The sequence below is a fragment of the Aeoliella sp. genome (assembly GCF_965227375.1).
Lineage (GTDB): Bacteria > Planctomycetota > Planctomycetia > Pirellulales > Lacipirellulaceae > Aeoliella.
This window is the reverse complement of sequence record NZ_CBDDFX010000001.1, coordinates 1,607,725-1,838,410: the sequence shown is the minus strand read 5'-3', so window position 1 is coordinate 1,838,410 and position 230,686 is coordinate 1,607,725. Positions and strand designations below refer to the sequence as shown.

Genomic DNA, 230,686 nt, shown 5'->3' with positions numbered 1-230,686 from the left:
CGATCTGTACTACGACGCTCAGTTTCCGGATGTCATTTCTCCTCTCGGCGGCGCCACGCAGGTCATGTCGTACAGCGGCGGCTCCGGCGGCGGGGCGGCCATCCAATACGATGGCGGACCCGACGGGGCCAAACTCGTGATGTTCGGATTCCCCTTCGAAACCATCACCAACGCTGCGTTGCGAGCGGAGATCATGGATCGGGCGTTGTCGTTCCTGGTCGACGAACCCACCGCGGCCGGCGACTTCAATAGCGACGGTGTCGTGAATCTCGCCGACTACGTCGTGTGGCGCAACCACCGCGGCGCTGCGGACGAGTCGGCCATCGGCAACAACGGCGACGGACAGAACGGCGTCGACCAGGCCGACTATCAACTGTGGAAGGACAACTTCGGCAACACCTACGCCGCGGCCGCCGCAACCGCCCCGCCACAAGTGGCCGCGCTGCAATCGACAAGTGGCGAGCCCGCCGCGTCCACTCCAACTGCCTACAGCGCAGCCATCCCGCTGCCATCGGCCTTCGAGTCCAGTAGCGACGACGAGCGCAGCACCAAGTCGACCGTAGGCAGCACCTCTGCCGAGGGCGATCCGGACGGCCTACTGCTCCTGCGCCGGCACGCCCGCCAAGAACAAGCACTGGCCACCAGCGAACTCCCCTCGCGCGACGACGCCTTTGCCGCGATGAGTGAAGAAGCGGATTCGGAAGCTGGCCTGCTTGGGCTTCCCAAGTTGGACTAGTTGTTACGCAGATTCTCGCTATCTCTCTAGCCGGACCGCCACGCTGCGCGGGGAGAAAGTTGGCATTAGAGTGTCGGCTGCTCATAGTACCTCCACACTCCGTGTGGAGAGTATGCGTGAAAACGCAATCCGCCTGGGGGCACTCTTCTGAAATCGCAACGCGTCGACTCGCTTCGCACCATACGGAGTATGGTGGTACTTTGGACCTGCATGTCTGCTATAATTCCCGTTCACGCGGCAGGAGGCACGTCGCGCGGGTTTTCCGGTCCTTAGAGAAGAAGGGTTGTTATGCAGTACTCCAAGTTCGCCGTTATCGTCGCGTTCGTCGTTTGCATGAGTGCGAGTCTCACCATCGCACAGCAGCCGGTTACGAAGGATAAGAACAAAGCGAAGAAGCTCACTCCGGTGCCGGTCGAGGCGGACACCGCGAAGCTGAGCGCGAAGAACACCGCGATCGAGTTCGTTGGCATTCACACCGGCGACGATCCCAAGCCGCGGCTCGGTGGGTTCAAGAAGTTCGACGGGGTGCTGCTGGTGGAGGAAGGCGAGCTGAAGAAGGTTAGCGTGAAGATCGAGATCGGTTCGATCTGGACCGAGTTCGACAAGCTGACCTCGCACCTGCAGGCGGCCGACTTCTTTAACGTGAAGGAGTACCCCACCGCCACGTTCAAAAGCACCAAGATCACGCCGGGCGACGAGACGGGCGAAGTGAAAGTGACTGGCATGCTGAACATGATGGGTACCGACGGCGAAGTGACCTTCCCCGCCAAGATCAAGGTCACCGACAAAGGCATCACGCTCACCAGCGAGTTCAAGCTCGACCGCACCGCGTTCGGCATGACCGAGCACACCGACGGAGTCGACGCCATGGTGAACGTGACGGTCGCCGTGGGCCAGGCCACCAAAGGGGCCGACGACGACAAGGATAGCGACGACAAAGACAACGACAAGCCGGCCGAAAAGAAGGAGAAGGCCGCAACGGCCGACGCCCCGCGCTCGGGCCTGGCCGTGGGCGAGTCGATCGAACCGTGGACCCCGGTGCACGTCGCCGGCCCCGACAAAGGGACGCGTACCTGCCCGCTGTGTACCTACCTGACGCAGCCGGCCATCGTGGTGTTCGCCAAGGATGGCCCCAACACCGAGCGACTGCTGGCGGAAGTCGAACAACTGTTGGCCGAGCACAACGCTCAAGGCCTGAAGGGCTTCGTCGCCGTGCTGGACGCCTCGCCCAACGACTTGCAGCAGTTGGCCACCGAGCGCGGCATCGTGCTCACTTCGCTCTGCTACCCCGACGACAGGACCGGAAAGAAAGACCTGGCCGCGTACAATGTGAACCCTCAGGTCGATAATACGGTGATGATTTACAGGGACTATAAGGTCGTGGCCAATTGGGTGGAACTCGACGCGGCCGACGCCAGCGAGCTGCGTTCGGCAGTGGAGAAGATGGTGGAGTAGCTGGAACACGACAGGTGCTTTCCCAGGAGCTTCTTGGAATCTGGCGGTTTCGCCGCGAAATCGTACACCGCGGCTGTTACAATCGACCTGCAGTCATTCAGGGGCACTGGATGATGCAGTCCAGCTCGGAGAGTTTCGATGCGCCGCTCCTCGTCTTGCTTTCTATACCGACGCCTCGTGGTCGCCGCGGCGGTGCTTTCCGCGTTGGTTGTCGAGTCCGCATTCGGAGCCAACCTGCCGCCGCTGGGCCGCAACGTGCCCAAGTTGGCGAGTGAGACAGAATCGAAAATCGCGTACTCGTGGAAAAGCGGCACGAGGCTCGTCTACAAGTTCGAAGTGGAAGTCGACATCGCCCGCGAGACGTACGAGTTCAGCGGGCGAAACTCGCTGACCCCAACCAATCGCAAACCCAGCATCGCCGCACCAGGCTTGGCCGAGCAGCGTGGATCGGGCAGCGGGTTTGTGGTTCATCCCGAAGGAATCATCGTCACGTGTGCGCATGTGGTTCGCGGCGCTACCAAGCTGAGCGCAAAAATCGGCGATCGCGACTACGATGCCACCCTGATCGGCGCCGACTACGATCAAGACATCGCGGTGCTCCGCGTGCGAGGGAAAGACCTGCCGCACGTGACGTTTGCCGATTCGGACAACGTGCGACTGGCCGACGAAGTGCGCGCTTTGGGCTTTCCCCTGACCGAGGTGCTGGGCAAGTCGATCAAAGTGATTCGCGGCGAAGTATCGGGAATCGGTGGCGCCAACAACTCCACGGCACTGCAAATCGACGCCTCGCTGAACCCGGGCAACAGTGGCGGGCCCATCATCGATTCTTCGGGGCGCGTGGTGGGCGTCGCTAGTTCGCTGCTCTCGGGTGCGCGACTCTCCGAGGTGGGCTTTGCGATTCCGGCCAATGTTGCCGTCTCGTTCGTCAAGTCGCTTCATGTGCCAGTGGCCTTGTCGGACGAAACCAACCCCCAGTCGCCCGCCGATATCGTCGCTCAGGTCAGTCCTGCGTGCGTGCTGATTGAGGCCACCTACGGCGCGAATGGGATCGGTACGGAACACCTTAGCGAACTGGAGTACTCGGCATATTGGTACAACTCCACCATTCCAAAGCCGGGCGCACGAAGCTACGGCTACGCGTTACCCAACGATGGTCGAGGCGCCATCGTGCTGAATCGATCGGGCGACATCCTCGATGGCGGCGACAAACCGATGCTGCCCTGCCTGCTGGAAGGAAGTGGTTCGATTGGCATCGAGAAACTTCCAACCAGCGCGCCCGGGAACACCAGGACAACCTCTCCGCTGGTGCTGCAACGCCTCGACAAAGCCCGCCAGCAGGATCGTTTCTCGCCATACAGTTGGCGTCCCAGCTATCGGTCTCGGCTGGGACGACCTTGGCTCGAAGATCCAAAGCCGCGAACCAACACTCAACTTCTTAGCGGCCTGGAATCCGTGGAATACTCGTTCGGTGTTCCAGAGGGTGACCTGATCGAACTCACGAAAGTGTACGAGCTGCACATCGACGGCGCGTCGAAGGGCGATGAGCCTTACCTCAAGATGACCGGCAAAGGCACCGGTAAGTTCGACCAGGCAATCGGCTTGATGCAATCGATGGACTATCAGGCGGAGCTGGTGCTGACGGAGGACAACGTTAGCGTGCGGATCCCGGTGCGGCTGAAGTACGAGCGGATGACCGAGGAGCAATTGGCAGAGGAGCGGGAGCGGGCGGAACAGCGCAAGAAGGAACGAGAGAAGCTCGCCGCCGAGCAGAAGCAAGCCGAGCAAGACGGCTCCTCGTTCTCCTCGCCGACACCAATGCAAGACTCGGACAACCAGCCGCACACGAGTGTCAAATCGATACCCGCCTCGCGCAAGCTCAACAAGTTCAACTTCGACAAGTAGCCGGAACTGGTCATGTCCAAGACAACTCTCTTGCTCACTACCCTGGTGCTCCTCGCGTGGGGCTGCACGGCTCTTACGTCGAGCGTGCTGGGAAGGACCTGGACGGATCGCAGTGGCAAGCACAAGGTCGAAGCCGAGCTGGTGACCGTGAGAAAAGGAAATGCGTATTTGGAGATCCCGTCGGGTGACGTCAAGAAGATCTCCCTCGAGAAACTGAGCGTGGCCGACTTGCGCCACATCGCTTCGTTGCCACAGTACAGCGACCAAGTAACGCCACTTCTGCCGGCCGATGTCACAGCGCCCGAGCCCAGCCCCACGAAGAAGATGGCGGAGATTCGAACGCACCTCGAATCGGGGTCGGTGCGCCAGCTTCGCTCGGGGAGTTGGGGATACAAGGGGTTGGTGTTCTCCGACGACGGCGCGCACCTGCTGTTGCTCGGCAGCGACAACATCACCGTGTACGATATCGATGCGTCCAAGGCCGAAGTCCATAAGATTGATCACGACGTCGCCACGCGCGAGTCTCTGGCCCTCTCGCCGGACGGCAAGCAGTTGTTCGCTGGCAACCGGGACGGCGAAGTGCTCATCTGGCGGTTCGAGTACGCAAAGCTGTCGCCGCAAAGCCGCTTGGCCATCTACGAGGATCCCGTCGTGGCGATTTCGGTTTCGCCCGACGGCAAACGGGCCATCACCGGCCACAGCCGAGAGGTGGCCTGTCTGTGGGACGTCGAAACAGGCAAAGTCCTGGGCAGCTATAACGATTTCCGCCTCCGCGACAGCGCTACTGCGTTGTTCAGTCGGCAGGGTGGGCAAGCGCTGATCACCGATGGCGGGGTATTGGCCCTGGTGGATGTCGAATCGGCCAAGTTGCTGCAAGTGATGCACCTGTGCGACTACCCCGCGAGTGTGCACAGCGCCGCCTTGACCAGCGATGGCTCGCGCATCGCCATCTGCGAAGGAGGAGCGATCACCGTCTGGGAAACGCGCTCGGGCAAGCGACTGCCGGAGATTCCAGTCGACGAGATCCAGTGGTCCGCACAGTTCTCTACCAACGGCAAACTGCTCATCACAGGTGGATCGGAGCTCGTGTCGATTTGGGACTTGGAGAACGGCCGTCTGGCTCACGAGTTCAAGATGCAAGAATCTGGCTACGTGCAACACGTGGCGGTCTCGCCAGATGGACTCCACATCGCGGCCATTGGGGCCCCCATTGGCTCGTTGGTCGAGGTATTCCGGTTGCCACCTGCACTGACCAAGTGATCCCCGGCGGCCATCCATGGGCTCGCGACCTCCCGCCGACCGGCAATTCGCCCAAACTTTCGTCTCGCACCACCGCCCCCGGTTCGGGTACAATCGAGATACGCCGCTCGCGGTGCATCCTCTTCTACAATTGCTCCTCGCACGGAAAACGCCATGGCTAGCCAATGGTATTGTCGGTTGATGGGTACCGAGATGGGGCCGTATTCCTCCAGGCAACTGCTGGAGATGGCTCGAAGTCACCAGATCACGCCGGACGACGCAGTCCGCAAAGGTCCCACCGGCCGCTGGGTTGAGGCCAGTCGCGTGAAGGGGCTGTTCGAAGACCCCGGCGCGTCGACCATCATCATGGCCAGCCTGCCGCCCGAAGTGAAGCAAGCGCTCGAGAGCGAAGCCAGCAGCGCCACCCACAAGGCCATGCCGAGCGAACCGCCCGAGATCACCTGGCACTATATCTCGGACGAAGGCAAAGTCGGCCCGCTCGGGTTCGACCAACTGGTAGCCCACAGCCGCGAGGGGCTGTTGAAGCCGAAGACCCGCGTTTGGTCGTCGGCGTCGCCCAAGTGGTGCCAGGCGCAGGAGATCGAAGGCCTGGCGTTCGGCGAGAGGTGAATCGCCCATGCCAAGAATCGCCGCCGGTCTGCTGATGTACCGCCTTCGCGAAGGAACGCTCGAGGTGCTGCTCGCCCATCCCGGCGGACCGTACTTCGCCAACAAAGACGCCGGTGCCTGGACCTTACCCAAAGGCGAGCCCGACCCTGGCGAGCAGCACGATAGCGACGACCACTTGCTCGCAGTCGCCGAGCGCGAGTTCCACGAAGAAACCGGCCTCACCCCCACCGGCGAGTACCTGCCGCTCGGCTCCATCAAGCAAAAAGGCGGCAAGGTGGTCCACGCCTGGGCCTTCGCCGGCGATTGCGACCCGAGCGATTGCCACAGCAACCTGTTCACCATGGAGTGGCCGCCCAAGTCGGGCCGGGTCGCAGAATTCCCTGAGATGGATCGCGCCGAGTGGTTCGACCTGGCGACGGCGCGGGTGAAGCTCAAGGACGCGCAAGTACCTTTCTTGGAACGACTCGCCGAACAAATCAACCCACAGTGTTAGCTGCGGGCTCGCGCCCGGCGACCGACCCACACCACCGCCACCAACCCGGCTGCCGCCAGCACCACCGACGTCGGCTCTGGCACACTGCTCGGCACGTAGGTGAGCGACGCCACCGAGATCATGCCTAGCGAGCCGACGAGCGTCTCGCTGCCGGTCATGGGGTCTAAGCGGTACAGGTCGTCGGGACCGACTTCGAGGTGCACGCCAAACAGCGAATCGAGTTCGGGTACGAACGCCACGCCCACCTGAAAGTCGGCCACGCCCGTCGAGCCGATCAATACCCCAGCGCCGGTTGCCGGATCAAGTTCGATCAAATCGTCGCTGCCGATCGACACGCCGTAAATCGTGCCAGTCAGCGGATCGGCCGACAGTCCGCCCACCTGGTTGAACCCCGTCGGCCCAATGGCCACGGCCGCACCGGTGTTGGTGTCGATCCGCAGCAGTTCGTCGGTCCCCTCATCGACGCCCAGCAAGCTGCCGCTCACCGGGTCGAACGTCAAACCCAGCACAAAGTCGTAACCCAACGGGCCGACCACTCCAGCCGCGCCGGTCATCGGGTCGATCTTCAGCAGGTTGTTTGCGTTGTTATCCACGGCAAACAGCGCACCGCCGGTGGGGTCGTAAGCCAACGCTTCAATCGCCAACCCACCAATGCCCAACGGCCCAACCGGCGCCACCGCGGCCGTGGTCGGATCGATGGTCACCAACTGCTGCCCAAAGTTGTCGACCGCATACAACTGCCCCGCCCGCGTGCTGCTCGCCGCGGCCAGCGTAACAAACAGAGCGACGCCCGTAGTAGTAAGAGTGAAGTAGCTCTTGCGAGAAGTCATTCGAGTGCCCCTATCCGAAGAAGTGTGGTTGTCCCCTAACCCGACAGCGCTTCCGCCGAGCTATAAGACCAAGCGACAAACCAAACGACCACGGGCAGCCATCCCACCGATTGCGGAACATCGATCACCCCATGCGCACTTAAGTTCCCTCTCCCCCTTAAGTTCCCTCTCCCCGACGCGGGTGAGGGTCGCACAAGAGGGAACCTCGACCCCCCAGATCTTTCACGATCTCACGGAGGGAAGTGTCCCTCCGGCTAGTAGGAATCCTGTAGCCACGATCGCCCCACTTCTCCATCGCGCGTAACTCGTTGTTCCACAAGCACTTGGAGTTTTGGTCCACCCCTGTCCCAAAACTGTCTCAGGTCGTTCCGCGCAACTCGTTACACCGCTTACAGTTAGAGTTTTGCCCCAACTGGCCCAAAACGGGTTATCGATCCACTGGCCCAAAACTACGCCGACAAGGCGCGAGGCACAACTTCGTAAGACTAAGTTGTCAAAGAACTTACAGCACACCGGCAAGACCGTCCCACAGGGAGTTTTGCCCCAGGGTTAACCGCAGGTGGACCAAAACCCATAGTCGCCGTTCGCTCCGCCGAACGAGCGCCGTCTAGGTTCCCTCCCCCGGACGATTTGGCGCGGGAACTCCCAACAACCAGCCACCGCTCTCGCCAAATCGTTTGGGGGAGGGCTAGGGTGGGGGCTTTTGCCGTACCAACACGTGCAGCGCAAACCCCACCACGCTCCATTGTCCCAGACCGTTGTAAGAAAAGTAGGCCGGCCGTCTCTAAAACCGCAAAACGACCAAGCCGCTTCGGTCGCTGGCTAGCAGACGCTGCCAGCGGTGGAGAACGAAATGCCGACTACGCCGCCAACTCTGTGCGGCTTCGCCAGCCGTCGGGCTCGGGGCCTTCGAGGTATCGGCAATACGGCTCGTAGCAGTTGCTAAGCCGAATGATCAGAAACAGCCCGACAGGAAAGCACACGAGCAGGATCATCCCGGCCACGACCGTCGCCAGCGAACCGGCCGTCGGATCTCCCTGCTTTACGCGGTTCGCCGGATGCCCGGGGAGCCAATAAACAACTACGCATTGTCGGAACTAGCCGCCATCGCCCGGCTCCCAAACGCGGCAAAAACCAAGAAGCAAATTAGCCCAAGCGCCTGCGTAGATGGCTCTGGAATCGTTGTGATCTCGAGTGTTGGGTAAGTAAAAATATTCCACGGGACATCAGTACTCCAATCTGCCACGATCGCAAAACTCAGGTAGTCTGCTTCCTGCTGGACAAAGCGGTTGTAAACTGCTGTCACATCCAAATCCAATCGGGTTGTCGGCTCACTATCACTATCAGTATAGGTACCCACTAGTTCATCTGTGCGGTAGTAGTCCGAAGAATCGACTTTCCCATTCCCGGAAAAAGCGAACAATTGAAATGTAAACACATCGGAAGGATCACGATTGCTAAACAGAAGCGACAAACATACATCCGATTCCAGCTTCGCATTAGATAGATCAAATTCCAGGGTTGGTTGAGTAAACCAATAGGAAGCTGGATGATCAAACCCAAAGGAAAAGTCAAGCGATTCCTCCCCTTCCTCGCGTCCATATGCGATCCGCAGCCCCGAGGGAGGATTTTGAATCGAGAACGCAGACGTTGGATAGACCGTATGGACTTCTGGAAATTTGGGAACTGATATGGGCAACGTAGGATTTTCCACGCTGGCGAGTCTAAACCCCTCATTGTCATGTGGGCGGCCCTTGGCGGCGCCGGAATGAGGACCGTCTGAGGCCAGAAGAGCATCGTAATAATTCCACGATCCGCCGCGAAGAACTCGCGCGCGATAGTCGTATTCGTCTAGCCACGTGTCCGTCAATTCAGATACGTTTCCATTTTGGTCAAAAGTGCCGTAAGGACCAACGGATTCGCGGTAGGCTCCGACGTTTGTAAAGGGGGACGGCGCCGATTGAGGATAGCCTTCCAGCGGCAATCCAACTACGGCGGTCCCACCATTGTAGCCATTGTCAATATGATCATCATGGTAGTAGTTGGCCACGTTGCCATTATCGGGTGTGTTGAGACTGTCTGGATTATCGGAGTAAGGCCGCTCGTCGCTACGAGTCGCATAGCGGAAGTACTTGCCGGCGGTGCCGGCACCTGCATCATGGTACGCCGCTTTGTACCACTCGTCTTCGGACGGAATCCAGTACTTGGCCCCCAGCTCTCTGTGCAGAGGAAGTTCGCCGGGCGGAGCTTTGGTGAAATCGTATGCACCTGTTTCGGTATCGCCGTTTCCCTGTCCATTGTGCAACCAGTTGGCAAATCGCATCGCATCTTCTATCGCGACGGTGTCCGCAGGTTGGTCCTCACGACCTAGTTTGGGCCGATAACGCCCGTAATTGTCGCGGTATATCCCGCCTGTATTGCGACGGTTATATACACTCGGCTGCCTACGTTTCGTTCTCAAGAACTCTGCGAATTGGCTGGTCGTAGTCTCAAACTTGCTGATTCGAAATGTGTAGTCTACTGAGCCCAACCCAGTTACTGGATCGGCTAGGTTCCCAGGATTTCCCACAGTGACCCACTCGATCTCGACGGCGCTTGCACGTGCAAACAGACATACAACGAACACATAGCACGCTAGAACTCGCACGATCAGTGGCCCTCCCTGGAACTTGTAAGACGCAGACTCCTTGATAGGTGCAATCGTACAGTCCGCAGCAATTGAGCTACAACACCACAGTCTCAACTCGATTGCCCCCCTGCCAAAATGACACCCCCAAGCCCCAACTCCCCAGCCCCCGGCGACTGCCAAGCGTCACTCTGACAGGCCCGGCAATTCGCTCCGACGCGGTAAGTCCCCTCTAGTCCATCACTTACGCCAATTGGACAGTTTGGCGCGCGGGTTGCATTCTCCGACCGCGACCCCTCCCTGCGCGCAGGCGGCTGGATGGCGGACACTAGGGGGTTCCCGCTCACGCTGGGAGCATGGCCGGGGGCTCGCGGAGCTCGACCCCGGGCACCCAAAGGGCCCCTCATTTAACCTCTCCCCAGAGGGGAGAGGGATAAGAAGATACACAGACCGAATTCTTGCGAATCCGGCTACGACTTCACTAACGAAACTTACAGGAGCAAACTCACATGGCTGCAACCGCAACCAAGAAGAAGGGCAAGTGCAAGCTGCAACCGCTGGGCGACAAAGTGGTCGTGTCGCGTGACGAGTCGGAAGACGTCACCGCCGGCGGCATCGTCCTGCCCGACAGTGCCAAGGACAAGCCGAGCCGTGGCACCATCGTGGCCGTGGGCACTGGCAAGACGCTCGACGATGGCTCGCATGGCGAGATGCAAGTGAAAGTCGGCGACCGCGTGCTGTTCACTAGCTACGCTCCCGAGACGATCGAGATCGACGACGAAGAACTGCTGCTGATGAGCGAAGGCGACATTCTCGCAGTGATCGAATAAGCTCTCCACGTGTGAGAGCCAACAGCCCATCGCGGAAGCGGTGGGTTTGCTTGAAGCACAGAAATCCTCGACTTCCGTCGAGGGCTATCCGAACAACCAATAGAACAATTCCAATCACACAGGAGTCAACCCAATGGCCAAAATGATCGCTTTCGATCAAGAAGCCCGTGAGGCGATGCGGCGGGGCGTGCAGAAGCTCGCTCGTGCTGTGAAAGTGACGCTCGGCCCCAAAGGCCGCAACGTAATCCTGCAAAAGAGCTTTGGCAGCCCGACCGTCACCAAGGACGGCGTGAGCGTCGCCAAGGAGATCGAGCTCGAGGACACCTATGAGAACATGGGCGCCCAGATGGTGAAGGAAGTCGCCAGCAAGACTTCCGACGTGGCCGGCGACGGCACCACCACTGCGACCGTGTTGGCCGAAGCGATCTTCAACGAAGGTCTCAAGGCCGTAGTGGCCGGCGTGAACCCGATTCAAATGAAGCAGGGTATCGAGAAGGCCGTGGCCGACGTGACCGAGCAGCTCAAGAAGATGAGCATCAAGGTCAAGAGCACCGAAGAGATGGCGCAGGTCGGCACCGTGGCCTCGAACGGCGACGGCGAGATCGGCGACATGCTGGCCAAGGCCATGGAAAAAGTCGGCAAGGACGGCGTGATCACCGTCGACGAAGGCAAGTCGCTCGCCACCGAAGTGGAGTGGGTCGAGGGCATGCAGTTCGACCGCGGCTACCTGTCGCCTTACTTCGTGACCGATCCGCAAGGCATGGAAGCAGTGCTCGAAGACTGCTACGTGCTGATCCACGAGAAGAAGATCTCGACGGTCAAGGACCTGGTGCCCGTGCTGGAAGCCGTGGTGAACAGTGGCAAGCCGCTGTTGATCATTGCCGAGGACATCGATGGCGAAGCACTCGCCACCCTGGTGATCAACAAGCTCCGCGGCACGTTCAACGTCGTGGCGGTCAAGGCGCCTGGCTTTGGCGATCGTCGGAAGGCCATGCTCGAGGACATCGCGGTACTGACCGGCGGTCAGGCGATCTTCGAGGACCTGGGCATCAAGCTCGACTCGATCGGCCTGGCGGAACTAGGCCGCGCGAAGAAGGTGATTGTCGACAAGGACAACACCACCATCATCGAAGGCGCTGGCAAGAGCGGTCAGATCAAGGGCCGCATCGACCAGATTCGCGCCGAGATCGACAACACTTCGAGCGATTACGATCGCGAGAAGCTCGAAGAGCGGCTGGCGAAGCTGTCCGGTGGCGTGGCCAAGGTGAACGTTGGCGCCGCGACCGAGAGCGAGATGAAAGAGAAGAAGGCCCGCGTCGAAGACGCCCTGCACGCCACCCGCGCTGCGGTGGAAGAAGGCATCCTGCCGGGCGGCGGCGTGGCTTTGGTTCGCTGTGCGGCCAAGGTGAAGCCCGAAGGCCTCTCGCACGACCAGGAAGTTGGCTACAACATCGTGCTGCGTGCGGCCCGTTCGCCGCTGACCTCGATCGCCACGAACGCCGGCAAAGACGGTGGTGTGGTGTGCGAGAAGGTGGCTGGCGAGAAGGCCAACATGGGCTACAACGCCGCGACCGACGCTTACGAGGACCTGGTGAAGAGCGGTGTGATCGACCCCGTGAAGGTCACCCGCACCGCCCTGCAGAACGCGGCAAGCGTCGCCACGCTGCTGTTGACCTCGGACGCTTTGATTGCCGAAGCCCCGAAGAAGGGCAAGGCAGGCGCCGGCGCCCCTGGTATGGACGACATGTATTGATGAAGGAGGGGTGAGGATTCAGGCGTCGGGGGTCAGGGAACTGACTCAACCGATACGAGATTTCTCACTCCTGCAGAACGAATCCACTCACTCACTTAGGTGGGTGGTTCACTATAGAAGACCCCGGCGGCGCCTTTGGCTCCGCCGGGGTTTTTTGTTTGCAGCGGGTACGCAAATGCCCTAAGTTGCGGCAAACACTCTTCTCATTTCGGCAATATCAAACTTCAATTGGCGAAGACCATTTCACGTCGACCAGCATATTGTGAAATGGTTGGAAGATTCTATTCTGCTTAAATTCTAACTTGGGGGGTTCAGCGATGAAGTGCATTGCACTCTGTATCTCTATGCCTGTAGTGGCTATTTTGCTTCTCCCGTCCCTTGGCTGCGGCAGGAAGGAAGCACGATTGAGACTCAGTCTCCGTGCAATCGGCTTGAGTAACATAGAATGCGTGGATTCGAAGCTCCAACGCCAGTTCATGGATGACAATGAAGGCAAGTGGGTTGTTGGAGCAGAATCGTGGGAGGACTTACTGGCGTTCGACCCTCTTGGGACACTGGCCGACCTGAAGCCAGAAATCGAGGAGAACGACGTGGTCGTCAATTGGGGATACCAAGTTCGATCCTACGACGAGTATAGAGCCGACGAATCGTCTAAAGCGGTGCCCCATTCGGAGTTTATCCTTGCTTACCCTAAGTCCGCGCTGTCGGATGGGGGGCCGGTATTGCTTGCGTTGGGTGATACCCAAGAAATGTCGGCGGATGAACTCAAAAAGAGACTCAAAGAGCAAAGGGCAACCGAGTGATTTCGGCGTCATGAGGAGGCAGCATTGCGCTCCAAGGATCCAAGCCGACTGGGAGGAATTAGGGGGTAGCAAGTGTTTGTATCCATCTCTCGTCGTGTGCTGGTAGCCCTGACGATCGCTGCAATTCTGCAGACCGCCGCGGTTCGTGCCGAGATGCGCACCTGGACCGACATCACCGGCAAGTTCTCGGTCGAGGCCGAGTTGGTCGAAGTCAAAGACGGCAAGGCGGTGCTCAAGAAGACCAGTGGCGAGAACGTTGCGGTGCCGATCGAGAAGCTGAGCAAGGCGGATCAGGAGTTTCTACAGCAGTCTGATCAGTCCAATGAGAGTGAACTCAACCTGACACTCCCCAATGCGATGACGGAGCCGCCGGAGTGGTTGGCCAGCGATCCAGGCGTGCCATTCGATTTGAACGAGTTTTTCAAGGTCCCGCCCCAGGAAGAGAACGCAGCGCCGCTGTACATCAAGGCGATGGCCGAGTCCAACCTGCGTCTCGCTCTGCATGTCCGTGGTCTCGAAAGGGAGTCGGAAGAAGGGCAAGCGTTCTTGGAAGAGCCACGCAGGCGTAGCAGGGCTGCAAGCAAGTTCTGGATCAAGTTCTACGATTATGAGGACGAACCCACGGAGCACCCGGAACCTCCTGCCTCAGAAGCGATGGCAGTCATGGGTCCGTTTGATCAGACAACACAGATGTTGCTGGAGGCGCAAAATAGAAATCAGTGCGTCTTCCAAGTTGATCGAACTTGGGATGGAGTTCGGACATTCGACCTGCCACTTATGATGGAGGTGCGTGCCTACTACGCGTTGAAAGCAGGGAATGTCGAGGCCGTACTGCAATACTTCCAAATCGAACTGCGGTTCAGTCGCGATTTACAGCCACGAGGGGAACTATCAAGACAACTTACAGCCTCTAGGCACGCACACTACGCCTGCGTAGATCCTGAAAGCACGGATTCGTCTGGCTACATTTCTGTGGCCAACAGGCTCCTTGCATCCGACTTCCTCACTGTCGCGCACTGCGACCGCTGGATCCAACTCTTGCAGCAGCACCTCGATGAGCAAGGGGACTATTTCGTCGACCAATGCTGCGCGGACTACATCATCCGGCGAGGCATCCTGCATGATCTGCAATCGGGTGAGTACCGTCAGATAATGAAGGAATTCGATATGCGAGTTCCACCTACCGGGCCGAATCCCTACGTTTACCTTAAGGACATTAGTCTCTCCCTGTGGAGTGACTCCCCTGAACGGCTGCATCCACTCCTGTCAAAAGCACAGGGTCCCCCCAGCCCTGCCGGGGAAGAGGCGCGCCTGAAATACTCTCAAAAACTCGCTTCGATGCGAGACAGCGACTACCAGCGGGAGATCGCCGCACTGAACAAGTGCTACAAGAATCTCCTTGCGCTGGGGGAGTTGCCCATCCGCGAGCGCATCGAACAAGTGGCCAAGGTTCGCGAACCACTGCTCGATACCGATGTCGCGATCTGGCTGGCCCCCAATACAAATCGCCACATATTGGAAAAACCACTCGTGTCCGACACGAACGTCTACGGTACTCTTTGCCTGGTCGCCATGAAACGCTTGCAACTCGAAAACGGCGCACCTCCCACCGATCTCGCCGCAGCACTGAAGGCAGCGGGAATCGACGAGATTCCGATCGACCCCTTCACCGACGAACCGCTCCGCACGGCCGACGTGGACGGAAAACTGGTGGTCTACTCGGTGGGGACGGACGTGATAGACGATGGCGGCACCGTGCTTTACGACTACCAGAAGAAACAAGGCGACTTTGTGTTCAAGCTGCCGAATTAGGCAACGAGATCTTCTTCCGACACATTCTTGCGGTCGTTACGATCCGCCAGAGATATTTGACGCGCGGCGCTGGTCGCCAGTTCCCGACATCTCTTCAGCGTTCGCAAGATTCCGCAAGTTCTTCAACTTGTGAATAAGTCGCTCGCCCTCCGCGAAGTGCGAATGGACACAGGCGGTGGTCGCCTGGTTCGTTTACACGACTCGTTGGAGAACTTGCTATGTCGCGCCAACTCTTATGTTTGATGATTTGCCTTACCGCATGCCCTTCGATCCTGGCAGCGCCCGACCAGGAACGTACACTCCAGTTGACCGTTACTGGCTATGGCAAACAGTTCGAGGAGATCGACACCGCCGACTTGGTGTTTAGCATCACCACTCGCCACGAAGAGTCGCGGGTGGCCAAGGAGCGACACGACGACGCTCGGGATCGCTGTACGAAGTACTTGACCGAGAACGGCTTCGAACAAGACAAGATACAGCTCCGCTCGACAAGACTGTGGTTCATCCCCAAGCACCCTCGCACCCCGAGCCAAGATGAGTATGCTTGCCAGACGGTCTACTCGATGCGAACCACCCGCATCGACCAGCTAAGTGACCTGCAGGCGTCGCTGGTGGAACGAGGTGTGGATGGAATTCAGGAGCTGACTCTCTTCAACTCGAATCGCCGCGACCTGGAAGACGACGCGCGACGCCGTGCCATTGACGACGCCAAGCAGAAGGCGGCGTTCACTTGCGAGCAGCTTGGCTGGAAACTTGGCAAGCCGATTACGATCCAGTACGGCAACTTGCGATGGTACGGGCACCACCACCGCAACAGCGCGGGACTCAGCCCCCACGGCGAGTTTGGCAACCGCGGCGGCGGGGGCGGCACGTCGACCACCGACAACATCGGCGCATCGACCTACGTGGACGCGAACGTGACGCTGACGTTTGAGTACACGATCGAGTAGCGCTACCGCTCACGAGCTTCTCTAAAATCGGCTCGGCGGCCCAACTCCTTACCGGGCTCCGGCCAGAGGACGTACAGGCCTTCCTCGTAGGGCTTGGGGACGAGTTTGAGGCCCTCGAGCAGGTTGGAGTAGTAGGCTTGATCGAACGTGCTCATCAGTTGGGCGACGACTTCGGGGTCACCCGTTCCGTACTCGGCGGGAATGGGTTGAAAGTCGGACCAGTGCGGCGCGTCGTTCGGGATGGGAAAGTCGTACAGAGCAATGGTCGGCACGTAGCTGCCCAGTTCGAGTTGCTGGCCCCCAGATTCAGTGAGGTGAATCTCCAAAATCTTGATGACAGGGTACTCGCCCTCGCCCATCGTCAGGTCCGTGAACACGGCGATCAACGTGGGGTCCAACGCCACGACCACTCCTGGATTCGTATCGCCGTTCTGGAAATGCGCCGTCACGCGTCGCCAATAGAGATAGTTGACGCCTAGGACCAGCAGAAACACGGTGCCAAAGATGAAACCTGGCATCACCGAAATCAGCACCAAACTGACCGCCAGCAAGCTGGTCAGCACAAGCGGCCAAGTCGGACTGGAACGGACCCACCGCAGGTAGTTGACTTGTACCTCTCCCGGATTGCTGGCCCTGGCAGATTGAGCCACTTCGAATGCCGAAGGTTCCTGGTGGGGAACCTCCGCCAGATAGCGGTTGGGAGGTTCGGATATCGCGTGGGGATCGGCGAACGGGTTGTCGGGATCCAACTCCTCTTCCATCGGCCTGCGCGGTTTCGGCCGCGGGGCCACGGCCTTCACCTTGAACTTCTCACCGCAACCGTCCGCAGGGCACTTGGCCACTTTGCCCACGTGCTGCGCGGAGACTTTAAAAGATGCTTTGCAGTGAGGACAACGCGTCTTGATCTTCTGGGTGTCGGGCATGTTGCCACTCGGTTGGTGGTCGGCGAATCCAGTCGTAGCGAAGTGGTCTCTCCGGATGTGGATCATAAACACCTGATAGGCAAACTTCCACCTTTTGCCGTATTCTCGGGGCGGTGCATCACCTGCAGCATTCCAGACCCCCGTGGAATGAATGCTCCGCGGGAAGCTTCCTGTTTTGGTATACTGAGGGTCCCGCCCCACACCCCACCTCAGGAGGTTCTCATGTCTCTTCCCTTCTATCGCTTGCATGCGCTGCTGCTCACCTTGATCCTCACCGCGCCGGCGCTGGCCGAGGAGGACTTGCTGGCGACGTTGCGGCCCGAGCATCCGCGGCTGTTGGGAACCGCCGAGGACTTCGAGCAACTGCAAATTCGGCGCGCGGATGATCCGCAGCTCGACGAAACCTTGAATCGCCTTGTGCAATCGGCGGAAGGCCAGCTCGATGCTCCGCTGTTGGAGCGAAAGTTGAAGGGCAAGCGGTTGTTGGGCGTCTCGCGCGCTGCGCTTGGTCGGATCACTCAAACGGCGATGGCGTACCGCATTACTGGCGACAAGCGTTTCGCCGAGCGCGCAGAGCGGGAGATGCTGAACGTGTGCGAGTTCGAGGACTGGAATCCGAGTCACTTTCTCGACGTGGCAGAAATGGCGGCCGCGGTGGGATTGGGCTACGACTGGCTGTACGACGCGCTCTCCGAAGACTCGCGCGTGAGAATTCGCGAGGGACTCCGCGACAAAGCGGTCGGGCTGATTGGCAACGACTACTCATGGAAGCGACGGGCCAACAACTGGAACTCTGTTTGCTACGGTGGGATGACCCTTGCGGCGCTCGCGATTGCCGAAGACGAACCTGAACTCGCCAGGCAGGTGCTGGCCGAAGCGAAGCAGAACAACCCCATCGCGTTGGCGGAGTACGAGCCCAACGGAGTGTATCCCGAGGGTCCCGGGTACTGGAGCTATGGCACTGCGTATCAAGCGCTGTTGGTCAGCGCGCTACGGACCGCGGTGGGCGACGACCTGGGGCTGAGCCCACCGGCGTTTGTCGCCAGCGGTGAGTTCATCGCCCACGCCACGGGTCCTACGGGCAAGGCGTTCAACTTCTCCGATGGCAAGGACTCGGTCGGCGCGCCGCCCGTGCTGTATTGGATCGCTCGCGAGGGCAACACGCCTGGCTGGGTCGACGCCACGGCGCGATTCACGTCGAAGCCCGGCGAAGAGCGAGCCTCGGCCGTGTTGCCGCTGTGGATGCCGGCGGCCGCGGAGTCGGCCAAGCCGCTGCCGCTTAGCTGGCACGGTCGCGGCCACCAACCGGTGGCCATGTTTCGCACTTCATGGACCGATCCCGACGCGATGTACCTGGCCGCCAAGGGAGGTCGAGCGTCGATCAATCACGGGCACATGGACGTTGGCACGTTCGTGTTCGAGGCCGACGGAGTGCGGTGGGCTATCGACATGGGCGGCGTGAACTACAACACCTACGAGCAAAAAGGCATCAGCATCTGGAATCGCAACCAGGACGGCCAGCGGTGGAAAGTGTTTCGCTACTGCAACCTTGCGCACAACACGCTCACCGTGGACGGCGAGCCACACACCGTGGACGGCGATGCCCCCATCACGCAGTTCACACCACTGGTGAAGGACCGTGGCGGAGTGGAGATCGACTTGAGCGAGGCGCTGCCTGGCGTCGATCAGGCGATACGACGATTCGTGTTCGATGCCGAAGGGCGACAAGTCATGGTGACCGACCAACTCGCCGGACTGCAACCCGGCGCGGAGATTCGCTGGACGATGATCACCGAGGCCGAGGTCACGATCGACGGCCAGCACGTCACGCTCACCCAGAACGGTAAGCAGCTCGACCTGGCAATGCACAGCACAACGCCCGGCACATGGAACGTTGCCCCGTACGCGCCGCCGGAGGGATTCTTCGGCGAGGAGATGCCCGGCGTGAGCATCTTGACCTGGAACGCCGAGGCGCCGGCCAACGGAACTTGCGAGTGGAAGGTGACCCTGAAACCGGGAGCTGCTGGGGAGTGACGCGCAATTGTTGCAGTCCCCCAAGCGCTAAACTAATCTACTATTGCTTGAACACTCATTTTTGGTTGGGGGATCGCAGCATGAGCATCGCCATTGCCATCGTACCACTTGCGGGTGGTGCACGGCTTTCTCGGTCGGGACTTGCCAAGCACTTCTCCACGTGGGACGACGTGGTTGCAGAGCCCGAGGTTGCCAAGAAGCAGAACACAATGAGCTTCGAAGTTGGCAACTACTTCGTCGCTATCGGCTTGATGCCCGCGCCGATCCCAGCGGAAGAGCTGGAAGGCCCCATCGCTACGAGCTGGTTGTGGCCTGATGCCGCCACTGAGATGGCCCAACACAAAGGGCATTTGATCGTCACCGCCAACACACCGGACGACGCAGACCCGATCGAAATCCGCAAGCTCCTCACTAAGGCGACGGCGTCGATTCTCGCGAGCACCGACGGAGCGCTGGGGGTGTACTGGGGCGACGCGGGTCAACTGATAGGTCGCGAACTGTTTGTCGAGATGGCCACCGAACTACTGCCCGACGCGCTGCCGTTCCTGCTGTGGATCGACTTTCGCGTTGGCGCCGTCGATCAAGACAGCGGACTCTCATTTGGGTTCACCGACGGCATGGAAGAGCTCGGCTTGATGGAGTTGGTGACCGAAAACGCCACGGAACCTCCTGGTGAACTCCGCGAGCGACTGATGAGCCTGGCCGACTACCTGCTGACCAACGGCCCTGTGATCCAAGACGGCCACACCGTGGGCCAGGACGCCCACGAGCAGATCACCGTGGTGTACGGGCCATCGCCCTTCGGACACGAAGGCGACGTCATGAAATTGGACTACTCGAGTCGCAAGAAAAAGAAGGGCTGGTTCCGTTGAAGTTGGGTCTGATGGTCGTCACGACGCAATCAAGTGTGCCAACCTCTAATTAACTCGCTCGAACGATTTGGCCAACTCAACCAACTGGTCCCGTGGTTCATCCGAGAATAGAACCACGGTGGCACCTTCGTGCGCGAAGAGCAGGACCTTTTGTCCCCCTTCCACTTCGGGGTCCGACAGGCGGATGGGCCCAAGCTCGCTTTCGATCGTCTCCCACTCCAGGTCCTCCTCCAATTTGGAATCGCTCTTGTCGCTCAGGAAGATGCGGTGGGTCCTCCCATTCAGGTTGCTGGGGCAGACCATCAGCGTTTCATTGTCGTCGGGCGAATTCCGGCGCTGCAGATGAAACTGATAGCGATCTGCATGCTCTCTGCCACCCGGCAACAGAATTGGATAGGGCAGCCGGGAAATCGCTTCCTCCAGGTCGACTATTCGAGTGACAGGATCGGCTGGTTCAACAGCTTGCCCCTCGGGCGGCTTGCACTCGAAGTGTTCGTCTTCCACATCGGCATCATAGTCGACACTGGTGACCTCTTGCCGTTGAAACTCTACGCCATCGGCCTTCGCGACGATTCGCAATAACGAGCCGCGTTCCAAATCCCCAGCAAACTCAAATTCGTCCGCTTCGCTAGGGAGCCAGTGTGGCCAAAGCCTATCGTTCGCCACCGGAATCGCCCTGATTACAACGCACTGCCGGCCGGCAATCTCATACTCTCCCATACCTTCCAGCGTCAAAGATGCAAAGAACCGTCTCAACAGTTGCTCGTCGAAGTGGCGGCGGAACTCGGTTGGCAGCGACTCGCGAACTGACAAGCTCGCGTGCGTGCGTACTTCGCTCGATTCCAACCGACCGTCGGCGTGCTGCTTCCAAGCGGTCTCCCCAGCGGAAACCGTGAGGGTTCGAATCTCACGGCCTCCCTTCTGCTGCAACGATTCCACTCGCACGCGATCGGGCATCGCGGCCCAGAATTCGTAACTTCCTTGCTGTTCGTCCCCACTTCTAGAGTTCACTTTTCGCCTGCCAGCGGGCGGCCGCCTTCCCGTGTTGCCTGGGGTCGCGTTCTGCTGCCAGTGAACAACTGCATTCAGTCGCTCAAACTTGTCGCCGGGACGATAGAAGTTCGTGAGATAGTCGCCTAGTACTGTCATAACGCCATTGTGGGCGAAGAGACGGATGCCAGCAACTACGGACCAAACGGGCCGTTTCCGCGATAACTGGCTTTTGTAGGGTAAAACCACGGTTTTGCTGCGAGTTTTTCCGGCAAATGTCTCTCGCGGTCCCCAGGAGCTTCTGCTAAAAGCTATCGCGCACTTTTCTATCATTCTGCTTTGTCAGGGATTTGACCCATGCGACGTACGACACTTTTCACGGCCGCCATTGCTCTCTTGCCTTGCGTGTGGTGTTCGGCTGGCGAGTCGCGGTACGCTGCGCTACCGGTCGACCCGTCCATTGAGCCAGTTGCCGAGGTGCCCGAATCGAACCAGGAAGCACCGGCTGTCGCGCCGGCGAGCTTCGCCGCTCCCCCAGCGCCGGCGACACCTCCAGTGGCCGTGGAACCCGCTTACGATCCAATGTCCGCCTACAATCCCATGGCGGCCGAGATGCCGGTTTGTCTACCGCAGGTCTCCGACTCTCTCGATGGCTGCTCCCATTGGTTCGGCGGCGTCGACGTAGGGATCACTACCGTCAGCCACACCAACAGCACCTTTGCCTTCAACAAGAATCGGACGGGGCTATCCTTGCAACCTTACGTGGGTTGGGAAAGCTACAGCGGCGCGGGCTTCCGTGTGCAGGCTTGGCTGTTTGGTGTCGAAACAGAAGCCTTCACCGCCGGCACCGGCGCGCCGTTCGACATCGAGACAGGCGCGGCCGTTATCGACTTCGACCTCTACAAACGACTGCAAATCGACGACACCCGATTGGTCGTGGGGGTAGGCGGTCGAGCGGTGGGTATCGGCATGACCTTCCCCGACGATACGGAAGACAGCATCGGCGCCGGCGGACTGTCGGCTTTCGTCGATGGCTACCATCCGTTCTACGTCGGCCCGCACAGCGAATGGGGTTTCATCGGCGGCGGACGCATCAGCGCACTCTCGGGCGAGGCCGAGCTCGACAACTTGCCGGCCTACAGCCGCACCGATGGCATGATGCCAATCACCGAAGCCAACCTGGGCATCCAGTACCTTCGCCATCGCGAGTTCTCCGCTTTCCTGATGCAACTGCAGGTCGAAAAGCAGTTGTGGCATACAAACATCTTCGGCCAGTTCACCTACACGACCACCGCTTTGCGATTTGGCTGGGAATGGTAGCCGCTGTTGTGAGCGAATAGAGGTAACCGGACGACAAATCGCCTGGCGGGCCAAACAAACGTCGCCCAATGACCTACACTCCCATCAACGACCGAACCCACCAGCGGTGATGGTTCATTTCTGCGCAAGGATCAATCGGTCAATACACACTCATTCGCTGCGAACCTTCGTACTTCGGCAAGTGTCGAGGCAAGTACTCGATGCAGCAACTCGTGAGACCCTACCATGTTCTTGTCGCAAGTCAGTTTCGGCAACGCCCCAGCGAACCTAGACCTTGAACAGCTGGAAGATAATCTGACCAGCTACTTTGAGAGTCTCCGCAGGAATGGCCAAGTCTGCGGTGATGAAGTCTTTGGAGTTTCCGGAGGTAAAGTGGTGGCATACGCCTATCTGGCGCGGCCCGATTCTCATTTGCTCAAGTACTTCTCGCCTTACACACTAGAGTATCAAGAAAACCTACACAGCCTCTTGGGAGACTTTCCGCAATGGACGGTCATGGAGGACGATCAGCCAAGTACCGAATGCACACTGCCAAATGATCAGCCGCTGTGCCTGTTTACCTCGGCAACATCTCGTGAGTCACCAGTGCGCATCTTGCAGAGCGGCCAGAGCGTTCCACTCTATTGCATCTCCATTGATCCTGATGAGCGCGAACGACTTGTGTTTTGGGCTCGAGAGTACGCTCGCCTTGATGGCATCTGGTTGGCCTGTGGCGAATTGGAAATCGCTGCGTACGAACAACTGGCAACACCAACGTCACTACTGGCTCAGAATGCGCGAGATTTCTGCGCGACAATCGAAGCAGCCATGAATGTGCCGGTGTACTACTTCTTGATGCGTCACTACGGTCGCGGTGTGGACGAAGTGAACCGCTGCTGCCCCGCTTGCGGCGGCTCGTGGAACTCTCCGGACTTTGACCCCAATAGCGCTGATTTCTGGAATCTTCCGTTCCGTTGCGACAAGTGTCGTTTAGTGTCGCCCTACGCTTGCAGCGACGAAGACACGCACGCACATATCGGAGAATACACCAACTAGAGATCCTACCAATCTAACAGTTGAAATCCACGTCCCACTCCTCTTCCAGCCAATCCGGCACCACTTGAAAGCTCGCCCGACCGTCGGCCCAGCGGATGGTCGATTTGCGTTTGGCGACCGCGGTGCAGAGGTAGTCCGCGTGGGGTTCGATGCCCACGCGGCCCAGGTCCAGGCGGTCGGCATCCCAGCAGGTTTGCACGGTAACGTCCAGGTGCGTTCGCTCGTCGGTGTGGCCGGCGCAGGCTTCGTACAGCAAGTCGAAGTCGTCGTCGGAGAGGTCGAACAACTCGCCGTGCAACGTCTCGGCAAGCTCCGCCCCGCGGCGACCGTGACCCGGGTCGTGGTGCTCGTTGATGCGGCGGGCGTCGTGAAACACGGCGAACAGCCCCACCACGTCGACCCGCGCGCTGGTCTCTTTGGCCAGTCGCATTCCGTTTTCATACACCCGCGCCCAGTGCGCCACGCCGTGCGCACCATCAATGTCCAGGGCGTAGTCTTCGAGGATCGCGGCGAGGATGGCGCGGTAGTCGAATGGCATAAGGTTCAACGATCGACGCTCCCGTCTGTCGCCATTTCCCATACCAACGTTGGATGATACTTGTAGGCGCTCATCGCAAACTCATGCACGCGGCAGACAACTCGAACCGCGCGGCCACAAACTCGGCAGTAGAAATCGCTGTGTTCCGTCTCGTATGGCTTCACTTCACCGGAGACGGCATCCAGGGCCTTCCGATCCGTTTCCGAAAGACTTGCCTCGCCAATGGCGAATGGAGTTAGCGCATCGCACTCGGGGCAAACGTACTTCGGCAAATTGACGATGAGCAACTCGCCTGTGTCGCGATCATGTCCGAGATTGGCAAGTCGCAGTTCTGGCGGTGTTTTGACGATGGAGGGCATGCAATGCTCCGCCATAGATCGAGATTCAACGGAATAAATTCCGTTCTACGGGCTACTCGGCGAAGTGCGTGGCCTCGTCAACCTCGTTGTAGATCGGGAACACCAGGTGCAATCGGCAGGCGTGCATCGCTTCGGCGGGATGCGGCAATAGGCGGCACAACCGCAGTTCGCCGTTGGCCATCGATATGCGTTTGTGGAGCCGCACCAGTGCGCCCATCATGCTACTGCCCAGAAACGTGACCTGGTGCATGTCGACGATCATCTGCGGCGGTCGCCAGTCGGCAACGATGTCCCACAAGGCCGTGGCCAGCGGGTACGCGTCGACCGAACTGTCGCCTACCGGCACGAGTTCCACCACTTGCCAACCGTCTCGCTCGTAGAGATTGGCCTGCCAGGTGTCGGTCAGTTGTCGCTGTCCGTCCATGCCCCCGTCCGCCTTTCTAATCGTCGGTTTGCAGGATGCCCATCGGAAACGGAGTCCAGCACCCGGTCCGTACACCGGCCACCTCCAAGCAGTCGCCAGTCCAGGCGTTGCAGGTGTACAGCATCGAGTAGGTGCCTTGAGCTTCGTAGAACGCGTCGCACCGCCCGTCATAGTGCCACCCGACAAGCGGTCGCGGCTCGACGCCACCCGACTGCGGCGAACCATCAAGCACGAACGACGACTGGATGAACTCGACCATTCGTTGGTAGCCCGCTCGGTCGATCGTCACGTGACGGTAGTACTCGTTCTCCGGCGGCAGGTGCATCAGCTCGACGTGCATCACCGTGTCGGTGGGCAGCAGCATCGATCGCGCGGTGAGATCGGCCCGCAGGTCGTCCCAGGTGGGCGTGTGGAGGAAGAATTCGCGATCGCCCCAGCCGAGCGCCACGTGTGTCTCGAATCCGGTTTGGTCGGGAAAGTCGCTGGCCGAGAACCAAGGCCCCCAGTCGTGCACGTCGGTTACGATCGGCAGGATGATCTCCGAGTGGGCCGGGTCGATGTAGACGATGATGTCGATGCCCTCGGCGGGACTTTTGAAGCCGCGGTTCACCGGCACCAGACCAATCAGCACCGCCCCGCCGAACGCCAAGAGCGCCACGAGGGCCACATGCAGCGTACGCCGCACGGCGCGCCAGAGCAGGGAGAGTCGCGATGTGGTAGCGGTTGGCATGGCTTGCTTCGCCGAAACGAACGGGTCGGTGGCACAGGTCCCACTACACTATTGTGGCTCTCCGCAGTCGTCGGGGCAATCGCCTCACGGTAGAACTGGTCGCCAAACGCCCGGACTGGACGCGAATTGCTCGGCGGCAGCTGCCGCCGAGTCGTATTCGCTGGCGAATCCGCCCGATTGGCGCTCTTGGCATCCGTTTTGCGAAATGGCCGGATACTAGCAATTTGCCAACAATAACGGTTGTTCGGCAACGAATACTGTGGTGGGCGAAAGATGCCCCCCTTCCTCAGCAACCAATTAGAAACGATGAATACCGTGACCCACTCGACTCATTCGGACTACGCCGATACGAATCTCTACGGCGAAGAAACTCACAACCTGGTGATCGGATACTGCCTGTGGATCTTTGGATTCTCCGGCGCGCACCGCTTTTACTACGGCAAACCAATCACGGGCACCATTTGGTTCCTCACGCTGGGCCTGGTTGGAGTGGGTTGGTTGATTGACCTGTTCCTGATCCCCAGCATGGACCGCGCCGCCGGTCGTCGCTATGTTGCGGGCCCCTTCGACTACAACATCGCCTGGCTGCTGCTGACGTTCCTCGGCGCGTTTGGCGCGCATCGGTTCTACTTGGGCAAGTGGGCCGGCGGCCTGGTCTATCTGGCCTGCTGGGCACTCGCGAGCACCGTGGTGCTAGCAATCCCCGCTGCGATCGTCGTGGCGCTGTTCTATCTCTACGACTTCTGGACACTTAACGAACAAGTCGACAACCTCAACGCGCACGCGTAGGTCCACGAAGCGACGAGGCGAAACGGAATTCAGAGCTGCGGATGGTGCGGCGTCGTAAGCTCGCCCAATTGCATGACCACGGTTACCACGGCCACCGCGGCCAGGAACAGCGTGGGAAATGCTCCCAGGTGCGCCATGATGCTCGACAGGAACAGGCAGATCAGCGCCAGCATCAGCACGCTGGCGGCCACGGGCACGAACTTGTCCCAGGCGGGGAGCGAATAGATAGAGGGGTCGTCCAGGTTCGGGCGATCCGGCTTGAAGCGCATCATAGGGTACTCCTCCGGAAGTCTCGTCTCGAGTGCCAATCAGTGGGGTCTATTTCAATACTAACACGCGGCTCGGTAAAAAGGGCTCACTGGGCCGTAAGATTTTTCTGCCAGTCGTCGCGAGATTATTCTCCCCCCAGCGGGCCGTACTTTGTGAAAAAAGCGACGAAGTAGCCCCCTGCGCCCCGCAAAGCACTTGACGCTACAATATGGGTCATTATTCTACGGCCAAGAAGTGCTTGATCCCTGTTCCCCCCGCTCCCCCGCAGTCCCCCCGCTATGCTGCCAGTCTTCGGGCACCAGAACCTATCCCGGCGCAACCCGGCCTCGCTGGCTGCGGCGGTGCTGATGCTGGTTTTGCCGTTGGCCGCACCAACGGTGGCCGAATCGGTGCTGGAGGCCAACTCGGAACGCGAAGCAACCACCACCGACAGCGTGGAACTCTTGGCCTGGGCAACCGACAGCCGCCCCGCCAGCCGACGCCCCCGTACAGACTTCCAGCAAGCCATTTCGCTACCGTCCCTGGCCCATCAGAAGCCCGGACATCCGACTTGCTACCCTCTTTCAGGCCACCGGCTCTCGTGTGGAATCATGGCGCCATTGCGCTGTTAATGTGCAGCCGCTGCGCACGCTAGCGATTGGAACTCCCAAGGCCGGGAGTCCCGCGATCTCAAGGTTCCCCGATTCCGCCAAGCCGGCCCCGCTCCTGTGTGTGGCTCCCTGCCACCGCCCAATGGTCGGCGCCATTTTCTTAGCGCCCTACAGTCATGCCCAAGCAGCCGAACAACAACGACAAGTTCTCGATCTACGACCTGAAGACTCTGCCCGCCGACCTGTCGAGCGGCTTGGTCGTGTTCCTGGTGGCACTACCACTGTGCTTGGGCATCGCGCTGGCGTCGCGTCCTGCGGGCATGGAGGACCCACCACTGATCGCCGGTCTGTTGACCGGTGTGATTGCCGGTCTGGTAGTGGGTTGGCTAAGCGGTTCGCACACCAGCGTTAGCGGCCCGGCGGCGGGACTCACCGCGATTGTTGCGGCGCAGATCTCCAACTTGGAGTCCTACGAAGCGTTTCTTGTAGCCGTGGTGTTGGGTGGTGTGCTTCAGCTAGTGATGGGGATCTTGAAAGCGGGTGCGCTATCAGCCTTCTTTCCTACGAGTGTCATCAAGGGGCTGCTAGCCGCCATTGGTGTGATTCTCATCTTAAAACAAATCCCTCATGTGGTCGGGCACGACTCCGATCCGGAGGGGGAGATGTCCTACGAGCAGCCGGACGAACACAACACGTTCAGCGAAATCTGGGCGATGATCTCCGAAGGCGACATCCACCTCGGGGCGGCGGTAATCGGAGCAGTCGGGGTAGCGGTGCTCCTGGCGTGGCCTCGCCTCAAGTTTTTGAAGGCCCTCCCCATTCCAGGTGCATTGGCCGTGGTGCTCTTGGGCGTTGGAATGCACCTGTGGTTCCAACAGTTGGGCGGTCCCTGGGCGATTGGTCAAAGTCACCTGGTCGACATCCCGATCGCCAAGTCGGCCAGCGACTTTGTAGGCTTCTTCCGTTTTCCTGACTTCCGCGCGCTGCTGAACCCCACCGTTTATGTAGCGGCCGTAACTATCGCTATTGTCGCCTCGTTGGAAACGCTATTGAATCTCGAAGCGGTCGATAAGCTCGATCACGAGCGTCGCAACTCGCCTCCCAGCCGCGAACTTTGGGCACAAGGTATCGGCAACATCGCGGCCGGCATGGTGGGTGGTCTGCCGATGACGTCGGTGATCATTCGCAGCTCGGTGAACGTGAACAGCGGCTGTAAGACGAAACGATCGGCCATCTTTCACGGCTTGCTACTGGCCGTGTGCGTCGGTTTCTTTCCGCAATACCTCAACATGATCCCCCTCTCGGCGCTGGCCGCCATTCTGTTGGTCACCGGCTTTAAGCTCGCCAGCCCGAAGCTGTTTGCCGAGATGTGGAAAGAGGGACGGTATCAGTTCTTGCCGTTTATTATCACAGTGGTCGCCATCGTACGCACCGACCTGCTGATTGGCATTCTCATTGGTTTGGGCGTCGCGCTGTTATTCATCCTTAACAGCAATCTCCGCCGGCCAGTGCGGCGGATTGTCGAGACGCACCTCGGCGGCGACGTAATGCACATCGAGCTGGCGAACCAGGTGAGCTTCCTGAACAAGGCGTCGCTCGACAAGGTGTTCAACGACGCCCCAGAAGGAAGCAACGTGTTGATCGACGCCAGCGGTACCGACTACATCGATCCCGACGTGCTGAGCCTGATTCGCGACTTCAAGAACAACATTGCTCCTGCGCATGGAGTGAAAGTCAGCCTCCGCGGATTCCGCAGCAAGTACCAACTGCTCGACGATATCCACTTTGCTGATTACTCCACCCGCGAACTGCAGGACCGCATCACTCCACAGCAGGCGCTCGACATCCTGAAGGAGGGGAATCGACGCTTCCGCACCGGCGAGCAACTCACCCGCGACTTCAGTCGAGCGATCGATGGCACCGCGGGCGGACAGAATCCGATTGCCTGCATCTTGGGCTGCATCGACTCGCGCGTGCCGGCCGAGATCGTCTTCGACCTGGGCATCGGCGACATGTTCGCGGTCCGCGTGGCTGGTAACATCATCGGCACCAAGAGCCTCGGCAGCATCGAGTACGGCGTTGGCGTCGCCGGAGTGAAACTGGTCGTAGTACTGGGCCACACCCGCTGTGGTGCGGTCACCTCGTCCGTGGGACTGATGGCCGAGGGCAAGAATGCCAAGGACGCCACCGGCTGCGAACACCTAGGCGCGGTGGTCGACGAAGTGCTGGTAAGCGTCCGCGACGACGAAGCCCGCAAGTTCTTGCGGCTCAACGAAGAGGAGCGCGAGGAGCTGCTCGACGACATCGTTTGCCGCAACGTACAACGCACCGTGAACGAAATTACCGCCCGCAGCCGTGTGGTCCGCGACGCAGTGCGCGACGAGCGCGTGATGGTGGTCGGCATGGTGTACGACATCAAAACCGGCGAAGTGAGGCTCCTCTCCGAAAACGGCCAACTCGAACCAATAGAGTCTAGCGCGTCGTGAGATATAGGTCTTACTCCGCCTTGAACTCCACCCGCTCGTAGAGTTCCGCCAATGGCAGCTCGACATCGATGCCGGGCATTGGCACTACTGCATCAAGCCCATCGTAGCATTCGGCGACAAAGCCCCCATTAGTACGGCGGTGCATTACGACGCGCGGCGAATCGGTCTCGATCAGAAGATATGCGGCAAGCGTAGGGATGGTAAGATACGCTTCGCGCTTTTCGCCTTCATCGATACGGCGTGTCGCCTCCGACAGTACTTCGGCAATGATAACGGGACGATCCTGATACAAGTCATCGGGATCGTTCGCGTCGCACACCACCGTGCCATCGGGATAATAGAATCGGGTGTGGGCGGGGAGCTGAACGCGGACCTTCATGTCGGAGTTAAACGGTTCGCACGGCTGACCCCGCAGGTGATTGCCGGTAATCAACAACCAGTTGGTGGCAATCCGATTATGGACGGTTCTGGCTCCGGCCATAGCATAAACGTAGCCGCCCGCATACTCGTGTTTCACGTCAGAGAGTTGCTCGCCAGCCAAGTAGTCGGCAACGGAAACGAATTCGAGTTGTTTGGCTGCAGTCATACCAATTAAGTTAGCAGCATTTGACGCTGGAGGCAATGAAATGCAACACTGTTGCAGCACGTCACGTCGCCTTCAGAACCACCACACTCCACTGCGGCAGATTAATGGCCAGGCGGCCGTAGTCGTTCGTCGTGGGGTTGTGCCCCGCGTTGCCGGCGCCCTGCCAGCCGCCGAATCGCTCGTCCTGCGAACACAACAGTTCGGTGAAGGTTCCTGCGATTCCCCCTGTCGGAACCTCGTAGTTGTGATCGGTAAAATTGTGATCGCCCACGTTCACGACCACCAACAGCTTGTTGTCGTAGAACTCGCGGACAAAGGCCAGTACGCTGTTGTCGCGATCGACGTGGACGATGCGGAAATCGTCGGACCGTAGCGCGGGGTTCTCCCAGCGGACCGCGTTGGCGGCGCCCACCAGTTGCCGCATTTCCAGCCCCAACGCATCGCCGGCGGTCCGCCAGTCGAAGCGGTGGTCGCCCCACTGGTCGACTCCGTCGTGCCAGTAGCCCCACGCCACGTGCGGTGAGGCCAGCAGGCACTCGCTGCCCATGAAGCACATCGGCGTGCCGGGCATAGCAACGTTCAGCGCCCAGGCGAGTCGGCACTTGGCCCGCGCCCAACTGTTGTGCCGGCCGCCCAACAGGTCGACCAGGTAGCGGTGTCGGCGGTCCCAGTTGCGATGTCCGTTCTCGGCATCGCCGTTTTCCGAGTCGCCCACATCGTCGTGCGAGCCGGAGAGATAGTTCACCAGGTTCCAACTGTGGTCGAACGGGGCGTGGCCCAGGATGCCGAGCAACCGATCGATCGACGCGTCGCCCACCAGCGCGCGTTGCGCTTCGTGATGCGCCGAGGCGTGCCAGGTGGCATTGAAGTTGCCCGCAGTGATGATCCACGGGTGCGCCGGCAGGTGCTCGGCGATCAGGTACTTGTCGGGGAAGTCCTGCCGCAGTCGCCACAACACGTTGCGCAGGTAGTTGCCGTTGATCATGGTCGTGGCGTCGAACCGCAGCCCGTCGGCGTGGTACTCCTCGAAGTACATGCGGGCGTTCTGGTAGAAGAAATCTTGCACTTCCCACTTCCACCAGGCGGGTCCGCGCCCCCAGGGGGTCATGCTGCCCCCTTCGAAGTAGATGCCGCCGTCTTTTTCGTAGCCGTCGAACTGCCACAGCACGTTGTCGCCCGGCCCGGCGTGGTTGTAAACCACGTCGAAAATCACCGCCAGTCCTTTGGAATGCGCGGTGTTGACGAAGTGCTTCAGATCCGATGGTGTTCCGTAGGCGCTCTCCGGTGCAAAGAAGGCCGCGGGGTTGTAGCCCCACGAACGATCGAAGGCAAACTCGGCAATCGGCAGCGGCTCGATCGCGTTAAATCCCATGGAGCGAACATAGTCGAACTTCGACTCGACATCCGAAAATGTTGCAATCGGCTTATTGAGGTAGTCGTTCCGCCCCGCGAAACTACCAACGTGCATCTGATAGATGAGAAAGTTCTCGAACCCCGGCGTCGCCCACGGCTCCCAGGGATACGGCTTGTTCTCCACCACGATCGACGCGTTCTGGCTGTTGCTATCGGAGCGTGTGAGCGCCGAGTTCACCACATCGCGAGCCGCGGGATCGAGTCGCTGGCTAACGTGACCCGCGTTTGTGATCTCAAATCGATAAAGCGTACCCGCTCCAATACCCGGCACCGTGGCGCTCCAGTAGCCGCTAGGGGCGCGCTCGAGTTCGACCTCATCGGCCGCGTCGTTCGGCCGCCAGAGATCGCCCTGCTGCAAGAGCACCCGCACTCGCTCGGCATGGGGAGCCCACACACGAAAGAAACAACCTTGACCAGTCAGGTGAGCGCCAATTCGTTCTTCGAGCAACATGGTGGCAAACTCTAGTCTTGCAGGTGGGCGGGGCTACCGCTAAGTGTAACGCGATCAAGGGAGGGGAGCTATTGGCCACAAAAGCAATTCTGCCAAGCCATTCCACTGCCGGGGGGGCGGAGACTCCCCCATCAAAATGCAGTGGGGTCGGTCTCGTTGACCTGCTGCTGGGCGGCCTCCTCCGCTTTCTCTTCTTCCGACGGACCAGCCTCGGCTCGGAAACGATGGATCAACACGCGACTGCCATTGATTTCCTCCGCGCGCAGCTTCAGCACGTTGCCGATCAGCTCCGCCCCATGAGGGTACTGATAAATTTTCTTGTTTTCATCGGGCCCCAACATTACCACCTGGGTTCGCTTTCGCCGTCGCGGAGGTGCGTACAGCAAACACTTAAAGTCGGTGGTGCGCGGGCCCGTATTCGTCATGATCTGTTCAACCACAAGTTGCCCGCGTTCGTCCAGGAAGGTCGATACCTTAATGTCCACGTCGCCCATACCCACGCGGAGGCTCCGCCACACGCTGAACCGATACTGCTGGTCGGCTTCCACGAAAAAGTCGATGCGCACAGGCTGCAGACCGAACGTTGCATCGTCCAACTGGATGTGTATAGGCAGTTTGAATTCTTCGAGGGATCCAATGGACAAGTCGCCACGGCGTGGCAGTACTTCCCACTTCTTGTTGCGTTGCTCCACCAACGCTAGCGACTCATCTTCCTCCGACTGATCCAGCTCTTCTTCGTCGGGGCGTTCGGGCACGAAGATTGAATAGTGTCCGCTTACGCCCTGGCTAAACCCGTTCCTTCCGCGAACCAGGTTCTCATGAGGCTGACTGAACACACTCGGCACGCGCAACTGGTCGAACGTCACGCCCATCCGCCATGCGGTGATCGCCGGATGGAGTCCCAGCACGAACGATGGATTGCGGTCCACCTGCAAACTCACGCGACCTTCTTCATCCGCCTCGAGTGCTTGTCGCTTGCCCCACACGTCGAGCCGCTCGATTTGTTCGCCCAGGTACAGCTGTTCGGTAGTGGGCGTGTCGTTCCATACGATCATCAGCACCTGGCCTTGAGCGTTTTCGAACACGTGATTCGTACTGTGCCCAGGCAGCTCCAGGTGGCCGAGGTACTTGCAACCGCCTAACAAGTGAGCCGTGGTGCGCCAGGGCAACAGCAACTCGCCCGGCGTGCCGTCGGTGTTCATCACGCCTTCGGGGCCGGTGAAGGGATTGGCGACAAAGATACCATCGGCGCCGTGGATCTTGGCCGCCACCATTGTGCGGACGAACTCGCGCACGTGGTTCTCGTGCAGACGTTTCTTCTCGCTGGCAGTCAGGTCTTTCTCGGGGCGATTGAACTCCGAGTGCATCGTCGGGTCCACCAACACCCATCGCGCGGCCCCGCCGCGCCGGAAATCTCTCATCCGCTGATCCAATCCGTCGGCGTTCAAGGGTGGATCGGCCGACATTTGTTCGTATTCCCACACCGCATCGGAATAGGAAGGGAGCCAATCCAGCTCCTTGCCTTCTTGGGGCCAACGCCAACCGAGCCCCAGCTTTACGTCCTGGCCAAAACGGAACAGGTGCTTGCGAATGCTGAGGATCTTCTTTGGCAGATCGGAGTAACCGTAGAACGAGGTGTCCCAGTCGTTGCCCAATTGCCACCAACGCAACCGCAGACTCAGGCGGGTCATCACGTGCTCGAACTGTGGTTGCCAGAACGAGGGGTCGGTGAGCAGCAGGTCGGCAACGTCCGATGGACGGTTGGCATCGCGGATTTCCCAGTCCTCTGCAAGAGGATCGTCCAGAATGCCAATCACCTCGATGCCGGAGGCCGACGTGCGCTCGGCAAATCGAATAATCTCCTCACCACGCTCACGGTCGGTCGCCTCGTACCAGACCGGCATCTTCACCCAGTGCACGCCAACGCGCGGGAGCAGGTCGGCCAGCACCTCAAACGCCAGCGGCTTGTCCGCCAAGGGAAGTGTCCAGCCGAACTCGCCGTCCTGGGGGCGGGGCAATTTCGGCAACACGGCCAGCGTAATCACCCGCTCCTCGAGCTGGCGCTCGTACTCACTGACCTCTTCGCCCTCCTGCTTTTCATCGTCGCGCAACATCTCCACGCGGATCTTGTAGAACCCATAGTCGTCGATGTCGGGGGTCCAGTACTGGGTTCCTTCGTAGCCGCTCGGGCGATTGCCAATCGTGCCGACGATGTCGTTGGCTCGGAACGAGTCTTCGACAATCAGCTTTCCTTTCAGCGTCTTCGTATCTGACTTGCCTTCGATTTCACGACTGGTTTCGTCGAGCAACTGAAAGCGGATCTCCGGATTCTGTTCGCGGATACCGGACAGGGTGCACTCGACCTTGACTTCATTGAAGTCGTTGTAGACGTTGTATTGACGGCCAGTCTTCACCACCATGCTGGGCAACCGCTCCAGGATGATATAATCGATCGCAAGCTTGCCTTGCAGGTCGCCCCGCCGCCCTCGAGGGGCGTCGAGGTAGATCACCGCGCGGTCGATCTCCGCGGTGCTGGGCCGCAGCGAGTTGACCTTCACATCGTGCCACTCGCCATCCGCTTCGATCGGCTCGCTCAGCTCCACCTGCATCCGCTCCTGATTGCGGTTCTGCAGTTCGATCACGAAACGAGCCTGGGTGTAGTTCAACTTCTCCGCCTTGGCGCGGATGAAGACCTTGTAGCCGAACTTTGGCAGAATGGGGATGGCCGGCGTCGAGACGAACGCTCCGCCGCCATCGAAGAGAACCTGCAAGCTACGACCATTTTCGGCCGTCGCGTCATCGACAATCTCAACCTTCGTGTAGTGGGGATACTCGGGATTGGTCTTCCGCGTCCAGTAGTCGGGCCACAGGTCGTAGTTGGAGTCGGACTCCTGCTCGAACTTCGTGGCAAAGATGGCCGCATGGCTCACCGCCCGCCCCATCGCCGATGGCGCAAAAGCTGTGCACAAGAAGCAAATTGCCACTGGCAAACGTAGGTACATCACGATTCGCAAATAGAAGGTGTCAAACGGCAGCGGAGCGAAGGCCATTGGCTGCTAGGCGTACGCGCGGCCTTGTCTCCTAATTCCATTTGGATTTAGGCATACCCAGTTGTGTGAAGTGGTTTAGCAACTTGCATCTCAAGCGGACCTCGATCCGTTGGTTCTCGAAGGCTTTGTTTTTCAGGCGGTTGCCGAACGCCTGTTTCAAGCGAAACATGCTCGTCTCGACCAGGCTCCGCCGATGGTATCCGATCTCTCTTTTCCAACTGCTTCGTCCCGTTCGTCGAATCCTGCGAACCGCCTCGTCGCGAGCTAACGGCTTGGCTTTGCAGTTGCCATGCTGCTTGATGACCGCCCCTCGTTGAGGCGGAATGATCGGGGCAATTCCTTGTTTTTCCAACTGCTCATGAACCGCCCAACGATCGTAGGCTCCATCGCCGTAGAACTTGTCGATCGGCTGATCCACTTGCTTCAGCAACTCCGGCACCGACTCTGCATCCACCTTGCTCCGCGTGGTCAGCACCTCGGCCATGATCTCCTGCGTCTCGGGATTGATCGAAAGATGGAGCTTTCGCCAGGTCTTTCGTCTACACGTCTGGTAAGCGGCCGAACGCCATTCCCCTTCGCCTACTACTTTCAGGCCCGTGCTGTCGACCACCATATCGATCGGACCACGGGTATGCGAAACGTCCAGCGACGTCTTCAGCCTTGCCGCTCGTTTCGCTAGCAGCGTGAAACTGGGAATCGGAACATCCACGTCCATCAGTTGCACCAGCGCCCGCCCCAGACCTTCGGTCTGGCGATAGGGCAAGCGAAACAACTCACGGAGCATCAGCAAGCACTCAATCGCGGTGTCACTGTAAGTAAAAGGGCGCCCTCGCTTTACCTCCTCGTTAGCATGCTCCCAGGTCGCTAGCGCGTCCTCGTCGAACCACAAAGTGATATCACCCCGCCGCACTAACGACTCGTTGTACTCACGCCAATTCGTGACCTTGTAAGCAGTCTTCCGCTTCTTCCCCATGACAACGCTCCTTCAGATAAGAAATAGAATCCATTCCTACCCGTAAAACGCTTGGTTTGAGGGAATTGTTCGACAAGGCCCGTACGCGCTGTGAAAATGTACCGTAGCGGTAACGTGGCGCTGTCGCGAAACCCCACCAAACGAATCAAAACAAGGACCTCCAGTTGTGACAATCGTCAAAATCGGCCTGGCAACCCGCGCGCTGGGGCAACCGCTACGCAGAGCCCTGGCCACGGCCGCCGAACTGGGCGCCGATGGCGTGGAAATCGACCTGCGAACCGAACTGCCGCTGGCCGATTTGTCGCAGTCGGGCGTGCGGCAGTTTCGCAAGCTGCTGGAGGACCAGAACCTCCGCCTGGCGGCGGCCACGTACCCCACGCGGCGCGGCTACGAGGAGCCCGCGGAACTTGATCGTCGACTTCAAGGCACCCGCCAGGCGATGCGACTCGCCGCGCAGCTCGGGGCACGCGTTCTGGTCGGCCGCGCCTACGGTGAACTGCCCGAGGAAGGCTCGCCAAGGCGCGACGCGTTGATGCAGGCGCTGGAGTCGCTAGCGCACGAAGGCAACCGCGTGGGCGCGCAGTTCACCGCGCTCACCACCTCGGTTCCTGTCGAAGAACTGGCCAGCGTGCTCGGCGAACTGCCCGACGGCACCATCGGCGTGGCGCTCGACCCGGCCAGGCTGCTCGAAAGCAACCAATCGCCGCTCGACGCCCTGGAGCATTTGGGCCAATACGTTTCCTACGTGCAGGCCAACGACGCGGTCCGCGACTTCGGTGCCAGCCGTACGGTGCCAGTGCAACTGGGCCGCGGCTCCGCCGACTTGCCGGCCATCGTGGCATCGCTCGACGCGCGCGACTACGCCGGCTGGTTTACAGTCGACCGCAGCGAGACGGGCGATCCGAAGGGCGAACTGGGCGCGGCCGTCGAGTACCTGCGCAGCCTGGCGATGGGGTGAGCTACGCAGCTTCCCTCTCCCCGACGCGGGTGAGGGGCGGAGAGGGAAGTTGCGTAAGCAAGTTCTACCAACCTTCTCTTAGCTAGCGATTGTGGAGTTTCTCTGCCGAATTGCTCCAATACCCACCAGCGTCCGGCGAATAGCCCCTACTCACATTGAGCCGCCGTGGGCGATTGGCGTATGCTAAGGGCCTCGGCCGTTAGAGTGTTCCATCGCAATCGGAGATTTGTCATGCAGTGCCACGAAGTCGACTACCAGGTGTTTGGCGACGACATGCAGTACGTCGAGGTGGAACTCGATCCGGGCGAGATCGTGGTGGCCGAGGCCGGCGCGATGAACTATGTGGAAGAAGGCATCGAGTTCGAGGCCCGCATGGGCGATGGCTCGAAGGGCAACGATCAAGGCTTGTTCGGCAAGCTGCTGGATGCGGGGAAGCGGACGCTCACCGGCGAGTCGATCTTCATGACCCACTTTACCAACCACGCCGACGGCAAACGCCGCGTGGCGTTCGCCGCGCCGTTTCCGGGCAAGATCGTGCCGCTCGACATGCAGAAGATCGGCGGCGTGCTGACCTGCCAGAAAGACTCGTTTCTGTGCGCGGCGTACGGCACGCAGATCGGCATCGCGTTCCAGAAACGCTTGGGCGCTGGTTTTTTCGGCGGCGAAGGTTTCATCCTGCAGCGCCTCGAAGGCGACGGGCAGGCGTTCATTCACGCTAGCGGCGCGATCATCAAGAAAACGCTCCGCGGCGAGACGCTGCGCGTCGACACGGGCTGCCTGGTCGCGTTCACCGAAGGCATCCACTACGACATCCAGCGCGCCGGCAGCCTGAAGAGTATGTTCTTCGGCGGCGAGGGCATGTTCCTCGCCACGCTCAGCGGAACCGGCACCGTGCTGCTGCAGAGCCTGCCGTTCTCGCGCCTGGCGAACCGCGTTTTGCAGCACGCTCCCTCCGCAGGCGGATCGAGCCAGGGTGAAGGCTCGGTGCTCGGCCACCTCGGCAATCTGTTTGGCGACTGATTCGGACAGACCGAGCGACTACTCCCCTGACTCGTCGGCCCACTCGCCGTACTTGGCGCCTTTGGAGGCGAGGAACTCGTCGGCTTCGGCGCCCGACCAATCGCGGGGCGTCATCCCGTCTTCGTCGGCAGCGTTGATATCGGCCCCTTGTTCGAGCAACCATTTGGTCATCGCGATATCGTCGTTCTCGGCAGCATAGTGCAGTGGAGTCGCGCCGAGTAAGTTCTTCGCGTTCACCTCGGCGCCCTGCTCTTTCAGTAGCTTGGCCACTGCCAAGTGTCCATTGTTCGCAGCGAAATGCATCGGCGTGTTCTTCCACCCATCGTTCGCCTGGCTGGCATCGGCCCCTTCGGCCAGCAACTTGTTCACCTGCTCCATTTCGCCCAACCCACACGCTACATGCAACGGCCATTTAGTCTTCAGCCCTTTGGCGCGGAGCTTCTCGGCAATGCTGTTGGCGCCGTTGAAGGCGGCTTCTTCCAGACAGTTGCCACCGTGCTTGTCGACGTGCTGAATGTCCGCACCCCGTTCCACAAGCAAATCGAACACCGCTTCGCTTTCCTTGTCACAGGCGTTTTGCAGTACGGTTAGTCCGTAGGTCTTGTCCACTGCGTCGATGTCGGCTCCCTTGTCGAGCAGGAACTTCGCAATCCGGATGTTGCCCACCAGAGCAGCGCCCATCAGCGAGGTGAAACCATCCTCGCCGGTCGAGTTCACATCGGCGCCGCGATCCACCAGCAGCTTCACCACGTAGTAGTGGTCGCCCCAGATGGCGTACTGCACGGCAGGCTCGTCATACACCAAGATGTCGGGCGACATGCCCCCGTCGAGCAGCCTCCGCACGGCTGCCACACTGCCCGAATCGATGGCAGTAGCCATCTGAGCACCGGGATCGTCTTCAAACTCTTCGATGCTCTCCAGGGTAGTTGGGTCGTCGATCGCATCCTGAGCCGAAGCCGATCGCAAGCTGGCCAACCCCAGGCAAACGAACAAGACACCACAGAGGCGAATCCACATAGCAATAATCCCCGCGAAATACGAATGGGCTCCGAGTGTTACAAATCGGCGCGTCACTGCTTATGATACCAGACTAACGCCCCGCGAGATTCAGGAGATCTGAGAAAATGCCAACCATTGCCGACGTGGTCGCGCTGCTCGAACAATTCGCCCCTACCAACCTGGCCGAAGATTGGGACAACGTCGGCCTGGTGGTGGGCGACGGGGCTCGTGAAGTCCAGCGCGTGATAACCTGCTTGACGCTTACCGAAGACGTGGCCGACGAAGCGATTGCCGAACAAGCTCAACTGGTAGTGACGCACCACCCGCTCCCCTTCCGCCCGGTCAAGCAACTCACCACCGCCACTCCCGAAGGTCGCGTGCTCTGGAAATTGATCGGCGCAGGCATCTCAATCTACAGTCCTCACACCGCGCTTGATTCGGCGGCCGAGGGAATCAACCACCAACTGGCCGATGGGCTGCAACTGGTGGAAGTCGAACCATTGGTTCCAGCCGATCCCACTGAAGCCAGCCCGACACTTGGCTCGGGCCGCTGTGGTGCGGTGCTCGAACCTACCAACCTGGCGCGGCTGGCCGCTAACACCACCAAGCTGCTCGGCATCGATCACGTTCGCGTGGTGGGCGACGACCAGCAGCCGGTCGCCCGCGTGGCCGTGGCTTGCGGCAGTGGCGGTTCGTTCCTCGACGCGGCCATCGACGTGGGGGCCGATGCGTTAGTGACTGGCGAGGCCACCTTCCACACTTTGCTGGCCGCCCGCGCTGCCGGCGTGGCGATGGTGCTCACAGGACACTACGCCAGCGAGCGTTTCGCGCTGGAGAAGCTTGCCACCTGGTTGGCTGAGCAGCCGCTAAGTGTCACTGCGTGGGCGAGCCGCCAAGAAAGCGATCCGCTGCGGCTAATCGTGCCGTAAAACGCTCCAAACGGGTGGCTGTTTTGCTGCGGGTTTGCCCTCCGGTTGCCGGCGTCTACAATAGGGAGTCGTGCGCGTCGTGCGGCTAGCCGATGCGACCCCCTCGACCCTGGGCAGGGCTGGCCTGGGCCCCTTGGAAGGGATTTCGCGACCCACCCACCGCGTCCTTCCTTCTTGCGCGAAAGCGAAAACGATCATGTCCGAACCACTTCGCTTCTTGACCGCCTTGCCTGTGTACAACGAAGCCCAACACGTCGCCAGTGTGCTCGACGAAGTGGTGCTGTACGCCGACGACGTGCTGGTGGTCGACGACGGCTCGACCGACGGCACCCGCGATCTACTCTCCGCTCGCGGCGATGTGCGCGTAGTGCATCACGAGGAGAACCGCGGCTACGGAGCCGCCCTGAAGACCGCGTTCGATTACGCAGTGACCCACGGCTACGACGTGCTAGTCACCATCGATTGCGACGGGCAGCACGAGCCGCAGCGCATTCGCCACCTGGCCGAGGCCTGCGCTGCCGAAGTCGACATCGTCTCTGGCAGTCGCTACCTCGACGTAGAAGAGAAATCGTCCGAAGCCGCCCCAGTCGATCGCCGGCTGATCAACCAGACAATCACTCACGAATTGAACGAGTGCCTCGGCCTGTCGCTCACCGACGCCTTCTGCGGCTTCAAGGCGTACCGTGTGAATGCCCTCGAGCAACTCGATCCAACCGAGCCCGGCTACGCGATGCCGCTGGAACTTTGGGTGCAGGCGGCGTACCGCGGTCTGCGGATTGTGGAGATCGCTGTGCCGCTGATCTACCTGGATGAAAAGCGCAGCTTCGGCGGCTCGCTCGACGACGCCAAAAAGCGGCTGGCCCACTATCGCGAGGTGATCCATCGGGCGATTGTCCGCTTGCGCAACTCGGGCGAGACGCCCCACTTCGACTTCGGCCCGTGTGGCTGCTCCCAGTACGTTGCGGACTACGAGCAATGCTGAGGGAGGCGACGTCGCACTATCGGCAATATCGCGTTCCGCGCGAGGACAACACGTTGCTGGTCGAACCGGCAACCCGCGAGCTGCGCATCGCCCCGCCCTGCCCTGGCCTCGAGATCGACTTGGGCGACAAGTCGCTCAGTGAGTTACGCTCCGAGGCGCGGCACGAACTGCTCACCGCCGCGACCGACTACACTTCCAGCTACCGCAACGTCGCTCTGCCAACCAGCCCGGACGCACCGCTGCTCCTCACCGGGCATCAGGCCGAGTTGTTCCACCCTGGCGTGTGGTTCAAGAACTTCGTACTCAGCCGCCTGGCCGAACAGCATGGAGTTGGCATCCATTTGGTGATCGACAGCGACACGTTGCACTCCCCCAGCGTTCGCGTGCCGACCGGCACGGTTGGCGCGCCGCGAATCGAAGCGGTGCGTCTCGACTCGATGGCCACCAAGCTACCCATCGAAGAGCTACAGATCGCCGACCACGAACTGTTTGCCTCGTTCGGCGAGCGCGCCTCGCAGACTATCGAGCCGCTCCTACCCAATCCGCTGGTCCGCGATTGGTGGCCAACCGTCGTCGAAGCGAGCCGACGCACCGCTGGCAAGCTGGGTCTGGCCATCGCCCAGGCGCGGCATGAACTCGAAGCGGCTTGGGGTTCCGCCTCGCTCGAAGTGCCGATCAGCCATTGCTGCGAGTTGCCTTCGTTCCAACGGTTCGCGGCCGCGCTGCTGCTCGATGCCCCGCAGTTGCACCAATCGTACAACGAGTCGCTCGCCGAATACCGCCGCGCACACCGCCTGCGCAACGACGCCCAACCGATGCCCGACCTCGCGACCGACGACGGTTGGATGGAGATGCCGCTGTGGATCTGGACGGCGAAGAACCCCGAACGGCGAGCGTTGTTCGCGCAGCACTCCGGAGATCGCTTGAAACTCTCGGATCGCGATCGATGGTCGACCGAGCTGGTTGGAAGTTCACACAACAAGCTGACCGAGCAGCTGGCCGACCTCGCCACGCGCGGCGTGAAGCTCCGCACGCGAGCGCTAACCACAACGCTGTTTGCCCGTACGGTGCTTGGCGACTTGTTCCTGCACGGCATCGGCGGCGCAAAGTACGACGAGGTGACCGACGACCTCGCCCGCCGCCTGTGGGGCTGCCCTCCGCCGCCATATCTGACCCTCTCGGCCACGCTGCAACTGCCGATTGAGCATCGTCACGTCGGCCAGGAGCAGATTCACCAAGTGCAACAGCGACTTCGCGATTGTGAGTGGCATCCCGAGCGGATGTTGCCCAGCGAGGTTTCCACGGAAGTAGAAGAAGCACTCCGTTTCAAGCGGCAGTGGATTGCAACCGCAAAGACGCAAGTCAACGCCGGCGAGCGTCACCGTGCGATTGAAGCGGCTAACCAATTGTTGCGTGCAGCGATCGCGTCGCGGACCCGAGAACTGGAATCGGAACTCGCGAATCTCACCAGCGCCGCGCGTGCGACTGCGATACTCGAATCGCGCGAGTACGCGTTCTGCTTGTATCCCGAGCAGGATTTGCGTGCTCGAATGGAGCACTTGGTCCAAAAAGCTGTTTGACCGCTAGTGCACGTCGTCTCCTCCGCGTTAAAATAATCGCGGCAGGCATTTCTAATGGAATTCGACACAGCACTCCTCGGCGACAACCTGGTGCGGCTCACGATTGCCGCGCTGGCCGGAGGTGTGCTTGGTTTCGAGCGTGAGCTTTCTGGACAATGGGCCGGCTTGCGAACGCACATGGTGGTGTCGGTCGGCGCTGCGGTGTTCGCGCTCTTGGCCGATCACATTGCCGGGAGCGATCCCAACGCAGCGGCTCGAGTCGTGCAAGGCGTGGCAGCCGGCATTGGCTTCTTGGGCGCCGGGACGATCCTTAAGCTAAGCGACCGCGGCAAGATCAAAGGCCTCACCACCGCCAGCAGCATCTGGCTGGCCGCCGGGCTGGGCTGCGTGGCTGGCTTTGGACGCTACGAGTTGATGATCGCCGCGATGATCGTCGCCATCATCATTCTGGCAGTGCTCAAACCGCTCGACAAACACCTGGGAAAAACGCACGAGTGCGACGTCGAACGCGAGTATCGCGAGCACCCGCCGTAACGACTCGTTCAGGGTCACTTCACGACGAGACGTAGCTCGTCGGCTACTGTGTAACTGAGCGGTTGTTCGGCCAGCGCGCGTAGACACCGCTTTCCAACTGCCGATTCGTTTCAGTTGCGAGCTGCAACCGTCCGCTCTTGGGCGGCTGGCCACAATGCCCGAACAGCCCGTCCGACAGATAGGCGGCAAGTTCCGCGGGGCCAACGCTCGGGGTGTGGCAGGTGGCTACGACGAACTGCTGCGCGTCTTGCGTCAACTCTCGGCACATCTCTAGCAGCTTCGGCAAATCGCGGACCAGGCGCCACTCTTCGCTCTTGGGTCCGTGGCCGTAGGTCGGTGGGTCGAGCACGATGCCATGATACTGGCTGCCGCGTTTTAACTCGCGGCGGCAGTACTTCAGTACGTCTTCCACGATCCACCGAATCGGCGCGCCCACGAGGCCCGATTTCTCTGCGTTCTCTCGCGCGAGCATCACCGCGGGTTTCGAGGCGTCGACGTGCGTCACTTCGGCGCCAGCGGCTGCGGCTGCCAGCGTGCTCGCGCCAGTGTAGCCGAACAGGTTCAGCACGCGACAAGTCTCACCAGTGCGGGCAACGCGCTCGGCGATCCACTGCCAGTTATCGAGTTGCTCGGGGAAGATGCCGACCTGACCGGTGGGCAGCGTGTCGATGGTGATTTGGAAAGAGCGGTTGTTGGGGAGTGGAACCTCGATCGATCGCGGAGGGCGTGGAGCGCCGGCTGTGGATTTTCTCCAGCGGCCCTCGCCCATTTTGTCACCAAGGAACTTGGCGGTGGCTGCCCGCCAGGTGGCTGCGTCGAGCGAACGCTTGCCGCTGGCTTGGGGCGAGGGGCGATCGAACACCAACTCGCCAAACCGCTCGAGCTTCCGCCCGTCGCCGAAGTCCAGGAGTTCGTAGTCGGGCCAGGGTTGGGACATAAGATCTGACAGTGTTTGGCTGCGTTCTGGGTGGCTGTGGTCGAGTGCAACGAGCCCACAGATCCTACCACTGTGGGCGAGCTCAACTCGACCACAGCCACCCTTCACCTTCTCCACTTACTCTTCTTCCTTAGGTTTGATGATCGGCCGCACGAGCGACGACCACAGCTCGTAGCCTTCGTCGGTGAGATGCAATCCGTCGTCGCGGAGTAGCTCTTCGCGAGGCTTTCCGTCCTCGCCCAGCATGGGTTTCCAAATGTCAACAAAGGTCAATTGCTCGTCGTCCGCACATCGCTTGGCGATGCGGTGGTTGGCGTCTTTCATCGTGTCGGCCAGGTTCCACCGCTTGGTGCTCGGCTTGATGGCGATGTAGGCGATCTTTGCTTCGGGCAGCTTGCTCTGGATTTTCTCAACCAGCTTGGCGAAGTCCTTCTCCACCCGCTCGGCACTTTTGCCGCCGGCGATGTCGTTGTCGCCGGCGTAGATCACCACCACGCGGGGTTTGTGTTTGGTCACCAGATGTTCGGCATTCCGAATCGAGTCGGAGAGTTCCGAGCCGCCAAACCCGCGGTTGAGCGCGGCCGGATCGAGATCGGGGAAGTTCTTCTCGAGGTCCCACAGCCGGATACTCGAGCTGCCAACAAAAACCACTCCGCCCGGCGCGGTCGGGTGTTCGGCGTCCTGCTTGGCGAACTTCTCCATATCTTTGGCCCAGCGGCCGGTGAACTCGCGCTGGGCGATGGCCGGAGCCGCGAGTGCCAGCAAAACCAAAACCAGTGGGAAAAGCCTTGTTCTCATTGTGTTTCTCCGAAATTGCGAATCTTCCCGCCTGTGTGCAGGTTTCGTATAATGCTTGGTTCGCGCCCACTCCCGCCAAGATGCCCGCCAGCCGCAAGGACGCCGTGATGCCAGCTTCTGATATCGTCATCAAAGGAGCCCGCGAACACAACCTCCGCGATGTCGATGTACGCCTACCGCGAAACAAGCTGATCTGCTTGACCGGCGTGTCGGGCTCGGGGAAAAGTTCGCTGGCGTTCGACACGCTCTACGCCGAAGGCCAGCGGCGGTACGTCGAGAGCCTCTCGACCTTCGCCCGCCAGTTCCTGGGCCAGATGCCCAAGCCGGACGTCGACCATCTGAGCGGACTGTCGCCTTCGATTTCGATTTCGCAGAAGTCCTCGGGTAACAACCCTCGCTCCACGGTCGGCACGATCACCGAAATCTACGACTTCCTGCGGGTGCTGTACGCCCGCGTGGGTCAGGGGCACTGCCCGAAGTGCGACCAGCCGATCACCGCGCAAACCCGCGAGCAGATCATCGGCCAGATTCTGACGCTGCCGGACAAGACGAAGTTCGCGGTGCTCGCACCGGTCGTGCGACAGCAGAAAGGCGAGTTCCGCGACCTGCTCGAGGACCTGCAGAAGCAGGGCTACGTCCGTGCGCGGGTGGATGGCAACGTGGTGCAACTCTCCGAAGACCAATCGCTCGATCGCCAGATGCGGCATAACATCGAAGTGGTCGTCGACCGATTGGTGGCCGGACCAAACGTCCGCGGGCGGTTGGGCGAAGCGGTCGACGCCGCGCTGCGACTGGCCGGCGGTAACATCATTGTTTCGGTCGAACAGGATGAAGAAGCTCCCAAGGCCAAGAGCACCAAGCGACGCCGCGTGGGACTGCGCGATGGCGACATCGCCCTGTCGAGCCACTTCGCCTGCACTAAGTGCGGGTTGAGCTTCGACCAACCGACACCGCAACTGTTTAGCTTCAACAGCCCGCAAGGTATGTGCCTGGAGTGCGACGGGTTGGGCGAGTACTACAGCTTCGCGCCGGAGCTGCTGGTGCCCGACCCTTCGAAGTCGTTCGCCCAAGGCGCCATCGAACTGGTCGGCAAGTGGAAAGACCTCGGCCGGTGGAAGCGGCACATCTACAAAGGCGTGGCCGACACCATCGAGCGGAAGTGGGAACTCGAAGAAGGCACGCTGCTGGAAACCGCCTGGAGCGACCTGTCCGATGAACTGCGCGACGTGTGGCTGTGGGGCACCGGCGACGAGCACATCACCTACACTTGGCGAGCCGGCAAGAGCAGCCAGAAGTACGGCGGCGAGTTCGAAGGCATCGTGGCGGATCTGTTGGACAAGTACCGCAACAGCAAGAGCGCCACGCAGATCAAGAAACTCGAAAACTACATGCGGGTGCTCGACTGCGCCGATTGCCGCGGCGCGCGGCTCAATCCGCAAGCCCGCTCGGTCCGGCTGACCACTACCGCTCCGCGGTTCACCGATCGCCCGAGCCTATCGCTGCCCGAAGTGTGCGATCTTCCCGTTAGCGACGCAGCCGAGTTCTTCATCGATCTGGAACTCGCCGGCGCGCAGGCGATGATCGCCACCGAGGTGCTCAAAGAGGTCCGCGGTCGGCTCGGCTTCCTGACCAACGTGGGGCTCGAGTACTTGTCGCTCAACCGCACCGCACCCACGCTGTCGGGCGGCGAGTCACAGCGTATCCGGCTGGCTGGTCAGATTGGTTGTGGGTTGGTCGGCGTGCTGTACATCCTCGACGAGCCTTCGATCGGCCTCCACCCGCGCGACAACGATCGGCTGCTCGACACGATGCAGACGCTGCGCGACATGGGCAACACGGTGGTGGTCGTGGAGCACGACGAGGACACCATGCGGGCGGCCGACCATCTGGTCGACTTCGGCCCAGGCCCCGGCGTGAAAGGTGGATACGTCGTAGCGACCGGCACCGCCGACGAGATTGCGAAGAAGAAAGACAGCGTCACGGGGGCGTTTCTAGCGGGGAAACGAAGCATCGAGGTACCGGAGTCGCGGAGAACCTCGCCTCAGTCCCTCAACGGTGATGGTGAAGCGCCCCCAACGCTGCGCATCGTCAACGCGCGGCACAACAACCTCAAGGGTGTCGACTTCGAGGTGCCGCTGGGCAAGTTTGTCTGCGTCACTGGTGTGAGCGGTTCGGGCAAGAGTTCGCTGGTGTCCGACATTCTGATGGAAGCGCTCAGGCGCGACCTGATGAACGGCAAAGGCGAGCCTGGCGCGCACGACACAATCGAGGGACTCGACAATCTCGACAAGGTGATCTCGATCGACCAGTCGCCCATCGGTCGCACACCGCGCTCGAACCCGGCCACCTACATCAAGGTGTTCGACGAGATTCGCAAACTCTACGCGGGCCTACCCGAAGCAAAACGACGTGGCTTCAAGCCGGGACGATTCAGCTTCAACGTAGCCGGCGGGCGGTGCGATGCCTGCGACGGCAACGGCGCCAACAAACTCGAAATGGACTTCCTGGCCGACATCTGGGTGACTTGTCCCGTATGCGAAGGCCACCGCTTCAATCGTGAGACGCTCTCGGTGCTGTTCAAAGGCAAGAGCATCTCGGACGTGTTGGAAATGGACATCCAACAAGCGCTTGAGCACTTCGAGGCGATCCCGCCGATCGCCGACAAGCTGCAAACCTTGCATGCGGTGGGTCTCGACTACCTGAAGCTGGGGCAACCATCGCCCACGCTCTCCGGTGGGGAAGCGCAGCGGGTGAAGCTCGCCCGCGAGCTAGTGAAGAAGTCGACCGGCAAGACGCTCTACGTGCTCGACGAACCGACCACGGGACTGCACTTCGCCGATATTGAGTTGCTTCTGAAAGTGCTGCACGACTTCGTCGACGCCGGCAATACGGTGCTGGTCGTGGAGCACAACCTCGACGTGATCAAGACCGCCGACTGGCTGATCGACATCGGCCCCGAGGGGGGACGCGACGGCGGAAGGGTCGTGGTTGCGGGCACGCCCGAAGAAGTGGCCGACTACGCACGGGGGAAGAAGCAAAAGAAGGACACGCTCCGCTCGCACACCGGTGAGGCGCTCATTCCGATTCTCGATGGCACGCACGCAGCCAATGGCAGCGCGCGGAAGTCGACCAAGCGGGCGGCGAAGGAAACCAAACACATCGAAGTCCGCGGTGCTCAGCAGCACAATCTCCGCGGCGTGGACGTGAAGATCGCCCGCGAACAGTTTACCGTTTGCTGCGGGCCGAGTGGTTCGGGCAAGACTTCGCTGGCCATGGACACGATCTACGCCGAAGGACAGCGGCGGTACGTCGAGAGCCTCAGTAGCTACGCTCGGCAGTTCGTCGGCCAAATGCAGAAGCCGGCGCTCGAGCACATCGAGGGCCTTTCACCAGCGATCGCTATCGAACAACGCAGCACCGGCCACACGCCGCGCTCGACGGTCGGTACGGTGACCGAAATCTACGACTACTTCCGCGTGCTGCTCGCACGGCTGGGGCAGCCTTACTGCCCCGACTGCGAAGTGCCGGTCGGCACGCAGACGGTGGACGATATTGTCGACAAGATCATCGCCGAGCCCGAAGGCACGCGGTTGTATTTGCTCGCGCCGGTCGACATCGAAGTGGGCGAGCAGTACGACAAGCTGTGGAAATCGCTCACCGACCAGGGCTACCTCCGCGTGCGGATCGACGGCAAGACGCATTCGCTGGACGACATCCCCGCGATGACCCGTCGCCGCAAGCACGAAGTGGAAGTGGTGATCGACCGCATCAGCATCAAGCGCGAAGGCCGCGCCCGACTGGCCGAAAGCGTCGAGAGCGCCTTGGCCGTGGGTAAAGGTGTGCTTCGCGTCGCCTACGCCGACGAGAACGTCCCCGAGCCTCGTTGGCAGACCAAGACGCACAGCCAACACCTGGCGTGCGAGTCGTGCGGGCGAAGCTTCACGCGGCTCACACCGCACAATTTTTCGTTCAACAGCTCGCTCGGTTGGTGCGGCGCTTGCGAAGGTCTCGGCACGCAAGTCGGCGCGAATCCCGCGGCGCTGCTGCGCGACGACGAGTTGACACTCGCCAAAGGCGCCGTGTTGCTGTGGCCCGACCTCAAGACTCCGCTCGCCCAAGCGATGCTCCAAGCGCTGCATCAGCATACCGGCGTGCCGCTCGATGTGCCGTACAACAAGCTGTCGGCCAAGCACCGCCGCGTGCTGCTGTACGGCACGCAGGAAGAGTGGATCGAAGTGCCCGGAGCCAAGAAAGGTCAGTCGCTGCTGAAGTTCCAATTCAAAGGCTTGTATCCCGCGCTTGAGGAAGCGTCGAAGCTTTCGGTGCGGCTGCGCACAGCGCTCGAGCACTTGGTGGGCGAGATCGAATGCAGCGAGTGCTGCGGTAGCCGGCTGCGGGACGACGCCTCGGCGGTGCAGTTCCGCAAGCAGACGATCGAAGAGATCTGCCGCACGCCGCTCGGCGAGTTGGTCGATCAGGTGAAGAAGTGGAAGCTCACCGCGCGCGAGAAGAAAGTGGCGGGCGAGCTGATCAAAGAAATCACCAACCGGCTGACGTTCCTCGTGGACGTCGGGCTCGACTATTTGACGCTCGGCCGCAGCGCGCCAACGCTCTCCGGCGGCGAGTCGCAACGCATCCGCCTGGCCAGCCAGGTCGGCAGCGGATTGGTCGGCGTGTTGTACGTGCTCGACGAACCGACCATCGGCCTGCACCCCAGAGACAACACTCGGCTGATTGCCGCGTTGCACAAGCTGCGCGACTTGGGCAACACGCTGCTGGTGGTGGAGCACGATCGCGAAGTGGTCGAAAGCGCCGACGCTCTGCTCGACTTCGGCCCCGCGGCCGGGCGGTTGGGGGGCGAGATCGTCGCCCGCGGAACACCCGCGCAAGTCGCCAAGCGCCGCGCGAGCGTCACTGGCCCCTACCTCAGCGGCAAGAAGAACCTGCCAGTGCCGAGCAATCGCCGGATTGGCAAAGACGACAAGAAGCTCACGTCTTTCCTGCGAGTCGCGGGTGCCCGACACAACAACTTGAAAAACATCACGGTCGACATCCCGCTGGGCACGCTCACCGCGGTGACTGGCGTGTCAGGCAGCGGCAAGAGTTCGCTGGTCGAGGACGTGCTGTACAACACGCTTGCGCGGTCGCTCCATCGAGCGAGCACCGTGCCGGGTGCGCACGACGACATCCAGGGCGTCGAGCAGATCAACAAGGTGATCCGCGTCGATCAGCAGCCGCTCGGCAACACGCCGACCTCGAACCCGGCCACCTACACTGGCGTATTTGACCTGATTCGCCAGTTGTTCGCGCAGCTGCCTGCCTCGAAGCTTCGCGGCTACACCGCGCGGCAGTTCAGCTTCAACGTGGCGGGCGGTCGGTGCGACGATTGCGAAGGTGCCGGCGAGTACTGCGTCGAGATGCACTTCCTGCCCGACGTGTGGATCACCTGCGAGACGTGCAACGGCAAACGATACAACCCTGATACGCTGTCGGTGAAGTACCGCGGCATGACCATCGCCGACGTACTGTCGATGAGTTGCCGCGAGGCGCTCGCGTTGTTCGAAAACATCCCCAAGATTCGCCGCGTGCTGCAAACGCTGTGCGACGTCGGGCTCGACTACGTGACACTCGGCCAAAGCGCGCCGACGCTCTCGGGCGGCGAAGCACAGCGCGTCAAACTGGCGGCCGAACTCGCCCGTCCTGATACCGGACAGACGCTCTACCTATTGGACGAGCCGACCACCGGTCTGCACTTCGACGACTTAGCCAAGCTGCTCGACGTGCTGCACCGCTTGGTCGACCTGGGTAATACGGTGCTGGTGATCGAACACAACCTCGACGTGATCAAGACGGCCGACTGGATCATCGACATTGGTCCCGAAGCGGGACGCGACGGTGGGCAAGTCGTCGGGTGTGGCACGCCGGAGAAGTTGGTCGAGCAATTCGTCACGGCGAGCGGCAACAAGAAAAAGAAGGCTAAGACCGTCTCGCACACGGCCATTGCCCTCGCGCCGGTGTTGGAGGAAGGACCTTACGAAGAGCGGAAGATTCATGATCCGTTCGCCGCCGATGCCGAGAAGGAAGGCGACGTCGATTTGGACCGCGTGGGCGAAGACACGAAGATGCCGTGGGAAGTCGACGGCCGGCACTGGCACACCGTGGAGCGCGTCGCCCGCGACGGCGACGCCTGCCACTGGGACGGCGAAGTGCTGGAACAGATCGAACGTCGGATTCACGAGTTGGGCGACTTCGCGCCGACGAACTGGAACCACCGCTCGGTGGTCGAGATCACCGGCCACACCAAGAGCGATGGCTGGTTCTTCCATGCGATTACCGGCGAGAAGTGGCTGGTGAAGCTCAAGTTCCGCACCGCCAAACGGACCTTCGATCGCGATAAACTGCTGGCCGACCTGCGATTGCCTTCGCTCAACGACATGGACGACGTCGAAGCCTACGGCAGCGGCCCTCGCGTGAAGTGCAAGAACCTGACCGGGCCCTGGCAGGAAGTGCAAATCAACGCCCACTCGCTCGACGAAATCGACAAGCCCGAATTTTGGCGTTTCTTGGAACGGGCCATTGAGGGCTTCCAACAATTCGCCGAGCGGAAAGAGAAGAATCCCGACAACCTAATGCCGTGGAAGGTGCTCGGCCAGAAGTGGCACACCACCCGCAAGGGCTTCTCCCCCGGCAAGAAGGTCGCGTGGCCGGTGGAGTTGCTCGAAGAACTGTTCGAGATGCTGGACGCGGTCGTGCCCAAGGGGCAATTCCTGTGGAACAACAAAGTGCTGGTGCACCTGATGGCACCGGGCAATAGCGACCCGTGGGCCACGGTGGTCACGAAGCGCGCCGAGAACGTGGAACTGGTGCTCAACGGTCCCAAGGGAGCCTTCCAATTGGGCCGCGTCACCGACTTGGCCGCCGAGCAAGTGCTCGATAACGACTCGGACAGTCGCGACCGCGTCCGACTGTACTTCACGTCGATGGAAGACTTCGAGCGCGGCGATTTGGAAGGGTTCCTCCGCGAGCACTTGGACGCAGTGCAGAGCGCGGCAGTCAGTTAGCATTCACTTATCGCACTAGCCGGCGAGCTACGCCTCGTTGGACCGATGCACAGAACAGAAGCCTCATGACCACTCCCACCATCGAATGGATTGGCGACACCGGTGGCCACTTACGGCTATTGGATCAAACGAAGCTCCCCACCGAAACCACGGTGCTCGATTGCGACTCGGTGGACGACGTGTGGTGGGCGATCAAGAAGCTCTCGGTCCGCGGCGCGCCGGCCATTGGTATTGCGGCCGCTTACGCGGTGGTTTTTGCGGCCGGCGACTCGCACGAAACCGTCGGACAGGCGTGTGACCATCTGGCGACCAGCCGCCCGACGGCGGTGAATCTGTTTTGGGCGCTTGATCGCATGCGGCGCGTCGCCGAAGGGGCCCGCGAGTCGGAACTCGCCGAACGCCTACTGGCCGAAGCCCGTGCGATTCACGCCGAGGACGCCGAGCAGTGCGCGGCTATGGGTCGTCACGGGGCGGACCTGCTGGAAAGCACCCTGCCCAAGGGAAGCGGCATCCTCACCCACTGCAACACCGGCGCGCTGGCGACCGGCGGCGACGGCACCGCGCTGGCCGTGTTGTTCGAGTTGCATCGCCGTGGCTTCGCGCCGCACGTCTACGCCGACGAAACGCGTCCGTTGTTGCAAGGCGGTCGGCTGACGATGTGGGAACTGATGGAGCGCGGCGTGAAGGCCACGCTCATTTGCGATTCGATGTCGGCCCAGGTGATGCGCGAAGGTCGAGTAGCGGCCGCCATCGTCGGCGCGGATCGCATCGCGGCCAACGGCGACGCGGCCAACAAAATCGGCACGTACGGTGTCGCCCTGCACTGCCGCGCGCATGGTTTGCCGTTCTACGTCGCCGCGCCCAGCACCACGTTCGACTTGTCGCTCGCCTCGGGCGATGCGATTCCCATCGAGCAGCGGGCTACCGAAGAGATCACCCATCCCGGCGGTGTAGCGTTCGCGCCCGATGGGGCGGAGGTCTACAATCCGGCGTTCGACGTCGCCCCGGCCGAACTGATCGCCGGCATCATCACCGAGCGCGGTGTTATCTCGCCAGTGAACGAGCAAACTGTCTCTGCGTTGATCGGCCAATAAATCGCTCGTGGTACCCAATATCTCCCCCCCAGCCGGCGAATACATAGTCGACTGGGTGTTCCGACAACTCTATACGGGGAGAAACAAAGCAATGGAAGTAGCAGGAGGTTTGGGTTGCATAGGTGTCCTTGTGCTGCTGTCGCTGGCAGGTGGGGTCTTTTGGTTGTGGATGCTGATTGAGTGTCTTACCAAAGAACCGTCCGAAGGCAACGACAAGCTGGTTTGGGGCTTGGTGATTTTCTTGGGCAGCTTTCCCGGCGCCTTGCTGTACTACTTCCTCCGCAGGAACGAGCGGATCGATAGGTTTGGCGAATAGCTTCGGCGCGTTACAATTCGGCTGGCTGGTCGGGGGGCCCGCCAGCCGTTTTTATGCGCTTTCATGAAGGATCGCCGCCATGCCGATGTCTGTCCCCTCCCACCACTCGAGTGAATCCACGCCGTCGATCGGCGAGTATCTGATCAAACGCCTGCAGGACTATGGCATTGGCGACGTGTTTGGCATCCCGGGCGACTACGTGCTGTCGTTCTACACGCTGCTGGAACAGAGCCCGATCAATGCCATCGGTTGCACGCGCGAAGACTGCGCCGGCTTTGCAGCCGACGCCTATGCCCGCGTGAAAGGCATGGGCGCGCTGTGCGTTACTTATTGCGTGGGTGGGTTGAGCGTCTGTAACTCCATCGCCGGCGCGTACGCCGAGAAGTCGCCCGTGGTGATGATCACCGGCTCGCCTGGCATGCGCGAGCGTGTACACAACCCGCTGCTGCACCACATGGTGCGCAACTTCCGCACGCAGTACGACGTGTTCGAGAAGCTCTGCATCGCCGGCGCCGAGTTGAACGATGCCAACGCGGCGTTTCGCGAGATCGATCGTGTGCTGGCCGCCTGCAAGCGATACAGCAGGCCGGTTTACTTGGAGATCCCGCGCGACATGGTGCACGTTCGCCCCGAAACGACACCGCCGTATGAACATACGACCGCCATCAGCGATCAGCGGGCACTTGCCGAAGCGGTGGAGGAAGCCGCGATGCGAATCGAAAACGCGCGGCAACCGGTGCTGCTGTTAGGCGTGGAGATTCATCGCTTTGGTCTGCAGGATCAGGTGCTCAAGCTGGCCGAGGCTGCCGGCATTCCGATGGCCGCCACGATGCTGGGCAAAGGCGTCGTCGGAGAGACGCACCCGCAGTACATGGGACTGTACGAAGGCGCGCTCGGCGAGCCGGAAGTCACGCGGTACGTGGAAGCGAGCGACTGCGTGGTGATGCTCGGCACGTTCATGACCGATATCAACCTGGGTATCTACACGGCCGAACTCGACATGAGCGACTGCATCTACGCCACGAGCGAGGAGCTGCGCATCCGCCACCACCATTACCACAACGTGCGCCTGGAGGATTTCCTGGCCGGCCTGGTGGCGCGCAAGCCGCAACCCAAGCAACCACTGCCTCCCGCGCCGACGGACTGGAATAAAGAGCCCTTTGTGCTGGCGGCCGATGAGAAGATCACCATCACGCGGATGATCGACCGCTTGGACGAACAGTTAGTCGACGACACGATCGTAATTGCCGACATCGGCGACTCGCTGTTTTCGTCCACCGAACTGACCACACGCGGCCGCACCGAGTTCATCAGTCCTGCCTACTACACGTCGATGGGCTTCGCCGTGCCAGCCACACTAGGCGCTTCGACCGCCGCGCCCAAGTCGCGCGTGGTGGCCATCGTGGGCGACGGTGCGTTCCAGATGACCGGCATGGAACTCTCGAACCTGGTCGCTCGCAAAGTACCCGCAATCGTCATCATCCTGAACAATCACGGCTACGGCACCGAACGATTGCTGCACCCCGGCGAGTATAAGTTCAACGATATCCACAATTGGAACTACCACGAACTGCCCAAAGTCTTAGGCGGCGGCACCGGTTACGAGATTCGCACCGAAGGCGACTTTGATAAAGCGTTGAATAGCGCGTGGGAAGACCTCACGGGCCCCAGCATCCTGCACGTGCATTTGAGCGAAACCGATTCGAGCCGCGCCCTGGATCGATTGGGTGAGAAGCTGCAGGAGGCGGTGGTGGGGAAGTAAGTGTTGCGTGTCCAAACAAGGATGAAGATGTCGACCACTTGCATCTATTGTGGCGAACCAGCAACTGGGCGGGATCACGTACCACCTGTATGTCTGTTTTCAAAGCCGAGACCTTCCAATTTGATTACGGTCCCAGCATGTGAACAGCACAATGGCAAGCAGTCTAAAGACGACGAGTTCTTTCGACTTCAGCTCTGTGCTCGAACCGAAGCTGGAAAAAGCCCCGGTATTCTCAAACACTACAAAGCCATCGAGCGTTCCTTTCGAAGACCTGAGGCAAGCGGACTTGTCGAAAAGTGGAATGAGCATACCAGAATCCGCTGGGACACATCTGCTGGAGGAATCCTACAGCCTCGTTATCAGATTAGACAGGACTTTCAGCGCCAGGCGATGGTCGCCGGCCGTATAGTACGAGGCTTGTATTATCACGAAGTTGGCGAGATGCTGCCACTTACAGTCAATGCGTTGGCAATTATGGACCTAGCCTTTGACGAGATACCAAGCCCGCAGCGAGAAACCCTGGACCAGATTAGAGCCGATTTGTTCGACGCCCCTCACAAAGTCGTTTCTGAAAACGAGTTTTCGTATCGCTGGATACCGGTCGACGAAAGAGAGTTCATGTCCGTTTGGCATCTCAGTTTCTTTGAAAGTATCTGGTGTCTTGGTGTGACCAATGGCCCAGATACGGAGTGGAACTTCGACATCGCTTCTGGCGAATCTCCGAAGAGATCGGATAGCCAGTCTAAGGGGACTTTGTGAACAATTTCACAATCCCCTCTGCGGATTGTAGCTTGCTATCACCATGTTTGCCCTGGATTTTTGGAGGGCGACTCCGTGAAAAAGTTCACAATCAATCCGCCGCTTTTTGTTCAGAATTCTTTTGGTGGCCGCTAGTGGCATCGTTATACTTTCGGTGGCCAGCGAGGCAACATTGATCCCCTTATCTTATCCCTTTGCACCGCTTCGCCTGCCCCACTCATCCCCTGCATAGTTGCGACGGAATCATCCTACCGGGAATCATCCCGCGGCCACGCGGTTGCTTGTCTGCGAACACTCGCTGTCAGCGGTTCGTAGAACAACAACTGGCAAATCCCTTATCCCTGGAGGTACAAGTATGACGATGGTTGCCGAAGACATCATGGTCACCAAGTTGGTGACGCTAAGCCCGCACGTCGACGTGCTCGACGCCGTTCGGCTCTTGCTCAAGAATCGAATTTCGGGGGCACCGGTAGTGGATGCCGACGGCAAGTACCTGGGCGTGTTCAGCGAGAAGTGCGCGATGCAGGTCATCCTCGACGCGGCTTACGACTCGCTGCCCACCAATCATGTGGGCGCGTTCATGGACACCCAGGCGCGAACCATTCGCCCCGACACCGACTTGCTGTCGATCGCTCAAGTGTTCCTGCTGACGAACTTCCGCCGCTTGGCGGTGGTGGACGAAGGCGGAACGCTCCTTGGCCAGATCAGCCGCCGCGACGTAATGGCGGCCGGCCTGAAGGTGATTGACGACAGCTATGTCGAGAAAACGACGGAGTCGTCACTGCTGTACTTGAGCGCCATTCACGAACGCAACTCCGCCCCGCTGGCGTAAACGACGCTAAGCACCGAAACACTCAAGCCCGGTCGCCCCGCAAGGCGGCCGGGCTTTTTCGTTTCGCTTCTCCCGATTCACGCCGTGGCCGCGGTCGTTTCGCGCTTGGCGAGAATTGTCAGGTTTCCTTCCAGCAGATCGGCTGCCGGGCGGGTGCTTTCGAGTTCGGCAAACACGATCTTCAGCGCCGAAGTGATCGGTACGGCTAAGAACGCGCCCACCAAACCCCAGATCATGTACCAGAACATCAGCGATAGCAGGATCGCAATCGGGTGTAGGCGGAACTGATCGCCCATGATCTTGGGTTCGAACACGTTGCCGCTGATAAACTGCACACTCGCAGCCAGCACGATGACAACGATGGCTTTGACAAGTCCCATGTCGGCCCCCGGCTGATCGGCCCACGTTGCTTCCACCAACACCCACACCAGCGGCACGGGCAACAAGCTGGAGATGATCGGCCCCAAGTTCGGAATGAAATTCAACAGGAACGCCAGCACGCCCAACACAAACGCCAGCGGCACGCCGAACAGCCACAACACCATTCCAAACACGAAGCCTGTGATCAGGGAGATCACCGTCTTGGCCACGATGTACTTGCGCACATGCGCGTCGACGTCGCGCCAGATGTTGTTCTCTGGCAACCGCACCTGACTACCACCGAGCAGCATGAAGAACAAGAAGATCATCACCAACAGGCCGCTGGAGAGTACCGTGAGCAGTTCATTCGCACCCAAGAGAATGACGCTGCTGAGCCGACTCGACAGGTAGTCGTTCAGCCGTTTGAGGCTGGCATGCTCGGAATCCGTCGGGGCGATGACATTCAAATCGCCGGATGCCGCCGACTCCGACTGCGCATCCAGTGGATTGCCAGGCTCGGTTGCCGGCGAATCCGTGGTGACCGGCGGAGGATCGACCTCAGTCTTCTCTTGCTTCGGCAAGTTCTCTCCATCAGGCAGCAAGGGTTCTGCGAGATCGCCGATGCGGTCCAGCATCAGATTAAACCCTTCGTTGTACTTGCCCTGCGCGCCAACCAGTTCTTGAACCGACACCGCGATCATCCACCACAGGACGATTGTCACCGCGATGGACATCAAGAAGGTTGCGAAGATGGCCATCGGCCGTGACGATTTGAGCCACTTCTGCACGGAGCTTAGCAGCGGCACCAGGCCACTGGCAATGAACAGCGCCAGCACGAACGGCATCAGCACCGGGCGCAGAAAGTAGAGAGCGACAGCCACTGCAATGAAAGTAAGAATCACCATTGCGGTGGTGCGGATGTGCGAGTCGCGTTCGAGCTTTGCGGTGTCCATGATGGGGTTATTCTAATCAACCACGCTCGATCTTGGCATCCGCGCAAAAAAGAACGCCAACCGGTCTTTGGGAGGGGGAATAGACCGGTCGGCGTCCGTCGTCGCGAGGCCCGCAGGCCGTGGGGCACCACACCCACTGCCGCATGAAGGGCCGCCGCTAATCAGATAACATTCTCCAAAGCACCGGGTTACTGGGCCATCGGCTCGGTGTACATTCCACCGCTATAGCCGCCGCAGCCGCAAGAGTCGCAAGCCGGTGGGCAACATGGCTGGCAGGCAGGCGCGCACTGCACAGCGGGCATCGCTACCGTTTGCGTATGCCGCCGGAAGCATCCGCAGCCGGTGGTGCTCGCCACGATGAACATGGCGGCACAAACCAAAAGCAATCTGTTCATTGTTCTGTTCCGTGTCGAGGTGGGGAGGGAATGGAAGGCTGGAGATGACTGCTCATCACCAGGCCCCAGCGAAGGCGAAAGTCCAAGGTGTCGTGCGTAGGTGAGGTGCCGTCGCCAGCGGCATTGAAACACTACACGCTAAAGTGCACGTGGCAAACGAATCCACCCTGCCAAGGAGCAAAATTCTCAGCACGCAATGCGCTTCGCTCGCGCAAATCGGCGATGTCCCCGTGGTGCACACACCTTCGCTTGTGGGACCAACCCTTCCAGCCCGCAGAGCTTCACACGCACCTGCACGACACGAACAAAGGCCCGGCGTGCTGGCCGCCGGGCCTTGTATTGTCGATTCGTTTGACGCTCACCACCCTACTTGGGTGGCGGGGCTGGTAGTTCTTCGGCCACATCGGCTTCCGGCTCAGCCAGCGTCGGTTGCTGCTCGAGCCAGTCGATCAACCCACGCATGGCAACACGCGTGCGTCCGAACGAAGGCAGACGCGTTATGGCTGCGAACTTGGGATCGCCGGCAATGCTGTCGTACCGACCGAGCGTCGCGGTGAGTTCTTCACGACCAGTCTCGGTGGTGTAGTACTCGGCCAGATCGACGTCCTCGCGATCGCTGCTTGGCAGGTCGAGGTAATCGAGCCACTGCCCTGCTGCCTCGGGACTCTTCTCGGCCAAGTTGTTCAAGTCGCGAACCAACGCTCCGTGAGCGGTATCCAATCGAGTTTGCGGATCGGCCGAGGAAGTGATCGGCGGGAAGCGAAGGTCGCCGCTTGCGCTAGCCTCTTCGGCCGGCACCCGGTACGCCTCGGTGGGCTGCGGCGGGGCGAGCGTTGGCTCTTCCGCCCCCGCTGGTGCAGGCGCCGCTGGCGAAGCGTTCGATGGCTGCGATGGTTGCGACGACGAACCCCACGTCTGCCAACGTCCGTTGGGTTGTTGCGGAGTGGTGCGCGCCGACTCGGCCGCGTTGGGCACCAGCACCGAACGCTCTTCTAGCAAAGCGCCGCCGATGCGCTCCTGCAATCTCAAACGCACGCCGGGAATGGAGACAGCCGGTGGCTGCACGGCGCGACCCTTGCGCAGGTCTTTGTAGTAGTTCTCCATCCGCTCGGCTTCGCGCGCCAGTCGCGGATTGCGATCTTCGTAGTAGTCTTCCAAGTCGTCGTAGTACTCCTCCATCGCCTTCAAGTCACGTTCGCGACCACGATCGCGCTCGCCCGAGCGATCGATCAGCCGACGACGTAACAACTGGGCATTGGCGTCGGCAATCATGACAAACGACAGAGCTAACAGCAGAGTGGTGCAACTGCGGCTTAGCATTTCAATCTCCTTCGATGTTCCTCCGGGGATGTATACCGAGGGACCATTTTAGCCCCGGCCGATGCAGTAGGGCAAACGGGGGCTGGCTTCGGGAATCTGAACCTCAATGTCCGAAAATCCGCACTTTCGGGCGGATTCGACACGGCACTGTGGGAGAACGCTCACTCGATCGGCGTGGCGCCGGCTGGAGGCGTCCCACCGCCGCGGCGGACGTACTCGGCCCGCTGCTGGGCGTAGTCGGCGGCCGCGGGCAGATCGGCCTCCTGGGAGCCCTCAGAGCGCGAGGCCTCGAACAGCTTCATCAGATAATTGCGACACCACCCACACCCCGTGCCCGCTCCGTGACAGTCCGAAAGCTGCGACGCAGACCGCGGCCGCTCGATCCGCAGGTAGTTCACCACCTTGCGCTTGGTGACGTGGAAACAGAGGCAAAGTTCGTCGTCGAGGTCCATGAGTGCAGCCTGACGAGTGCTCACTCCTTCGGCAAGTGCCCCACGCTCGATTGAAAGTACTTCTTCCGCCGGCCGGAGACTTCCTCTTTGTCGGCGGCCTCTTGCGCCGCGGAGAGATCGGCAATGCTGGCCGTGCAGACGCGGCAGCCAGCTACTTCGACGTGGAAGCGGATGTAGTCGCACTCGTCGTCGGTAAGGATGCCCATCAGGTAGTTGCCCAAGTCGCTTCGCGAAGGGCACGAAAGCCGATGCCGCCGCCAGATGCCGCCCAACGAATGCACACCCGCATCGCGGCGACCGGTCACGGCCTTGAGTTGCTCGCGCAGTGCGTCGCTCGTGCGAAGCTCGTCCTCGATAGCCGCCATATCGTCGGGTGGCAAGGCCTCGTCGAGGTAGGCTTCGAGTGTCGGGTTGGTGAAAGGGTCACTCATTGTTTATTAACCACGGAGGACACGGAGAGCACGGAGGAATCGCTACATTCTCGGTCGAGCCCTCTCCAGCTAGTTACTCCGACTCGTACAACTCGGGAAAAATGTCTTCGCTCAAATCCTGACGACGGACTAAGGTTTTGAGTCGCGCCAGGAAGTCGAACTTGAAGTTGGCTACCTGCTGTTCGCTCAAGTCGAGCAGCTTGGCAACGCGTTTGTTGGCCAGGCCGCGGGCGAACAACAGTTCGATGCATTTGAGCTTCGTCCAATCGCCCCGCTCGCGCCAACGCTGCACTTCGCCCGCGATCGCGTCGGCGATGGCTCGCTCTTCCAGGCCGCGGCGTTCGCCGCTACGGGCGATGCTGCTGGCGGCGCGCGCACTGCCCGGCAAGTCCCAAGCGGCGCCGTCGGAACCATCGGTGCTGGAAAGCGGTAGCGCCGGTCGGCGACCTTCGCGGCGCAAGTGATCGGTAAGCTTGTGAGCGGCGATCGAGAAAAGCCAGCTCTCGAGCGGACGACGGGCGTCGTAGTTAGGCAGGCTGGTAAGGAAGCCGACGAAGGTTTCCTGCACCACGTCCTCACTGGCCGCCCGGCGACGGAGACGGCTTTCGACGAACGCCAGCAGCCGGCCTTCGTACTCGTCGATCAGACGAGTCCAGGCGTCGGGGTTTCCCCGGCGGATGTCGTCGACTAGGAGGGCGTCGGGATTGGGCATGGGACCAAGGCGAATGGTTCGGAAAACTGGCAACAGCCGCCCATCGGCGGCCACTCACTACCACCGTTCAATGGAACTTGGCAATGATGAGTCCAATCCCGATTATCGCTGCCGGCACGCCGATAAACAACCGCTTGGTGTAGTATCCCTTGGTATAAGTGTCGAGCTTGATCAGCCCCAGCACCCCGGCCAGGCAGGCCAAAATGCCCCCCATCCCCAAACCCACCGCGGTAATCGTGCCCTGCCGAGCGTGGTCACGCCAGCGGGCGAGCAGGTCGTCGGAGGTGCGGCTATCGAATTCCAAGAGCACATGCAGGTTCTTCATGTTCGGCTGGTGCTCGAAGTCGCCGGTTTCGTAGAACTCGTCCTTGATCACCTTCTCTCGAAGGTATCGCTTGGTGATTCCCAAACTTCGCAGTGATGGAATGTGTACATAGGACTGCATGGAGTCCTCGACCGCCAGTTCACGCAGATGCTCTACAACTGCCGCTTCAATCGGCCCGTCCTCGAGCTTGTGCAGGCATTCATCGGTGGTTCCGTACCAACTCGATTCCAACACCCGACGGTGAACGTTCGGCACACTCTTGGGTGGCTGGCGGACCCAGTCGGGTATCTCTTCGGCGGGTGTCGCCGGGGAGGGCTCGATCGGTTCGGGAGTCGTCTCATTAGCATCGGACGTTGCAACCTTGGTCGAACTACTCGAGACGCTCGTCAACTCAGCCGTATCCTCCGCTTCGGCCACCGCAGGTTGGGCTTTGTTATCGGCTTCGGCGCTAAGTTGGATTTCGTCGGGGGGAACTTCCACCCCCACGGAAATGGCTTCCGCACGCGCCATTGGTTGCGGTGGGTTGTGCGATTGATAGCTGGAACGACGTTCCATGGAGAAGTAGCCGAAGAACATGGCCACTAATGGCAGCGCGAGCGCGGCGAATCCCACACCTGGACCGGCGTGCTTGAACAGCATGAAGACGATCACCAGGAACGCAATGAGAATGGCTGGTGAGAACATGAAAAACGCCCTGCTGCGATGCTGGGTGCTGGTGACGGTGTAATCTGAATAGTCGTGTAGTTGGCTACGGGTGAGTTCGGCTTGCTCGCGGTACTGCTGCGCGAGTTGCTGTGCATGCGAACCACCCTGATTTTCGTGGTTCGCCGCCAGTTGGTCGAAGTGCGCTGCCTGATTCTCGATTAGTGTTCGCTGATGCTGCATGTGAGCGTTGGATTCAGCGACTCGCTGGGGAGTCGGCGCTGCTGCGAAACGCCACAGCACGACCAGGAACACACAAACCGCCAGAATCGTGGCCACGATGCGAGCCGCGCCGCGCGTGTGACGATTGCCCAACAGCACGGTGGCAACCGCCACGCCTGCCGCAATCGCCGCGCTGAGCAAGATCAGTAGTAACCAGGAAACTGCCATATTCTATGCCGCCATCGCTTGTTCAGCCGCACTCTTGCGCCCGCTCGGCGGCAACCAGGGGCTCACCAGTTGCGTCGCCACGGCAATGATGCCGGCGACCGCCATGCCGGTGGGTTGGGGATACCAGCACACCAGATGTGCAACCCACGCACCGCAGATGGCCAGTCCCACGCCCAGCAGGCTCAAGCGAGTCCGCCGAGCGTACTCAGCCAAACGCCACCAGCGAAGGGCGACCATGGTGAGCGAGAAGTACATCACGCTCAACAGCGCGCTAGGTGCGACCAGCCTCTGTCCATGTGCCTGTCCGCCGTGCGACTTGAGGTATTCGCTTTCCGGCAGGTTGAGCACCTCGCCCAGGAAACTGTCGTGGAAGCCAGGGCCCATGTCATTGACTTGCGGAACGCCCATAAGCAACGCGCTGGCTAAGCCCCAGGCCACCAGGCCAACCACGGCTCCCCCAACCAGTTGCCACAAACGCATCGGTATCTGATCTTCGAAGCGACCTTCGGTGAATTTGCTCGTCATCAGCACCACCCACGTACCAACCGTGGTGACACCCGTGAGCCAGATGTGCAGTGGGATACGCTCGCTCGTGCTAGCGCCGCCCACGATCACCACCGCCAATAACGAGAGGAACGTACACAGGATGCCCGAGAGCACCATGGACGTAAGCAACTCGGTTGCTCGTTGGCGGAACGGTTTAACGCGGAGTTGTTCGTGGACTTTCTCCTTCCAGGTGGTCCGTAGACGCTGAGCGCGAATGGCCGCGGCACGGCGCTGTTCGGTGCGCGACATGTACTTCTGCGCTCGCTCCTCGGGCGAAGGCGTCTGCGCAGCCGTTGGGGCAACGGCCTCCGGCCGGCGGGGTGCTCTTCGCTGCCGGCGAACTTCGGCGGGACGCACCAGCGTGGCCCAGAACGCGTAGTAGAACACGTACACGATGCCCAGCAGTGTGACAATCGAACCCCAGATGGTGACGGTGCTGACCGCGATGCCGACCAGCACAAACAACAAGAGCGCTTTGCCCACCCGGTTGGCGTGCCAACTGTGCCAGCTCTCGACCCAACTGCTCCAAGTGCTGCTCATCCAGTCGTACAGCGGTTCGCGCACCACGCGTTCGGTGTCGCCGGGCGTCATTGCGGGCATGGACGCGCGACTGCCGCGGACCGTGGTGTCGGAGAACAAGTGCGCGGCGCCAATGCCATCGGCTGCCGCGTGCTCACCGCTCCAGCCATCGATCCGCTCCGAACGCACGTCCACGCTGCGTCCATCGGGCAGTTGGTCCAGCAATTCCTGCACGCTGCCGATGCGCAGTTCGGGATCCTTGGCCAGCGTTCGCTCAACGATCTCGCGGTACGGGCTTTCGAGCGACGATAGATCGGGCTCGGCGGTAAGGTGCTTCATCAGCACTTCGCCAACGCTCTCGCCTTCGAAAGGTACGTGGCCGGTGAGCATCTCGTACAACATGATGCCCAAGGCGTAGGTGTCGATCTCGCGTCCGTAACGACCGTTGGCGATTTCCGGCGCCATGTAGTGCACGGTGCCGACGCTCTCGGTCTGGCCGCTGCGGCGACTGCAAGAGATGAACTTCGACAGGCCGTAGTCGCCGAGCTTCACGGTGCCGCCCTCGGTGGAATCGAGGTCGAGGAACACGTTGCCCGGCTTCAGATCGCGGTGCACGATGCCATGATCGTGCAAGTAGGCCACGCCCGCGCCGATGCCGCGCATCCAGCGGACCACTTCTTCGGCGGGCATGCCATCGGGATGGCGCTGGACGGCTTCCTCGAGCGACTCGCCCGACACGTATTCCATCACCACCCACTGGTCGCCCAGCGAGTCGGTGCGGATGTCGTACACGCCGATCAGATTCGTGTGTTTGAGATTCAGGCAGTGACGCACGCCGCGCAGTTCGACGTCGAGGTTGCGACGGATGAGCTTCAGGGCAACTTCCTTGCCGGCGTCGCTGGTGGCAAAATAGACTTCGCCGAATCCACCCCGACCGATGCCCCGCTTGATGGTGTAGCCTTCGAGTGGCTGGCTGCCGGTGGGATAGAGAAACTTGAGAGGCGCACGCTCGGCACTCGCCCCAGTGGGGTCGAGCATTTCCTCAGGTTGCGGCGTGCGGACGTCCATTGTTTGTAGATGTTGTTTGGTTATCGCCTTCTAGTGTAACCGGTTCTGATAGCCATTTCGCTGGCCGTGGGGGAACCTTGTCGCAAAAACAGCAAGAATCCCCCAAATTAGACGTCCCGCGATCCCTATCGTTCCCCAGTTTTCCCTAATTGCGCGAGTGCGTAGCCCAAGGGCCCGCAACTCAGACATCTTCGAGGCTGACAGCGAATTCCTCGCCCTCCAATCTCGCCCCACTCTCCAGGGGAGTCGGCCCCTCGGCCTTCGCCCCGTCGACGGTCATCTCCATGGTCGACCGGCAGTGCAAGCTTCCCTGCTGTCGAAACAGGATCACATCGCCCTCCCACCGTCGGCAGGAGATGTGCGAGTGCGATTTTGGACCCAGCAGGCAGCTATCGGCCATCAACAGCACCGCGTCGGCACGCGGCTCGGTGCGATGACCACTCAGCGGCGTGAGCCGGGCCGTGGCGCTCAAGGCGTGTGGGCGTGTGAATTCGAGCCGAACGCCCGAGCCGAGTTCGATCTCGTGACGGTTGCCCAGCACCATCGGCCCAGTAAGCAGCCGTCCGTCGACCTTCACCTCGCCCAGAGGATCCAAGGTGTAGGTTCCCTCGTGGCGACGAATCACAGCATGCCGCCGTGACAGGTCGGCACACAGCGGCACCGCAATCGCCGAGCCAGGCGTAGGCTGTCCCAGCACCACTTCGTCGTCCAGGCACACCAGAAAACCTCCCACCGCGTCGACCCACAGCATGAATCGATTGGGATGCGGAGAGCCGGTCATGGTGTCGTCTGCCTTCGTGGACTTAGAGCCTTTGATTCCGCGCTTGGTATCGTTTAACGCCAGCGAAGCGACCGGGCGGCCTTCGCGGTGGTACACGGCCGTGGCGTCGAGGCCCACCGCGTGCCAGGCTTGCCGACGCGCCGCCCGGGCCACGCGATCGCGCGGCGCCAAGCTCAGCAGTTGATCGGCGCGGGCCAGCATTTGGTGCCAGTCTCGCTGTTCGGCCACGGCGTGCAACTCGCCACGCAACTGCGCATGGCGCTCGCATTGCTCGATGAGCCACTCGATGCGCTCGACGAGTCGCGGCCCATCGATCTTAGCCGATATGGCCGCCAGATTCTCGGACAGTTCGGTAGGCGAGAGATCCTCCAACGCCCGACGCGCTTCGGCGCTACTGCCCACCGACAACATTTGTTCGGCTTCGGCCATGCGGCGCGTGACTTCTTCCAGTCGACGCGAAGCTTCGTCTCGCAGCCCGCGACGGGCGAGCTTGGCGAGTTCCTGCTGCGCCGCGGGCGCACGCCCGTCGGCCAGGTAGTTCACCGTACGGACGAGCACCGCCTGGCGGTACTCGTCGCGCACTTCGGCGACCAATCGGTCGCAGCCGGCAACGTGCTCGGCCAACTGCAGATCGTTCCAACCCGCATTCGAGCGGCCCGCGGCCAATCGGCCCCGTGCTCGCTGCGCCACGATGCCGGCCAATTTGGCCGACAATTCCCGTGCTTGGCGAAACTCGCGGAGTTCTTCTTGCTGCACGATGGCGCAGGCGCGGTCGAGTTGACCCTCCTTGAGCGCTCGCCGCGCCTCGCCAAGTTGCATTCGCCAAGACGGAAACATTACAGACAACTTATTGGATATTCCAGGTTGGTAGGGTGAATGAACGGGTCCGAACTCCCAATGACCAATGCGAGGATGCTGCACTGGTCATTGGTCATTCGTTCTTGGACATCGTTTCTTTAGTCTTCGTAGCTCACTTGAGCCACGTTGCTGTCGTTCTCGCCCAGATTGAAGTAGGCGGCCACCTGATCGGTGATGTCGGCCGAGTCTTCCGGGTCGAGCGAGATTTCGGTCACCACGTCCACATCGGCGTTGGCGATACGAGCTTTCACGTCGAGCGTGGCGCGGATGTCGTTGATCAGCTCCTTGGCGCGAGCCAGCTTGCTGTCGTCCAGCACCACATCGCTGGAAGCCTGGGCCACTTCAACCAATTGCTGCTTGGCCTCCAGACACTTCACGTCGGTTTCCAGCTTCTTCTGCGCTGCCACCATCGCGGCATACTTCTCGCGGGCCGCCATCAGGTTGGCCGCGCGAGCGTCGCGCATCTGCTTCAGGCTGCTGAGCGTCTCGTCGCCGACCTTGTAGCGGGCAAACTTGCTCTTCAAGCTCCGCTGCACGTCGTCGCGCTCGTAGCTGCGACTGGCGTAGCGGAACGTGCTCTTGCCGCTCTGCAGGTCGGCCTGCAACTGCATGATCTCGCCCTGCAGCTTGCCGGAACTCTTCTCAGCGTTGGCGATCTGCTCGTCGAGCCCCTCGAGGGCCACTTCTTCCTTGGCGATCATGTGCATTGCTTCGCGAATGGTGGGAGTCAATTCGCTGACCAAGTGCCGGGCGCGATCGATCTGGAACGACGTGGGCACCGAGTCCCTCACACCGTCCGACACTCGATTGGCGCCAGTTTTGAGATAACTGAAGGCATCCCGCCCAAACAACAAGCCGGCAACCAGGCCGACCACAGCAACGGTGAGTAGGGTTTTTTTGATCATGGGTTTGGCTCCTTGATCGAGGTGGAACGATCGAAAGCAACATTTTGTGGGCTTTCGCATGGCGATTTGCTCGGCTGGGGAAAAGACGAACGAAAACGGGGAAACACCAAAAGGACCGAACACTCGAAAGTGCTGGTCCACTAAGCGATTCGCCCTCGGCCAGGAGATATTTGGATCCCGCAAGATTTTTTTTGAAACCAGCGGCCGCGGCCCACCTCGGGTTGCGGCCCAGCTTGCTCGAGGCGCAAAATGAACCGGACACTGCAAAACAGCGTAGAAACGCTGCCCTTTCCCCTCCCTGGAGCCCCTCCGATGATCCGGTATCTGCCCGCCGCCGTACTGCTAGCTGCCGTGGTCGGTTGCGAAAAACCACAAACCCAGGTGCTTCCGGCCGGGATGACCGCCGAGCAGGTGGCCGACTACCGCTCCAAACTGCTGCTGGATGCCGAGCCCTCCGAGGCGAAAACGGTGATTGAGGTCCGCGACGCCCTGAAACCGTCCGAAGAGGATGCCGAGGACAGCGATGCTGCGCCGACCGAAGTCGCCGTGGTGGGCGTGATCGGCGGCATGCCGAATCCCTACGGCGACGCCATGCCCCAATTCCCCTGGGTCGACGGCCAAGCCATCTTCTCGCTGGCCGACCCGACGACCGCGGCCGAGTTCGAGGGTGAGCACGCCCACGCACCAGGCGAGGAGTGTATGTTCTGCGCGGGCAAGGCTCGCGATTTGGTCGACACGGTCGCCCTGGTCACGTTTCCCGGCGACGAAGACAAACCGATTGCCGCCCGCAGCGATTTGTTGCTGGGGCTCAAGCCTGGTACCAAAGTGGTAGTCACCGGCATCGGCTCGGTCGAGTTGGGATCGCTGCGGATCGTAGCCAACGGCGTGTTTGTTCAGCCACAGTAAGGCGCCCGGGCTCATCGCCTGGCCCGCAGGCCCTACAATCGCGCTAATCGTTGCGCGCGGTACTGTTGCTGGCAACGGGCACCAGGGTGAACTACGCTTCAGAAACGCTGCCCGGCATCCCTTCACGAATCCTTCACACGCCCGCACCTCGTGTCCGACAACGCCAACCCATCGCCCGACAGTTCGGCCGACCATCGGGTCGCTTGGGTCGACTTGGAGCACTTCCGGGTAACCGACTACAACCCCGGCAGCTTGCCCGCGCGTGCGACGTGGTATGTGGTGTGCGAACTCCTGTTTGCCTCGGCCTTGCCGCTCCCATCGAGCTGGAAATGCGCCCTGCTGCGATGTTTCGGAGCACAAATCGGCAATGGCGTCGTGATCAAGCCTCGGGTACGAATCAAGTTTCCGTGGCAGCTTCGCATAGGCGATCACACGTGGATCGGAGAGGGGAGCTGGATCGACAACCTGGCGATGGTCGACGTCGGCAGCCATGTATGCATCTCGCAGGGCACCTATTTTTGCACGGGTAGCCACGACCACCGCAAACAGAATTTCGACCTTCTCACCGCCCCCATCACAGTGGGCGACGGCGCCTGGGTGGCAGCCCGCACTACGCTTCTGGGCGGAGTTTCCGTGGGCCCCAACGCCCTGGTGGCCGCCGCCAGCATGGTACACAAGGACGTACCGGCCGGGGTGATCGTGGGGGGCAATCCGGCGGTGGTTATCCGCGATCGCCAAAAGCCGGCCAGCGACAGCTAGCATGAGGCCATCGGGCCTCGCCATGTCGACTTTTTGCGACATCTTCGGCGGCTCTCCGCCAGACTACCGCCGGGGCCGCGAACTTCCGCGACACCTGCCACGTACAACCGGTTGTAGCGATCCTGCGGTTCAGACCACCGAACCGCAGGCGGACGGCGCGGCGGAGCGTCACTGTTTTTCCAAGTGTGGCCGGGGTAAACTTCGCTTTCTGCCTTTTCTAATCCACTTGCCAGGACGGCTGGATTCCACGGGAGAAGCTCTGTGGACCGTTCGGGTATCTGGGGTGTGGCACGATAGCTGCAACGCAAGAGCCTGGCGAAAGAACTCGCCCCAAGGAAACTGGGCTAATTGAGCAGACAGTAGCGTAAGCAGCGGAAGTATGGCGCAGGCCGAGAAACCGCACAGCCCAACACCTGGAAACCGCTCCGCGAAACGTCGACGATTTGCCACAACTGCGTATATTGAACAGTTAGCAAACAGCTTCGCGGGCTGAGGCAGCGACAAGTTTGAATCACCCATACTGACGACGACACCAAGGCCAGCGGTACATGTTGGATTCCACCATCCTCCTCTATCTGATTGCGGGTGTGGGCTCGTTCCTCGTGAGCCTGATCCTCACCCCCATCGTACGCGAAACATCCAAGAAGTTTGGATTCGTCGACCGACCTGATCGTCGACGAAAGGCGCACAAGGAACCGGTTGCGCTAGGTGGCGGAGCGGCCGTATTTCTCTCCATGGTGCTCGCCATGGCGATCGTGTTCGTCGTGGCCAGCCTATACGGCGTGAGCCTCGCGACACCATGGAACTCGCTGCCGCTCGGTTGTCTCCTGATTGGTGCTACCAGTATTGTCGCCTTGGGGCTGATCGACGACCTCAAGGGCATGCGTGGTCGCTACAAGTTGCTGGGCCAGCTTGCCATTGCGGGGCTGCTCATCTGGTCGGGCGTACGCATCGAGGGATTCACGGCCTTTGGCTATCCCATCAACCTCGGGTGGTTCGCTATCCCTGGCACTTTGTTCTGGCTGGTGGGAACCACGAACGCCGTGAACCTGATCGACGGCATCGACGGTTTGGCCGGCGGTGTTGGATTCATTCTCTGCGTCACGCTGGCAGCCATTTGTGGCTGGCAGGGCAACGTGGCTTTGGCCGCCATCGTGCTGGCCCTATCCGGCGCGCTGCTCGGCTTCCTGCGATATAACTTCGCTCCTGCCACCATCTACCTGGGCGACGCTGGCAGCATGTTGGTTGGCCTGGTGTGCGGCACCATCGCCGTGTTGGCCAACGGCAAATCGTCGGCCGCCATGGCCTTCGCGGTGCCGATTGCAGTGTGGTCGATCCCCATTCTCGATTCGTTCGCAGCACTCCTGCGGCGCAAGCTGACCGGCCGCAGCATGTTTGCACCCGATCGCGGCCACTTGCACCATTCGCTCCTGGTACGGGGCTGGACCGTGCAGCAGGCATCGCTGTTCATTGCGTTAATCTGCGCCACGACGTGCCTCAGTGCGGTGCTCAGCATCTACCTGAAGAAAGAGTGGATCGCCCTGGTAACCGTCGCCGCGGTGATGGTGTTCCTGGTGTCGACCAAGACGTTTGGCCATATCGAATTCGCGCTGCTGAAAGGCCGTATGAGTCGCTTCGCCAATTCGCTGGCGACCAACGAATCCACCAACGGAGCAAGTATCCGCGAAAGTTCGCTCCAATTGCAGGGCTCCCGCGAGTGGAACAAGTTGTGGACCGCCATTGTCGAAGCGGCCGACAACTACAACCTTTGCCGCATCAAGCTCACTATCGACATCCCGCTGTTGCACGAATCGTTTTACGCTTCGTGGGAAACATCGCGGAATCTGGATAGCGATGCCACGCTGTGGCGATTGACTCATCCGCTGGTGGTCGACGGCGATCAGGTCGGCCAGATGGATATCACCGGCGAAACAAAACCCGACGCACGAGGGTCGACCCTCAACCAGATCGGCCAGGTGCTCGACTTCCTCGAACCAATCGAGGAGGACATCCGCTACATTCGCGAGAACATCAAGGCCGACGAACTCTCGATGCATTCGGTGCGGATACCGAACGAAACGCTAGCCGACTCCTCCCCGCTAGCGAGCTTGGTAGAAGATTCGCCTTCGGCTCCCGGTTAATCCCTCGGCCAGCGGCCCCTAGTTTAGTCCCTGCGTATTTGTTCCGTCCGGTGCTTCGGCTCCGAACGCCGGCTATCGACTCGACTTTGTCGCCCTCATCGATTTCCCACCTATGTCGCACACCGAAATCTCCCGCGATGCCCCCTTCTTCGTAACCGGCCACCGTGGCATGGTTGGCTCCGCCGTGGTCCGACGGTTGCGCCAGGCTGGTTTCACTCGCATCCTTACCGCCACACGGCAAGAACTCGAACTCCGCAGCCAGCAAGCTGTCGACGAGTGGTTTCGCGAGCACCGCCCCCAGTACGTGATTCACGCTGCCGGCACCGTGGGAGGCATTCACGCCAACTCCACCCGACCGGCCGAGTTCATGTACGACAACCTGATGATCCACGCCACGGTGTTGCACGCGTCGTGGCAGACGGGCGTCGACAAGTTGCTGTACTTGGGAAGCAGTTGCATCTATCCCCGCGATTGCCCTCAACCGATTCGCGAGGAGTACTTGCTCTCCGGCCCCCTGGAGAAAACGAACGAGGCGTACGCCATCGCCAAGATCGCCGGCCTGAAGTCGTGCGAAGCGTATCGCAAGCAGTACGGCATGAACTTCATCTCGGCCATGCCCACCAATCTGTACGGCCCCCACGACCACTTCGATCTGAAGAACAGCCACGTGCTGCCTGCTTTGATTCGCAAGTTCCACGAATGCCGCACCGCAGCGACGGGCGAGGTAACCGTGTGGGGCACCGGCAAACCAAGGCGAGAATTTCTGCACGTGGACGACCTGGCCGATGCGTGCCTGTACTTGATGGAACACTACGAGGCGGAAGAGACAATTAACGTCGGCACGGGTGTCGACCAGTCGATTGGCGAACTCGCCGAAATGATCCGCCAGGTGGTTTGTCCCACCGCAACGCTCCAATTCGACACCAGCATGCCGGACGGTACGCCGCAAAAGCTGCTGGACGTGTCCCGTATACACAAGCTGGGTTGGCGGCATAGAATTGAGCTACGGGAGGGCATCGAGCAGACCTACGAGTGGTTCCAGGCCCACGCCGAAGGCGAAACGCTCGCCCGAGGCCTCGCCACGCCGTAGCTGCCCTCAGCCCCCTCCCCTCCTCCATCCCCCCCGAATACAGTCCCACCCCTACCCTCGGAAAAAGCCACCATGCCCGCTACCAATCGCCCGGACAAAGTCGCCCTGATCACCGGCATCACCGGTCAGGACGGCTCCTACCTGACCGAGTTGCTCCTGGCCAAGGGGTACGAGGTGTGGGGCATCATTCGCCGTAGTTCCAGCTTCAACACGGGCCGCATTGATCACCTGTACCAGGATCCACACGAGCCAGACGTACGCCTGCATTTGCGATACGGCGACCTGGCGGACGCCTCGAGCATCCATCGCATCCTGGCCGAGTCGCGCCCCGACGAAGTCTACAACTTGGCCGCGCAGTCGCATGTGAAGGTGTCGTTCGAGATTCCTGAGTACACGTCGGACGTCACCGGCTTGGGCGTGGTGCGCATTCTCGAAGCCATTCGCGAGTTGGGTCTGGATACGCGTTTCTACCAAGCATCCTCTTCCGAACTCTACGGCCGAGTGACCGAGACACCGCAGTCGGAAACCACCCGGTTCTGGCCCCGCAGTCCATATGCATGTGCCAAAGCGTTCGGCTTTCACATCACGCGCAACTACCGCGAATCGTACAACATGTTCGCGGTGAATGGCATCTTGTTTAACCACGAATCGCCGCGACGAGGCGAGACCTTTGTCACGCGCAAGATCAGTCGGGCGGCGGCAAAGATCAAGCTCGGCGCCCAGGACACGCTGTACTTGGGCAATCTGGATGCACAGCGCGATTGGGGATTCGCCGGCGACTACGTCGACGCCATGTGGCGGATGCTGCAGGTCGACACGCCCGACGATTTTGTCATCGCGACCGGCGAGACGCATTCGGTTCGCGAGTTCTGCGAACTCTGCTTCCAGGAAGTCGGCTTGCCGATCGAGTGGCGTGGGTCGGGTGTCGATGAGGTTGGCATCGGTCCCGATGGCCAAACGCTCATCAAGATCGATCCCAAGTACTTCCGTCCTGCTGAAGTCGACCTGCTGCTGGGCGACCCCGGCAAGGCAAAGCGACTGCTCGATTGGGAACCAACCGTGACGCTCGCCGATTTGGCGCGGATGATGGTGCAAAGCGATTTGGAACTCGCCGTGACCGAAGCCGCCGATCACGGCATCGCCACCACCTGATCCGCACCCTCTTTTCTCCGTTGAAGGTATCCGGGGAGATGTATGTCTCCTCCCTGCCGCATGAGTTCCAAGCCGCGCATCCTCGTCATTAGCCAGGTCTACGTCCCCGACCCGGCCGCCGTCGGTCAGTACATGGCCGATGCCGCTGCCACGCTGGTCGAGCGGGGCTACGACGTGCGCGTGCTCACCTCGGCCCGCGGCTACGAAGATCCTTCGGCCAAGTACCCGCGGCGGGAGATGCGCGACGGAGTGGAGATCATTCGCCTGCCGCTATCGTCGTTTGGCAAGAAGACCCTGCTGCTGCGATTGCTGGGCCAGTTGTTGTTTGTCATGCAGGCAGCGGTGCGCGGATTGTTCACACCGCGTCTGGCGAGCATCCTGGTGAGCACCAGCCCGCCGATGGCTGGCTCGGCAGCGCTATTCATTCGGTTCTTCCGCCGGGTGCCGATGAGCTTCTGGGTGATGGACCTGAACGTCGATCAGCTGATCGCCAGTGGCTCGCTCAATCCGCGTTCGCCGTTTGGCTGGCTGTTGAAGCGATCGGTCACCAAGACCCTGCATCGCTCGCACGCGATTGTAGCGCTCGATCGATTCATGCAGCAACGAATCAAGGACAACTACGGCCTGGCGGATCGCGTGCACGTGATTCCGCCCTGGCCGCTGGAAGATCAACTGGAGCCCGTGCCGCACGACCAGAACAAGTTCCGCAACGAACACGATTTGGATGGCAAGTTCGTGTTCATGTACAGCGGCAACATGGGCATCGGTCACCCGATCGGCGTGCTGCTCGAGGCCGCCCAGGCGATGGAAGACTTGGAGCACGTGAAGTTCGTGTTCATCGGTGGCGGTGTCCGCCGGGCGGAGATCGAGGCGGCCATCCGCGACCGCCAGCCCCCCAACCTGCTGTTGCTGCCGTACCAGCCGCTCAGCGAGCTGCGGTTTTCGCTCTCGGCAGCCGATGTGCATCTGGCCACCATGGAAGAGAGCGGTATCGGCTATTTCCATCCCTGCAAGGTGTATGGAGCCATGACCGTGGCCCGCCCGATCCTGTTTGCTGGGCCCGAACCGTCGCACGTGACAGACTTGATTGAGCGATATAACATAGGTTGGCGAGTCTCGCCCGACGACCCGGCCCAGGCGGCGAGCGAGATGCGCCGCATCGCGGAGCTACCGGCCGAGGCGTTGCAGTCGATGGGCCAGCAGGCCCGCCAGGCGATCGAAGACCAACTGAGCCGAAATCGCCTGTGCCAGCAGTTTTGCGACGCTGTGGCCCCGAAGCCGAACTAATCCCCCTGCCCGCGGCAAGATACGGTCGCTATCCCCCCAAGATTGAACCCGAGGACAACCTGACGATGGGTAAACGAGACGAAGTGATGGCGCTGCTGAAAGAGTGTGTCCAGGAGTACAGCGAGCAGTCAGGGCAGGAGCTGAATATTGGTGAGGACACGCCGCTGATTGGTCCCGAGGCAACGGTCGACTCGCTCGGCCTGGTGATGGTGATCACCTCGTTCGAGGCTCAATTGAATGACAAGTACAACACCGAGCTGGTGCTGGCCAACGAGAAAGCGATGTCGATGCGGAACAGCCCGTTCCGGTCGCTCAACGCCCTGGCAGATTACTCGGTGAGCTTGCTCGATGAATCGGGAGCAGCAGCATGAGCACGTCCGACAAAGCCATGCTGATCACTGGCACCAGTCGCGGACTGGGGCTGCAAATGACCCAAACCATGCTTGAGCGTGGTTGGTGGGTGTTCGGCTGCAGCCGTGGCCCCAGCGACACCAAGCACGAGCGCTACCAACACTTCGAACTCGACGTGGCCGACGAAAAAGCCATCGCCCACATGTTCGCCGCGGTGCGCAAAAGCGGCAAGCAGTTGTTCGCGGTGCTGAACAACGCCGGCACCGCGTCGATGAATCACGTGCTCACCACACCACTGAGCACCATGCACAAGCTGTTCTCGGTGAACGTGTTCGGCACCATGCTCTGCTCGCGCGAAGCGGCCAAGCTGATGCTCAAGCACGGCGAAGGACGCATCATCAACTTCGGCAGCGTCGCGGTGGCCTACTCGCTGGAAGGCGAAGCCGTGTACACCGCGTCGAAGGCGGCCGTCGAATCGTACACCAAGGTGCTCGCTCGCGAGATGGGCTACCACGGCATCACGGCCAACTCCGTTTCGCCCAACCCGGTGAAGACCGACCTGATCGCCGGCGTGCCCGACGACAAGATGCAGCGCCTCGTCGACCGCCAGTCGATCAAGCGCTACGGCGAGTACGAGGACGTGTTGCGGGTGGTTGACTTCTTGCTCGACGAGAAGAACACCTTCACCACAGGCCAGGTTATTTATCTCGGGGGCCCCTGATGCCGCTCTCCTGGCTTCTCGAGCGATTTGCCGAGCACCGCGATCAGGACGCCGTCGTGTGGCAGGATCGCGCCACCCGGTACGGCGAACTGCTCGACATGGTCGAGCGGGCTAGCGAGTTCCTCGCCGCCGAGCAGGTGCTGCCCGGGCAGTGCGTGATGCTGGACGCCGACTTCTCGCCGGGCTCGATCGCCCTGCTGCTGGCGGTCATGCAGAATCGCAACATCATCGTGCCGGTCGCCCGCCAAGTTACCGCCGACCGCGACAAGTACGCCCGACTGGCCGAGGTGAGCCACCGACTATCGGTGGACGAGAACGACCAATACACCCGTACGGCCGACGCAGCGAGCGAGGTCTCCCATCCGCTGTTGGTCGAGCTGAAGCAAAGCGGCAGCCCTGGGCTGGTGCTGTTCAGCTCCGGCTCCACCGGCGAGCCCAAGGCGGCGGTGCACAACCTCGACTTCCTGCTCAACAAGTTCAAAGTGCCGCGGCATTCGCAGCGGATGATCACCTTCCTGCTGTTCGACCACATCGGTGGCTTCAACACCATGATGTACACGCTGTCGAACCACGGCTGCGTGATCACGGTCACCTCGCGCGACGCGGCCACCATCTGCCGGGCGGTCGAACAACACCGCGCCGAAGTGCTGCCCACCTCGCCCACGTTCCTGAATTTGCTGCTTGTCAGCGGCGAGCACGAGAAGCACGATCTGTCGAGCTTGAAGATCATCAACTACGCCACCGAGGTGATGCCCCCGGCCACGCTGCAGCGACTGAACGACGCGTTCCCCGGCGTGACCTTCCGCCAGTCGTATGGCATGACCGAACTGGGCATCATGCGCACCCAGTCGCGCAGCAACGACTCGGTTTGGATTCGCGTGGGCGGTGAAGACTACCAGACGCGTATCGTCGACGGCATCCTGCACATCAAGGCCAAATCGTCGATGCTCGGCTACTTGAACGCGCCGAGCCCGTTTGACGACGAAGGCTGGTTCAACACGCAGGACGAAGTGGAAGTGGACGGCGAGTGGTTGCGGTTCAAGGGCCGCAAGTCGGACATCATCAACGTGGGCGGCGAGAAGGTCTATCCGGCCGAAGTAGAAACCGTATTGATGGAAGACCCCAACGTGGCGGACGCCACCGTGACCAAAGAGCCGCACGCCATCATGGGGAACATCGTCGTTGCCGAGCTTAAGTTGCACGAGGACGAACCACTGGCCGACGTGACCAAGCGAATCCGCAAGCACTGCTTCACGAAGTTGCCATCGTACAAGATCCCCGTGAAGATCCGCCTGTGCGACGACACGTCGCACATGAGCGAGCGATTCAAGAAGCAGCGTACGCAGTCCGAATAGGTATCGCCGATGTCCGCCGCCAGCACGCCCGCAGTCGGCACCGCCAAGATTCGCCCTCTCGCGCCCGACGACCTACCGCAAGTCGCAGAGATTCTCGCGCGGCGCGACAACCACTCATGGAGCCTCGAATCGACGCGGTGGTTCCTGCAAGGACTCGACGAAGACAAATGCCGTGCGTGGGGCGCGGTGGATGGCGATAAGCTGGTCGCGCTGACCAGCTTCTTCCTCCGCTCGCTCCAATGGCAAGACCAGCAGCATCGCGTCGCCTACTGGGCTAATCTCTACATCGATCCTGAGTATCGCTCGCAGATGCTCTACCCGCGGCTGCCCATGACCATGCTGCGGGGGCTCAAGGACGCCGGGGCCGAGTTCCTCTACGCAGCGGTCCGCCTGCAGGACGTCGCCAGGGCGCATAGCGGGATGGGGTTTGGCGAGATTGGCGACCAGCACGTATGGGTGCGCTTCCTGCGCCCCGGCCGCTTCGCCGCCAAGTACAAACAGCTCCCAGCAGCAACCGGTCTGCTGACCGCGCCGCTGGATGCCGCCTACGGACTGGGAGTCGCGCTACGCGGCCGGCTGGCGAAGAGTCACCCGATCGAGGATGTTGCGATCGACGAGGCACCGCTGGCGGAGATCGCCGACCTGGCGAACCGCGCGGCCGCTGGGCAGTTTGCCCAAATTTGGACCGCTGAGATGCTCGCCGAGCGGTACGCTCAAACCCGCGAAGGTGGAGTCTACCGAGCGTTGGTCTGCCGAGATGCGGCCGATTCCTCACTGCAAGCCGCTTTGGTCTATCGGCAAGCGGAGCGCGGCGCGGACATCCAGGTGGCCGTGGTCATGGACCTGGTGCACGCGTCTGGCAACGCCTCGGCGGCTGTTGCCACGGTGCATCGGCTGGAATCGCTGGCCCAGAAGTCAAACATCGAAGCGATTCTGTACTTCGATGGATTGGGCAGCGCAATGCGCGACCTGATGCAGAGCTGCGGCTTCCGCAAGTCGCCCGAGAAGTACACGTTCATGGTCTACCCCAAGAAGGCACGTACCGAACACGCCTGGTTGACCGACCTGGCCAACTGGAATTACTCGTTCCGCGATCACGACGCGTTTTAATCGATGCCCGACACGCCACAACCTGTCCTGACCCACGCCCTGTCGTTCGACATCGAAGACTGGTTCCACATGGTGGAAATCGATGCGGTGTCCGACATCGAGAAGTGGCCTAACTTTCCCACATTGGTCGAACGATACACCGATCAGATCCTCGCAACGGTGGGCGACGCCGGAGTGAAGGCGACGTTCTTTATGCTTGGTTGGGTGGCCGAGCGCTACCCCAACATGGTTCGCAGGATTGCCGACGCGGGGCATGAGCTGGCTTGCCACTCGTATTGGCATCGCCGCGTCGACCAGCTCACTGCCGAAGAATTCCGTGACGACACGCAGCGAACGGTTGATGTCATCGAGCAGAACTCGGGGCAGAAGGTGCTGGGCTATCGGGCGCCGAGCTTCTCGATCACGCCCGGCGCGGAGTGGGCCATCGACGTGCTGCTCGACCTCGGATTTGCGTACGACGCCAGCTTGTTTCCCGCCCGCCGTGGCCATGGTGGTTATCCCTGCGAGCAACCCGCGCACGACTTTTCCGCAACACCCTCGGGCCGATCGATTCGCGAACTGCCCATGAGCATCGGGCGGTTCGCCGGCCGCCGCCTGGCGTTCAGCGGCGGTGGTTACCTGCGGCTGCTGCCCGAGTGGCTCATACAGCGAGGGTTTGCCCAGTTCGAGCAGCAGAACACGCCGGTGGTTGTGTACTTGCATCCGCGCGACTTCGCGGCCGACTGCCCTCGCGTGCCGATGCCCATTCATCGGCGATTCAAGTCGTACGTCGGTCTCGCCAGTACACAGCGCAAGCTCGAGATGATGCTCAGCCGGTACAAATTCGACACCTGCGCCGCGGTGGCGGGTGTGGCTTGAGCTTACAGGTAGCGCTCGGTGATCGCCTCGACGATTCGCGCGGCCGCGTGGCCGTCGCCGTAGGGGTTGGCCACTTCGGCCATCGATCGATATGCGGCCTCGTCGCTTAATAGCCGCGAGACTTCGTCGACAATCGCCTGCTCGTGCGGCCCCACCAGTTTCACCGTGCCGGCCTCCACGCCTTCGGGTCGTTCGGTCGTGTCGCGCATCACCAACACTGGCTTGCCCAGGCTGGGTGCTTCCTCCTGCACACCGCCCGAGTCGGTCAGCACCAGGCGGCAGCGGACTAACAGGGCGACGAACTCGCGATACGGCTGCGGGTCGATCAATCGAATGTTCGGTGTCTCGGCCAGTTCGCGGTGCACCACTTGCTTGACGTTTGGATTCAAGTGCACCGGGTAGACGAACAAGTGATCGGCGAAGCGCTCGGCCAGGGTTTTCAACGCGCTACAGATTTGGTCGAAGCCGCCGCCAAAGTTCTCCCGGCGATGCCCCGTGACCAGCACAAACGGGCGCGTCAGCACCTGGTCACCCACGATCGCAGCGAGCTTTCTCTCAATCGCCTGGGTGGCGTCCTGCTGCTGCCGCTCGACTTCCCACTCCAGTGCATCGATCACCGTGTTGCCGGTCACCACGATGTCGCCTGCGGGAACGTGCTCGGCCAGCAAATGCTGTTTGGAGGTTGTTGTCGGCGCGAAGTGCAGCGACACCAGCGGCGTGGTCAGCCGGCGATTGCCTTCCTCGGGAAACGGTGCCGCCAGGTTGCCGGTCCTCAGCCCCGCTTCGACGTGCCCCACCGGAATGCCGCGGTAGAAGCTGGCGAGCGCGCCGCACAGCACGGTGGTCGTGTCGCCCTGCACCAGCACCATATCGGGCTGGTCAGCGAGCAGCATTTCGTCGATCCGCTCCATCAGCCGCGCGGTGAGCGACGCGAGCGTCTGATTCGCTTGCATCACATCCAACTTTCGGTGAACCGGCAGTTCGAACAAGCCGATCACCTGGTCGATCAATTCGCGATGCTGACCGGTGTTCACCACCCACGCATCCAGCTTCGGATGCCGCTCAATGGCGCGGATGACGGGCGCCATTTTGATGGCTTCGGGGCGGGTGCCCATGAGGACGGCGATACGCATGACGGGGTGTCGAGTGGGCTACGGCAAAACGAACCTAAGGCAATCGAATATTGCATTATGCATGCCGCTGGGGCGGTTGCTGCAAGCGAGCGGGCTTAAAACCGCGCAAATCGACACTTCCGGAGGCATTCGGATAGCTGCAACCATTTTCGCTGCAAGCACTTACGACAACGCTATGGCGACCGCCAAATGCTTGCTAAACTGCGGTGCATGGCTAAGATAAAAGTTGGAGCGTGGTTGTCGCACTCCGATTGCCGGGGGCGCTGTATCTACCACTAGCCGGCAAGATAACTTTTCGCTCCTTTCTGTACTGGAACAGGCTCCTTGATGTACCCACCGGTGAACGTAAGTCGTGCGTTTTTCTCCCCACCCGCCTGGGTGGTGGGCGCGGCCATCGTTGTGGCATTGCTATCGCAGCAAGCCAGCGCCCTGGTCGTCATGGATATCGACCCCACGCCCTACTACGCACCTCCCACCACCCAGACGATGCCAACGGGAGCTTGGGGCACGAATGTCGATCCCGGTTGGTACAACTCCACCGAGCGCGGCGTTTACTTGGGCAATGGATGGGTTCTCTCGGCCAAGCATACCGGCCTGGGCAATTTCTCCGAGTCGCTCAACGGCGACTCCTATAGCATCATTGATGGCGCTACCGTCACACTGAAGAATCCAACGACGCTGACAAACAAAGGACTCACCGCGCAAGCCGATTTACGAATCGCGCGGCTGAATTCCTTTGAGACCTCCGGAACGCCTGAGCAGCAGGCAGCCAGCCAGGGGCTCAATATGCAGTCGATTCACATCGCCTCTTCCAAACCGAGCTTCAACACGCAGATTGTAGCCATTAGCAATGGCCGCACGCGACCCGACGGTGATCCGTTGCTTCAGGCAGAATGGACAGGCTCGACTGTTCCCAGTTCGCTTTCCGATTGCACAGGCAATTGTCTGCACGACGGAAGCGGTTGGCATGCGCTCGGCTACTCCAATCGCGGCAATTTCCGCCAGGCATGGGGGACGAATCGGGTTGAATCGTCCAGTACTGTCAGTAGTCGCTTGGAAGATTTCGACAGTGTCAGTGGAACCAGCCACTATACCCTCGAAGTAAGTGGGAACGACACCGTTGTCATGGGCTTCGACTTCGACGATTACACGTTCACCTACGATGGCTCGCAAGTTGTAGGCGGTGGTTCCGAGATTCAAGCGGCCCAGGGCGACTCCGGCTCCGGCATCTACTACTGGAACACTTCTCAAGGCCGCTGGGAACTCGCCGGCGTCATGCACTCCGTTGCCAATTACGTTAACACCACCACGTCTGCAGCACTTCGCAACGGCAGCAGCAAACTGGGTGACCTTACCGTGTTTACCGACCTGTCGGTCTACAAAGATCAAATCGAAGCCTACATGGCCCCGCCCGAAGGGTACGAGTGGGGAGGTGCACCCGGCGAGGACACACGATTCTTCTCGCTGGTGGGGCGTGAGTTCGGCTACGACGCCAGCGATAACATCGTCCTGCTCAACGAAGGCTTGTGGGGCGACATCGATCTCGACGGCGATGTCGACAACGACGATGTCGAGGCATTCGTCGCCGGCTGGGGAAACGAGCAGGCCACGGGCGATATCTTCTCCTGGAAGCAGGGCGACCTGAATCAGGATGGAATCACCGACCTTAACGACTTCCTCTTGCTCCGCAGCGGCTTCCAACAAGCGGGCGGCGCTTCGCTCAACCTCTCGACCGTGCTCGGTACAACTTCCGGCGTCGTGCCCGAGCCTTCCAGCATACTGCTCCTAGCCAGCGGCGCACTCGGTGTGCTCGCTTGGCGATGGCGTCGAGCCTAGAGCAATTTCAGAAAGCGCTGATTCGCGGAGCGAATCGCGACTATCGGACTATCGTCCGTTTGAGCCGGCGGTGGATTCGAACTTGCCGAACACCATTCGGCCCGCGCTGGTTTGCAGCACGCTGGTCACCGTGGCAATGATCATTTCGCCAATGTGCTCGCGTCCGCCTTCGATAACGACCATGGTGCCGTCTTCCAGATAGCCAACGCCCTGCCGCACGTCCTCGCCCGGCTTGATAAGGCGAACATTGAGCGACTCGCCAGGCAGGAAGATCGGCTTGAGCGAATTGGCGATGTCGTTCAGGTTCACCACGCCGACGCTGTGCAGCTTGGCGACCTTGTTGAGGTTGTAATCGTTGGTGACCACTTTGCCTTCCAAGTGCTTGGCCAGCAGCACCAACTTCTGATCGACTGGCTGCCCAGTAAACTCGGGCAGGTCACGGTCGAAGATCATCAGGTCGACTTTGGGATTGCTTTGCAGTCGATTGAGAATATCGAGCCCCCGTCGGCCACGCCCTCGTTTGAGCTTGTCGCTCGAGTCCGCGATGCCCTGCAACTCGGCAATGACGAACTGTGGCATGATCAACTGGTTGTCGATGGCGTGCGTTTCGATCAGGTCGGCGATGCGGCCGTCGATCACCACGCTGGTGTCGAGCACCAGCGGTTTGAGGCCCTTCATCTCCTTGGCGAATTCGACGTAGGGAATGATGAAGCGGAAGTCGTCGCGCGTCTGAAGCAACACGCTGATGGAGACGTAGCAGGTGATCGCGGCCACGGCCAGCTTGACCCAATCGGCCACGTCGGGGTTGGGGATTTGCTCGATCAGCGGCGTCAATCCGAGCTGCAGGACGTAGCTCAGGAACAAGCCGATCACCGCACCGAAGTACACGGCCGTGATCACGTCGAGTCGCTTGCGGCGGATCAGGATGTCGCCTGCCAGCACGGCCGCCGCGCCGAGCATCACGCCGAAAAACGCCAGCCACGGCAGGAAGCTGAATGTGCTCTGGAACAAGTCGGACCGCACCACCTGCACACCTAGTGCGATGGCGACCATCAGGAACATTACGCGGAGGATGACCAGAGCCATGGCATTCGGCGGTGGTGGGCAGGCGGAAAACGCCCCCGTGCGGGGCTTGTACTCATTCTACCCAACGTGCGGTGGGCAAAACAGCGGCAATCGGCACTACCGGCCCAGCTCGCCCGCAGGGCATCGCGCCAGACGGTATAACATGCCTATTCGCTCCCCCGGCAAGGCCGCACCGCATCCCACCATGCGATTGGACCATGAACGACCCCGATTCACCCCAGCCGCCGTCCCCATCGAGCGAGGACCATTCGACGCACGTTGAAGCGGTGGAGCACGACGAAGCGGAGGACCACTCGAAGTCGATCCAACGTCCCCCGCCACCGCGTCTGCGGATTCATCATGTATTTCTCTTAACTGTCGTGGTTGCCCTGCTCGCAAGCATGCTACGGGCGTTTCCCGGCTGGAGCGAACTGGGCGAAACGCAAGAGATGGTGTGGAAGACTTACCAGGCCATCGTGGCGATCCTTATCGCAACGGGGGTCACCATCACCGGACTGGGAGTATGGTGGCGGTGGCGAGGTTTCGCCTACTGGGACCAACCGGGGCAGTACATCGCCCTGTTCTACGCAATCTGGGTCATCTCCTACCTGACTGCACTTTGGGAAGTAGTCGTGTTTGGCGACGCTCCCTACCGCAACACAGTGGCAATACAAACCTGCCTTGCTCTGTTTAGGCTACCCGTGGAGATTTACGTCGTCTGGAAGGTCGCCGACTCCGTACCGTGGCGCGTCTTCTTTGGATTGGGAGTACTGACTTCGGTTCTCCAATGCCTCGGCGCCTGGCAGACATGGTGGAGCACTGCGCTATTTCTCACGGTGCTTGGATGGGCCATTCTGAGCGATATTCGGCGAGGTGTCCCGCGACACTGGTCCCATTGGTGCGGTGCCGCGCTAACCGCATGCAACGGAATCCTTAGAGTCAGCGTAACCCTGCTGATCCAATCGGGCTTTTTTGAAACTACGTCTTAATCGACCGGTCCTACGAGCCTACAATTACCGCATGTTACTACTCTACCTATTTTTGCTGTTTACCGTCGGCCCGTTGGTCGAGCTGCTGCTGCTGATTTACGTCGGCACGCAGATTGGCTGGCCGGAGACGATCGGTATTGTGTTGTTGACCGGCATCATCGGCGCCGCGCTCGCGCGGTGGCAAGGCGTGAAGGCCGTGCTGCGCGTGCAGCGGCGGATTGGTCGTGGGCAAGTGCCAGGCGACGAGCTCTTCGACGGCGTGCTCATTCTGGTGGCGGGCGTGCTGTTGGTAACGCCGGGCATCCTGACCGACCTGCTGGGCTTCGCCCTGCTGACGCCCCCCTTGCGCAGCGTGATCAAGAGCATGCTGCGACGCTGGGCGAAGAAGAACATCGAAGTTCGCACGGCGCAGTCCGCTCAGTTCTGGTCGAGCAGCTCACCGCCGCCGCAGTACCGCGACGAGATCATCGACGCGGAAGTGGTCGAGACGCGCGTGGTGGAATAAGTCGCGAGACTACTCAGGGAGGCGTCCGGTTTCCACTTTGGGGAACTCTCCTGTGAGGGCACGCATGAATTCGACCAGGTCGGCCTTGTCCTGCTTGCTCAGCCCCAGCGGCTCGATGCTCTCGGACAGCCACTCATTCGCGTGGCCACCTTGGTCGTACCACTCGACCACCTCGGCCAGCGTTTTCTGCGAACCGTCGTGCATGTACGGTGCAGTGAGCGCCACGTTGCGGAGTGTGGGAGTCTTGAACGCTCCGCGGTCGGCGTCATCCTTGGTCACTTCGTAGCGACCTAGATCGGGCTCCTCGGCGTCCATGCCGACGCCCAGGTTGTGGTACAACTCGTCGCTGTAGTTGGCCCCGTTGTGGCAGACCGAGCAACCCGCGGAGCCGAAGAATAGCTCGCCGCCGCGAATGGCCGACTCGCTTACCGGCTTCCCGCGGCTGGCGGCTTGCAGCTGGCGGTACTCGGCCACCAACTCGGGATCTTCCTCCTCGAGTTCGTCCAAGTATTCCAGATCGTCAGCGTACGCCCGCTCGAAGGCCGCAAGCCGCTCGTGGTGATCCCATGGCGTGGGGCCGGTGACGATGGCTCGCTCGAAACTGGCGATCGCCCGGCCAACGTTGTCGATGGTCACTCCGTCGCGGAAGATTCGCTCGAACTGCACGCGATAGCCTTCGATTTGCGCCAGGCAGTCGACGCACGCGTTGTGCGTGTTGGACATCTCCACCGGATTGGCGATCGGTCCGACCGCTTGGTCTTCCAGAGTGGCCGCGCGGCCGTCCCAGAACTGGGCTCCGCTCAGGATGCGATTGTAACTCACCGGCGAGTTACGCCCGCCCGCCTGGTTGCGAACGCCGAAGCTCACCGCTGTGTCGTCGGCGTAACCTTGCGCCGGCGCGTGGCACGATGCGCAGCTAATCGTGCTGTCGCTCGACAGCCGGTTGTCGAAGTATAACTGGCGGCCGAGTTCGATCTTGGCCCGCGTGAGCGGGTTCTCCTCGAGGCCCGCAATCTCCTTCTCGCCAGCCGCCAGCCCGAGCGGCAACTCGGGCTCCAGCGGCTGGTGACTGCGCGGATCGTCGAGCCAGGCGTGAATCTCCTCCAGCGTCAAAGGCCCCTCGCCTGGGATGCCGGACACCAATTCGTCGCTGCCCAGCAGGACCACATCCGTCTCGGGCGACGAGGGCTCGTTGGCCCAGGCGGCTCGCAGGTTCGCATAGAGCGCCAGCCCAGCGGCGACGCTCGCGACGCTGAATACTACGACTCGAAGATGTCTACTCATGGTGCTGCAGGCTACTAGCTGGCCGATTTCAACGCAGCCAGGGCCGCGTCGTAGTCCGGCTCGCTGGTCACTTCGGGTACGTACTCAGCGTGGACCACGTTGCCCTGGCTATCGAGCACGAAGCAGGCGCGGCACATGATCTTCAGTTCTTCGATCAGCGTGCCCCACGCGTTGCCAAAGTTGCGGTCCTGGTAATCGCTACCCACTTTCATGTTGGTGATGCCTTCGGCGCCGCAGAAGCGGTTCATGGCGAACGGCAGATCGAGGCTCACGGTCACGGCGTTGATCGAATCGCCCATGCCGGCCAGCGACTCGTTGAACTTCTTGGTTTGAATCGCGCAGACACCGGTGTCGAGCGAGGGAACCACGCTCAGCAGGCTTGGCTTGCCCTTCAGGTCGGCGAGCGTCAGCGGCTGCAGCCCACCCTCGAAGTAGTGCAGCGTAAAGTCCGGCGCGGCCTGGCCAGCGGACACGGCATCGCCGGCCAGAGTCATCGGGTTACCTTTGAACGTGATAGCTCCACTTCGCGACATGGTATGGCTCCGCTTCTTGTGAATATTGGTTGGTTGCAGCAAGGTCTCAGTATCGCGCGGCACTCCGGCGGCTGGCAAGGGTGGCCACTGCTCGCCCGCCTACTCTCCCACCGCCCTGCGGTAGCAGAAGTCGAACAGCAGCTCCCACTCGGCCTGCTGCACCGCGCGGCAGAAGTCCTGGTCGTCGCCGCCCCGCACCGCCTGCTGGCAGCAGTCGACGAAGGCGAAGGGATCCCACTCGTCCCCCAAGGGAAGCACCCCAGAGGCCCCCTGTTCGGCGGCCAACCGCTCGGCAGCCTCGGCCAGCGGCTCGAACACCGGATGGTGCCCGACGTTGCGGAACCAGTACTTGGCGTTGGAGAAGTCGCCTTCGCGGCGATGCATGATGCCGTGCCAGAAACTGCCAGTGCTGCTGCCGATGCCCTGGCTGATGGTGTGCGAGTCGTCCAGGTGATCGTACAGCAGCCACACCCCAGCCAGGCAGGCGGAGGCCATCTCGCGATCCGCCACACTGGCGTGCTCGAACGCGTCGGCTGGCTTCAGGCTGCTCAGGCGGCTGGCGATCTGGTGCTCAGGTGCGCCCTCGTCCAACGCGCGGCAGCGATCGACCGAGAGCAACTCGGCAAAGGTGGGCCCGTAGTCGGCGGGGTCGAAAGTCGGCATCGATGTCTCGGTCGTTCGTTAGGGTCGGTGATCGTGATTAGGCTTGCCGTATAGTAGTCGACCGGCGCGCGATGTGTCACCTGCTGCACGTGTCCGTACGCTACCCCAAAAAGAAAACACCCACCTGAACGACTAATCGTCCAGATGGGTGCGAGTTGCTGGGTAGGCAGTGCGCCGACTCTCAGGCGAAGCGGCGGTAGGCCAATCCTAGTCCGGCCAAGGTGCCCAACAGGAGCACCGAAGTTGGCTCGGGGACTTCGGGGTTATACTCGGGATTCGGGACCAAATCGCCTGGATTGATCTTGAAGTCCTTCTTGGCGATGAACGCAATCGTGCTGGGATTAGACTCGCTGATAGCTGCCAGCGTATCGTCAAGCACCACCTTGGCCTTCGTTACACCAAACTCCGGCGTGAGGCCGGCATTCTGCAGTGTCGGGGCGAAGTCGACGAACAAGACGTTACCCCAAGGTTGGTTGAGTCCCGGGCTCGATGTCAGGTCGGCGGTGAACTGCGTGCTGGCGACAACGGTCAGCGGGTTGGGGAGCATCACGCCATCGACGGCGAGAATCTCAACCTCAGCAAATACACCCGCCGCAACGGAGGTAACACTGCTACCTGCGCCGAACAGGGTGAGGTCGCCACTCTCGGTGATGGTGAGCGCGCTGAAGCCGCCGGCTACGCCGGTTGAGTTTTGGGCCACCATCATGTCGAAGTTCAATTGACCATCGAACAGGTCGGCGCCGCCACCTTCGGAACTCGCGCCGAACTGCATGGGATCGAAGTCGAGCGTGTTGGCGGTGATCTCTGGAGCACCGTAGCGGGCCGGTGGCACCGGATCAGTAGAGGAGCTTTCGGTAACGTCTGTGTACATTACCGAACCGGGCGGTATGTCACTGAAATCGCCATACAGAATCGCGGCGTACGAATTGCTTGTGCTGGCTACAACCGTTGCCATGACAAGCCAGGCAAAAACTTGGCGCAATGAACAAGTCATGAGGTCAATCCCCGAGAGTAGTGATGTGTGAGCTGTGTAGGTTTATCGACGGAAAAAACGATAGATTCGTTTGTGGGAATGCGAATTTACGTGTTCAGCATTAGCGCTCCACAAGCTCTTCTATCGAGGGTTTCCGTCAGCTCACCATCGCCTGCGATTCCGCGCCGAGGCCACCAAAGCTCCAACGCTCGTCGCAATACGGGATTGCCAGACGTTTGACACGCCAACAAAAAAACAACCTCTCAAAATCTCTACCACTGGCGCGAAATTGCGCGCAGATGGATAGGGAGATCTTGAGAGGTTGCTTTTATTAGCGGCTTTTTTGCTGTGTTTAGTTCTTATCCAATAAGGGGTTTACGGTGTGAGTCCTTCTCACAGTTACCACATTAAGCGTGGTTGGGTGCAATGTCAACAGATGCGCCAGGAAAAACTGTCGCTTTTCCCTACAAGCTAGCGGGTCTCGACGCGCTCGGTGCGAAGCGTGCTGCTGGACTCTATTTGCCGGCCGCCCGTGAATTTGGGCGTTACCAACGCGTTGTCGTCCACCGGAATCACTACCGACACGGTCACCTCGGTCGAGTCGGGCCCCAGATTTGGGGGGTCGACCGTCACCTGGGTGCCACGCGCGCCGACCACCGACATGATCCGCTCGGCCTCGGCGATCGCCTCGGCGGCCGTAGCGCCAGGGACCATCGCCACCCGGGCGGCCTCGTACGCGGCGTTGTCGGCCGTGTGTCGGACCACGTTGAGCCAACTGAACTCGAACATCGCCAGCACCACCAGGATGAACACCGGCGCGCAGATGGCAAACTCCACCATCACCGCACCACGGCGCTCGGAACTACGGTAATTGCGACTCGCTTTGATCATTTGCCAAACTTCCACAGTTGCCGGACCGCCAAGCGGTCCTGGTAGGTTTACTCGGTCAGCAACACGGGCAGCGTCCGGGCGATTTCGCGGAACACCTCGCTCAGGTCGCCCGCCGTGTCGGCATGGTAGTGTTCGCCGCCGGTGATGCTGGCTACCTGTTGCATCCGTGTCTGGTCGGCTCCGGCGCCAAACGAAATGGTATGCACGGTAATGTCCTGGGCAGCCGCCAGGCGGGCGATGACCGATGGCTCGACGCCGGTGTTATGCAGCCCGTCGGTCATCAGCACGATGGTCTTCACGGCAAACGGCCGCGCACTGCTGTCGTTCAGCGCGGCGATGCCCTGTCGAAGTCCTTCGCCAATGGCGGTGCTGCCACCGATGCCGCGGAGCATAAAGTCGTCCATCTGAGCGCGAATGGCGGTGTAGTTCTGCGTGAGCGGCTCACGTATATCGGCGGTGTCGAAATCGAGGTTGCCATTGCGGCGACAGCGCTTGCGAAACTCGCTGCTGTAGCTGGCCAGCGCCACCTGCTCGTCGGGGAAGGTGTTGTCCAGTTCGTCCAGGAACGCACCAATCGCGGTATGCAGTGCCGCGAAGCGAGTGGTGTTGCTCAAGGGGCCGCAGTTTTGGCCGTTGCGGTCGCCACGGACCGACAGATCGAGCCCCATGGACCCCGAGCGGTCGATCACCAAGCAAATGTCGCGGTCCAGCACCGTGGAGGTGGCCTCCTGCACCGGCTGGAAGGTATCGACGCCCAGCACGCGGGCGAAGAACAAACTCACCGGACCAGCCACCGAGTCGTTGGTCCGCCGCCCGTCGACATGGATGGCGTTCAGCACGCCGGTATTGGCCGGGGTGAACACAAATCGTCCGGTGCCGCCGGGTTGCTCGGAAATGCCAAATGTCACGTCGCTGTCCGCCACCTGCATGGGCACGCCGGCCACCAGGTTTCGACTGGCCGCTTCGATGGCGGCCGCGCGAGCAACGTCCTGGTCTTGCGACACCGAAAGCACCTTGGCGCCCGCCCTGGCCGCCGCATCGGTAGCGGTGCGAAGTTCGGTGTTCACCAGCTGCATCCACGCCACGTCGATGGCGAAGGCCATCATCAGCGCGAGCACCGGCAACACAATGGCCACCAGCACCAGGATGGCGCCGCGGCGTTGGGACGAAGGTTTTCTACGAACGGCGAGCATCGGCAGCCTCAGATTTCTTTCATCATCACAGCGGAAGCGTCGACCTGGGCGTCACGGAAGAACTTCAGCGGCAGCACGTTGTTCTGGTCCGATGGAGCCGTGATTCGAACGGTCATGTAATCGCCCGCCGGAACGTCCGACACTTCGCCAGGCGTTACGGTCACCGTGGCCCCGTCGATCCGGCGATCGCGAAGGATGTCTTCACAGGTGGTTCGCACATCGGCGGTCGTTGCGCCGGGCTTCACCGCCGTGTGAGCTCCTTCGTACGCGGCGACGGCCAGCGACTGCTTGAGGAACACCATCGAGCAGGTCTCGATCATGCCCAGCACCAGCAGCACCAAGATCGGCAGACACACGGCGAACTCCGCGGCGGCCACGCCGCGGCGGAGGTTGCGTTTGGGTCGTTGAGGGCTCATCAGGTGCCGGGCTCCTCGTTCTTGGTCGGGGCGTTGCCCAGACGGTCGATCACCTGGTTCATGTCCGCGGCGATCTCTTTCCAGAAGTCGTTGTCGCGGAACTCAATCCGCTCGGGGTTCGAACCGCTAGCCAGGCTGTGAATCACCTGGCGCAGCCGGAACACCGGACCAGCGAAGCGATGGCTCAAGCGAATCGAGTCGTACACGAACAGCGGAATCAAACAAGCCAGCACCAGCAGCATCGGACTGTAGGTCCACCAGGCGCGTGTTACCACTTCGCTGATCGACTGGAAAGGATCGCTCATCCACTCCAGGCCCACCACCAGCAGCAGCGCTATTCCGGTGTAGGCCAACCAGTGCACGACCAGCCGACGCCACAGCGCGCCCTGGACCTGAGGATCGACATATTCCTTGCCACGTTTGTTTCGACTCATTGCGTTAGGCCTCCAGGCAACCGGCGGCGGTCGCCAGACTCAGAAACGGATTATCCAAGTAACGATAGGACACGCTGCGGGTGGCAGTAGAGCGGAACTGCAAGCTCGCCGCAGGCCACGACCCGGAGGGCGGCCTCCAGGTCGGACAATCGGCCCAACCAGCACACGTCGAACGGCTAGGGCGAACTGCTGCACCCGACGCGCACGCGGCCGCTCGCTGGCAGCGAAGTTTGCCCCGCGCCAAGGCAACTGTTAGGATGAGAAGACTCCCACCTGCCCCCCTGCCCTGGAGCAATCCATGATTCCGCGAATCTACACTGTTTTCGCTAGTCTCGCCGTGCTGTCGTTGCTGGTCGCTTCGGCTCACGCGGACCAGGCTTCGGCGACCGCCACGTTGGAAGAGGCGGGCTTCAAGGTGAGCGGCTCGCGACTGACCACCGAGCAGGAAGCGGAGGTCTCCACCGCGCTGAAGGAAGTGAACAAGCTTCGGCGTAGTCTGATGACCGCCACTCGCGGGTTGGTTTCCGTGCAGGGCAAGGTCGATCAGCACAAGGCAAAGATCGCTCAACTTACCCATCGGTACGTGCAGCTTAGTACCCAACTGGCCAACGTGCGTCAGGGCGACGTCGAAACTAACAACCGTCTGGTTGGCGCGCTGCAAGCGCTGCAGGGGCAACTCGATTTGCTCAAAGGTCAAACGCCCAAGGCCGACGAAGCCGAGTCGAAAGCCCGCGCCGAGTGGAGCAAAGCCCGCGAGGCCTACTTGAAGCAGGTGCTCGTTATTCGCGACCTGGTCGACTCGGCCAGCCAGTTGTACGAGAGCGCCGCAGAGAACGACGAGCTGAAGCAAGCCGTGGAGGAGCTGAACACCGCCACCGGCAAGGAGTACAGCCTGGAGCCTTCCCGCTCGCTTGCATCCGCCATGCGTAAGCTCGAAGCGTTGGAAGACGAGGTGCTGACCGAAGCCATCCCGCTCCGCCGCCAAGGCAACACGCTCTACGCGTCGGTCACCGTGAACGGCAAGTACGACAAGGAGATGGTGGTCGACTCGGGAGCCAGCATGATCCTGTTGCCCCAAGCGGTGGCCAAGGAGTTGGGCGTCGAGCCCACCAAGGACGATCCCATGGTCCAACTCGTCATGGCCGACGGGCGGACAATCATGGGGCAGATGGTCAAACTCGACGAGGTCCGCGTGGGCCAGTTCTCCGTGAAAGACGTCGAAGCGGCCGTGCTCGGCGCCGACGCGGTCGCCGCCGAACCGCTCTTGGGCATGAGCTTCCTGGGCAACTTCAAGTTTGAACTCGACGCCAAGTCCGGCGAACTCACCCTGGTCGACGTCGAAGGCGCCAACCCAGCCGAAGAGAAGAAGCCGCGACGCGGACGGCGATAGACACGCGTGCCACGCGCGACCTATATCTAGTCGCAATCCTGACAATACTTCGCTCTCCTCCGTGCAGCTGCGTACCCACCTTCTCTTCCTCTTCTGGCGCGCCGATTGCGTTGTTGGGTAATTACTCCACCCAACACGCCTGTTCGCCAAGCGACGCCGGTCTCTCACACCTGGATGGGTGGTCGCTTGGCGGCCAGCGTGGTCGCGCGACAGCGCGATTCGCCTATCGAACCCTGTGTATCGCTTACAATGTTCCATCCTCAGTCCTTTTGCTTGCTGGCTCAAACTTCAGTGGAGCCGACGCCCGAGACTTCCGACGCACCTGCTGAATCTACTGAAAATTTGCCTACCGACGCGGCCGGTGCTTTGGAGGTGGTGCTCGACAGTGTGTACAGCATGTGGTCCGACTTCCTCGCTCGGTTACCACTGATTGTCGCGGGGCTGATAGTTCTGTTCGTTACTTGGGGTTTGACGAAGCTGGCCGACCGCGGCCTTCGTTTTGCATTGCGGCGTACTCGCTTGCGACGAAGCCTCCGCGAACTGGTGCGGCAGCTTGTTTACATCACGGTCTGGATCGTGGGTCTGTTGACCGCCGCGGTCATCGTGTTTCCCGGCATGACGCCAGCGAAGGTGCTCACGGTGCTGGGGCTAAGCTCGATTGCCATTGGGTTTGCGTTCAAGGACATTGTCGAGAATTTCTTCGCAGGCGCGCTCATCCTGTGGCGGTTTCCGTTCGAGCCCGGCGACTTCATCGAGTGCGGCGAGTTGATGGGCAAAGTCGAGGAGACCACCATCCGCATGACCACGCTCCGCCAGGTCGATGGCCAGTTGGTCGTGGTGCCCAACGCTCAGTTGTTCAAGTCTCCAGTGTTTGTGATTACCAGCCAGCCGAAGCGGCGCATCACCGTAATGTGTGGAGTCGACTACGAAACCGACTTAGACCAAGCGCAGCAGGTACTGCGCAAAGCAGTGGAACGCTGTTCGTCAGTCGACGTGGACCACCCAGTCGAGATATTCTGCCAGGAATTCGGCGGATCGAGCATCAACTTCGAAGTCACTTGGTGGACCGGCTCCACGCCGCTCGATGTGCGTGAGTCGCGCGACGAAGTCGTCCGCACAGTCAAAGCAGCACTCGACGATGCCGAGATCAGCATCCCGTTCCCGCACCGCACGCTCACCTTCAAGGAAGACCTTGCTTTTCAGCAAATCGAGCACGCAAATGGTGAACCCTAGCTCGCGGGGCGCTCGAATGATCCGGACGCTCACGCGTCCCGGCTCGCTGCTACCCCAACTTCACTGCCTACGACCGCGGAGCACGCTGCACCAACTCGGGGTGCTGGCGCTTAAACTCCGCCAGCCACCGCCGATCCTTGAACAACCGCCGGCCGAGGTGCGGCTTCAACCGCGCGGCTTCCTGCGCCAGCTGTTCGTTGTCTTCGAACAACGTAAACGGGTGCCAACCAACTGGCCTGAGCCCGTACCGATCGGGAATGATCGTGGCTTTGTGCGAATAGTCATCCTCGCGCGAGGCTTCGTTGATCTGCAAGGCAAACCGCCACGCGCCGGTGTGGTAGTAGACGCAGAATCCCGACGGAGGACTTAAGCCAACCCGGCCGAAGAGAAGAAGCCGCGACGCGGCTGGCGAAGGAGTGTCGATGCTGTGCAAAGGATTGAGATCATGTACGTTAGGGAGGATGCGATGGTCCGTTGCTCGCGGGGCTAAATATCTAGTGAATTTCGGCTACGCGCAATGGCGAAATTGCAGTATGATGCGTTGTTGGCGGAGAGCGGTCTCCAGCGCACTGGATTTCACTGGAAAGCACTAACCGATGTCGCGTCTTTGCTTGTTCATTGTGGCTGCAGTTTTCGCACTGGGCACCGCTCGGGCAGAGATTTTTCTCTCCGCCGAGGTAATGCCTACGCCGGGGCTAGCTGGATTCTCGACCTACACGATTACAGCGACGTCTAACGTCGGCAAAATCACGGCTTACGACTTTGGGACCAACCCTGGTGCAACTGGTCTAGGCGTGTTCGGCCCTTTGCACCAAGGGCCGTTTGACGCCGTGTTCGACGTACCGGCTATTTCCCTTGCTGCGGCTGATCCGCTGTATGCCCCAGTCGCTGACACACGGTTCCTGATTTCGTCGAATGATGTGCTCGCGGTCCGTCCGCAAGAGACATCCGAGACCCTGAAAGCTGCCTTTGCGTTTCACGGCACGGCACGGCGGGAAACCACCGCGTCACAGAGTTTCCTGCAAATCGTAACAGAGGATCCCACGGCAGTGCACCTCTCTGGACTGATTATCTCGCAGTGGAACGACCAAGCAGCCGATGGCGTAGTCGACGCGATCGATATCTCACTCACCGACATCCCCATCGGTCCAGCGCCTGACCTGGCCAGTTTGCCGGTTTTCACTCCGCCGGTGAAGGAAGTACCACTGAGGATTCAACCCACTCCAACCGTGCCAGTTACTCCTGAACCCATTACTCCCGTGCCAGTCAAGCTACCCGAGGGAAAGGACTCACCCGATCCTCTCGATGTTACCCCAGAGCCCAACCAGTCCCCCAACACAGTGGATCTGGTCGAGGCGATAACGAATGAAAATCGCCCAGCGAGTACCCGTTCAGACTACCCTCTGGAGAGCGGGATGCTGCAGCCGATCTGGTTCTACGGTGGAGATTCAATCGAAACCAATCCCCCGCTCATCACGACACCACTCGAAATCATCCCACTTCCCGGCGCCACTCTCCGAGGTGGCGCTCTGCCGGTTGAGCTTGCGACGAGTCTCGTGTCTTTCGGCGACCTGTCATCCCTTGCCGACGCCGATTCTTTCGTCACGGCAAACATGCGTTCCTTCCAGGAACAATCTGTGGCAGTTCCTGAACCAGGGACTGGGGCTGTGGGGCTCCTGGCTGGATGTGCGATCGTGATATTCGCTCGACGAAGGCTGTAGGTTCGGTGACGCGGAGACTTCACACCACTCTACCACCGCGGAGCTTGCCCTTACCACGCTGCACCAACTCGGGGTGCTGGCGCTTAAACTCCGCCAGCCACCGCCGATCCTTGTAGGCGTAGAGGTTCATCGATGCGTCACTGCCTACCGCTCAACGTCTACTCCTTGATCATATCCTTCACCGTATGACCGCCTGGGATCATCGGTAGAACGTGTTCCTGGTAAGGCACGGCGACGTCCAGCACGTACGGGCCGTCGTAGTCGATCATCTCCTGGATGGCTGCTTCGAGGTCGCACTTCTTCTCGACGTAAGCACCGCCGCAGCCGAAGCCCTTGGCGATGGTCACGAAGTGCGGGTAACGCTCCTCCTGATGCAGCGAGCCGACACCGTCGCCTTGGCCACACCATTCAGGGTTGTCGATCGGGCCCAGGTAAGTGTGAGCGCGGTTGCCCTGCATGAAGCGGTCTTCCCACTGCACCACCATGCCGAGGTGCTGGTTATTCAAGAGCAGCACTTTCACCGGCAGCTTCTCGCACACCAGCGTGGCCAGCTCCTGCACGTTCATCAAGAAGCTGCCGTCGCCGTCGATGTCGATCACCAAGCGATTGGGGAACTGGCTCTGCACGCCCATGGCCGCCGGCAGGCCGAAGCCCATGGTGCCCAGGCCGCTGGACGAAAGCCAGGTGCGCGGCTTGTCGAACTTGTAGAACTGCGCCGCCCACATCTGGTGTTGGCCCACGCCCACGGTGATTACTGGGTCGAGCTGGTGAGTCATCTCCCACAGCGTGTGAATGGCGTGCTGCTGGGTGATGCCCTCATACTCTTTGTTGTACGTGAACGGCTCGTCGGCCTTCCACTTCTTGCACTTGGCCACCCAGTCGCCGATCTCCTCAGGCGGCTCGACAATCTTGTTCAGTTCTTCCAGTGCAAATTTCACGTCGCTGCACACGGGAATGTGCGCCGGCTTATTCTTGTTCAGCTCGGCCGCGTCGACGTCGATGTGCACGATCTTGCCGTGCTTGCAGAACTCCTCGACCTTGCCAGTCACGCGATCGTCGAACCGCACGCCCAACGCGATCAGCAGATCGGCTTCGTCCACTGCCAGGTTCGAGTACACGCTGCCGTGCATGCCGAGCATGTCGAGCGACAGTTCGTCGGTACCGGGATAAACACCCAGCCCCATGACCGTCATCGTGATCGGAATGCCGGTCTTCTCCACCAGCTTGCGAACGTCGTCCGAAGCATTCGCGGTAATGAGCCCACCACCAGCGTAGATGATCGGGCGTTTGGCGCGTTTGATGGCCGCGGCCACCTGCTTGATTTGCTCGGGTCGAGCGCGGGGCAGTTCTGCCTCGAAGCCCGGCAGCGCGATATCGGCGTTGTAATTTGGTACGCACTTGTCGAGCTGCACGTCCTTCGGCATGTCGACCAGCACAGGACCGGGACGACCGCTGGCAGCCACCAGGAACGCCTCGCGCATGACGCGGGCGACGTCGTTCACGTCGGTCACCAGGTAGTGATGCTTGGTGATGCCGCGGCACACTTCCACGATCGGCGTTTCCTGGAACGCATCACTGCCGATCACCTTGGTGGGAACCTGGCCAGTGATGCAGACCATCGGCACGCTGTCGAGCTTCGCGTCGGCGATGGCTGTGACCAGGTTGGTCGCGCCGGGGCCGCTGGTGGCCATGCACACGCCCACCTTGCCGGTGCTGCGGGCGATGCCCTGGGCGGCGAAACCGCCTCCCTGCTCGTGCCGGGGCAGAATGGTGCGGATCTTGTCCGAATGCCGCGTGAGCGCCTGATGCAGCGGCATGCTACACCCGCCCGGGTAGGCGAAGATGGTGTCGACGCCGTGGTTTACCAACGACTGCACCAGAATGTCAGCGCCGCTAACGAGTTCGGTGGATGTCTTTGGTGAAGTTGCTGTAGCCACGGTCTTTGCCTCGGGGGGAAACTCGGTTGGGGGGTAAACAGCCGCTAAGCCCGATAGACCCGCGGCGGCGCGAAACGGTTCATGATAAGTCAGCCGCAGAGGCTGGGCAACCAGTTCGGACCCTGGCTGCGACTGCAAAACCCGCTAAATCTCGGCTCAAGCTGGTAGCCGGATTCGCAAGAATTCGGACCAAGTCGCAGGAAACCGAATTCTTGCGAATCCGGCTACGAAACGCGGCGGCTACCCGCCGACCCGTTTGGGAATGGTGAACGAATACAGCACCACCACCGCACCGGCGCCCATCATGCTCCAAGGGGCCCAGTCGGGCGGCGAAATGGTTTGCGCGGCCCGCACCTCCTTGCCCGCCAATACTCTCGGCTTGATCACCGCTTTTTCCAGTGCCAGGGCCTCGACACCCAGCAGGCAACAATACGCACCCACTGCCAGAAAGAATGCACGCCACATGGCCTTCTTGGCCTCCACGTTCGCAGAACCGATCGATTTCTCGGTGTTTTATCGTCGTTCTCGACTCGGCGGTTGCAGCCATTGTGCCAGCTCCTCGGCGGATCGCCGCCCTCGCGGCCGGGTTATGTGGATTGTTCCGCAGCGGTGGATAAAGTCCCACCAACGGGAGTTTTGTCCCCAAAGTGGGACAAAACGATTCGTTGGCCCAAAACCCCAGCCCGCCATGCCCTGGGGAATTTTCGTAAGTCCTTTCGAAGTAACCATTTGCAACATCGGACGAAAGCAGGACCCAAAGGGTTTTGGGCCCCGGTTAACCGCAGGTGGGGCAAAACCCATTTTTGGCCATTCTCTCCGCCGAACGAGCACCCCCGGCGAGCCGGAAGCGTCAGCGCCCGGAGTGCCTCACCAGCACGGAATCCGACGCCCTACCCACCCAGCGCCCAACCAACCCCGTATTGTCCCACGTTGCGTGTAAGATTCCTACAAGCACAAGTAAAGAAAGTGGATTCCGTAGCTACCGTCACCAGACGGTGGACGCGGGGCCACAGCGCTCTGCAATTCGACTCGCAGTACGAAACAACGTTCTCCACGCTCTGGCGAGCGTAGTTACGTCGTTCAGTACGCCCTACCCGGCTTCCACCAACCGATGCGCGGCATCCGGGCGGAAGCTGCTCGTTTCGCCGAAGGCGGCTTGGCCGCCGAATTCCTGGGCGACGGCGCCGACCGCGGTGCGGATCTCTTGTTCCAACCGCTGCGGAGTCATCGCCACGCGAGCGTTGACGATCAGTTCGATGTCGGTGGCCGCGATGCCTGCTCGCTGCGAGTGCTCTACAGGGCTGCGACCGCTGAGATTGGCCGCCGCGATGCGTCCCTCGGCGAAGCCGACGATCTTGAGCTGCGCGGTTTCGCGGTGCGGTGGTTCGAAGCGACTGCCGAGCCGCCCAACCAAGGCGGGGAGCAGGTTGTCGACGTCGATCGCGCGATCGGCTTTCACCCGGCAGCGGCTGTTGAGCCACCCCAGTTCGGCCTCGGGCGCTGTCGCGTGGTCGTTTTCGGCAAGGGGTTGATCGAAACCGTCGCCGGTCTCGGTAGAATGCAGCGGGGAGGACATGGGGCAGCAGTCGTAAGGGCAACAGGGGGCAGGCCTGAGTGGTACAGTTCACTCTAACCACCACGGCGGGCACTGTCACGGACCACCGCCATGGAATTCTGGCTCGGCTCGGAAAACAGCAACTTCCACTCTTCAACACACCATGGATAAAGAACCCAAGACCCACCGGTGGCTACCTCGGTTCACCATTCGCGAACTGCTGCTGGCCATGGTGGCCGTCGGAGCCGTGGTGGCGCTGTTCGCCCAGCGGCAGCCGTTCGGGCGGCACAAGATGCTGCAGTCGCTCGATCCCTACTCCACGGTCGTGAAGATCTGCAGCGACGTCGGCGTCAAGGTCCAGAACACGTCGAGCCAACAAGCCTCGGGCGTAGTGTTCGGCGGTGGTTATTGCGTGGAGTCGGATTCCGAGTATTCCGAGCTGGGCTATGCCGACGCGACGACCAAGGTCATGCCGAAGCTGCTGGGCCATATCCGAGATGCCATTGAGTCGGACGATGGCGAAATTGTAGGTTCCGGCATCTCAGGCTCGACCGACGAATCCGTGGTTTCGCGATTTTCGCTTCAGTACCGCCGTGGACAGATTCGCGGCGTTGCGCGAGCGTATGCCTTCGAGTTGCCCGAAGGCGGTACGCGAATACTGGTCCTGATGGACGAGTATTGAGCACGTCCTATCCGTCCAGCTCCGCCAGCTTGTCGCGCAGCCGCTGCTTGTCGGCGTCCGTCAGGTCGCGCCAGTCGCAGTCGCGCAGTGCGCCTTCGAGCGCCCACAACAGATTGAGCGACACGCCGCGCTGTTGCTGGCGGACTCTGGCGTAGGCAACCACCGCGCCCAGCTCGCGCAGATCGGCAAGCGATTCGATCCCCGCTGCCGCTAGCCACGCGGAGCTTTTGGGACCGAGATTTCGCAGCTCTTCCACGGTCTTGATTCCTAGAAAATCGCTAGCATTGCGTGCGAGCCCAGCATTTTCAGCAGAAAATCCGGTCCGCCGAACGGCCGCAACGCTCTAATCTATTGAGGCCCACGAGTTTGCCACCCTACCCTGCGCAGGTTGATCTTGTCTACGCTCGAAGTTCCCTCCGAACAGTCCGACCAGCAGGAGCGGTCCGCCAGGCGTTCGATCGCCGCGACGGACGGCGAGTTGCTGCTGCGATTCACCCGCCACCAAGACGAATCCGCGTTTGCCCAGTTGGTCGAGGCTCACGGGCCGCTGGTCTGGAGCGTCTGCCGGCAGGTGCTGCATCGGCAGGCGGACATCGAGGACGCCTTTCAGGCGACATTCCTCATCCTGGCCAGCCGGGCGGGCGACATCCGGGCGAGCGACTCGGCGGCCGGCTGGCTCTATCGCGTGGCGCACCGCACCGCGGTGTCCCTGGCGCGGAAGAACAAATCCCGCCCCGAAGAACCATTGAACGGCCACGACTTCGCTGCGGCCGATAACAATCCGCTGGAAACGGTCCACCGCCAGCACTCGATCAACGTTCTGGTCGAGGAGTTGCGCACGCTGCCCGTCCGTTTCCAGGAACCGCTGGTGCTGTGTTACTTCGAAGGGCACTCGCGGAGCCGCGTGGCCGAGATGCTCGATCTGACCACGGCCACCATCAAGGGACGCCTGGCGCGCGGCAAGCAAATGCTGCGGCATCGGCTCGCGCGGCGGGGCGTCGCGCTGTCGGTGGTGGCCGCCCTTGCCGCGTCGACCGTCGAGAGCGCCAAAGCTTCGGCCGGCGAAACGCTCGCCGCCGGCACCGCCTCGGCTGCTACCTCGTACATCCATTCGGGCGGCGCCACGGCTGGCGCATCGTCCACCGCTTGTTCGCTTGCTCAACAAGGAGTGTCTGCTATGTTCTTCGCTTCGCTTGCCAAGCCGGCTTTGTCGGTCGCTGCGCTATTGGCCATGGGACTCGTCGCCGCGGCGGCCAGCGACGACCCACCGGAGACATCTCCTTCGAACTCCGCTCCCTTCGGGTTGGTAGCTTCGGCGGATGCAGACTTCGAAGCAAGTTCGGATCAAACCGACGTACACATCGAAGTCAAAGCGACGAATTCCGACGACTCCAACAGCCCTCGGCGGAAGCCGAGTGTTCTGGACCCCGATCCCCAGTTCACCGATCCCACAGATCCCTCGGCTCCCGCTGAAGACTCGAAACGCAAGGAAGTGCAAGTGGAGATCGTGAAGAGTGGCGATGGGTCAGGCGAAGACATTCTCATTCTGCGCGGCGACAAGGTTTCCGTTACCGACGTGCAGAAAATACTCAAGAAAAATGAGAGTCGCCGCGACCAGCCTCCGGTCGCGGTTGAAATGCACGAGATGCAAGTACACACACCAGATGGCGATCGCACGGTCCGCGTACCATCGATCGACTTGACCATGCCGGCGCAGCCCAATCTCACTTGGCACCAGGCGGCCGACCAGGGGCCGAGCGTCGAAGCGTTGGAACTGGAACTCAAGTACTGGGAAACTCGCACCCAGGGGTTGCGCATGAAGGCCGAGGGCATCGAACAACAAATCGAGCGGCTGCAAAAGCTGAAAGACACCGGCGCAATTCCAGCGGAAGAGCTGGCATCCGCCACCGAACGAGTCGGCGATATGATGCTGCTACGGGCCGACGCCTATCGCGCCGAAGCAAGAGTGCTGGAGACGAAGCGGAAGATCGAGCTACGGAAGAAGCAGTCGAACGTGCCCAAGGCGACGTTTGTGCCGGCGCCTCAAACGCGCGCGTGGCCGATACCCCACGACTTGAATTCTCCACAACCGGTATACGCACCGCAGCCGGCTCCTGCAGATTCCGCGATACCAACCCCGCGGTACGACGTGATCGTCGCGCCTGGCGCGCCACAACCACAACCACCTTGGTTCACCAATCTCGACGCGGCAACCCAACAGTCGCAGCAGAGCGGCCGGAATATGGTCGTGCACTTCTTCAGCCCTTACAGTCCGCCATGCCTGAAGGTGCTACAAATGGTGCAGTCCACACCCAGCACCAACAACTATCTCCATGATCATGCCATTCCCGTAAAAGTGGACGTTTCCCAGTTCCCTGCAACCGCACAGCGGTTCAAAATTCAACGTATTCCCACGGTTTGCGTAATCTCCCCCGATGGGCAAGTGTTGGACGAGTTCGTGGCCCCTGCGGAGGCAGAAGTCTACCTCAAGAAGCTAAAGGCCGTGGTGGGTGAGAAGCGAAGCGCGCCGTCTTCCTTCGACGAGAACGAAGCAGACAACGATTCGCCACCCGAAACGGATTCCGATGAGGATCACGGCGAAGAAGTCGGCGAAATGCTCCTGCCCGGCGAGGTCGTGATTGTCAAAATCTCTCGCCAGAAGCCTCGGTCGAGAGAGGATGCGTATTCGATTGGCATTAACGAAGGCGGCTACATCGGCGTTCCTGGCGCCAATCGCACCGCGAGGATCGCCGGGCCGCTGGAGAAGGCCGCCGAGAAGATCCTGACCGAACTACGCGCGTTCCACGGTGATTATTTCGACGCCATGGAAGTCGAAGTCGAGGTCGAGCCAACCGGGAAAGCGGCCTCGCGCGCAACACTCTCGTCGCCGATGCTCTCCCCGTTGTCGAGGCTGACGGATGGTCCTCCCACGGTGAGCGGTCCCTATTCCATGCAGCCGCAGAATCACGCGAGCGAACTTGAGCAACTCAAAGAAGAGCTCGAAGCCTTGCGCAAGGAGAACGAGGAGCTGCGAAAGAAGACGGGTCGAAATCGGCGATAGCTCACTCGAACAACATCGTCGCGTCGTTGTCGTCCGACTTGGTACCTTGCCCGGACGACTTCGGTGCGGTGCCGCGTTGGTGGCTGCTCCACCATGCGTCGGCCTGGTCGAGCGACCATTCATCGGCGGCCGCGCACGCGGCGAGCATTCGCACCAGGTCGCGGGCTGTTTGCGGACGTTTCGCGCGGGTCTTCTCCAGGCACGCGAGAATCGCGTGCTCTAGCTCGGCGGGCACTGGCTTGCCGAGTCGCTCGCTTGGCGGAACCGGGGGCTCGCTAGTGTGCATCTGGCACAAGTCGACCAGGCTGTCGGCCTCGAACACCGGGCGGCCCGTGAGCAGGAAGTAGCCCACCGCGCCCACCGCGTACAGGTCGCTGCACGCGTCGACCGAGCCCGGCAGCTGAATCGCCTCGGGCGACATGTACAACGGCGTGCCGGCCATCGATTCGGCTTCGCTCGCCGCATCCTCCTTCGCCCGCACCAGGCCGAAGTCGAGCACCTTCACCACGTCGCTCTCGCCGCCCCGCTGGTTGAGCATGATGTTGGCCGGCTTCACGTCGCGATGCACCAATCCGGAGCAATGAGCTTCGTACAGCGAACCACAAACCTGGCGCAGAATGTAAATCACCCGCCCCGCCGGCTGCGGGCCGTAGGTGTCGACCAGCGTTTGCAGGTTGATTCCGTCGAGGTACTCCATCGCGTAGTAGAACACCCCTTCGGGCGTGCGGCCGTAGTCGTAGATGGCCACCGTGTTGGGATGGTTCAGGTTGCTGGTAATCTGCACCTCGCGCTCGAACCGACCGATCGACGCGTCGGTAACTTTATTGGCGTCGAGCAACTTGATGGCGGTGGGACGGCGGAGCATCGCATGGCGGCCGCTGTACACCACGCCCATCGCCCCTTCGCCCAGCTTTTCTTCCAGTTTGTACTGGCCCAGCTGCTTGGCCTCGATGGCCGCCTCCCGCGCCTGTCGCTGCGCCCGCGACATGAGCAGCGTGAACACGAAGATAGCGATCGAGCAAATCGCGAGTAGCGCAAGCAGCGCCCAGAAGGTTCGCTTCAGAATCACCAGCGGCCGAAACGCTTCGCTGAAGTCCATCTCGGTGGCGACACCGAAGCCATACTCTTCGAGCCAGGTCCACGCGCCGATGACCGACACGCCGCGGTAGTCGCGGTAGCCCACTACGTCGACATCGGTGTTGCCTTCGACAGCGCTGGCCGCCATCTTGGTCAGCGGCAACTCGCTCCGCAGCACCTTGGGGCGGTAGCCCGTGGTGATGTTGCCACCCGGATCGCGAACCAGCAGGTTCAAGATCGATGCTTCGTCTTCGGGCAACAGCCCGTCGAGCTTCAGCTCATGGTCAAACCGGCTGTTGGAGAGCATCAGGCCATTGGCGTCGAACGCGTACGTCTCGCCCGACTCGCCCGTCTGGCCGAGTTGCAGGATGTTGGTGAATTCCATCTCGGGACGGATTTGTAGTCCCAGCGCGGCGACGACCTGCAAGTTTTGATCGTCCACGATCGGCGCGAAGACAAACATCATCGGCAACCCGGCGCGGACTTGTCCATCGCTGTCCACGTAACTCAGCACGCTCTTGTAAGGTCGCGTCACTGTCGCACTGCCATCGAATACACGTTCGACCACGTCGCTCATTTCCGCTGGCAGTTGCAATCCGATTGCTTCGGGCCGGCTGGCGGACAAGACGGTTGTGCGATCGACCACCACGAAGCCCTGATAGTCATGAGAGTTGATGGTCGGCCCCAGCAGCTCCGCCAGCTTCTTAGCGGCCGCGTCGTGGGCGGCCGGCTCTCCGTCGACCTTACTCTGATCCTGCAGTAGCTGCAGCGCGGTGTGACGAACATCGATATCCGCCGCCAGGCTCTCGGCATTCTGCTCTTGCGTGGTCAGCCAGGTTCGCAACATGGCGACTTCCACATTGCGCAATGTTTCGAACTCGCTGGTGAGCCCTTCCTCCATGGTCGCTTGAATCTTGCTGTCGACCAGCCAGCCAATGGTGGAGAGCAGCACCACCGCAATGATCGGCCACACCCAAATCTGCCGCGAAAGAAACCGCCGCGTCCGGGCGACGGTGCCCGCCACGGTGCGCGACGCCCAAGTCATGTGGGCGGCCGGCGGTCGGGTGAGGTGGGAATTGCGTTTGGACATCGGGCGTTTCGCGGAATTCGAGACCAGGTGATACGCAATCCATTGTAATTGCCCGCGGGCCCCCTCACACAGCCGCGGCTACGACGCGGCAAGCCGCCTCTGTTGCGCCGCAAACATAGGGAATTTCCGCAGAAAACTCGCCCGCCCCGGGTCCGTCGGCCAACTGGGCGCAGCCGACAGGAAGTTGACTCCAATCCGCGCGGGCGCACGACGCGGCCGCCCCTCGAACGACCGGGTCAGAAAACACCTCCCAAAATACCTGTAGCCCGGCAAGTTCAAGCCGCTGGCCGTGTTGAACTACGAGTACACCCGGGTAATAGAAAAGCACCAACCCGAAATTGGATGTTTTGGCTCCCCCATCGAAATTAAAAGGTGGTCTGGTGAGATACTGTGATAGAATGGGCGACGGTCTACCTCCTCTTGTTTCAGCAGGGAAGAACCATGGCACCGATCTCAGGCGGCAAAAGCAACGCTCGTTCATCTCGCGCGAGCAATCGCCACAAGTCACTCCGGCTCGAATCGTTGGAGCAGCGACACCTGCTCGCTATTACAGTGACCGTCGACACCGTGCTCGACGTGGTGGACGCCAATGATGGCGTCACGTCGATTCGCGAAGCCCTCGGCATGGCTACCTGGGGCGACGAGGTTGACTTCAACCTGGGCGCGGAGCCTGCCACGATCGTCCTGACCGAAGGCATCTTGGAGGTGCCAAGCGGCGTGAACCTGCGTGGTCCGGGTAGCGAGCTGCTCACCATCGACGCCAGCGGCAACGACCCCACCCCCGACCTCGAAAATGATGATGGCACCGGTGTGATTTTTGTGCCGTACGGCGACTTCGGGAACGAGTTCGAGGGACTAACCATCACCGGCGCGGACGGCGGTCCGGCGATCGAAAACTCCAACAGCTTGACGCTTCGCGACACTGTGGTTACCGGTAATCATGGCACCGGTCTAGAGCATTTCGATGGCGGCTATATCGGCGCTGCAAATACAATTCGCGTCATCGACAGTACGATCACCGGCGGCGTCAGCATCCGTTCAAAGTACTTGACTACCGACGCTTACATACAAAACTCAACTGTCTCCGGTGTTGGTCTGTACGGAGTGGATCTGGAAGTCGAGGGAAGTTGGGTGGGCGGTATATCGACTCGTTTTCGATGGGGTGGCATCTCGTCGTCGGGGTACTACGGTGGCAGAACGGTCATCAAAGATTCGTCGACCGGCTTCATCGACTGGCAGGCTGCCGCGGATCTGAAAATTGCCAACAGCTCCATCTCCGGTATGCGTGCAGATTTAGTTGGGGGAGGATCTAACGCCTACGACCAGTACCAGCAAGTTGAAATCACGGGCTCGACGGTTCGCGGGCAGGTGCGCGTAGCATCCTATGTCAACCCACTGCTCATTGAGAACTCCCTGGTGCAAGGAGGTATATACGCCGATGGCGCAACCGATATCGAGTTGAAACATAGCACCATCTCTGGCAGTACCCTTGAGCCCGCGATCAGACTCCAGTTTGCAAACAAACTGACCGTCTCCTACAGCACGATTACAGGCAATGCCGGGGGATTCGCTACCGGTATCGATGGCGATATTGGGCCGGTGGATAGCATCGTGTTCAACCACTCCATCTTCGATCAGGTGCTAGACGATTCCATCGTTCCCGCCAACGGAATCATCGCCAACCACAGCATCATTTCCGTCTCCGACGGCGCGACGATCACCAACAATGGGAGTTTGATCGGCACGGTTGAAGCCCCCGTCGATCCGCTGCTGGGACCGCTGGCCGACAACGGCGGCCCCACGATGACCCACGCCCTGTTGCCGAATAGTCCCGCGCTCGATGCGGGCGACATCGGCATCGTCAACCCGCCGATGTACGACCAGCGCGGCATGCCTTACAACCGCATCGCCGACGGCAACCTGCCGGACGATGTTGTGATTGATATCGGCGCCTACGAAGCCCAGAACATCCCGACCGCTGCACCCGGCGACTACAACCGCGACGGCGTGGTGGGGATGGCCGATTACGTGGTCTGGCGAAACAACCTGGGCGCGACCATCGAACCGCTGACTGGCGCCGATGGCGACGGCAACGGAGTGGTCGATACAACCGACTACCAAGTGTGGAAGTCGCACTTCGGTTTCTCGTTCGACATCCCTTCCGCAGCACTGGAACTGGCCGCAGCCAGTTCGGATCCAGCAGTGGTGTCGATTGATGCCGCTATGGCAAGCTTGGTGTCGTCCGATCCGCGAGCGGCAGAAGAACCGTCCATCACCCGCTCCGCAGCCACTTCGACGGCCAGCCGCGACGATGGGTTGTTGCTGCTGCAGCGAGCCAGCCAACCACCCACCACGAGAGCCACTGGGGCAAGCGGAAACGACGGCGATACGGACTCCAGCAGCGACCGCGAACACCGCGATCGCAGCGAATTCCATCTAGCGCTCAACGACCTGCTGAAACCGCGTCGGTAGTCCGCGGCGGCGAAAGTCGATTCGAGAATCGCGGCAGCTTGCCAGCGCAGGACTTTTTCTACCTCCGGCGGCCCAGGCAGCGTCCTGGGGCACAATTTCGGGCCGGTTGAACACCGCCAGCAGGGCGTGGTACCTTGGAGCGATTTTACCCGCTCACGGACGCGAAGATTGGGCACCCCCCGCCCGGCGTGCCTGCCCCCGACCCCGAACCCTGGCCCCTCCCAAATGCCACGTCGCGACGACATCCACAAGATTCTCATCATCGGCTCCGGCCCCATTGTTATCGGGCAGGCGTGCGAGTTCGACTACTCCGGCACCCAGGCGTGCAAGGCCCTGCGCGAGGAGGGGTACGAGGTGGTGCTGGTCAATTCGAATCCGGCCACCATCATGACCGATCCGGCCACGGCCGACCGCACCTACATCGAGCCGCTCACCTGGCAGGTGGTCGAGAAGATCATCGCCCGCGAAAAGCCCGACGCCTTGTTGCCCACGCTGGGCGGGCAGACGGGGCTCAATCTGGCGATGGACCTCGAAGCGAACGGCGTCTTGGCAAAGTACGGCGTCGAGATGGTGGGCGCCAAAGCCGACGTGATCGACAAGGCGGAGAATCGCGACCGGTTCAAGGTCGCGATGGAGAAAGTTGGCCTGGGCGTCTGCAAAGGCGACACCGTTCAGACGCTCGAAGCGGCCCGCGAGTTGCTCGACGAAATCGGCCTGCCGGCCATCATTCGTCCGAGCTTCACCATGGGCGGCTCCGGCGGAGGCATCGCCTACAACCGCCAAGAATTTGATCATCTGGTCCGGCACGGTCTCGACCTGTCGCCGACCACCGAGGTGCTGGTCGAGGAGTCGATCCTCGGCTGGAAAGAGTACGAAATGGAGGTGATGCGCGACGTCGATGACAACGTGGTGATCATCTGCTCGATCGAAAACTTCGACGCCATGGGCATCCACACCGGCGACTCGATCACCGTGGCCCCCGCGCAGACGCTCACCGACAAAGAGTACCAGCGGATGCGCGACGCCAGCCTGGCGGTGATTCGCGAGATCGGCGTCGAGACCGGTGGGTCGAACATCCAGTTCGCCATCAATCCCGACGATGGTCGAATGATCGTTATCGAGATGAACCCCCGTGTGAGCCGCAGTAGCGCACTGGCGAGTAAGGCCACCGGATTCCCGATCGCCAAGATCGCCGCCAAGTTGGCCGTGGGCTACCGCCTGCACGAACTACCCAACGACATCACCCGCGAGACGACCGCTTGCTTCGAGCCTTCGATCGATTACGTGGTGACCAAGATCCCGCGTTTCGCATTCGAGAAGTTCCCCGACGCCGACGACAAGTTGACTACGCAGATGAAAAGTGTCGGCGAGACGATGGCCATCGGCTCGACATTCAAGGAGAGCTTTCAAAAGGCGCTGCGGGGCCTGGAAGTCGGCGCGCATGGCTTCGGCTGCGACTCGAAGGACCTGTGGTACAACGCCGACGGCTCGAAAGGCGATACGCGGCCCGACGAGGAAGAGATTCGCGCCAAGCTGCAGTCGGCCGGGCCCGACCGCGTGTGGTACCTGCGCTACGCGTTCAAGCTGGGCATGAGCATCGACGAAGTATTCGAGCTAACCGGCATCGACCGCTGGTTCCTCGACAACCTGATGGAGATCGTCGAGACAGAAAACGAACTGCGGGCCATGGCCCGGCAAGCGGGCCCCGAGCCGTTTGATCTCTCGTCGCTCACCGACAACACGCTTCGCACCGCCAAGCGGCAAGGCTTCTCCGATCGCCAGTTGGCCACGATCTTCGGCGCAACCGACATGCAGGTGCGCGAAGAGCGGCTGAAGCGTGGCATCCGCGCGGCGTTCAAGTCGGTGGATACCTGCGCGGCCGAGTTTGAAGCCTACACGCCGTACTTCTATTCGACCTACGAGGACGAGGACGAAACGCCGGGCAAGTCGGACACCAAGCGGATCATGATCCTCGGTGGCGGGCCCAACCGCATTGGCCAAGGCATCGAGTTCGACTACTGCTGCTGCCACGCCAGCTTCGCACTACGAGAACTCGGCATCGAGTCGATCATGGTCAACTCGAACCCCGAGACGGTGAGTACCGACTACGACACCAGCGACCTGCTGTTCTTTGAGCCGCTGACCGTAGAAGACGTCTTGAACATCTGCGACCGCGTGCAACCCGACGGAGTGATCGTGCAGTTCGGCGGGCAAACTCCGCTGAACCTGGCCCGCGAGCTGAAGGACGCCGGCGTGCCGATCATCGGCACCAGCGTCGACGCCATCGAAGACGCCGAGGACCGCGAGAAGTTCCACCAACTCATCAAACGGCTCGACCTGAAGCAGCCGCCCGGTGGCATCGCACAGACCATGGACGAAGCGCGGCATCTGGCCCACGAGATCGGCTTCCCCGTGCTGGTGCGGCCGAGCTTCGTGCTCGGCGGCCGGGCGATGGAGATTTGCTACGACAACGCCCAGCTCGATCAGTTCGTCGCCCAGGCGTTCATCGCCGCTGAAGGCCAGCCGGTGCTGATCGACAGCTTCCTGGAAGGGGCCATCGAGGTCGACGCCGACGCGGTATCGGACGGCGAGACCGTGATCGTGCCCGGCATCATGGAGCACATCGAAGAAGCGGGCGTGCACTCGGGCGACTCGGCCTGCGCGATTCCGCCCTACAGCCTGCCCGGCCCGGTGGTGGCCGAAATTCGCGCAGCGGCCGTCGCATTGGCCAAGGAACTCGACGTCCGCGGCCTGATGAACGTGCAGTTCGCCGTGCAGGACGACGCCGAAGGCCGGCCGCAGGTGTACGTGATCGAAGTGAACCCCCGCGCCAGCCGCACGGTGCCGTTCGTGGCAAAGGCGACCGGATTGCCAGTCGCCAAAGTGGCCGCCAAGGTGATGGCCGGCGTGTCGCTCGTCGAGCAAGGCGTGACCGAGGATCCGATTCCGCAGCACGTGAGCGTCAAAGAGGCCGTGTTCCCGTTCATCAAGTTCCGCGGCGTCGACGTGGTGCTTGGCCCCGAGATGCGTTCGACCGGCGAAGTGATGGGGATCAGCCCGCGATTCAGCATGGCGTTCGCCAAGAGCCAGGTGGCCGCCGGCACGGTGCTGCCGACCGAAGGCAAGGTGTTCGTGAGCGTCGCTCCGCGGCACAAGCCGCAAGCGGTCGAGCTGGCCAAACGCCTGTCGGCCATGGGCTACGGCATCCTGGCCACCCGCGGCACGGCCGACGCGCTGGACGAAGCCGGCGTGCCGTGCGAACGAGTGAAGAAACTCAAAGAAGGCCACCCTAACCTGCTCGACTTCCTGGCCGACGAAGATGTCGCGCTGGTGATGAACAGTCCGGTAGGCAAAGGCGCGCGGACCGACGAAGGCAAGATTCGCGCCGCGGCCGTCGCCGCCGGCGTGCCCTGCCTGACGACAATCGAAGCAGCCGAAGCGGCCACCAAGGCGATGGAAGCCTTGCGCGAAGAAGAAGTGCAAGTCGAGAGCCTGCAGGAACGCTTCGGGCTGTAACAGCGCGCGTTTATTGGCCCGCTTCGAGCCGCTGGCGGACGCAAGCCGAGCAAAGCTGCTGGTAGTTCTCGATGCTGTGCCACTGGGCGTACTTGCGGACGCGCTGTCGATCCTCGTCGGTCCAGGGCTGCTCAAGTCTCAGCCGAATGGCGCTGGCGAACACCTCGGCATCTTCCACGTTGCACACAGCGCCAAGCTGTTCGTGCTCGACCACGTAACGAATGCAACCGCGGTCGACTGCCACAACCGGCCTCCCCACCGCGGCAGCCCACAGAATAATGCTGGACCGCCCCGAGTGTTTAAAGTAGGGTGCGAGCAACAAATCGCTGGCGGCCGCAGCGTCGAGCATGTCCTGCTCGCTGAGGAAGCGGTCGGCGGTGAGAATCGTTCCCGCCTCGACCAGATTTTGCCAAACCGGCTCGGTGAGCAACTCGCGAATCGCGTCGCTTTGGGGACCGCCGATGAACAGCCGGACATGCGGGCGGTCGCCGGCGGTGGAGGCCAGCTGTTGGATGGCCGCCATGGCCAGATGGACACCCTTGCGGTGGTCGGCCATGCCCAGGCAGGAGACGATGGTCGCTTCGCGCGGCAAGTCGAGCCGCCGTCGAGCGTCGTCGCGGGACGGCACCTCGGCGTAGCGCACGGGGTTAGGGGGCAGCACGACCTCAGTCGGCGTCGGCGGCAGCCGACGCGTGAACTCCAGCACCAACTCGTCGTCGAAATGAATCCTGGCGAAGACGCCCTGCTTGAGGAACCGCTGAAACAACCGCTTGTTCCGTTGCTGCCGGCGCGAGGTGGCATCTGGGTAGGTGAAGCCGCCACGGTACATCCACGCTTCGTAGGTGGGGCCTTGAGGCAGCAGGTTGAATCCCAGTGCCTTGGTGGCCGAGAGCACTTGCCAAATACCATCGGCATACACCACGCAAACATGGTCGGGCTTCCACTGCTTGACGACACTCGCCAGGTCGGCACACCGCCGCCAGGAATTTCGCAGCGGAGCACGCTTGATGAGCGGCCGGCAACTCGGCAGCACCTCGATCCGATCCTCGTACTGCTTGAGAGTCATCTCAAATTCATGCGATGCGACAGCCTCCGGCGTAGTGGCCAGCGCCACCTCGACAGGCAACTCGATGAACCCGGGCAGCATCCGCGCCAGATAGGCAAAGTGATGCCCCGTGTGGTTCGGCTCATAGAAGAGGACGCGCATGCAATCGTCTGGCAATATGGAGTTGGTGATAATCAGGAGAGAAGTCGGTTGTAGACATCCATAACGGCTTCCAAGTGTGCTTTGGCAGTGAAGCGTTGCAGCACCTCAGCACGACCACTATCGGCCAGCTGAATCATGTAATCTCGATCGTCCAGCAAGCTATTCAGCTCTCGGCCAAGCGACCCGGCACTACCCGGTTCGAAGCACAGGCCTGTCTGCCCGGGTGTTACGATCTCACTGAGCCCACCATGATTGGCAACCACGGTCGCACGGTTCCATGCCATGGCCTCAATGGCTGCTCGGCCCATCGGCTCCGGATATCGGCTCGGCACAACGGCGATATCCACGGCTCGGTAGAAGTTGTCAATGTCGCGACGGAATGGCTCTATGTGTACGCGCTGGCGAAGTTCTGCCGGCAGGGCGTCTATCTTCGCTCGAATCACCCCGGCGTACTCCAGTTCCGCGGCTTCCGGCACTCCCCAGATTTGGACCACGAAGTCGTCGCGCCCGCCCAGCTCGCCGATGGCGTCGACAAAGATGTCGATGCCCTTCTCCGGAACGCAACGCCCCGCATAGCCGATGACCAGCGGTCCGTCATGGTGCAGCGAAGGGCATTCCGATTGCTCCGGGGCGGCAACGGCGTTGTAGATCACGTCGGTTTTCTGGCAAATCTCAGGCGGTAGTCCATCGCGGACCCAGTTCGAGATGGCCACGACGCGGTTCGCCCAGCCAAGCCCGCGGTTGAAGTAGTTGTTGGAGTAGTTGTCGCGCGCGTGGCAGACAATCGGACGATGCGTCCAACGCGCTGCAGGATAGACGTACCGCACTCCGGTTGCGGAGTGAGAGTGGACGATATCGATGTCCCAATCGCGGATGGCCTTCGTCACACAACGCGTGGCCTTCCACATCCGCTGCAGCCGAGTGCGGGGCATGCCTTGCTTGCCGTAGAAGGTCCGCACTTCGGCCCCCACCTCGCGACAAACGTCGGCCACTTCATTGTCGTGCATCACCACGGCGTAGGTGGGCTGCTGTTTGGCCATCTCGCGCATCAGCGTCAGCATGCTGCGCGTCGCGCCAGCCAGGTTGTTGATCGGATTGAAGTGTAGTACACGCATGAATAGCCAGGTTCGCGTTCACCCGAGGCAAGCGATGTTCATCGCTCTGCCTGTTCCGTGGATCGATGGGATGATGGTAGTAGTTCGCGATAGACCGCGGCGGTCGCCGCCCCCATTTCGGTCCACCCCCAAGCCACTACGCGATCGAAATTCCGCTGACCCATATGTGCCAATTCCATTCGCTGTTGGATGGCCGTGGTCATGGCGTCGGCCAAGGCGAGCGTTGGATCCTGGTCGGTATCAAATACTATTATGCCTTCCGGGTCGAGCCCCTCTTTGATCGACTCGACGTTCGGCACGATGATCGGCTTGGCAAACGACGCGGCCAGCAACGTGGAGCCCGATGTCAGCACTCGACGGTAAGGCAATACGACCACGTCCGCCGCGCTCATGTAGGTCGACACTTCCTCGTCGGGCACGAAGCCGGGGCGGTAGTCGACGCGACCATCCCTCTCGGCGGCGGCGCGCAACGTCTCGTCGATGCTCGAGTTCAGCGGCTTGCCAACGATCAGCACGCGGATGCCCGCGTCTGGTAGTGTTCGCAAAGCCGACAAGAGCGCTTCGAGTCCTTTGTAAGGTCGAATTGCTCCTAAAAAAAGGAAGACCAGTTCGTCTTGCGGCACGCCGATTGCCCGCCGTGCGTTGTCGCGAGGCGGAGCTGCGGGATAGTCGTCGATGTAGTTCGCGTGGGGAACCACCCGCAGCTTCGCGGTGGGAAACTTATATTGCTGCTGTGCAAGCTTTCCCGCCGCGTTGGAATGCACGAGGACCCGGTCGGCCACCGACGCAACTCTACGGAGTAGCCGCAGCTCGGTTTGCGGCCGCTTCGATTCATGACTCGTCAGGTTATGCACGGTCCAGACGACCCGCTTGCCACGCAACTTCAGCCAAGCCAACTGTAGCAGGAACACGCAGCCCTTGCTGAAGGTCTTGGACAGCGAATTGGCGAGTAGCGCATGATCGAGCCAATGCAGATGCAGGATGTCGGCTTGTTGCACCGCCGATCCCCCCCGCGAAGCGATGAGCGTCGTCGGCCGCACCCCTTCGACATGCACCCCCTGTTTCTCCAGCGCAGCGGCCAACGAACCCTGGTAAGGATTGTCCTCGAAGTACGGGCAGAACGCGACTTGTAGCGGCGAGTCGGTTGCCTGTTCGGTTTGAATCGCTGGAGTTGGCATGTTACCTCAGAAACGCTCGACGGAACCGCTCTCGATCAACGTGGCCTCTATATGCGCCCGTTGCGCGTCGTCGAACAACGCATTGAATTTTTCCAGCCCCGTATCCTCCAACGGTGCTGCGACTCGCGACTTCCAGTGCTCGCCAGGCATGACGGACTCTTCTTGTTCGCCGCCTTCTGCTTCGCCAGCATCATCCGCATGGAACGAACACCCCAGGAAGTCGGCCACCTGCACGAGCGTCGCCTGCGGGTCCTCGACGAAGCGGTGGTAGTTGACCACCAGGTGATTCGGTTTTGCCGCGTAGCGTTCGGTGATGCGGATGTAGCTGTTCCAGCGTTGCACACACCGATCCACATCCGACATGTGCGCGAACTCTGGATACCGCTGCGCGGCGTCGTGCAGCGACGCCACGGTCATGCGTCCGTCTCTCACTACGTGCAGGAAACGCACCCCCGGCACGTACCGTCCGATGATGTTCAGGTACTCCAAATGCCTGGGCGTCTTCTCCACCCACCCTTCATTGTCTCTGGAGGTTGCAATCGAGTCGAACACGTCGACGAAGTAGGCCGAGTTCACCGCCAAGCGTCTCGACTTCGGCACCGCTTTCTGGCGGAGGATATCGAGATCCAAGTGCTCCGCCATCTCATCGAGGTGGGTCGTATCGATGGTCGTTCCCATGCCGAACACGGTTGCCGCTCGCCGCACCCAACGCATCACCCGCCCCCGCAGCGTTTTGCGCCTGAAGGTTGTCGAACTTAGCCCACCGCTACCCACGATTCCACCAAAGAAGTGCGTTTCGGGCGCTATCCACAGGTTCGTCACCCGCCCCAGGCGGCTGAGAAAGACGGACGTCCCCGATCGTGGGCAACCTACGATGAAAGCTCGAGTCATTTGAAAAGTCCTGCGTACCGATGCACTTCGTTCGGCTTCGGTGTAGCGGTTACAGGCCGGCGGAGTTCGTCAGGCGACTCATGTGCTCGGCCGTTTTACCATGTAGAGCTTTCTTCCAATCGCACCATGCCGGTTCAAGTCGGCGAACACGGTGAACTCCGGGTGCTCGGCGAGGAAGCGCTTTGCCGCCAGAGTCACACCGGGGAACATCGCGTGGTCGTAGTCGTCCAGCACCATGATGCCCGACGGCGTGATATGCGGGGCGCAAAGCTCCAGATCGCTGTAGGCGATCTCTTCGGAATGGCCGCCATCGATATGGGCGAAACGGAGCTGCAACCCCGGCTCCAGCTTCAGTTCATTGCTCAGGCATGCGTGGATGTCGAGGCTCTCTTCAGGCAGGTTCGGATTCACGGCCGTTACATTGCCGCGTAGCAGTTCCGGCGACGGGCGATCGCTGTACGGGTCTTCGGTGTCGGCTTCAAAGGCATCGCAAACGATGATCCGCTCGCCAGAGCCAAGGCAATTCGCCAGCACCGCGGTCGAGCGGCCATGATAGCTGCCAATCTCCAACAGATCTCCTTTGATCCCCGTGGCGGTTTGGTAGCTCAGGAGTGTATGGAACGTGCTGCAATCGTCCAAGTTAAACCAGCCGCGATACCCTTTGATCTTGTCGAATAGTTCCGCCATGGGCCCGGGCGGCCCGACTTGATCGAATTCGGTCGACTCGCGCAGTATCCTGCGTTGCTCGCCGCGCGGTACCTTTGCGCTTGGCAAGACCTTGCGCACAACTCCTCTCAACTTGGCCTTCCAACTCGATGGCATTCTCGGGGTACCTCGACGTATTGTATTGGGTTCTATTTGATTGGTTTCGATTCAAAATAGGCTGAGCGCTCTACCCGATCCTGCGGGCAACCTCATCCGCGGTTCAGCACGTGCCGGATATCGCCGATCATCACTCGCCCTGAAATGGGCAAGACGAACATGACTGCCATCGTAATCAAGCAGGCCGCGAGTGTCAGAAGGGCGTTACCCAAAGCGTTGCCAAAGGGGTGCAAGGTCACCATCAGGTAGCTGATCGTACCGATTAGAGGGATCATGATGCAGAGATTGGTGGCCAGAGCACGCAATTTGCGGAGTGGAAGCACGCGGTAGTGGCGCAGAAAAAAGAGCAGCAAAGGTAGCCGGATGAAGATCGCGCTGAGACCATAGGCAGCGGCCACGGCGGTGGTCCCCCACGCGATTCCGACCAGAAACGAAGCAATCGTAATCGATGCCAGGATGGCGCCCGCGTGGAACATCTCTCGAGTCTTGTTCTGCGCGATGAAGATCCATCCGGCGGAGTTGGTGAACGGTTGGATCGAACCGGCGATCAGCAACCAGCGGAAGATCGGCACGCATGGCATCCACCGCGCGCCGAGGATGCACTCGATCCACCAGTCGGCCGTGATGAAAGTCATCACGATCAGGGGCGACAGCACCGACATCAACACGGTCACCACGCGGGCGTAGGTGGTGTGGAGTTTGTCGGGTGTGGAAATCATGCGGCTCAATGCCGGAACCATCACACTCGACAGCGGCCCATTGATCATCTGCACCGGATAGAGGAACAGCTTGTACGCGCGATCGTAGTACCCCAGGGAAACGCTTCCCCAGGTGTAACCAATCAACAGGTTATCGGTGTTGCGGGCCAGGTAGTTGACGAAACTGAACCCGGTCAGATTCGCACCGAACACAGTCAATTCCCGCGTACCCACCCGACGGCGAGGAAGTCCGGGGCGCCAATCGCACAACGTCCACACGGCAACCATGTTGGTAGCCGAAGTGGCGATCGGCAGCAGCACCAACGCCCAATAGTCCTGCGGCTGGCCTTCGTAGTGCCAGGCCCACGTGATGGCGACTGTCTGCCCGATAATCGGCGAAATCACCGAGGCAGTCGCCAGCCTCGAGAACTGCATCGCGCGGCGCATGAGCGCCTGGTGCTGCAAGGTGAGCCCGGAAAACACACAGGACGAGGCTAGCGCGCACATAATGGCGGTGAGCCTGGGCTCGCCATAGAACCAACTTACCAGCGGGGAGATTAACACCACCACCAGGGCCACCAGCAGCCCCAACGACGAGGCTATCCACAGCAGATTGCTCACCTGCTGGTGAGTAAGCTCCTGGCGCTGCACCGTGGCCATCGACAAGCCGGAATCGACAAACATCGCGGCCAGCCCAGTGAAAACGGTGACCATGGCCACCAAACCAAAGTCGGCCGGGTCGAGCAACCTCGCCAGGATCGGGATGGATGCCATGCCGATTAGCAGGCGCACCACCTGCGCAGAACCCGTCATCAGGCCGCCACGGACCGTCTTGGCCTTGAGATTCTGACGCAGCGATTCGCTACAGAAGTAGTCGACTTTCCGCTTCAAGTGTTTGGTCCTTGGAACTTGTGGACCGCTAACGCACTAACGTGTGCGTTGTCCGCGGAAGTTGGAACTTTCTAGCTTGAGCGAATGTCCCGCGAAGGCGCGCAGATTGTTGTCGAATTTGATGACCACGTACCACGGATGCGAGGGTGGGCTCCCGATGTGCACCGACCCATCGGAGCCGACTTTCCATAGGCGAGTATTGGGCTGACTGTCTGTCGAAACGGTAGCGCGACCACCACCGGCAAACGTAATGGTCCGCTTATCGCCCCAGGTCCAGGTCGTCCCCACCAACGAACGCGCCAGTTTACCGGTGTTTACGGGTTCGTCGCCTTCGGGCAGCACCGGTTCGTCTTCCAACTCCTTGAGCACCTCGTCCAACTGGCCGATCGCCTCGAAGTGCGATTGGGCCTTCTTGTGATCACGGTCCAACAGCAGGATCTGCCGCATCGCGTTGGTGGCCGCCGCCAGGTCGCCTGCGCGAACCGCGCTGGCCGCCGCCTTCTCGTAATCACTCACCGCTCGTTTGGCCGCTTTCTGCAACTCGCGACGATACTCGGCACGGGCCTTCGTCGCTTCGGAGACGAAATCGCTGCGGATGTCCTGCACATCCTCCGAGGGGCTTTTCGCCAGAGCCAGGTCACCGGTATCAAGGAGGCAAAAGGCTGTGAGCAGTCCCAGCGCGATCTTCGTGAGGTCCATGGTTCTCTTTCCTTTCGGCATTTGCTGCAGTGGCGGCGGGCGGGCCGTCGCTCAAGGTGAACTCGAACGGATGATGTTTCGTTGACCCGACCACCAGCCAGCCAAGACGCGCGGCCAGGGTAAAGGAGGGGAAACGCGGGGGAAACTTCGATTATACCGCCGGCCGGCAGCAGCCGATACAGTTGTGCCCCATCGGGCGACGGGAACCGGGGTCGCCGAGGCAGCCTGGTTCGGTTGTGTCGATTGCACCCACGGTGCGCACTAGCCCGCTGGCTTCACAATCGAGCAGACCAGGTCGCACAATTGCCGCACCGCGCCGTGACCGCCGGGGTAGTCAAGCACCAGATCGGCCACTGGCAGCACGTCGGGGTGGGCGTCGAGCGGCACCACACCGCAGGCGGCCGCGCGAAGGCACTCCAGGTCGTTTACGTCGTTGCCCACATAGATGGTTCGGGAAAGTGCGAGATTTCGCTCCTCCAACCACTTGGTCAAGAGCGGCAGCTTGTCGTCCACCCCGTGCAGGCACTCGAGCCCCAGCTTGGTGCAGCGGTGCATCACGATCGGCACCGGCTCCTTGGACAGCACGAACACCGGGATGCCGGTCTTCTTGAGCATGCCAATCCCGAGGCCATCGAGCCGGCTACAAGTGGCCGACTCCCGCCCCTCCTGGTCGACGATCACGCAGTTATCGGTAAACACTCCGTCGAAATCGAACACCACCGCGTCGATCGGCGTGGGCAGCAGCTTCGCCGCCTGCTGCAAAAACTCCTGGTGCTGTTCGTAACGGGGCTTCTCGAGAAGTCGGGTGAACCAGTGCATTGCTGAGTTTGGATGCTGGGGAAGGAAGTGTCGACGTTGGGCACCCATTAGATCAAACCACCACATGATATCAACGGGCGTGCGTCTTCACCCGCGGATGGGCACTTTGCCGCCGAAATATTTGACGGGCGCTCTACCGGGCCAGACAATGCAGTCGACTGCTCAAGAGAGAACCTACAGCAACCAATTGACCGAATGCACTCCGAGAATTGTTGTGTCAATTCGCGCCGCAATCGCTGCTGCTGCGTTGGGCTTAGTTTGCCTGGTTGGCTGCAGTGGTCCGAACGTCGATGAATCGATCGGCCCTGTTGCCGATCGAACGGAGTGGCCAAAGATTCTGCAGGAGATGGTCGAGAGCACCGACTTGCAGGATTCCGACCTGGAAGATATCCGCGTCTATTGCTTCGGAGATTTCATCGATTCGGCACACATGTGGCAACACCACGCACTGCCTTCACTGCGCGAAACGACCATCACACGGCTTCACTTGGTGCCCTCCGATAGCAACAACCAGGAAGTCCAACAAGTACTGCAGGGAGTGCCCGACACGTGGCCTGCTGCGGCGCAATCCGATGACGTCGAGTACTACGTCCGCCGCCCTTTCAAGGATGGCAACGATGGCTCGCACTGCGTCTTGGTGCACGACAAAGGAAAAGACTTGGTCACCGTGTGGTTCCTGTTCGTCTTCTAGTGTTGGGCCGCCGACTCACGGTGCGCCCCGCCCCGTGAATCTTGTAGGCGCTCAGCACTTCTCTTACACTCTGAGGCAAGTGGAAACGAAACAGGTAGAGGGCAACTGACATGAGCGACGATGCATATCCGATAAACGAATTCAGCCTGGCCGGAGTGTGGTGCGATTACTCCAACCTAGCCCCGCATGGCTATATGGTGGTGGACGAAATCACCCTGCAGCCCGACCACTCGTTCACTTGGCGGACGGTCGAGTTTGAGGACCCGTCCGGCAGCAAGCCCAACTTTCAATTCGTAGCGGTCGAAGGCCAGTGGCAACTCAACGACGGGCAACTGGAACTTGCCATCGAGAGCGGCACGCACGAATACAGTGACTTCGACTGGGTTCGGTTCGAGGTTTCCATGCGAGCGGCCGACGACCGTCGGCATCCAGACGCCCGCCAACTGGTGCTGAGTTCTTCGCTTTGTCGAAATGGCGAGAAGCAAGTCGACTCGGATTTTAGCTTGTTTCCTTTCGAGTCGGCGGCCGGCGCGGCAGAGGTGAACCACGCTCAGATCAACGAGAAGCTCAGCCAGCGCGTGGTCGTCGATGGCCCCTACAAGAAGCTGATACCAGTGCTGAGCAAAGCGGTTGTGTTGGCTGCCAGCAGAATGGAGGTCGCCGAGCCGCTGTTCTGCATGCGACTGTACTTCTACGACACGCACGCCCCGGCCGACGACTACGGCGTGGTCGTCCGCGGCGTGGCCGAGCGGCTTCGAGAACAAGTGCTCGCCGACGACGACCCCATCGAAGCACCCGACAGCCTGTGGCACCCCACGTTGGGCGTCGCCAGCGAACAAGGCGATGGGGTGTACGAGTTGGACCTGACGTCGACTCCCAAAGTCCAACAGATCTTTCAGGAAATCTACGAATCGATCGCCGATTCCGAAGAAGAGAACATGCCCAAGCTTCGCGCGGCACTACGCAAGACGGCCGCGAAGCTAAACAAGGCCACTTGGCCCGACAATGTTCAGCTGACCGACGACTTCGTGGTGATCCCGGCCGATGGCTCCGATTTCTTCGGCGGCGAATACCTGGCGGATCTGGAAGAGAGCCTGCCCAAGAAAACCGTGACTTTGCTCAAGAAGCGGGGATATCTGTCGGAGTAACGGGATGAGTGCCAACCTTGGATTATTACGACGGGTCGATGGAGAGGTACTAGTACTCAGCAGCTCATTGGTCCTTCGATATCGACGGCTCCGCGACCTCGTCTGGAGGGAGTTCGTCCCCCGTGCCCGCTGGCGGCGCGTTTGCTTCATTGAACTTCTCCCACATTGAATGATCCCTGACGTCTGAGGCGTTGTAGCCGAACTCAGCGTAAGGGTCGCTCTTTGAAAAAGAGACGTACACTGCCCAATCGCGTTTTCCAAATCGATCGTGGAAGTAAGCGAATTCCGTTTCCGATTTCCCATGACGCACCAGATCTGGTGGACCGAGCAGGTCGATGATCTCCTTCTGCGTATATAGCCTACCGCTCGCGTGCTTGCCGGGGTACGTTGCGGAATCCATCATCAGGGCCAACTCGCTGAATTTTGCCCCTCGAGCTTGATGCCCTTCTTGGGTCATGTACGCTTTGCGAGCTTGATCGATCTGCTGCTTGGAAACCTGTGGACCTGTAGAACAACCCTCAAGAACAGCAGCAACGAGCACAATCCAGTGAAAGCTACTTCTCAAGGTGACGCGCGATGGGAAACCATTCATCTCGAAACTCGTATTTGGTTTGCGAAACTTCACTGAGTGCTGCGATTGCGCTGCGGTACGCTATTGGGTTCGGGGAGACGCCAAGAACTTATTTCGCCCATTCCCGCATTGCGAGCTTGTGACAATATCAACGAGAGAGCACTTCTAGCATCTAGCGTGCTCTGCAGATGTTCTCTGCTACACCAAGCCGTCACTCTCACCAAACGCCAGTTTCATCGACAAGTCGAACTGCGAGCGGAGCGTGTGCATCTGGTCGGCGCTCAGGCGTTGGCCGGTGAGGCTTGCCAGGTGCAGCGCGACGATCACCGCCGCGGCCACGGGGATCGCCACCAGGGCCCAGGGCGAGTGCCCCATGAACCACTGGACGTAGCCATACATGGCCGCCACGAACATTACGAACACCGCGGCGAAGTACGTGGCCATCACTCCGGTCCAGATTTCCGGCCGCGGCGAGAACCGGCAGTAGAGTTCGGTGCCGCCGGAGTCTTGTTCGCTGAGTTGCACCGACAAATGGGGCGACCACAACCGCTGCTGGCCCTTGGGCACCTTGAAGTCGAGGCAATGCCCCGCCGACTGCGCTTGCCCGCCAACCTCTGGCGCGCGAATCGCGCGACGGAGCTTCGCAAGCGCCGCGTCCAAGGGCTCGTCCACGTGGCGGACGAACGTCGGTTGCATTTCGAGCGTGGTCATGGCGGTAAAAGTAGAGTGCGAAGAGGTGGCACAATTGTGCAACAGAGTACCACGCCGGTAAACACAGCCAGAGCTGAGATGTTGGAAGCACAGCTTCGGAGGGAGATTTCAACCGACTCGCGGATAAGTGAACGTGGCTGCAGCCAATTCGGGCAGTCATCCCAACCGCCATGCCGAGGCCGAGTGCCCTCCGCTGCGGGTAGCGATTGTGCCGATTGTCCGCGTTATGCCCAAAAACTAGGCGGCCGCTGCATGCGGAGCGTTGACGATCGGACGTAACCCGTTTAGCATAAACAGGTTGCCCCGCTTGTGTTTCTCTCCCTCTCCGTGCCCACCAATCGTCCTTTTGCTATGTCGGACAAACCTTGGGGCGGTGCTTTCGAGCAGCCCACCGACCAATTGCTGGAACAGTTTAGCGAGAGCGTGAGCTTCGACCGCCGACTGTACGCGCACGACGTGCGCGGTTCGGTGGCACACGCGCGGATGCTGGCAGCCGTGGGAGTGCTGACCGACGACGAGCGCGACCAGATCGTGGACGGCTTGGTCCAGATTGGCGAGGAGATCGCCGCGGGCAAGTTCGAGTTCAAAACCTCGCTCGAAGACGTTCACATGAACATCGAGCGAGCGCTCACCGAGCGGATTGGCGACGTCGGCCGCAAGCTACACACCGGCCGCAGCCGCAACGATCAGGTTTCCACCGACTTTCGGCTGTGGATTCGCGATTCGATCGACCGCGTCGACCGTTTGCTGAAGAACCTGCAAGCCGCTTTCCTGCATCGCACCTCGCTCGACTCGGGAGTGATCGTTCCGGGCTACACGCACATGCAGCGGGCGCAGCCGGTGCTGGCCGCGCACTACTGGCTGGCGTACTGCGAGAAGCTCGAGCGCGACCGCCAGCGGCTGGCCGACTGCCGCTCGCGGGTGAACCAACTGCCGCTCGGCACCGCGGCGCTCGCCGGCACGACTATTCCGATCGATCGGCAAATGGTGGCCGACGAACTGGGCTTCGAAGGCATCGTGGCGAACAGCCTCGACTCGTCGAGCGATCGCGACTTCGCGCTGGAGTTTGCCTACGTGCTCACGCAAATCGCCCTGCACCTTTCGAGTTGGGCCGAGGAGTGGATTCTGTGGTGCACTACGGAGTTCAACTTCCTGAAGCTGCCCGACGCGTTCTGCACCGGCTCGTCAATCATGCCGCAGAAGAAAAATCCCGATGGCCTGGAGCTGGTGCGCGGCAAGTCGGCCCGCGTGGTCGGCAATCTGCAATCGCTCATCACGCTGACCAAGGGCCTGCCGCTGGCGTACAACCGCGACTTGCAAGAGGACAAGGAGCGGGTGTTCGATTCGGCCGACACCGTGGAAGCCTGCCTGGAACTGGCAGCGCCGATGGTCGCCGGGGCGGAGCTGAAACGAGAGTCGATCTCTGCGGGCATCGATCGAGGCTACCTCGACGCCACGACATTGATGGAATACCTGATCGCCGCCGGCGTGCCGCAACGGACCGCGCACGAGTTGATCGGCAAGTTGGTGGGCACCGCGATGAAGCAAGACTGCCGTTTGGCCGATCTGCCGCTCGCAGAGTTCCAAGCCGCGCACGAGTCGCTCGACAAGAGCGTGTACGACGTGTTGGGCGTGGAGCGGGCGGTCGAAGCGTTCAAGAGTTTCGGCTCGACGAATCCCGAGCGCGTGGCCGAACAGGTCGAAGTGTGGAAGAAGAGACTGCAGAACTGAGACAAGCAACATGAGCAAGCAACGATTGAGCAAAAATCCAAACTCGGCAAGCCGGAAGCGTCAGCGCCCGGAGTGGTGCTCTGCACCGCGGCTGTTGGCCATTTTGTTAGTCGCACTCTGCGCAGCGCCAGTCGTCGCGCAAGATCCGCCCGCGGAAGGCGAACCGGCGGAGGTCGAAGAGCCGAAATTTCCCGGCGATGAGGGTTTCTTGCCGACCTTGCCCAATCCGACGGCGCTAGCGAATCCCGCGGTGCGGGCGATTCTGGACAAGCCTCGCACCACGCCTGCCGATCTCCTGCGGGCGACGCAATTGCTGCTGAAACTGGGCGAAGGCGACTTGGCTGCCAGCGAGTTTCATCGCTTGGTGCAGAGCAACATCGACGACGCGACGAAGATCGCGCTGGTCCAACAGTTTGGTCCGGCGGTGGTTCAATCGCTAGCCCGCGCGCCCGAGTTGGGCCCCAACGCGCGGCCGTGGGTGACATCGGTGTTCGAAGCGGTTGCCGCTGATGCGTCTTCCGAAGAGCGGATGCAAGCGCTGGTGACCGACCTTGGCAGCGATAGCGCGGTGAAGCAGCGCAACGCCGTAGCGGGACTCGCCGGATTGGGCGACCGCGCCGTGGTGCCGTTGATTCTGATGCTGGCCAATGACCAAACCACCGAAGCGGCCCGCCAGGGCGCGCGAGCCGCGCTGGTGCGCCTGGGTGCCATTGCAGCGCGGCCGCTGCTGGCAACGCTCCACTCGGGCAACGACCGCCTGGTGGCCGAAGCGGCCGAGCTACTGGCGGCCATCGGTGCAGGCGAAGCCGCGCCGCTGATGGCGGTGCCGGCCTTGAATGGCGGCTCGGTCGGGCGGGCGTATCAATCGCTCACCGGTCAGGAGCCGAGCGTCGAGTCGGCCACGGGATTGTTGCAGCGAACGCTCGATCGCCTGGAAGGCGGCGCGCCGGTGTTCATGCCCAGCGCCGACGACATGGTGACTTACTGGGTGTGGCACGGTAAACAAAACGCACCAGTCCCGCTCACACTGACTGTGGCCGAAGCGAACACGATGTACAGCGCCGATCTGGCCAGTGGCCTGGCTTCGCTCCGCTCTGGGATTCCCAGCGTGGACACCAAGGCTCTGCGACTAAAGCTTGAGAGCGTAGCGATTCGTGGCCGGCATGGCCACGAGGCAGGCCATACGACGAAACTGCTGGAAGACCTGCCCGCCGATTGGCTCGACCGGCTGCTAAGCGACGCCCTCGAAAAAAACCAAGTGACTGCAGCGACTCTCGCCCTGCAGGTGTTTGGCGAGCGAAAGAACCCCGCGATCTTGATCACCGAAGATGGTTTGCCATCGCCCACCGCCCGCGCGCTCGAGCACCCGCATCCCACGATCCGCACCGCGGCGCTCGAAGCGATCGCCTCGATCGACCCGGCGCGACCGTTCCCGGGATCGAGCAAGGTGTGCCCGGCGATCGTGCAACTGGCGACCGCCGGTGGCGAGCGAACCGTGTTGGCCGCGTCGCCGCAAATCGACGCGGCAACGACTTGGGCCGGTGGACTCGCCGCGATGGGCTTCAGTGGCGAAGTGGCCGGCATCGGACAGGGCACCATCGAAAAGGCCAAGGAGAACGCCGACATCGAACTGATTTTCATCGACATGTCGATCGGCAAGCCGGCGGTCCGCGATACGGTGTACCAACTGCGCCGCCAACCGGCCAGCGGATTGGTGCCGATTGCACTCTTAGCGCGCGAGTGGCAACTACACACCGCTGAAACCATCGCCTCGGAGCACAATGCGGTGGTCGCCTTCCCGCGGCCGCACTCCGACAACGTTTTGGCGGACGTGGCCGACGGAACGCTCGCACACCTGCCGAGCACCTGGCCGATGGCCGAGGAGCGGCTCGCGCAGGCTGACACGGCCATTGCGGTGATGAACCAATTGCTCGAAGCTGAGCGAAACTTCTACCGCTTGCGTGCGGCCAGCACGATGATTGCCCAACACGTTCGCCCCGCGGCTGAAGGCGACACCAACTGGCAGGTGCTAGCCAAGATGGGCACGCACGAGAGCCAAGTGGCGCTCGTGGCCTACGCCAGCATGTCGACCTTGAGTATCGAATCGCGCCGCGCGGCGGCCGCCGCGTTTGCCGACAGCGTTCAGAAGTTCGGACTGAGGTTATCGGCCGACGAGATTATTCGCCAGTACGACCTGTACAACGCCAGCGCAACAGCCACTAAAGAAACGCAACAAGTTCTCGGCGGATTGCTCGATACGATCGAAGCCGGCCGCGGAGAGAAAAAAGAGTAGACGCGCTCTGCACTACTGGGCAAGCCAGCAGCGGCACCCAGCGTCCAACAGGATTTAACTAAGTGTCACTGAGTAACGGAAAACCTGAATCGATCGCACCACTGCCGGGCATTATTGGCTCGAGTCCGGCGATGCTCGAGGTGTATCGCATCACCCGGCAGGTGGCGCGGTCGAACGCGTCGGTGTTGCTGCTGGGCGAGACCGGTACCGGAAAGGAACTGGTGGCCGAGGCGGTGCACACGCTGTCTGACCGCCGCACGCGGCCGTTTGTGAAAGTGAACTGTGGTGCGCTGTCCGAGAACCTGCTGGAAAGCGAACTGTTCGGTCACGTGAAGGGTGCGTTCACCGGGGCTGTGTCCGATCGCGCGGGGCGTTTCCAAAGCGCCGACACAGGGACCATCTTCCTCGACGAAATCAACAGCACCACGCCGCTGCTCCAGGTGAAGCTGCTGCGCGTGTTGCAGGAACGGGAATTCGAGCGCGTGGGCGGCGACACCACGATTCGTGTCGACACCCGCATCGTCTCGGCCAGCAACCGCAATCTGCTGGAGATGGCCGCGGACGGCACGTTCCGCGAGGACCTGTACTACCGGCTGAACGTGGTGCCGATCCACCTGCCGCCGCTCAGGGAGCGACCCGAGGACATTCCGGCGCTGGTCGGCCACTTCCTGAACATCTACAACGAAGGCAACGACCGCTACGTCACTCACATCCACCCCGAAGCGATGGACGCCCTGCAGAAGTACCACTGGCCCGGCAACGTGCGGGAGCTGCAGAACATCATCGAACACGCAGTGGTGATGGCGACCGGCGACGAGCTGACCTCCGACGTACTGCCCGGCGTGGTCCGCGGCGAGGCCGACCCCGCGCTGGCCACCGCCGCCGCGCCGGTGCAACTCGATTTCGACTCACTGGCCCAGCACCTGGTGGTCGAAGGACTTTCGCAGGCCGACGAGAAATCGGAAGACCTGCACAGCCGCATCGTCGACCGCGTGGAACGCGAAGTCATCTCGCAGGTGCTCGACCAATGCCAAGGCGTGCAAATCAAAGCCGCCAGCCGGTTGGGGATCAACCGCAACACGCTGCATAAGAAGATAAAGGACTATGGTTTGGGAGAGTAACGCACGTTCCTGAATGCCCAATGTCGAATTAACAATGACCAATGAACCCAATGGGCAACCGGCCTTCGATTTGGAGGAGCGAACGGCGAAATTCGGAGAGGAAGTCATCTACTTCGTCCGAGGCATCGAAGCCGATCACATCTCCAAACCTTTGATTACTCAACTTGTTCGTGCGGCAGGTAGTGTTGGGGCAAACTATTGCGAAGCCGACGAGGCCTCTAGCAAGAAAGAATTTCGCTATCGCATTTCGCTGTGCAAGAAGGAATCAAGGGAAAGCAAGCATTGGCTCAGGCTGCTCGTAGCGGCCTGTCCGAATCATCGCGAGGAAGCCAGACAACTCTGGAGTGAGGCCAACGAGTTGACCAAGGTCTTCGCCGCTATCCACCGCAACTCCGAACCCGACGAATCAGAGTAGCTGTCATTGGTCATTGTTAATTGAACATTGGTCATTCCCCCAGCAGTCGTTCCCCATGGACAACGTATCGGTCTTCTGCTTCGCCGCTTCCTACACCGTGGCGCTCGTGCTCGAGATTGCCGGGCTGTGGGTGCGGTTTGGGTGGCATCGGTTGGCGATGGTCGTTATGGCGGTCGCCGGGCTCGTGGCGCACTCCATCTATCTGGCGTATCACTCCACGGGCAACCTGGCTTTCCTGCGCACGCCGGAGTTGTGGTACTTGGTGGTCGCATGGGTGCTGGCCGCGTTCTATTTGTGGGTGGTGTTCACTTCGCCGAAGACCGCCATGGGGCTGTTCGTACTGCCGCTGGTGCTGGTGACCATCGTGCTGGCCGAAACCGCCAGCAGCCAGCCATTTGCCGCGCAACGCGCGTCGCAATTCTGGGGCGGATTGCATGGCAGTTTGATGATCCTATCCACGGTCACCGTGTGCGTGGGCTTCATCGCGGGGCTGATGTACTTGATTCAAAGCTGGCGGCTCAAACACAAGTTGCCCCCGACGCAAGGGTTCCAACTGCCGAGCCTCGAGTGGCTCGAACGCACCAATAGTCGCGCGCTCGGCTTCTCCGTCGTGCTAGTGGCCGGAGGGTTCATTAGCGGAGTGGTGCTCAGCCGGTTGCAGCACAGTGGCGAAAGTGATTATCGCTTGCTGGCCGACCCCGTGGTGCTCAGCATGCTGGCGATGCTGGTGTGGCTGGTAGTAGCCGAACTGTTCCGCATGGTCTATCCTTCCGCGCGTGGTGGTCGCAAAGTGGCGTACCTTACGCTGGCCTCGTTCGGCTTCTTGGTGCTGACGCTCATCACGTTCACGATGAATGACGTGCATGGAAGGCCGAAGGAAGCGAGTGCATCGCTCCATCAAAATGCGCAGTCTCATTTCGCTGCATTCGATGCTAAGCACAGAGCGCCAATAGCCGACGAGCTACGCCTCGTCGGATCGATGCAACCTAGCCCCTCGGCTAATGCCTCTTGGAAAGTCGATGAGCTCGTTCGCGGAGCGAACGGCCACTATCTGGAGGTCCGATTATGAACCTTCGCATGGTGGGTTGTTCGCATCATCAGTCGGACATCGCTTTTCGCGAACGTTTGGCGTTCACTCCGGCGCAAGCGGCCGATGCGCTTTCGGCGTGGCATCAGTCGCATCCTGGCGTGGAGGCCGTGCTGCTTTCGACTTGCAACCGCACCGAGTTCTACGCGGCCGCGACCGACGGAACCACCGCGCTAGCCAACGATGCGTTGGCCGAGTACCTGGCCGGCTGGCATTCGATTCCGCTGGACGAGATTGCCGGGCAGCTCATGTCACTCGATGGGCAGGCGGTGGTCGAGCATTTGTTCCGCGTGGCCGCGAGTCTCGACAGCATGGTGGTCGGAGAACCGCAAATCCTCGCGCAAGTGAAGCAGTCCTACGAGCTGGCGTGCGAACTGGGCTCCGCCGGCCCGCACATGCATGGTTGCTTCCAGGCGGCGCTGCGGGTTGCGCGACGGGTGACGAACGAAACCTCGCTGCACCGCCACCGGGTGAGCATTCCCAGCGTGGCGATTGCCGACTTCGCCAGCCGAATCTTCGAGCGGTTCGACGACAAACGCGTGCTGGTGATCGGCGCCGGTGAAATGGCCGACGAGACGTTGCGGTACCTGCGCGACGCCGGGGCCAGGCGGTTTACTATCCTGAATCGTGATCCCGCCCGGGCGCATTCGCTGGCCGCCGAGTGGCAGGCCGAAGTCGCCCCGTGGGGCGAGTTGCACTGGCAGTTGGTGCGGGCCGATTTGGTGATTTCGACCACGGCTGCCGGACATCCGATCGTCACGTTAGACTATTACCGGAAGCAAATCGCCGACGAGCGAAATCAACGCCCCCTGTTCATCCTAGATTTGGCCATGCCCCGCGACTTCGAACCGACCATCGGCGACGAGCTGGGCACGTACCTCTACTCCATCGACGACCTGGCCGCCGCGTGCGACCAGAATCGCAAGAGCCGCCAGCGCGAGTTGCCCCGCGCCGAACGAATCATCGGTGATGAAACCACCCGCTTTCTGACCGACACCAGGATGCAAATCAGCTCGCCGCTGATTACGCAGCTCCGCGCCGAGTGGGACGTGGTGAAGGAGGCGGAACTTGTCAGGCTGCTCAACAAGCTGGGCGAGCTGGACGAAAAGTCGAAAGACGAAATCACCCGCTTCGCCGACCGCTTGGTCAACAAACTTCTGCACCCTCCCCTGCAGTCGCTCCGCGACGAAGCCGAAAGCGATAACCACAGCAGCCTGCTGAATGCGCTCCGTAGGTTGTTCCAGTTGAAGGAGTGACCTGCAACGACGAGCCTCGACCCAGTTGGGCCGAGGCTCGAATCAATAGGCTACTTCTCTTCGAGCTTCAAGTAGTCGAGCCCGAACATGCCGCGGGTGATGGCTTTGTCGTTGTGGCCGACCAAGCGGATGGTCAACCTGTTGGCGCCTTCGAGCAGGTCGAACTCGCCGAGCGAAACTTCACGACTCGATACGCCTTCTGCGTAGCTGTCGATGGTCTTCGCCGGCTGATCGTTTACCAGCACTTCGACTTTGCCGTAATCGGAAGCCTGGGTCAGGTTGGCGATCACTTCGTAGCGGCCGGCGGTCTTGGCGGGGAACTCCACGACCAGCTCATCGCCGACGTTGGTGTCGCGCCACCAGAGTTGCTGCTCGTTGCTCCACCCCCAGTCGCCATGGTGTTGCTGTTGGGTCGATCCGCCGGTCTTCGAGACGATCTTCAGGTTCTCGCCTTCGGTCACGCCTTCGACGACAAAGATGGTGCCCATCTCACCACGCGAACGAGTCACCGCGCGGGCGGCGGCCTCGGTGTCGGGTTCGACGTTGGCCGTGGCGCCGGGTCGGGCGTAGAAGAACGCCGTGGGGGCGTAGTTCACCTTGGTGCTCTTCCAGTGCCACAGTTCCATGTCGAACTGGATCGATTTGGTGAACGGAATCGCGTCCAGCCCGCGGTAGCGGCTGTTCACCGAGAAGCCACCGATCAGGTTGCCATCGCCGGTCGGCTGGGCGTGGAACGGAGCGGAGAAATTCTCCGGACGGCACCACGCGTAGCCGTAGTAGTCCTCGGTGCCGGTGCCGATGTGCGAGGGAAATGACTCTCCATCGACGTAGATCTTCTCGTCGCCTTCGCCCCACCAGGCGGCCGCACCGTTGAAGATAGTAAGCGTGTCGCCAACATAAACTCCTTTGCCGTCGACGGTCACATAGTTCACGTCGTACGCTGCGTCGCCCGGTCGGTCGGATCCGACGAAGCTATCGACCTTGTAGAGTTCCTGCCACACGGCGTGGAAGTGCATCGAACGGTCGTCCCACTGCCAAGGACTGGACTTCACTTTCAAGTCCACCTTGACGGATTGATCATCGAGATTCTCCAAGGCGACTTTGGCCGATTTCTCAAAAGGCATCACCCAGTTGGCGACCAGCGTTCCGTCGGACCGCTGCTCGGTATAGAACGACTTGTACTCCGCCGGCTGATATCCGATGCCGAAGAACTCGCCTACCGGCACCCACACGCACTTCTCGCCGTCGAACTCGATCTTCATCACGGTGGAGCGGAGCGCTTGGTCGATGTCCTCGGCGTCGACCTTTAGAGTGATCTGTTCGATCGCTTGAGACCCCTCGCGTTTGACTTCCGCCGTGTCGCCCTTGCGGAGCAGGTGCTCAGCGGCAGCAAACGAACTCGACTGTGGATCGTAAGCGGAGAGCAACGCTGCTTGCGTCTTCTCGATGGCCGGCTTGGCTTCCTTCAGGCCATCCATCGTGAACGACTCGACCTCGGTGCCAGGCGCGTAGGTGCGGTAGTTGATCTGGTAGTAGAGCGCCTCGCCTCGCTGGGCGCCGATGTCCATGTAGACGTCGGTCTCGTAGGTCACCTTGCAGTGCTGCGCGTAGGGAATCGGCAGGTACAGGTTGTGCCCTCGCTGCCCGTACGGCGTGCTGGGCGAAACGCCTTGCGAAAGCGGCGCGCCAGCGAGCATTCCTTGATCGAGCACCTCTTGAATGGGGCCTTCGATGGCCGGCGTGTCGCTGCCGTCGAGGTAAATGCGAAGCGTGCCGTTGGAGAACTTCTCGCCCCGCGGACCATGCCAGGTGCCCCAGAAGCGAACGATGGCACCGGGGCCTGCTTCGTCCATCATCACGAACTCGCGGCGCTTCTCGCCGTCGACTTCGTTCTCTTCGATGCGGACCCACTGGCTGCGGTCGGCGTTGGCAAACCAGGTCTTCTTGTTGTTCGGATCGTCCGAGTTGCGATCGTAGCTCGACGCCTGACTACAGGTGTAAGCCGGCAGGGGGAACTTCGCCAAGGTCGAGCGGTCGGTCATCTCCTTGAGCAACGATTCGAGCGTGACCTCTTCGGCCGCTGTGGCGCCGAGGCTAAGGAGCAACCATCCAACCAAGCAGGCACACAAGCGAAAGCTCTTCATCTTACGACTCTCCGAAAGAGAACAAGGCGGGAACAGCGCCGCTGTGGGCAGCGGTGTGGGGTGTTTCAAGCGGTCCATTGTAGCTGCTTACCAGGACGATTTCACGACAGCGGCGGAGAAGTATTTCTGGCACCAAGAAACGCGGAGGTGGGCTCCATTTTTCCGCCCAAGTCACGCTATTGCCCTCGAGGTGATGTAAAATTTGTGAGCGATTCTGGCACCTCACTGCGCCAGCGTTTACGATGCCCTAATCGCGTCCGCGCAAGCGGTGATCGTTTTTTCTTTGAACGTTGGGAGTTAGGCGATGGGTCCTTTTGAAGACCGTGAGGGTTTGAAGGCGGCTTTCGACCGCGATGGCTATGTATTTATTCGCGGCGCGTTTTCGGGCGACGACCTTGCCGCCTTGCAAGAAAACGTGGCTCGGCTCATCAAGACCGTCGTGCCGACGATGCCCCGCGAGCAAGTGTACTACGAGGACAAGGCCGACCTTTCCACGCTTAAACAACTGCAGCAACTCTGGCAGCACGACGACTTCTTCAACGACCTGATGCTCAAGAGCCAACTGCCGGGGCTGGCTCGCACGTTGCTCGGCGACGAAATCGAGCCGGTCAACATGCAGTACTTCAACAAGCCGCCCGGCGTGGGCCAGCCGACACCGGCCCACCAGGATGGTTACTACTTCCATCTAACGCCCTGCGAAGCACTAACCATGTGGCTGGCGCTGGACGACGTGGACGAAGAGAATGGCTGCGTGCGCTACGTCCCCGGCTCGCACAAGCGTGGAATGCGGTCGCACGGGAGAACCAACACCCTGGGCTTCTCGCAAGGCATCACCGACTGGAGCGACGAGACCGATACCAGCCAAGAGTTACCCATGGTCGCGCAACCTGGCGACCTGCTGGCGCATCACGCGCTAACGATCCATCGCGCCGATGGAAACCACTCGTCCACGCGCAATCGTCGCTCGCTCGGCATGATCTACTACGCCGAAAGCGCGAAGGTGGACGAAGACAAGCGTGCCGCCTACAAGCAGCAACTCGAACGCGAGATGGTAGAGACCGGCAAGATCTAGCTTTGCCGAGGCTGCGCTGCTAGTCACGTCGGAGCGTTGCCCGCGAATCCACGCGAGTTGCCGTGAATGCGAAGAAGCGCTGTACCGGAACATCCTGGAAGGGGATGCGACTATCAGCCCAGGGTTGCGTCCAAGCGAGTACCACGAGCTAGGACGCTACCCTGGGTTAGTTGATGAGCTTCCCATAACGCGATGTTCTGCGCGAATTAAGAGCGAAACGACGCAAAACGAACTTGTACGCACCGCGATGTTGCCGGGACACTTGAGGGACAGGCCGCTTTGTTAATTTTGTCCCGATCCTGGAGTCTCCATGTCCCACCACTCGTTGCTTGCCGCCTGCGTGGTCGCCGCGTTGTTGTCGTTCGTACTTTCATCGCCAGTGTGCGCCGAGCCGATCGAGGCCGACTTGGTACTCGCCGGTGGGACGATCGTTGATGGCACGGGGATACCCGGCTACGTAGGCTCCGTGGCGGTTCGAGACGGAGTGATCGTGGCGGTGGGCCAGTTCGAGACCCAAGGCGCGCCGAAAACCATCGATTGCGCCGGCAAGCTCATCTGCCCCGGCTTCATCGACCTGCACAATCACAGCGACAGGGCGGTGCTCAAGGACGCCACTCGCCGCGGCGACTGCTACCTGACCCAAGGCTGCACCACCATGGTGACCGGCAACTGCGGTTCCGGTCCGGTGGACACTGGCAAGTACTACGATCAACTGGATGCGGACGGGGTGGGCGTGAACATCGCTCACCTGCTGCCGCAGGGCTCGTTGCGGTCGCAAGTGGTGGGCAACGCTCGACGCCCGGCGACCGACGAAGAACTCGCCGAGATGCAGCGCCTGGCCGCTCAAGCGATGCGCGACGGCGTCTGGGGCATGTCGACCGGTTTGATCTACGTGCCGAGCTCCTACGCCGATACCGACGAGTTGGTGGCCATTGCTAGCGTGGTCGGCCAACACGGCGGCATCTACGCCAGTCACATGCGCAACGAGAGCAACCACCTGCTGGAATCCGTGCAGGAGGTGATCGAGATTGGCAAGCGGGCGCACCTGCCGGTTCACATCTCGCACTTCAAAGCATCGAAGCGGAAAAACTGGGGCACGCTCCGCCTGGCGGCCGACCTAGTGCAGCAGGCGCAAAGCCAGGGCCTCACCATCACGGCCGATCAGTATCCCTACATTGCCTCGAGCACGTCGATCATGGCGATGCTCATTCCCGACGAAGAGCGCGAAGGGGGCAATGCCGCAACCGCCAAGCGGATGCAGGACCCCAAGGAGGCCGAGCGGCTCCGCCCCGCGGTGGCCAAAGCGCTGGGCGAACGCGATCGCATTCTTATTTCGTCTTCCAAGAAGCATCCCGACTGGGTGGGCAAGTTTATTCGCGAAGTGGCGGCCGACGAAGAGCGCGAGCCGATTGACGTGGCAATGGAGATTCTGCTCGACTCCGGCGCGCAAGGCGTGAACTTTGCAATGACCGAAACCGACGTGCGCTACGCGATGAAGCTGCCGTGGGTGGCCACCGCGTCGGACGGATCGAGCAAAGTGGACAACGGCACCCGCCCCCACCCGCGCAGCTACGGCACGTTCCCCCGCAAGATCGGCCGCTACGCCCACCGCGAGGGCGAGATCTCCGTAGAACACGCAGTCCGCAGCTCCAGCGGCCTACCGGCCGACATCCTGGGCATGGAGGATCGCGGCTACCTGCGGGAAGGTCTCGCCGCCGACATCGTGGTGCTGGATCTCGACACGCTGCTGGACAACGCCACGTTCGACAAACCGTTCGAGACGAGTTCCGGCGTCGAGTGGGTCTTCCTGTCCGGCAACGCAGCCATCGCCGACGGGGATCTGCAAACCGAACTGCACGGCAAACCACTACGGCACAAATCGACCGAGTCCCAAGCGGCGGCGGCACCGTAGGAAACGACAACCGAGTCACGAGACGCTGGTCGCGTTAGCCCCGTCGTTTACGGCGGGGTGGCTAGAACGCAATTCTAAGGCGGTCGAGGAGCACGCGATCCACCTCGCCGGAGCGCGACCGAGACCGCAATCGAGCCGCGATTCAAAGAGAAACAACCACAGAGTTCACGGAGAAGCACAGAGGATGTGGGGAAGGATGATAATTGACGCAAACTCCTCTTCTCCAAAAATCCGTGTCCGTCCGTGTACATCCGTGGCTACTTTTCAACGCGAGCCCTCGGTCGCGATTCACTTCTCTGCTTCCTCTGTTGCCTTCTGTTCACCGATCTTCGTGTCACTGTCGCACTCGTGCTTTATCCTCCGTGCTTCTCCGTGAACTCTGTGGTGAGTCTCTTCTTTGTCAGTCGCGGCCTCATTGCGGTCTCGGTAGCACTTCGGCTAGTGGTGAATCTGCCGCTCGACCGCTATATCATTCGTCGCCGGTTTCCCGGCCGTAAACGGCGGGGCTAAGAACGATCGACTGTCTCGGCGTTGTATCCCTCCGCGCATGAAAAAACCCCGCCCGAACCAGGTGGTTCGGACGGGGCTTGGCAAAGGAAAGGTGATGCTTCGGGTGAGTGTGACTCAGTTGCCCATGGCCAGGCGGCTGGTTTTGGGCGTGAGCTTCAGTTCGCTCTGATTGATCAACTGTCCTTCGGAGTTCAGGATGACGATGCGAGCATCGGCGGAGCTTTTCAGCGGCAGCTCAGGAAGCTGAATGGTCACCTTGCTGGGCGTCCAGTCGGCTACGGCGATCGGCAGTTCCATCGGGCCGAGAACCATCATCACCTGACCGGGCTTGCCGCCGAACTGCTGTCCGTCGAGTTCCAGCTGGCTGCCAACCGCGAAGCTGGGTAGAGCACGCTGGGCTTGGCGGATGTTCATCTGCGGTGCCGAGCTGTTCATCTGAGGCTGACCGTTGTTCAGGTTCTGCTGCGGTTGCGGCAGGTTCTGAGGCTGACCTTGGGGAGCACCCTGGGGCATACCTTGTGGGGCACCCTGAGGCAAACCTTGCGGAGCACCTTGGGGCAGGCCTTGAGGACCACCGAAGCCAGGCTGACCTTGGGGCAAGCCACCGGGGAAGCCCGGTTGACCTTGGGGAAGGCCAGGAGCAAAGCCAGGTTGGGGAGCCGGAGCACCTGGGAGAGCCACGCCAGCCGGGGCGGTCGGCACAGCCACGGGCTGCTGAACGATAACCGGCTTCTCAACGATCACGGGCTTTTCGACGATCACTCGCTTTTCGACGACAACCGGCTTGTGGTAAGTGCGGTAAACGCCGTGGTTGTGCGAGGAAATGTAGCGGTGATGCAGGTTCGCGGCACCGCCGTAGTAGCGTTTGCCACCGCCGCAGCCAGCGGAAGCGGTGTTGTTGGCGGCCAGGGCGATAACGATAACGGCCAGGGTGGGGAGAGTGAAGCGTGACATGGTTTCTTTCCTTTCGGGGTGTATGGGGCGAGTCGAGCGGGTTGGCTTGGCCTCGCCAGGGTTAGGTTGAACTTCACCCTCTCATACGGCCTGTGGGCCTGCTGTTACGCCGGTGGGGCGTTTTTCTGAGAAAACTCTCCCCCGCGGCCCCGCGATTCGCCAAAAACCCTGTTTTTTAAGCATTTTCTCACCTCCGCCCGGGCCCACAAATCGCTAAAATAACCCCGCCGACTGGCAAAACGAGCTGAAATTGGGCTTCCTCGCCCCTCGCCCCGAACCCCTCGCCCCTCCAAAACCATGGACGACCGACTTAGCCAAATCGATACCCTCTGGTCGATGGTCCAGCACGCCCACCGCAAAGATGCCACGCTACATCTGAATGCCCAGCAGGAGATGCTCGACCGGTACGGCGGGGCGGTGCAGAGATATGCCTTGGCGGCCTTGCGGGACGAGGATGCGGCCAACGAGGTGTTCCAGGAGTTCGCCCTGAAGTTCGTCCGCGGCGACTACGGCAAGGCCGACCCCACCAAGGGTCGCTTCCGCAGCTTCCTGAAGACCTCGCTGTACCACCTGATCATCGACTACCAGCGAAAACGGGTGAAGCAGCAGAAGCAGGCCGCCCCGCTCATGGCCGACACGCCCGACGTGGCCGAGTCGTACCACGCGCCGACCGACGAGGAGTTCCTCAACAGCTGGCGGGCGGACCTGTTGTCCCGCGTGTGGCAGCAACTGGAGAAGGTGGAAATCACCACCGGCAAGCCCTACCACACCGTGCTACGAATGCGCGTGGAGCACCCCGACGTCCGCTCGCCCGAACTGGCGGAGATCGTGAGCAAAGTGCTCAACAAACCAATGAAAGCCGGCGCGGTCCGCACCTCCCTGCATCGCGCCCGAGAACAGTTCGGCGACCTGTTGATCGACGAAGTTGCCCACTCCCTGTCCGAAGCCACGCCCGAGGCGGTGGAGCAAGAACTGATCGAGCTCGATTTGTGGCAGTACTGCAAACCGGCGCTGGAGCGGCGGGAGGAGAGTGGGGAGGAGTAGGATTGGTGGGAGCCGCTTGCAATGTACTGCAGACTCGTGTTGTTGATCCTGTTGGGAAGTAGTCAACTATCAACGGCCTCTACTATCTCCGTGGATACGATCGTTGACGCCAACCATCCGTTGTCTAGTGCTCGTTTGGAGGTGGAAAACGGAATCTCGGGACCAACCAATGTATCCATTGTCACTGGTGGCGTGGCAGCTGGCGTGATTGTTCGTGATACGAGTGTGGTCGTTGTAGATGGCAGAACGATATCGCTTCCTAGTCGCCTTGAAGATCAGTCGAGGCTCATAGTCTTGAGCGGAGACGTTGCTTGCTCGGATGACTCATGCCTGGCAAGCGATCCTGCGCATACGGTTTATCTGTCCGATGAGTCTGCTCTCGAAGTACACGGTGGATTCAGCGAACCACCCTACATCGAACTACGTGACGACTCGACAGTAAGCTTTCATGTGCATGACCTGTCGATACAACACTTCTCGACACACGAGTACGCGATTGCGGGGACGCTACGTGATGGTACGAACCTAGATGCACTGGTTCGGATAGATGGGTTGCCCTCGGGGAGGGTAAGTCTGCACGAGATCCCCGAACCTGCCTCAGGATGGATATTGGCATTCATGATCGTGCTGGCGATCATCTGCCGATGGGACTTCTCCATACAAGTGTGGGAATCGCCTACCTAAAGTCCCTAGGAGTGACTGCGCCTCGTCCCGTTCGAGTACAGGAGAACCCTGGTTGGGTACGCGATCTCTCACTGGCAAGAAGTCGACTTGGAATCCACGCATTCAGTTTACCCCGTGGAAGATGGGCATCTGCGCAGCAGCATTCGCACTGTGGTTGGGGACTTTCTTGGCCCTGGACGCCGTGATTCCTGGTGACGATGCCACTGCGACGAAGGGGATGGTCCAAGGCACACAGGTCTTCACCCTCACCAGCAGCAAGTCTGGCTGGATGATCTTGATCATGGTGGGGACGTTCTTCTCCTATCCGCTGCTGTTGTTTGGAATCTTCTGGAAACCGTATTCGAAGTCGGCCGAGTACCTCCGGTACAGGAAAGAGCGCGAGAACTGGCTCGCAACCACCCATTGGTTTCTGATCGCCTTGCAACGAATCGTCGTAGGAATACTGCTTGCATTCTTGGTGCTGGTATTCGTCGGGTTCTTCGTCTTGGAGCCGCTCTACTCCATCCATCGAGTCACCATCGATGGCGACACGGCCAGGCTCGATTCGCTCTGCTGCAGTTGGTCGATTTCGCGGGACGACATTCAGCAGGTGCATGTAGATCGAGAAGAAGAGAAAGGCCGGGGCAGCGGCATCTATGTTTACTACTCGGTCACGATCGAACTCGACGACGACACGACCTTCCGACTCGGAGAAATCAAAGCCACCCCACCGGGAGGAAATGACGACCAGCGATACCAGGCGTTCTGCGATGATCTGCGGGCTGAGTTGATGAAGTAACTACGGCCCCACCTCGCGTAGCGTTTTTGGCAGAAATCGCAAGTGTAAACAAATGTCGCCGCCGAGATCAGGCCAAGATGTCCTGAATAATCGCGGCCGGTTTGACGCCCGACAGTTTTTGCTTTAGACCCTGGAATGCGAAGGTCAACTTGGTATGGTCCAATCCCATTAGATGCAACAACGTGGCGTGGAAGTCGCGCAGGTGTACCGGACTACTCGTTGGGTTATAGCCCAGCGGATCCGTTTCTCCATGCGTGTAGCCCGATTTGACTCCGGCGCCGGCCATCCAGAGTGTGAAAGCGTGGGGATTGTGGTCGCGCCCCTTGAATCGCATTTCTGCACCACCGCGATTCTCTCGCATCGACGTGCGACCAAACTCTCCGCTCCACACAACCAATGTGTCTTCCAGCATTCCCCGCTGCTTGAGATCTGCCAGCAGTGCAGCAATGGGTTGGTCGACTTGCTTGCACTTTCTCGATAGACCGATGCTAAGAGATTCGCTTTCATTGGAACCGTGCGTATCCCACCCCCAATCATAGAGCTGAATGAAGCGCACGCCTCGTTCCGCGAGCCGGCGTGCGAGCAGGCAGTTGTTGGCGAATGACTCGGTTGCCGGGTCGGCGCCGTACAACTGCTGGACGCTGGCTGGCTCTTGGGAAATGTCCATCGCGTCCGGTGCAGCTACTTGCATACGGAACGCGAGTTCATACTGATTGATCCGTGTGAGTGTCTCGGGGTCGCCAAATTCGGCGTGGGACGCTTCGTTGAGAACTTTGAGCGTGTCGAGCAACGCCCTGCGGTCGCTCGGACTTTCGCCACTTGGGTTTTGGAGGTTCAGCACGGGCGGCCCTTGCGAGCGGCAGTGCACACCTTGATATACCGACGGCAGAAAGCCGCTGCCCCACAAAGCCTTGCCGACCCGCGGCAAACGCCCACCTGAAAGTAGCACAATGAAGCCCGGCAGGTCTTGGTTTTCCGACCCCAACCCCCAAGTAACCCACGATCCGATCGAAGGGTAGCCAATTCGCGGTTGTCCCGAGTGCACCATCAATTGGGCCGGCCCGTGATTGAACTGGTCGGTCTGCATGGTTTTGATGAAGCAAAGCTCATCGGCCTGTTTCGCTAGGTGCGGTAAGCGATCGCTGATCCAAGCCCCACTATTGCCATGCTGTGCGAATGGGTATTGAGGTCCCAACATTCGCGGAACACCCTGGATGAAGGCAAATCGCTCGCCGGCCAAGAACTCGGCGGGGCATTCTTTGCCGTCGTACTTCTCCAATTCTGGCTTGTAGTCAAATAACTCCAGTTGGCTGGGCGCGCCGATCATATGCAAGAAGATGACCCGCTTGACCTTGCCCGGCTGCTGCGTTGGTCGGGCCGCTAGCGGGTGTTCGCTCGATTCCGCCAGACGCCCCGCAGAACTGGATGCGTTCGATTGCGAGGCCAGCCACAGCGCGCCGACACCCGTCGTGCAATTGGCGAGAAACGTGCGCCGGGACGCCAGTTCCGTTAGGCGTCGGTGAGTTTCGGCCTGGAGCGCGCGAGATGACATGGCGATTTTGAGCGGACTACTTGGTCAGCACTTCGTCGAGGTTGAGGATGGTTATGGCCACGGCCGTGAGCCCCTTGTCGCCCAACTGCCGACCCAGGCTGGCGAGCGCCATGAGTTCTTGTTCGTTGGGTTTCCTGCAGACAGCCCGCTCGAACCCCCAGGTAATCTGATCGCTCAGAGGGCCGTCTTGGGCTTCCATTTGAGCTGCAAAGGCGCTCGCACACTCTACCATTGTTTCGCTGTTGAGCAGCTCCAGCGCCTGGAGCGGTGTATTAGAGTTCACACGCCGGGGCGAGCAGAACTCGCGCGAGGGCTGATCGAACGTCGCATACATGGGATACGGTATGCTCCGCTTCGTGTAGGTGTAAACCGAACGACGATACCGACTGGGGTCCCCTGGATCTGTCGCCGGCCATTTATCGCTGCCGAAGAACGGATTCCACACTTCCACGGGAATCGGAGGGCGAACGGGAGCACCGTACATCTCGGTGTTCAGTAATCCGGAAATGGCCAAGGCTTGGTCGCGGACGGTTTCTGCTGACAAGCGTTGCTTGGGACCACGCGAAAGGAGCCTATTGCGAGGATCTTGATCCAGAAGTTCCGGCGTGACCTTGCTACTCTGACGATAGGCGCTCGAGAGGACTATTTCGCGCAATAGCCTTTTGACGCTCCAATCGAATTCGTCTTGGAACTGCACGGCCAGGTGATCCAACAACTCCGGGTGAGACGGCGGCTCGCCGGAAGATCCAAAATCTTCTTCGGTCTCCACCAGCCCCACTCCAAACAACCGAGCCCAAAAACGGTTCACTGCCACTCGGGCGGTAAGCGGATTCTCAGCCGATACGAGCCACTCGGCAAGCGCGCGACGATCGGGCGCGACGTTGGAGGGTAAGTCGGGCAGGCACTCCGGCACACCAGGTTGGACTTGCTCGCCTTTGTCAAGAAAGGCTCCCTGAACGAATATATGCGTTTGTCGTGCCAAGTGACTCGGACGTTCGCGGAGGACCGGCGTGTTGACGGCCGGAATGTTGCGTCTCTTAAGTTGAAGCTGCGCGAGTTGCTCAAGCTTGGCCGCCATCTCTTCACTATTGACCAGCTCTGTGAAACGAGGATCGTCTGTCAGCGAGACGTAGCCTCGATCGGTCACCAGCCCGAACGCTCCCACAGCAACCATCTGGTGTGTGAGCTTGATCCGCAGTGTGTCCCCGCGCTCCACCTCCAAGGGGCTGCGGAGAACAAACGCGGCAGCACGCGGATAGTAAATACGAGAGTAAGCACCGAAGCCCTGCTGCGACTTCTCATTCAAGCTCTCCTGAGGGTCCAAGAGCGGATGCGGCTCGTCCCCCATTACGCGGGCAAATGGGAGTGCTTGTGGTTTGCGGTCGGTTGCCGAGAGCAATTCGGCGCCGACGTGCGACCATACGAAGCCCCATTCCGAATCGGCTTTCGCCTGTTCACCCCCAAGCGGCATTCCCACCAGACGAATCGCTGTAATCCGCTGCGGCTCGTCGAACTTCACCTCGAGTGTAATCGGAGTGCGGTTGGTTACCGTGCCCACGGTTCGAAACTCGCGGCGCCCGTCGTGCAGTTCCGTCTTTACCACCGTGGCGTTGTTGGTCGAGGCCTCGAGGTTTTGTACGGGCGTCCACGCGGAGCTATCTGAAAGCAGCTTATACTCCTGACGCCATATCGACTTTGTGATTTCCTCAATCTGGCGATCCAAGACCCCTGACCGGCGGTAGTCCTCGGGACGCTTAGGAACCGCGAGCAGTGGTGCGTCGCTGCCAAGATCGGTATCCATCGCATTGTTGAAGAAGGCGGTGAATTGGTAGTATTCTTCGTGCTGAAACGGTTCGTACGGATGGCTGTGGCACTGTGCGCACCCGAACGTCATTCCCTGCCACGCTTGCCAGAAGGTGTTGACGCGGTCGAGCACCGCTGCGACGCGAAACTCCTCATCGTCTGTCCCACCCTCTTCATTCGTCTGCGTGAGACGATGGCACGCTGTGGCGACGATGTCGTCGGGGTTCGCATCTGGCAACAGATCGCCAGCGATCTGCTTGACGGTAAACTCATCGTAGGGCATATCGTCGTTCAGCGCCCGAATCACCCAGTCCCGATAAGCCCAAATCGTCCTCGGCGCATCCAGACCGAGTCCTTGCGAATCGGCATAGCGAACCTGATCGAGCCAGACACTCGCCCAACGCTCCCCAAAGTGGGGCGAATTCAGCAGACGATCGACGGTTGCTACGTACGCGGCCTCGGCGTCGGATTTCAAGAGTTCGTTGAACTGCTCGACATCAGACCGTGTGGGAGGCAGCCCTGTCAGGTCGAGAGTTACACGTCGCAACCAACGATGAGGCTTTGCCTCACTCGAAGCGGTAAGCCCTTCCGCCTCGAGTCTAGCGATGATGAAGTAATCCAGGTCGGATCTTGGCCAAGCTGCGGATTGCACCGCGGGAAGCTCTCTCTTGGTCGGCTTGTCGAACGCCCAGTGAACTTGCCACGCAGCGCCTTCGGCAATCCATTGGCGGAGCAGTTCGACCTCGCGCTTCGAAAGCGGTGGTCCATGTTCCGGAGGTGGCATGATGAGGTCCGGATCCGCCGAGGACACTCTCTCGATGAGCGACGACGAGTCCGGATGGCCCGGCTCTACAATCCAACCGTTCGGTGCAATGACCTGCTTCGGAGTAATGAAGGAGATTCCACCACTTTGTTTCACCCCTCCATGGCAGGCCGAACAGTGCGCATTGAAGATGGGGCGAATCTGGCTCCCAAAGTCTATGGCAGTCGGCGCTTCGTCGGCAAGCGCATGTGCAGTGGCAACCGCGAACACCGCGCTCGCTACGACGAGTCTCGCTGTGTGTGCTAACACCTTCGACAAGTAACTAACGGATTGCACTTCTAGTCTATTGGGTGAAGGTCGAGACGCCGCAGGCCTTTGGCAGACGAAAGATCTTCACCTGCGGCCGCGGCGGGCATGAGCAGCGCAGCGTCGTGGTAGGGAGCAGCCGCTGCCGGTAGCATTACCGACAGCGGCGCTCAGTTCCGGCTGTGAGACCGCGCTGCCCTTGGCAATCTCACACCCGTCGAAGCTTGTAGTTGACCATGGCTACCGCGAACATTGCGACCAAAATCGCCATACTCGTGGGCTCCGGCACGTTGGTCGAAGCCACGGCGCCAGCTCCTCCACTGTAGAGCACCGCGCTCGGAGCCAGAGTGCCCTCTGCGACCAAACCATAGGAAAACGTAAGGTCTTCTGCATCTAGCGTGGTATCGTAAATCGCTCCGATCGGAATGGAGGTGTTTGCTGGTATCGAGGTAACGCCGAGCAAGAAATTCTCGCTGATTACACCGTTGAGGCTCTGACCAGTGCTCCCAAAGTTCTCTTTCCAGATGTCGTAATCGGCCGCTGTGTAAGGTCCTCCAAGATTATTTCGCCACACGGTGTAGTCGACTAGGTCGACCGTGCCATTTCCGTTGAAGTCGCCGGGCGCGGTTCCCGCGCCGTTTTCGTCCCAGCCCTCCAGGACGCTATCGCCGGCGGTCGAACCGTCGTCGTCTCCGTCCACAGCGTCCAGGTCTTGAGCGTCCAGGCTGTTCCATGCAGAGCGGTCCAACGACCCAGCGGCACTGCGAATCTCGTAGTAGCTCAGGTCAATCGGTGAGCCGAATGTGTTACTCAGCGACACGATGCCCGTGGAACGGTTAACCTCGAGCACGAGAATCGGATCCTCCACAGGGGCGTAACCTACTCCGTCGTACCAAGACCTCTCGGTGGAGATTAGGGACGAATCGGCGGCTACCGTCACATCCAGTCCGTCGGCGGCGGTGCTCCAGATTCCAAGCGGAGCAGCGTACATGTTTCGGTTTCCATCGTCGTCGTTGCCAGTGCCCGTGCCTGGGAGCATCGGAATCGAGTTGCCCGTTATGGAATCGAAGTCAGCCGCTTCGAAGCTCACTCCATCAGCCAGTGCCTTGTAAGAGCCAGTTGGCCGGGTACCAAGCTGAAAATCGATATCCCAACCTGTACCAGCGGTATCGTCCCAGTAGAAACCGTAGATTTGAAAGAGACCTTCCGAAGGCAAGGAAAAGGACGTGACAAGTCGGTCAACGTCTTCGCTCCCGCCACTTTCGAATATGGAGACTGCGCTACCTTCAACCCAAGCCGAGGTGCTATCGTTGGCGAAGTTGCGCGCTCGCCAGAAGCCATCGGTCGCACTGTTGGTGCCGATGACGGTTCCGCCGCCGCCCGCTTCCGCGCTATAGGAAACGGCGCCCACTCCTTCAACGACTGTGTTAGAGGGATCCGCATCGATGTACACCGCATTCTGGGCGATGGCGCTGCTGCCCAGCTGAATTGTGGCAAAGAGGGAGAAAACCGCAGCTACCAGCATTGCCGCTGAGCGGCGTCGGCGTACGAACAATCCAACCAACAGTAAGCAGCCCAGTGAGGTGAGTGTAGCGGGCTCGGGAACCGCAGCTCCATGCAGTGCGGCAAACGATCCAAGGCCATTGAAGTCCTCATAAGCGGTCTTGAATGCAACCAAGTCGTTAAAGTTAATCGTGCCATCGCCGACGATGTCGCCGAATTCGTGTGTTTCGCTACTGGTCAAACCAGCGAAACTGCGATGCATGTTGTCAATCAACGTTGTGTAATCAGCAGCGTCGACATCTCCATCCACGTCAAAGTCACCAAAATCAAGAGGTGTTCCGTTGACAAAGTCGATACGAATGGGCACTGCGTGGTTGAGTATCGGACTGGGGAGTGTGGGGGCTTCCAGAATACTTGCGAACAGCGCACTGACGTCTTCGTAGGGCGAAGCAATCCAAATGTCACCGAGGTTGATGTTGGTATTTGCTGGAATCAATGCGCCGTCTGAGTCGAGTCCCATTTCGTCGTCGTCGACCTCGATCTCTCGAAACGAAGTCGCATTCGATGGGGCGGGAAGATTCGGGTCGGGATTCGTAACGACCCATGGATCGGTATCGCGACTTTGGTCGCCCGCGCCGTCAGTGTTGCCGGTGATTGTTATCCACTGGCTTGGGTCGAGTGTGCCGGCCGGCGAATTGATTCCCAGACGAGCAACACGGAAGTCCTCATCCGTTTCGTTGATCAACATCGCATTGCCGGTCGTTCGGTCAATCTCAATTCTCAGTGCGACCGGAGTTCCTGCGGGAGCATAGGCCAATCCATCGAAGAAAGAGCGTTGGCCGGAAGCAACATCTTCGATGTCGTCCAGATAGATGCGAATCTCTCCACTGCCGTCTGCCTGATAATTGAGAGCTGCCGGACCAAGGTAGAGATCGCGGTTGCCCTCCATGGTCACGCCGTTTTGAGTTTGGGTGAGGACAGGTGGATTCTCGATGGGATCTTCGTCGTCATCGTCCGCTGTGGTGTAGTTGTCTTCGGGCAGCACATCAAAGTCGGCATACAAAGCAGCGTACCCAGGCGTTCCACCGAATCCGCCGCGGGCATTGAAAATGGGATTGGCACCGGGATTCGACGTAGGACCTGCCCGCAATCCCCAATCGCCCGAAGTGCTCCAATAGGCGACGTACACATCGTAGGAGGCATTCGGTGTAAGTCCTGTTAGCAGTTGATAGATCTCTGGTGCGTCTTCGCTAGCTTCGTAGATGGTGCCTCGGGCGCCAAATCCATTGGATCGGTACCCCCACTTACCATCTTCGAAGTTGGATGAGTCGCCACCGATGGCATCCAGGGCGTCCGAAAGCGGTCCCCCACTCGCCGCAAAGAGGTTTTGTGGAGTTGTGGAATACGGGTTGTTACCGGGTAGGGGGAGGTCGTCACTTCCATCCACGTAAGTCAAACCCACAGCCCCAGCACAACTGCACAACCCGAAGGTCATGCCGGCAAAAATCCAACAGCGAAGGTTCGAATGGGCAATGCTCATGATTTCAGTTCTCCAAGGTCGGCTATAAGGAGCAAGGCAACGATGAGTTGTATGCTTGGTTCCAGACACCCGGCTAAAAAACAAGCTGTCTGAATTGCAAGCAGAAAAGGACTCCCGTACCTGCCACCACCACGGCGGAAGGTTCAGGAACGTTGTGGAAGGCGTCTGCTAAGAGACCGTTCCCAGGTACATTCTCAAAAGCGGTACGAAACTCAACTAAGTCATAGAAGTTAGTGACCAGATCCCCGTTCAGGTCGCCCAAAGCGTAGGTTTGTGTAGGAAGCTTGCCATTGTGGATGGTACTCATGTATCGCAGAAGGATCCGGTAGTCCTGCACGTCGACGATACCATTGCCGTTAATGTCGCCGGCAAGCGGACCAGGAGGTGAAACAAAGTCGACCGCGTAAAGCTCCACTCCATTGAGAACTACGTTTGCGCCAGCAGTCGACTTCAACGTAAGTTGCACGGGCGACACACCGTCCGATGAAAAGGCAATGCGAGCCGAGGTGGTGCCAACCTCTGGATCGACGCCAGTTTCGGTAAGCAACTGCCCCAGAAGTTCATTCTCCAGCAGAATCTCCATTCCGGCTTGCTCGAAGTTCCGGTCGTGGCTGTACAACACCAGGTGGTAATCGCCTGCCGCAAGGGTATCGAACGTAAGCGATAGTTCGTTCTGAGCGAAGATAAAATCGTCCTGCACACGCCCCAGCGGACCAGCGATGTCGTCGCCGCGGTCTCTAAAGTCGAGTGATTGCCCTGCGAGCTCGAGATCGACGTCGTCGCCTTCGATGGAGAACGTCATCGACGCGGAACTGCCGATTCCTGCTCCGCTGAACGGGAGAAATCCGCTCTGAATGATCTGCCCGGTGGCGCCAAAGTCGACCTTCAGCCGCTCTTCGGGATTCAGATCGGGCGGATTGACCAGTGCTACTACGTCGAGATCGTAGTTCGTATAGGTGGCGTAGGTGCCCCGCATCCAGGATACTGCCAGATTGCTTTGGTCCCAGGACGGAATGATAGGGCGCAAGTTGTCTGTGGAAGAGTTGTAAGTCACTGGTGTCCACTTCCAGGTGGCTCCACCATCGGTGGTGTCTCCTCGAAACAGCTCATAGTGCCGTTGTCCGTCTGGTCCGATGAGCTGGGTCTTCGTTTCTGGGTGCACATCAGATGAAATGAACACCCGGTCAGGATTATCGGGATCGAGGCCAATGTTACCTGTGTAGTCGTCCTCGCCGGAGTAAAGCTTGGTCCCTCCGAAGGCCATTTCATGCACGTCCCAGTTCGTGCCGGTCCAGCGACCTGAGAAGTAGCGATGGTCGAAACCGCCCGCCCCCCTAGACAGTCCGGCACCGTCCTTTTGGACGCTGAACGCTACAAATGGCCTGCCCTGATCGTCGAGTTCTATATCCGACGTCCAAGCGACATTGTCGGCGTCGCCTGTAAACAGCTTTGTGAAGCTGTTTGGTTTCAATGGCGATGAACTGGTCGTGCTGAGTGGACCCAAATCGGTTCCGTCCGAATGAAAAACCCGAGGCACTCCCTCCACGAGTTTGATGTAACCGTGGTAGATGCTGTTGTTGTATGCCCGAGGATGGTCTTCGGTCGTGATGAAATGGACTTCATCCTCATTGTTAGAGGTATAGCGCACGTAAGGACGCCGGCCGTCGATGCCGGTGTAGTTGGGGTCGCCCTGCAGGTCGGCCAACGTCCAAGTCATGAGTCGGCCGCCATAGGTCCACGTCTCCCCCTCGTCGTCCGAAACGTTGTAGTTCGGGTTGAACCCGACAGTTCGAGCGAAGTTATAGATCCGACCAGATCCACCATTGTCGGCGGACAAACGATACACGTTCGAGTAGGTGGCGCCAGCCCCGTTGTCGAACAACTGCGTGGGCCCCCAACTTGTGATGTCGCCCGGTTCATCGCTCACGCGTGAATAGTGGTAGGGGTTGCTGCCATGTGTATTCCAGACTGCGAGATAGCGCCCATCGGGTCGAACCAGCAGGGCAGCGGCATTATGGTCGTCCGCTTGAAGACCGGGATCCAACACATATCGCTGAACTTGACCAGACTGCAGATCGAGCGAAACGATATCGATATCGCCGTTCCGTGCTATTCCTTGTGAGCCACTTGCATCGGCTACGCTGCTGAGAAGTAGCTTGCCAGCAGGGGCGTCGATGATGATTCGCTCGTCTTCGAACCAGGACCATGCCCCGTTGTCGTTCAGCAGCTTGAGCGACCCCACCACGTCGTTATCAGCAGACGCGTGCCGGAAACCAACGACCGCAGACACGCAGACTACCAAGCCTGCGAACCGTAAGGCCGCAGCACTGGGTGGTATCTTCACGGTCATAGTTTGGGTGCGCATCTGAGCCTGCAACGAATCGGTTACTCTTGAAGCCGCGGCAACGGGATGTGTCTACTTCTTTAACGGGACGTCAACCACCAAGTCCTCGATCGGGGTGCCTTTCACCACCGTCAGTTCCAGGGGTTCATAGCTGGGATCAACAGCAGTGGCGTCGGCGAACGGGTCTTTCTTGCTGTAGTCGGGTTGGTACTTGTAGCAGCTGATATCCACGCGATACTTGCCAGGCAGCAAGCCATCGCCTTTCTCGAACGAAGTCACTACGAATTGGCCATCGGTTTCGAAGCGGCAGCTTCCATCTCGCTGTGGCAAACCGGCGTCCGATTCCAGGGAGACAAACGACAAGTTACCCGCATTCGGCGGAGGTGCTCCATCGAAGGTGACTTGGCCGGAGACCGGAGTCATCGGCAGGCCATTGTCTCCGCAGCCCACGGCAAGCAGGGCGAGCGACATGATCCCTAATAGGGATAGGTAGCTATGCATCAGTCCGTACCCTCCATCGAGTCAGTTCTCGGTAATCACTTCGCCCGAAGCGCGAGTGCCCAAGGCGTTGTAGATGTACTTGTCGATCGTCACCTCGATGGGTCGCACACTGCCGTCGCCCATTGCAAAATGAACGATCGAAGGATGCATACTCTTGAACCCGGTTGTCCTCCAGTGATTAAAGTGCCCCTCTTCCAACTCGTTTTCCATGATATTGAGTGGAATGTGGGTTGAACCAACCGGCATGTTGTCGCCGAACAAGGAGTTGTAGGTGCTATGCGCGGGGAGCGTTTCGCCCAGCAAGAAGGTGTTGCTCGTGCCGTCGGTCACGCGGCGCAACTCAAGCCCTACTTCACTTCGGCAGAGCAAGCCCACGCACCGACTCTTATCAGGACAAGGCAGCGCGCGACTGGCACCGGAACCTGCGGAGTAGCAGGGCGATTCAAAGCCGGCACTTAAGCGGTTGCTTCCGTAGTTGGCGCCCATGCAAAGCAGCGGGTCGCTCGATCCCCAATCGCATCGATCCGGAATGGTGGGCCCCATGCTGCCTTTGTACCACAGCCCCTGGCACGGATTCGGATTGTGACCGCTATCGCGTCTTCGGTCCTGGATGGGAGACGACGAAAGTGGGTCGCTGGGGCAAATGAATAGAGGCAGAATCGCTGTGGAGGTCAACGAGTAGTTGGTCACGCCCGAAGCATTTCGAGTGTCGTCGTCCATAAACCTGGTGAAGTCGAGCTTGTCCGCCAGGTTGCCTGACTCCACAAACGGGAGTACTTCCGTCACCCACGTACCTGGCACCCATGGATCGGCCCCATACCCAGAGCCATAGGGCAATTCGCCCTTCGCATTCTCGTAATTGAGTATGCCGAGGGAGATCTGCTTCAATTTATTGAGACACTGTGTCCGACGAGCGGCTTCGCGTGCCGCTTGTACGGCCGGCAGCAGCAGGGCAACCAGAATTCCAATGATGGCAATGACTACAAGTAGTTCGACAAGCGTAAAGCCTCGCGTTGTTCGCTCAGCAATTCGTTTATTGCGTCGAGATCGGGATCGTTGGACGTCCACGAAACAGGTCTCCTTTCAGGGATAAGCGCAGAAATGGCCGATAGCTCCGGGAGTCGCCGCTCCCGTTGCGTTTCAGATACCCTTCTGCATACTGGGTACGCTACGGACAAGTTCGTGATGCCGACGTATCTGCGACTCAGACAAGGGATAGTCGTAGACCGCCAGTTCATCCAATTGCCCCGCGAAAGTTCGTTCAGGGCGATCACGATGGAGTCGCCCTATGATCAAAGTGAGGTCGTCGTCGATCGGGTTGGGATCTAGCTGACGAGATTCGAGCTGACCATTGACATAGAGTCGACGCTCGTTTTCATCCTTAACTGCCACGACGTGCTGCCATCGTCGCAGCGAATAGGCATGGGAAGAAAACGACGACTCACCAACACGATTAGCTGAATAATCTGCCGGGAAGCGGTTCAAGAACCGCACGCGTCCTGGGTAAGCGGCCGTAACGGCGACCGCCCGCGGACCAGTAAGTTCGACCAGCAACCCATGGCGGGCTCGCTGGTCATCGTCGTAGGGGCCCTTCACCAGACCGACAATACTCGTGTGCTGGAAATGGCTTGGTTTGACCCACACCTCAAGTGAACAGTTTCGAGTAAGTATGTCGCCGAACGATGTATCGGTCACGATGGCCGCATTGACGTGCTCTGGGTCCAACGAATCGCCAAACACCAGATAGCGATTGTAGCGGTCACCCTGAGTTTCAATTTCACCAACGATGCTGGCGCCGAACTCACTACCCATTTCATTGGGAATCGCCTTGTCGTTGATATGGTCGAAACGCCAATAAGCCAGCGGCTTGTCGAGGCGAATCGCTCGTTCGTACTTCTCATCGAAGTGGATGCTATCGGCCGCCATGGAGAGCATCGACGCGAAGCGTGAAGAGTCAGCGGCGCCACAGGTCACCTTCGCAGGAGCGTTGTCCTTGATCGAGATTCGCAACATCCTGCCGGTTTCGATCCGCTGCGTTGCGTCTTCTCCGTAGCAACCAAAAGCGTACGGATTGTTTTCGAACCAAAGCGAATCCAGGGTTGCTACACCACTGAACGTATGGATCTCCAATTCGCTGCCAAAGCATAAAACACCTAACGACGTGTACCCTTCGAAGCTCACGCGTCCCATGGGCGTGTCGATCGAACGCACATGGCGACCCGAACTCGAATTGACGGTCATCTTCCCGTAACTCAGACTCGGATGGCCAGCATCGGTGATCATCCATCCCGCGGGACCTTCCACGTGCACGCTCGCATCGCCCGCTGACAGGTAGTTCAACTCGACCTCCGCGATGCCTTCCAGCAAGCGAAGCGACCGGTTGAGCTTGAGCTGCTGACGATCGCCCGCGATAGCAGGGATATCGCCGTCCCACAAGCAGTGCGTCGACTCGGAAAGACGGGCGACCGACTTGGCGTATTGCGCCTCCGCGATGGGTGCATGCGACTCTCGCAGTTTCCCTAGCAGAATGACATTCGATACGACCAAGGCAACCATGGTCGCCAGAGTGGCGGCGGGCCACAGTCTGCGAAAGTTCCAGTCACTGGCCTTCTCGCGCAACGCTTGAACACGACTACTACTTTGTTCCTGCTCCTTGGGCGCGCCTACTGCGACGCGAGAGGAGTCTGCGACTCCGGGGTCACGCAGGCATGCCAGCAACGACTGCGGATCTGTTTCGTCCACATCAGCGAGCGTGCTACGCAGCAGCGAGTCGTTCATCAGGTACGCGATTGCAGCATCCTGAGCATCCTCTTCGGCTCCCAGTATGTCGGCTAGACGCGCCCGCTGGGCGGGCTGCAACTCGCCTTCGATCCCCAATGCGAGGAGCCGTTGAAGTTCTTCGTTTTTTACTGGCTTCGACATGCCCTATTCCTCCTCTCCCAGCCCGCGGGGCAGAGACTCTTCAATGCATTGCTCCAGCCGCTTTCTCAGCCGAAACAACATAGACTTAACTCCTTCGACCGACCGCCCCATATCCTGAGCGATTTGCGAGAGCGACGCATCCTCGCCATATCGGCGTTTCAGGACTTCGCGATGGCGGATGGAAAGCCGCTTGAGGCACCGCTCGAGCGCCGCCTGTCTTTCATTGGTGTCCATCGCGACTTCCGCCGCCTTGTCAGACATCCACTCGACCAACTGGCTGGCGAATACCATCCGCTCTCGATTGGATTCGCGACAGTAGGTCAGGACTTCGTACTTGGCGATTGCGATAGCCCACGGAAGAAAATCACCCCCTTCGGGAAACGACGACTCCTTCCGCAGCAACACCAGATTGGTCTTCTGCAGAACGTCGTCCGCGTCGGCACGGCTACCCAACGACGCCATGATGTACCCGTGCAAGTGCCTCTGGTACATGGTCAGGCAGTCCAAATAGCTATCCGTCAACTGTTTGGTTCGCTGGGTCATTCTTAAACGTGCAACAACCTGTTGAGCAGCACCTGTAGTGGATAAGCGACGATCGCAAGCCGATGAGGAAACCCAGGATCGCAAACCCCGCGAGAATACTCCAATATCTTCAAAAAGGTGGCGGTCTAATTTGGAGCTGTGTGGCAAAAAGTCCAAATTTGTTCAAACGCCCAGTTTCGTGCACTCTGTGCGGACCCGACGTCTAGCAAACCCGTGGAGACCGAGCGGTTGGGGCGGTCTATCTACGAGAAGCCCGTGCACCACGGATATCGTGGCCTAGCGGATACTCTTGTAGCAGTTGGTGATGGTTTTTCGCTTACGGGCAATGCTTTTACGCCAGCTACAGCAATGCGAATGCATCGTCTAGAGCAGCCCATTGTGTCTGCTCAATCTCGACCACAGCTTCGTCGCCGAGTCGACCTGATGAGGAGTCTAACTGTCCGCGCGCCTCACGACGCGCGACACTTGAAGGTATCAAAAGTTCCCAAATTTTGCGAATAGATTCGCCGACAGAGTGGGAGAAACTCGCCGGTTGCGGAGAACCCCAATCGTTGCGTTTAGGGGTCGGCTCGGGGATTCCATCCAGGGCGAACCCCTCGAAGGTGGATAACGCGAGCGGCGTCGCAGCTTGCTCGTCGCTATCTCTTTCTTCAATGTTGTTCACCGAAGGTGAGGAATCGGCCACGACACTCGTGAGGCTCGCCGAAGCTGTGTCCACCAGCGAGGCTGGCGTTGGCATTGTCGCGCCGAGGTTGTTCCTCCAAACGGTATAGTCGGCAAGATCAACGGCACCGTTCTTGTTGCCATCGGCATGGAGGTAAACCGAAGAGCCAAAGCGGCTTTTCCACTCGGCGTAGTCCGCCGTCTCTACGGTTCCATTCCAGTCGTAGTCGCCTGGAATGGGAGCAACGATCACGTCGATTAGATAGGCGACATCGGCCTCCGAAACGATGAGATCGCTGTTCAGGTCGAAATAGGCCGACGGGCTATCGGTTGCCACGGCGTCTACCAGCATCTGCAGATCTTGCAGATCGACCGTGCCATCGCCGGTGAAATCGCCCGCCTCGGCGACAAATCCAACCATGCCCGGGCTGGCGGCCAGCGAGCGCCATGACAGTCCGTCGTTGCCAAAAGAGGTGGGCGCGCTTCGCTGCAATGTGAGTCCAGTCGCCGAGACGTCCGGCCAGGGAGTCTGGTCGTCGTACAAAGCCTCGTCGATCAGGACACGTGGGGTTGCGTCTGGGGCGTCCGGCGGAGGAACGTCGGGTGCTTGAAGTTCGACTCGCGATCCCGTTGGCAGTAGATTTCCAGCGAATGGTCCCACCAAGGTGATGTCGAGCGTCAGGCCGAAATGCGAGCGGAACGCGCTGGCTTTGCTGGCGTCTGTCAGTGGATCAAACCCTACGATCACCACGACTTCTCCCGCGTCGATCGATGCCCCCACCCCAAACTCCAGTTCGACATCTCCCGCCAAAGCGTAGCCGGCGAGGTCGATCGAGGAGAACGAGCCGTTGTACAATTCGACGAACCGCAGGTCGTCGGCCGTGATCGTGGGATCGATAGACTGCGCGCCTGGCGAGGGCGTGTCGGCGGCCGCCTCGATCTCCGTAATCACCAAGCTGCTCGGCATGTGCAGCCCATTGGCTGCGCCCAGAGAATTGCCGGAAAGCGGTGCCAGCCGTCCGGTTCCGTTGGGAACCCGACCGAATGTCTGGCCGTTGAACATCGCGCCAAAGTCTACCGAGTCGACGATCGAACTTACGCCGCCCAATCCGTCGGGTATCGAAAGGTAGACATCGTCGCCTGCTACCGCGTCGAATGCGAACGGGATTTGGCCTCCATTCGGTACTTCGGGATTGAAGTCGTCCTCGTCAAACACCGCGTACCCCCCAGCAGCCAGGACGGTGCCGGCTGGAATGGGGTACTTCAGCAGGTTTCCACCCGCATCGCTGAGATACCAACCGCTGACGTCGATCGCCTGATCGGTTGTGTTGTATAGTTCGATGGCGTCGAGTTCGGGTGTGGTCGCGTGCGACAGGACCTCGTTGATGACTACGCCCACAGGCCCGGCGCCGGCAGTCCCTGGCGAGCCACCCCACTCGGTGCTAGCGTTCCAGCGATACCACTTGCCGAGTTCGCTGGAGGGCGTGTTGTAGGGATCGGTCAGTTCGAGCGAGGTCCCGTTCCCATCGGGAGCTTCGCTCCACGGGTTCTCATCGAGATAGGAAACCGAGATCAACACGTTTCCCAGGCCATCGCGCAGTTCGATCGTCTCGCCCGAATTGCTGACTCCGCCGCTCCACTCTCCCAGCACGGGAATGCCGGTGCCATACCGCGCCTCGAACGACGCGATATCCTCCACAACAACCGCGCGCTCTCCCGGAGCAAGCGACACGCTACCGAATGTATAATTCAGTCCATTCGCCAACGACATATCCAGCAGATTGACGGTCTGCGTCGGGTGGGTGTTCAGCAGTTCGATAAACTCGAAGTCGTCCTTCACCGCGCCCGGCAGAGTAATCAACTCGCTGGATGTCGGGTCATAAGGATGGTAGTTAATCTCGCTAATCACAAGGCCCTGCGAGCCCGAGGTGGCTACCAACAGCGTAGCTTCGCTTAGAGGACTCCAAACCCCTCCAGAAAGCGTACGTGCCTTGACGGTGACCGATTCCGTGATGTCGAGTGAGCTTGAATAGACCAAGGCGGACCCAACATTCACGCTTCCGCCGAGCAACCGGGGGTCTTGCCCATCGAGCGTGTAGTAGACGATGCCTCCCGACGGGCTATTCATCGTCAGATCGAACCCGGAAGAAACCAGCCCGCTGTATTGGTTGAACTGCGGGGCTTCCACGGTTGGGAAGAGACCATCGGAGGTGAACCGACTGATGGCCAAGTCGTGGCTTTGAGGAAAGTAGCCCACGACCTCGTCGATGGACTGCCGCCAGTGGTCGACGGTCATCAACGGCACCGCCGTTTGAGGAGGCACGTTCACTATTTCGCCTTCCCTGGCATCTCCCCACCTCGCCGATTCGCCGATGATCGCCGCTTCGACTTGGTCGGCTCTGGCCAGCCACCTCTCGATGTTTGCCTCGGTGGTCAATTCGCCGTCGTTGAACATGTGGTGCTGCACACGATCGGCAAACTGGAGGCGGAACTCCGAACTGTTTCGCAAGTTGACGAACAGTTCACCCGGGGTTGAAGTATTGCTCGCCTCGGTTCGATCACGGAATCGACCATCGAAGGCGATCTCTTGATCCCATGTGAAGAACTGAAAACCTTCGTCCGGGTCCACACGATTGCGGGCGGCCACCCAGTTGTGCGAAGGCCAGTCCTCTACGCCTGCGTACAGGTGCAGAATCATGTAGTCGATGAAATTGTCGACGTCCAAGTAGACCGTGCCACTCGGATCGATGGAGTCATCGGTGTTGCGCCCTTGCAGCGTCTGGAATAGAGCGTTTGCCGTGGTCGCATTGGCGGAGTCGATCTGGCGTGAGATGCTGAACATCTCGTCATAGACATCGCGATTACCGCGATATAGCTCGTTGAAGTCGCGGATGATGTCCCAGTCTTCTTCTTCCCCGCCCAAGTGTGCCGCCAGGAAGGCGTCGTCGGTACGTTCGGCTGGGCTGTAGAGTCCCCAGTAGAGTCCGTTAATGTACAAGTGGACGTAGGTGCTGCTGGGAGAGAGACTCCCCATGGCCAGCTGGGTGTCTCGCATGAACACATCGCGAGTGTAGGTCGAATCGAGCGGCGAGTAGCGTCCCGCAACCGTGCGCGTCGCAAAACTGTCCGTAAACGATGCCCGCATGACAACCGTGTTGATGTCCGCAAAGTCGGTATTGTCGAACAGCGGATACTCGAGCCGCCCTGGGCCATCGAACTGGGAACTGAAAATCAGCCGGAACGAGTGTTTCTTGAGTCGGTTGTTATCGCGGCTCGCGTTGCCGTGCATCTGCACACCAACGTTGTACTGAAAATTCTCTCCGGTTGCGGGATCGAGGTACTCGATCGAACCTGGCCGACGCCAGGCGGAGCCTTCGCTGGTTGCGTTGGGGTAGATTCCTGAGGATGAATCCCATAAGTCGTCGTGGTCCAGCACGATGGACATTGTGGGAATCGACTGCAGTGCTTCGCGAATACCAAAGTCGGTGTTGGACGGGTTGTTGTCATCCCAATCGGCGACCACACGCGAATCGACCTCGTAGTCGCCAGATGCGTTCGCTTGCCAGAACAAAGGGTAATCCGGCGAGTTCGGATCGCTGAGCGGATCTTGCACCAACACATCTTCCAGAAAGATGTAGGTCGACGTTACGGATGTCGAATCGGCGAATTGTACACTAGTTGCAACGGCCCGCAGCGTGGTGGTCGAATCAACATCTACCGGCGTCGAGTAGATGGAAGCAGCAGGATTCACCGCCGAAGGCAGGCTGCCGTCGGTCGTGTAGTAGATGGTCGCGGCTGGAGTTGTTGTCGAGAGTTCCACGCTAAACGGAGCATCGTAGATTCCCCGCGGAATCGAAACGTCCACTGGCTCGGTGAAACCCAAGACCCCCTCGCCGTTCACGCTGCCGGGGGTTGGGGTGAGAAAATAGAGCAACCCTTCTTCCGAGGTTGTGATGGCCTGTAGCGACGGTAGTATCAGGAAGTCCCCGTCTCCGGCAGCGCTGTTCAATCCATGAAACGCTAGGACGTTGCCGCTGCCTTCGACAAGAAGCGACTTGAAGGCCGATAAGTCGAACTCCTCAACCGCCAATGCTTCGGCAGTACTGCGTTCCAGCGTGGCGGCCGCATCGTACTGCGGCGGTACGCCAATCGAAGTGGGAGCGTATCGCCGCGCGACCTCCTGGCCGTTCAGATAGGCCACAAAGCCGGCGTCATACCGCATTCCCAGCAGCAGTTGATCTACGCTATCTAGATCCGCGACAGCAAACTCATGTCGCAAGTAAACCGAGGCATTGTTGTCGAGCATCTCACTGCTCAGGTCCAGGCCGATGAGCCCTGCGAAACTGGCCCTGGATAGTTCGATGCCACACAGCGTTACGCTGCGGTTTCCCTCGTTCTGGACTCCGCGTATCTGTAGCGTCCCCTGGGCGGAGGTAACCAGAGTAGCGTTCATCGTGTAGGTGTCGTTGTCGGTGGGATGCACGTCTCCGTCAAACACGTAAGGCGACTGAATCACCACGGGGCTACCGCTGCTCTCTTCGGTCCAAGTGGAGGAACGGGGTCCACCCGCCTCGGCGTCGAACACGCGCAACAGGACGTCGTACTCCACGCCAGGCACCAGCCCCTCAACGAGCAGATCCAAGCCTGCCCCGGCTGGGCCTCTGGCGAGGATATGGTCGTCGTAGATTTGATCCAGTGTGAAGTCGCCAGAATCTGGGGGGAAGGCACGGTCGCGATCCTCCAAAATTCCTCCGTTGAACGACGAGAAGGTCAGCTTCAGCCCATCGAAGGTCGACCCGTTCTCGTCCAGGGTCATTTGCGAGTAACCAAGCTCGGTGTTCGCTAATCCGGACTCGCCTTGTGTGCGGTGGTCGAAGTCGACGCGCAGGACTGTGTCGCTTCCAGTGTTAAGCGTGTCGCCCGTTTCGAGTTTCAGAGCGTTCAGGAACACTCCGAAGCTGGCGGAGAGTTCCTGGTCGCGTCGCGCTTCGACATGAATCTCCCCTTGCGAGTCGGCCTCCACCACCACAGCCATCTTGTAGCGGTCGTTGTCCGTCGGGGAATTGCCACCAAGGAACGTGTAATCTTCCTGTATCGTTACGCCGTTGGCTGTCCAGTCTGATACCCGATCGGCACCACCGCTTACTTGGTCGTACGACCACAGTGTTAGGGTGTGGACGCTGCCTGGCGTGAGCCCGTCGATGGTGAGATCCAAGCCGCCGGAATCTTGGTCTCTGGAAAACACAAAGTCGGTTAGCAGTAGACTCTCGTCGAAATCGCCACTGTTAGGCGGGTTGCCGTTGCGAAAACGGTCCTCAAAGCCTTCTGCGCCCGACGCATCGGTGATCGTCACGCTGTAGGCGCCATAGTTCCTCGTCACCGAACCGAATTGTGTTTCGCTGCCGCTGTCGATCACGAAAGAGGCGAATCCGGGGTGGGTTTGACCGCTGGCCGACCGATCGTTGAAGTCGACCTGCAGCAACAACATCGATGGCTCTTCGATCACCTCCTCCTGGTAACCTGCAGCAACCGTGCCCGAGACCCAACCGGCGTCCGGCGTGAATGCGGGTAAGGTCCATGTAGTTCCAAGCGATCCATCCGTCGCAACCAGCGCGTCCGCCGCGGAACCGAAACCTACGAGTTCTGTAGTCGCCAACTGCTCGCTGCCAATCCCATAGGATACGTCGTCGCGCTGGGGTGGAAACTCGGGTGCAAACTCCGATGCGATGGTTTGGCCATCCGGCTGCACCAATGCGAGATACTCCCCGTCGGCAGAGGCGGCGAAGTTGGTGTGGAACTGATTTCCGCTTACGCCCCGGTCCTTGCCGGAGGCAAAAACCACCAAGTATTCCCCGGCCTGGAGTGGGTGCGACGGGAATTGCCACTTGGTGAGGTTTTCCTCGTCATCCGTGAGATACCACCCCGCGAGATCGATCGACTGGTCGCCCCGGTTGTTGATCTCAATCCAGTCGGTGAACTCGCCATCTTCGTCTTGCAGAGTCCCATCGTTTGCTGCGAGAAACTCAGAAATAACGGGGTCGGCGGCTAGCAGATGCCGCTGTTCAAGCTGTTCGATTCGCAGAAGAGTGTTCTTCACGCCCTGGTTCCCCGTCTGTCGTTTCCCATGCGAAACTTCTCGAATTCTTAACGCCAACTTATTGGCATCTTAACCGACAGCTCCCGATTCGAGTCTGCGAAATCGCCAAGAATCACCCGCGGTTGCCCCCAAGAATCACTTTCAGACTCACTTGCAGTGGAGCGCCGGTACGGATGTAGCTGCGACTGATGATTGTCTGAATAGTGGTTGCCCGCGACTCGACGGATCTCAGGATTAGCCAGCAGGTTGCGCCAACTTCCAGCAGTAAAGTGCGATTGCGATAGCCCACGGAAGCAAATCGCCTCCTTCGGGAAACGACGACTCCTTCCGCAGCAACACCAGATTGGTCTTCTGCAGAACGTCGTCCGCGTCGGCACGGCTACCCAACGACGCCACGAGGGAATACTCCAATATCTTCAAAAAGGTGGCGGTCTAATTTGGAGCTGTGTGGTAAAAAGTCCAAATTTATTCGAACGCCCAGATTTCGTGCGGACCCGACGCAAAGCAAACTCGCGGAGTCCGAGCGATTGGAGCGGTCCATCTACGACAAGCCCGCGCGCCGCAGAGATCGTGGCTTAGCGAACACTCTAACGATTTATCAAGAAAATCTTCATTTTTTCTTCACATTCTCGGACGCTGTCATTATATTCACGTTCGGCAGTCCGAATTTAGGGGTCCCGCTTTGCAACCTTCGCAGAGCGAGGCTTTCTGGCTGCAGAGCTTTTCCCTTAAACCACCTTTTCGACGGGGGATGGTCTCGTGATTCGACGTTTCAACTCGTACTTTGCAGCGACATCGGTCGTATGGCTCACGCTGGCAATATCCAGCTATGGCCAGACCTACATGATTGACATCAACGATGCGGACGATCCCATTACCGAGACTGGCTGGACCGGGCTCGATGCTGTTCACAGTGGCAGCGGTTCTTCTGTGCTGATCGACGGCATATCTTTCGAGATCTTCAGTGCCGACGGCGCCCGCGTCCGTGGCGGATCGGCATCCCCCACACCCAACGCATTGACGGGCGACTTCGTGTTCGACGATGGTTCCAACCAGGCGGTGGGCATGTTCTTTGGCGGCGCTGGCGATTTGCCTCGCGGCGTGTGGCAGGTTGATGTGTATATCTTCGACGATGGATCGACGATCGAGAACCAGATTGTCGGTTGGCGCAAAGACGGAGCGGAGACGATCATCGGTACTGATTTTCTGCCCGACGCGACCAATCCAGCGGCGACTTTCGAGTTTCTTAGCAATGGAGCCGCAGCCTACGACGTTTTTGTTCGCGAGAACAACGACGCCAATCGTTCCCGGCTCAATGCAGTGGCCTTGACCTATGTCCGTATCCCCGAGCCGTCTTCCGTTGTGCTGCTAGGCGCTCTGGCAGCCCTCGGCGCGATGGCTTTCCGCCACCGTTGATTTTGGGGCAGGACTTCGATCTGGCGAGCCTTTTCGATCAAGCTATGCGCCCAAGATGGCGATCGGTCCAACCGTGACTTCGACCACTCGTGCTATCGCATCCGAGTGACGGACAGAATCCGGCTTGGGGAGCATACAACGCTCTAGTCCAGCTTGATCTTCCGAAACAGCGGGGCGTGGCGGTAGTACACTTCCAGCGTGCAGGTGGCCAGCACGGTCATGTAGAGTCGACCGCCTTCGCGGCCGTGGGGGTCGTTGGGATCCCAGCTGCCTTCGGCGTGGCCGTGTTGTACTTGGGTGGTGACCAGTACGTCGGACATGCGCTGGTTCCAGTGGTCCCACTCGCGTCCGCCCCAGTGGTGCAGCAGTTGCGTGGCGTAGTACCAGTAGTAGATGTCGCCGTTGCGGACGTTGATGGGGTATCGCTCGACCATCTGGCTCACGCCGCGCCGCAGGCCGGGCTCGTCTTGCTTCCAGCCGAGGTACACGCGCGACAGCAGGCCCTCGGCGGTCATGGCAGCCGAAGGGTTGTGGCCGGGCATGTAGGCGTACAGGGCGCCGGTTTGATCGGTCTGCACTTGGTCGAGGAACCGATTGGCCCGCTGCAGTGCCATCGCGTCGACTCGCAACCCGGCGGCTCGGGCCGAGTGCAGCGCCATGAGTTGCCACCCGGTGACGCTCAAGTCGCCGGCCTGGCCCGAGTTGTAACGCCAGCCGCCCGCGGGGTGTTGGGCGGCGATCAGGTAGTTCACCGCCTTTTGGGCCGGCGCGCGAAGCATCTCGTCGCCCGTCAGTGCGTAGGCGTCGGCCAGGGCGATAGTGGCCAACGCATGAGCGTACATGCCGGTGTTCGACGAGCTGTCGTCGGCAAAGCTACCGTTGCGGCGCTGCGCGCCAAGCAAGTACTGCAGGCCGTGGCTCACGGTGTCCTGGTAGATGCCGGTACGGTGCGTTTGCCCCGCGCCGAGCATCGCTTGCAGCACCATGGCGGTGGCCGCCTCGTCGCTCCGCCGGGTGCCGGTGTGATTGCAACCGCCGTTGCACTCGCCAGCGCGGTCGAAGTTGTGCAACGTCCAGCGGCCGTTGTCGTGCTGATGTCGCGCCATCCAGTCGAGCGCGCGGGCCACGGCCGCTTCGGTGAGGTTGGTGCCACCTTCGGCCTCCAGCACCTGGCGGCGGATCCGCGGGTCGCGGGCGGAGAGCATGCGTCGATAGCGATCGTCGGAGTCGAGGTTCGACACCACGCGATCCATCGGCGGGAGATTCGGCGCATCGGACGAGTCTTCGATCGCCAGTTGCTCGGCCCATTGCTGGGCTTCGACTTCCTGCTGCTTGTCGGGCGAGTCGACCGGCAGGTCGAAGCCTACGGTCTGGATCGAGTCGTTGATCACGTTGCCCTGGCGTTCGTCTTTGTCGTACATCACCGACAGATCGATGGCCGGATCGTCTTCCTCCACGGCGCCCCAACCCATCAACGCCAGCAGGATCAACAGCAGCAGGTGCGTGATCATGCTCATCAGCACCGCCAGCAGTTGGTGCAGGCTGCGAAGAATCTGCTTAGCGCGCGAGCGTTGAAACGGCGGCGCGGTGATGTCGAGCGGTCCGAAATCGATGGTCTCTTGCAGAGCCACGTCGCGCGCGGCATCGGCTTGCGGCGCGGCGCCGTTGGTGTCGGCCGGCTTGGGTTTCTTCTTCCGCCGCGCTGGCGCCAGCTTTGCCTGCTCCAGGTACTCCAAGTCGATCGACTGCCCGCACCGCAAGCAATCGGCGGAGCGCAACCACAACCGCACCGACATCGGCATGCCACAATCGGGGCACGCGCAAGCATCGACGCCTGGATCGAGCGTCGGCACGTTCGCGGCGGAGGATTCGAGGAGCGTCGCCATTTAATGAGTGTCTGTGGGACGTTATTACCGCCGCGAGTCACCAGCACGATGATGGCTCGACCGCGTGGGCAGTACCTTGAGTATACCGAGCCCGACAGCGCGGTACAAAATGAAAGCACCCCTGGCGCACGCTCCCCAAGCCGTTCGGTGGTGGCATTACGCAGTGTGTTACGCCGCGGGCGCTACCCTGGTTCGGTTGGCCAAGGGTTGACTATTGCAGCGAATGGAGCGATTGTCTTTTCATGCTGCCATCGCCAGCCCACAGCCTCCCCGCATTCCTCCCGCCCCGGTCCCTTCCATGCAAGCCACCCTGCTCGCCGGCATCCCCGTTACGAATCAAACGTTGTACCACCAGATTCGCTTTCTGGTGGGCGACCCCGTGGCGTACTTAGGCCACTTGCCACCCGATGGCGAGTCGCTGCTGTTGGTGCGCGACATCGAACTCGATCGCGCGCGAAAGTTCGCCCGCGCCGACCAGGTTGGCTGCCCGCAAGATTCTGCCCCCGATGGTGGACTCTCCGGCGATCGCGAAGTGGCCACCGCGCAAGCAGTGGTCGAAGTGCTGCGGCAACGGGGCGTAACGCAGGTGACGACCGATCGCACCTTGCCATTCCTCTATGCGGCACAACTTCAGCAGGCCGGCATTCAGCTCTCGCTCGACGACGAACTTGGTGTTCGCGCGCGACGTGTGAAGACGGCCGAAGAGATCAAAGCGCTCGAGCAAGCTCAGCAGATCACCGGCCAGGCAATGACCATGGCGTGTAAGTGGATCGCCACAGCCGAGGTGAACGACGACGGCCAACTGCGGCAGGACGGCGAGTTACTGACCAGCGAGCGCGTGCGGCGGCGGATCACACAGTTTTGCATCGACAACGGATTCTCGAACGTGAACGACTCGATCGTGGCCAGCGTGCCGCACGTGGCCGATTGTCACCATCATGGCACCGGGCCGCTGAAGACAGGCCAGCCGGTGGTGGTCGACATCTTCCCCCGCGACGACTCGAGTCGCTACTACGGCGACTGCACCCGCACCGTGGTGCACGGCACGCCGACCGACGAGTTGGTGCACATGCACCGCGCGGTCGTGGCTGCCAAGAACGCCGCCTGCGATGCACTGCGGCCCGGCATCACCGGCGACGCGGTGCATCAAGTGACCGTGTCGACGCTCAAAGAGCATGGCTACGAGTACATCCCCGGTAACGCAGAGCACGACCCGACGGTACCTGCCATGCGACACGGCACTGGCCATGGCATCGGCCTCGACGTGCACGAACCGATCTTGCTATCGGTCGACGGCGAAGAAATCCTGGCCGGCGAAGTCTTCACCGTCGAACCCGGTTTGTACTCGTCGACCTTGGGTGGTGTGCGTGTGGAAGACATGGCGCACGTTACTGCCGATGGCGCGGAGATCTTGAGTCCGCTGTACGAAGGGCTCGATTGGGCAGACAAGTAGGTCGGTCGTCCCGATAGACACCAAGTGCAATCTGGCAAGCCGGGAGCGTCAGCGACCGGAGTGATGACCAAGACCGCTCGCAAGTTACTCCGGTCGCTGACGCTTCCGGCTCGCCTTTGGGGATCGCACTAAGACTCGTCTGGCTTGCGACGCCGTTTGCGTCCGGAGGGTTTGAACATCGACACCACGTTCGTGATCGCATCGATCAGCGTGTCGACTTCGCCCGGTGTGTTGTAGAGGTAGAAACTTGCACGCGTGCTGGCGGTGATGCCCAACAGGTCGTGCAACGGCTGGGTGCAGTGGTGACCCGCGCGGACGGCGATGCCTTGGCGGTCGACCAGTTGGGCGATGTCGTGCGCGTGAGGTTGGTCGAGCACGAAACTCACCAGCCCAGCGCGATGTTCCGGCGCGGGGCCGAGGATGGCAAGGCCATCGATCTCACTCAGTCGCGCGTAGGCGTACTCCACCAAAGCGTGCTCGTGCGCGGCGATGCGGTCCAGGCCGATTGCGGTGAGATAGTCGACCGCCGCACCGAGGCCAATCGCTTGCGCGATGGGCGGCGTGCCAGCTTCGAACTTCGCTGGCAGGCCGGCCGAAGTGAAACTGTCGAGCGCCACGTTGCCAATCATGCTGCCGCCGCCCATGAACGGGGGCATCGCGTCGAGCAACGCCTCTCGGCCATAGAGCACGCCAACGCCACTCGGCCCACACATTTTGTGACCGCTGAGCGCCAGGAAGTCGACGTCGAGCGCCTGCACATCGATCGCCAGGTGCGGAGCGCTCTGGGCAGCGTCGATCAAGATCACTGCACCGGCGTCGTGCACACGGCGGGCGAGTTCGGCGATTGGGTTTACCGTGCCGAGCGTGTTGGAGACCTGCGTGACTGCGACGATCTTGGTGCGCTCGGTAAGCACTTCGTCCAAGCGGTCGAGATCGAGCCGACCATCGTCGGTAAGCGGGATGTGCTTGACCTGCGCGCCGGTGCGCTCGGCCAGTTGGAACCACGGCACCAGGTTCGAGTGGTGCTCCATCGGGTTGAGCAGGATCTCGTCGCCCGCGGAGATGTTCGCCTCGCCCCAGCTGCGCGCGACCGCGTTGATCGAAGCGGTCGTGCCACCGGTGAAAATGCACTCGTGATCGTACTTCGCCCCGAGAAACTTCTGCACCTTGCCGCGCGCCAGCTCGTAGGCATCGCTCGCCCGCTCGCTCAGCACGTGAATGCCGCGGTGCACGTTGGCGTAGTCCCGCTCGTACACTTGGGCGACTGCGTCGATCACCTGCTGTGGCCGCTGGCTGCTGGCCGCCGAGTCGAGAAACACCAGCGGCCGATCCCCATGTACGGTCTGCTGAAGGATGGGAAAGTCGTCGCGCAGCGATTCCGGCAGCAGAGAGGTGGTGTCGATGTCTGATCGCAGAACGGAATTCATTCCGTTACCTTGGTGTTGGAGAGCAAGCTGGATGTTTCTTAACGGAATGAATTCCGTTCTACTTCACCGGCGAGTGCACCGCTTGCAGCATGGTCTTCCATCCCAGCAGGCAGCATTTTTGGCGGTTGGGGGTGAGCTTCGCGCCGAACAGGTTCAGCATGTCCTCGGCGCTGTACTTCATCGCTTCCTCGACCGTCTTGCCATACATCTCTTCGAGCAGCATCGAGGCCGACGCCTGGCTGATCACGCAACCGTCGCCCTGGAAGTAGCAATCGACGATTTTGCCGTCGTCGTCCAGCTCGAGCTCGATGCGCACCACGTCGCCACACAACGGATTCTTTTCCTCGTGGGCGTGGGTCGCTCCGTCGAGGTGGCCGCGGTGAAACGGGTCTTCGTAGTGGTCCAAGATGTGTTCCTGGTAAATCTCGTCTTCGCTGGGCATGGTTACCTAAAGGGACGTGGCTACCTGATGGACAATCGCATCGGCGGGTGGGTTCGGCGGGCGGTGGAGTGTCGAAACGTTGCACAGGGCCCCCCAGCCGACGAGCTACGCCTCGTCGGATCCCCTCCATGCACGCTCCTCGCTCTAGTAACAGTCTAGGTACAGCCCCGCGGTGGGACAACGCCCATTGCGGCGATCACTCGCTGGGGATGTCCATCTTGCTGGACAGTAGGGCGTCGACGGCGTCGACGTCCTCAGGGCGGACCACAAGCTTAATTGGAAACGTGCACTTCGACGGCACCACGATGTTGAGCCGGCCGGACTCGCGGTCTATCCATTCGTACCGACGCAGGTTTTTCCAAGGAATCTTTGGGTAGCCGGGGAAGTGCATGGCCGTATCGGTCCAGCGAATCGAATACCGGCTCCGCACCTCGGGCCACAGAAACAAGCGGCTCAGCAGCGATCCGACGAACATCAGTCCGATGGACTCCGCCCAGTAATCTTTATAGTACGCCAGCATCAGAGAGTTGATCGGCGGGTGCGCAAGGCTATGCGCCTGTTCCGCCGAGCCCCCTATCAAGATCGCACCCAACACCAGAGTCAATGACAAGACTCTCCACACGCTCCAGTGCTTCGGGGCGAATCGCAGATAGGGGCGGCAGCCCTCACTACCCAACTCATCTTCAATCTCATTTTGCCGCCACGTGAAGTAGAAAGTGTGCAAGCTAGCGCCAAGCAACAAGCCTATCAGGTTGAAACCACCTAGCACCCACATGTTCTGGGTGACCGATCCCAGCGAGTGCCGCACGAACTGCGTCCACGAGATAAAGTAGACCATCACCACCGCCAAGATGGTCGTAGCAACCAGCAGCGTACTTACCTTAAAGCGTGGCAACTTCATCGGGGCCATCTGCGATAGTATTCTTGAGCCAATTTCGTGTCGAGATACTCGTCGACCGCATCACGGCGGTGGCAATCAGTAGTGTCTTCAGTCGGAAGCGAGGTCGATTCATCGTTTCGGAGCGCCCAGGGCGGATCGTCGAGCACTGGCGGAAACCATGGAGAACTGGAGCGGGCGACTGTGGAATCCTAGGACAGGGTTTACCCGAGGATTGCCAATCTGGATGCCGGTAGCCTGATAGTTTAACGCCGGACGTGTGAATATGCTGGAAAGAGCACCGGAGATCGCGTAACCTAGAGGTTCCAACCGGCGAACTCATCCTTATTCAGGGGCCTTGCGATGCGTGGTACTTTTGGTCGCTTTTCGACACTGGTTCTGGCTGTGGGACTGTGGATGGTCTCGGGGGCCACCTCGGTTCAGGCCGAGACGTACAATATCGGAGACCGCGTGGAAGTTAAACGCGGTTATGACTGGCTGCCGGGCACGGTGGTAGGTGGCAGCGGCACGAGGATCAGTGTGCGGCTGGACGACGAAGAAGGGAAGTTCGACACGATGTCGCCCGAAATGCGCGAAAAGCGATTGACGCGCAACTACTTTGTCTCCAGTCTTCGCCACGCCAAGGGATCCGCCCCACCCCCTCCGAGCACCCCGGCGACGAGCGGCCGGACGATTGGAGTTCCGCCCAGTGCCCCCAGCGCTTCTCCCTTCGGTGGCATGTCCACCGCCACGTCGCGAACCTGGTCCGATCAGTCAGGGCGATTCAGCATCGACGCCACTTATCGCGGCATGAACGGTGACAAAGTGGTGCTCGAAAAGAGCGACCGTTCGCGAATCGAGGTCCCGCTCGACAAGCTCTCTGCGGCCGACCAGGACTATGTGAACTCGCAAGGTGGCGACGCCGACAACCCGTTCGCGGTGGCTTCCACTCCGCCAGCGATGGGGTCGGCGGGTCCGACCGTCCTGAAAGCAGACAAGTCGAGCGCACAAACGCTTACGCCGCAAACGTTCGACAGTTGGACGTTCGCGCCCCAGTCGAGCGTGAGCACAGGTTCGACGACCGTGCGACCTCGAACCATAACGCTCAGCTCGCTTCCCGATTCGAACCCGTTCTTCGAGGACTTCCAAGGACTTTATCTTTCGTCCTCGGGGGAGCGAGCCGTGCTGGTGCGCGAGCAAGGGGTCGTCGCGCAAGACAAGTTGAGTTACCTGGAACTTTTCGATCTGGTCGCAGGCAAGGCGGCCGGGTTGGCGCCGATGCCGAAGAAGACCAAGGTTTTGGCGGTGGATCCCGACCAGGGGCTGATCGCCTATCGCGAGGACGAGTTCCATGGCGGCAACACCGAGTTAACCGTCGCCGAGTTGCGAGGTTCGCAGATTGTTCCCATGGCCGTCTGGGAACCCTATCTCGACGAGGATTTCGAACCGGCTAAAGACACCGAAGCGGCTTGGTTCCTGCCGGAAAGGCGGATCATGACGTTGAACAATTTTGGCAAGGCCGTGACCATCTGGAGCCCAGCGACCGCCAGGGCGAGTACGGTGCTGCCGGTGTCGCACGGGTTCGGCGAAGACGACATGGCGTTCAGCCCCGACCGTCGTTATACCGCGCTGAAAATGAGGAAGGGGATCGCCATTGTCGACCTGGTTTCGGGGGAGCACGTGGCGACCATCGATTTCGACGACAACCACGGCAGGGTGAGCAAGCTCGCGTTTAACGCCGACAACACGAAACTGGCGGGGGTAGGTCATGACGAAATATACGTATGGAATCTGACAACTGGCGAACTCGAGAGGGCGTTCGAGCATGACACCGTGTTCCCCATGGACGGTGTCGAGTGGGCGGGAGACTTTGTATTCCATCGAAACAAGTACCTCTACGATGTGCATCGCCGCGTCCTGCTGTGGGAGTTTACCGGAACCTCGATGCACGGCGATGTTAGCGCGATCAGCAACGGCGTGTTGTGCATGGTGAACTCCGGGCGTGGACACGACGCCTCGCAGCTCCGCTGCACGTCCTTTCCCACGGCCGAGATGATCAAGACCGCCGATGGCCTCGGTTCGCCCGAATCGCTGATCGTCACCAAGGCAGGCGATCCGGTGGCGATCGAACTCGACATCGACGAGCGGATTATCTCGGCCGACCAGGTGCGCACCGCCATTGTCGCCAACCTGGAAGCGGCCGGGTACGTGGTTGCCGACGAAGCGGACACGGTAGTCAAAGCCGTCTGCAAGCAACTGCCGTCTCAGACCATCAAAATCGGAAACCGACGCTCTCGAATTAACGTGCGGCCCGAAGACGTTGTCGAGCGCACCATCGTTCCCAGCCCCTCGTCGCTCGTCCTGTCCTACAAGGGCCAAGCGGTGTGGCGACGGAGCAATATGGGACAGCCCGGCATGACCATCTGGCTGCGGGACGGAGAGTCGCTGGATCAGGCACTCACTCGGCTGACGACGCCCAACACGAAGCTGCTGACGGATTCCGAGTTTCCCAAAGAGATCATCCGCCCCGGAACTGCAACCAGCAATGGGGCCTATGGCGTAACCAATCTGTCCGGCGGCGCTGGCGGCGGTGGTCGCTTCGAATGACCTCCGAAGGTTGCTCAACCTCGCAACAGCGCCACCGCGCAGCCGGCAACGATTCCCGCTACCACTAGCCACAGCACCCAAGTGCGCGGCTCGTTGCGGTACACCTCCATTTGGGGCACCGCTGGCAGGTGTTCGATTAGCTCGTCGGCCTCTTGTTCGCCAAGTTCGTCGGTCAGGTGCTGCTTTAAGTAGCCCTGCACGGCTCGGGCGCTGAACGGCCGGTTCTGAGGCTCCTTCTCGAGCAGTTGCATCACCATCCGCGAAAGCCACTCCGGGCAGTCGACACCCTGCTTGCGCAGGTCGGCCGGCTGGTGGTGCAGGTGCTGGTCCCACACCTGGGCGAAGTTCGCACCGATGAACGGCGGCTTGCCGGTCAGCATCTCGTACATCACGCAACCCAGCGAGTAGAGATCGGCCTTGTAGTCCATCTGCGCGTCGGCCTGGATCTGCTCGGGGGCCATGTAGGCGTAGGTGCCAACCGTGACGCCGTGGTCGGTAATCTCAGCCGAGTGCGTGTCGCGAGCGATGCCGAAGTCGCCCAGCACCAGGTTGCCCTTGGCGTCGAAGAACAGGTTGCTCGGCTTCAAGTCGCGGTGGACGATGCCATGGTTGTGCGCGTGTTGCAGTGCCGAGGCAATCTGAATCGTGTAAGCGGCCGTGAGCTTCCAGGAAAGCGGCCCGCCCGATTGCAACCGGTCCTTCAGCGAACCATGGTCAAGCAGTTGCATGGCATAGAAGTGCTGCCCGTCCATGATGCCGCCACCGTAGTGCCGCACGATGTGCGGATGGTTCAGCCGCTCCATGATCGTGATTTCGCGCTCGAACCGCTCCACGATGTTCTCATCGCCCGAAACGTTCGGGTGAAGCAGCTTCACGGCCACGGGCTCTTCGATGTCGGGACTGGTAGCGCGGTACACCACACCGACGGTGCCCATGCCAAGCTGCTCGCCGAGCTTAAATGTCGCCTTTGTGGGCAGGAATTTGAGCTTACGAACAGTCATTCGGGCGCGGGCGGGACGAGAGAAGAGCGGCTGGCTATGCGGAAACCAGCAAACTAAGATAAAGTTTCGCTGAATCTCTGCCCCGTTGCAAGCAACCTTTCGCTTGATCTTGTAGCCGCAGTAGCGGTTGCCCGCTGGTAAGTTGTTGCGGTCGTAACGCATACGTAAAAGCCCTAGTGGCCAAAACGCTTGCCAAACTGCCCACCGGGGTTTCCTCAATCACGACGCCAGCGATAGCATTTAACCAGTAGGAGCCACCCGGAGAACCCGAACATCCGGTCCCCTCCAAAGGCACCTGTGTGGTAAAATTCACAACCCCCGCCAGTTCCCCTCCCCACGATCCCGCCATGACCTTTCTGCTGAAACAAACTCGCCACCGCGAGTACACCGGCTTCGAAGAAGTCGCCAACACGATCACCCATGGCCTGGGCGCATTGTTCGCGTTGGTCGGCATGATCCTGCTGGGCATGTGGGCCTGGCAAGGTGGCAACACCTGGCAACTGGTGGGCACCACGGTGTTCGGCCTCACGATGGTGGTGCTGTACGCCGCTTCGACCATCTACCACGCGGTACCTGAAGCGCTGGAGCGCACCAAGAGCCGCTGGCAGCGGTACGATCAATCGGCCATCTTTCTGTTGATCGCCGGCAGCTACACGCCGTTCATCCTGTCGAACATGCGCACTACGATTGGCTGGACCTTGTTGGCCTTCGTGTGGACCATCGCTCTGGTGGGCATCTTTGGCGAGCTGACCGAGCGCACCAACTCCACCAAGATCCGCGTCGGCATCTACCTGCTGATGGGCTGGTCGTGCCTGATGGCCATCGGCCCGATCCTGCAGGTCATGCCCATGAGCGGCATGGCGCTCATCGCCTTGGGCGGAGCCGCCTACTCGCTGGGCGTGGTATTCTTCCTGTGGCGACAACTCCGCTACCACCACGCCGTGTGGCACCTGTTCGTCCTCGCCGGCACCGGGTTTCACTACATGGCCGTAGTGCTGTACGCGTTGCCGGAAGCCGTGGCGTAAGCTGACCCTGCCCAAGCAAACTCTCACGGGTCGCGTGGCGATCCGGCTATTGAGCTCCGATCGTTCTGAACCAACTACGATCGGTGATTTGCATCGCTGCTGCTGTCCGTTCCATCCGTCATCTGGGAGCGATTTCACGTCGTCGCCCTGAGGGACGCTGAGCTCGCAAAGGCCCCTGTTTCGTTCTATGAAACTGGCGGGGCCGAGACTTTTCTGTTTGTCAGGATTTACTCCTGATTCGGTGAGCTGATTCTCCGGTTGGTGACGCCTCCAGGGGTAAATACACACACCCTCACCCTTCCCGGAGATGAACGATGAAGACTTTGTTGACGCGGATGATTGCTGTTCTTTCGATGGTCGCGATCGCAAACTGCGCCCATGCGGGCATGGCCTACGACTCGGCCGCGGAGCCAGCCTACGCCGACGGATGGGACAATGGGGACAACGGTGGATCTGGATTCGGGCCATGGTCGCTCGCTTTCGATGGAGACGCCACGGCGCTGAACCCGATTTTCGGCTCGGATCCCCATTTCATCGATGGCGTCGGGGTGGGGCCCCTGGGGGCGGCGCTGCTGGACGACCCCTCGTTCGGCCTGACGACGGATGGCTCGTTGTCCGCATCGGCAGAAGCCGCGCGCTCGTTCAGCACACCGCTGCAGGTGGGGGATACCTTTAGTGTGGAGATCGACGGATCTGCACTGGAAGGACAGGCTCGCATCGGCAACATCTTTGAACTCCTCGGCGCCGATGGCGTTCCGCGATACACGCTCCGGACCAGCCTCGGCTCGACCAACGACCACTGGATCCTCAACGGATCGGATAGCGCGATCGAAGCGAGCGACGCGTTCCGCGTCTCGGTGACACTCACTGGGCCCGACTCCTACTCCGGCAGCGTTAGCTCGCTCACCACGGCGACCGGTACGTTCTCGCTCAACTCCCCTCTCAGCGGCACGGTCGGCGAACCCATCGTCGGGCTCCGCATCGCGACATCCGGCACAGGGAGTTCTGCCAACGGTGCGAGGGAGTTGTTCTTTGACAAATTGAGCGTCAGCTCTCGCGTTCCGGAGCCGAGCACGTGGTTGCTCGGAGCAGCTGGCATGGCGCTGTTTGGTTGTTATCGCCGCGTGCGATTCAGCCGTGCGAACTCCGCATAGTCGCCCGCCGACTTGCCGGCGTGCTGAGTGATTCCGGGTTCGACCGTGCTATTCGACTCCGGGCTGATTTTGTAACGTTTTCTGCATATTCGCTTCTTTCTGAAGGAGGAGTCCCCATGGATAGCAACAGCAGCAGTCGGAGTATTGGCGCGGTATTCGGTTTCCTATTGCTAGCCGTGTTGGCCGCTGAATCGACGGCCGAGGTCGTCGTCACCGATTCCACAAGGTTGCTCTACACGACCGACCTGGGAAACCATGTGTACAATGCCCAGGGGGTCTTCAGCGACTCCATAACCGATGGTCACGGAACCGCATTTCAGGACTCGGTAATCGACGGTAATGCGTTTGCCGGCTTGCTTGGCGTGGATATCGACACGGACGATCCAGTGGAGGACAAGCAGATTGTCAGCCAGATGCTCGTGGACTTCACCGTAACCACGCCGCAGCTAGTGACTCTGACGGTGCCGACGCTTTCCAGTGACATCAGCAATCCGGCGCCGACAGTATTCACCAATGGCGCGCTGCTGGCACTGGGCGATGGGCTGTTGGACTCGAGCAACTATAGCGTCTTCCTGTTCGACAACGGAGGCGACTACGGCCAGCTCAACCCGCCGCTGGATGCGTTCGATTCCGACTCGGCTCTTAGTGGTTTGTCCGATTCGTTCGTGCTGGGACCTGGGGAATACGCCCTTGGCGTGCAGCAGGTCGTCACGGCCAGTCAACAATCACCAGGAGTAGGCAGCGCAATCACCGAATTCGAGATCACGTTCTCGGCCGTCCCCGAGCCAGCAACCGCGGCGTTGCTGTCGATTGGCGGCGTACTTGGGCTACTCCTTGTCAGGCGGCAAACGACGGGAACTAGGTTGCGTGACTGAAGGTCGCGGCTCTAGCTACCGTTGCCAAACGGTGGACTGCGCTGCAACTCGCATTGGGCTAAATGCCTTGGGCTGCAGGAGGCAATGCCAAGGCGGTTTTCATTCCTGCCGAACCGTAGGTAATATGGTGGCTACATCCGCCCTGCAGCCTGTCACTTGCTTGGACCACCTATGCCCCCCTTGGAAGAGTTGTCGCAGTCGTTTTCGCTAGTCGAAAGCGTGGATGATCTGCTCGGCGTGTTCCTCGAATTCCTAAAACCCTACGGTTTCTTCGGCTGCACGTTAGGGTATGCACCGATTCGTCGTGGTCAGATCGACAGCACCGGCGCGGCGATGTGTACAACACTCGACGAAGCGCTGCTGCAAGAGTACCAAGCCGCCGAGATGGCGACGTTCGACTTGCTATTCGAGCTAATGGCGACGCGAACGCTTCCTTACACCAAGTCGTCCATTGAATCGCTGTTCGATGTCACCCCGCAGCAGCAGTCGGTCATCGAGTATGCAGACCGGAATGGAATCGGCGATGCCTTGTTGATCCCGCTGTCGACGCGGGACTATTGCCGTGGCGCCACGCTGTTCACGGAGGAGCCTCCCGACGCGTTCGCCCAACGCGTCGCCAACGACACGCCCGTGCTCCGCCATGCTGCAGCGCTGGCGATGCAGCGCGCCGAGCAACTCGGCTACGGCCAGCAAACTGGTGCTGCCCCGGTGCTCACCGACCGCGAGACCGAGTGCCTACAGCTTGCGGCGCAGGGAAAGACCATCGACGAGAGCGCCGCCAACCTCGGCATCAGCGAACGGACGGTCCGTTTCCACCTGGCGAACGCCAGCGAGAAACTAGGCACGCCCCGTCGCGCTCAGGCGATCACTCGGGCGATCCAGCAGGGGCTGATCCGCACCTGAACCCAGCGGTCCTGTCAGAATTGACAGCTGGTATTCATCGGCAGGGGAAATAGAGTTGGTGGTTCTGGCTACTCGGTAAGTAAGCGGAACTTCTTGACTAACCACCTCTGGACTCGCCCGATGATCTATCAGCGCACTCTCTGTTTTCTCGCTAGTCTAACTCTGATCGCTGGCCTGACGTCGCCGGCCCATGCAGGTGGCGAGGAGCCGCCGGTCGATGTCTTCAAGTACTTTGAAACCTTTGACTTCTCGGGGCCGGACCTTGGAGACTTCCCACAAGGGATCAGCTCCATCGGCCGCAGCACAGGCGGCGAGTTTGCGGAACAGAGCGTTGATTCCAATGGAAAGTCCACCTTCACTCTCGGCGGCGATTCTGTCCCGGTCGATAACTTCTTGGACGCCGCGGCTGGTGTCTCCTCGAACAACAGTCGACTCCTGGATGAATTCACAGAGGCCGTGAAGTCCAACGCGATCTTTGCCAACCGAATCTTGATTGCTCTGGGTGCATCCGAGTTCACCACTCCGGCAATCGAAGAGATCTTTACGACCGGTGTCGATGCTCAAACCTACTCGGTAGGCAACAGCGACCCCTACCTGGCACGGCGTATCGAGGTCACGAATCCATTCGACGAAACCACCACCTTTCGTTTCGAGGCCGCGCTCGAGACCGTGCCGCTCGACCCACTTACCGCGACCGCCGAAGGGAGGTTCTCAGCCGAAGTCTTTGATACCGGTGGCGACATCGGCGCGGAGCTCGTATTCAATCTGGGCCACACCATTCGTCAAGCCGACTCGTTAGAGGATCTCGCACTGCAGCTGGACCATTCGGGCACGATTAACGAAGGTGAGATTTCGACGCTCGACGTCGACCCCATCACAGGCTTTGCGGTAGCGCTGGAAGACTTCGATCGGATTCTCTCCTCCGTCTTCTTGACCCTTTCGCCGGGGGATACCGCCGTGGTGACCACGATCGGCAACTTTGGCGATGAAACGTTCCCCCTCGCGTCGCTGACGAACATCGAAGCCGACCTGGCGACTTCCGTAGCGGTCGGCAATCTGTCAATCGTTCCTGAACCCGCTTCAGTGCTGCTGCTGTGCCTAGGGAGCTTTGGGCTGTTAATCCGTCGCCGCACAACAACTTCGCTCGATCGCTGAGTACAACACATCTGAGCAGATGGAGGGGCCTGCTCCTGGGGTGCAGGGGGTTCGCGTTGCAGCTTAGCCTCGCCGTAAACGACGGGGCTAAGCTGCGTGGACCATCGTGCAGCGCTGTAGACTCCGTGCGCTGCGACACAAACAGGCTTTCGGATGTGTCTCGCGTGCTACAAAACGCAACGGCTGAATGCTGTGCAAGTCACCGAGGGCAAAGCCCGTCGCCGAGGAAGGCAGAGTCGACGCCAAGATGGGCAACAATGTCTTCACTGCGGATAAAGTACTCGTGTGTGCGGTCGTACACGAAGTAGGTCGTTTTATCCTCAATTGTTTCGACGCGAATATCCAAGTCAGGGACCCAAGCCACCGTCGACAGGTGTATTTCCGATGTTCCCGAACAAGTTAGCACCATCTTATTGTCACCCGTTCGATAGAAGTGCAGTCGTAGCCGGCGGTGTGTTACGCAGTATTCCCATAGGCGAACTGCGAATCCATTGAACCCAGCGATGGCGGTTGCTAGTTCCTGAAGGCCACCGATGGTCGTCAAACTCTGTGTATAGCCTAAAGCCTGGGATCTGGCCTTCGATGGCTGCTTGGCTCCACAGAATCCACAGAACGGATAGTACTTAAACTCCGTTGAATTGCACTTAACGCATCGATAGATGCCGTCGTCCCACGGAGTGTCTAGCGGCATCGAGTTGCCCCTTGTGTAGCCCAGCTTTGCGACGGGGCTAAGTTACGTGACGAATGAGCACAACTCTATAGCCTCCGCGCCCTCTGTGCCCTCCGTGGTTAGCTCCTTGCAGCTCACCACTTCTGTTGCCCCGTGATCGCCAGCACGGTGCTCCATAGTTCTTGCTCGGGGTCGATGCGTTTGATCTGCCCGGTGCTGATCGCCAGCGGCACGTGCACGGTGTGGTTTTGCCAGAGGCCGATGAACAGGTCGGTCTTGCCGGCCATCGCGGCGTTTACTGCCTGGCGGGCGAGTTGCTCGCATAGTAGGCTATCGCCGGCGCCGGCTGGTACGCTGCGGATGTTGTAGCTGGGGTCGAAGTACTTGACGCTCACCGGCAGGTTGCGGCCGGCGAAGTGCGCGCCGATCTGGCCTTTGAGGAACAAGCCGATGTCGCCCAGTTTGCGATTGCCCGACTTGTCGAACTCCGCGCCGTGTCGTTCGAGCAAGTGCTGCCCTGCGCCTTCGGCTACCACGATCACCGCATGGTCGCGGTCCTCCAGGCGTCGCTCGAGTTTCGCAAGCAAGCCGCTATCGCCTTCCAGTTCGAACGGCACCTCGGGAATCAGCGTGAAGTTCACCTCGCCGCTGGCGATCGTGGCGGCCGCGGCGATGAAACCCGCCTCGCGGCCCATCAGCTTTACCAGCCCGACGCCGTTCGGAACGCTCTTGGCCTCGATGTGGGCGCAGTCGATCACTTTCTCGGCTTCGGCCACGGCGGTCAGGTAACCAAACGTGCGGTAGCAGTACTTGATGTCGTTGTCGATGGTCTTGGGAATGCCCACCACGGCGAGTTCCAGACTGCGTCGCTTCACTTCCTGAGCGATGGCGTGCGCCCCTTTTTGGGTTCCGTCGCCGCCGATGCAGAACAGCATGTTAACGCCCTGCTGTTGCAGGAAGTCGACCATCACTTGCGGATCTTGCGGCCCGCGCGACGTGCCGAGGATCGTGCCCCCTTGATGATGAATGGGTTCGACCATCGCGGAGGTCAACTCGATGGGCGGCAGCCCTTTCTCCGGGTTGAGTCCCTGGTAGCCGTAGCGGATGCCGAGCACTGTGGGCACGCCGTAGCTGCTATGAAGTTGGTAGTACAGGTTCCGCACCACGTTGTTCAGCCCCGGGCAGAGCCCGCCGCACGTGACGATGGCAGCCTTGCTCGCTTTGGCGTCGAAGAACACCCGCTCCCGCGCACCAGCCTTCTCGAACCCTAGTTCGACAACGTCGTCGCCCTCCAGGTAGTCGATCTCATGCAGTACCCGAGCCTTGTCGGGCATGAAGCGGGTATGCACTCCGTCGTCGAGCAGGGGCGAGTCGAACCGCGGCTCGCCGAGCGTGGGGATCGAGAGATCGGATTGTGTTAGCATGGTGGGGTCTCGCAATACACGCGGTGGTCTACATCGAACAGGATACCAGTGTTTCGGCGATGTGGGGAGCGTGGCAAGGGAGAGAGCAACGTATGAATACTGGATGGACAAGTCGACTACCAAGCGTGTCGCTCCGCGAACTGTTCGGCGTCATTGCCTTCCTGGCCGTGGCCTGCGCGGCGATGGTCCATCCCACCGAGCTTTGGGTGACCGTTCTTGCGACGTTCGTCATGATCGTTGGTGCAATTGCCATCATCCTCGCGGCCATCCTGCGCGGGCGAACGCAAGCGTTTGCGATCGGCTTTACGGCCGTACTGGCTTGCTACCTGCTCGGCGTGCAGAACACACGACCTCCTTATATCGTTAGCACTCTTGGCACTACCAGGTTTGTCGACTCCCAGGGCCGGCTCCCCACGTCGATCCTACTCGCAAATCTGTGGTGGCGTATGCGTACTCCGTACTACTTCGATGGCGAAAATCGACCGATCGAACCGTACGACGGAACCCTGGAAGAAGTGGAATCAAGGAGAGCTGGTCGATTCACTGCAGGTTCAGCAATCAAGCCACCAAGCTCCTTTGGTCAACCCGGCGGTCCGACGGTGTACAACGTTAGTCTATTTCCCATCCTGCAGACGGTCTTGAATGTAGGCCATTTGCTGTTCGCCTTGGCGTTCGGTTATCTCGGCGGTAAATTCGCAGTGTGGGTCTACTTGCGTCGAGTGTCGCGTGATGGCAACTCCATCGAGGCCACACAATCATGACCAAGTCTCCAATCAAGTGGTGGCGTTTGTCTCTCCGCGAGTTGCTCGGCATCTTCGCTTTCGTGGCCGTGTCGTTCGCATCGCTGCTCAACGCTTCGCAAGGTTGGGCGATGGCGGTCTTTGGCTTGACCATTGTGCTGGCGGTGGTGCTGGCGATCGTCGCAGCCACCGAGCGAGGAGCTCGCCAGGCCGCAGCCATCGGGGCGGTAATCACCATGGTGGTGTACGCCGTGCTGTGGACACAGCAGCCAGCGACAACCATGGATAACGAACCGGATATCGATTTCGCGACGGGCAAGGCCGTTGGCATCAAGACTGTCCTTCAGCAAGCTGGCTACCTACCGACATCTCACGTATTGAATACGATGTGGAAAAAAGCAAGCGGCACCTACCTGGTTGAGATGGAGACGGGACGCGTAGTCGAAAAACTATCATCCAACTATCCGCGATTCGAAGGCGGGGGCATAGCTAATAGTCAGATTCCTCCCAACTGGAATGGTGGCACACTCATCTCTAAGGGGCTGCCCGCTCCCGAACACTTTCTAGCAATAGGCCACTGCTTGTGGGCAATCCTATTCGCCTACCTCGGCGGCAAATTCGCGGTGTGGGTTTACTTGCGTAGAATGTCGCGTGAAGGCAACTCCATTGAGATCGCGCAATCATGACCGAGTCTCCAAACAAGTGGTGGCGTATATCGCTCCGCGAGCTCTTGATCGGGGTCGCGCTGTTGGCCATCGCGTGCACGCTGCTCAAGTTCGCCTCCCCGCTGTTGGCCGGAATTGTTACATCTATTTCGGCGCTCGTCGCTGCTGTGATGGTTGTCTTTGCAGTGCTCGACCGTGGCCGATGGCAGGCGTTTGCTATTGGGTTCATTACATGGTGTTCAATCTACGGGCTACTAAGTTCGCAAACGAGTTCTCAGCTTCCCACCCATTCCATAACCAATTGGGCACACAGGCAAGTCGCCGTGCTTCATGACTACGATTTCCAAGCAGGAGAAATTCTGGGACCATATGTCGGACAACTCGGTGAGGAGGCAACATCGGAATCGGACGCAGCAGCAAACGTACAACAGGCCTTCCCGTCAGGTCTCTCCACAGAAGCAGATTCGGTGGTTTTAATGAGCTCTAAGGTACCTGTTCCACGTTACGACGAATTCGCAATCGTGTTCGAGGCATTGTGGATGCTTTTCTTTGCCTACCTCGGCGGTAAATTCGCGGTGTGGGTTTACTTGCGACGCATGGCACGCGAAAGTGAAAGTACACTCGCACGTTCCGGCGACGCGTAAGTCACCGGCTAGGGCAGCTCGATTGCTCTCACGTTCCGCATTCCGCATTTGCTTTGAACTACTTCGCTCACGCTCATCGTTGGATCGATCGCGACGACTGCGATCCCTACTGGCTCGCCGGCCTGGCGGTGCCGGACTGGCTTGGTGTGGCCGCGCGGCGGACCAAGTGTCGCACCAAGCACGTCGAGCCTGCGTTCGACGACAGCGACCCCCGCGTGGCCGCGCTCGCTCGTGGCGTTGCGCAGCATCACGACGACGATCGTTGGTTTCACGAAACGCGAGCGTTTGTCGAGCTCAACATGCAGTTCAGTCGCACGATTGTCGAACACTGCAGCGAGCGAACCGACCTCCGCGCTAGCTTTCTTGCTCATGTATTGGTGGAGTTGTTGTTGGACGACGTGTTGGTGCAGCAAAACGCAGAGCGCCTCGCAGGTTACTACCAGCGAATGGCCGAAGCCGACGCGGTGTGGGTGGCCGAGCGGATTGAATCATTCAGTGGCAACTCGGTGGGGCGGCTGGCGGAGTTCATTGATAAGTTTGTCGAACTCGAATTCGTGGCCGACTACGCCGAGGACCGTTTGCTGTTATTCCGCTTGGGCCAAGTGATGACTCGCGTGCGTCTGCCCGGCTTGCCCGACAGCTTTGCCGAACTGCTACCATCGTTCCGCCAGCAAGTGGCCGCAAGGTCGGACGAGTTGATGCTAGCACCCGCAGCCGCGCGAACCTTTTGGCCACCAGGCGCGTAATCTTAATTGCAGCAGAAGTGGTGAGCCGGAAGCGTCGGCGCCTGGAGTGGTGAGCAACGCTTCCGGCCTTTATTGCTTTCTTGTTGTGCATGCGACTGGAATGGAAACACGAGGTGTAACGGAGGACGGAACATGTTACCGAATGCTGGCGCGCGATTACGGCGTGCGCTGCTACCTCTTCTTTGGGTGACGGCCGGCGCCGTGGTGGCTGGTGAACCCCCGGCGGTGCAATTCGATCTGCCCAAACTATTGGTAGCCCATCAAGTGGTCGAGGCCGCGCAGCCTAGCACTGCGCGACTCGTGGAAGTCACCTTCCCTGTCTCCGCCCGCGTCTTGAAAGGTAGCGCGGCCGGAGTGGATGAAATCACCATCGAGATCGACGGCGCCAGGTCGGGCCTGGTGGTGCACGACTTTGCACCGCAAACCACGCTCGGCAGCGAGCACGCTGGCGATATCCAGGTCACCACCACGCAAGAAAAATCCAAGACGTTCGATGCCACGCTCGGCGGCCAGTCGCCCATTCCCATTGGCGAAGTCGTCGCGCAAGTCACGCCCAGCATCTCCGGCGGCATGAAGGACCGCACGGCCGAGACCAAAACCACCAGCCGCCTGCCACCCAAACGCCCGGTGGTGGTCAGCGGCACCATCAACGACAGTCACGGCGCGTTCTTCCAACTGCGTCCGTCGTCGCAAACAACACTCGAGGGGCAGCACACCATGTCGGTGGTGTTTCGAGTGCCCGACGATTGGACCGCCGGCCAGTTGGAAGTCCGCTGCTGGGCTCGCGGAGAGCGGCAGATCCTGTGGTTCGACCAACCCCAAGTCTGGGGCAGCACCCGCCGCACTGTGGCCGTGGAACTGGCCGCCCCCGTGCTGCTGGAAACACAACCGCCGACCATCGCCGCCAAACGCCACGTCGTAGCCAAGCAACCCACCTCCGAAACCGGCGACGCCTGGGTGCCGGTCAAGGAGTGAAACTTGGTGTTCCCTCTCTCCCGCGTGAGTGAGGAAGCAACAGGACCCTAGCCCGCGACGGAAGTCGCGGGTTTGCGTCGACCCACGACTTCCGTCATGGGCTGACCACACGGCAGTGTCCTCTTCGTAGGCGGCATATTCCTCCAACTTCCTCGCTTGTCCACAGCGAATCCTGTCTCCGCCCGCGCCATCCGACTTGCCTTCCACCCGGCGATTCGCGATATTGACAGACGTACACTTCGTGTGAGTTTGTTGCGCCAGCGTACGGAGACCCGCCATGGCCAGTTCATCGTCCGAAACTTCCAACCAGCCGCTGCTATTTCGCATCTCTAAGAGTGCGCTCGATGGCGAGCTGCCGCGCGAATTGCCGCTCAAGCTGGTGGTCCGCGACCGGGAAGTGATCGAGGCGTTGCTCGAGCAGGAGGAACTCGGCACCCGCGATACGTTCGCCCTCGACGCCTTGCGTATCGGCGTCATGGCCTTGCGGCACGCCAATACGCGGCTCGACGCCGATCTCTTGCGGCGCGAAACCTCGCAGCTCCTCGGCACGCTGTCGCAAACGCTCGACACGTACACCAAGCACACCGGCGAGAACCTCAATCGCACGCTCAAAGAGTACTTCGACCCCAGCGACGGCCGCTTCAACGAACGAGTGGGACGCCTGGTCTCGCAGGATGGCGAGCTAGCCAAGCTGATGCGCGACCAGATCGACGGCGAGAACTCCAGCCTCGCCCGCACGCTGCTCACGCACGTCGGCAGCGAAAGCCCGCTGATGAAGATGCTCGACCCCGCGCAGTCCGAAGGCCTGCTGGCCGCGCTGCGACAAGCGGTCGAAGGGCAGCTCACCGCGCAGAGCGAAAAGGTGCTTAAGGAGTTCTCGCTCGACAATCGCGAAGGCGCGCTCGCGCGGCTCGTGGCCGAGCTGAACACCAAGCACGGCGATCTGACCAACGACCTCAAGGAGAAGATCGACGAGGTGGTCAAGGAGTTCTCGCTCGACGACGACGCCTCGGCGCTCAGCCGTTTGGTGCAGAACGTCGATCGCGCACAGAAGACCATCACCAGCGAGTTTTCGCTCGACAACCACACCTCGGCCCTCTCACGGCTCAAGGAGATGCTCGAAGCCACGCAGGGAGCGATCCACAAGAACCTGACGCTCGACGAAGATGGTTCGCCGCTGGCGCGACTGAAGAAGGAACTGCTCGACCTGCTCGGCGAGGCCGATAAGAAGAACCTCGAGTTCCAACAGCAGGTGAAAGTCGCCCTGGCCGAAATCACCACCGCCCGCAAGGAGGCCGAGCGTTCCACGCGGCACGGCGAGGTGTTCGAAGACGCGGTGTACGAGTTCATCGCCCGCCAGGCCCAGCATGCCGGCGACATCGTCACGCCCACCGGCACCACGACCGGCTTGATCAAGAACTGCAAGAAGGGCGACTGCGTGGTGGAGCTTGGACCGAGCTGCGTGGCGGCGGGCGAGCGGGTAGTGGTCGAAGCCAAACAGCAAAGCGGGTACACACTCACCTCGGCCCGCGCGGAACTGGAACTCGCCCGCAAGAACCGCGACGCAGGCATCGGCCTGTTCGTATTCTCGCGCCGCCTGGCGCCGGCCGGCGTCGAAACCTTCCAGCACTTCGGCAGCGACATCGTTTGCGTTTGGGATCCCGAAGACCCTTCGACCGACATCTGGCTCAAAGCCGCGTTGGTCACCGCCCGCGCCATCTCCGTCCGCCAGGCAGGTAGTACCGAGTCGCAGAAGGTCGACTTCGAGTCGATCGACCGCGCGGTGCTGGAAATCGAAAAACGCGCTGCCAACCTCGACACCATCCGCACCTCGGCCAAGACCATCATCTCCAGCGGCGAACGCATCATCAAACGCGTCGACACCGACGAAGCCTCGTTCGAAAAACAAATCACCCTGCTCCGCGAAAAGCTAACCGACGTCCGCACGGCACTGGGCTGCAAGCCGGAAATGCCCGAGTAGTGCAATCCCAGGGACGTATTTTCGCCGTGCATAAGTGGTTGCGCGTTGCAGATAGGACAAACTCCCTGAAAAAAGCCTTTATAGAGCCGGAGATATCGACTATCCTCAAGGTTACTGGGGGTTGGGGATCTCAATCGCATTTCAGCGAGTTCCGGGAACATACATCTAAAGACGCTGGTCGTGGAGTAAACTAATGACGAAGCTACGCTTGTTGATCGCCTTGTTCTGCCTGCCGTTGCTGACTGCGACAACTCAGGCATCCATTCTGGACGATTTCAACTCAGGCGTGATCGTCACCGACTTCTTGTTCGACGATGTCGCGAACACGCAAATCCAGGCCGCCTTCAACTCAGCCGATACCGCGCTGTTCGACGCGGATGCCGACAACGACGATGTCGTCACCAACGGCGCGGGACAATTGGATGCTTCCGGCAAGGCTAACACTGATTTCGGCACAAACTATGTGGATGTGGACCCGCTCAACGCCGGACGTGTCATCGGGCTGTACGACGTATCGTGGGACTTCGACGAGAGCGTCTACGATCCTGCTCAAGACGAAGAGTTCCGCATGACGTTTATTACGTTCGACCCCCGGTCGACTTTCGTAACCGCCGAGATTTTCTTCACTCGCACTTCGGCCACCGAAGTCACCCTGCACGGCAACGGCGTGGGCACCGGATCTTCGGATACCCCCGACGTGGTGCTGGGAAGTAGCGGCAGTCTGCTGACCATGCTCGATGCAAATCTTAGTGACGATACTTTTGAACTCTGGTACTCTGCCGACAACGGCGTCAGCTTCGTCTCTGGCGGCATCGGAAACCTCGACCCCGCGCGCGGCGTCGAGTCCATTCGCCTGGTTCTCAACGAAGACTTCTCCGACGACGCTCTGTTGATCGAACGCTTTGCTGCGTCTTGGGTCATTCCCGAGCCTTCCACCGCCCTGGTCTTGGTGATCGGTCTTGTGGCACTGGGATCCGTGCAACGCCTGCACCGCACCTGCTGATCGCGCCGGGGGCTGCGAAGTGGGAGGGGAGATGGTCACACCGCCCAGTATCATGCGTCTCATCGACCACCTCGATTTCAGCCCGTCCTCCACTTCCTACCACCGCGATCTGGTCACTGCGGCGTTCAAGGAACAACTCGAGTACTTCTTGCAGCAGAATCTGCTTCCCCAACTGGATTCGCCCTTGCGCGAGTTCGAAGGATCGCTGATACCAACGTTCGATAGCGATTCGAATTGCGGACCCAACAGCCTGGTTCGCGACATCTTTACCCTTGAGTGCACGCTGGTCTGCGACGACGGAGTCTCGGAGTTTAAGTCCGACATTGTGTATGATCCTGCGGGGGAATCGTTCTCTCCAAGACCCGGGCACCGTCGAAGCTTCTACGTCTGGACACCTACCCGGAATAGTGCTCGCGAGGAAGACCTCTCGGCGATTCAGTGCGTTGTGGACGACATCATGCGCGGCGAGCGAAGGGCGTTCGAGTGTCCAATGTGCGGCGGCAAGATCGTCGCGGTCAACAACCCTCACCAATTCGATGCACGTTGTGCGAGCCAAGGCTGCTTCGAATACAATTTTCACAAAGACGATCGCGGGCGACTGGCTCACGGTCACTTTTTCACCAATCACCCGGCGTAGCAGCAGGTCTGAGATGACGAACATCGACCTCACCACCGCCAAGCCGCTCGCGTTTCCGGTTCCGTTCACCAATCTGCCGTCCCATCTGCTGATCTGTACGTTCAATCATGAAGTGGCGGCCCAGACGCTTGGGCCGCCGATGCTCACCGACGAAGTCGATGGTCTCGGCGCCGCGGACTTCTGGGCGTTCGAGTATCCGTGTGGATTGCAGGTGGTGTTTCAATTCGTTCACACGCAACCCGGCGGTTTGGTACTGGCCGACTCTCCGGAAGTCGAGCACGTCGCACGGCATGTTCCCTTCGACGGAAGCGACATGCAGCGGATTGACGCCGACGCGTTGCATTCGGAGTTGGATCTTCTGCTCTCGGCGCTACCCGATCGCAAGCCGGAGATCGATTCGCTGCACGCGTTCCAAGTGTGGCGGCAAGGCGACGACGGAAACCCGTTCCGCATCGGCAAGCCCACCAGCGAGCGCGACGCGAAGTGCCTGGTGCAGCACTACGAGGCCCTGGGGCACAAGCAGTTGTATTGGTGCTCGCGGGTGGACCAAAACCCAATTTCTCCATCTCCATAAGTCGTTACCCACCAGCGGCTTACGATTTCGCCCACGCTGAGTAGTTCCCCGATTTTCATCGGTGGTACCAAAACTCCGCCCACGGAAAACCCGGCCCGCTGCCGCAAGTTGTTTTGCGACAACGGTTTACACACATCGCCTCGCAAAAGGGCCCAGTGGGTTTTGTCCCTGGTGGTTTTACGGGAGGACAAAACTCGATAGTCGCCCTTCACTCCGTTGAACGAGCGCTCGGGCCGCGAAGCGACACCGCCCGCGCGCACCGGTCCCACTAGCTGCGAAGCAGCTCTGTTTATTAGATCAAATCAGAGGGGGGATTCTACAGCGATTTTTTTACATCTATGAAAACAGACTCTCCCGCTGTCACCACAACTCCAATTCGCAGCGAGCCTTGCGGCCTCGCTAGTTTACCGGACCAGCATGTACCCAGGAAGACTTGCAGCTCTATCCCTTGGTGCGAAGAAAGTAGCTCCTGGGGATGAAATACCGTGTTCAAACCTGGAGTGAATCCCCCTCCCCAGGCAAATGCCCCGACCCTCCCGCAGAGTGGGCACACCGAAAACCCTAATCCCCCTCCACTTCCTCTTCCCGCTCCACCACCATCACGTTCGTCGCCAGGTCGTCGACCAGGCGGCCTTCGAGGCTGTCTTCGGCCGCGCGGTGTTTGGCGATGCGCTTCGGGCGGGTGCCTGCGGGGAGTTGGCCGAGGTGGCAGACCGATTCGCCGGGGCTTACGGCTGGTAGGGTGGTCATGCCGATCACTACTGCGTCGAACGGCGCGCTTAGTACGCTGCGTTCGTGGCCCAGGAGGTTGGTGTTGGTGGCCAGCGGTTGGTCCTGCTCGACCATCTCGCCGGGCTGGACGTGGAACTGCAGGAAGCCGCCGCGTTCGGCGCGGACCCATTTGGTCTTTTCGATGATCACCTGGTAGTCGGGCCGCTCGGGCTGTTGGTCGGTCATGCCGAGTTCGGCCAGCACGTTATGCACGCCGCGCACGGCGGTTTCGACGATCGCGGGCTCGACTTTCCAGACTTCGCCCCCTTCGAGGATGATGCTCGGGCGGCCGGCCGAGCAGGCTTCGCGGCGGAACGCGCCGGCGGGGCCTTTGCCGTTGACGATGAAGTCGCAGCCGAACGCTTCGGCGATGCGGAGCACCTCGGGATTCGACAAATCGCCGCGGACGTTGGGATAGTTGGTCCGCCGCACCGCGGCCGTGTGGAAGTCGATGCCATAGTCGCCACGGGCGACGATCTCGTCGAAGATGGTCCGCGCCATGCGGCTCGCCAAACTACCGTCGGCGGAGCCGGGAAACGAACGATTCAGGTCGCGGCGGTCGGGCAGGTACCGCGAGTGGCGATCGAAGCCCAACAGGTTGAGCACCGGCACCAACACCAGCGCGCCGCTGGTGAGCTCCAGGTGTTCGTCCTGAATCAATTGCCGAATGGCGCCGGTGCCGTTGATTTCGTCGCCGTGCAGCGCGGCGGTAACAAACACCGTGGGGCCGGGTTGCGGGCCGCGGCGGACGTGAATCGGAATCTTCACCGTCATGCCGCTGTAGCTCTCGGAAATCGCCAAGCGAATGTCGCGGGCCTCACCCGGCGCGATCCGCTGGCCGTCCCAGTCGCCTACCGACTTCGCTTCCAATGCCCGCTTCATCCGTCGTTCTCTTGTTGGTGGTCTTCTTGAGGCGGCAAATCCTTGATCTTGGGTCGTCGTCGCCGCCGGGTCTTTTCGGGAATCATGTCCCGCATGCGTTCAAGCTTGCCGAAGCACAACAGCCGGTCGCCCGCCTCGAGTTGCCGATCGGCCCGCGGGTTGGGAATCACGGTGGTGCCACGGTACAGCGTGAGGGCGTTGATGTCTTTTTCCCGCAGGCCCGACTCCTGCACGGTCTTGCCAACGTACTCCGAACCTTCGGGAATGTGGATCTCGGTCACGCCGTAACCGGTGCTCACGGTGAGTCGCTGGCGGAGGTCGATCTCGGGGAAGTCGACCTGGGCGGCGATGTAGTCGATCACCGCCCCGGCGATGTCGAGCTGCGTGCAGGTCTCGATGCCTTCGAGGCCGGGCGACGAGTTGACCTCCATGATTTGCGGACCGCTGTTGCTTTCGAGCATGTCGACGCCGGCGATGCGGAGGCCCATGATCTGTGCGGCCCGCACCGCGGTGGCGGCGTAGTTGTCGTCCAGCTCGACCACCTCGGTCCGCCCGCCGCGATGGACGTTGCTGCGGAACTCCTGTCCCTGCGCGACGCGACGCATGGCGGCGATCACGCGATCGCCCACCACAAACGCCCGCACGTCGCGGCCTTTGCTCTCGGCGACGAACTTCTGCACCAGCACACTCTGCCGCGCGGACTGCAGCGTCTCGATAATGGCCTCGGCGATCTTCACCGAGTCGGCCAAAATCACACCCACGCCCTGAGTACCTTCGAGCAGCTTGATAATGACCGGCGCGCCGCCCACGCGTTCGATGGCCGGTATCACGTCCTTCTTGTCGCGGACAAACGTGGTTTGAGGGATGCCGATCTGGTGCTTGCTGAGGATTTGCAGCGAGCGGAGCTTGTCGCGCGAGTTGGCGATGCCGGACGACGAGTTGGCCGCGAACACGTCCATTTGCTCGAACTGCCGCACCACCGCGGTGCCGAAGTAGGTGATCGATGCACCGATCCGCGGCAGCACCGCGTCGTAGTGGCTCAAGTGCTTCTGCCGGAAGTACAGGTCGGGCTCGCCCTCTTCCAGGTCGATGGCGAACTTCAGCGTGTCGAGCACCTTGACCTTGTGGCCACGCTGCTCGGCCGCTTCGCGCAGGCGGCGAGTGCTGTAACAGCTACGGCTACGGGATAGGATTCCAAGCTTCATCAGGGTTCCTCTTTTCGCTGTTTGCCCGAGGGCTTTGCTTTCTTCTTCTTTTTCTTCTTGGTCGTTTTACGTTTGGCGGACGGCGGCTTGCCTCCGTAGTACGACGCGCCGGCATCGACCAGCATCCGCCCCCGCACCGCCTCGCGACCCAGCAGCATGCGAAAGCCCATTTCGTCGCGATTGGCGAGCGTCAGCTCGATGGGCCACGACTGGCCGAGCGCCTCGACCGTGGTGACAATCACCGGACGCTGCTTGGCGTGGCCACTGGAGCTGCGGACCTTGCGGAACTCGAGCACCGGGGCTTCGACCTCGATGGTCTCTCGGCTGCTCCGCTGCAGCGGATGGACCTTGAAGCGGACGAACGACTTGCCGTCCTGCTCGAACACCTTCATGTCGAACGCGTGCAGGCTGCTGGAGCGCGCGCCGGTGTCGATCTTGGCCTTGACTTTGTCGACTCCCAACTCGGGCAGGGCGACCCATTCGCGCCAGCCGATAACGGGAAGTGACTTGGGATCGGGCTTCTTCAAGATTCTGACGCCGCAGAGGTCGGGACCGTGCCAAACACTCTGTGATTATCACGCAGAAACGGTGCGCGTCGAGCCCCTTTGAGGAGTTTTAGAGTCGATGAGTCGTTCCACTCGCCCCTACCCCCACAACTCTTCGACCGCTTCGCCTTCGTCGACGAGTTGGATGGGGCGGCCGATGAGGCTCATGTTCTCGATGGCTGGATCGATGCCCAGCAGTGTGTAGATGCTGGCGAACAGCTCCTTCACCTGCACAGGGCGATCGGTCACATCGGTGCCGGCTGCGTTGGTCTTGCCGATCACTTGCCCTCCCTGCACTCCGCCACCGGCCAAGGCGACGTTGAACGCACGCGGGTAGTGGTCGCGTCCGTTGCGGGCGTTGACCTTCGGGGTGCGGCCGAACTCGCCCATCCAGATCACCAGCGTGTCGTCGAGCATGCCGCGCTGTCGCAGGTCGGCGATGAGTTGTGCCATCGGCTGGTCGATCTGGCCGGTGAGGTTCGCCACGCGCTCGAAGTTGTTGTCGTGCGTGTCCCAGCCGCCGACGTTCACTTCGACGAACGTCACGCCGTGCTCGATTAACCTTCGTGCCATCAGGCAGCTCGCGCCGAAGTTCGTCCGGCCGTAGGCATCGCGCATCGAAGACGACTCGCGCTCGATGTCGAACGCTTCCATCTTGGGGCTGAGGATCATCTCGCTGGCCGCATCGACCAACTTGCGATGGTCGTTCACCAGGTCGGTTCCCTCGGCCGAGGCAAAGTCGTTGTCCAGGCTCTGCAAGAGGCTCAGCCGGCGGGTGTAGCGGTCGCGGCTGGTGGTCGGGCTGCTGTTGGCCGGCGGGCGATCGGCGTTTTGCAGGATCAACGGATCGTAGTCGACGCCCAGGAAGCCCGCGTTGCCCGAGCCCTGCCCTCGACCGCCGATTCGCACGAAGCTGGGCAGTTCGCAAGCCGCGTCGCCAATCTGGTGGGCGACGTTCGAGCCGAGCGTGGGGAACTTCACCCCACCCATCGGCAGGTAGCCGTGATGCATGTAGAAACTGGCTCGCGGGTGGCTGCCTTCCTTGCTGGTCATCGAGCGGATGATGGCGATCTCGTCCATCACGTCGGCCACGCGCGGCAGGTTCTCGGCGATCTGAATACCGGGGACCGCGGTCGAGATGGCCTTGGTCTCACCACCGTTGGCGTGGTCGGGCTTGGGGCTGAACGTCTCAAACTGACTCGGCCCACCCGCCATCCACAGCAGGATGCACGCCTTGTTGCGCTTCCGCAAATCGTCGGCCGCCAGGGCAATCGCGTCGGTCCAACTCACCGCGCCCACCGCCGCGCCGGCAACGCCCACCGCGCGCAAGAAGTCGCGCCGCGAAGTAATGCCATGACGATTGGCCGTGGCGCGAATGTGATGTTGAAGGCGGTAAGACATGATGGGGGCTCCGGTGAGGAACGCGTAAAATCTAAACTACCAATCTTGGCGAGCCGGAAGCGTAAGCGCCCGGAGCTACCTGCCAGCAAACCGCGAATCACTCCGGGCGCTGACGCTTTCGGCTCGCCTGGCATCGTCATTTCCTATAAATGTATTCCGTCGAATTAATCAGCGACCACAGCAGGTCTTCGTACGACTCGGTGCGATCGTCGACCGACTGGGCGTAGGCGCTCACTTGCTCCAGTTCTTCGTCGGTTGGCTCTCGGCACAGCGTCCGCAGGAACAATTCGCTGGTCAGCATGTCGTCGTCTTCAACGCCGGCAATCAGCTTGCCAAGCGACGTCGGGCGGCGGCGGCTACCGGCGGATAGAGAGCGGTTGATCTGCGGCTGGTTCATCATCGCCAGCGCCTGCGGAATGCTGCTGGTGATGGTCTCGCGCGGGACCGAAGGATCAAACCCGAACGCCACGTTGAACACGTCGCGCGGCGAGAACCGAGCGCCATACGCCCGGCCGGCCCCGCCGGAGACCATCGAACGGACGGTCGCCTCGTCGAGTTCCAACGTAGTGAGTAGCGAGTTGAACAACTGGTCGCCCCGCAGCGGCTGCGCGACGTTGGCCGTAAAAGCGGTCTCTTCCGGCAATCGGCGGGGGCGGCACTCGCGCTGATAGGCCTCGGTATTGAGGATCACCCGCATCAGCCACTTGGGGTCGTAGCCACTGGCCGCGAACTGCTGCGACAGCAACTCCACGGCCTTCGCGCCGTTCGGCTTGCGGTCGGGACCCATGTCGTCGATCGGTTCGTAGAAACCTTCGCCCACCAGCTCGGCCCACATGCGATTGACGTACGCGGTGGCGAACCAATCGCTCTGGGTCATCCACTCGGCAATCGATTCCCGCCGCTTGGCGTCGCGGGTGCCAATCGGAACCTCGTCGCCGGTCAGAAAGAACTTCGGCTGCATCCGCTCGCCGCGGGCGGACGGGTCGTCGAGGTCCGGCATGTAGTGCTCGGCCGCGCCGCGCCGGTTCAGGTTGTTGTTATTGCCACGGCGGACATCGCGACCGTCGTTGGTGATCACCGCGAAGCTCCGCTTGGTGGCTGTGTTCACCTGTCGCACCGCGGTGCGGGGGAAGAACGCGGCCAGTTCGTGGAACTGCTCGCGCTTCCAGCGATCGTAAGGGTGATCGTGGCACTGCGCGCATTGAATCTGGATTCCCAGGAAGATCCGCGAGAACTCGGCCGTGCTGTCTTCGGTCACGCCGTCCTGCGCCATGAGAATGGCGGTCGAGCCATCCTCGCGCACGTCGCCCACCGCGGTGATGAACTTTGTGGCCACTTCGTCCCAACCGGTGCCGGCGTTCAACTCTTCGGTCAGCATCGTCACCAGCGGATTGGCGACCAGCACCGCGCGATCTTCGATCCGCCGCGAGAGAATCACGTCGCGCCAGTACCGCGCCCAGTTCTGCCCGTACTGATCGCTGGCCAGCAAGTCGCGAATCACGCGGTCCCGCTTGTCGGGCGAGGGATCGAGCAGGAACGCGGTCGTATGCTCGGGCGAGGGAATGTCGCCCACCAGGTCGAGCCACACCCGGCGGAGAAACGTGGCATCGTCGACGGGCGGCGCCAGCTCCGTGGAATCGTCGAACAACTCCTCGGCCAGCAGCCGATCGACCTGCTTGGCGACGCGCTGCACGTTAGGCGCCGCCAGGGCGTCGGTAGCCAGCCAACCAACCAGCGCAGCAGAAACCAGGACGATGGATACGCGGAGCATGGTGAGATTCCCCACAGGAAAAGCGAGGTGCGGATACGAACTTTCTGGCCCGCCCTATTGTCTACAGACTATCAAACCCCGGAAGTCCAGTCGTGGTTTCGCGGGGAAAATTGGCAGGAATTTTGGGTGGCAATGGGCGCGGAACAGCCCTGCGGTTGCTGGCACGCAAGGCCGCGGCTATGGTTGCGAATAGCACCTCTCACCACAACCTGCTGCCGCATCCGAGCCTTGTAGTTGAGTCCATCCAGATGAGCAAACTCCTGAAATACTTCCTGGTATTACTCCCGCTTGCTGGTTGCCAGCAGCGGTCGCCGCCGGAGCCACCGGTTGCCGTGAAGTCCGTTACTCTGGAAGAGCAGCTCTCGACGCTCGACGAGTTGGGGCTGAAGCTCAACGAGGGAGTGACCGTGGACGACCTGCTCCATTCCAGGGACCGCGAGGAATACGAGAAACAGCCGTACGACTTGGTCCTGTTTGCCCTGGGATCCGAAGTGGAGCGAGCGCCCTTGGGCAGGCCCGTCTGCGATCGAGTTTGGAATCTCGATGCCGAGTGCATCGAAGGGCCCGGCGACTACGTGACCATCGTCGAGAACCTTTGTCGAGTGGCCGCTGCGCCCAACCTGATTACCGACATCGAAGACTCGGTCGACCTCGAGGCCGAAACGGCTTGGCTGAAGTACACCGTCGACGGCCAGCAGCGGAACTACGAGATACCGGTTGATAACGACCAGGCAGATCCCAACACCGTGGCCGCTATCATGTCCGACATCGCACGCGATGGGAAACACTTCTATTCGAAAGACAACGGCCAATCCTCCATCTGGTTCTACCTCGACCCAGGCACGGCCACCAAACTGAACGAGCTCACGAACAACGCGCTCAATGGCGGGCGATAGCACGTTAGCTCCGCGCGGTCGCTCCCGACCGCTATTCCGATGAACCTACTACAATTGATCTTCAACGACCTCCCAACCTACGGCCTCTTGGCCTGGCTGGTGTTCGTGGCGATAGCGTACGTGGCCGCACATTATGGTGGCGGATGGGGCGTCGTACTGGGTCACTTGTTGGTCGCGGCCTGTGTCGTGTGGCTCGACCTTCGATGGATCGAGACGGCAATGGAGCAAACGGGGTGGGATGACGTGCCAGACCGCGACCTAATTTTCTTAGTCGGCGTTGTGTTGCGGATCGTGATGATTAACTCGCTGCTTCTGCCGATCAGCTTCCTAGCGCTCTACTTGTCCCGCCGGTCGGCTCGCGCGCAGGTTGCTAGTTAGCGGGAGCGCGAACCATGCCGACTGTCGTCCTGCAACACATCGAGACCATCTGGACCAAGACCTCGCGCGGTGGCGAAGGAGCCCGGCGGCGCAATGCGGTGCCCGAGGCCGTGGAGTTGCCAACTCTGGAGGCCGAACACCCGTTTGTGCTGCATCACGCGGTGTTCGGTGAGCGCAACGAGTTCGCGCGCGTCGACCGGTGCTTGAGCGCCGATGCGTTCGACGACCTAGGGCTGAAACTCTTATCGATTGAGATCGATGAAGAGCAACTGAGTCTCCGCTACCACCGCGATGGCTTCAATTTCATCACTTCATCTCCTTATCCATGTAAATACCCCATCACATTGACGCACGACGCGTGGGGCCGCCTTGCGTATAATGCCCGGCACAGCGACTGCGATACGGGCGACTGGTGGTACGAGAAGCACGTATTCAACATCGGCTGGCTGGAGGACTGGACGCCGCGTGTTTTCCTGGATGGAGCCCCTGAGAAAGAATATCGCGAGATGGCGCAATTGAGATAGAACGGCGTGCGCCTTTGCTGTTCAGCCGCTGTCGATCTTCGCAGTGCTGGCTATAGGCCTCGGTGGCGAATGTGTTTTCAAGGTGTGGCAGTCAAAATGCACGAAAAGTCCAGCCGAAGCAATGGACCGACTGACAAAGTGAATCAAGGAGGCCGGATAGGCTCCACACCCGTAATCACCTACGAGATTGCCGGAGGGAAAAGGAGGAAGAGAAAGTGCTTCGTGAATTGATCATGGAAGCTGTTATGCAGTGGCTGGCAAGGTCTCGTTTGCGAGCCCGCCCCGAGTCGGAGCGCAACACGCTAGTGCAACCGGTGGCAACTCTCGTTATCGGCGTTGTGACGGTGGCCTTCTTCTTTGGTCTGGCTCTCTTTTCCAGTATCTTTGCCAAGAATCCCACGGCCGCCGTGTGGACCACCTCGATCTTTGTTGGGTTTGGATTGGCAAGCCTAGGAATGGTTGCCGAATACTACTTCGCCCGGCATAGCGTTTCTGAACAAGGAATGGCGTACGGAAGAATGTTGGGACAGAGAGGCGAATTCCTATGGCAGGACGTACGTGAAGCCCGGTACATCCCGTTCATGAAGTGGTTTCTGCTAACTCTTCACGACGGCACTCGCGTACGAGTGTCCGCGATGTTGATCGGGCTTCCAGAATTCGCACAGTTCGTGCTGGACCATGTTCCCAGCGAAGCAATCGATCCAGCGACCCTACCAATTCTCCAGGATGCAGCCGGAGGCAAGCTCCCGAGTGTATGGCATTAAACAGCCAAGCCATAAGGGCGTACCGCCCAACGACTCCATGCCGCACCTTGAAACCACCTCCGCCACCGAGGCCTATCGTCAACGTTGCGAAGATCGCCTTGCGGTGTTCGCCACGGGCGAGCGGGCCGTCATCGTCGTGGCCGACGGGGCTGGCGGGGTGGGGGCGGGCGAATTGGCTGCCGAGGCGGTCGTGCGGGAGGTCGAGGCGCACTACGCCGAGATCAACACGGCCGATGGATGGACCGAGTTGCTGCGGCAAATCGATTGTCGCGTCGGCCCGGGCGAGTCGACGGCCGTGGTGGTCGACATTCGTCCCTATGGCATGGCCGTTGCCAGCGTTGGCGACAGTCAGGCGTGGATCATCGCCGACGGCGCGATCGACGATCTGACGCGCGATCAGCAGCGCAAACCACTCCTGGGATCCGGCCAGGCCGCACCCGTCGCGCGGATGCATCCCCCGCTCGCCGGCTTGCTGCTGGTGGCCACCGACGGGTTCTTCAACTACGCCAAAGCGGAAGAGGTCACCAGGCTCGTAACGAACACCGATTTTTACAGCACTCCGCGCAAGTGCATCGAACTGGTCCGGCTGCCCTCCGGTGAGCTATGGGACGACATCGCAGTGGTCGTCGCGCGAGTAAAGCCAGCGACGAACACGCGGCAGCGGTATGCGATATAGTGAAACGATGGGCGCTTGCATTCTCCCAGGTCTAGCTGATGCCGTCACTCATTTGTTCTTCACGATACACGATCGACTCGCAAATCCTGCGACGCAAGGCGCAAGAGCTTGGTTGGGAGACACTGCGACTCGACGGAAAAGAAATCCCCGAGTGGTTCGAGCCGCCCGACGAGGAGATCGCGATATTCTACACGGCCCCTCACGTATTCGACATCGCGCGGCAACTCGGACGCACCATGCTGGGTTGCCCAGCCGACTGGACGATCCGACTTCCTCCCGAGCTATTGCGGCGCGAGCTTCACCAAACATCGCTCCACAACGCGCTGCAGATCGAAGGACCCCGATTCGTGAAACACTCCGTTAGCAAAGCCTTTCCAGCTGCCGTGTACGATCGTCAGGCGCTGGCCACGGCAACAGAGTCGTTGCCTGCAGATTCATTGGTGCACGTAGGCGAGCCTGTTGAATGGATCTGCGAGTTTCGTTGTTTCATCAAGAATCGGTCGGTGCGTGCGATCAGCCCCTACCGGTATCAGGGGACTGTAGTACGCGATTACGACTCGTTCCCCACTGTGCCACAGGCCGAATTGCGGGAGATTCAAGACTTTGCCCACGCCGTGGTGCAGCGAGAAGACGTGCCGACTCCTCCAGCGTTTGTACTTGATGTAGGAGTAATTCGCGATCGTGGTTGGGCGGTCGTAGAATGCAATGAATGCTGGGCGTCGGGCATCTACGCTTGCGACCCGGTATGCGTGCTCGACACGCTTCTGGGTGGAAATGTCCCCTCGAATGACCCGCTCGTAGCGGAATGGGACTTCCAGCGGCACTACTCACGCGCATGCGCAGTTGGTGAATGAGGCTGCTGATGCTACGATGCGCTGGGCGAGACTGAAAACGCTGCGAACTCACCAAGCGATCAAAAACGGGAGGCATCCGATGACTCGGCTAACGTTGATCCATCTAGTCATGGTTGCGGTGTTCTGTGCACCAGCTATCGCGCAGCAAGAGCCGGCTGAAAAGCCAATCACGATCGACGAACTCAAGCGACGACAAGTCGTTGGGGAGTTGGGCGTGCCACTTGGCACGGCGGTGGAAGCCCGTGCCATCGTGATTTCTGGGCGCGAATTGGGCGGCAAGGGTGACGACTCGATCTATCTGCTGAAAGTCACGCACGTCGACGGCAAGGAGTTAGAGCAACCTCGACTAATGGAGTTTTCCGTTCCGGGTTTCGTGAACGCTGAAGTTGCCAACGACTGGACCGCACTCTACGAGATGAGAACGGGTAAGAAGCCTCGTAGCGTTAGTTCCGAGCAGATGGCCGAACTCGAGAAAGGCTATGTTGGCAAGATCGTAAACCTTGCTGTTTACGAAGTGGGGTACTACTCAGGCATGCCATGGGAGTTGCCGCGCGGAGCGCCTATCGTCCAAAGTCGAGGCTTCCACTTCGCGACCTACTTGAGAGTGCTCGTTGACCGAGCGGTGGAAAAGCAAAAGGCCCGCTGAGAGCGATGCCCTCCAAACACCACATCGACGACCTGCGTGAGCTAGCAGCGGAGGATTTACTCGCGTATTGCCAAGATTGTCCCGAGTACGTCCACGAGATGGACGATTTCGACGAATCACCGCTTATGGCCGCCTGCGGGCTGGGCAGGACCGATCTGGTTCAGGTGCTACTGGAGAGCGGTGCGAAGGTTAACTTCGTCGCAGACGACGGAGAGTCGCCGCTTAAGTCGGCGGTTTACAGTTCGCGGGAGAACCTCAACCGCGAGTTGTTCGATCTGTTGATTGCCGCTGGAGTCGAACCGAATCGGGGGAACGAACCCGCGTTGCACGTTGCGGTAGGCCAGGGAAACCGCGACGTGGTGCGGTACTTGGTCGAGCACGGCGCCGACCCGAACATGAGAGACGTCGACGGTGCCCCACCGATCTTTTGGGCCAGAGCCAACAGCAAACGACCCGACGTCGTGATGATGGGACTACTCGTTTCCCTGGGAGCAGATCTCAGTCTGTGCGATGGCGTGGGACAGACGGTCGAGCAACGCTTCGGTCGCGAGATTATTGCGGAAATACTGCGGCATAGCGTGGATTGATATTCCAAGTCGCGAACACGCGCACGTCATTGGGTGTTTCGACTTGGGTACTTCCCCCGCCTCAGTTACTCACCCGCCGCACCGGACCCACCGTGTATCCCGGGTGTTTAGCCAACGCCTGGTAGCTCGCGCTCCGGCTGTCGCGGGCGAAGCCGGTCACCCAGAGCGGGGGGCCGGGGTTGCCGGGCTCGGGGTAGAGCGTCACTTCCCACACGCTGGTCACGCCCGCTTCGACCGCTTGCAGGCCGAGTTGCATTTCAGCGATGCGGCGGCGCTCCTGCGCTTCTCGCTCCTGGTGGTACTGGGCCGCTTCGGTTTGCAGACGCAGGGCCTCGTGCTGGCGGGCTTCGTGGTTCGCTTTTTCATGCGCGGCGAGCCACTTGTCCCAGCCGGGCTGAAGCACGTCGAGGTCCTTGTCGCTGAACATGAAGAAGGGAATACCGTATTCGTCGCCGTTTTCCATTTCGAGCACCACTCCGTCGACGGTGAACGTCTGCGGCGCTCCCCTTCGCGAAGCAAGCCACTGCTCCAAGGAGCGCGCGTCCGTCACCCCGTTGCCTGCGTGCTGGACGATCAAAGGAATGATCTTCTGGTAGATCGCCGGCAGGTTCTGGAACGCCCGATCGTTCACGTACACGGTCCCTCGGCTGCGGCGTAGCACGATCTCCTTGCGGCCGTAGTCGACCAGGCGACCGATGATCTCCAGCCCGTCTTTCAGTGTCCAACGCTGCATGCCGCCGGTCACTTCGTGGGCCGAGTCGATCGCTTCCTTCGTCTTCAGGTACTCTTTGTCCTTCTCCGAGAGCTTGTCGATCGGCACGGTGCCAAGCTGCTTGTCCGAAGCCCGCTCGATGACCACGTCCTTTTCGTTGAACGCCACCAGCGTCGCATCGATAGTGTACTTGCCGGAAGAGTCGGTCCAGGTACGAACCTTGCCGGCCGTGGCCGACGTGGCGGCGGCGAGTGTCACAGTGGCGGCGAGAAGCAGCGTGGCGATTTTCATCGGGAATCGGTCCTTGGCGCGAGGGATAACGAGACCTTCCATTGTCGTGAGAGTGAGGGCAGTTTGCAAACGATTCTCCGAGGAATGCGCCCATTTGATCGACAGTATTCCGCTGTGCAATTAGGCTGAGAGCATGGATTCACGACCTCCAGGGCGGCAACCGCCGACCGGCCCTCACCCCGGTTGGCGCTCAGCATGGCACGTTGCAGTCGCAGCGTTGGCCCTGGCCGCAAGCACCCCATCGCCCGGGGCCAGTCCTCTGTTTGTCAGCAGTTTCGGAAGCGGCGAAGTCCTGCGGTACGACTCGGCGAGTGGCGCGTACGTCGACACGTTCATCCAGAGCGGCATGAGCGGCGGCCTCGTCGAGCCGCACGGGCTGTTGGATCGCGGAGTCGACCTCCTGGTGGCCAGCGCTCAGACCGACCAAGTGCTGCGGTACGATCGCACGACCGGCGAGTACCTGGGCGAGTTCATCGGTCCCGCGTCCGGCATCGACTATCCGGTTTACATGACCGTCGGCGGCGACGGGCTGCTGTACATTTCGAGCCAGGGCAACGACAGCATCCGCCGCTTCGACCTGGCGACCGGCGCGGCCATCGACACGCTGGTCCCCGCCGACAGCGAGGTGCTCGACGGGCCGAGCGGTTTTGCGTTCGCCGATGGACTGCTGTACGTCGCCGGGCGGTACTCGGGCAACGTGGTCGCCTACGACACTGCGACCGGCGCGGTGGACTCCGAGGTGCTCAACGACACCCAAGGCGTTGCCGCTGGAAGTACGTTCGGCCTGCAGATCGGCAGCGATGGCGACTTGTACGTGGCTTCCAATGGTGCCCTGCGGCGTTGGGACCTCGACACGAGCACGCTGAGCACCGTCGGCACCGGTTTTCCCATCGGCATCGACTTCGATACCAACGGAGAGCTTGTGGTCGCTACCGGCAGCAACCTGCGTCGCTACGATCCAGTGGCCAATAGCCTGTCGAGTCCGCTACTCGGCGCCGGCGGATCGATCAGCACGCTGAACTTCTTTCACTACTCGACGTTTTTGGGCCAGCCGGGCGACTTCAACGGCGACGGCTCCGTGAATCTGGCCGACTACACCGTGTGGCGAAACAACCTCGGTTCGGACCACGCATTGGCCGGCGGCGGTTTCGAACTCGGCGGCAGCGCCGGCGTGGTCGACGAGTGGGATTACTGGCTGTGGAAGGAATCGTTCGGCCAGGCGATCGTTCTGGCAGGTTCCATTCAAACCGCTGCAGTGCCGGAAGGCTCGACGGCCGGGCTGCTGATCGCGTGGTGCATGGGTGTCGTTTCGACAGGAGCTTGCACCGTGAGCCGAAGGCGCTAGCCTCGGATTCTGGCCGGGCTGCATCCGACTGCCGCCAGCGGATGATTTGCTGCTATATTTGAATAGCAGCGCCCCTTATTCTCATACGCAGGAGGCCCCTCATGCCGATTACACGCGACGGACAGTACGTAACTTTCGGGCAGCATTTGCAGGAGCAGCAGCAACAGTTTCCCAAGGCGTCGGGGCAGTTCTCGTGGCTGATGTCGGGCATCACGCTCGCCACTAAGATGATCGCCTCGTACGTGCGACGGGCGGGGCTCATCGACGTGTGGGGCGACGAAGGCTCCATCAACGTGCAGGGCGAGGAAGTCAAGAAGCTCGACATCATCGCCAACAAGGCACTCGACCAAACGCTCGGCTACCGCGGCAACGTCGGCATCATCGCCTCGGAAGAAGACAACGAACCACGCGTGCTACAGGACGTCGACCCGGAGGATTCGTACATCATCATGTTCGATCCGCTCGACGGATCGTCCAACATCGACGTCAACGTATCGGTCGGCACCATCTTCACCATCTTCCGCAACCCTCCGGAGGTGATCGGCGTCGAACGGAGTGTGCTGCAGAAAGGCGTTCAGCAGGTCGCCGCTGGGTACGTGCTGTATGGCTCGTCGACCGTGTTGGTCTACACTTGCGGCAAGGGAGTGCACCAGTTTACGCTCGACCCGCAGTTCGGCGCGTACCTGTTGACGCGCGAGAACATTCAAATGCCGGAGTACGCGCGAACCTACTCGGTGAACGAAGCCTACCTGCATCGCTTCCCCGAACCGTACCAGAAGTACCTGGAGTGGTCGAAAGATCCCGATGGCGGTGGCTTCTCGTCGCGGTACGTCGGTTCGCTAGTGGCCGACTTCCACCGCATCCTCATCAAGGGCGGCATCTTCCTCTATCCACCCACCGAAGCACACCCGGGCGGTAAGCTGCGATTGATGTACGAGTGCAACCCACTGGCGTTCATCGCCGAACAAGCGGGCGGCAGGGCCATTTGTGACGATGGAGGGCGGATCGTCGAGATTCAACCCACCGCGATCCACGATCGCACCTCGCTGGTGATCGGCAGTCGCAAGAACGTGGACGAGATGGCGGCTTTCTTGAAGTAACCGGCGCGCAATAAAACGCGGCGGCGGAACCTGTGGTCCCGCCGCCGCGGTGAGTTTCATCTTTCAAGCCAACAGTGGCTTAAGGGTGGTTGTGGTGCCAGTGACCATCCTGGTGCCAATCCCAGTGACCGGGCTGCACGTGGAAGTGATTGCCGTGCGGCACCAGTTGCGGAGGATGGTAATCCCAATGGCTGGTGTCGTGCCAACTGTGGCCACCGCCCCAGCCCCAACCATTTCCGTAATGGCAACCGTGCCCCCAACCACCAGGATAGTATCCGCCGTGGAACCCGCCGCCGTGACCGATCGTGACGCTCACGCCACCACGTCGGAAGTGCTTGGCATCGGCGGTGTCGGCGCTGGCGACAAGGAACGTGAAGGCGACCAAGGCGGCTGCGGGAAGGATGATCTTGTACATGGTTTTGTCCTCAGGAATTTGGGTCTTGCGGGTCGTCGGCAGTCAGTTGCCGCTCGTTGGCTATCTAGAAAAGCGAACGGAGTGCCGGAAGGAGATAAACCGCAGCGAAAAGTGCTGTAAGTGAATGCAATTAAAGCACTTACAGCATCTTAAACAAATTAGCACGGGACCGCCGGACAGCAGATTGCGCCATCAGATCGACTGCGCCATCATCCAGATTGATACGCGGGTCCGGTATCGCCCCCCTCATGTACGCAGTTTCGCCGGGACTGTTACGAAGCGCGGCGTGCGATGCATCATGGCTGGGGAACGAAGGACAGATCCCACACCATGGTGTCGCCGCGGTGCGTGCCGCCCAGTAGCCGCTTGCCGTCGGGCGTGAAGCGGAGCCCGTACACCCGAAAGTCCTCTGCGGGAAACGCCCACAGGAGTTCGCCCGTCTCGGTGCTACGAATGGCCAAGGTGACCTCGCCGCCCGCTTCGCGTGGGCTGATTTGCTCGACGGCCACGAGTTTGCCATCGGGTGAGAAGGCGGCTTTCCAGGAGAGGTCGAAGCCGATGTTCTCGTTCCATTTCTCTTCGCCGGTAGCGGTGTCGATCAGTACGAGCGATCCCTTGCGCTGAAGTTGGCGTAGCGCTCCCAATTCGCCATTCACGCGCGGATAGATCGTCTTGCTCGCCAAGACATAGTCGCCCTGCATACTCGCCGCGCATGCGACAAAGGAGGCGCCGCTGTTTGGCTCGGACAACTTGCCGGTTGTTGGCTGCTCGTCCGTTGTAAATGGAAACTCGTAGAAGCCACCTTCTCGATCGATCACTCGGACCACCTTGTCCGAGTTGGCGAAGGCCGCCGCGATTGCCTGACCTTTCACATCGGTGTAGGTCTTCAGCACCTCGCCCGAGTCGAGCTTTATCACCTCCACCTGATTAACGGCCTCTTCTCCGAAATGAGAAGCCCCCAGCCCTTCCGCCAAAGCGAGCGTGGCTCCGTCGCTCGATATGGCGACCGCCATCACACGGGCGTCGACTTCGCGGATTTCGCGGCCCCATATCTTCTGGCCAGTTGCCACATCGCACACGATGACCTCGCCGCAAAAATGGCGCTCTTCGTTGCGAGCTTCGCCGGCGATCACCAGCTTCGTGCCGTCCGGCGTGTACTCCAGGCAGCGCACCCAGCCTTCGGTGCCGGGCAGTTGGCGGAGAAACTTGCCGGTGTCGGTCTCCCACTCGAACACTTCGCCTGCCGAGCCACCGGTAACGGTTGTCTTGCCGTCGGGCGACGTGGCTAGGCCGATCACGTATTCGTGGTGCCCGTGATAGTCGTCGTGCAGCCGCTCGCCGGTCTTCGCGTCGAGCAACACGACTTCGTCGTTGCGCAGGTGCGCGATTAAGTTGCCTGTTGGGCTTACCGCCAGACCTCCGCCACGTGCGAAGCGATGGTTTTCGGGTTGCGCGAAGCTGCGAACGATCGCCCCGTCCTCTGGATTAATCACGTAGACACCGTTGCGGGCAGTGTAGACAAACGACTCACGCCCCGGCATGGGTGTCAGTTTTGGAGCACTACCGAGCGTTTCGGGTACGGGTAATTCCGCTTCCACCTCGCCGGTCTCGCAAGCGATTCGCTTCAGTCCGGGCTTTGCTTCAAAAACTCGCTCACCATCCGGGCCCTTGTTGCTCTCGAACTTAAATCCGGCTACCAGGATCGACTGACTATCGGCCGTGAACCAGGCCGACGAAACATCGCGACCGAACAGCTTCTTGACTACACGATTTGGCTCATCGAGCTCCAGGTCCCACAAGCAGAGGTTGCCTTCTGCTGACCAGAGCAAGCGTTTCCCATCCGGGGAGAAGTCGAGTGCGCAATCGTCGAGCACTCGCTCCCCTATGTCCATCGTGCTCAGTGGCTTGCCATCGGCCAGGTTCCATAGCTTGACCGTTGCTTCGTCGCCGCCTCCGGCCGTGGCGACGCGGTTCCCATCGGGCGGAAAGGCGATGGCGTAGGTTCGACCGCCGTGTTCTTTGGTGTGCCACAGTTGTTCGCGACTCGCTGAGTCCCACACCCACACGTCGCCTTGAGTACCTACGCCCACCAGGTACTTTCCGTCGGGCGAAAACCGCACCGACATCAACTCACCCGCCGGATTCGTTTGGAAGATTGGCCGAGGCTCTGCCGAGTCGACATCCCATACTGCAACGTTGGGATTCCACCCGCACGCTGCCAACAACTTTCCGTCCGCCGAGAAGGCGAGACCAGTCGGACTGTTCGCCCGCAGTCGCACTGTGCCCATCCGCGTCACCACCCCCACTGGCAGCGGATCGCCATGCAGATCAACGCCATCGGCCGACACAATTGCCGGCTCTTCGGCAGCTACCGCCCCAGACAACGCAGAGACAATTCCCACTGCTACAACCAGACATCTCATATCGGCCTCTCTTGCTCGGAATGTTCGCCTTGCCTCGGCACCGTGGCCAAACTCGTTTGTATCGAGAATTACTGAACAGGGATCATCGACAGATCCCACACCATGGTGTGGCCGCGGTTGGTGCCGCCGACGAGCCGTTTGCTGTCGGGGGTGAAGCGGAGCGCGTACAACCTATAATCCTCTACGGGAAACGCCCATAGAAGCTTCCCCGTCTCCCCACTGCGAATGGCTAAAGTTACATCGCCGCCGGCCGCTTGTGGGCTGATTTGCTCAGTCGCAACCAGCTTGCCATCCGGCGCGAAGGCGCCCGTCCGCACTCGGTCGAAGCCAATGTCTGCGGCCCACTTTTCGTCTCCGGTGGCGGTATCGATCAGCATCACGGTTCCTTTTCGCCGCAATACACGTAGCTCCACCAATTCGGGATTGATGCTTGGCGTCAAGGTTTTACAGGCCAAAGCAAAGTCGCCGTGCGGGCTCGTGCCATACGGCACAAAGGAGCCGCCGCTAGTTCGATCGCGGATGGTTGGCTCTTCGGTGGTCGCTAACGGCAACTCATAGAAGACTCCCCTATGGTCGATCACGCGGACCACTTGGTCGGCATCGGCAAAGGCTGCAGCCACCGCCTGATTTATGACATCGGTGTAGGTTTTCAGCACCTCACCCGATTCGAGTTTCAGTACTTCTACCTGGTTAATCTTCTCGTTTTGAAGGCGCCATTTGCCCACCCCTTCAGCGAGCGCAAGGGTAGATCCGTCGCTGGAGATGGCCGCTGCCTTCACGCGTGCATCCAGTTCGCGGCCCCACAGCTTCTCACCTGTGGTCAAGTCCCACACCAGCACCTCGCCGCAAAAGCCTCGATTCTCTTTGCGTGCTTCGCCGGCAATCACCAGCTTCGTGCCGTCGGGCGTGAACTCCAGGCAGCGCACACAGTTTTCGGTGCCGGGTAGTTGCCGAAGGAACTTGCCAGTGTCGGTCTCCCACTCGAACACTTCGCCAGCGGTGCTACCGGTGACGGTCCTCTTGCCATCGGGCGACGTGGCCAGCGCAATCACGTACCCTTGGTGCTGCCGTTCCGGGTCCATCCGCGTCACCACACCCATCGGCAGCGGATCGCCATGCAGATCGACATCATTGGACGATACATCCGCTGGTTCGTCGGCAGTTGCCGCCCCGGACAGCGCGAAAACAAGTACCGCCACTACGACGAAACGTTTCATCTCGGCCCCCTGAATTGTGTCGATGGCTGCGTATTGAAACCAGTTCGCTGGCGACCTCTGATGCTATTGCGTGAACCTCGATCTCTTAGACGCGATCCGCTGGTTGATGTCGTTGAGAATATTGCCGATTTCTTTCAGATCGGTATCCAGCACCTCGTCTCTCAGGCCTTCGAGCAAAGATGCGGAATCGAGTTTATACGTATCGAGCAGTGCCTCCACATCGGATTCGTAGATACGAACTTTGGCAAAATTGCCCTGCCGGTAGAGCGATGGCAGAGCATAAAGCTTCAAGAGCGCTAGGCCCTCTGGGGTGGCACAGCGAACCTTGCGATCCGCAAAACTCTGAGGATCGCTATGTTTGCTCGCAACTCGCGAGAAAAACTGCTTAGCAGTTAACAAGACGTCGACCTGTAAATGTCCGAATTTCGCTCGCAGAAACTCGTCATTCTCATCTTCGACAACGAGTTCTGGCAGCTTCGTCACGGCTTCGCGGGAAAGTAGTAGATCGATATCCTGTGTGTTTCTACCCTCCACGTAGGCGAGCATAGCAATCCCCCCCGCGACTACGTAGTCGACTTCGCGCTCGTCGAGCAAATCGAACAATCTGCCCACCGATTCAAAGAGATCTTTGACATCCATCTGTCGCATTAAGTCGTTGTTCTTAGGATCGAAAGCAACTCCTAGGGCTATCGTCTCGGCAACGTGAATGGAGTTGGTGGCCATATATCAATTATACCACTGCTGACTCCCCACCGCTCGACCTAAACCCCCGCAAACTTGCGCAGATCCTCCTCGAACTCCGAAAGCCGCGCGTCGAGTGTACTCTTGGTGTCTTCCAGGTCGTGGAGCATCTCGGCTGGAGTGTAGGCGAACATGTAGAACTTGATCTTGGGTTCCGTACCGCTCGGGCGGCAGGCGATGTAGTTGCCTTCGGCTGAGAGTTCCAGGATCACCAAATCGCCCGTCGGTTGAGGCAGCGGCTCGGTGGTGCTGTCCTGCTTGGTGGTGATGTTCTGCAGGTAGTCGCGACGCTGCACGACGTCGAAGCCGCCGATGGTCGCAGGCGGTGCGGTGCGGAACTGGGCCATCACCTCTTTCATGCGGGCCATGCCATCGCTGCCGGGCATCATCACCGAGATGGTTCGCTCGGCGTGCACCCCATGTTGCCAGAACAAGTCGTCGAGCTTCTCGTGCAGCGTCTTGCCTTCGGACTTGAGCTTGGCAGCCAGTTCACACGCCAACATCGAGGCCACCGCGCCGTCCTTGTCGCGCACGTGCGTGCCCGACATGTAGCCGTGCGACTCTTCGGTGCCGTACAGAAAGTTCTCCGGCCCGCCGGCGTCGATCGCCTGCGCGATCCATTTGAAGCCCACAAGCAAATCGCTCACCGTTTTGATATTGTAGCTGGTTCCGATCCGCTCGATCAGCTTGGTGGTCACCAGCGTCGTGACCTGGAACTTCTCGGGCGTGAGCTTCCGCGTCTCGCAGACGTAGTCGGACAACAGCGCGCCGATTTGATTGCCGGTGAGTGTGCGCCAATCGCTGCCCGCCTCAAGGGTCAAGGGAGCAGCCAAGCCAATGCGGTCGCAGTCGGGGTCGGTCGCCAGGCAGAGGTCCGCGCCGGTGTTCATCGCGTGGCCGATGATCGCATCGAACACGGCCGGGTTTTCGGGATTCGACACGTGCCCCGGTACGTTAGGAAAGTCGCCACTCGGCTCCGCCTGCAGGGCGAACACCTCGACGTTCTCAAAACCGTCGCGCTCGAGCGCCGGCACCACGCACGTCGTCCCCACGCCATGCAGCGGCGAGTACAGCACCTTCAGGTCGCGTGGGCCGGGCGTGGCTTGCTGCATCACCGCGTCGATGAACGCACGATCGACTTCCTCTTCGCAGCGCACGATCTGACCCGCGGCCTCGGCTTCGTCGAAGCTCGCCCGCTTGATCTCCTGGGTGCTCATCACCCGGTCGATGATCCCCTTGTCGTGCGGCGGGAGAACCTGTGCTCCGCTCGACCAGTAGACTTTCACCGCGTTGTCGCTGGGCGGGTTGTGACTGGCGGTGACCATGATGCCGCACGAGCAGTTCTTGTAACGCACCGCGAACGATAGCTCGGGCGTGCTGCGATAGCCGCTGAGGAAGTACACCTTGAAGCCGGCCGCCACCATGATCTCCGCACACAGCCGCGCGAAATCCTCCGAACGATGCCGCGTGTCGCGGGCAATGGCGCACGACAGCTCGGCGCCCTCGCCGAGTGTCTCCTTCACGTAGTCGGCCAGGCCTTGAGCGCTCTCGCCGATGGTGCGGTCGTTGATGGCGTTGGAGCCGATCGGATACATCCGCCCCCGCCGCCCGCCGGTGCCGAAGGGGATGATGGTCCAGAACGCGTCGTCCAAAGCCTGCCACTTCTCGCCGGTGATGTGCTCGGCGACCTGCTCGGCGTAGTCGGCGTACTTCGGCTCGGTAAGCCACTCGCGAATGTGCGTGGCGGCGGTGGGCGTAATCTTCTCGGCCTTCGTAGCGGCCTCAACAGCATCGAGCAGGGCTTGGTCGGACATTTGAAACGGGGGGCGTTGGAGTGGGGGAACGCGGTTAGCTTCGGTATTCGTAAGCTAACACAGCCTCCGCAGTCCAACTAGCGGGAGCAGGGTTAAGTCCGAACCAAGCAGCGGTAGAATGCGTCCTCTGGAGTTAAGATTTCTACAGGAATTTGGCGGAAGTTGCGACGTTTTTCTGGTGGACCAGCTCCTATGCACAGTGACCAATACCCTATTGCCGAACTCTACTGGGCGTTGCTCGATTACCGCGGGGCCGATGTCTACTCCGATTTGCTGGCACCCTGGTTGAACAAGCAGCTCGAGGTACGTCACTGGATTCAGGAATTCGAGACGCGGAGTTCCTCGGACTGGACTGTCGCCACTGAGGAGGATCTGTGGATGCTCTACGCCCTGTCTCGGGTAACATCAACACTGCTATTGTGCTTTCAGACGCGTCGAGAAGGGCAGAGAGAGGTGCCTAGTCCTTCACTGACGGTCGACGATTTTCAGCAGTTCCATGAACAGCTTGGTTTCCAGGTCGTTAGTCCGCAAGAATATCATCCTTTCTTTCATGAAATCCTCGATGTGACCCCAACTGAAGATGCCCAATCCCCTATTCGAGTCAAGCAATGCGACTGGCCCTGCCTGATGCTTGACAACATGCTATTTCTTCGTGCAGGTTGCGCAATAACGGGGGGAGCATCACATGTGGTTAAGGAAACCGCAGAGAATAGCAAGCTATATTGGACTTTCTGTCGTCTCGACCGCCCTCATGACGACTTGTCCCATGGCTGGGGCCACAATTCGCAATGGCGCACTAGCTTCCGACGTGACTATCATGTGAACGGCGAGTACCACTTCAACGTGGATGCCAGTCATTCGTTGAACGAACCGAATTGCAGCGTGGAAGAAGTATCTCCGGCGGTTATGGTGGAGTTGGTTCGTAATCGCTGCGTGATTCGCACCAGCATCGCTGATGGGGATCTCTACCCTTACGAGTATTCGTGGACGGAATCGACTTAAGCCTAATTCCCAGGGTAGAAACGTAGCCGCAACCCTTGGTGTGTAGCCAACTTCGGTATTCGTAGGCGATCAGAGGCTCCGCCGCCCAACCAGCGGGAGCGGCTCCAAAGTCCGCGTTTTCAGGGCTATAATCCTTCGTGCGCAAACCCAATCCTGACTAGAGTTGCCACCTATGCCAATCCGCTCCCACCTGTTGCTCGAAACCAACTACCGCCAGCTTCGCGAGAATCCGCCGAACGTGGCGGTGCTACCGTGGGGGGCGACCGAGGCCCACAACTACCACCTGCCCTACGGCACCGATGTGATCGAGGCCGCGCGCATCGCCGAGCACGCCGCGGCACTTGCCAACAACCAAGGCGCGCAAACGATCGTGCTGCCAACCATCCCGTACGGCAACGACAGCCAGCAGCTCGATCAGGTGGCGACCATCAGCATTTCGACCACCACGGCGCTGGCGATCTTGCGCGACGTTTGCCACTCGCTGACCACTCAGGGCATCGATCGACTGGTGATCGTCAATGGGCACGGCGGCAATCAGTTCCAACCGTTGGTGCGAGATCTGATGGCCGAGCTTCCCCTGCTTATCGTAGTGGTGAACTTCTACGAACTCGCACCCGACGCGCACCAAGCGGTGTTCGAAGCCCCTGGCGATCATGCCGACGAAATGGAGACGAGTTTACTCTTGCACCTCGAACCGGAACTTGTGGAAATAGAGCACGCAGGCTCGGGCGCGCGGCGGCCGTTCGACATCGCTGCACTCCGCCAACCGGGTGTCTGGACGCCCCGGCCATGGTCGCATTGCCACGCGGACACCGGCAGCGGCGATCCATCACGGGCCACCGCGGAGAAGGGTCGACAATACTTCGAAGCCGTCACTCAGGCTTTGGCCAACGTGATCGAGGGACTTTCCAAGGCAAAGAAAGGCGACCTGCCGTACTTGGAGTAGTGCGATTCCAAGGCAACTATGGGTGCCAGGGGACGGGTGCAACGAGCACCCAGTTCATGCCACTGTGGGCGAGCTCAACTCGTCCACAGCCACCCATGTACCTTCGTGTGGCTCTACTCCGCGCCCTCGACTACCAGAATCGTGTCAATTGCCTCGGCGGCGCCCGCTGGCAGCTGGACCTTCAGGTTCCCGTCGTCGTCACGCTTGTGGGCCACTTGGGTGTCGGTGCCAAACAGAGTTAGCTCGCCCACAGCCAAGTCGGCGGTGCCGGACAGTGTGACCCAACCCTCTTCGCCGGCTTCGGGGGCCGCGAGCACGTGCAGGTAGACCACATCGCCACGCTTGGTGGTGACGCCCCACTCCTGCGGCGCGACCGGGCCGCCGCGCGTGCCATACACGCTGTCGCCGTTCTCCTCGAGCCACTCGCCCATCTCGGTCAGGCGGGCGACGAACTCCGGTTGGATCGTTCCATCGGGCTTGGGGCCGACGTTCAACAGCAAGTTGGCGTTCTGCCCGGCCGCTTTCACCAGGTAGTGGATCAGGTCCTTCTTGCTCTTGATCTTCTTGTCGCCGGCGTTGTAGCCCCACGAGCCGTTGATCGTGTCGCACGACTCCAGCGGCAGGTCGCCAATCACCGAGTCCTTGCTGTGGCCGGCCGTGTTCTGGCCAGGCAGGTCGCGCTCGAACATCTGGAAGTCTTCGCCGGGGAATGGCGCCACGTGATGATTGTTGCCGATCAAGCACCCCGGCTGCAGCGCATGAATCAGCCCGTACGTCTTGGCAAGACGCCAATCGACATTAGTGGTCTTGGGATCCTCGGCCCCCTTCGTCCGCTGGTCCCACCAGCCATCAAACCAGATGCCGCCCACGTCGCCGTAGTCGCCGACCAATAGCTCCGCGAGCTGCGCGTCCATGAAGTTCAGGTACTTATCGAAGTCGCCTTCATCCGGTCGACCCGAGTTGTGGCCGGTGCGGCCGCGGGGGTAGTAGTCGGGATGCGTCCAGTCGAGGTGCGAGTGATAGAAGAACAGCTTCACGCCTTGCTTCTCGCACTCTTCAGCCAGCGGCTTCAAGAGGTCTTTGCCGTACGGAGTGGCGTCGACCACATCCCAATCGGTGACTTTGGAGTCCCACAACGCAAAGCCGTCGTGATGCTTCGAAGTGATGGTGATGTACTGCGCGCCGGCCTTCTTGAACAGCGCGACCCACTCGGCGGGGTCATACTCGGTAGGATTGAACTTCTCGGCGACCGGCTTGTAGTCGTCGACTGTGATCTTCTCGTTGTTCATCACCCACTCGCCGCGCCCCAGCTCGGCGTAGACGCCCCAGTGGATGAAGATGCCAAACTTGGCGTCCTGGAACCACTCGCGGTTCTTTAAATTCTCCGGCGCCGGCGTGTACTTGGCCTCCTCCGCCCGAAGGGAGCACGGAACCAGCACACCAATTGCGAGCAAGCCAAGAAGTAGACCGCTATGCGTGAATGAAACGTATCGCCTGCACATGAGTTGGGTTCTCGAAGTTTGTTGACCAGTACCACCTGTGACAAGCTTCAAGTATACCTACGGCGCGCACGTCACGCCAAGAAGTTAAGCTCGTCGGGTGGCTGCAAAAGGAACCAGTCGCGGATGGACGCGGATCTTGGCGGATTTGCACGGATTCAGGCCTTGTGGATATCTCACGCAAAGGCGCAAAGACGCAAAGTCATTCGCAGCAAGACTCTTTGGCCTCCCTATTGCCTGCGTAGGACCAAGGTTAACTTACGCTGTCGGAATCCCTTTTGACGAACACAATCTGCACTTCGTCGCGATCGATCAAGAACGCCTTCCTTCCCCACCAGAACTTCTTTGCTCCATCGGTCAAATGATCCGGATTAAGATCGATCCGACCATCGTTGCCGTTGACGATTACTCCAGCCTTGCGGAGCACGTGATAGACCTGATCTTGGGCTCCACCGAACCGAGCAATGAACTCCTCTGTTGTCGGTCGATTGTCTCGCACAAACCGGAGCAATTCATGGCAGAGAAGTGCTTCAGGATTTGTATGCTTCACTGTGCTCACCGAGGATTGCTTTGCGCCATTGCGTGCCACAACAGTTGCAGCTTCCAAGTGTGACCGCGCGCATAAAGAAAGCCGGCGATTGCTCGCCGGCTTTTCGTTTCACAGTCGTCCGGTTGCCTTAAGCAGGCCGGACCTGTTCGGCGCGAGGACCCTTGGGACCCATGCCTTCGACGTACGTCACTTGCTGGCCTTCCCGCAGTTCGTCGAAGCGTACCTCTTCGACGTTCGATGAGTGGAAGAACAGATCCTTAGACGTTCCCGTGTCGATGAATCCAAATCCCTTGTCCGTCAAACGCTTGATTGTACCTTCAGCCATCAACCTCAACCTCAAAAATTGAAAAAGTGGTGCCTAGCTACGATTAACAATTCTTCGCAGCCGCACAGCCCGACAGTCTACCACAGCCAACTCCGTCTGCCGACTGGGCGGGGCGGGGAAGCGAACAAAACAACCCTGGAGGTCTCTGGCACTGTATTCCTAGTCGATTTGGGCCGTTTGGAAAGCAACTTGCAGCCGAGACGCTATCATCGTTTTGCGAAAACTCTCAAGTTTTTCATGGTCAATCTCGCTGATCGACGGGCAATCGACGGGCGCCAGAATACTCTCATGCCGCTTCGCCGATATACCCTTCGACGACTTCTGTCCGCCGTCACGCTGCTGTGCGTGATGCTGGGGTTGGTCGCCGCGTTTCCGCAAACGGCCACCAAACAGATGTCGTCGCTGCTTCCTTGGACCGTGGCTCTTGGCATCATGGCGTGGTCGTGTGCTTACTCCAGGCAGCGACTGGTGACCTTTGTGATCATCGGCGGCGCTATCGCCGTGGGGTCGGTGGCCCTGCCGGCGGGTATGGATCGGATGATTCAAAGTGTTAGGCCGAGCGACGCAGAGGATTGAGAACGTTCAACCTACTAAAATGCGCCCATGCCCACTCGCCAATTTACACTCCGCTGGCTGCTGATTGGTGTCACGTTGTTCTGCATCGTGATGGGAACCGCGGCCATGTTCCCGTTCACAGCACTTCTCGTAGGGATTGGGTTACTGTGGTGCGCCCCGGCCGTCGTCATTGTGGTGTGGACGTTGGTTGAATCGAACAACCGTCGGCGGACACTGTTGATCCTCGCTCCCAGTCTGTTTATTAGCGTCCTGTTGGTGATTCCTCGCTTGCAGTACTTCGGAGGTATTCTCTTCGACTGCACGTTACCGACTACTGCCTTGGTTGGAATCTCTGCTGCGGTGGATAGTGCGATTCGCTACCCGAACCGCTGGCCGCCGGGTTAGGTTTGTCCAATAGTCGCGCGGTCACTCCACCATCTCCAACGTGGCCCAACAGCTGGGGTCTTCGCCGAACGGGAACGCCGGGCCGTTGGCGAACGTGGCCAGGCCCAGTTCGCGATCGATCACCGCGTAGGTGAATCCCAGCGAACGATGGTTGGCCGGATCGAAGCCGCCCAGCGCCACCGCAGGCACGAACGCCGCAAGCTGGTAGCCATCCTTGGTGATCTTGCTCGTCGCTTGCAACTCGCGCGGGCGAACTGGTCGAGCGTTCTCTCGCGCGCGGTTGATCAGCATTTGGTCGGCTAGCGGCTCGTCCGAATTGCGACCTCCGCCGGCCGGCAGGAACACAAACGAGTGGCAGTACTTGCTCGCACGATGAATGTTGTGCGTCGCCCGGGTGTCGATCCACACCACCATCCCGTCGCTATCCTCGAGCCGCGATTCGCGGCACCACACTGGCTGGTGCTTGCCGGTCACCGTGAGCGTGATCGCCACGCCCTGCGCGTCCCACGCCATGCGCACATCGGCGAACGGGCGTTCGGTGCTGGCCGTGCCGGAGTCGAGCGCCGCCAGGTCTGGCAGCTTGTACGACTCGTCGAGCACCACGCCCTGCGGTCCCCAGATCGGCTCCTTCCGCTTCAGCGGCACCGAAAACTGAAACAAGAACCGCGGCGACAGCAGCGTATTAAGTTGTGAGGCTTCCATGATGTTAGCTTTGCTTCTGGTCCTGAAATTCGTCGCGGATCTGCGCGGATCTAAGCGGTTCGCGGATCTGACTCAAAGGAAAGTACGTAACTCTGTCTCATTCGTATCCGCGTGCATCCGCCAAAATCCGCGCCCATCCGTGACTGATTCTTCTCCTTAAGCGGCGAACGTGCTGTCGAACTCCAAGCCAAACGTCTCGGCCACCGCTTGGTTGGTGACCTTGCCGCCGTGCATGTTGATGGCGCTCGCCACCGGCTTCAGCTCTTGGGCGGCGGAGTGAATGCCGCGGTCGGCGATTTCCAGCACCCAGCGGAGCGTCGCGTTGCACAGCGCGAACGTGCTGGTGCGGCCCACCGCGCCGGGCATGTTTGTCACGCAGTAGTGCACCACGTCGTGCACAATGTACGTCGGCTCGGCGTGCGACGTTGGCTTGCTCGTCGCAATGCAACCACCCTGGTCGATCGCCACGTCGATAATCACGCTGCCGGGCTGCATGATCTTCAGGTCGTCTTCTTCCACCAGCATCGGCGCTTTGGCGCCGGGGATCAGCACCGCGCCGACCACCAGGTCGGCCCGCTCCAGTTGCTTGCGAATCGTGTGGCGGTCGCTGTACAAGCAGGTGACGTTGGCCGGCATCACGTCGTCCAGGTAACGCAGGCGGTCGAGGTTGATGTCGAGGATCGCCACACTCGCCTGGAAGCCGGCCGCGATCCTCGCCGCGTTGGCTCCGACGATGCCGCCGCCCAGGATAGTGATGTGAGCCGGCGCGACGCCCGGCACACCTCCCAAGAGAATGCCGCGTCCCATTTGCGGCCGCTCGAGGAACTTGGCTCCCTCCTGCACGCTCATCCGCCCTGCCACCTCGCTCATCGGCGTCAACAGCGGCAACCGACCCTCCGAGTCGCTCAAGGTCTCGTACGCCACGGCCGTAGCGCCGCTGGCCAAAACGGCTTCGGTCAGCGTGCGATCGGCTGCGAAGTGGAAATAGGTAAACACGATCTGGCCGTCGCGCATCAACTCCCACTCGGCGGGCTGCGGCTCTTTGACCTTCACGATCATGTCGGCCTCGCCGAACACCGCTTCGGCGGTGGGCACCAACTCGGCCCCGGCGGCGGTGTAGTCCTCGTCGGCCAGCCCCGACCCGAGCCCGGCACCCTGCTCGACCACCACGCGATGCCCGCGGCGGGTCAGCTCTTCGACGCCCACCGGCAGCATGGCAACTCGATACTCATCCGACTTAATTTCTTTGGGCACACCGACGATCATGGCACAGCATCCTGGAGGCGGGACGAAATTTGGGGGGAGGGGAAACTGCAAGTTTACGTTCGCCGGGCGGAAAAAAACTAGGATCGCCCCGGCCCTCCGCAGAGGGTTTTGCCCCAGGTTTTGTCCGTTTATCCCGATGCGCATCCGTTGGCCCAAAACCGGGGGTTTTGTCCCACAACACGATCCATTGGCCCAAAACCCCAGATGTCTTGGTCCCCTCTCGATTCATAAACCCCTTGTTTTTAAGACTCAACCGATCACACGGTGGGACAAAACCCACCACGTTGTTCCCCGCATGTTTTTCGTTGGGGCAAAACGATAGTAGCCGTTCGCTCCGCCGAACGAGCGCGTAGCTACGCTCGCCCAGAGCGTGGAGGCCCAACCAAAACCACACAACAACTGAGACCAACAATCGCCGGCCCAGCCACCCGCCGTCTGGCGACGGCAGCTACATGTACATAACGCCACGCACCCTCATTAGATCCGATCGATGCCCGATTTCAACCGCGATTTTTTGACAGCAGGTCGGGCGTCTCACCCGACTGCGGACCAATGAACCCCGCGCGCCAGAGCCACAACTACAACATTCGAATAGGAGGCAACAAAGGAAACAGAGCATACCAAACCGAAGGCATCGCGCACGCCGATGAACCTAGCCACGGATGAACACGGATGGCCACGGATTGAATTAAGCGAAGGTGAAGAGTGAAAACAGCTCCAAAGGAGCGAAATAAGATAGCCCAAGGGCGAACAGATACAACACGGTGACAAGGCGGAAGGTCACGGGTACCTTGGTTGAAAAGCAGAACACTAATCTACGCTAATTGTCGCTAATAGTCATTGGTGTAGATTAGCGTTCCAAGACTCCCTCTGCTTTCTCCGTTGTCTCCTGTTCCTCACGCTTGGCATCCGCTCCCGCCGGCCAGATCCTCCGCCGCGCGGCTGGCACCGATGGCAACAGTACCAGGGCGAGCCAGACGATGACGCCCCAGATGTGGTCCCAGTGGATGATGATTTCGACATGTTCGGATCGCCAGCCCGCTCCCTCATCGAAAGACTCGGGGTCCTGGTGTTCGTCCCCAGCAATCGTAAGTAACGCTCGCGCTTGCTCGTCCACCAGCGGCTGCATCGCGCGAACATGGCCGTCGACGTAGCTGACACAACGCGAGGTTTGCCGCGCTCTCTCGCTGACAAAGTAGCCTTCGCGGATCACCACGAAACCCTGACTGCCATCGTCCGTCAACAGTGCAATGGCCTGCTCCGTCGTCACGTCCACCGGTCGGCTCCAGTGGATGTCGCTATGCCCAACTTCGATCAGATGAACGGTCGTGGAAGGGCCATCGGTTACCTCCCCTAAGGACACCGTCCCATTGGGCCGCCACATGGTTTCAGGTCCGACAACAGCAACGTAGTTCGTCCTGCCTTGAGTGTCCTTATCGCGGCTGACTCGCGGACTGATGAACTCGTCGCGGTCGACCAGAAACTGCTTGTTGTGCGGGCTGTCCCACGGCTCGTCGTAATGGAAATTCTTACGAATCGTGTCGTCTTCGAGGTACGGCAGTATAAGCACTCGCCAACTGTAAAGCTTGTGGCCCTCGTCGTCCGTCACGTATGGCGGTGGGAAGTGACCATTGGCGTCGTGGTAGTTGAGCAACGCCAGCTCCAGTTGCTTCATGTTATTAAAGCTACGCTCCCACCTCGACGTCCCAATCTGCACTGCAGGCACCAACAGGGCAATGAGGATCAGCACAATCACCACAAAAACGACAGCTTCCCCCGCCGAAACACGCGTCCACTTGCCGCTCCACGCACTCCAGCCCGCAAACACCATCGCCGCCACCAACACACCACCCGCCCCAAACACCGCCAGCGACGCGGCCAGCAGGGCGAACAAGTACAACACGGTGATGAGGCGGAAGTTCATGGGGCGTTGGTTGAAAAACGGAACACTAATCTACGCTAATCCTCGCTAATGAGAGCATTAGTGTCGATTAGCGTCGATTAGTGTTCCAAAACTCCCTCTGCTTTCTCCGTTGCCTCCTGTTCCTTACCTTCTGTATCACCACTCGGCGGCCAAATTATTCGCCGCGCCGCTGGCACGATGGGCAACAGCACCAGGGCGAGCCAGACCGTGACGCCCCAGATGTGGTCCCAGTGGACGATGGTTTTAACGACGGAATGCGATAGTCCGTCAGATGCAAAATCGTACACTTCTCTCCCGGGCTCGCCGCCGGCTAGCGTGAGAAGGGCCAACGCGTCTTCTCGTTGTGCCAGTGGGCCAAATCGCTCGACCCTGCCATCGACAAAGGAGACGTTTCGTGATGCAAGGCCATGCAAATCGGAAGCGAAATAGCCGGACCGGAGTACTTCGCAGCGAGCTTCTGCTTTCCCGGTGAGCAGACGTATGCCCTCGTCCAAGGGAATGTCTCGCGGTTCGCTCCAGAAGATATCGTAGCCACCGGCCTCCACCGCAAGCAGCGTGTTCTCTGCCCCATCCCTCACATCCGAAACACTGGTGTTTCGTGTTGGATCCCAGACCGTCCCTTCGCCAACCACGGTCAAGTAGTCGGTATACGCAGTTTGAGCACCGCGACCATGACGAGGGCTCGAAAAGATGTCCACGGTGTCGAGCAACGCGTGGTTGTGTGGACTTTCCCACGGCTCATCCAGGTGGAACTCATCATAAACCGCTTGATAGTCGATGTACGGAAGGATCAATACACGCCAGCTATAGAGCGGGTTGCCCTCGTCATCCTCAACGTATGGTGGAGGGAAGTGACCGTGAGCCTGTTCGTACTTAATCAGCCCAAGGGTGACGACTCGCAATTGGGTCCGACTCATGGCTGTAGGACTACGATGCTTCACTCCAGAGGTTACACCCAGCCACAGCATGCCACCCACCACCGCCAGACCAACCACTCGTGGCCAATCGGTTCTGAGATCAAAGAACCTGCCAAACAGCTCCGCGAACCAGAGCAATATCACCATCACCAAAATGCCGACAACCCCAAACACCGCCAGCGACGCGGCCAGCAGGGCGAACAGGTACAGCAAGGTGACGAGGCGGAAGGTCATGGGCGCATGATGTCTCGACAAAAGCTTCCCAGCGTAGCGGCGACGCCGCAACACTGGGCTGATGGACGGAATCCCTTCAGGATAGCTCTACACTAACCTATCCTCTCTATGCCGAAGGCATTGCAACTCCCAGCGAAGGGTTGCGGCGTAGCCGCTACCCTGGTTGGTCAGTGTTCCACTTGGTCGTTGGATTCCGTGTTCAACCGCGAACGCCGAAACCATCGCCATGTCGGTACCGCCGGAATAACAGCCAGCACCGCAAACAGAATCCATCCGTAGACGAGTTCGTAGCGAATCTCACCTTTGCCGATTTTGTCAAACAACTGCTCATCCAGCTTTTCTCCACCGTTGATGGTGAGTAGCGCCTCGGCGGTGCTGCGTTCGAGGGGAACACGCAGCCGGTGGACGCTCCTGTCGACCATCGCGACGTTGTAGTAGTAAGATGGCTTCAGGAATACTCCACGCACGTCAACGTGCCCAGTGAACGTCTGCGGATCGACCGGCGCGATCAGCAGTTCCACCGCCTCGTCGAACGATAGGTCGCGCGGCTCTTTCCAGTTGATGTCGCTTCGCCCTACGTCGATGATCGTGATGGTCTCGGAGTGATCGTCCGTGATGTCGGAAAGCTTGCGCGGCGGCCCGCCGTGGTTCCAAGCGCACTGCGGGCCAACCACTGCCAGGTAGCTCGTGAATTCCTCGGAGCCGTGCGTGGGGCACGCGTAGATCCAATCCGAGGAAAGCTTGCTGTTGGTCGGCCCGTTCCAGGGTTCGTTCATGTTGTAGGCATTGTAGACGGTCGGCCTCTGCAAAAGTGGCAGGACCAGCACGCGCCAGCTTTGCGTGTCGCCAGAAGTGCCCAGTGAACCCACTGCAGGGGGCAGGGTTCCGTTGAGCGATTCGTAGTTCAACAGTGACATAGCCAGATGAGTGAGGCCGCCGATGCAAGAATTGGCCTGTGCCAGCCCGCGGGCGACCAACACGGCCGGAGAAAGCAAACCGGCGACCAACAGCACCCACGCCAGCACGAACACCCCGCACCCGACGACGATATCGCTCGAACGAAAAGAAGCCCACAACAGCAGCACGCCGGCCGTCGCCAAGCACCCGCCCCAGGTGCCCAATACCGCCAAGGCCGCCGAAAACAGGGCGAAGGCGTAGAGCAAGGTGGCGAGGCGGAATGTCATGGGCGCATGATGTCTTTGCAAATGTCTCCCAGCGTAGCGGCTACGCCGCAACACTGGGCTGATGGACGGAATCCCTGCGGGATAGGTCTACTCTAACCTATTTTCTCTATGCCGAAGGCATTACGACTCCCAGCGAAGGGTTGCGGCGTAGCCGCTACCCTGGAGCGTAGTTCGCGGATCCAAGGAGATTATCTTCCCACAAGCCTATGGCCCACGGCCGTGGGAGTGATGCGGACCGAGTAGCTCATTGATCCGATGGCAGTCCTAGATTCGATTGCACGCGAGCTTTGGCCGTCTGAAGATCGAGCGCCGCACCGGATCGAATCTCTGCCATGCTCTGATCCAGGTCTCGCAAAGTGAGCGCCAACTGTTCGGGCGTCGTGCACTCATTGTCCAGCCAATCGAGCGTATCGAGCGCATGCCGGACAATGTCGGCTTCATTAAGATCAGGATTGCCCTGGATGCGATCGCGGACGCGTTCGACAAGTTCGGCTGGGAGATCAATTTGCATGTTCAGAGGTCCTCAGTGGGTGGCGTCAAGATTATGTTAGCACGCTGCGGTTCCGGCAGTCAAATTTCGCCCCGCCAATACATCAAAGCCAACCGCGCCCCTGCCCGGTTGGCTTTGCATGTGCTTCAGGTTGTAGACGTTCTACACGTCTTACCAGCCGACGTAGATGCCGCCGCGGTAGCCGTTCATGTACAGGCCGCTGGGACCGTACCAACCGGGGCCGTACACCCGCGGGGCGTAGTACGCGCGGCGCGGGGCGTAGAACCCACCGCCGTAGTAACTGCGCGTCACCACCGGGCCACCGTAATAGTGACCGTAGCCACCACGGTAACAGCGGTGGCGGGCTTCGGCCGTATCGGCAGTGACCAGACTGGCCACGCCAATGGCGCCTACGAACAACATTACCATCAACAAACGTTTTGCCATGTTACGCACTCCTTCGGGCGCCATCGAATCGGCGCCCCGTTAACGAGAGGGGAGGACCGTGCGCCCGGCGATGCTTGAGGAACAATGTTGCCCATAGCGCCGAGCGGACCTATCACCCAGATCTAAGTACACACGGCGTGCCAAACCTACCGGGATTTGCCGCAAGTGGCTGCTGCGACTGACTTTGCGCGCTGTTGCACCAGCAGCGCGGAGTGCGAGACCTGCAGAAAGCGCCCACGAATCGATGGCGCGCGTCGTCAAATTGGATCCGCTTCTCAGCAGAGTCTCATGGCGACTTCGCCGGCGTGCCGCGCAGCTTCCAGTTGTCATACACGCGGTAAACGCTCTCGGGCGAGCGAACATACCAGGCGTAACCGGTGCGGCGGTCCTGGTCGATTTCGGCCAGCGAGTACTTCACCTTGCCGTCTCGTCCGCAAAACAGAGGCCGAAACGTATTGATCTCGTAGCGCGCCCCATGTCTCGCCCGGTGCGCTAGCCCAACTGCCGCAAGCATGCCGACAAGCATCGCTAGGCACGAAGGTTCGGGTATGGCTTGTGTGAGCGGTATCGGCAGGTTGCTTTGGCCCAAGTGATTGCGCCAGATCGTGTAGTCGGCGATGTTCACGATTCCGTCGAAGTTTCCGTCCGATCCTTCTCCTGGGTTTGGAACCGTGCTGCCGAAATCGAGCTTCCACTTGTCAAAATCGGCCTCGTCGATCACGCCGTTTCGATCGTAGTCGCCAGGCAGGTCATTGAAGTAGCCGATGTTGGTGGTGCCATCAATTCCGAGGAAGAGCACCACGTTGGCCGCATCGGAGGAGTCGATCACGATGCGACCACTGTCGATCAGCGCCTGGAGTTCCGCAAAACGATTGCCGCCCACGGGATTCTTCCAGCGAAAAACAGAACTGTAGAAAGCGGCCGGATTGTTCTCGAAGTCGAGCACCAGCTGGCTGGAGCCGTCGATGTCCAGCGTGTTGCCACCGACGTACAAGCCAAACGGCGCATTGAGATCGAGTTCGTAGGTCAACGAAGAACCGAGATTCATGATGAGGTCTTGTTCGATGCGATCCTGCTCGCCGGAAAAGGTCGCGGCCGAGCGTCGCATGAAGGCGCTGGCAGTTACGTGAAGCAGGCCATCGTTGGTCAGGTTGCCAACACCGCTGGTCCACCCTAGAAAAAGGTTGCGAATGTGGATGTCCTGGTTGGCGAGGTCAACTGTACCATCGTTCGTAACAGCCACATCGCCCGATAGCGTCATTGGGGCTGCCAGCGTCAATTGGCTTGCCGCACCATCCACCGCAGCGGAAGCAGTCACGCTGGTCTCGCTGACAGTCGTTAACATTCCACCGTTCTGGATCACGAGATTGCGCACTTCGGTCGCAGCATCGAGCGTGACCGTTGCGTTGTTAACGTACAGGTCGGTGATCACGTCGTCCGCGTCGAACGAATAGTCGGTGCCTCGAATGAAGGTCCCCGCACTTACATTGATCGCACCATCGTTGAGGAGGTTGAATCCCACTCCATTCCAACCCAAGAAGAGATTTCGCACGCTCAGCGGCTGGTTCGCGAGATCAACCGTGCCATCGTTGCTGATGTTCAAGTCGCTCGATAGTGTCAGCGGTGCCACCAACGTCAATTGACTCGTCGCACCATCCACCGCAGCGGAAGCAGTCACGCTGGTCTCGCTGACAGTCGTTAACATCCCACCGTTCTGGATCACGAGATTGCGCACTTCGGTTGCGGGATCGAGTGTCGCTGTGGCGTCGTTGAGGTACAGGTCGGTGATCGAGTCGTCGGCGTCGAACGTATAGTCGGTGCCTCGGATGAAAGTCGTAGCGCTAACGTTGATCGCAGCGTCGTTGATGAGGTTGAATCCCACGCCGCTCCAACCCAAGAAGAGATTTCGCACGCTCAGCGGCTGGTTCGCGAGATCAACCGTGCCATCGTTGCTGATGTTCAAGTCGCTCGATAGTGTCAGCGGTGCCACCAACGTCAATTGACTCGTCGCACCATCCACCGCAGCGGAAGCAGTCACGCTGGTCTCGCTGACAGTCGTTAACATCCCACCGTTCTGGATCACGAGATTGCGCACTTCGGTTGCGGGATCGAGTGTCGCTGTGGCGTCGTTGAGGTACAGGTCGGTGATCGAGTCGTCGGCGTCGAACGTATAGTCGGTGCCTCGGATGAAGGTTGTAGCGCTAACGTTGATCGCAGCGTCGTTGAGCAGGTTGTATCCCACGCCGCTCCAACCCAAGAAAAGGTTTCGCACGCTCAGATCCTGGTTCGCGAGGTCGACCGTGCCATCGTTGCTGATATTCAAGTCGCTCGATAGCGTCAGCGGTGCCACCAACGTCAATTGACTCGTCGCACCATCCACCGCAGCGGAGGCAGTCACGCTGGTCTCGCTGACTGTGGTTAACATCCCACCGTTCTGGATCACGAGATTGCGTACCTCGGTTGCGGGATCGAGTGTCGCTGTGGCGTCGTTGAGGTACAGGTCGGTGATCGAGTCGTCGGCGTCGAACGTATAGTCGGTGCCTCGGATGAAAGTCGTAGCGCTAACGTTGATCGCAGCGTCGTTGAGCAGGTTGAATCCCACGCCGCTCCAACCCAAGAAGAGATTTCGCACGCTCAGCGGCTGGTTCGCGAGGTCGACCGTGCCATCGTTGCTGATATTCAAGTCGCTCGATAGCGTCAGCGGTGCCACCAACGTCAATTGACTCGTCGCACCATCCACCGCAGCGGAGGCAGTCACGCTGGTCTCGCTGACTGTGGTTAACATCCCACCGTTCTGGATCACGAGATTGCGTACCTCGGTTGCGGGATCGAGTGTCGCTGTGGCGTCGTTGAGGTACAGGTCGGTGATCGAGTCGTCGGCGTCGAACGTATAGTCGGTGCCTCGGATGAAAGTCGTAGCGCTAACGTTGATCGCAGCGTCGTTGAGCAGGTTGAATCCCACGCCGCTCCAACCCAAGAAGAGATTTCGCACGCTCAGATCCTGGTTCGCGAGATCAACCGTGCCATCGTTCTGGATGCTGAGATCTAGAGAGAGCATCATCGGTGCGCCGAGCGTCAACTGGCTAGACGTTCCGGTTACTTGCACTCCATGGGTAATACTATCGTCAGCCGATAGGGTCAGACTATTACCACCCAGCAGCGTGAGGTCGGGAACCTCAAAGTGGCCCGTCGTTCTGGTTACGTTTCCAACGCCTGTTCCGATGACCAAAGCACTGCTTAGGGCAAGTTCAAAACTGCCCAAGTCGAGCGTCCCCTCGGTGCCAGGGCTGCCGCCCAGGAAAAGCGAGGTGGCAGACTCGTTACCCGTCAGCGAAACGGCGGCCATCGCCGCCGACCCAGCTGGCGAGTTACTGCCGATGTTGACGACGTCGCCATTGGACGGCGGGCCGCCCGCGGGGGTCCAGGTGGCTGGGTTGCTCCAATCGCCGTCGGTGACCGCTCCGAAGTTGACGGCAAAACTCGGGCTTTGCGCGCAGGTGCACAGCACACAAACCAAGAACGCGGCGGTTCGCAACATCGGTTCACCCCCAGCAAATGATTGGACCAAACTCCGATTCGTATCGCCCCCAAAGCGACGAGGCTGTCATCCCAGAAACCCCAGGTGGATGAGCAGGGGACCGCACCGGCCTCACACAGAAACGCATTGTAACCTGTGCCCCTTGCGTGTTTAGAAAGTTGTTGATTTTTTTGAAATTTTCTACGAACAGGTCTGTAATGAACAAACAGCCCCGACCAAACTTGGTCGGGGCTGCGTGTGGTTTTCAATTTATCCTTGTTCGTACGAACGGCTTACATGTCGTAGTACATGCAGAACTCGTAAGGATGCGGACGCAGTGCGAGGGCTTCGACCTCGTTGGTCATCTTGTAGTTGATCCACGTGCTGATGACGTCCTCAGTGAACACGTCGCCACGCAGCAGGAACTCGTGGTCGGCGGCCAACGCATCGAGCGCTTCGCCCAGCGAGCCCGGAGTCTTCGGCACTTCGGCCAGTTCTTCCGGCGACAGGTCGTAGATGTCCTTGTCCAGCGGATCGCCTGGATCGATCTTGTTCTGGATACCATCCAGAGCAGCCATCATCAGGGCGCTGAACGCGAGGTACGGGTTCGAGCTCGGGTCGGGGCAGCGGAATTCGATCCGCTTGGCCTTCGGGCTCGGGCTGTACATCGGGATACGGCACGAAGCACTGCGGTTACGCTGCGAGTACGCCAGGTTCACCGGCGCTTCGTAACCCGGCACCAACCGCTTGTAGCTGTTGGTCGTGGGGTTGGTGAAGGCCAGCACCGCCGGGGCGTGCTTCAGGATACCACCGATGGCGTGCATCGCTTCGTCCGACAGACCCGCGTACCCGTTACCGGCGAACAGCGGTTCGCCGTTCTTCCAGAACGAGATGTGGGTGTGCATGCCGGAACCGTTGTCGCTGAACAGCGGCTTGGGCATGAACGTCACGGTCTTGCCATGCTGATAAGCGACGTTCTTGATGATGTACTTGTACAAGCACTGCTTGTCGCCCATGACAACCAGGTCGTCGTACTTCAGGTCGATTTCGGCCTGACCAGCAGTCGCCACTTCGTGGTGCTGCGCTTCGACATCCATGCCACAGTCGATCATCACCTGCATCATCTCGGCGCGGATGTCGTTCATCTGGTCGGCTGGCGGGCAGGGGAAGTAGCCTTCCTTGTGCCGCAGCTTATAACCCAGGTTCGGACCCATCCCTTCGGCGCGATAGTCGCGACCACGATTCCAGGCCGCCTCGACGCTGTCGAGGTAGAAGAAGCCAGCCTGTGGGGTCTGATCGAAACGCACGTCGTCGAAGATGAAGAACTCTGCCTCGGGGCCGATGTAGCAAGTGTCGGCCACGCCGGTGCTCTTCAGGTAGTTCACCGCCTTGCGGGCGATGTTACGCGGATCGCGCGAGTAGTCTTCACGAGTGATGGGGTCCTGCACGTTGCAGATCATCATCAGCGTCTTGAGCTTGCAGAACGGGTCGATGATCGCGGTGTCGGGTTGCGGCATCAGCAGCATGTCCGACTCGTTGATCGCCTGCCAGCCGCGGATGCTGGAGCCGTCGAAGCCCAGACCATCCTCGAACACGTCCTCGTCCAGCTTGTTGGCCGGAATGCCAAAGTGCTGCCAGATGCCCGGAAAGTCCATGAACCGGAAGTCGATGGCCTTTACGTCGTTTTCCCGGCACATGGCCAGGACTTCTTGCGGCGTCATAGAATCAAATCCTTTCGTAAGAAGGAGTAGAAAGGTGGGGCGGTGTGCCACTTGCGCCTGGGAAAAGTGGCGCCTCGCCCAAAGGGTTTGGCCTGCTCCGGACCGCGACCGCTCGCGGTGACTCCGGCGCATGACTCGCGCGACGCTTTGCGGAGCAGACCGACGCCGCCTGACCGTCTGGTCCCCGCCTTCGCTGCGCACCAGGCCGTCGCAGCGCAAAAGACGTCTAGGAATGGACCCACCGCGCACGGCGATCCACAGCCTAAAAATATCCGATTCACTGGCCGCTGAAAACCGGGTGGCGAAGCCACTGCTGGGAGGGCCAAACCGGACCAGCCGGCCCCCAAACCCGCGGCAAGTGCGTCATTTTCGCCAAGATGATTGCCCGCACACGCGGGATGCAGCACAATACGGCCAGCGGTGCCGCTGGCGGTTGCCGGTGCGCGTACACGCCCCTTTTCTCCTTTCAACCCTGCGGGGGGTCGTCCGATGTCAGCAGAGTCCATTACGGATCTTCCGGTCCAGCAGCGACGGGGATGCTGGGAAGAAAGTTGTGGCAACACCTGGGAATCTATCTTGCTCGCAGGCAATGCCGATGAGGTAGCCCAGGCCGTTAAAAATGTCTCGTCCATTGGCCTGGTCGAAAGCGATGTCACCCAGCAGGTACTCGCTGGCGAGTGCCCGGTGCCGGATGGGCGTTGGGCGCTGTTGGTCAAGCTGCGGGGCACCGACTGGGTACATGTGGCCGACCCTTCGCAGTTGAATCCCTTCACGCGCGACTCCAACATCGCCGAGCGATTGGCAGAAGGTTCCGGCTTGCGCGTGCTACAAACCGGCTACCAAGACACGGCAAACGCCACGTACGTCATTGTTCATTTGGACGGCGAACGGGAGCTGATGTTCGAGTCGACCGGCTCTGGCTTCGGCGACGACCCGCTCGCCGACTCCGACCTGGCAGATGAGCTGGACGAAATGGAAGGCGAGATCGAAGAGGATTACGAGGAGGACTACGAAGAAGCCTACGAAAACGCGTTTGAAGTCACCAAGCTGCAGAGCAGTGAATACCCGGCTGACTGGTGGCAGCAGTTTGCCAGCGAAGAGGAAGTGCAGCAGGCGTTGCTCCGCGATCTGGACGCGTACGTACCGCTGATTCAGGCTTACCCCGACGAGGGCGTCATCGGCGTGGCGGCGGGCCACGAAGACGCGCTCTCGCCCGAGCATGTCGAGCGAATCGACCTGGTGGTGTTTGGTGCCGCGGCCTCGGCAACGCCCAACCCAGCCAGTCGCCAACTGGCCGACGCCATCGCAGCGTGCGACCTGGCCGAAGTCGAAGCGGCAGTGGCCGCAGGCGCCAACTTGCAGGCGCTGCCTGGCATCAGCAGCACTGCGCTGGTGTACGCCATTAGCCGGCTCAGCGCTGACAAACCCGATGGCGCGAAGGTCGTCTCTGCACTGCTCGACGCTGGGGCGCTAGCGTGCGGCGAAGCCAAAGGACAAAGTTCGCCATTGATCGAAGCGGTCAAGAAGTGCGAATCGTGCCTCGAACAGGCACTCGACGTGATCAACCGCCTCATCGACGCCGGTGCGGACTTGAATCACACGGGGCCGATGTCGCTGTTCGGCGGTGGCACGGCGCTGCATGAGGCCGTGCAGCATCAGTCGCTGGCGACCGTCATGTTGCTTCACCAACGAGGCGCCGACTTGACCGTGACCGACGGCATGGACAAGACGCCGCTGGCACGTGCGAACGGGCTGCTCGAGGCGCTCGGCAAGGCATCGTCGCTGTTTGGCGGATCGGCGGATACAAGCCGGACCGAGAAGCCGGTCCAAGAGATCATCGACTACCTGCTACTCGCCGAGTCAGGACAGGCTACTCCCGATTGGCAGACGCAGGCCGCGCAAGACCAGGCGCGCTTCGAAAGCCAGCGGCGGAGAATGCGCGTCAGCGGCGAGCGGGCGCGGCGTGCCTTTGAGGACTTGGGAGAACAACTCAAGTCGCTCGAAGCAGAATCCAACGACGCCATTCGACAGGCGGTGCTCTCCCAGCCCGATACCATTCAACTGGTCGAACTGGCCGACCCCGCGGCGTGGATCAACTGCGAGGGACGTGACCAAGCGACCCAAGCACTCGAGAATCTGGGCTTCGAGACCATTGCCGACTACACGATCGCCGAGATGCCGGGAGTGATGGTTCGCGGAATGATTCAACGCAGCCAGCAGACTTACGCAGCCGTATGCAATGCCGGCGAGGTGAACTGGATCGACCTGGTGCGTTTTCATCCCGACGGCAGCGCCATGACCGTGACCAACGCAGTTCTCGAACCGGGCATCGAGGAACTGAGCGAGGGTACTCCCTTCGAAAAGCAGATCGATCCAGACGCCAGCGCCGAGCAACTCTACGAGCAACTGCTAGAGTGCGAAGGCGATCGGCAAGCGGAACCGATTACGCCCGAACAGTTCGTCGAACGATTCGAGTCGTACTACGCGGACGACATCGCCGCCAAGAAGCAGCAAGTCGAGAAACGACCTTAGGAGGTCTTAAACCCTCGCGTACCAGTTGCGCCGAAGAGCACCAAATTCACCGCCCGCTCTAAAACGGGAACGGATTCTCCTCGGCAGCGGGGTCTCCGAACGGGTTCGCCGCTGGTTCTTGACCACCGCCGAAGGGGTTGTCTTCGGCGGGTTGCGGGGCGCCGAACGGGTTGTCTTCCGGGGGCTGCTCGCCAGCGGGTTGCTCAGCGCCGAAGGGATTCTCGGCAGGCGGCTGTTCTTCAGCAGGTGCTTCGGCCGGTTGATCCTCGGTAAACGCTTCGCCGGTGTGAATCAGCGGCTTGTCGGCGCCAATCTCATGCAGGCATTGTACCAAGCCGGTCTCGCTGATTAGATAGATGCGATCGGTCTGGGCGTTGACCACCGCAGTGGTTTCAGGGCTGGTGCGCAAGGAGCCGAGCGGCACGCCGCTCTTGAGGTCCATGGTCACCAGATCGCCCAAGCGGTTCATGCCGTACACCCGCGATTGACTGACGCCCGCCAGCTGGTTGATTCCACCGGTGAGCCACTGGCGCTCTCCTGTGGCGGCCGACACCGCGTGCAGGGCCGGCGCCTGGGTGGTTACGAATACCTTGCCAGCCAACACGGCGGGCGAGTGCTCGACCGACGAGCCGGTCGAGTAGCGCCATCGTTGCTGGCCGGTGGCCTCGTTCAGAGCGTAGGCGTAGCCATTGGTGGAGGTGAGGAACAAGTTGCCATCGAACGACACGGGATGGGAGTTCACCAATCCGGTTGTTTCGAATCGATAGCGCACTCCATTGGCCTCGGGGTTGGCAACATACAAATAGCCCCGCTGCGTGGGCCAGGCAACGCTCTGCATGGTAGTCGTGGCGGGTTGGAACACTCGCCCTGCCGACGCGTAGTACCACGTTAGCTCATCTTCATCTTCCAGTGCGTAGGCTTCCACCTTGCCGCTGAACAGCGGAGCGTAGACGTGAGTCTCGGTAAGCGCAGGCCCGCCACCGGCCCCACCGCCCAGTCGGCGACTCATGTGCTCGACACCGGTGTCGCGCCGCAGCACGGTCAGAGTGCTACCGTTAACCAGGGCCACGTACTTCTTGTTAGCCGCAGGCCCCAAGCTGGGGTAGTTGGGATTGCCGATGCGCGTGATCCAATGCGTCTCGCCAGTTTCGGCGTCCATGGCGTGGATCACGCCAGCGGTGGTCAGCACGAACAGTTGGTCGCCATCGAGCACCGCATGTTCCACACGATGCAGCGAACGGTCGAGCTGCGTCTGGGAGAACCAGGCACGCTCGAGGCCGGAGCGCTGGGCCTCGATATTCGACACCAGGCCGCTGCCCGCCAAAGACGGACTCGCCGAAGCGCCAACCATGGCCGCGCCGAGCAGCAGGAGCGTGGGAAGCGTGTTACCAGTGAATCGAGGCTTGCGCATACGAATGTTAGCGGGGTAAAAGGGGCCGCCCGAGCGTCGGCACGCCGGGCGCGAGGGTTATGTTCCGGTAAACCTCCATTGTAGTCGGATTGCTCGGGTAATTCATCACTTTTGGTGCGGAAAACACCACGGAAGCGACACTTGCCAGCACAGCCGTGGGGCCGGCGGAGCCTAGATTCAAAGGGGGGCGATGCCTTACCTTACAGTTCGGGCGGGTTCACGTTTCGATTGCAGACCGTTTTCGCCCCCAATCCCGCCGCCCGCCACCATTCCACCCTGTCCCCTGCCCGCATGAGCAAGGCTCCTCTCCAGCCCGACGCCCACTGCCTGGCACGGCTGAAGGAGGTGGTGGGCTACCTGAATTTCTCTTCGGGAACCCACGATCCGAAGTTTCTGGCCAATCTGAACGACGTCTACCGGTTCGTCTACGAGCATACCGATGCGGACACCACGGCCGTCGACATCGTGCTGCAGTTGATTTCGTCGACCGTCGAGCAGCTTCACCAGGAAGGCGGGGCCTTCGCCGAAATCGGCCAGACCCAGCGGGTGATGCAACTGGTCGGCGAGTATTTCCTGCCCGAGTACCGGCAGTTTCACCGCGATTTGCTCCGCCACCGCAACGACAACGAGCTATGGCGGCCGCTCTTGTTGGGGCGAGTGTTCGAGGTAGTGCTACCCAGAGTGCTGGAAGACGACCTCTCGGAGCACGTGGTCGCCGCGGCCCGCGACCAGTTGGACGACTACATCGGCTACCGCCCCGTGCCGGCGCTCGAGTCGCAGAAGATCGAACCCTACCGCCACGAGTGGGTCCGCCCGATTCCGCTGTACGTCGAAGGAGCGGGCGTGGAAGCGGGTCCCTACGAGGCGGTGATCACGAAGACACTCGAAATCCTCCGCGACACCCCGCCCGACTTGCTGAGCGACTCCTGGTTCCAGCTCGAAATGGTCGAGGAACTGGCGCTCGATCCGCGGGCGTACGACTTCGATCACCCCGTGAACAAGCGACCCAACTACCACTTCGGGCAGTGGGACCCCAATCGCATCGACAACAAGGGCTTCTATCGTCGGTTCGTGCTGCAGCCATTGGCGCTCGACTCGCTCATGGCGCGGGTCACCTCGGACCACCCCAAGGGCATTTCGGAAGAGGACTTGCTGTTCGAAGCCGCCGCCGTGCTGGCCGGCACCATCCTGATGGCCTCGGGCACCAGCGGCAATAGTCCCAACTGCCACGGCTCGGAAATCACGCTCGGCACACTGCTGCCGCACATCGCCGACTACCGCGACCGCTTCTAC

Annotated in this window: 191 protein-coding genes (2 of these 191 running past the window's edge); 97 read left to right on the top strand and 94 right to left on the bottom strand. The window is 60.5% G+C overall.

The genetic code is table 11. From position 1 onward, the window contains the following. The 6 genes from ACQK2L_RS07550 to ACQK2L_RS07525 all read left to right on the top strand — a co-directional run. Positions 1 to 736 carry the end of a fibronectin type III domain-containing protein gene (locus ACQK2L_RS07550; RefSeq protein WP_425396327.1) on the top strand. The gene continues 2,159 nt to the left of window position 1, outside the view, so only the last 736 of its 2,895 coding nucleotides appear in the window; the start codon falls outside the window, past its left edge; its stop codon occupies positions 734 to 736. Between the two features lie 288 nt (positions 737 to 1,024). Further along, positions 1,025 to 2,191: a YceI family protein gene (locus tag ACQK2L_RS07545; RefSeq protein ID WP_425396326.1), complete on the top strand. Its 1,167-nt coding sequence runs from the start codon at positions 1,025 to 1,027 to the stop codon at positions 2,189 to 2,191. Between the two features lie 138 nt (positions 2,192 to 2,329). Further along, complete coding sequence (locus ACQK2L_RS07540; protein WP_425396325.1) at positions 2,330 to 4,093, top strand: trypsin-like peptidase domain-containing protein; 1,764 nt, start codon at positions 2,330 to 2,332, stop codon at positions 4,091 to 4,093. Between the two features lie 12 nt (positions 4,094 to 4,105). Next, complete coding sequence (locus ACQK2L_RS07535) at positions 4,106 to 5,353, top strand: SHD1 domain-containing protein (protein WP_425396324.1); 1,248 nt, start codon at positions 4,106 to 4,108, stop codon at positions 5,351 to 5,353. 153 nt (positions 5,354 to 5,506) lie between these two features. After that, positions 5,507 to 5,962, top strand: a complete 456-nt coding sequence (locus ACQK2L_RS07530; protein ID WP_425396323.1) for a DUF4339 domain-containing protein — start codon at positions 5,507 to 5,509, stop codon at positions 5,960 to 5,962. Positions 5,963 to 5,969: 7 nt separating this feature from the next. Further along, complete coding sequence (locus ACQK2L_RS07525) at positions 5,970 to 6,455, top strand: NUDIX domain-containing protein (RefSeq protein ID WP_425396322.1); 486 nt, start codon at positions 5,970 to 5,972, stop codon at positions 6,453 to 6,455. Here the strand turns inward: ACQK2L_RS07525 and ACQK2L_RS07520 are convergent. Together ACQK2L_RS07520 and ACQK2L_RS07515 are read right to left on the bottom strand one after the other, a co-directional pair. After that, positions 6,452 to 7,285, bottom strand: a complete 834-nt coding sequence (locus tag ACQK2L_RS07520) for a PEP-CTERM sorting domain-containing protein (RefSeq protein ID WP_425396321.1) — start codon at positions 7,283 to 7,285, stop codon at positions 6,452 to 6,454. The two genes, ACQK2L_RS07525 and ACQK2L_RS07520, sit on opposite strands and share 4 nt — an antisense overlap. Positions 7,286 to 8,366: 1,081 nt before the next feature. Continuing rightward, entirely contained in the window at positions 8,367 to 9,854 is a 1,488-nt protein-coding gene (locus ACQK2L_RS07515) for an SUMF1/EgtB/PvdO family nonheme iron enzyme (protein WP_425397429.1), read from the bottom strand. A 566-nt stretch (positions 9,855 to 10,420) separates the two neighbouring features. Between ACQK2L_RS07515 and ACQK2L_RS07510 the strand changes: the two genes are divergently transcribed. The 5 genes from ACQK2L_RS07510 to ACQK2L_RS07490 all read left to right on the top strand — a co-directional run bounded on the left by ACQK2L_RS07510 (position 10,421) and on the right by ACQK2L_RS07490 (position 16,059). Further along, a complete protein-coding gene (locus ACQK2L_RS07510; RefSeq protein WP_425396320.1) occupies positions 10,421 to 10,741 on the top strand; it encodes a co-chaperone GroES in 321 nt (106 codons plus the stop codon). Positions 10,742 to 10,874: 133 nt separating this feature from the next. Next, positions 10,875 to 12,494, top strand: a complete 1,620-nt coding sequence (gene groL, locus ACQK2L_RS07505) for a chaperonin GroEL (RefSeq protein ID WP_425396319.1) — start codon at positions 10,875 to 10,877, stop codon at positions 12,492 to 12,494. A gap of 476 nt (positions 12,495 to 12,970) precedes the next feature. Next, positions 12,971 to 13,297: a hypothetical protein gene (locus ACQK2L_RS07500; RefSeq protein ID WP_425396318.1), complete on the top strand. Its 327-nt coding sequence runs from the start codon at positions 12,971 to 12,973 to the stop codon at positions 13,295 to 13,297. Between the two features lie 72 nt (positions 13,298 to 13,369). Next, the gene (locus tag ACQK2L_RS07495; protein WP_425396317.1) at positions 13,370 to 15,109 is read left to right on the top strand and encodes an SHD1 domain-containing protein; all 1,740 of its coding nucleotides are present in this window, start codon (positions 13,370 to 13,372) and stop codon (positions 15,107 to 15,109) included. Between the two features lie 218 nt (positions 15,110 to 15,327). After that, on the top strand, positions 15,328 to 16,059 hold the full coding sequence (locus ACQK2L_RS07490) for an SIMPL domain-containing protein (protein WP_425396316.1): 732 nt from the start codon (positions 15,328 to 15,330) through the stop codon (positions 16,057 to 16,059). A 2-nt stretch (positions 16,060 to 16,061) separates the two neighbouring features. Here the strand turns inward: ACQK2L_RS07490 and ACQK2L_RS07485 are convergent, their stop codons facing one another. Then, entirely contained in the window at positions 16,062 to 16,982 is a 921-nt protein-coding gene (locus tag ACQK2L_RS07485) for a DUF3239 domain-containing protein (RefSeq protein ID WP_425396315.1), read from the bottom strand. A gap of 222 nt (positions 16,983 to 17,204) precedes the next feature. On the opposite strand from ACQK2L_RS07485, the gene ACQK2L_RS07480 reads away from it, so the two are divergent. Next, positions 17,205 to 19,016 carry a heparinase II/III domain-containing protein gene (locus tag ACQK2L_RS07480; protein WP_425396314.1) on the top strand — a complete coding sequence of 604 codons (1,812 nt, stop codon included), beginning with the start codon at positions 17,205 to 17,207 and terminating at the stop codon, positions 19,014 to 19,016. Between the two features lie 80 nt (positions 19,017 to 19,096). Continuing rightward, the gene (locus ACQK2L_RS07475; protein ID WP_425396313.1) at positions 19,097 to 19,888 is read left to right on the top strand and encodes a DUF4261 domain-containing protein; all 792 of its coding nucleotides are present in this window, start codon (positions 19,097 to 19,099) and stop codon (positions 19,886 to 19,888) included. Positions 19,889 to 19,933: 45 nt separating this feature from the next. On the opposite strand, the gene ACQK2L_RS07470 is transcribed toward ACQK2L_RS07475, so the two are convergent. Beyond that, positions 19,934 to 21,037, bottom strand: a complete 1,104-nt coding sequence (locus ACQK2L_RS07470) for a hypothetical protein (protein ID WP_425396312.1) — start codon at positions 21,035 to 21,037, stop codon at positions 19,934 to 19,936. A 198-nt stretch (positions 21,038 to 21,235) separates the two neighbouring features. On the opposite strand from ACQK2L_RS07470, the gene ACQK2L_RS07465 reads away from it, so the two are divergent. After that, a complete protein-coding gene (locus ACQK2L_RS07465) occupies positions 21,236 to 22,198 on the top strand; it encodes a hypothetical protein (protein ID WP_425396311.1) in 963 nt (320 codons plus the stop codon). 225 nt (positions 22,199 to 22,423) lie between these two features. After that, positions 22,424 to 23,233, top strand: a complete 810-nt coding sequence (locus ACQK2L_RS07460; RefSeq protein WP_425396310.1) for a DUF2310 family Zn-ribbon-containing protein — start codon at positions 22,424 to 22,426, stop codon at positions 23,231 to 23,233. A 13-nt stretch (positions 23,234 to 23,246) separates the two neighbouring features. On the opposite strand, the gene ACQK2L_RS07455 is transcribed toward ACQK2L_RS07460, so the two are convergent. From ACQK2L_RS07455 to ACQK2L_RS07440, 4 genes are read right to left on the bottom strand one after another with little or no spacing between them, the layout of a single operon-like run. Further along, the gene (locus tag ACQK2L_RS07455; protein ID WP_425397428.1) at positions 23,247 to 23,771 is read right to left on the bottom strand and encodes a hypothetical protein; all 525 of its coding nucleotides are present in this window, start codon (positions 23,769 to 23,771) and stop codon (positions 23,247 to 23,249) included. 5 nt (positions 23,772 to 23,776) lie between these two features. Further along, positions 23,777 to 24,130 carry a hypothetical protein gene (locus tag ACQK2L_RS07450; protein ID WP_425396309.1) on the bottom strand — a complete coding sequence of 118 codons (354 nt, stop codon included), beginning with the start codon at positions 24,128 to 24,130 and terminating at the stop codon, positions 23,777 to 23,779. 52 nt (positions 24,131 to 24,182) lie between these two features. Then, a complete protein-coding gene (locus ACQK2L_RS07445) occupies positions 24,183 to 24,554 on the bottom strand; it encodes an STAS domain-containing protein (protein ID WP_425396308.1) in 372 nt (123 codons plus the stop codon). Positions 24,555 to 24,570: 16 nt separating this feature from the next. Beyond that, positions 24,571 to 25,284 (bottom strand): TIGR02117 family protein, encoded by a 714-nt coding sequence (locus tag ACQK2L_RS07440; protein WP_425396307.1) that lies wholly within the window; start codon positions 25,282 to 25,284, stop codon positions 24,571 to 24,573. 306 nt (positions 25,285 to 25,590) lie between these two features. Between ACQK2L_RS07440 and ACQK2L_RS07435 the strand changes: the two genes are divergently transcribed. Beyond that, positions 25,591 to 26,073 (top strand): TM2 domain-containing protein, encoded by a 483-nt coding sequence (locus tag ACQK2L_RS07435; protein ID WP_425396306.1) that lies wholly within the window; start codon positions 25,591 to 25,593, stop codon positions 26,071 to 26,073. A 29-nt stretch (positions 26,074 to 26,102) separates the two neighbouring features. Here ACQK2L_RS07435 and ACQK2L_RS07430 read toward each other — a convergent pair whose 3' ends face one another. Further along, a complete protein-coding gene (locus ACQK2L_RS07430; protein WP_425396305.1) occupies positions 26,103 to 26,345 on the bottom strand; it encodes a hypothetical protein in 243 nt (80 codons plus the stop codon). A gap of 276 nt (positions 26,346 to 26,621) precedes the next feature. Here ACQK2L_RS07430 and ACQK2L_RS07425 point away from each other — a divergent pair, with 276 nt between their 5' ends. Together ACQK2L_RS07425 and ACQK2L_RS07420 are read left to right on the top strand one after the other, a co-directional pair. Next, on the top strand, positions 26,622 to 26,954 hold the full coding sequence (locus ACQK2L_RS07425; RefSeq protein ID WP_425396304.1) for a hypothetical protein: 333 nt from the start codon (positions 26,622 to 26,624) through the stop codon (positions 26,952 to 26,954). Positions 26,955 to 27,109: 155 nt separating this feature from the next. Beyond that, complete coding sequence (locus ACQK2L_RS07420; RefSeq protein ID WP_425396303.1) at positions 27,110 to 29,419, top strand: SulP family inorganic anion transporter; 2,310 nt, start codon at positions 27,110 to 27,112, stop codon at positions 29,417 to 29,419. 10 nt (positions 29,420 to 29,429) lie between these two features. On the opposite strand, the gene ACQK2L_RS07415 is transcribed toward ACQK2L_RS07420, so the two are convergent. The 4 genes from ACQK2L_RS07415 to ACQK2L_RS07400 all read right to left on the bottom strand — a co-directional run bounded on the left by ACQK2L_RS07415 (position 29,430) and on the right by ACQK2L_RS07400 (position 35,892). Next, a complete protein-coding gene (locus ACQK2L_RS07415) occupies positions 29,430 to 30,005 on the bottom strand; it encodes a Uma2 family endonuclease (protein ID WP_425396302.1) in 576 nt (191 codons plus the stop codon). A gap of 61 nt (positions 30,006 to 30,066) precedes the next feature. Continuing rightward, positions 30,067 to 31,869, bottom strand: coding sequence for an alpha-amylase family glycosyl hydrolase (locus tag ACQK2L_RS07410; protein ID WP_425396301.1), 1,803 nt, complete (start codon positions 31,867 to 31,869; stop codon positions 30,067 to 30,069). A gap of 131 nt (positions 31,870 to 32,000) precedes the next feature. Beyond that, positions 32,001 to 34,919: a hypothetical protein gene (locus ACQK2L_RS07405; protein WP_425396300.1), complete on the bottom strand. Its 2,919-nt coding sequence runs from the start codon at positions 34,917 to 34,919 to the stop codon at positions 32,001 to 32,003. 31 nt (positions 34,920 to 34,950) lie between these two features. Then, positions 34,951 to 35,892 (bottom strand): IS5 family transposase, encoded by a 942-nt coding sequence (locus ACQK2L_RS07400; RefSeq protein ID WP_425396299.1) that lies wholly within the window; start codon positions 35,890 to 35,892, stop codon positions 34,951 to 34,953. 166 nt (positions 35,893 to 36,058) lie between these two features. Between ACQK2L_RS07400 and ACQK2L_RS07395 the strand changes: the two genes are divergently transcribed. Further along, positions 36,059 to 36,850, top strand: coding sequence for a sugar phosphate isomerase/epimerase family protein (locus ACQK2L_RS07395; protein WP_425396298.1), 792 nt, complete (start codon positions 36,059 to 36,061; stop codon positions 36,848 to 36,850). A gap of 231 nt (positions 36,851 to 37,081) precedes the next feature. Continuing rightward, a complete protein-coding gene (locus ACQK2L_RS07390; RefSeq protein ID WP_425396297.1) occupies positions 37,082 to 37,870 on the top strand; it encodes a TIGR00266 family protein in 789 nt (262 codons plus the stop codon). 18 nt (positions 37,871 to 37,888) lie between these two features. Here the strand turns inward: ACQK2L_RS07390 and ACQK2L_RS07385 are convergent, their stop codons facing one another. Further along, on the bottom strand, positions 37,889 to 38,887 hold the full coding sequence (locus ACQK2L_RS07385; RefSeq protein WP_425396296.1) for an ankyrin repeat domain-containing protein: 999 nt from the start codon (positions 38,885 to 38,887) through the stop codon (positions 37,889 to 37,891). Positions 38,888 to 38,994: 107 nt separating this feature from the next. Here ACQK2L_RS07385 and ACQK2L_RS07380 point away from each other — a divergent pair, with 107 nt between their 5' ends. The 4 genes from ACQK2L_RS07380 to ACQK2L_RS07365 all read left to right on the top strand — a co-directional run bounded on the left by ACQK2L_RS07380 (position 38,995) and on the right by ACQK2L_RS07365 (position 42,894). Next, positions 38,995 to 39,798 carry a Nif3-like dinuclear metal center hexameric protein gene (locus ACQK2L_RS07380; RefSeq protein ID WP_425396295.1) on the top strand — a complete coding sequence of 268 codons (804 nt, stop codon included), beginning with the start codon at positions 38,995 to 38,997 and terminating at the stop codon, positions 39,796 to 39,798. 196 nt (positions 39,799 to 39,994) lie between these two features. Then, complete coding sequence (locus ACQK2L_RS07375; protein ID WP_425396294.1) at positions 39,995 to 40,780, top strand: glycosyltransferase family 2 protein; 786 nt, start codon at positions 39,995 to 39,997, stop codon at positions 40,778 to 40,780. Beyond that, entirely contained in the window at positions 40,774 to 42,360 is a 1,587-nt protein-coding gene (locus ACQK2L_RS07370) for a hypothetical protein (protein WP_425396293.1), read from the top strand. Before ACQK2L_RS07375 ends, ACQK2L_RS07370 begins: the two co-directional genes overlap by 7 nt. A gap of 54 nt (positions 42,361 to 42,414) precedes the next feature. Beyond that, the gene (locus tag ACQK2L_RS07365) at positions 42,415 to 42,894 is read left to right on the top strand and encodes an MgtC/SapB family protein (protein ID WP_425396292.1); all 480 of its coding nucleotides are present in this window, start codon (positions 42,415 to 42,417) and stop codon (positions 42,892 to 42,894) included. Positions 42,895 to 42,937: 43 nt separating this feature from the next. Here the strand turns inward: ACQK2L_RS07365 and ACQK2L_RS07360 are convergent, their stop codons facing one another. Beyond that, a complete protein-coding gene (locus tag ACQK2L_RS07360) occupies positions 42,938 to 43,831 on the bottom strand; it encodes a class I SAM-dependent methyltransferase (RefSeq protein ID WP_425396291.1) in 894 nt (297 codons plus the stop codon). A gap of 117 nt (positions 43,832 to 43,948) precedes the next feature. Further along, positions 43,949 to 44,629, bottom strand: a complete 681-nt coding sequence (locus ACQK2L_RS07355; protein ID WP_425396290.1) for an SGNH/GDSL hydrolase family protein — start codon at positions 44,627 to 44,629, stop codon at positions 43,949 to 43,951. Between the two features lie 107 nt (positions 44,630 to 44,736). On the opposite strand from ACQK2L_RS07355, the gene uvrA reads away from it, so the two are divergent. The 6 genes from uvrA (at position 44,737) to ACQK2L_RS07325 (ending at position 56,453) form a co-directional block, all read left to right on the top strand. Next, positions 44,737 to 51,690 (top strand): excinuclease ABC subunit UvrA, encoded by a 6,954-nt coding sequence (uvrA, locus tag ACQK2L_RS07350; protein ID WP_425396289.1) that lies wholly within the window; start codon positions 44,737 to 44,739, stop codon positions 51,688 to 51,690. A gap of 65 nt (positions 51,691 to 51,755) precedes the next feature. Further along, positions 51,756 to 52,784 (top strand): S-methyl-5-thioribose-1-phosphate isomerase, encoded by a 1,029-nt coding sequence (gene mtnA, locus ACQK2L_RS07345; RefSeq protein WP_425396288.1) that lies wholly within the window; start codon positions 51,756 to 51,758, stop codon positions 52,782 to 52,784. Positions 52,785 to 52,875: 91 nt separating this feature from the next. Further along, positions 52,876 to 53,100 carry a PLD nuclease N-terminal domain-containing protein gene (locus ACQK2L_RS07340; protein ID WP_425396287.1) on the top strand — a complete coding sequence of 75 codons (225 nt, stop codon included), beginning with the start codon at positions 52,876 to 52,878 and terminating at the stop codon, positions 53,098 to 53,100. Positions 53,101 to 53,179: 79 nt separating this feature from the next. Next, the gene (locus ACQK2L_RS07335) at positions 53,180 to 54,862 is read left to right on the top strand and encodes an alpha-keto acid decarboxylase family protein (RefSeq protein WP_425396286.1); all 1,683 of its coding nucleotides are present in this window, start codon (positions 53,180 to 53,182) and stop codon (positions 54,860 to 54,862) included. 27 nt (positions 54,863 to 54,889) lie between these two features. Further along, positions 54,890 to 55,621 (top strand): hypothetical protein, encoded by a 732-nt coding sequence (locus ACQK2L_RS07330; RefSeq protein ID WP_425396285.1) that lies wholly within the window; start codon positions 54,890 to 54,892, stop codon positions 55,619 to 55,621. Positions 55,622 to 55,976: 355 nt separating this feature from the next. Next, on the top strand, positions 55,977 to 56,453 hold the full coding sequence (locus ACQK2L_RS07325; RefSeq protein WP_425396284.1) for a CBS domain-containing protein: 477 nt from the start codon (positions 55,977 to 55,979) through the stop codon (positions 56,451 to 56,453). 77 nt (positions 56,454 to 56,530) lie between these two features. On the opposite strand, the gene ACQK2L_RS07320 is transcribed toward ACQK2L_RS07325, so the two are convergent. The 10 genes from ACQK2L_RS07320 to ACQK2L_RS07275 all read right to left on the bottom strand — a co-directional run bounded on the left by ACQK2L_RS07320 (position 56,531) and on the right by ACQK2L_RS07275 (position 67,170). Next, positions 56,531 to 57,766, bottom strand: a complete 1,236-nt coding sequence (locus ACQK2L_RS07320; protein WP_425396283.1) for an AI-2E family transporter — start codon at positions 57,764 to 57,766, stop codon at positions 56,531 to 56,533. A gap of 188 nt (positions 57,767 to 57,954) precedes the next feature. Next, positions 57,955 to 58,161 (bottom strand): hypothetical protein, encoded by a 207-nt coding sequence (locus ACQK2L_RS07315; protein WP_425396282.1) that lies wholly within the window; start codon positions 58,159 to 58,161, stop codon positions 57,955 to 57,957. A 366-nt stretch (positions 58,162 to 58,527) separates the two neighbouring features. Continuing rightward, positions 58,528 to 59,481, bottom strand: coding sequence for a hypothetical protein (locus ACQK2L_RS07310; RefSeq protein ID WP_425396281.1), 954 nt, complete (start codon positions 59,479 to 59,481; stop codon positions 58,528 to 58,530). Positions 59,482 to 59,642: 161 nt separating this feature from the next. After that, the gene (locus ACQK2L_RS07305; protein ID WP_425396280.1) at positions 59,643 to 59,957 is read right to left on the bottom strand and encodes a (2Fe-2S)-binding protein; all 315 of its coding nucleotides are present in this window, start codon (positions 59,955 to 59,957) and stop codon (positions 59,643 to 59,645) included. After that, a complete protein-coding gene (locus ACQK2L_RS07300) occupies positions 59,954 to 60,364 on the bottom strand; it encodes a hypothetical protein (RefSeq protein ID WP_425396279.1) in 411 nt (136 codons plus the stop codon). Before ACQK2L_RS07300 ends, ACQK2L_RS07305 begins: the two co-directional genes overlap by 4 nt. Before the next feature lie 73 nt (positions 60,365 to 60,437). Next, the gene (locus ACQK2L_RS07295; RefSeq protein ID WP_425396278.1) at positions 60,438 to 61,076 is read right to left on the bottom strand and encodes an RNA polymerase sigma factor; all 639 of its coding nucleotides are present in this window, start codon (positions 61,074 to 61,076) and stop codon (positions 60,438 to 60,440) included. A gap of 67 nt (positions 61,077 to 61,143) precedes the next feature. Beyond that, the gene (locus ACQK2L_RS07290) at positions 61,144 to 62,493 is read right to left on the bottom strand and encodes a hypothetical protein (RefSeq protein WP_425396277.1); all 1,350 of its coding nucleotides are present in this window, start codon (positions 62,491 to 62,493) and stop codon (positions 61,144 to 61,146) included. 3 nt (positions 62,494 to 62,496) lie between these two features. Beyond that, positions 62,497 to 64,626: a serine/threonine-protein kinase gene (locus ACQK2L_RS07285; RefSeq protein ID WP_425396276.1), complete on the bottom strand. Its 2,130-nt coding sequence runs from the start codon at positions 64,624 to 64,626 to the stop codon at positions 62,497 to 62,499. Between the two features lie 181 nt (positions 64,627 to 64,807). After that, positions 64,808 to 66,244, bottom strand: a complete 1,437-nt coding sequence (locus ACQK2L_RS07280) for an FHA domain-containing protein (protein WP_425396275.1) — start codon at positions 66,242 to 66,244, stop codon at positions 64,808 to 64,810. Positions 66,245 to 66,363: 119 nt separating this feature from the next. Further along, on the bottom strand, positions 66,364 to 67,170 hold the full coding sequence (locus ACQK2L_RS07275) for a hypothetical protein (RefSeq protein WP_425396274.1): 807 nt from the start codon (positions 67,168 to 67,170) through the stop codon (positions 66,364 to 66,366). A 312-nt stretch (positions 67,171 to 67,482) separates the two neighbouring features. On the opposite strand from ACQK2L_RS07275, the gene ACQK2L_RS07270 reads away from it, so the two are divergent. The 11 genes from ACQK2L_RS07270 (at position 67,483) to ACQK2L_RS07220 (ending at position 78,900) form a co-directional block, all read left to right on the top strand. Beyond that, the gene (locus tag ACQK2L_RS07270; protein ID WP_425396273.1) at positions 67,483 to 68,076 is read left to right on the top strand and encodes a hypothetical protein; all 594 of its coding nucleotides are present in this window, start codon (positions 67,483 to 67,485) and stop codon (positions 68,074 to 68,076) included. A gap of 150 nt (positions 68,077 to 68,226) precedes the next feature. After that, a complete protein-coding gene (locus ACQK2L_RS07265) occupies positions 68,227 to 68,835 on the top strand; it encodes a WcaF family extracellular polysaccharide biosynthesis acetyltransferase (protein ID WP_425396272.1) in 609 nt (202 codons plus the stop codon). Between the two features lie 548 nt (positions 68,836 to 69,383). Beyond that, positions 69,384 to 70,976 (top strand): glycosyltransferase family 4 protein, encoded by a 1,593-nt coding sequence (locus ACQK2L_RS07260; protein WP_425396271.1) that lies wholly within the window; start codon positions 69,384 to 69,386, stop codon positions 70,974 to 70,976. Between the two features lie 112 nt (positions 70,977 to 71,088). Beyond that, a complete protein-coding gene (locus tag ACQK2L_RS07255; protein WP_425396270.1) occupies positions 71,089 to 72,066 on the top strand; it encodes a GDP-L-fucose synthase family protein in 978 nt (325 codons plus the stop codon). Between the two features lie 72 nt (positions 72,067 to 72,138). Continuing rightward, entirely contained in the window at positions 72,139 to 73,218 is a 1,080-nt protein-coding gene (gene gmd, locus ACQK2L_RS07250) for a GDP-mannose 4,6-dehydratase (protein WP_425396269.1), read from the top strand. A gap of 60 nt (positions 73,219 to 73,278) precedes the next feature. Next, a complete protein-coding gene (locus ACQK2L_RS07245) occupies positions 73,279 to 74,505 on the top strand; it encodes a glycosyltransferase family 4 protein (RefSeq protein WP_425396268.1) in 1,227 nt (408 codons plus the stop codon). 65 nt (positions 74,506 to 74,570) lie between these two features. Further along, the gene (locus tag ACQK2L_RS07240) at positions 74,571 to 74,876 is read left to right on the top strand and encodes a hypothetical protein (RefSeq protein WP_425396267.1); all 306 of its coding nucleotides are present in this window, start codon (positions 74,571 to 74,573) and stop codon (positions 74,874 to 74,876) included. Beyond that, entirely contained in the window at positions 74,873 to 75,577 is a 705-nt protein-coding gene (locus tag ACQK2L_RS07235) for an SDR family NAD(P)-dependent oxidoreductase (protein WP_425396266.1), read from the top strand. Before ACQK2L_RS07240 ends, ACQK2L_RS07235 begins: the two co-directional genes overlap by 4 nt. Further along, positions 75,577 to 76,932 carry a class I adenylate-forming enzyme family protein gene (locus ACQK2L_RS07230; RefSeq protein WP_425396265.1) on the top strand — a complete coding sequence of 452 codons (1,356 nt, stop codon included), beginning with the start codon at positions 75,577 to 75,579 and terminating at the stop codon, positions 76,930 to 76,932. Before ACQK2L_RS07235 ends, ACQK2L_RS07230 begins: the two co-directional genes overlap by 1 nt. A 9-nt stretch (positions 76,933 to 76,941) precedes the next feature. After that, positions 76,942 to 78,042, top strand: a complete 1,101-nt coding sequence (locus tag ACQK2L_RS07225) for a GNAT family N-acetyltransferase (RefSeq protein WP_425396264.1) — start codon at positions 76,942 to 76,944, stop codon at positions 78,040 to 78,042. Between the two features lie 3 nt (positions 78,043 to 78,045). Further along, positions 78,046 to 78,900, top strand: coding sequence for an XrtA system polysaccharide deacetylase (locus tag ACQK2L_RS07220; RefSeq protein ID WP_425396263.1), 855 nt, complete (start codon positions 78,046 to 78,048; stop codon positions 78,898 to 78,900). A gap of 2 nt (positions 78,901 to 78,902) precedes the next feature. On the opposite strand, the gene wecB is transcribed toward ACQK2L_RS07220, so the two are convergent. Then, the gene (gene wecB / locus ACQK2L_RS07215; protein ID WP_425396262.1) at positions 78,903 to 80,033 is read right to left on the bottom strand and encodes a non-hydrolyzing UDP-N-acetylglucosamine 2-epimerase; all 1,131 of its coding nucleotides are present in this window, start codon (positions 80,031 to 80,033) and stop codon (positions 78,903 to 78,905) included. Between the two features lie 327 nt (positions 80,034 to 80,360). Here wecB and ACQK2L_RS07210 point away from each other — a divergent pair, with 327 nt between their 5' ends. Further along, a complete protein-coding gene (locus tag ACQK2L_RS07210) occupies positions 80,361 to 81,869 on the top strand; it encodes a PEP-CTERM sorting domain-containing protein (RefSeq protein ID WP_425397427.1) in 1,509 nt (502 codons plus the stop codon). Positions 81,870 to 81,917: 48 nt separating this feature from the next. Here the strand turns inward: ACQK2L_RS07210 and ACQK2L_RS07205 are convergent, their stop codons facing one another. After that, on the bottom strand, positions 81,918 to 82,955 hold the full coding sequence (locus ACQK2L_RS07205; protein WP_425396261.1) for a PIN/TRAM domain-containing protein: 1,038 nt from the start codon (positions 82,953 to 82,955) through the stop codon (positions 81,918 to 81,920). Between the two features lie 197 nt (positions 82,956 to 83,152). On the opposite strand from ACQK2L_RS07205, the gene ACQK2L_RS07200 reads away from it, so the two are divergent. Together ACQK2L_RS07200 and ACQK2L_RS07195 are read left to right on the top strand one after the other, a co-directional pair. After that, positions 83,153 to 83,923, top strand: coding sequence for a hypothetical protein (locus ACQK2L_RS07200; RefSeq protein WP_425396260.1), 771 nt, complete (start codon positions 83,153 to 83,155; stop codon positions 83,921 to 83,923). Positions 83,924 to 83,954: 31 nt separating this feature from the next. Further along, entirely contained in the window at positions 83,955 to 84,428 is a 474-nt protein-coding gene (locus ACQK2L_RS07195; RefSeq protein ID WP_425396259.1) for an FxsA family protein, read from the top strand. Between the two features lie 9 nt (positions 84,429 to 84,437). On the opposite strand, the gene ACQK2L_RS07190 is transcribed toward ACQK2L_RS07195, so the two are convergent. The 8 genes from ACQK2L_RS07190 to ACQK2L_RS07155 form a co-directional block, all read right to left on the bottom strand. Further along, on the bottom strand, positions 84,438 to 85,712 hold the full coding sequence (locus ACQK2L_RS07190; RefSeq protein ID WP_425396258.1) for a cytochrome-c peroxidase: 1,275 nt from the start codon (positions 85,710 to 85,712) through the stop codon (positions 84,438 to 84,440). Positions 85,713 to 85,726: 14 nt separating this feature from the next. Then, complete coding sequence (tpx, locus tag ACQK2L_RS07185; protein ID WP_425396257.1) at positions 85,727 to 86,245, bottom strand: thiol peroxidase; 519 nt, start codon at positions 86,243 to 86,245, stop codon at positions 85,727 to 85,729. 99 nt (positions 86,246 to 86,344) lie between these two features. Continuing rightward, the gene (locus ACQK2L_RS07180) at positions 86,345 to 86,908 is read right to left on the bottom strand and encodes a hypothetical protein (RefSeq protein WP_425396256.1); all 564 of its coding nucleotides are present in this window, start codon (positions 86,906 to 86,908) and stop codon (positions 86,345 to 86,347) included. Positions 86,909 to 87,089: 181 nt separating this feature from the next. Then, on the bottom strand, positions 87,090 to 87,863 hold the full coding sequence (locus ACQK2L_RS07175; RefSeq protein ID WP_425396255.1) for a PEP-CTERM sorting domain-containing protein: 774 nt from the start codon (positions 87,861 to 87,863) through the stop codon (positions 87,090 to 87,092). Positions 87,864 to 88,352: 489 nt separating this feature from the next. Next, positions 88,353 to 88,772, bottom strand: a complete 420-nt coding sequence (locus tag ACQK2L_RS07170) for a TadE/TadG family type IV pilus assembly protein (protein ID WP_425396254.1) — start codon at positions 88,770 to 88,772, stop codon at positions 88,353 to 88,355. 47 nt (positions 88,773 to 88,819) lie between these two features. Then, positions 88,820 to 89,965: a VWA domain-containing protein gene (locus ACQK2L_RS07165; RefSeq protein WP_425396253.1), complete on the bottom strand. Its 1,146-nt coding sequence runs from the start codon at positions 89,963 to 89,965 to the stop codon at positions 88,820 to 88,822. A gap of 8 nt (positions 89,966 to 89,973) precedes the next feature. Next, positions 89,974 to 90,381: a TadE/TadG family type IV pilus assembly protein gene (locus ACQK2L_RS07160; RefSeq protein WP_425396252.1), complete on the bottom strand. Its 408-nt coding sequence runs from the start codon at positions 90,379 to 90,381 to the stop codon at positions 89,974 to 89,976. Continuing rightward, the gene (locus tag ACQK2L_RS07155; protein ID WP_425396251.1) at positions 90,381 to 90,815 is read right to left on the bottom strand and encodes a HAMP domain-containing protein; all 435 of its coding nucleotides are present in this window, start codon (positions 90,813 to 90,815) and stop codon (positions 90,381 to 90,383) included. The genes ACQK2L_RS07160 and ACQK2L_RS07155 overlap by 1 nt, the downstream gene beginning before the upstream one ends. Before the next feature lie 298 nt (positions 90,816 to 91,113). Between ACQK2L_RS07155 and ACQK2L_RS07150 the strand changes: the two genes are divergently transcribed. Both ACQK2L_RS07150 and ACQK2L_RS07145 read left to right on the top strand, forming a co-directional pair. Continuing rightward, positions 91,114 to 92,205 (top strand): TIGR02281 family clan AA aspartic protease, encoded by a 1,092-nt coding sequence (locus ACQK2L_RS07150; protein WP_425396250.1) that lies wholly within the window; start codon positions 91,114 to 91,116, stop codon positions 92,203 to 92,205. Positions 92,206 to 92,310: 105 nt separating this feature from the next. Beyond that, a complete protein-coding gene (locus ACQK2L_RS07145; RefSeq protein ID WP_425396249.1) occupies positions 92,311 to 93,438 on the top strand; it encodes a mechanosensitive ion channel family protein in 1,128 nt (375 codons plus the stop codon). A gap of 67 nt (positions 93,439 to 93,505) precedes the next feature. Here ACQK2L_RS07145 and ACQK2L_RS07140 read toward each other — a convergent pair whose 3' ends face one another. After that, the gene (locus ACQK2L_RS07140; RefSeq protein WP_425396248.1) at positions 93,506 to 93,871 is read right to left on the bottom strand and encodes a hypothetical protein; all 366 of its coding nucleotides are present in this window, start codon (positions 93,869 to 93,871) and stop codon (positions 93,506 to 93,508) included. 163 nt (positions 93,872 to 94,034) lie between these two features. Between ACQK2L_RS07140 and ACQK2L_RS07135 the strand changes: the two genes are divergently transcribed. Beyond that, positions 94,035 to 95,159: a hypothetical protein gene (locus tag ACQK2L_RS07135; RefSeq protein WP_425396247.1), complete on the top strand. Its 1,125-nt coding sequence runs from the start codon at positions 94,035 to 94,037 to the stop codon at positions 95,157 to 95,159. Positions 95,160 to 95,317: 158 nt separating this feature from the next. On the opposite strand, the gene ilvB is transcribed toward ACQK2L_RS07135, so the two are convergent. From ilvB to ACQK2L_RS07120, 3 genes are all read right to left on the bottom strand, one after another. Further along, complete coding sequence (ilvB, locus tag ACQK2L_RS07130) at positions 95,318 to 97,096, bottom strand: biosynthetic-type acetolactate synthase large subunit (RefSeq protein ID WP_425396246.1); 1,779 nt, start codon at positions 97,094 to 97,096, stop codon at positions 95,318 to 95,320. A gap of 240 nt (positions 97,097 to 97,336) precedes the next feature. Continuing rightward, a complete protein-coding gene (locus ACQK2L_RS07125) occupies positions 97,337 to 97,561 on the bottom strand; it encodes a hypothetical protein (protein ID WP_425396245.1) in 225 nt (74 codons plus the stop codon). Between the two features lie 625 nt (positions 97,562 to 98,186). Continuing rightward, positions 98,187 to 98,672, bottom strand: a complete 486-nt coding sequence (locus ACQK2L_RS07120; protein WP_425396244.1) for a hypothetical protein — start codon at positions 98,670 to 98,672, stop codon at positions 98,187 to 98,189. Between the two features lie 142 nt (positions 98,673 to 98,814). On the opposite strand from ACQK2L_RS07120, the gene ACQK2L_RS07115 reads away from it, so the two are divergent. Then, positions 98,815 to 99,333 (top strand): hypothetical protein, encoded by a 519-nt coding sequence (locus tag ACQK2L_RS07115; protein ID WP_425396243.1) that lies wholly within the window; start codon positions 98,815 to 98,817, stop codon positions 99,331 to 99,333. A 7-nt stretch (positions 99,334 to 99,340) separates the two neighbouring features. Here the strand turns inward: ACQK2L_RS07115 and ACQK2L_RS07110 are convergent, their stop codons facing one another. Then, a complete protein-coding gene (locus tag ACQK2L_RS07110; protein WP_425396242.1) occupies positions 99,341 to 99,589 on the bottom strand; it encodes a TfoX/Sxy family protein in 249 nt (82 codons plus the stop codon). Between the two features lie 138 nt (positions 99,590 to 99,727). On the opposite strand from ACQK2L_RS07110, the gene ACQK2L_RS07105 reads away from it, so the two are divergent. Further along, positions 99,728 to 102,394 carry a sigma-70 family RNA polymerase sigma factor gene (locus tag ACQK2L_RS07105; protein WP_425396241.1) on the top strand — a complete coding sequence of 889 codons (2,667 nt, stop codon included), beginning with the start codon at positions 99,728 to 99,730 and terminating at the stop codon, positions 102,392 to 102,394. A gap of 1 nt (position 102,395) precedes the next feature. Here the strand turns inward: ACQK2L_RS07105 and ACQK2L_RS07100 are convergent, their stop codons facing one another. Next, a complete protein-coding gene (locus tag ACQK2L_RS07100; RefSeq protein WP_425396240.1) occupies positions 102,396 to 104,561 on the bottom strand; it encodes a serine/threonine protein kinase in 2,166 nt (721 codons plus the stop codon). A 441-nt stretch (positions 104,562 to 105,002) separates the two neighbouring features. Here ACQK2L_RS07100 and ACQK2L_RS07095 point away from each other — a divergent pair, with 441 nt between their 5' ends. Continuing rightward, positions 105,003 to 107,033 carry a choice-of-anchor Q domain-containing protein gene (locus ACQK2L_RS07095; RefSeq protein ID WP_425396239.1) on the top strand — a complete coding sequence of 677 codons (2,031 nt, stop codon included), beginning with the start codon at positions 105,003 to 105,005 and terminating at the stop codon, positions 107,031 to 107,033. A gap of 225 nt (positions 107,034 to 107,258) precedes the next feature. Continuing rightward, a complete protein-coding gene (gene carB / locus ACQK2L_RS07090; protein WP_425396238.1) occupies positions 107,259 to 110,549 on the top strand; it encodes a carbamoyl-phosphate synthase large subunit in 3,291 nt (1,096 codons plus the stop codon). A 10-nt stretch (positions 110,550 to 110,559) separates the two neighbouring features. On the opposite strand, the gene ACQK2L_RS07085 is transcribed toward carB, so the two are convergent. From ACQK2L_RS07085 to ACQK2L_RS07050, 8 genes are all read right to left on the bottom strand, one after another. Further along, positions 110,560 to 111,756 (bottom strand): glycosyltransferase, encoded by a 1,197-nt coding sequence (locus ACQK2L_RS07085; protein WP_425396237.1) that lies wholly within the window; start codon positions 111,754 to 111,756, stop codon positions 110,560 to 110,562. A 32-nt stretch (positions 111,757 to 111,788) separates the two neighbouring features. Beyond that, positions 111,789 to 112,871 carry a glycosyltransferase family 4 protein gene (locus ACQK2L_RS07080; RefSeq protein WP_425396236.1) on the bottom strand — a complete coding sequence of 361 codons (1,083 nt, stop codon included), beginning with the start codon at positions 112,869 to 112,871 and terminating at the stop codon, positions 111,789 to 111,791. Positions 112,872 to 112,909: 38 nt separating this feature from the next. Continuing rightward, positions 112,910 to 114,049 (bottom strand): glycosyltransferase family 4 protein, encoded by a 1,140-nt coding sequence (locus ACQK2L_RS07075; protein WP_425396235.1) that lies wholly within the window; start codon positions 114,047 to 114,049, stop codon positions 112,910 to 112,912. A gap of 6 nt (positions 114,050 to 114,055) precedes the next feature. Further along, positions 114,056 to 114,940, bottom strand: a complete 885-nt coding sequence (locus ACQK2L_RS07070; protein ID WP_425396234.1) for a sulfotransferase family protein — start codon at positions 114,938 to 114,940, stop codon at positions 114,056 to 114,058. A 78-nt stretch (positions 114,941 to 115,018) separates the two neighbouring features. After that, entirely contained in the window at positions 115,019 to 115,714 is a 696-nt protein-coding gene (locus tag ACQK2L_RS07065; protein ID WP_425396233.1) for a class I SAM-dependent methyltransferase, read from the bottom strand. 140 nt (positions 115,715 to 115,854) lie between these two features. Beyond that, entirely contained in the window at positions 115,855 to 117,351 is a 1,497-nt protein-coding gene (locus tag ACQK2L_RS07060; RefSeq protein WP_425396232.1) for a lipopolysaccharide biosynthesis protein, read from the bottom strand. A gap of 36 nt (positions 117,352 to 117,387) precedes the next feature. After that, entirely contained in the window at positions 117,388 to 118,050 is a 663-nt protein-coding gene (locus ACQK2L_RS07055; protein ID WP_425396231.1) for a hypothetical protein, read from the bottom strand. Positions 118,051 to 118,311: 261 nt separating this feature from the next. Further along, positions 118,312 to 118,869 (bottom strand): KdsC family phosphatase, encoded by a 558-nt coding sequence (locus tag ACQK2L_RS07050; RefSeq protein ID WP_425396230.1) that lies wholly within the window; start codon positions 118,867 to 118,869, stop codon positions 118,312 to 118,314. A gap of 214 nt (positions 118,870 to 119,083) precedes the next feature. On the opposite strand from ACQK2L_RS07050, the gene ACQK2L_RS07045 reads away from it, so the two are divergent. Both ACQK2L_RS07045 and ACQK2L_RS07040 read left to right on the top strand, forming a co-directional pair. Further along, entirely contained in the window at positions 119,084 to 119,560 is a 477-nt protein-coding gene (locus ACQK2L_RS07045) for a hypothetical protein (protein ID WP_425396229.1), read from the top strand. Positions 119,561 to 119,670: 110 nt separating this feature from the next. Next, positions 119,671 to 120,708 (top strand): hypothetical protein, encoded by a 1,038-nt coding sequence (locus ACQK2L_RS07040; protein ID WP_425396228.1) that lies wholly within the window; start codon positions 119,671 to 119,673, stop codon positions 120,706 to 120,708. Positions 120,709 to 120,772: 64 nt separating this feature from the next. On the opposite strand, the gene ACQK2L_RS07035 is transcribed toward ACQK2L_RS07040, so the two are convergent. Continuing rightward, complete coding sequence (locus ACQK2L_RS07035; RefSeq protein WP_425396227.1) at positions 120,773 to 121,333, bottom strand: hypothetical protein; 561 nt, start codon at positions 121,331 to 121,333, stop codon at positions 120,773 to 120,775. A 144-nt stretch (positions 121,334 to 121,477) separates the two neighbouring features. Continuing rightward, positions 121,478 to 121,990 carry a hypothetical protein gene (locus tag ACQK2L_RS07030; protein ID WP_425396226.1) on the bottom strand — a complete coding sequence of 171 codons (513 nt, stop codon included), beginning with the start codon at positions 121,988 to 121,990 and terminating at the stop codon, positions 121,478 to 121,480. A 351-nt stretch (positions 121,991 to 122,341) separates the two neighbouring features. Between ACQK2L_RS07030 and argH the strand changes: the two genes are divergently transcribed. The 6 genes from argH (at position 122,342) to hemA (ending at position 129,893) form a co-directional block, all read left to right on the top strand. Further along, the gene (gene argH, locus ACQK2L_RS07025) at positions 122,342 to 123,721 is read left to right on the top strand and encodes an argininosuccinate lyase (RefSeq protein WP_425396225.1); all 1,380 of its coding nucleotides are present in this window, start codon (positions 122,342 to 122,344) and stop codon (positions 123,719 to 123,721) included. Positions 123,722 to 123,731: 10 nt separating this feature from the next. Continuing rightward, positions 123,732 to 126,014: a hypothetical protein gene (locus tag ACQK2L_RS07020; protein ID WP_425396224.1), complete on the top strand. Its 2,283-nt coding sequence runs from the start codon at positions 123,732 to 123,734 to the stop codon at positions 126,012 to 126,014. A 131-nt stretch (positions 126,015 to 126,145) separates the two neighbouring features. Continuing rightward, positions 126,146 to 127,135 (top strand): sigma-54 interaction domain-containing protein, encoded by a 990-nt coding sequence (locus ACQK2L_RS07015; protein WP_425397426.1) that lies wholly within the window; start codon positions 126,146 to 126,148, stop codon positions 127,133 to 127,135. Positions 127,136 to 127,169: 34 nt separating this feature from the next. Beyond that, positions 127,170 to 127,550, top strand: coding sequence for a four helix bundle protein (locus ACQK2L_RS07010; RefSeq protein ID WP_425396223.1), 381 nt, complete (start codon positions 127,170 to 127,172; stop codon positions 127,548 to 127,550). A 55-nt stretch (positions 127,551 to 127,605) separates the two neighbouring features. Continuing rightward, positions 127,606 to 128,619 carry a hypothetical protein gene (locus tag ACQK2L_RS07005; protein WP_425396222.1) on the top strand — a complete coding sequence of 338 codons (1,014 nt, stop codon included), beginning with the start codon at positions 127,606 to 127,608 and terminating at the stop codon, positions 128,617 to 128,619. Beyond that, entirely contained in the window at positions 128,616 to 129,893 is a 1,278-nt protein-coding gene (gene hemA, locus ACQK2L_RS07000; protein ID WP_425396221.1) for a glutamyl-tRNA reductase, read from the top strand. Before ACQK2L_RS07005 ends, hemA begins: the two co-directional genes overlap by 4 nt. A gap of 50 nt (positions 129,894 to 129,943) precedes the next feature. Here the strand turns inward: hemA and ACQK2L_RS06995 are convergent, their stop codons facing one another. Next, the gene (locus ACQK2L_RS06995) at positions 129,944 to 132,037 is read right to left on the bottom strand and encodes a glycoside hydrolase family 172 protein (protein WP_425396220.1); all 2,094 of its coding nucleotides are present in this window, start codon (positions 132,035 to 132,037) and stop codon (positions 129,944 to 129,946) included. Between the two features lie 304 nt (positions 132,038 to 132,341). On the opposite strand from ACQK2L_RS06995, the gene ACQK2L_RS06990 reads away from it, so the two are divergent. After that, positions 132,342 to 133,109, top strand: coding sequence for a phytanoyl-CoA dioxygenase family protein (locus ACQK2L_RS06990; protein ID WP_425396219.1), 768 nt, complete (start codon positions 132,342 to 132,344; stop codon positions 133,107 to 133,109). Positions 133,110 to 133,419: 310 nt separating this feature from the next. Beyond that, positions 133,420 to 135,021, top strand: coding sequence for an N-acyl-D-amino-acid deacylase family protein (locus tag ACQK2L_RS06985; RefSeq protein WP_425396218.1), 1,602 nt, complete (start codon positions 133,420 to 133,422; stop codon positions 135,019 to 135,021). A gap of 624 nt (positions 135,022 to 135,645) precedes the next feature. Here the strand turns inward: ACQK2L_RS06985 and ACQK2L_RS06980 are convergent. Continuing rightward, positions 135,646 to 136,485 carry a hypothetical protein gene (locus ACQK2L_RS06980; protein WP_425396217.1) on the bottom strand — a complete coding sequence of 280 codons (840 nt, stop codon included), beginning with the start codon at positions 136,483 to 136,485 and terminating at the stop codon, positions 135,646 to 135,648. Between the two features lie 297 nt (positions 136,486 to 136,782). On the opposite strand from ACQK2L_RS06980, the gene ACQK2L_RS06975 reads away from it, so the two are divergent. From ACQK2L_RS06975 to ACQK2L_RS06965, 3 genes are all read left to right on the top strand, one after another. Then, positions 136,783 to 137,529 carry an RNA polymerase sigma factor gene (locus ACQK2L_RS06975; RefSeq protein WP_425396216.1) on the top strand — a complete coding sequence of 249 codons (747 nt, stop codon included), beginning with the start codon at positions 136,783 to 136,785 and terminating at the stop codon, positions 137,527 to 137,529. A gap of 90 nt (positions 137,530 to 137,619) precedes the next feature. Next, entirely contained in the window at positions 137,620 to 138,213 is a 594-nt protein-coding gene (locus ACQK2L_RS06970; protein WP_425396215.1) for a hypothetical protein, read from the top strand. Between the two features lie 52 nt (positions 138,214 to 138,265). Further along, entirely contained in the window at positions 138,266 to 138,991 is a 726-nt protein-coding gene (locus tag ACQK2L_RS06965; protein ID WP_425396214.1) for a hypothetical protein, read from the top strand. Between the two features lie 67 nt (positions 138,992 to 139,058). On the opposite strand, the gene ACQK2L_RS06960 is transcribed toward ACQK2L_RS06965, so the two are convergent. The 9 genes from ACQK2L_RS06960 to ACQK2L_RS06920 all read right to left on the bottom strand — a co-directional run bounded on the left by ACQK2L_RS06960 (position 139,059) and on the right by ACQK2L_RS06920 (position 159,528). Continuing rightward, the gene (locus tag ACQK2L_RS06960; RefSeq protein ID WP_425396213.1) at positions 139,059 to 140,543 is read right to left on the bottom strand and encodes a DUF1501 domain-containing protein; all 1,485 of its coding nucleotides are present in this window, start codon (positions 140,541 to 140,543) and stop codon (positions 139,059 to 139,061) included. Between the two features lie 16 nt (positions 140,544 to 140,559). Further along, positions 140,560 to 143,379, bottom strand: a complete 2,820-nt coding sequence (locus tag ACQK2L_RS06955) for a PSD1 and planctomycete cytochrome C domain-containing protein (RefSeq protein ID WP_425397425.1) — start codon at positions 143,377 to 143,379, stop codon at positions 140,560 to 140,562. A 244-nt stretch (positions 143,380 to 143,623) separates the two neighbouring features. Continuing rightward, the gene (locus ACQK2L_RS06950) at positions 143,624 to 146,458 is read right to left on the bottom strand and encodes a PEP-CTERM sorting domain-containing protein (protein WP_425396212.1); all 2,835 of its coding nucleotides are present in this window, start codon (positions 146,456 to 146,458) and stop codon (positions 143,624 to 143,626) included. Between the two features lie 73 nt (positions 146,459 to 146,531). Further along, the gene (locus ACQK2L_RS06945) at positions 146,532 to 148,823 is read right to left on the bottom strand and encodes a BNR-4 repeat-containing protein (protein WP_425396211.1); all 2,292 of its coding nucleotides are present in this window, start codon (positions 148,821 to 148,823) and stop codon (positions 146,532 to 146,534) included. A 51-nt stretch (positions 148,824 to 148,874) separates the two neighbouring features. Further along, a complete protein-coding gene (locus ACQK2L_RS06940; RefSeq protein WP_425396210.1) occupies positions 148,875 to 149,303 on the bottom strand; it encodes a hypothetical protein in 429 nt (142 codons plus the stop codon). Positions 149,304 to 149,324: 21 nt separating this feature from the next. Next, complete coding sequence (locus ACQK2L_RS06935; protein WP_425396209.1) at positions 149,325 to 150,371, bottom strand: DUF1559 domain-containing protein; 1,047 nt, start codon at positions 150,369 to 150,371, stop codon at positions 149,325 to 149,327. Positions 150,372 to 150,443: 72 nt separating this feature from the next. Continuing rightward, positions 150,444 to 152,225 (bottom strand): LamG domain-containing protein, encoded by a 1,782-nt coding sequence (locus tag ACQK2L_RS06930; protein WP_425396208.1) that lies wholly within the window; start codon positions 152,223 to 152,225, stop codon positions 150,444 to 150,446. Positions 152,226 to 152,228: 3 nt separating this feature from the next. Continuing rightward, positions 152,229 to 152,768 (bottom strand): sigma-70 family RNA polymerase sigma factor, encoded by a 540-nt coding sequence (locus ACQK2L_RS06925; RefSeq protein ID WP_425396207.1) that lies wholly within the window; start codon positions 152,766 to 152,768, stop codon positions 152,229 to 152,231. Between the two features lie 340 nt (positions 152,769 to 153,108). Continuing rightward, complete coding sequence (locus ACQK2L_RS06920; protein ID WP_425396206.1) at positions 153,109 to 159,528, bottom strand: lamin tail domain-containing protein; 6,420 nt, start codon at positions 159,526 to 159,528, stop codon at positions 153,109 to 153,111. Positions 159,529 to 160,287: 759 nt separating this feature from the next. Between ACQK2L_RS06920 and ACQK2L_RS06915 the strand changes: the two genes are divergently transcribed. Further along, positions 160,288 to 160,944 (top strand): PEP-CTERM sorting domain-containing protein, encoded by a 657-nt coding sequence (locus ACQK2L_RS06915; RefSeq protein WP_425396205.1) that lies wholly within the window; start codon positions 160,288 to 160,290, stop codon positions 160,942 to 160,944. Positions 160,945 to 161,087: 143 nt separating this feature from the next. On the opposite strand, the gene ACQK2L_RS06910 is transcribed toward ACQK2L_RS06915, so the two are convergent. Beyond that, the gene (locus ACQK2L_RS06910; RefSeq protein WP_425396204.1) at positions 161,088 to 162,830 is read right to left on the bottom strand and encodes a prenyltransferase/squalene oxidase repeat-containing protein; all 1,743 of its coding nucleotides are present in this window, start codon (positions 162,828 to 162,830) and stop codon (positions 161,088 to 161,090) included. Positions 162,831 to 163,128: 298 nt separating this feature from the next. Here ACQK2L_RS06910 and ACQK2L_RS06905 point away from each other — a divergent pair, with 298 nt between their 5' ends. Further along, positions 163,129 to 164,283: a M24 family metallopeptidase gene (locus ACQK2L_RS06905; RefSeq protein ID WP_425396203.1), complete on the top strand. Its 1,155-nt coding sequence runs from the start codon at positions 163,129 to 163,131 to the stop codon at positions 164,281 to 164,283. Positions 164,284 to 164,411: 128 nt separating this feature from the next. On the opposite strand, the gene ACQK2L_RS06900 is transcribed toward ACQK2L_RS06905, so the two are convergent. The 3 genes from ACQK2L_RS06900 to ACQK2L_RS06890 all read right to left on the bottom strand — a co-directional run bounded on the left by ACQK2L_RS06900 (position 164,412) and on the right by ACQK2L_RS06890 (position 167,053). Then, complete coding sequence (locus ACQK2L_RS06900) at positions 164,412 to 165,710, bottom strand: cysteine desulfurase (protein WP_425396202.1); 1,299 nt, start codon at positions 165,708 to 165,710, stop codon at positions 164,412 to 164,414. 58 nt (positions 165,711 to 165,768) lie between these two features. After that, entirely contained in the window at positions 165,769 to 166,152 is a 384-nt protein-coding gene (gene sufU / locus ACQK2L_RS06895) for a Fe-S cluster assembly sulfur transfer protein SufU (protein ID WP_425396201.1), read from the bottom strand. Between the two features lie 196 nt (positions 166,153 to 166,348). Beyond that, a complete protein-coding gene (locus ACQK2L_RS06890) occupies positions 166,349 to 167,053 on the bottom strand; it encodes a hypothetical protein (RefSeq protein WP_425396200.1) in 705 nt (234 codons plus the stop codon). A 339-nt stretch (positions 167,054 to 167,392) separates the two neighbouring features. Here ACQK2L_RS06890 and ACQK2L_RS06885 point away from each other — a divergent pair, with 339 nt between their 5' ends. Further along, complete coding sequence (locus ACQK2L_RS06885) at positions 167,393 to 169,636, top strand: SHD1 domain-containing protein (protein ID WP_425396199.1); 2,244 nt, start codon at positions 167,393 to 167,395, stop codon at positions 169,634 to 169,636. 14 nt (positions 169,637 to 169,650) lie between these two features. On the opposite strand, the gene ACQK2L_RS06880 is transcribed toward ACQK2L_RS06885, so the two are convergent. Further along, positions 169,651 to 170,799 (bottom strand): serine/threonine protein kinase, encoded by a 1,149-nt coding sequence (locus ACQK2L_RS06880; protein WP_425396198.1) that lies wholly within the window; start codon positions 170,797 to 170,799, stop codon positions 169,651 to 169,653. A gap of 185 nt (positions 170,800 to 170,984) precedes the next feature. On the opposite strand from ACQK2L_RS06880, the gene trhA reads away from it, so the two are divergent. The 5 genes from trhA (at position 170,985) to ACQK2L_RS06855 (ending at position 175,749) form a co-directional block, all read left to right on the top strand. After that, complete coding sequence (trhA, locus tag ACQK2L_RS06875; protein WP_425396197.1) at positions 170,985 to 171,662, top strand: PAQR family membrane homeostasis protein TrhA; 678 nt, start codon at positions 170,985 to 170,987, stop codon at positions 171,660 to 171,662. A 314-nt stretch (positions 171,663 to 171,976) separates the two neighbouring features. Further along, the gene (locus tag ACQK2L_RS06870; protein ID WP_425396196.1) at positions 171,977 to 172,816 is read left to right on the top strand and encodes a PEP-CTERM sorting domain-containing protein; all 840 of its coding nucleotides are present in this window, start codon (positions 171,977 to 171,979) and stop codon (positions 172,814 to 172,816) included. A gap of 116 nt (positions 172,817 to 172,932) precedes the next feature. Beyond that, positions 172,933 to 173,691, top strand: coding sequence for a PEP-CTERM sorting domain-containing protein (locus ACQK2L_RS06865; protein WP_425396195.1), 759 nt, complete (start codon positions 172,933 to 172,935; stop codon positions 173,689 to 173,691). A gap of 171 nt (positions 173,692 to 173,862) precedes the next feature. After that, positions 173,863 to 174,594, top strand: coding sequence for a response regulator transcription factor (locus ACQK2L_RS06860; RefSeq protein ID WP_425396194.1), 732 nt, complete (start codon positions 173,863 to 173,865; stop codon positions 174,592 to 174,594). Positions 174,595 to 174,714: 120 nt separating this feature from the next. Continuing rightward, positions 174,715 to 175,749 carry a PEP-CTERM sorting domain-containing protein gene (locus ACQK2L_RS06855; RefSeq protein WP_425396193.1) on the top strand — a complete coding sequence of 345 codons (1,035 nt, stop codon included), beginning with the start codon at positions 174,715 to 174,717 and terminating at the stop codon, positions 175,747 to 175,749. A gap of 199 nt (positions 175,750 to 175,948) precedes the next feature. Here the strand turns inward: ACQK2L_RS06855 and ACQK2L_RS06850 are convergent, their stop codons facing one another. Both ACQK2L_RS06850 and ACQK2L_RS06845 read right to left on the bottom strand, forming a co-directional pair. Next, positions 175,949 to 176,440 carry a hypothetical protein gene (locus ACQK2L_RS06850; RefSeq protein ID WP_425396192.1) on the bottom strand — a complete coding sequence of 164 codons (492 nt, stop codon included), beginning with the start codon at positions 176,438 to 176,440 and terminating at the stop codon, positions 175,949 to 175,951. Positions 176,441 to 176,553: 113 nt separating this feature from the next. After that, positions 176,554 to 177,843, bottom strand: coding sequence for an ATP-dependent 6-phosphofructokinase (locus ACQK2L_RS06845; protein WP_425396191.1), 1,290 nt, complete (start codon positions 177,841 to 177,843; stop codon positions 176,554 to 176,556). 92 nt (positions 177,844 to 177,935) lie between these two features. Between ACQK2L_RS06845 and ACQK2L_RS06840 the strand changes: the two genes are divergently transcribed. From ACQK2L_RS06840 to ACQK2L_RS06800, 9 genes are all read left to right on the top strand, one after another. Next, positions 177,936 to 178,604 carry a hypothetical protein gene (locus ACQK2L_RS06840; RefSeq protein WP_425396190.1) on the top strand — a complete coding sequence of 223 codons (669 nt, stop codon included), beginning with the start codon at positions 177,936 to 177,938 and terminating at the stop codon, positions 178,602 to 178,604. Next, a complete protein-coding gene (locus ACQK2L_RS06835) occupies positions 178,601 to 179,269 on the top strand; it encodes a hypothetical protein (protein WP_425396189.1) in 669 nt (222 codons plus the stop codon). Before ACQK2L_RS06840 ends, ACQK2L_RS06835 begins: the two co-directional genes overlap by 4 nt. Further along, a complete protein-coding gene (locus tag ACQK2L_RS06830; protein ID WP_425396188.1) occupies positions 179,266 to 179,892 on the top strand; it encodes a hypothetical protein in 627 nt (208 codons plus the stop codon). The genes ACQK2L_RS06835 and ACQK2L_RS06830 overlap by 4 nt, the downstream gene beginning before the upstream one ends. Positions 179,893 to 179,945: 53 nt before the next feature. Beyond that, the gene (locus ACQK2L_RS06825) at positions 179,946 to 180,638 is read left to right on the top strand and encodes a hypothetical protein (protein ID WP_425396187.1); all 693 of its coding nucleotides are present in this window, start codon (positions 179,946 to 179,948) and stop codon (positions 180,636 to 180,638) included. 132 nt (positions 180,639 to 180,770) lie between these two features. Next, entirely contained in the window at positions 180,771 to 181,613 is an 843-nt protein-coding gene (locus ACQK2L_RS06820; RefSeq protein WP_425396186.1) for a hypothetical protein, read from the top strand. A 277-nt stretch (positions 181,614 to 181,890) separates the two neighbouring features. Then, positions 181,891 to 183,594 (top strand): hypothetical protein, encoded by a 1,704-nt coding sequence (locus tag ACQK2L_RS06815; RefSeq protein WP_425396185.1) that lies wholly within the window; start codon positions 181,891 to 181,893, stop codon positions 183,592 to 183,594. A gap of 193 nt (positions 183,595 to 183,787) precedes the next feature. Further along, positions 183,788 to 184,597 carry a hypothetical protein gene (locus ACQK2L_RS06810; protein WP_425396184.1) on the top strand — a complete coding sequence of 270 codons (810 nt, stop codon included), beginning with the start codon at positions 183,788 to 183,790 and terminating at the stop codon, positions 184,595 to 184,597. A gap of 52 nt (positions 184,598 to 184,649) precedes the next feature. Continuing rightward, positions 184,650 to 185,234, top strand: coding sequence for a hypothetical protein (locus ACQK2L_RS06805; protein ID WP_425396183.1), 585 nt, complete (start codon positions 184,650 to 184,652; stop codon positions 185,232 to 185,234). A gap of 13 nt (positions 185,235 to 185,247) precedes the next feature. Next, positions 185,248 to 185,808 (top strand): hypothetical protein, encoded by a 561-nt coding sequence (locus tag ACQK2L_RS06800; RefSeq protein ID WP_425396182.1) that lies wholly within the window; start codon positions 185,248 to 185,250, stop codon positions 185,806 to 185,808. A gap of 561 nt (positions 185,809 to 186,369) precedes the next feature. Here the strand turns inward: ACQK2L_RS06800 and ACQK2L_RS06795 are convergent. The 5 genes from ACQK2L_RS06795 to ACQK2L_RS06775 all read right to left on the bottom strand — a co-directional run bounded on the left by ACQK2L_RS06795 (position 186,370) and on the right by ACQK2L_RS06775 (position 192,383). After that, positions 186,370 to 187,461: a succinylglutamate desuccinylase/aspartoacylase family protein gene (locus ACQK2L_RS06795; RefSeq protein WP_425396181.1), complete on the bottom strand. Its 1,092-nt coding sequence runs from the start codon at positions 187,459 to 187,461 to the stop codon at positions 186,370 to 186,372. After that, the gene (locus tag ACQK2L_RS06790) at positions 187,458 to 188,666 is read right to left on the bottom strand and encodes a RimK family alpha-L-glutamate ligase (protein WP_425396180.1); all 1,209 of its coding nucleotides are present in this window, start codon (positions 188,664 to 188,666) and stop codon (positions 187,458 to 187,460) included. Before ACQK2L_RS06790 ends, ACQK2L_RS06795 begins: the two co-directional genes overlap by 4 nt. After that, entirely contained in the window at positions 188,666 to 189,193 is a 528-nt protein-coding gene (locus ACQK2L_RS06785) for an ATP-dependent zinc protease (protein ID WP_425396179.1), read from the bottom strand. The genes ACQK2L_RS06790 and ACQK2L_RS06785 overlap by 1 nt, the downstream gene beginning before the upstream one ends. Positions 189,194 to 189,310: 117 nt before the next feature. Continuing rightward, positions 189,311 to 190,612 carry a DUF1501 domain-containing protein gene (locus tag ACQK2L_RS06780; protein ID WP_425396178.1) on the bottom strand — a complete coding sequence of 434 codons (1,302 nt, stop codon included), beginning with the start codon at positions 190,610 to 190,612 and terminating at the stop codon, positions 189,311 to 189,313. 136 nt (positions 190,613 to 190,748) lie between these two features. Beyond that, on the bottom strand, positions 190,749 to 192,383 hold the full coding sequence (locus tag ACQK2L_RS06775; protein WP_425396177.1) for a DUF1549 domain-containing protein: 1,635 nt from the start codon (positions 192,381 to 192,383) through the stop codon (positions 190,749 to 190,751). Positions 192,384 to 192,631: 248 nt separating this feature from the next. Here ACQK2L_RS06775 and ACQK2L_RS06770 point away from each other — a divergent pair, with 248 nt between their 5' ends. The 8 genes from ACQK2L_RS06770 to ACQK2L_RS06735 all read left to right on the top strand — a co-directional run bounded on the left by ACQK2L_RS06770 (position 192,632) and on the right by ACQK2L_RS06735 (position 197,708). Then, positions 192,632 to 193,279 (top strand): hypothetical protein, encoded by a 648-nt coding sequence (locus ACQK2L_RS06770; protein ID WP_425396176.1) that lies wholly within the window; start codon positions 192,632 to 192,634, stop codon positions 193,277 to 193,279. A 39-nt stretch (positions 193,280 to 193,318) separates the two neighbouring features. Beyond that, a complete protein-coding gene (locus ACQK2L_RS06765; RefSeq protein WP_425396175.1) occupies positions 193,319 to 193,657 on the top strand; it encodes a hypothetical protein in 339 nt (112 codons plus the stop codon). A 14-nt stretch (positions 193,658 to 193,671) separates the two neighbouring features. Beyond that, positions 193,672 to 194,181, top strand: a complete 510-nt coding sequence (locus ACQK2L_RS06760) for a hypothetical protein (protein WP_425396174.1) — start codon at positions 193,672 to 193,674, stop codon at positions 194,179 to 194,181. Between the two features lie 215 nt (positions 194,182 to 194,396). Further along, the gene (locus tag ACQK2L_RS06755) at positions 194,397 to 194,945 is read left to right on the top strand and encodes a hypothetical protein (protein WP_425396173.1); all 549 of its coding nucleotides are present in this window, start codon (positions 194,397 to 194,399) and stop codon (positions 194,943 to 194,945) included. Between the two features lie 37 nt (positions 194,946 to 194,982). Continuing rightward, positions 194,983 to 195,621 (top strand): protein phosphatase 2C domain-containing protein, encoded by a 639-nt coding sequence (locus ACQK2L_RS06750; RefSeq protein WP_425396172.1) that lies wholly within the window; start codon positions 194,983 to 194,985, stop codon positions 195,619 to 195,621. A 38-nt stretch (positions 195,622 to 195,659) separates the two neighbouring features. After that, complete coding sequence (locus tag ACQK2L_RS06745) at positions 195,660 to 196,475, top strand: ATP-grasp domain-containing protein (RefSeq protein WP_425396171.1); 816 nt, start codon at positions 195,660 to 195,662, stop codon at positions 196,473 to 196,475. 79 nt (positions 196,476 to 196,554) lie between these two features. Continuing rightward, entirely contained in the window at positions 196,555 to 197,121 is a 567-nt protein-coding gene (locus tag ACQK2L_RS06740) for a hypothetical protein (RefSeq protein ID WP_425396170.1), read from the top strand. A 5-nt stretch (positions 197,122 to 197,126) separates the two neighbouring features. Continuing rightward, complete coding sequence (locus tag ACQK2L_RS06735) at positions 197,127 to 197,708, top strand: ankyrin repeat domain-containing protein (RefSeq protein ID WP_425396169.1); 582 nt, start codon at positions 197,127 to 197,129, stop codon at positions 197,706 to 197,708. Positions 197,709 to 197,769: 61 nt separating this feature from the next. Here ACQK2L_RS06735 and ACQK2L_RS06730 read toward each other — a convergent pair whose 3' ends face one another. Further along, entirely contained in the window at positions 197,770 to 198,711 is a 942-nt protein-coding gene (locus ACQK2L_RS06730; protein ID WP_425396168.1) for an SHD1 domain-containing protein, read from the bottom strand. 133 nt (positions 198,712 to 198,844) lie between these two features. Here ACQK2L_RS06730 and ACQK2L_RS06725 point away from each other — a divergent pair, with 133 nt between their 5' ends. Next, on the top strand, positions 198,845 to 200,056 hold the full coding sequence (locus tag ACQK2L_RS06725) for a DUF6923 family protein (protein ID WP_425396167.1): 1,212 nt from the start codon (positions 198,845 to 198,847) through the stop codon (positions 200,054 to 200,056). A gap of 101 nt (positions 200,057 to 200,157) precedes the next feature. Beyond that, complete coding sequence (gene fbp / locus ACQK2L_RS06720; RefSeq protein WP_425396166.1) at positions 200,158 to 201,156, top strand: class 1 fructose-bisphosphatase; 999 nt, start codon at positions 200,158 to 200,160, stop codon at positions 201,154 to 201,156. A 79-nt stretch (positions 201,157 to 201,235) separates the two neighbouring features. Here fbp and ACQK2L_RS06715 read toward each other — a convergent pair whose 3' ends face one another. The 5 genes from ACQK2L_RS06715 to ACQK2L_RS06695 form a co-directional block, all read right to left on the bottom strand. Beyond that, the gene (locus ACQK2L_RS06715) at positions 201,236 to 201,571 is read right to left on the bottom strand and encodes a hypothetical protein (RefSeq protein ID WP_425396165.1); all 336 of its coding nucleotides are present in this window, start codon (positions 201,569 to 201,571) and stop codon (positions 201,236 to 201,238) included. A 296-nt stretch (positions 201,572 to 201,867) separates the two neighbouring features. After that, complete coding sequence (locus ACQK2L_RS06710; RefSeq protein WP_425396164.1) at positions 201,868 to 203,994, bottom strand: WD40 repeat domain-containing protein; 2,127 nt, start codon at positions 203,992 to 203,994, stop codon at positions 201,868 to 201,870. Between the two features lie 68 nt (positions 203,995 to 204,062). After that, a complete protein-coding gene (locus tag ACQK2L_RS06705; RefSeq protein ID WP_425396163.1) occupies positions 204,063 to 205,211 on the bottom strand; it encodes a WD40 repeat domain-containing protein in 1,149 nt (382 codons plus the stop codon). Between the two features lie 63 nt (positions 205,212 to 205,274). Then, positions 205,275 to 205,934, bottom strand: a complete 660-nt coding sequence (locus tag ACQK2L_RS06700) for a hypothetical protein (protein ID WP_425396162.1) — start codon at positions 205,932 to 205,934, stop codon at positions 205,275 to 205,277. A gap of 38 nt (positions 205,935 to 205,972) precedes the next feature. Continuing rightward, a complete protein-coding gene (locus ACQK2L_RS06695) occupies positions 205,973 to 207,766 on the bottom strand; it encodes a phospho-sugar mutase (protein ID WP_425396161.1) in 1,794 nt (597 codons plus the stop codon). Between the two features lie 192 nt (positions 207,767 to 207,958). Between ACQK2L_RS06695 and ACQK2L_RS06690 the strand changes: the two genes are divergently transcribed. Next, complete coding sequence (locus ACQK2L_RS06690) at positions 207,959 to 208,768, top strand: hypothetical protein (protein ID WP_425396160.1); 810 nt, start codon at positions 207,959 to 207,961, stop codon at positions 208,766 to 208,768. 172 nt (positions 208,769 to 208,940) lie between these two features. Continuing rightward, positions 208,941 to 209,714, top strand: a complete 774-nt coding sequence (locus ACQK2L_RS06685) for a creatininase family protein (RefSeq protein ID WP_425396159.1) — start codon at positions 208,941 to 208,943, stop codon at positions 209,712 to 209,714. 113 nt (positions 209,715 to 209,827) lie between these two features. Here ACQK2L_RS06685 and ACQK2L_RS06680 read toward each other — a convergent pair whose 3' ends face one another. The 3 genes from ACQK2L_RS06680 to ACQK2L_RS06670 all read right to left on the bottom strand — a co-directional run bounded on the left by ACQK2L_RS06680 (position 209,828) and on the right by ACQK2L_RS06670 (position 212,088). Continuing rightward, on the bottom strand, positions 209,828 to 211,216 hold the full coding sequence (locus ACQK2L_RS06680; RefSeq protein WP_425396158.1) for an alpha-L-fucosidase: 1,389 nt from the start codon (positions 211,214 to 211,216) through the stop codon (positions 209,828 to 209,830). A gap of 250 nt (positions 211,217 to 211,466) precedes the next feature. Continuing rightward, the gene (locus ACQK2L_RS06675; protein ID WP_425396157.1) at positions 211,467 to 211,763 is read right to left on the bottom strand and encodes a hypothetical protein; all 297 of its coding nucleotides are present in this window, start codon (positions 211,761 to 211,763) and stop codon (positions 211,467 to 211,469) included. 127 nt (positions 211,764 to 211,890) lie between these two features. Further along, a complete protein-coding gene (locus ACQK2L_RS06670) occupies positions 211,891 to 212,088 on the bottom strand; it encodes a cold-shock protein (RefSeq protein WP_425396156.1) in 198 nt (65 codons plus the stop codon). Positions 212,089 to 212,376: 288 nt separating this feature from the next. Here ACQK2L_RS06670 and ACQK2L_RS06665 point away from each other — a divergent pair, with 288 nt between their 5' ends. After that, entirely contained in the window at positions 212,377 to 212,664 is a 288-nt protein-coding gene (locus tag ACQK2L_RS06665; RefSeq protein ID WP_425396155.1) for a hypothetical protein, read from the top strand. A 27-nt stretch (positions 212,665 to 212,691) separates the two neighbouring features. After that, entirely contained in the window at positions 212,692 to 213,048 is a 357-nt protein-coding gene (locus ACQK2L_RS06660; RefSeq protein ID WP_425396154.1) for a hypothetical protein, read from the top strand. Between the two features lie 21 nt (positions 213,049 to 213,069). Here the strand turns inward: ACQK2L_RS06660 and ACQK2L_RS06655 are convergent, their stop codons facing one another. The 9 genes from ACQK2L_RS06655 to glnA form a co-directional block, all read right to left on the bottom strand. After that, a complete protein-coding gene (locus tag ACQK2L_RS06655; protein ID WP_425396153.1) occupies positions 213,070 to 213,750 on the bottom strand; it encodes a hypothetical protein in 681 nt (226 codons plus the stop codon). A gap of 156 nt (positions 213,751 to 213,906) precedes the next feature. Beyond that, positions 213,907 to 215,016 carry an alanine dehydrogenase gene (gene ald / locus ACQK2L_RS06650; protein WP_425396152.1) on the bottom strand — a complete coding sequence of 370 codons (1,110 nt, stop codon included), beginning with the start codon at positions 215,014 to 215,016 and terminating at the stop codon, positions 213,907 to 213,909. 850 nt (positions 215,017 to 215,866) lie between these two features. Next, positions 215,867 to 216,940, bottom strand: a complete 1,074-nt coding sequence (locus ACQK2L_RS06645; RefSeq protein WP_425396151.1) for a DUF1559 domain-containing protein — start codon at positions 216,938 to 216,940, stop codon at positions 215,867 to 215,869. A gap of 77 nt (positions 216,941 to 217,017) precedes the next feature. Then, entirely contained in the window at positions 217,018 to 218,091 is a 1,074-nt protein-coding gene (locus tag ACQK2L_RS06640) for a DUF1559 domain-containing protein (protein WP_425396150.1), read from the bottom strand. Between the two features lie 167 nt (positions 218,092 to 218,258). Then, positions 218,259 to 219,275: a DUF1559 domain-containing protein gene (locus tag ACQK2L_RS06635; RefSeq protein WP_425396149.1), complete on the bottom strand. Its 1,017-nt coding sequence runs from the start codon at positions 219,273 to 219,275 to the stop codon at positions 218,259 to 218,261. 244 nt (positions 219,276 to 219,519) lie between these two features. After that, positions 219,520 to 219,786: a hypothetical protein gene (locus ACQK2L_RS06630; RefSeq protein WP_425396148.1), complete on the bottom strand. Its 267-nt coding sequence runs from the start codon at positions 219,784 to 219,786 to the stop codon at positions 219,520 to 219,522. A 150-nt stretch (positions 219,787 to 219,936) separates the two neighbouring features. Further along, entirely contained in the window at positions 219,937 to 220,212 is a 276-nt protein-coding gene (locus ACQK2L_RS06625) for a hypothetical protein (protein ID WP_425396147.1), read from the bottom strand. A gap of 286 nt (positions 220,213 to 220,498) precedes the next feature. Then, entirely contained in the window at positions 220,499 to 223,750 is a 3,252-nt protein-coding gene (locus ACQK2L_RS06620) for a pectate lyase (protein ID WP_425396146.1), read from the bottom strand. 272 nt (positions 223,751 to 224,022) lie between these two features. Then, positions 224,023 to 225,450 (bottom strand): type I glutamate--ammonia ligase, encoded by a 1,428-nt coding sequence (gene glnA, locus ACQK2L_RS06615; RefSeq protein ID WP_425396145.1) that lies wholly within the window; start codon positions 225,448 to 225,450, stop codon positions 224,023 to 224,025. A gap of 489 nt (positions 225,451 to 225,939) precedes the next feature. Between glnA and ACQK2L_RS06610 the strand changes: the two genes are divergently transcribed. Next, positions 225,940 to 227,982, top strand: a complete 2,043-nt coding sequence (locus ACQK2L_RS06610; RefSeq protein ID WP_425396144.1) for an ankyrin repeat domain-containing protein — start codon at positions 225,940 to 225,942, stop codon at positions 227,980 to 227,982. A 58-nt stretch (positions 227,983 to 228,040) separates the two neighbouring features. Here ACQK2L_RS06610 and ACQK2L_RS06605 read toward each other — a convergent pair whose 3' ends face one another. Continuing rightward, a complete protein-coding gene (locus ACQK2L_RS06605) occupies positions 228,041 to 229,393 on the bottom strand; it encodes a PQQ-binding-like beta-propeller repeat protein (protein WP_425396143.1) in 1,353 nt (450 codons plus the stop codon). A 291-nt stretch (positions 229,394 to 229,684) separates the two neighbouring features. Here ACQK2L_RS06605 and ACQK2L_RS06600 point away from each other — a divergent pair, with 291 nt between their 5' ends. After that, positions 229,685 to 230,686 carry the 5' portion of a hypothetical protein gene (locus tag ACQK2L_RS06600; protein WP_425396142.1) on the top strand. Its footprint extends 3,003 nt past the window's final position, so only the first 1,002 of its 4,005 coding nucleotides appear in the window; its start codon is at positions 229,685 to 229,687; its stop codon lies off the right edge, out of view.

Bases quoted from the DNA above. Each gene is read 5' to 3' on its own strand.
- ACQK2L_RS06730 (WP_425396168.1), bottom strand. From the start codon at position 198,711: ATGAAAATCGCCACGCTGCTTCTCGCCGCCACTGTGACACTCGCCGCC.
- ACQK2L_RS07030 (WP_425396226.1), bottom strand. From the start codon at position 121,990: ATGACCACGCTCGAAATGCAACCGACGTTCGTCCGCCACGTGGACGAG.
- ACQK2L_RS07020 (WP_425396224.1), top strand. From the start codon at position 123,732: ATGAGCAAGCAACGATTGAGCAAAAATCCAAACTCGGCAAGCCGGAAG.
- ACQK2L_RS07430 (WP_425396305.1), bottom strand. From the start codon at position 26,345: ATGATGCGCTTCAAGCCGGATCGCCCGAACCTGGACGACCCCTCTATC.
- ACQK2L_RS06625 (WP_425396147.1), bottom strand. From the start codon at position 220,212: ATGGCAAAACGTTTGTTGATGGTAATGTTGTTCGTAGGCGCCATTGGC.
- glnA (WP_425396145.1), bottom strand. From the start codon at position 225,450: ATGACGCCGCAAGAAGTCCTGGCCATGTGCCGGGAAAACGACGTAAAG.
- ACQK2L_RS07225 (WP_425396264.1), top strand. From the start codon at position 76,942: ATGTCCGCCGCCAGCACGCCCGCAGTCGGCACCGCCAAGATTCGCCCT.
- ACQK2L_RS07280 (WP_425396275.1), bottom strand. From the start codon at position 66,244: ATGTTTCCGTCTTGGCGAATGCAACTTGGCGAGGCGCGGCGAGCGCTC.
- ACQK2L_RS07365 (WP_425396292.1), top strand. From the start codon at position 42,415: ATGGAATTCGACACAGCACTCCTCGGCGACAACCTGGTGCGGCTCACG.
- ACQK2L_RS06960 (WP_425396213.1), bottom strand. From the start codon at position 140,543: ATGTCATCTCGCGCGCTCCAGGCCGAAACTCACCGACGCCTAACGGAA.
- ACQK2L_RS06685 (WP_425396159.1), top strand. From the start codon at position 208,941: ATGCCAATCCGCTCCCACCTGTTGCTCGAAACCAACTACCGCCAGCTT.
- ACQK2L_RS07075 (WP_425396235.1), bottom strand. From the start codon at position 114,049: ATGCCAACTCCAGCGATTCAAACCGAACAGGCAACCGACTCGCCGCTA.
- ACQK2L_RS06910 (WP_425396204.1), bottom strand. From the start codon at position 162,830: ATGGCGACGCTCCTCGAATCCTCCGCCGCGAACGTGCCGACGCTCGAT.
- ACQK2L_RS06795 (WP_425396181.1), bottom strand. From the start codon at position 187,461: ATGAAGCGGGCATTGGAAGCGAAGTCGGTAGGCGACTGGGACGGCCAG.
- ACQK2L_RS06820 (WP_425396186.1), top strand. From the start codon at position 180,771: ATGTTACCGAATGCTGGCGCGCGATTACGGCGTGCGCTGCTACCTCTT.
- fbp (WP_425396166.1), top strand. From the start codon at position 200,158: ATGCCGATTACACGCGACGGACAGTACGTAACTTTCGGGCAGCATTTG.
- argH (WP_425396225.1), top strand. From the start codon at position 122,342: ATGTCGGACAAACCTTGGGGCGGTGCTTTCGAGCAGCCCACCGACCAA.
- ACQK2L_RS06645 (WP_425396151.1), bottom strand. From the start codon at position 216,940: ATGAACTTCCGCCTCATCACCGTGTTGTACTTGTTCGCCCTGCTGGCC.
- ACQK2L_RS07485 (WP_425396315.1), bottom strand. From the start codon at position 16,982: ATGCCCGACACCCAGAAGATCAAGACGCGTTGTCCTCACTGCAAAGCA.
- ACQK2L_RS07300 (WP_425396279.1), bottom strand. From the start codon at position 60,364: ATGAGTGACCCTTTCACCAACCCGACACTCGAAGCCTACCTCGACGAG.
- ACQK2L_RS07165 (WP_425396253.1), bottom strand. From the start codon at position 89,965: ATGCTCGCCGTTCGTAGAAAACCTTCGTCCCAACGCCGCGGCGCCATC.
- ACQK2L_RS07525 (WP_425396322.1), top strand. From the start codon at position 5,970: ATGCCAAGAATCGCCGCCGGTCTGCTGATGTACCGCCTTCGCGAAGGA.
- ACQK2L_RS07235 (WP_425396266.1), top strand. From the start codon at position 74,873: ATGAGCACGTCCGACAAAGCCATGCTGATCACTGGCACCAGTCGCGGA.
- ACQK2L_RS07255 (WP_425396270.1), top strand. From the start codon at position 71,089: ATGTCGCACACCGAAATCTCCCGCGATGCCCCCTTCTTCGTAACCGGC.
- ACQK2L_RS06660 (WP_425396154.1), top strand. From the start codon at position 212,692: ATGCCCACTCGCCAATTTACACTCCGCTGGCTGCTGATTGGTGTCACG.
- ACQK2L_RS07435 (WP_425396306.1), top strand. From the start codon at position 25,591: ATGAATACCGTGACCCACTCGACTCATTCGGACTACGCCGATACGAAT.
- ACQK2L_RS06605 (WP_425396143.1), bottom strand. From the start codon at position 229,393: ATGCGCAAGCCTCGATTCACTGGTAACACGCTTCCCACGCTCCTGCTG.
- ACQK2L_RS07195 (WP_425396259.1), top strand. From the start codon at position 83,955: ATGTTACTACTCTACCTATTTTTGCTGTTTACCGTCGGCCCGTTGGTC.
- ACQK2L_RS07425 (WP_425396304.1), top strand. From the start codon at position 26,622: ATGCTGCCAGTCTTCGGGCACCAGAACCTATCCCGGCGCAACCCGGCC.
- ACQK2L_RS07545 (WP_425396326.1), top strand. From the start codon at position 1,025: ATGCAGTACTCCAAGTTCGCCGTTATCGTCGCGTTCGTCGTTTGCATG.
- ACQK2L_RS06880 (WP_425396198.1), bottom strand. From the start codon at position 170,799: ATGCGTTACGACCGCAACAACTTACCAGCGGGCAACCGCTACTGCGGC.
- ACQK2L_RS07100 (WP_425396240.1), bottom strand. From the start codon at position 104,561: ATGTCCAAACGCAATTCCCACCTCACCCGACCGCCGGCCGCCCACATG.
- ACQK2L_RS06870 (WP_425396196.1), top strand. From the start codon at position 171,977: ATGAAGACTTTGTTGACGCGGATGATTGCTGTTCTTTCGATGGTCGCG.
- mtnA (WP_425396288.1), top strand. From the start codon at position 51,756: ATGACCACTCCCACCATCGAATGGATTGGCGACACCGGTGGCCACTTA.
- ACQK2L_RS06990 (WP_425396219.1), top strand. From the start codon at position 132,342: ATGGGTCCTTTTGAAGACCGTGAGGGTTTGAAGGCGGCTTTCGACCGC.
- ACQK2L_RS06640 (WP_425396150.1), bottom strand. From the start codon at position 218,091: ATGACCTTCCGCCTCGTCACCTTGCTGTACCTGTTCGCCCTGCTGGCC.
- ACQK2L_RS07320 (WP_425396283.1), bottom strand. From the start codon at position 57,766: ATGGACACCGCAAAGCTCGAACGCGACTCGCACATCCGCACCACCGCA.
- ACQK2L_RS07335 (WP_425396286.1), top strand. From the start codon at position 53,180: ATGCCGATGTCTGTCCCCTCCCACCACTCGAGTGAATCCACGCCGTCG.
- ACQK2L_RS06655 (WP_425396153.1), bottom strand. From the start codon at position 213,750: ATGGAAGCCTCACAACTTAATACGCTGCTGTCGCCGCGGTTCTTGTTT.
- ACQK2L_RS07380 (WP_425396295.1), top strand. From the start codon at position 38,995: ATGCCAACCATTGCCGACGTGGTCGCGCTGCTCGAACAATTCGCCCCT.
- ACQK2L_RS07170 (WP_425396254.1), bottom strand. From the start codon at position 88,772: ATGATCAAAGCGAGTCGCAATTACCGTAGTTCCGAGCGCCGTGGTGCG.
- ACQK2L_RS07310 (WP_425396281.1), bottom strand. From the start codon at position 59,481: ATGCTAAGCCGCAGTTGCACCACTCTGCTGTTAGCTCTGTCGTTTGTC.
- ACQK2L_RS07410 (WP_425396301.1), bottom strand. From the start codon at position 31,869: ATGTTGCTCGAAGAACGAATTGGCGCTCACCTGACTGGTCAAGGTTGT.
- ACQK2L_RS07315 (WP_425396282.1), bottom strand. From the start codon at position 58,161: ATGAACAGATTGCTTTTGGTTTGTGCCGCCATGTTCATCGTGGCGAGC.
- ACQK2L_RS07500 (WP_425396318.1), top strand. From the start codon at position 12,971: ATGGATGACAATGAAGGCAAGTGGGTTGTTGGAGCAGAATCGTGGGAG.
- trhA (WP_425396197.1), top strand. From the start codon at position 170,985: ATGACCTTTCTGCTGAAACAAACTCGCCACCGCGAGTACACCGGCTTC.
- ACQK2L_RS07210 (WP_425397427.1), top strand. From the start codon at position 80,361: ATGTACCCACCGGTGAACGTAAGTCGTGCGTTTTTCTCCCCACCCGCC.
- ACQK2L_RS06635 (WP_425396149.1), bottom strand. From the start codon at position 219,275: ATGACATTCCGCCTCGCCACCTTGCTCTACGCCTTCGCCCTGTTTTCG.
- ACQK2L_RS07490 (WP_425396316.1), top strand. From the start codon at position 15,328: ATGTCGCGCCAACTCTTATGTTTGATGATTTGCCTTACCGCATGCCCT.
- ACQK2L_RS07085 (WP_425396237.1), bottom strand. From the start codon at position 111,756: ATGCGCGTCCTCTTCTATGAGCCGAACCACACGGGGCATCACTTTGCC.
- ACQK2L_RS06800 (WP_425396182.1), top strand. From the start codon at position 185,248: ATGACGAACATCGACCTCACCACCGCCAAGCCGCTCGCGTTTCCGGTT.
- ACQK2L_RS06865 (WP_425396195.1), top strand. From the start codon at position 172,933: ATGGATAGCAACAGCAGCAGTCGGAGTATTGGCGCGGTATTCGGTTTC.
- groL (WP_425396319.1), top strand. From the start codon at position 10,875: ATGGCCAAAATGATCGCTTTCGATCAAGAAGCCCGTGAGGCGATGCGG.
- ACQK2L_RS07115 (WP_425396243.1), top strand. From the start codon at position 98,815: ATGGATAAAGAACCCAAGACCCACCGGTGGCTACCTCGGTTCACCATT.
- ACQK2L_RS06860 (WP_425396194.1), top strand. From the start codon at position 173,863: ATGCCCCCCTTGGAAGAGTTGTCGCAGTCGTTTTCGCTAGTCGAAAGC.
- ACQK2L_RS06985 (WP_425396218.1), top strand. From the start codon at position 133,420: ATGTCCCACCACTCGTTGCTTGCCGCCTGCGTGGTCGCCGCGTTGTTG.
- ACQK2L_RS07150 (WP_425396250.1), top strand. From the start codon at position 91,114: ATGATTCCGCGAATCTACACTGTTTTCGCTAGTCTCGCCGTGCTGTCG.
- ACQK2L_RS07155 (WP_425396251.1), bottom strand. From the start codon at position 90,815: ATGAGTCGAAACAAACGTGGCAAGGAATATGTCGATCCTCAGGTCCAG.
- ACQK2L_RS06905 (WP_425396203.1), top strand. From the start codon at position 163,129: ATGCAAGCCACCCTGCTCGCCGGCATCCCCGTTACGAATCAAACGTTG.
- ACQK2L_RS07390 (WP_425396297.1), top strand. From the start codon at position 37,082: ATGCAGTGCCACGAAGTCGACTACCAGGTGTTTGGCGACGACATGCAG.
- ACQK2L_RS06855 (WP_425396193.1), top strand. From the start codon at position 174,715: ATGATCTATCAGCGCACTCTCTGTTTTCTCGCTAGTCTAACTCTGATC.
- ACQK2L_RS06610 (WP_425396144.1), top strand. From the start codon at position 225,940: ATGTCAGCAGAGTCCATTACGGATCTTCCGGTCCAGCAGCGACGGGGA.
- ACQK2L_RS07205 (WP_425396261.1), bottom strand. From the start codon at position 82,955: ATGGCTCTGGTCATCCTCCGCGTAATGTTCCTGATGGTCGCCATCGCA.
- ACQK2L_RS06760 (WP_425396174.1), top strand. From the start codon at position 193,672: ATGCCGACTGTCGTCCTGCAACACATCGAGACCATCTGGACCAAGACC.
- ACQK2L_RS06705 (WP_425396163.1), bottom strand. From the start codon at position 205,211: ATGAAACGTTTCGTCGTAGTGGCGGTACTTGTTTTCGCGCTGTCCGGG.
- ACQK2L_RS06770 (WP_425396176.1), top strand. From the start codon at position 192,632: ATGAGCAAACTCCTGAAATACTTCCTGGTATTACTCCCGCTTGCTGGT.
- ACQK2L_RS07080 (WP_425396236.1), bottom strand. From the start codon at position 112,871: ATGCGTGTACTACACTTCAATCCGATCAACAACCTGGCTGGCGCGACG.
- ACQK2L_RS07070 (WP_425396234.1), bottom strand. From the start codon at position 114,940: ATGACTCGAGCTTTCATCGTAGGTTGCCCACGATCGGGGACGTCCGTC.
- ald (WP_425396152.1), bottom strand. From the start codon at position 215,016: ATGATCGTCGGTGTGCCCAAAGAAATTAAGTCGGATGAGTATCGAGTT.
- ACQK2L_RS06835 (WP_425396189.1), top strand. From the start codon at position 178,601: ATGACCAAGTCTCCAATCAAGTGGTGGCGTTTGTCTCTCCGCGAGTTG.
- ACQK2L_RS07010 (WP_425396223.1), top strand. From the start codon at position 127,170: ATGACCAATGAACCCAATGGGCAACCGGCCTTCGATTTGGAGGAGCGA.
- ACQK2L_RS07415 (WP_425396302.1), bottom strand. From the start codon at position 30,005: ATGACTGCAGCCAAACAACTCGAATTCGTTTCCGTTGCCGACTACTTG.
- ACQK2L_RS06700 (WP_425396162.1), bottom strand. From the start codon at position 205,934: ATGGCCACCAACTCCATTCACGTTGCCGAGACGATAGCCCTAGGAGTT.
- ACQK2L_RS06845 (WP_425396191.1), bottom strand. From the start codon at position 177,843: ATGCTAACACAATCCGATCTCTCGATCCCCACGCTCGGCGAGCCGCGG.
- ACQK2L_RS07440 (WP_425396307.1), bottom strand. From the start codon at position 25,284: ATGCCAACCGCTACCACATCGCGACTCTCCCTGCTCTGGCGCGCCGTG.
- ACQK2L_RS07160 (WP_425396252.1), bottom strand. From the start codon at position 90,381: ATGAGCCCTCAACGACCCAAACGCAACCTCCGCCGCGGCGTGGCCGCC.
- ACQK2L_RS06765 (WP_425396175.1), top strand. From the start codon at position 193,319: ATGAACCTACTACAATTGATCTTCAACGACCTCCCAACCTACGGCCTC.
- ACQK2L_RS07445 (WP_425396308.1), bottom strand. From the start codon at position 24,554: ATGGACGGACAGCGACAACTGACCGACACCTGGCAGGCCAATCTCTAC.
- ACQK2L_RS06945 (WP_425396211.1), bottom strand. From the start codon at position 148,823: ATGCGCACCCAAACTATGACCGTGAAGATACCACCCAGTGCTGCGGCC.
- ACQK2L_RS07405 (WP_425396300.1), bottom strand. From the start codon at position 34,919: ATGGCCTTCGCTCCGCTGCCGTTTGACACCTTCTATTTGCGAATCGTG.
- ACQK2L_RS07285 (WP_425396276.1), bottom strand. From the start codon at position 64,626: ATGGACGTCCGCACGCCGCAACCTGAGGAAATGCTCGACCCCACTGGG.
- ACQK2L_RS06805 (WP_425396183.1), top strand. From the start codon at position 184,650: ATGCGTCTCATCGACCACCTCGATTTCAGCCCGTCCTCCACTTCCTAC.
- ACQK2L_RS07540 (WP_425396325.1), top strand. From the start codon at position 2,330: ATGCGCCGCTCCTCGTCTTGCTTTCTATACCGACGCCTCGTGGTCGCC.
- ACQK2L_RS06840 (WP_425396190.1), top strand. From the start codon at position 177,936: ATGAATACTGGATGGACAAGTCGACTACCAAGCGTGTCGCTCCGCGAA.
- ACQK2L_RS06900 (WP_425396202.1), bottom strand. From the start codon at position 165,710: ATGAATTCCGTTCTGCGATCAGACATCGACACCACCTCTCTGCTGCCG.
- ACQK2L_RS07005 (WP_425396222.1), top strand. From the start codon at position 127,606: ATGGACAACGTATCGGTCTTCTGCTTCGCCGCTTCCTACACCGTGGCG.
- ACQK2L_RS07230 (WP_425396265.1), top strand. From the start codon at position 75,577: ATGCCGCTCTCCTGGCTTCTCGAGCGATTTGCCGAGCACCGCGATCAG.
- ACQK2L_RS07175 (WP_425396255.1), bottom strand. From the start codon at position 87,863: ATGGCAACGGTTGTAGCCAGCACAAGCAATTCGTACGCCGCGATTCTG.
- ACQK2L_RS06750 (WP_425396172.1), top strand. From the start codon at position 194,983: ATGCCGCACCTTGAAACCACCTCCGCCACCGAGGCCTATCGTCAACGT.
- sufU (WP_425396201.1), bottom strand. From the start codon at position 166,152: ATGCCCAGCGAAGACGAGATTTACCAGGAACACATCTTGGACCACTAC.
- ACQK2L_RS07040 (WP_425396228.1), top strand. From the start codon at position 119,671: ATGAGCGACGATGCATATCCGATAAACGAATTCAGCCTGGCCGGAGTG.
- ACQK2L_RS06940 (WP_425396210.1), bottom strand. From the start codon at position 149,303: ATGCATAGCTACCTATCCCTATTAGGGATCATGTCGCTCGCCCTGCTT.
- ACQK2L_RS06715 (WP_425396165.1), bottom strand. From the start codon at position 201,571: ATGTACAAGATCATCCTTCCCGCAGCCGCCTTGGTCGCCTTCACGTTC.
- ACQK2L_RS07120 (WP_425396244.1), bottom strand. From the start codon at position 98,672: ATGTCCTCCCCGCTGCATTCTACCGAGACCGGCGACGGTTTCGATCAA.
- ACQK2L_RS07510 (WP_425396320.1), top strand. From the start codon at position 10,421: ATGGCTGCAACCGCAACCAAGAAGAAGGGCAAGTGCAAGCTGCAACCG.
- ACQK2L_RS06830 (WP_425396188.1), top strand. From the start codon at position 179,266: ATGACCGAGTCTCCAAACAAGTGGTGGCGTATATCGCTCCGCGAGCTC.
- ACQK2L_RS07355 (WP_425396290.1), bottom strand. From the start codon at position 44,629: ATGAGAACAAGGCTTTTCCCACTGGTTTTGGTTTTGCTGGCACTCGCG.
- ACQK2L_RS07375 (WP_425396294.1), top strand. From the start codon at position 39,995: ATGTCCGAACCACTTCGCTTCTTGACCGCCTTGCCTGTGTACAACGAA.
- ACQK2L_RS07400 (WP_425396299.1), bottom strand. From the start codon at position 35,892: ATGGGGAAGAAGCGGAAGACTGCTTACAAGGTCACGAATTGGCGTGAG.
- ACQK2L_RS07480 (WP_425396314.1), top strand. From the start codon at position 17,205: ATGTCTCTTCCCTTCTATCGCTTGCATGCGCTGCTGCTCACCTTGATC.
- ACQK2L_RS06630 (WP_425396148.1), bottom strand. From the start codon at position 219,786: ATGCAAATTGATCTCCCAGCCGAACTTGTCGAACGCGTCCGCGATCGC.
- ACQK2L_RS07455 (WP_425397428.1), bottom strand. From the start codon at position 23,771: ATGCCATTCGACTACCGCGCCATCCTCGCCGCGATCCTCGAAGACTAC.
- ACQK2L_RS07535 (WP_425396324.1), top strand. From the start codon at position 4,106: ATGTCCAAGACAACTCTCTTGCTCACTACCCTGGTGCTCCTCGCGTGG.
- ACQK2L_RS07095 (WP_425396239.1), top strand. From the start codon at position 105,003: ATGGCACCGATCTCAGGCGGCAAAAGCAACGCTCGTTCATCTCGCGCG.
- ACQK2L_RS06780 (WP_425396178.1), bottom strand. From the start codon at position 190,612: ATGTCTTACCGCCTTCAACATCACATTCGCGCCACGGCCAATCGTCAT.
- ACQK2L_RS07290 (WP_425396277.1), bottom strand. From the start codon at position 62,493: ATGGCAGTTTCCTGGTTACTACTGATCTTGCTCAGCGCGGCGATTGCG.
- ACQK2L_RS07260 (WP_425396271.1), top strand. From the start codon at position 69,384: ATGTTGGATTCCACCATCCTCCTCTATCTGATTGCGGGTGTGGGCTCG.
- tpx (WP_425396257.1), bottom strand. From the start codon at position 86,245: ATGTCGCGAAGTGGAGCTATCACGTTCAAAGGTAACCCGATGACTCTG.
- ACQK2L_RS06665 (WP_425396155.1), top strand. From the start codon at position 212,377: ATGCCGCTTCGCCGATATACCCTTCGACGACTTCTGTCCGCCGTCACG.
- ACQK2L_RS06620 (WP_425396146.1), bottom strand. From the start codon at position 223,750: ATGTTGCGAACCGCCGCGTTCTTGGTTTGTGTGCTGTGCACCTGCGCG.
- ACQK2L_RS07385 (WP_425396296.1), bottom strand. From the start codon at position 38,887: ATGTGGATTCGCCTCTGTGGTGTCTTGTTCGTTTGCCTGGGGTTGGCC.
- ACQK2L_RS07200 (WP_425396260.1), top strand. From the start codon at position 83,153: ATGAACGACCCCGATTCACCCCAGCCGCCGTCCCCATCGAGCGAGGAC.
- ACQK2L_RS06815 (WP_425396185.1), top strand. From the start codon at position 181,891: ATGGCCAGTTCATCGTCCGAAACTTCCAACCAGCCGCTGCTATTTCGC.
- ACQK2L_RS06790 (WP_425396180.1), bottom strand. From the start codon at position 188,666: ATGAAGCTTGGAATCCTATCCCGTAGCCGTAGCTGTTACAGCACTCGC.
- ACQK2L_RS06925 (WP_425396207.1), bottom strand. From the start codon at position 152,768: ATGACCCAGCGAACCAAACAGTTGACGGATAGCTATTTGGACTGCCTG.
- ACQK2L_RS07220 (WP_425396263.1), top strand. From the start codon at position 78,046: ATGCCCGACACGCCACAACCTGTCCTGACCCACGCCCTGTCGTTCGAC.
- ACQK2L_RS06775 (WP_425396177.1), bottom strand. From the start codon at position 192,383: ATGCTCCGCGTATCCATCGTCCTGGTTTCTGCTGCGCTGGTTGGTTGG.
- ACQK2L_RS06975 (WP_425396216.1), top strand. From the start codon at position 136,783: ATGGACGACCGACTTAGCCAAATCGATACCCTCTGGTCGATGGTCCAG.
- ACQK2L_RS07370 (WP_425396293.1), top strand. From the start codon at position 40,774: ATGCTGAGGGAGGCGACGTCGCACTATCGGCAATATCGCGTTCCGCGC.
- ACQK2L_RS06980 (WP_425396217.1), bottom strand. From the start codon at position 136,485: ATGTCACGCTTCACTCTCCCCACCCTGGCCGTTATCGTTATCGCCCTG.
- ACQK2L_RS06810 (WP_425396184.1), top strand. From the start codon at position 183,788: ATGACGAAGCTACGCTTGTTGATCGCCTTGTTCTGCCTGCCGTTGCTG.
- ACQK2L_RS07015 (WP_425397426.1), top strand. From the start codon at position 126,146: ATGCTCGAGGTGTATCGCATCACCCGGCAGGTGGCGCGGTCGAACGCG.
- ACQK2L_RS07340 (WP_425396287.1), top strand. From the start codon at position 52,876: ATGGAAGTAGCAGGAGGTTTGGGTTGCATAGGTGTCCTTGTGCTGCTG.
- ACQK2L_RS07180 (WP_425396256.1), bottom strand. From the start codon at position 86,908: ATGCCGACTTTCGACCCCGCCGACTACGGGCCCACCTTTGCCGAGTTG.
- ACQK2L_RS07360 (WP_425396291.1), bottom strand. From the start codon at position 43,831: ATGTCCCAACCCTGGCCCGACTACGAACTCCTGGACTTCGGCGACGGG.
- ACQK2L_RS06690 (WP_425396160.1), top strand. From the start codon at position 207,959: ATGCACAGTGACCAATACCCTATTGCCGAACTCTACTGGGCGTTGCTC.
- ACQK2L_RS07475 (WP_425396313.1), top strand. From the start codon at position 19,097: ATGAGCATCGCCATTGCCATCGTACCACTTGCGGGTGGTGCACGGCTT.
- ACQK2L_RS06710 (WP_425396164.1), bottom strand. From the start codon at position 203,994: ATGAGATGTCTGGTTGTAGCAGTGGGAATTGTCTCTGCGTTGTCTGGG.
- ACQK2L_RS07450 (WP_425396309.1), bottom strand. From the start codon at position 24,130: ATGCCCTCCATCGTCAAAACACCGCCAGAACTGCGACTTGCCAATCTC.
- ACQK2L_RS06725 (WP_425396167.1), top strand. From the start codon at position 198,845: ATGGATTCACGACCTCCAGGGCGGCAACCGCCGACCGGCCCTCACCCC.
- hemA (WP_425396221.1), top strand. From the start codon at position 128,616: ATGAACCTTCGCATGGTGGGTTGTTCGCATCATCAGTCGGACATCGCT.
- ACQK2L_RS07460 (WP_425396310.1), top strand. From the start codon at position 22,424: ATGTTCTTGTCGCAAGTCAGTTTCGGCAACGCCCCAGCGAACCTAGAC.
- ACQK2L_RS07275 (WP_425396274.1), bottom strand. From the start codon at position 67,170: ATGATCAAAAAAACCCTACTCACCGTTGCTGTGGTCGGCCTGGTTGCC.
- ACQK2L_RS06995 (WP_425396220.1), bottom strand. From the start codon at position 132,037: ATGAAGAGCTTTCGCTTGTGTGCCTGCTTGGTTGGATGGTTGCTCCTT.
- ACQK2L_RS07330 (WP_425396285.1), top strand. From the start codon at position 54,890: ATGTCGACCACTTGCATCTATTGTGGCGAACCAGCAACTGGGCGGGAT.
- ACQK2L_RS07245 (WP_425396268.1), top strand. From the start codon at position 73,279: ATGAGTTCCAAGCCGCGCATCCTCGTCATTAGCCAGGTCTACGTCCCC.
- ACQK2L_RS06930 (WP_425396208.1), bottom strand. From the start codon at position 152,225: ATGTCGAAGCCAGTAAAAAACGAAGAACTTCAACGGCTCCTCGCATTG.
- ACQK2L_RS07465 (WP_425396311.1), top strand. From the start codon at position 21,236: ATGCGACGTACGACACTTTTCACGGCCGCCATTGCTCTCTTGCCTTGC.
- ACQK2L_RS07190 (WP_425396258.1), bottom strand. From the start codon at position 85,712: ATGAGTAGACATCTTCGAGTCGTAGTATTCAGCGTCGCGAGCGTCGCC.
- ACQK2L_RS06680 (WP_425396158.1), bottom strand. From the start codon at position 211,216: ATGTGCAGGCGATACGTTTCATTCACGCATAGCGGTCTACTTCTTGGC.
- ACQK2L_RS07050 (WP_425396230.1), bottom strand. From the start codon at position 118,869: ATGCACTGGTTCACCCGACTTCTCGAGAAGCCCCGTTACGAACAGCAC.
- ACQK2L_RS07135 (WP_425396247.1), top strand. From the start codon at position 94,035: ATGTCGCGTCTTTGCTTGTTCATTGTGGCTGCAGTTTTCGCACTGGGC.
- ACQK2L_RS06885 (WP_425396199.1), top strand. From the start codon at position 167,393: ATGCGTGGTACTTTTGGTCGCTTTTCGACACTGGTTCTGGCTGTGGGA.
- ACQK2L_RS06670 (WP_425396156.1), bottom strand. From the start codon at position 212,088: ATGGCTGAAGGTACAATCAAGCGTTTGACGGACAAGGGATTTGGATTC.
- ACQK2L_RS07240 (WP_425396267.1), top strand. From the start codon at position 74,571: ATGGGTAAACGAGACGAAGTGATGGCGCTGCTGAAAGAGTGTGTCCAG.
- ACQK2L_RS06740 (WP_425396170.1), top strand. From the start codon at position 196,555: ATGACTCGGCTAACGTTGATCCATCTAGTCATGGTTGCGGTGTTCTGT.
- gmd (WP_425396269.1), top strand. From the start codon at position 72,139: ATGCCCGCTACCAATCGCCCGGACAAAGTCGCCCTGATCACCGGCATC.
- ACQK2L_RS07420 (WP_425396303.1), top strand. From the start codon at position 27,110: ATGCCCAAGCAGCCGAACAACAACGACAAGTTCTCGATCTACGACCTG.
- ACQK2L_RS06695 (WP_425396161.1), bottom strand. From the start codon at position 207,766: ATGTCCGACCAAGCCCTGCTCGATGCTGTTGAGGCCGCTACGAAGGCC.
- ACQK2L_RS07470 (WP_425396312.1), bottom strand. From the start codon at position 21,037: ATGACAGTACTAGGCGACTATCTCACGAACTTCTATCGTCCCGGCGAC.
- ACQK2L_RS07125 (WP_425396245.1), bottom strand. From the start codon at position 97,561: ATGTGGCGTGCATTCTTTCTGGCAGTGGGTGCGTATTGTTGCCTGCTG.
- uvrA (WP_425396289.1), top strand. From the start codon at position 44,737: ATGCCAGCTTCTGATATCGTCATCAAAGGAGCCCGCGAACACAACCTC.
- ACQK2L_RS06890 (WP_425396200.1), bottom strand. From the start codon at position 167,053: ATGAAGTTGCCACGCTTTAAGGTAAGTACGCTGCTGGTTGCTACGACC.
- ACQK2L_RS06950 (WP_425396212.1), bottom strand. From the start codon at position 146,458: ATGAGCATTGCCCATTCGAACCTTCGCTGTTGGATTTTTGCCGGCATG.
- ACQK2L_RS06745 (WP_425396171.1), top strand. From the start codon at position 195,660: ATGCCGTCACTCATTTGTTCTTCACGATACACGATCGACTCGCAAATC.
- ACQK2L_RS07530 (WP_425396323.1), top strand. From the start codon at position 5,507: ATGGCTAGCCAATGGTATTGTCGGTTGATGGGTACCGAGATGGGGCCG.
- ACQK2L_RS07520 (WP_425396321.1), bottom strand. From the start codon at position 7,285: ATGACTTCTCGCAAGAGCTACTTCACTCTTACTACTACGGGCGTCGCT.
- wecB (WP_425396262.1), bottom strand. From the start codon at position 80,033: ATGCGTATCGCCGTCCTCATGGGCACCCGCCCCGAAGCCATCAAAATG.
- ACQK2L_RS07270 (WP_425396273.1), top strand. From the start codon at position 67,483: ATGATCCGGTATCTGCCCGCCGCCGTACTGCTAGCTGCCGTGGTCGGT.
- carB (WP_425396238.1), top strand. From the start codon at position 107,259: ATGCCACGTCGCGACGACATCCACAAGATTCTCATCATCGGCTCCGGC.
- ACQK2L_RS07055 (WP_425396231.1), bottom strand. From the start codon at position 118,050: ATGGACCTCACGAAGATCGCGCTGGGACTGCTCACAGCCTTTTGCCTC.
- ACQK2L_RS06850 (WP_425396192.1), bottom strand. From the start codon at position 176,440: ATGCCGCTAGACACTCCGTGGGACGACGGCATCTATCGATGCGTTAAG.
- ACQK2L_RS07295 (WP_425396278.1), bottom strand. From the start codon at position 61,076: ATGCCCAATCCCGACGCCCTCCTAGTCGACGACATCCGCCGGGGAAAC.
- ACQK2L_RS06735 (WP_425396169.1), top strand. From the start codon at position 197,127: ATGCCCTCCAAACACCACATCGACGACCTGCGTGAGCTAGCAGCGGAG.
- ACQK2L_RS07325 (WP_425396284.1), top strand. From the start codon at position 55,977: ATGACGATGGTTGCCGAAGACATCATGGTCACCAAGTTGGTGACGCTA.